Genomic DNA, 172270 nt, shown 5'->3' with positions numbered 1-172270 from the left:
TTTTCCCTTCGGCACGGATAATGGCGCGCATGATCTTTTCCTGGCTTGCTTCCTTGGCTGGCATTTCGCCGACGATCCTTCCCTGGTTCATCACATAGATCCGGTCACAGACGCCGAGCAGCTCCGGCATTTCCGACGAGATCATCAGCACGCTTTTGCCCTCGCTCACCAGCTGGTTGATGATGGAATAGATTTCATATTTTGCCCCGACGTCGATCCCGCGGGTCGGCTCGTCCAGCATCAGCAGGTCCGGATTGGCAAAAAGCCATTTCGACAGGACAACCTTCTGCTGGTTGCCGCCGGAAAGGTTGCCGGTTTTCTGATAGATGCTGGATGAGCGGATATTGGTCTTGCGGCGATATTCATTGGCGACTTTCAATTCCGCCATATCGTCCAGCACACCGCCATGCGAGACACCGTCAAGGTTGACGATGGTGGTGTTGTGCTTGATGTGGTCGATCAGATTGAGCCCATAGGTCTTGCGATCTTCCGTGACATAGGCAATGCCGTTTTCAACAGCCTTGCCGATGGTCGAGACATCCGCCTTCCTGCCCTTGATGAAAACCTCGCCGCTGATCTTGCGGCCATAGGCCTTGCCGAAGACACTCATGGCAAATTCGGTGCGCCCTGCCCCCATCAGCCCGGCGATCCCCACGACCTCGCCTTTGCGAACGTTGAGATTGATACCGTTGATGACGGTCCGGTCGCTGTGAACGTGATGGTGGACCACCCAGTCCTTCACTTCAAAGACCACGTCGCCAATATCCGGCTCGCGCTGGGGAAAGCGATCCGCCAGCTGGCGGCCGACCATGGAGGTCACGATCCGGTCCTCGGAGATCGCATCCTTGTCCAGCGTTTCGATCGTCGCTCCGTCGCGCAGCACGGTGATGCGGTCTGCAACCTTGCCGACTTCGTTCAGCTTGTGGGAAATCAGGATCGACGAAATACCCTGCGCCTTGAACTCCAGCAGCAGTTCAAGCAGTGCATCGCTGTCCTTTTCATTGAGACTGGCCGTCGGCTCATCGAGAATGAGCAGTTCGACCTCTTTGGACAGGGCCTTGGCGATTTCCACCAGCTGCTGCTTGCCGACGCCGAGATTGGTGATCAGCGTCTGCGGATCTTCGCGCAGGCCGACCTTCTTGAGCAGCGCACGCGTGCGGGTTTCCGCAGCATGCCAGTCGATAATGCCGAATTTTGCCGGTTCATTGCCCAGGAAGATGTTCTCGGCAATGGACAGAAGCGGCACAAGGGCCAGCTCCTGATGAATGATGATGATGCCTTTCGCTTCACTGTCGCCGATATCGCGAAAGTGCTGTTCCTGCCCGTTATAGTGAATGTCACCCTCATAGCTGCCATGCGGATAGACACCGCTCAACACTTTCATGAGGGTTGATTTTCCCGCACCGTTCTCGCCGACGAGCGCGTGAATCTCGCCCTTGCGGACATTCAGATTGACATTGTTGAGCGCTTTCACCCCGGGAAAGGTTTTGGTGATATTGCGCATTTCGAGGATAGTATCCATGCAGATCCTCATCGACGCCTGCGAGCAGCATTATAGGCTCAGACGGCGTTTCTCTTGGCAAACTTATAGAAACCCAGCGGTCGCACACCAGCGGAATATTCTTGGCAGGCATCACGACCGGCGTAACAACAAACCCTGCGCAATGATGCGCAGGGTTTGCCGGATATCCAAGACTTATTTGATCTGGGCTTCGGTGTAGTAACCGCCACCAATCAGGATGTCCTTCCAGTTGGTCTTGTCCACTTCCACCGGCTTCAGGAGATAGGACGGAACAACCTTGACACCATTGTTGTAGGTCTTGGTGTCGTTGATCTCCGGCTGCTCGCCCTTCAGCACCTTGTCGATGACATTCGACGTCACCTTGGCCAGTTCACGCGTATCCTTGTAGATCGTGGAATACTGTTCGCCGGCGATGATCGACTTCACCGAGGGAACTTCGGCATCCTGCCCGGAAACAAACGGGAACGGCTGGTCCTTGGTGCCGTAACCGACACCGCGCAGCGACGACAGGATACCGATCGACAGGCCATCATAGGGCGACAGAACGGCGTTGACCTTCTTGTCCGTGTAGTAGGCGGAAAGGAGATTATCCATGCGGGCCTGGGCGACGGCGCCATCCCAGCGCAGCGTACCGACTTTGTCCATGCCGGTCTGGCCGGACTGGACGACGAGCTTGCCGCTGTCGATCAGAGGCTGAAGCACGGACATCGCGCCATTGTAGAAGAAGAAGGCGTTGTTATCGTCGGGTGAACCGCCGAACAGTTCGATGTTGAACGGGCCCTTTGCTTCGGGAAGACCGAGCGCCTTCACGAGCGATCCGGCCTGCAGGACACCAACCTGAAAATTGTCAAATGTCGTGTAGTAGTCGACATTGCCGGAATCGCGGATCAGGCGGTCATAGGAAATGACCTTGATGTTCGCATCATGCGCCTGCTGCAGCACATTGGACAGCGTGGTGCCGTCAATGGCCGCGATGACCAGAACCTTCACGCCCTTGGTGACCATGTTTTCGATCTGGGCAAGCTGGTTCGGAATGTCATCTTCCGCATATTGCAGGTCAGTGGTGTAGCCGCGTTCCTTCAGCGCCTTCACCATATTGTCTCCGTCAGCAATCCAGCGTGCGGAGGATTTCGTCGGCATCGAGATGCCAACGGCGCCCTTGTCCTGAGCAAAACCCTGCGTACCCATCGCAGAAAGCGCGATCAGGCCTGCAGCAACCATCTTAAACATTTTCACTGGTATCCTCCCAATTTCCCTAATGGACGCTATTTTAGTCGAGCATGTTTTCCGGGTGGAATCGTCTTCGTATCAGCCTCCAGCTCCTCCCAGAGCACGATCCTTGCAACACTTATCTCAAAAGTATGACTTTTGGAATAGTCCTTTCGAACCACAGCAAAAAGTCTTTCCCGGCGGGCCACCAGCGCAATCAGAAAACCGAGCTCGCAACCGTTTACATCGATATAATACTATTATAGTATTTTTCAAAAATCGCTCGCTAAAAGTCAAGAATGAAGTGAAGCTGCTTTGCTTCACACGTTAATTCCCCGGGAGGACAGACGTGAATTTGGTTCAATTGCTCAATGCCAATGGGAAGCGGCAGGTTGCCGCGCGGGTGGATGATACGTTCCGGCACGTGAAGCGGACCCGGTCGATTCTCGAACTCGCGCACGCGGCCATTGAAGCCAAGACCTCCCTCTCCAGGATCGTCAAAGAGCGCGGGCTGGGCAAAGTGCTCGACATCGAGGCCGCCTATGCCGAAGGGCGGTTGCTTTCGCCCATCGATACGCATGATCCGGCCCACATCCATCTGACGGGAACGGGCCTGACTCATCTTGGATCCGCAGCGACGCGCGATGCCATGCACCGCAAGATCGACGATGCCAAGGAAGAGACCCTGACCGATTCGATGAAGATGTTCCGCATGGGTCTTGAAGGCGGCAAACCCAAGAAGGGACAGACCGGCGTACAGCCGGAATGGTTCTACAAGGGCAATGGCACGATGCTCACCGGGCCGGGGCAGCCGCTTTTGTCTCCAGCCTTTGCCGAAGACGCCGGCGAAGAACCGGAGATTGCCGGTATCTATGTGATTGGTTCCGACGGCACACCGTTCCGCATCGGCTTTGCACTGGCCAATGAATTCTCCGATCATGTCACCGAACGCGTCAACTATCTCTTCTTGGCTCACTCCAAACTGCGCCCGTGTTCCCTGGGGCCGGAGTTGATCGTGGGGGATCTGCCGGCCGACATCCGCGGCAGTTCGCGCATCCTGCGCAAGGGCAAAGCGATCTGGGAAAAGCCGTTCCTGTCCGGTGAAGACAACATGTCCCACACGATTGCCAATCTCGAACATCATCATTTCAAATATCCGGTTTTCCGCCAGCCCGGCGATGTCCATGTCCACATGTTCGGAACCGCAACGCTGTCCTTCGCCGATGGCATCAAGACAGAGAATGGCGACGTTTTTGAAATCGAAGCGCCCGCCTTCGGCCTGCCCTTGCGCAATCCGCTGAAAATACAAAAGCCGGTAAAGGTGAAAGTGGCTACACTTTAAGGTGCAAAACTGCCAGACAGGTCCGCACGCCCTGCCCGCAACAATAATCGGTACAGATGATGACAATGACGCCGTCCGTTTTCGCACGCTATCCCGGCCTGTCCGGCAAGCCAGTTTTCATTTCCGGCGGTGCAACGGGTATCGGCGAAATGATCGTCCGTGCCTTTGCGGCGGAAGGCGCCAGGGTGGGGTTTGTTGATCTTGCCGAGGCGGAAGGCAGAAATCTTGCTGAAGAACTGAATGCTTCAGGTGGCAACGTGACGTTTCGCGCCGCCGACGTGACGGATATCGGTGCCTATCAAAGAACAATCCGCGAAATCGAGAAGATCCAAGGCGCGACAACGGTTCTCGTGAACAATGCCGCCAATGACACACGCCATGACTGGCGCGAGGTGACACCGGAGTATTTCGACCAGCGCATTGCGGTGAATCTGCGCCACATGTTTTTCGCCATCCAGGCCGTTGCGCCGGCCATGATTGCCGCCGGCGGCGGTTCCATCATCAACTTCGGCTCCGTCGGCTGGATGATGGCATCGGGAGGATATCCCGGCTATGCCTCTGCCAAGTCGGCCGTCCATGGCCTCACCCGCTCCTTTGCCCGCGATCTCGGCAAACACGCCATCCGCGTCAACACGCTGGTGCCGGGCTGGGTGATGACCCAGCGCCAGCTCGATCTGTGGGTCGACGATGCGGCCAATGAATTGATCGACCGCAGCCAATGCCTGGCTGGGCGGGTCATGCCCGACGATATCGCCCGGATGGCGCTGTTCCTCGCATCGGATGATTCCAGAATGTGTTCCGCCCAGAACTTCATCGTCGACGGCGGATGGGTCTAAGGCTCTAGTCCGTGCCCGAGGCTGCGAGGACGCGTTCGGCACCATCCTGAATGACGCCGCGCATGGCTTCCTTGGCAGTCGCAACGTCCCGGTCCCTGATGGCATCGGCGATGGCCCTGTGCCGTGCAACCGAATGCATGTGACGCTCGGTGTTGGGTATGGGCGAGCTGATCGTGAACGTTGTCACCAGCGCCACCTCGATCAGGGCACTGATCGAGCGCATGAACGGATTGCCGGAGGCTTCCGCGATGGCAATGTGGAACTGCAGGTCGCTATGGACAAAGTGTGCGGGCGATTCTCGCGTGCTGCCCATCTCCTCAACCCACTCGTAGAGCTTGGCAAGCTGCGCTTCCGTGCGCCGCAATGCGGCGAGACCCGCAGCTTCCGGCTCCAGCGCCAGGCGCATTTCCACGATGCTCGACAGGAAGGCGGCGCTGGCACCGGCCTCGAAATGCCAGACCAGAATATCCGGATCGAAAAGGTTCCAGTTGGAGCGCTCCAGCACGCGGGTGCCGATCTTGGCCTTGGGCTGGATAAGGCCTTTCGCCGCCAAGGTCTTCAACGCCTCGCGCAGAACGGTGCGCGACACGCCAAAGCGCTCGAGCAGTTCCGCGTCCCCCGGCAGAATGCTGTTCTCGGGATAGGACCCGTTGACGATCCGCAGGCCAAGATCGCGCATGACGTGGCCGTGATGCGTACGCGAATGACCCGCCGTACGAAAATCATAATTGCTGAGTTCGTTTTCGACCAATTGTATCCCTGTGACTGGCGATTTGCTTCTTGACGCTGAAGCAAATATTGATCGGCTCCACGTGCTTCGTGGACGCAGTCTGCTTCGCCAGTTCCTCCCTGACCATTATTTATAATATTATATGATCAATAACAATTCTCAATCTGAACAACGCGCAAATCCGCTGCCGCTTGCCATGGGCGCTATCCTTGAAATCCAGCCGTCCCGCCGGTCAATTGCCCTCCGCTGCGCAGATCACGCCGGAAGTCCGATGGGGACATGCCGGCAATATTGCGGAACGACTTGTTGAAGGCGCTGAGCGAGCCAAACCCGCTGTCCATCGCGACCTGCAGCACATTCGCCCTGTCCTGCAACAGCATGGCCTGCGCGTAGGACAGCCTGAGAAGGCTCACATAATTGTTCAATGTCATGCCAGTCGATTTCTTGAACACGCTCATCGCATATTTGGGATGAAGCCCCGCCGACGTGGCTATGTCGATCGAGTCAATTTCCTGCAGAAAGTTGCCTGCTATAAAATCACACATTCGCGCAACCACCCTGGACGACTGCTGACTGGATTGCTCACCAGCAGACATATTCGGGCAATCAGGCACCAAGCGATAAGGCTCGAAGCCAACGCGCTCGATCCGCAGAAGCAGTTCATTGACCGCATGTTCCGCCTTCACCGGATCGCCTGACCGGGCATAGGCGTACCATCGCGTAAAGTTTTCCCTGTCGGCCGCATCGGTTGCGGCGGTGACAAGGGTCGCTCCCTGCATCAACCGGCTTGGCACGCTCTCCGGCAGACGCATGCGAAAGAAATGCACGAGCGGCAGATGCGCACCCGCGTAAATCGAATCGTCGGAGGATTCGTCCATCCGGTGCGGCTGACCGCCCCAGAACAGGCACATGTCGCCCGCATTGAGGCGGATCTTGTGATCTTTCATCCGGTAGTGCACGGAACCGCGAATGACGTAGTTGACCTCGACCTGCGCATGCCAATGCGGCATGGCCATGACGAGCGGGTGATTGTGAAACATTTGCAGGGCGGTTGGCAGACCTTCGACACTGCTTGCCCCCGGCTGATAGATCGGCCTTTCTCCCATCTTACTTTCCGCCCAATTCATGTTCCCTTTATGAGAGACAGGCGCTCCCTTGCCGCTAGTGTAGCCATGTTCGCAAAGATCGGGCAATTGAAAAGGGAGGATTTTCAATGAGCTTCAAATTTCTTGGCGCGACAGCACTTGTCGCAGCATTGGGCATGGGTTCGGCGACCGCTTCGGCACAGCCAACCGAAATTACCATCTGGAGCTGGGATATCGCGGCTTCGTCCCTGAAAGTATCGCTGGAAGGCTTCAACAAGCAGTTTCCGGATATAAAGGTGAATGTTCAGGATCTAGGCAATAACCAGGTCTTCGAGAAGACGCTCGCTGCCTGTGCTGCGGGCGGGGATGGTCTGCCGGACGTCGTCACCATCGAGAACTACAAGGCCGAGATTTTCTGGAACCGTTTTCCCGATTGCTTCACCAATCTGAAGGAACTCGGCTACACCAGCGACATACAAGCCAAATTCCCGGATTTCAAACGCACCGAGCTGGAAGCCGGCAATGTCCCCTATGCCATGCCCTGGGACTCCGGTCCCGTCGCCGTTTTTTACCGGCGCGACTATTACGAAAAGGCTGGCGTGGATCCCAAGAGCATAACGACTTGGGATGATTTCATTGCCGCTGGCAAGAAAATTGCCGCTGCCAACCCCAGCGTTGTCATGGCTCAGGCGGACTTCAACGGCGACAGCGAATGGTTCCGTATGATCTCCAATGAACAGGGCTGCGGCTTCTTTTCCGCCGATGGCCAGACCATCACGATCAACCAGCCCGCATGCATTGCCACGCTGGAGAAGATCAAGCAAATGAAGGATGCGGGCACGCTCACGGCGGCCAATTGGGACGAAAAGGTTCAGGCCAATACCGCGGGTACCGTCGCGAGCCAGCTCTATGGCGGCTGGTATGAGGGTACAATCCGCACCAACTCTCCCAAACTTGCGGGCAAATGGGGCGTCTACCTCATGCCGAGTCTTACGCCCAACGGACCCCATGCGGCCAATGTCGGCGGTTCGTCATTGGCAATCAGCAGCGGCTCGCCGAACAAGGCAGCGGCCTGGACCTATCTGAACTACGTCCTCGGCACCGATGAGGGACAGATCACCATGCTCAAGAACTTCGGTCTTGTACCATCGCTGCTCAGTGCCGAGAAACAGCCCTTCGTGTCTGAAGCACAGCCCTATTGGGGCGGGCAGGCCATCTGGACCGATATTCTTGGCACATTGCCAAGGATCGTGGCCGGTCGCGGCACCGCATTTCAAGGTGATGCAAACGGCATCTACAAGGCAACCCAGACCAAATATTTTGCAGGAGGATATCCCGACGCAAAGGCTGCCCTCGATGATGCAGCAAACCAGATCGCATCGGCAACAGGACTGCCAATCGCTCAATGAGCTCAGCGCCGGACAGGAGTGGGAGCGCCTGTCCGGCATTCCGTTGGAAGACCTGACTATCGCCGTGGAGGACAATTGATGCAGCTGCGCAACCGGGCCGCCTATGGGTTCCTTGCCCCCTATCTCATGGTTTTTACGGCCTTCTGGATATGGCCGATCATCAGTTCATTTGTGATGTCGTTTCAGAACACCCGTGTGAATCCCTGGGCTTTCAGTTTTGGCGCCAATTGGGGTCGTCTGTTCAACGATCCCGCCTTCTACAATGCACTGAAGAACACGATGATCATCCTGATCATTCAGGTTCCCGTGATGATCACGCTGGCGACAGTCATGGCCGTCCTGCTCAACTCCCCGCTCCTGAGAGCACGCGGCCTTTTCCGCTTTGCCTTCTTCGCACCCATCGTGGTCGGTGAAGTCGCCTACGCCGCCGTGTTCCGTCTCATGTTCAATCTTGATTTCGGTGTCATCAACAAGCTGCTGAACAATGTCGGCATAGCTTCCATTTCATGGTTTGCGGACGCCCCCGCGGCCATGGCGCTTCTTATCATCGCTGTGACCTGGCGTTGGGCCGGGTACAATGCGATCATCATACTGGCGGGGCTCCAGTCCATTCCCGGCGATGTCTACGAAGCGGCAACGCTGGACCGCGTGAGCAAGCTCCGGCAGTTCATCCACATCACCCTGCCGCTTCTGAAACCCATCATCCTGTTCTGCGTGATCCTGTCGATCATCGGATCGATGCAGCTTTTCACCGAGCCGTTCCTCATCACCAATCGCGGCGGTCCCGGCGGCGGAACGGAGACCCTGGGGCTGTTCCTCTACCGGCAAGGCATTACCTCGCTGAACTTCGGCTACGCTTCGGCGATCGCCTACACCATGGCCGCACTGGCGGTGCTGATTTCGCTGCTCAATCTTTGGATCGGGAGGGACGAGAAATGAAGTCGCAGTCACGCTCGACCCTGGTCCGCTCAGTTGCACTGCATGGCGTCCTTATTCCGCTGGCGATCATCTGGCTGTTTCCGCTCTGGATGATGTTCGTGTTCGCGACCATGCCGGACTACGGCATTTTCAGCCCGCAGATCGAACTTCTTCCATCCACGCATTTCCTGGAGAATTTCAGCAATCTGCAGGCGGATACGGATTTCATCCGCGCCCTGACAATCTCCATCGGCGTCGCGATCGTCTACACCGTCCTGTCGGTCCTGCTCACCTCCATGGCGGGCTGGGCCCTCGCCCGTTACCAATTCGTCGGCAAGTCCCTGGTCATCGCGATCATTCTCGGCACGATCACCCTGCCTTATTTCGTCGTGGTGATCCCGCAGTTCATCCTGGTGGCGCGCGAATTCAAACTGGCGAACACCTGGATCGCCCTGATCGTGCCGCCGCTCTTCAACTCGCTGGGCGTGCTGTTCATGCGGCAGGCGTTTTCCATGATGCCGGCCGAGCTCTTCGACGCAGCGCGGGTGGAAGGGGTCAAGGAATGGCAAATTTTCCTGCGCATTGCCCTGCCACTTGCCAGGCCGACCATGGCGGCGCTCGCGATCATTCTCTTCCTTGCATCCTGGAACAATTATCTCTGGCCGCTGCTGATCAATTCCCGGCCGGGCATGCTGACCGCTCCGGTTGCGCTCGGAACATTGATCGGTCTCACCAAGGTGTCGTGGGGCGGCATCATGGCCGGCGCCGTCATGCTCACGGCACCGATCCTCGTCATTTTCATTCTTCTGCAGCGCCACTTCATCGCCGGCATCGCCGCCGGCGCCATCAAATAGGGAAACGCCGCATGGCCGAACTTTCACTCAGGAATGTCGTCAAACGTTTCGGTTCCTACGAGATCATCCGCAACGCCTGCCTCGATGTGGCCGATGGCGAGTTCGTCGTCTTCGTCGGTCCCTCCGGCTGCGGCAAGTCCACGCTCTTGCGCATGATTGCCGGTCTCGAGCACATTACCGACGGCGAAATCCATATCGGTGACACGCTGGTCAATGACGTCGAACCTGCCGACCGCGGCATTGCCATGGTGTTCCAGTCCTATGCGCTGTACCCGCACATGACCGTCGAGCAGAATCTCGCCTTCGGCCTGCGCATGACCGGCAACCCGAAAGCCGATACGGAGCGCCGGGTTCAGCGGGTGGCTGACATTCTTCAGATCAGGGAGCTCATGCAGCGCCGCCCCAAGCAGCTGTCAGGCGGACAGCGCCAGCGCGTTGCCATTGGCCGCGCCATCGTTCGCGAACCGCGAGTTTTCCTGTTTGACGAACCGCTCTCCAACCTCGATGCGGAGCTGCGGGTGCAGATGCGCGTCGAGATTTCCCGCCTGCACAAGGAACTGGGCACGACCATGATCTACGTGACCCACGACCAGACCGAAGCCATGACCCTGGCCGACAAGATCGTGGTGCTGCGGGGCGGTAACATCGAACAGATTGGCGCACCGCTCGATCTCTACGATAATCCTGCCAACCAGTTCGTCGCCGGTTTCGTTGGGTCGCCGAAAATGAACTTCATGAGCGCCGAGGTTGTTGCGGCGGATCCTGACAGCATCACCATCACCCTCGTGAATCAGGGCAAAATCCGTCTCACCCTGCCCATGAACAATCCGCCACCGGCACTTGGTGAGAAAGTGACGCTCGGCGTGCGTCCCGAGCATTTCGCCAAGGCGGGTCAGGGGGATGCCGACATGACCGTCACGGTGGATGTTGCCGAACATCTCGGCAACACCAGTTACATCTACGCCAACGTCGCCGGCGGGGAACAGCTGATCATCGAGCGTGAGGAATCGCGCAATGCACTCAAGACCGACACCCTGACCATCGCCATCAAATCCAGCCACGCCCTGCTGTTCGACAAAGCGGGAAACAGGCTCCGATAAGCCGGACTTCGCTTTTCCAGCCACGCTCCCGGTGGCCGCAACGCACTCAAAGAGGACATAGCATGACTGACACAACATCCATTCGCTGGGGCATTATCGGCCCCGGCACCATCGCCCGCACCTTTGCCGATGGCATTGCCCATTCGACGACGGGAAAGCTCATCGCCATTGCCTCACGCAATCCGGACAAGCCGGAACTCGCAACTCAGTTTCCCGGCGCCCGCATCGTCAACGGCTATGATGCCTTGCTGCGTGACCCCGAGATCGACGCGGTTTACATCGCAACACCGCACACCGGCCATGCCGAATGGGCAATCAAGGCCATCCGCGCCGGCAAGCATGTGCTCGTGGAAAAGCCGATTGCGCTCAGCGCCCATGATGCCGATGCGATCTTCCACGAAGCCCGCAAGGCGGGTGTGTTTGCCGGTGAAGCCTTCATGTATCGCCTTCATCCGCAAACCGCCAAACTGATCGAACTCGTCAAAAGTGGTACAATCGGCGATATCCGTATCATCCGGTCAAGCTTCGGCTTCAATATGGGCAGTGTCAGACCGGATCATCGCCTCTTTGCCAACGACACCGCAGGCGGTGGTATTCTCGACGTCGGCTGCTATCCCGTTTCCATGGTTCGGCTTATTGCGGGCAGCGTCGAAGGCAAACCATTTCTCGAACCGGAATCTGTTTCAGGCGCCGCTCATCTTGGCCAGACAGGCGTCGACGAATGGGCGTCGGCGCTGCTCAAATTCCCGAACGGTATTGTCGCTGAAGTCTCCTGCTCGATCATGGCGGAACAGGACAATACACTTCGTATCATCGGCGCACGCGGCCGCATCGAGGTTGAGGATTTCTGGTATGCCTCCGGCCAACAGGGCGGCACGGGCAAGATCGAGATTTTCCGGCCCGGCGGCGTGCATGAAACCGTCGAGGTGAAGGAGAACCGTTGGCTCTATGCCTTCGAGGTGGACGCGGCGGGCAGCGCCATCCGCGAAAAACAGCAGGAATTTGCGGCACCCGGCATGAGCTGGGCAGACTCGCTCGGCAACCTGCGGGTGCTCGATCAATGGCGCGCCGCAATCGGACTCGAGTACAGCATTGAAAAGGCTGCCAAGCGGACCAGGACGATCTCCGGTGCCAAGCCGGTTCCCGGCAAGAGTGTACCCAAAAGGGCAATCCCCGGTCTTACAAAACCCGCTTCCTCCGTGGCGCTGGGATTTGAGTTCTTTCCGAATTTCGCCGCCGGTTCCCTCACCTTGGATGCCTATTACGAGGCGGGCGGCAATCTGTTCGATACGGCCTATGTCTATGCCGGGGGAAAGACTGAGGAAATCTTCGGCGACTGGCATACCAGCCGCTCCGTTCCACGGGAGGATATTGTCCTCATCGGCAAGGGAGCCCATTCGCCGCTCTGCTATCCCGATGCCATCGGCAAACAGCTCTCGCGGTCGCTTGACCGCCTGAAGACCGATCATGTCGACGTCTATTTCATGCACCGCGACAATCCCGATATCCCCGTCGGCGAATTTGTCGACGCCATGGATGCGGAAGTTAAGGCGGGCCGGATTCGCGGCCCGTTCGGCGGGTCGAACTGGACGCGGGAGCGGATGGACGAGGCCATTGCCTATGCGGTAAAGAACGGCAGGACGACGCCCGGTGCCCTGTCGAACAATTTCTCGCTCGCCGAAATGCTGGACCCGATCTGGGCGGGTTGCGTCGCAGCCTCGGATGAGGATTGGAAAAGGTGGCTGAACGCGAAGCAGATGCCGAACTTTGCCTGGTCAAGCCAAGGCCGCGGCTTCTTTACCGATCGCGCCGGCCGTGACAAGCGGGACGATGAGGAACTGGTCCGCGTCTGGTATTCCGACAGAAACTTTGGCCGGCGTGACCGGGCGATCGAACTGGCAGGCAAACTCGGCCGCAATCCCATTCACGTGGCGCTGGCCTATGTGCTGGCCCAGCCCTTCCCCGTCATTCCGCTCATTGGGCCACGCACCCTCGGCGAGCTTGAAGACAGCCTTTCCGCACTCGATATCAATCTGACCCCGGATCAGGTGAAATGGCTGGAAGGCTAGGCGTGGATGTGGCAAGCAGGAGGATAAAATCAGCAAGGGGGAAGCGATGAAGTATTCGGCATGTATCGAGTGGTTGTTCGCTCCCGAGTCGCCTGATTTCGCCAACCGCATCCGCTTGGCAAGGGATGCCGGGCTTGACGCGGTCGAGTTCTGGAAATGGACTGAGAAGGACATACCGGCTGTCGAAAAGGCATTGGCGGAAACAAAACTTGCGTTGTCCAGTCTCGTCGCGGAGCCAATGATTCCGCTGACCGATCCTGCGTCCCATGATGCCTTTCTGGTTGGTCTGCGGGCCAGCGCCGAAATGGCAAACCGGCTGGGTGCCAAGGTGCTCATCGCGCAGGCCGGGGATGATCTTCCCGGCCGCACCCGCGCCGAACAACATCAGGCCTTGGTCGATTGCCTGACACAGGCGGCCGATGTGCTGGCTGGAACCGGCGTTGTGCTGGGGCTTGAACCACTCAACACCCTCATTGACCACAAGGGCTATTTTCTTCATTCAACGGTTGAAGGCCTTGATATTATCGATGAAGTAAACCGTCCGGAAATCCGCATTGTCTACGATATCTATCATTCTCTCGTCATGGGAGAAGCGACGGCAGACGTGCTCAAAAGCCGGATTGACCGCGTTGCTCATGTCCATATTGCTGACCATCCCGGCCGCAATGAACCCGGCAGCGGCACACTGGAATTGTCAAAATCCCTGCATTGGCTGTTTGACAACGGCTACAATGGATTTGTCGGACTGGAGTACCGGCCAACCGCCGATACGCAATCGAGTCTGGAGATGACGTTCCGCACACTTGGCCCACGTTAGAAGCGTGTTTTGCTATTGAAGTGCTGAGGGGGAAGCGGGTAAGCATGGATCGATCCTTGCTTCCTGCCTGCTGGCCATCAACGTATCGTTTTTGGCAACACCAAAGAGCGGATCAGACATGAAGGATGCCGATATCCATGACCGATCCGCGCAAACGTCACACCCTGCCAACCATTGCGGATGTCGCCGAACTGGCGGGTGTCTCCCGCGCCATCGCGTCCCGGGCGCTGTCAAGTGAACCGAGACCCGTCTCGGCTGACAAACGGGAGCGGGTATTGGCAGCGGCTGCCAAGCTCGGCTTCAAACCCAACCTCCTGGCGCGGAGCCTGACGACGAAGACCGTCAATCTCGTTGCCGTCATCGTCAACCACATCCATGATCTCTCGGATCTCGACCTGTTCGATCTCCTGATCAGTCAAATCCAGTCCATCGGCAAACAGGTGATCTTTGTCCGCGTCGGCTCGGCCGAACGGATTGACGAATTCCTGCGCAACGGCATTGCCTATCACGTGGACGCGGCTCTCGTGTTCTCCGATTTCGCCGATGCGGAAACGGTGCGGAAAATGTTCCGCAATGACAGCGTCCTGATGCTCAACGGCATGCGGGATGTGAGCTCTCCCGCCATCATTCCCGATGAGCACGTGGGGATTGCCGCAGCGGTCACAGATGCGCGAAACAAGGGCGTGCGCAGTGCGCTCCTCGTGACAGGCCGGTCCGCCTCGCCGGTCGAACAGACACGCATCGCCGTCTACAAATCGGAACTGCAGCGCCAGGACATCAGGCTGGTCGCGGAACTGCGCGGCGACTATTCCTACCAGAGCGGCCGCCATGTGGCATCCTCGTCCGATTGGCAAACAGCGGACGCGGTGTTCTGCACATCCGACGCGATGGCCATGGGTGTTCTCGATGTGCACCGGAACGACTTTCCGGACAACCGGCCGCGGACATTCCGTCTCTACGGCTTCGACGACGTGACCCTGGCGGAATACGAGGCCTATCCGATTTCATCCATCGGTTACGACAAGGCCGCCTATATCGATGAAATCCTGAAGTTTCTGCGGGAACCTGACCTGTTCAACGCGGGCGAGAAACTTATCCAGGTGCCGACCTACTTCGTTGCGCGGTCAAGCTCCTGATCAAAATGCAAAGGCCGGGAACGATGCCCGGCCTTTGCCTTGAAATTACCAGAGCGGCGTCAGCGCAGGCGGGTTGGATTTTTCGCCCCACCACTTCTTGTAGTTCGCCTCATAGGCGCCGGACTGGATGTAGTCGGAGACGAACATATCAAGCCAGCGGACGAATTCCGGATCGCCCTTGGCAACGGCAATGCCGATCGGATCGTTGGAATAGAGGCCGGGCAAGGTTACCAGATTCTCGTTCTTGGTGGCGAGATAGTCGAGCAGCGACGAGTCTTCGATGGCCGCAGCGACACGCTTCTGCTGCAGGAGCAGCACGCCATCGGGCGAGAAATTGTCGGTATAGACCAGTTCCGCCGTCGGCACGCTCTTCTTCAGGAAGCTTTCGCCTGTCGTGCCGCGGCCGACAACCACCTTCTTGCCGGCCAAGTCTTCCAGCTTGGCGATGCCGGCGTCTTTCTGCACGATGACGCGCAGGCCGGCACGGTTGTAGGGAATCGAGAAATTGACGGTCTTGGCGCGTTCCAGCGTCGCGGAGGTATTGGCCACCACGATATCGAGCTGGCCGGAGACCAGCATGGACACGCGGGCATCGCCGGAAACGTCGGTGAACTCGACGGGAACGCCAAGCTTGGCGGCCAGCATGGTTGCCACATCGACGTCATAGCCGACCGGATTGTTCTTGTCGTCGCGGAAACCGATGGGCTCGCCGCCCAGCGACACGCCGATGCGGACCTTTCCCTGCGCGCGAATGTCATCAATCTTCCCGGCATGCGCCACGCCGGTAAAAGCCAGTGCACCGGTCAGCGCGAGTGCTGCCAGTTTTCCAATGAACCGTTTCATGAATGTCCCCTTTGTGTTGTTTGTTGCGGATCATATTTTCGGGCAAGCCGGCGTTCGGGTTCCTCCATCCCGGCTTCCCAGAACCAGTATTTGATTTCGTCGTCGCAGCGGAAACTTGCCACGTCGTGATTGCCCTTGGCGTCGATGGCATGAATGACGACACCAGCCAAGAATCCGGTGGTCAGCTGTGCGAGGTCTTCCATCGCCATATCGACCGCTGCGCGCAAGGAATGGCCGAAGCGCATGGCGAGCACGATGCTGCGGGCCGTGCCGCAGCGGATGGTCATTTCACCCGTATGGGTGCAGGCAGCGGCGCCATAGCGGCTGTCGGCATAGAAACCGGCACCGGCGATGGGCGAATCGCCGAGGCGCCCCGGATATTTCCAGGCCCAGCCGGAGGTGGAGGTAACCGCGTGAATGCCGTTGGCGGAATCCTTCGACAGGAACACCGTGGTATCGCGGACGCGCTCCGGGTCGGTAATGGTGCGGCTCAAGGGCGCGAGCGGAATATCTGGAAAGGCTGCCAGCTCCTCCGGCGTCAATTCCTTCTGCAGCCGCTCCCACCAGACGCGTTTGCTGTCTTCATATAACGTTTCATCAAGGGGAAAGCCGATTTCCGTGGCAAAACGGCGGGCGCCATCGCCTGTCAACATGACATGCGGTAATCGTTTCATCACCGCATGCGCGAGCGCTGCGACGGGCAGCGTATCGGGAACCGCGCCCACGGCGCCGACATCCCGCGTCGTGCCATCCATCACACCCGCATCGAACTCCATGCGCCCGAGCATATTGGGCCAGCCGCCATAGCCGACACTGCGGACCTTCACTTCGCGCTCGACTTCGCTGATACCGGCGACCATGGCGTCAAGGCCATGCGCCTCCTGCTTGAGGAGCTCGACGCTCCTGGCAAAACCCGGCCAAGCCTCGTTGTTCGCAATCAGGATCATTGTCAGTCTTTACGCATTTTGGAGAGAAACTGGGCGATGCGTGGCTTGGCCATGCCGCCATCGGCTGCAAAGAATTCAGCTGTCGGCAGGTCGACAACGAGCTGTCCCTTGTCGAGAAAGACGATCCGCGACGAGATGGTGCGGGCAAACTCGATTTCATGCGTGACGAAAACCATCGTCGTTCCGTCATGGGCGAGCTTGGCGAGAATGGCCAGCACATCCGATGTCATCTCGGGATCGAGCGCACTGGTGATTTCATCGAGCAGGAGATAGCGCGGCTTCATCGCCAGCGCCCGGCAGATACCGACACGCTGGCGCTGCCCGCCGGACAGTTGCGCCGGGAAAGCATCGGCACGGGCGCTCAGGCCAACGGAGTCAAGAAGTGTGCGCGCATCGGCTTCCGCCTGCTTGCGCGGTATTTTCAGCACTTCAACCGGCGCGAGCGCGATGTTCTGCACGGCAGTCATATGCGGGTAGAGATTGAAAAGCTGAAAAACCGTCGCCGACCGCTTGCGGGCTTCCGACAGCTCCTTCGGACGGGAAACGTCGAAATCATCGATGGTGATGCGCCCGCCATCGAGCTTCTCCAGGCCGTTCATGCAGCGGATCAGGGTCGATTTGCCCGAGCCGCTGGAGCCGAGAATGGACACGACTTCACCGCTATGGACATCAAGGTCTATTCCGTCGAGTACGGTCGCAGAACCAAACGCCTTGCGTACTCCTCTCACGCTGATCATTTCACAGACCTTTCCATGCGGTGTGCGCCCTCAACCGCTTCTCCAGCTTGGCTCCGCCAAAGGCGACGAGCTTGGCCATGACATAATAAAGCCCGCCCACGACCGCCCAGACGATGAATGGTTTCAGCGTGCGCAGATTGAGAATGTTGCCGATCTTCGTCAGGTCCACCACGCCGATCACCGAAATCAGCGATGTCACCTGCAGCTGGTTCACAAGAAGACCGGTCAGCGGACCGATGGCAAAGGCCATGGCCTGCGGTGCGATGATGCGGCGAAGAATTTGCCAGCGTGACAGACCGAAAACCCGGGCGGCCTCGATCTGGTCGCGGCCGATGGATTCGATCGCCGACACGGCAATGACATAGACGAATGCCGCCGTATTGCCCGACAGCGTGATCACCGCGGCCTCGACCGGCGTTACGTTGATCTTGGCAAAAGCAGGCAGGCCGAAGAACACGAGAAACAGCTGGACCAGAACCGGGGAATTTTTCAGCACTTCCGCGATGACAGCCACGACCTGCGCCAGCACGGGAATGCGATAGAACCGGATGACGGCCCACAGAGAGCCGATGAAAAGGCCGATGATTGTCGTTGCCAGGAAAAGCGCGAGGGAAACACCCAGCCCCTGCGCGAGCAGGACGATGTCATAGGAGGTGAACGCCGTATAACGCATCAGGCGGCCTCGGTCTGATCACGGTTGAGATAGCGATGCAACGCGCCGATGCCGAGCGAGACCAGATAGGTCAGGCAGGCATAGGCGACAAGCAGAACCGCATAGATTTCGAAGGGCCGGAACGTATCCGATGCCACGATCTTGGCCGAACCGGTCAATTCGTTCAGCGTGATCGTCGAGAGGATCGACGATGTCAGGATGAGATTGATGAAAACCGAACCCAGGGGCCGCACCGAGGTCCTCAAGGCAATCGGCATGACGATCTTGCGGAAGATCGTCGGTTTGGAAAGCCCGCTGACTTCGGCGGCTTCCAGAATGCCGGGATCGATCGACAGGATTCCGGACCGGATCACATCCGAGGTAAAAGCGCCGCCCGCGATGGAAAGTGCAATGACTCCCGTGGTGAACGCATCGATATAGATGCCGATCTCCGGCAGGCCGTAGAAGAAAAAGAAGAGCTGGACGATGAACGGAATGTTGCGGAACAGATCGACATAGACATAGGCAATGCGGGAGAGAAGCGGCGACGCGGATGTGACCAGCGCTGCAACGACCGTACCAATGCACAGGCTGCCGGCAAGCGCCAGCACGCAAGCCTCGGCTGTCAGGACCGCACCTTTCACGAGAAAAGGAATGTGCGGTGCCAATATGGTCAGATCAAAGGTCAAACGTCCGTCCGGCACAAAGTGAAACCGGTTTCAGTTTTGCCTATCGCAAGGATGCTGTCAAGCGGTGGCAGCAGAAAAATGAACGCGTGGCTTAGGCGAGGAACTCGGCCCGATGCGGCGAGAAACTGTCGATCAGGCGGCCCTTTTCCAGCGCCTTGACCCCGTGGACGAGATTGGACGGGACGATGAAGCTGCCGCCCTGCTCCAGCACCTGGCTGACGCCGTCAATGGTGACTTCAAAACGTCCTTCAGCCACATAACTCGCCTGAATGTGCGGATGCGAATGCAGCGAGCCGACCGCATCCTTTTCAAACTGCACTTCCACCAGCATCATTTCCGGCAGATAGGCCATGATGCGTCGGCTGACGCCGGGCTCGGTCCTGGTCCAGTCAGCGGCATCTTTTGCAACAAACAGAATATGATCAGCCATGTTCACAATTCCCGGTAGCGAGAGACCGACAACAGCCAGTCCCGATGATCGGCATTGTGACCAGAAGCAAGGGGCGCGGTCAACCAGCAGACCGCGCCGCTTTCACCTAAGCCGCCAGACGGCGGCGATTGGCGATTTCAGCCAGCTTGAATGCACGCTCGAGGCAATCCGCCTGCTCATTGGCAAACCGGTTCTCGACGATTTCCATGATCAGCATGGTATCCGGCAGGAACGTCAGCTCCTCGAAGATTTCTTCCCAGGGAATGTCGCCCCAACCGATCGGCAGATGCAGGTCGCCAATGCCAAGCGCCGTTGCTTCAGCCGGATGATAGAATTTCGTCATGCTGTTGTAAGGACGGCCAAAGCTGTCATGCACATGCAGATGCCCAGTGACCGGTGCCATCGCCTTGATCTGTTCGCGCCAATCGAGACCAAGCCGCGTGCTCTCGATGTAGGCATGGCTGAAATCGATCAGGCCGCACACATTGGCACTGCCGATGGTCCGTACGGTTTCGCCAACCCGTGCCGGTGTCTGGCGGTATTCCGCATCGGTGACAGCGAAAATGTTTTCCAAGGCAATCCGCACGCCGTAACCCTTGGCAACCTCAGCCATTTCGGCAAGCGCATCGCGCTCCATCCGGTCGAGATCGGCAATGTGTGACTGGGCCGGCATTTTGGCACTGCCGCTGTGATGCACGAGGATGCCCGCTTCAACGCGATTGCACAGTTCCAGCATCGCGCGAACCACGGCCTTCTGATACTCCAGACGCTCGCGATCCATGAAATTGGAGACGATCTGGCCGTGCACACTGTAGCGCAGGTCGAACTGACGGGTGATCGCAGTCAAGCGTTCGGCGCGTCCCGGGATAATCCGGCCGCCCGAAATGATTTCCTCGCCATAAAGCGACAGCTCGGCAGCATTGGCATCGAGACCGGCAATCGTGCGAAGGGCATCTTCCAGCGTGTCAAAATTGCCCTTGCCCGTGTAGGTGCAAAAGCCAACGGCGGAAATGGTTGAATCCGAACTCATGTTTGATCCTTTCAAGTCGGGTTATGCGGCCACTGTTTTCGGAGCTGGTTGGCGCGTCGCTGCCGGAGCATCATCAAGGCGCAAACCGGTTTCCTGCGAAAACAGGTGAATATGTTCGGAGGGCAACTGCAGACCTGCAACCGCGCCTTGCTCGAAGAACTGATCTTCCTCAACTGACACCGCAAAGCTCAGCCCGTCAATCTCGACGTGAACGATACGGCCGGAGCCGAGTTCTTCGATGAAATCGACATTGGCCGGAACGCTGTTCACGGTACCGGCAGGAACGAGACGGCAATGTTCGGGGCGGATTCCGACGGAAACCGCGGTCCCCGCGTTCTGGCCGCCAAGCACCGGATCGATTGCCTGCGCAATGCCGTCTAGCAGCACATGATCGCCGCCAGCAGCGATGGTCGTGTCGAAGAAATTCATCGCCGGCGAGCCGATGAAGGTTCCGACAAACCGCGTGCGCGGACGGTGGTAGATTTCAAGCGGCGTGCCGACCTGTTCCACATGGCCCTTGTTCATGACGATCAGCTTGTCGGCCAAGGTCATCGCCTCCACCTGATCGTGGGTGACAAAGACAGAGGTTGCCGACAGGCGCTTGTGCAGGCGGCGGATTTCCACGCGCATCTGCACGCGCAGCTTGGCATCAAGATTGGACAGCGGTTCGTCGAACAGAAACACCTTCGGTTCGCGGATGATCGCGCGGCCCATGGCAACGCGCTGCCGCTGGCCACCGGAAAGCTGCGCCGGTTTACGGTCGAGCAGTTCTTCCAGCCCGACGATCTTGGCTGTTTCCGCAATCCGCCGGTCGCGCTCGGCACGCGGAACACCGGCAACCCTTAGGGCATAGCCGATGTTGGCGGCAACATTCATGTGCGGATAGAGCGCATAGTTCTGGAACACCATCGAGCAACCGCGATCGCGCGGCTCGAGATTGTTGACCACCTTGCCGTCAATTGAAATTTCGCCTGATGTAATCTCTTCAAGACCGGCAATCATGCGCAGCAGCGTAGACTTGCCACAGCCGGAGGGTCCGAGAATGACGACAAACTCGCCGGATTTGAAGTTCAGGTCGACGCCATGCAGGATCTGTGTGCTGCCATAGGTCTTGCGCACATCCTTGATGCCAATTTCAGCCATTGCTACTTCCTTTATTTCTCGGTCGAGACCAGGCCACGGACAAACCAGCGTTGCAGGACGGCAACGACGACCAGGGGTGGCAACATGATGATGAGGGCGCCTGCCATGGAGACATTCCATTCAGGCAAGGCATTGACGGACGGCACCAGCGCACGCATGGCGACCATGGCCGTCTGATAGCTGGCATCGGTGGTCATCAGCTTGGGCCAGAGATACTGGTTCCAGGCATAGACGAACATGATTGTTGCCAGCGCCAGCATATTGGTGCGCGACAGCGGAAGCAGGATGTCGATGAAGAATCGCAGCGGCCGCGCGCCATCCATCTTGGCCGCCTCTGCCAGTTCATCGGGGAGCGTCATGTAGAACTGCCGGTAAAGGAATGTGCCTGTCGCGGTCGCGATCAGAGGCAGGACCAGACCGGAATAGGAGTTCAGCAGGTTCCATTGCAGTGACAATTCGATGCCGGTGACGGTCTGGACGATCCAGCGGATGGGTTGGAACACATCCGAAGCGATGTTGTAGGTCGGGATGACGCGCACTTCGAGCGGCAGCATCAGCGTCAGGAATACCATCCAGAAGAAGACGTGACGCAACGGGCTCTTGAAATAGACGATGGCAAAGGCGCTGAGCGCCGCCAATGCGATCTTGCCCGCCATAACCAGCAGCGAGGTGATGAGGCTGTTGAACAGTGCCGGGCCGAGATTGGCACGATCCCAGGCGGCATGAACATTCTTCAGGAAGTCACCGCCAGGTGTCATGTTGAAGGGCACGGCCGTGACCTCTTGCAGCGACTGGGTGGACGCCGTGAAAATCATCCAGAACGGCCCGAGAATGAGGATCAGTCCCAGGATCATGATGAAGTAGGTGACGGCGTTGAGTATGGGGGTGCGTTCGATCATCGCCGGAATCCTACTTGTAATGCACGCGCCGCTCGACGAAGCGGAACTGGATGAACGTGAACACCATGATAAGTCCGATCAGGACGAGACTCTGCGCTGCAGCGCCTGAATAATTCAGGCCGCGGAAGGCTTCGCTGACGATGCGGTAGACCATGACATCGGTTGCCTTGTTGGGTCCGCCTTCGGTGGTCAGGTCGACAATACCGTAGGTATCCGGGCCAACGAAACTCTCGGTCAGATTGAGAACCAGGAGAAAGAACAGGGTTGGTGCCAGGAGTGGGACCTGGATATCGAGCGCGCGGCGCACCGGGCCCGAGCCGTCCATGGACGATGCTTCCAGCAGGCTGCGCGGGATGGATTGCAGGCCGGCCGTCATGAAGATGAAGTTGTAGCCGATCCATTTCCACGCAAAACAGATGATGACGAGGATCATGGCATGGCTGCCGTACTTGGCGGGATTCCAGAGGTCGGGCGACCAGGTGTTCACCACCGCGATCAGACCGCTTTCCGGCGCAAAGATGAAGCGGAACGCCAGACCCACCGCCGGTGCGGCAATGGCATAGGGCCAGATGTAAAAGAACCGGAACAGGCTTGAGCCCTTCAACTGACGGTCAACACAGATCGCCAGGATAAAGGCGATGAACATGGACAATCCGGTCGCCGTGAAAGCGAAGAACAGGCTCAGGGACACGGAGCGCCAATATTCGCTGTCGGCAAAAACATCGCGAAAATTGTCAAAACCAACGAAGAGACGTTCCCCCGCACCGCCAAAGGCCGGTTCCAGCGTGAAAGCCCAGTTGAAAACCGAAATAGCAGGCCAATAGAAAAAGAACAAAATGAGCAGGAGTTGCGGCAATGCAAAAAGGACGGGCAACCACCAGCTTTTGAAAACAGCGCGCTTGTTCATGGGAATATTCAATTCTGCCTATGGGATGAAAAGGAAATGGCCCGGTGCGGTTCCGCTCCGGGCCATTTGAAAGCCTGCACTTAGTTCAGGACTTTTCCGGCATAGGTCTTTTCAAAGCGGCGCAGGATGACATTGCCGCGCTCGACGGCCTGGTCGAGACCGGCCTGGACAGTCAGCTTGCCGAAGAAGATGCCTTCCATCGCATCGGAGATTTCCTTGCGGATCTGCGGGAAGCCTCCGAGGCGGATGCCGCGGGTATTGGCGGAGGTCGGGGTGAAAGTCAGGCTGGCGATGGCCTTTTCACGCCCCTTGAAGGCTGGCTGGTCGTAGAAGCCCTTGGCTTTCATCGCTTCAAAGCCCGTCTTGGTGACCGGGATATAGCCGGTGACCGTCGACCACCACTCAACCATGTCCGGCTGGGCGATGAAGTTAAGGAACGCGGCGGCGCCCTTGTATTCAGCTTCGGGGCGGTTGTTGAGAACCCAAAGGGATGCGCCACCGACCATCGAATTCTGGCGTGCCGTTCCCTTCCAGACCGGAAGCATGGTCACGTCCCATTTCGTGCCCTGCTTGATGGTCTTGCCGACTGTGCCGTGATCGGCAATCGACGACTGGATCATCTGGCAGGTTTCGGAGGTGAAGGCTGGAACAACGTCCATGCCCAGCTGCTTGGTCTTGACCACGAACAGGCCTTCATCGGTCATCTTCTTGAAGAATGTCAGATGGTCGACCAGCTTGGTCTTGTTGAGGGTAAGTTCGGCATCGAGCCCGTCATAGCCGTTGTTCTTGGTGGCGATGGGCTGGTTGTGAATGGCGGAGAACTGTTCGACCGTCGCCCAGCTGTCAAAACTGAAACCGAACGGGCAGGCATAACCGGCAGCCTTCAGCTTGCGGGCTGCGGCTTCGACATCTTCCCATGTTTCTGGCGCATTCTGGATGCCGGCCTTGGTGAAGGCATCGACATTGTAGTAGAACATCGCGGTCGACGAATTGAACGGGAACGAGTTCAGCTCGCCCTTTGCCGTCGCATAGTAATTGGCGATACCGGGGAAATAATTGCTCCAGTCGATCTTGTAGCCATTGTCTTCCATCAGCTTCTTGGCCGGGACGAAAGCGCCCGAGAGCATCAGGTCGAGCGTGCCGCCGTCGAAGACCTGCACGACGGCCGGATGCTTCTTGGCGCGATAGGCGGCAATGGCGTTCTGGACTGTTTCGGGATAGCCGTTCTGGCTGGTGCAGACGATTTCGAAATTGGCCTGGGAGTCGTTGAACTTCTTGCAGGCATCCTGCACACGCTCGCCAAGGTCGCCGCTCAGGCCGTACCAGAACTCGAACTTGACCTTCTCGGCCATGGCTGGCGTCGCGCCAAACCCGGCGGCCAGCAGCCCTGCGGCCAGACCAATTTTCACACCAAAACCCTGCATTAAAGCCCCCTGAATACGGCAATTGAGAGAATGAACCCGGGGCAGCTCTGGATAAATCCGGCTGCCTCGCTCGCGGTCAACTCTGGACGGGCTGTGTGAAAGTTTGATCGACCTTAGACGAAACTATTGTGACAATTGTTCAGCCCGGCTGCCAGGCGGCAGCCGCGCTGCGGACAGAATCTAGCGTGGGTTGCTTACAGCAAACCACGCGCGGCAAGGTTGCGCATGAGCGCCGCCATGCCGAATGTCCATTCGGGGCACTCCGTCGACAACCGCACGGTATTGGTGAGCGCACCAAGCTGCGGATTCGATATGGTGACCACATCGCCGATCTTGTGAGTAAATCCCTGCCCCGGCGTATCGCGGTCTTCGACCGGCGCAAACAGCGTTCCCATGAACAGCATGAAGCCATCCGGGTACTGGTGATGCCGGCCGGTGGTCTGGGCGACCAGATCCAGCGGATCGCGGCTGATTTCCTTCATCGTGCTGCTGCCCTTCAGCACATACCCATCCCGGCCTTCGACCATCAGGTCAAGATCGGCATTGCGCACGTCATCGATGGAATAGGTCGCATCGAACAGCCGGATGAACGGCCCGATCGATGACGAGGCATTGTTGTCCTTCGCCTTGCCGAGCAAAAGGGCGGAGCGACCTTCGACATCGCGCAGGTTCACGTCATTGCCGAGCGTCGCGCCCTGCACCCTGCCCTTGCTGTTGACGGCGAGCACGATTTCCGGCTCCGGATTGTTCCAGCTTGAGATCGGGTGCAGACCGACCGATGCGCCCCAGCCGACGGAGGAGAGGACCTGCGCCTTGGAGAATACTTCGGCATCAGGCCCGATTCCGACTTCCAGATATTGCGACCAGACACCTTCTTCAATCAGGGCAGCCTTCACCTTGGCAGCCTCCGGCGAACCGGCTTTCAGATCGCGCAGACTGTTGCCGATGATCGGCATGATGCGTTCACGGATCTTCAGCGCCAGCGCCGGATTGCCCGCGGCCTTCTCCTCGATGACGCGCTCGATCATCGAGCGAGCAAAGGTAACACCGCAGGCCTTGACTGCCTGCAGATCACAGGGCGCGAGCAGCCGAAGCCGCGCGGCATCGGCTTCACTTTCGACGGACTGCGCCAGAACCGTATCCAGCGGCCCGAGTTCTTCTCCGGCCTGCGCAGCGACATAGGCGGCAGGCTCGTCCAGTTCCAGCAGGTCACGCATTGTCGCCGTCTGACGTGAGGTGATGTCAAACAGCACGCCGTCGCGCACCACGACAAGGGCGGGGCCCTGCACATCGGGGCGCCAGACACGGCCAACGAAAGTTCCGGTTCTGTAGGTCTCGGTCGATAGGGTCACGGTAAAGGCTCCCGGAAGAGAGTGCTGATACGATGGATTAGTGCGCAGCGTTGCGCTTGCCGAGCCGCATGCCCGTTCCGCCATCAAACAGGTGGCTGTTCGCCGGATCGATCCCGATGTGAATCCGGTCGCCCGATTTGATCGACAGCCGCTCGCGGAAGAGACACATGATTTCCTGATCGCCCAGCTTGCCGACCACCATGATTTCCGAGCCCGTCGGCTCGACGACGCTGACGTCAACCGGGATGCCGCCGGCGGCAATCTTGATGTGCTCCGGCCGCACGCCATAGATCACGTCTGCTGATCCCGTGGTTTGGATCGTCTGCGGCACGGGCAACATGATGCCTTCCGGCGTCACGAACTGCCCTGCCCCGGCCAGACGGCCCTTGACGAAGTTCATCGACGGCGAGCCGATGAAACCGGCGACGAACAAATTGACGGGGTAATCGTAGAGATCGAGCGGCGTGCCGATCTGTTCGACCAAGCCGTCTTTCATCACGACGATCTTGTCGGCCATGGTCATGGCTTCGATCTGGTCATGCGTCACATAGACGATGGTGGTACCAAGCCGCTGATGCAGCCCCTTGATCTCGCTGCGCATCTGTACGCGCAGTTTCGCATCGAGATTGGAAAGCGGCTCGTCGAACAGGAAGACCTGCGGATCACGGACGATGGCGCGTCCCATGGCGACGCGCTGGCGCTGGCCGCCGGACAATTGCCGGGGAAAGCGGTCGAGCAGCTTTTCCAGGCCAAGGATTTCCGCCGCGCGGCCCACCCGGCTTTCCTTTTCCTGTTTCGGCGCATTCTTCAGCATGAGCGCGAAGCCCATATTGTCGGCCACCGTCATATGCGGATAGAGCGCGTAGTTCTGGAACACCATGGCGATGTCGCGCTCCTTGGCAGGCAGGTCATTGACCACGCGGCTGCCGATGGCAATCTCTCCCGTGGTGATTTCCTCCAGCCCGGCGATCATGCGCAGCAATGTCGATTTCCCGCAGCCCGACGGGCCGACGAGAATGACGAACTCGCCATCTTCAATATCGACGGAGACACCGTGCATCACATTGACGTTGCCGTATTTCTTGGTGACATCCTTGATCGAGACCGAAGCCATCGCGCCCTCCCTGTTCTTGAAAACCTGTTCTAGCCGCCCTTGACGGCACCGGCGGTGAGACCCGCAATGATCTGGCGCTGGGCGAAAACGGTCAGCAGCAGCACCGGCAGTGTAACGACCAGCGCCGCAGCGGCCAACGGGCCCCAACTGACCTGCTCGAATGAAAGCATGTTGTAGACCGCGACCGGCAAGGTCCGGGTTTCACGGCTGGCCAGCACGATCCCGAAGACAAAATTGTTCCAGGAGAAGATCACCGCCAGGATCAGCGAAACGACAATACCGGGCTTGGCAATGGGCAGCGCCACCTTGACAAAGACCTGCCAGGAGGTTGCACCGTCGATCATGGCGGCCTCTTCCAGTTCCATCGGTGTCGTCTCGAAATAGCCGATCATGATCCAGATCACTATGGGCACGGTCACAACCAGATGGATGATGATCTGCGGCCACAGCGTTCCCAGCAATCCCATCGTCTGGAACAGCAGGAACAGGGGAATAAGATAGGACAGGCCCGGCGTCATGCGCGCGATCATGACGACGATGGCCGCCTTGTCGGCGCGCAGGCGGGCAATGCCATAGCCGGCAGGCACCCCGACGAGCAGGGCCAGCAATGTCGATATGCCCGTCACAATCAGACTGTTCCAGAAGTAATGCAGGAAATCGTTCGTGGCAAAAATCTGGGTGTAGTTCGACCAGGCAAACCGCTCCGGGATGAAGATCGGCGGATAGGCGCCATTGTCGATCTCGTATTTCAACGACAGCGACAGCATCCAGAGAAAGAAGAAAATGGCGGGCGAAACGATCACGAACACAACGAAGGCGGTGCCCAGTGATTTCAGCGGACTACGGCGGGCCATCGGCGTCTCCCTCAGCTGTTCCATTTGGTCCGCTGGCGCAGATAAAGCAGCGCCATGGACATGGTGATGATGACGACGAAGAAGACCACGGCAATCGCCGAGCCATAGCCGATGTCGTAGTAGGAAAAGGCGACATTGTAGAGATAGATATTGATCGTCTCGGACGCCGTGCCGGGGCCGCCCTGCGTCATGGCAAAGATGATGTCAAAGCTCTTCAGGGCATCGATGGAGCGGATGATCACCGCAACCATCATGAAGGGCAGGATCATTGGCAGCGTGATGTAGCGGAATTTCTGCCAGCCATTGGCGCCGTCGATTTCCGCACTCTCGAAGGGATCGCGCGGCATGGAAGCAAGACCGCCGAGCACGATGAGCATGACAAGCGGTGTCCACTGCCAGGTCTCGACCAGCACCAGCGACGGGATTACCGTGTTCTGGTTGAATATCCACTCCTGCGGCCCGATGCCAACCAGTGACAGGAGGTAGTTGAGAACCCCGAGCTGCGGGTGGTACATCATGGTCCAGACCAGAGCGATGGCCACGGGCGTGGCCATCATCGGCATGACGAAAATGCCGCGCAACAGGCCGCGCATCGGCAATTTGCTGTCGAAGATCAGAGCCGCAATGGTTCCAAAAAACAACGGGGCGATGACGGAGAGAAGCGTATAGAGCACGGTGTGCCCCATCGACTGCCAGAAGCGCGTATCGCCTGCCAGGCGGGTAAAATTCGCAAGCCCGACGAAGCTCTGTTCTCCGCCGAGATGCCACTCATTGACGCTCATCCACAGGGTGAACGCCCAGGGAAACAGAATGACCGCCCCGACAATGACCAGCGCCGGAATGACAAACGGCCAGTAGCTCGGCTTGAGCCGGCGTTTGCCCGTTCTGGCTTTGGTGGTTTGTGCTTCGGTTGTCATGGTCGGGGCGGCGATTGTCATTTGCCCTCGCTGCGCGCAAGGATGGGACGGAACTCTTCCGTTGCCCGCTTCATTTCCGTTGCGGGATCGGCGCCGCCGAGAAGGTTGGTCAGGCCGACACCCATCACGTCGCGGAATTCCGTGACCGGGACAATGACTGGCAGGCAGAGCTGGCTGACCTTGGCCGATGCCGTCAGCACGTCAACCCATTCGGACGGCATGGTCACACCCTTGCGGACCTCCGGATCGTTGAGGATCGAATTGCGGAAGGGAACGCCGGAGCCCGTTTGCAGCAGGCGCGCGCCCATCTGCTTCGAAATAGCCCATTGGCAATAGAGGTAAGCCGCTTCCTTCTTCGATGATCCCTCGGTCACGCCGATACCATCGCCGAAGGTCGGCGCAGCCTGCACCGCCGGCCCCTTGGGCATGACGCCGTAACCGACCTTGCCGACGACCCGCGATTTCTCCGGATTTTCCAGCGGCGGGGCAAAACCGATGCCATCCAGCCACATGGCAACCTTGCCCTGCAGGAAGTTTGACTGGCATTCGGCCCAGTTGAAACCCGTTACGCCGGGCGGTGCGGACTTTGTCATCAGGCGCTGATAGAGCGTTGCGGCCTGGATTGCTTCCGGCGTGTCGGTCTGGAGATTATCGTCGTCGATCGTGCTCTTGCCATAACCGAGCATGAGGCTGGCCCAAACAGGCGTATTGGCGTTCTTCATGCCGCGGGCCACGAACCCGTATGTACCCTTGCTCGCATCGGTGAGTTTTTCTGCGGCGCTTACAAGCTCATCAAAGGATTTCGGATATTCGATGCCCTTGGCGGCGAAGAGTTCCTTGTTCCAATACAGAATCCAGTAATCCACCGAGAACGGCAGACCGCCGAAACGGCCGTTCTTGTCCTTGGCAAAGGCAAGACCCGCTTCGGCAAAATCGCTTTCGACCAATGACGGCTCGGTGAGCGTGGGGTCCTTCAGGAACGGTGTCAGATCGGCAAGCCAGCCGCCCTTCTCGAACTGCCGCTTCTGCACGTGATAGCTGATATGGATGACATCGAAGCTCGGCTTGCCGGAGGTCAGTTCGATCACGGCTTTCTGGCGCTGCTGCTGTTCCGGCGTCTGCTCGGAATTGACCTTGATTCCGGTCAATTCCTCGAATTCCTTCTGGTACTTTTGCAGAATATCGCCGCGCGGGCTCTTGATCAGGTTCACCTCGAGGGTCGTGCCTGCATATTTCTTCCAGTCGACATTGGCGAATGCCGGCTTTAGGCCGGCAAAGCTCGCCGCGCCAAGTGCTGCTGATCCGGCAAGAAATTGCCGGCGTGTCGGTTGAATCCGTTTCATGCTTATCGTCCTCCCATAATCCATTGCAGCGCCGTAACTCCCATTTCCGGCACCGTTGCGTCTAAACCTTCAGAGCGAGATTCCTTGCATTGTTGATATGCTCGGCAATGGCATCCATCGCCGTTTGCGGGTTGCGGGTCTCGATTGCCGCAATGACCGCCAGATGCTCGCGCATCACCGGAATAACGCGGCCGGTGATGCGAAACCGCTCCTGATTGATCAAGCGCATCTTGATGGCATTGATCCGATAGGCTTTCGAAATGATCCCATTGCCAAGGGAATCGATGATTGTGTCATGCAGCGACCAATCGATCGCCTGCGCGTGCAGTTCAAGCTCGGGCGTCTCTCCGTCCCTGAGAGCCTTCTCCAAGGTCTCCTCATGTTCGCGCCGCAACCTGGCCAACACCTCATCGGAAGCGGAAACACAGAACAGCGCAACCGCTTCCTTCTCCATGAAGACGCGGAACTGGAAGGCTTCGCGGATCAGATTGATATCGATATGCGCAATCTGTATCCCGCGCTGCGGCACCGTCTTCACCAGCCCCTCAGCTTCGAGACGGGGCACAACTTCGCGGATGGCCCCGAGCGGCATGCCCGTCATGGCAACGAGCTGGCGCTGCGACACGAACTGCCCCGGATGAAAGTCACGGGCCAGAAGATGTTCCGTGAAACTCGCATAGGCTTTCTCACGCAATCTTACCGGCTCGCCGCTGTCATCCATGCCTGTTCCTCCTCAGGACGCCTTCACGATTCCCCGTCAGGCGGCGGCCGCGACAAACAGACGATCAAAGACTGCCGTCAGATGCTTGCGATCGCCGTCCGGCAAGGCTTCAAGCGGACCACGCGTCCGCCGCCAGCCTTCTTCGCCCTGGTGATGGGCAACCATCGCCTTCACAGCCGGAATCACCGGATATTTCACCAGTTCATTGACAGCCGCAACCACCTCTTCATCGTCGCGCCCTTCATCGATCATACGCGCGAGACGTTCGGGGTAGATATTGGCCAGACCCGAGATGGCACCCTGCCCGCCGAGCCGCACGCCCGCAGCAAGGCTGCGCTCATCGCCGATCAGGATGGCAAGGTCATTGTGCCGTGCCAGCATCTTCTCAGTATAGCTCCAGTTGCCGGAAGAATCCTTGACCCCGGCAATCGCACCAGGGAAGGCCTCACGCAACCGGCTGACCAGATCAACCGAAATCTCGACTGCCGTCACCGAGGGCAGATTATACAGAATGATGCCTTGCACATCCGCGCCGATTGCCTTGAACGCCGCCGCATGCCAGTCAAAGAGGCCGTCATCGCTGACATTCTTGAAATAGGACGGCGGCGCCAGGAGAATACCGCGGCATCCCGCATCCAGCGCAAACCGTGCCTGCTCTGCCGCATCGACATGCGAATTGGCCATGACGCCAACGACAATCTGCGACGGCGCGATGCCTGCCGCAATAAATCCCTTGATGACAGCCTGGCGCTCATGGATACCGATGGACGAGCCCTCGCCCGTCGTCCCGAACAGGGTGACGCTGCTGCAGCCGCGCTGCAGACAGGTTTTTGCATGGTGAATTGCCGAGGGCAGATCAATTGCCAGCGCAGCATCAAACGGCATCGTCAATGCCGCAGAAAGTCCAAATCGTTCAACCCGAGACAATGATTTTCCTCCCACCCTCTCAATGCATAAAGACTACTAACATGTTAGTTGATAGTCAACATGCTGTCACATACATTTTTGCGAGCATGGATACAAATGTTATGAATTGAACAGCAAGTGCTCGACTTCGTTCCGCGTCGGCGCACCCGCACGCCCGCCAAACCGGGTGCATTTGATCGCTGCCGCCGCGCTGGCAAAACGCATGATCTCCTCCATGCCATGTCCTTCCGCCAGCGCCAGTGCGAAGGCGCCGTGAAACACATCCCCGGCGGCCAGCGTATCCACGGCATCAACGGCAAAAGCGGGCATATGGTGCACGATCCCCGCCTCGCCGCCCGACCAGTAGCAGCCCTTGCCGCCGCCGGTGACAGCGACAAAACCGCGATACCGGGCCGCCAAGGCAATGACGGCACGCTCGATATCCGCCTCACCGGTGATGATTTCGGCTGCCGGTTCCGAGGCGACAATATGCGATGCAAGCGGCAGCAGCCGCTCAAGGGTTTCCAGCGGCGCGACATCGGCATCGAGCACGCCATGAATGCCAGCCTCGCGCGCTGCCCTGAGCGCAGTGGTAGCAGCCAGCGGCCAGCGAACATCGGTCATCACCACATCGAACGCGCCGTCTTCGATGGGCGGGATCTGTTCCGGCGCGCTCAACAGGGTCTTGTCATAGAAGGGCACGATCATGCGCTCACCCGACCTGTCGACAAAGATCGAGGAAAAAGCCGACCGCGCACCTTGGATGCGGCGGACAAAGGTGCAGTCGACCCCTTCCTCCGCCAGCTCAGCGACCACGCGATCGCCGACATGGTCCAGCCCCGCCGACGCCCACAAAGACGCGCTGCCGCCCAGCCTTGCAATGGTTGCCGCCTGGCTCGATGCCATGCCTGCCGCGATCTCCACGGCCTCCTGCGGGATGAACTTGCCGGGACCGGGCGGCAGGGTGTCGAGCCGGAAGATGGTGTCCATCGTCAGGGCACCAACGCACAGAATCCTTGGCTTCGTATTTGCCGGCATCGTCACACTATCCATATTGGCTGAATCAGCAGAAGGGTCGGGCGATAAGGAAACGTTTCATTGAGCAGGTCAAGCCCGGGGGAGCCATGGAGTTTTTCGTGGAACGCCGGGAGAACCAGCGGACCAAACGATTGCCGATTGATCCCGGCAGCCCTATGGTCGCCGTCCGATCAAGTTTGATGAGACCAGTATGACTGCCACAACTGCCCGTATTGCGCGTATCATTGCCACCGAGATCAATGCCAGGCCCGAACAGGCCAATGCGGCGATTGAACTGCTGGACGGCGGCGCGACAGTTCCGTTCATTGCCCGCTACCGCAAAGAGGTGACGGGCGGACTTGACGATACGCAGCTGCGGCTTCTCGACGAGCGGCTCATCTACCTGCGCGAGCTTGACGCCCGGCGCGACACCATCATCGAGTCCATCCGCGGCCAGGGCAAGCTGACCGACGAGCTGGAAACCAAGATCCTGGCGTCCGCCACCAAAGCTGAGCTTGAGGACATTTATCTCCCCTACAAACCCAAGCGGCGCACGCGGGCCGAAATTGCCCGCGAACGCGGATTGGGGCCGCTGGCTGAAACGATTCTCGCCGACCGCCGCAGCGTTCCATCCGAACTGGCCCAGACTTTTCTTTCGGCGGACGTGCCGGATGTGAAAACGGCGCTGGATGGCGCACGCGATATTCTGGTCGAAGCCTTCTCCGAAAATGCCGATCTCGTCGGCCGCCTGCGCAATCACATGAAGGACAAGGCTGTTCTGCGCGCCAAGGTCGCCGACGGCAAGCAGGAAGCGGGCGCGAAATTCTCCGACTATTTCAGCCATTTCGAACGCTGGTCGACCATCCCCAGCCATCGCGCCCTCGCCATGCTGCGCGGGCGCAACGAAGACGTGCTTTCCCTCGACATTGAAGTCGATGCCGACGATACCTCTCCGGTGAAGCCGGTGGAACGCATGATCGCCGGTGCCTATGCAATTTCCCCGAGCGGAACCGCCGCCGACAGCTGGCTGATGGACGTCGTCCGCTGGGCCTGGCGGGCGCGCCTGTCGCTCAACCTTTCCATCGACCTGATGACACAGATGCGTGAAAAGGCGGAGGAAGAGGCGATCCACGTTTTCGCCCGCAACCTGAAAGACCTGCTGCTGGCGGCACCGGCCGGATCGCGTGCAACCATGGGCCTCGATCCCGGCATCCGTACCGGCGTGAAAGTGGCTGTCGTCGATGGTACCGGCAAGGTGCTCGACACGACGACCGTCTATCCCTTTCCGCCGCGCAACGATCTGCGTGGAACCCAGGCCGAACTGGCGCGGCTGGCCGGCAAACACAAGATCGAGCTGATCGCGATCGGCAACGGTACCGGCAGCCGCGAGACAGAACGCCTTGTCGCGGACATGCTTGCCGACATGCCTTCGCCCAAGCCGCTGAAGGTGATCGTCAGTGAGGCGGGTGCTTCGGTCTATTCGGCATCGGCGACGGCTGCCGCAGAATTCCCGGATCTCGATGTATCGCTCAGAGGCGCCGTTTCCATCGCCCGGCGCCTGCAGGACCCGCTGGCGGAACTCGTCAAGATCGAACCGAAATCCATCGGCGTCGGCCAGTACCAGCACGACGTCGACCAGTATCGCCTCGCCCGCTCGCTCGACGGTGTTGTCGAAGATGCCGTGAATGCGGTTGGCGTCGACCTCAACACCGCATCGGCGCCGCTGCTGGCCCGCATTTCGGGTCTGGGGACCTCGCTGGCAGAAGCCGTGGTCGCTTACCGCAACGACGTCGGTCCGTTCAAAACCCGCCGTGACCTCCTGAAAGTCGCGCGGTTGGGGCCACGCGCTTTCGAACAATGTGCGGGCTTCCTGCGTATTCCCGACGGCACCGAGCCGCTGGACGCTTCAGCGGTTCATCCGGAGGCTTACGGCGTCGCCAAGAAGATTGTCAGCGCCTGCGGCCGTGACGTGCGTTCGCTGATGAATGATGGCGCCGCCCTGAAGGCGCTCGATCCGCGCCTCTTCGTCGACGAGCGATTCGGCCTGCCGACGGTTCGCGACATCATCGCCGAACTGGAAAAGCCCGGCCGCGATCCACGGCCGCAGTTCAAAACCGCGGCCTTTGCCGATGGTATCGACAACATCAAGGACCTGAAGCCGGGAATGATGCTGGAAGGAACGGTCACCAATGTGGCTGCCTTCGGCGCCTTTGTGGATATCGGCGTGCATCAGGACGGATTGGTGCATCTGTCACAACTGGCAGACCGTTTCGTCAAGGACGCCCATGAGGTCGTCAAGACGGGGGATGTGGTGAAAGTCCGCGTTGTGGATATCGACGTCAAGCGCAACCGCATCAGCCTGACCATGCGCAAGGATGGTAGTGCCCCTGCCCCAAGGGAGCAAAGGGCTGACAACGCCAGCTTCAAGCCGAAACCGGCGGCGCAGGGCAAACCGCAGACATCGACAACACAGGGTGCTTTCGGCGCGGCGCTCGCGGATGCCCTTCGGAAGAAATAGTCCCGTCAGTGCATGTCCATCGGCGTCTTATGCGCAGCGATATCGTGCGGCAGGATTGTTTGCCGCTCGATCATGCGATGGACCCGGATTTCGCCGCCCCGATGCAGCGCGCGGATCCGGTCGCCAACCGCAGCATCCGCCTGCGTTCGCCGCTGGTTGTGGCGGACATATTCGACCCAGGTGGGCGTGTGGTAGGTTTCGGTCCAGATTTCCGGTTTCTCCAGATCGCGCATCAGCGCCCATTGCCCCGCACCGTCGCGGATCCGCACACGCCGCCGGTCTGACATCAGCGCGAGGAATTCGGGAATGTCTGCTTCGGCGATCTCGTAGTCGATCATGATGACAATCGGCCCACTGCGCGGCTTCAGGTCAAGCGCCAGCAGTGGTTCGCTGAACCGGTTGAGCGGATCGAGATTGAGCGACTTGAACTCCGGCAGGGCGTAGCGCAGGCCAATCACGGCACCGAGCAGCATGAGCACTCCGGAAGCGATCAGAGCCCTGTCCGCGCCGTATTGTTCGGCGGCCGCGCCCCAGAGCCAGCTGCCCGCAGCAATACCCGCAAATGTCGTCGTCTGGTAGAGCGACAGGGCCCGTCCCACCACCCAGCGCGGCGTCGACAGCTGCACCGTGACATTGAACAGCGAGAGGGCCAGGACCCAGCAGGCCCCGGCCAGCAGCAGGGCGATATTGGTGGGCCACACCGACGTGCTGACCGCCGTCACCGCCGCGCTCACCGCAAATCCGGCAAAGGCATACCGCACGATTGCCTCGCTCGAGAGGAATTCACGCAGGCGCGCACTGAGCAGCGCACCGCCGATGGCACCGATGCCGAACGAGCCGAGCATGACACCGTAGGTCAGAGGACCGCCATGGACGAGATCGCGCGCAACGAGCGGCAGGAGCGCCAGAATCGCACTGGCTGAAAGACCGAAGACAAAGCCGCGAACGACCACCTTGCCGATATTGGGCGACATGGCGACGTAGCGCAGGCCCGCCGAAATGGCGCGGCCGAGCGATTCGCGCGGCAAGGGGCTCGGATCGATTTTCGGCTGCCAGCGCATCAGGGCATAGATCACGGCGAAATAGCTGGCCGCGTTGACCGCAAACGTCGCCGCAGCACCGGCAACCGCAACGATGAGGCCGCCAATGGCCGGACCAACACTGCGCGTGATGTTGAAGCCCATGCTGTTCAGCGCCACCGCATTGGGCAGATCGTCCCGGGGAACCATGTCACCGACCGAGGCCTGCCAGGATGGATTGTTGAGAGCCGTCCCGCAGCCCAGCAGAAAGGTGAATGCCAGGAGAAGCCAGGGGGTGATGAGCCCGAGATAGGCAAAAACCGTTAGAAACGCTGAAACGACCAACATGAACCACTGTGCCACCAGCATCACCTTGCGCCGGTCGAAATTGTCCGCCAGCGCGCCGGATACCAAGGAAAAGATCATGATGGGCAGTGCCGTGGAGGCCTGCACAAGTGCCACCATGTTCACCGAATCAGAAATCGACGTCATCATCCATGCGGCACCCACCGCCTGGATCAGCGAGCCGAAATTGGAGACCAGGCTCGCGATCCAGATAGTGCGGAACGTGTCGTGCTTGAACGGGGCCAGTGGTGATGATCGGTCCGCCACCTCGTCTGCTTTCTCTTCGCTGTGCGTTGCAAATCACTTTCAGACAGTTATAGGCCTGACGTATCGGATTGCCAGCGGCCAAATGGCTTCGCCGGCATTTTCGATAGCCTGGCAACCAGTTGCAAGGACGACCCAGCCATTTGCGCCCATTAAATTCGTGTATGGAAGATAAAATGCGGCGCAGTGCAAAAACCATCCGAACAGGGGTTTTCATCCTGAACGAATTGGACTATATGACCCCGCACCGGCTTAATCAGCCACCGCACAAAAGCGGTTGTTGGGGAATAGGTTAACGGTAGACCCACGGACTCTGACTCCGTTAGTCCTGGTTCGAATCCAGGTTCCCCAGCCACTTTTTCCATCCGCACTCCCCCAGCTATATTCTGACATCGATCGTTGTTGACTTTCGATCATGCGCGGCTGACATCTTACGAGCGAATCCAGCGGCAACGGCTTGAGTGGTTGTGACATTACAATGAGCAGTCTGAAATTTGGCACAAGCGGCCTTCGCGGCCTTGTAACCGAACTACCCGATGAGGTCTGCAAAGCCTATACGCTCGCATTCCTGACACACATGCAGAAAGTCAAAGGCGTTGCGTCCGGCAGCCCTTTGCTCGTTGGTTACGATCTGCGTTCCAGCAGTCCGCGGATGGCGGCCGCATGCATGGCGGCCGCAGAAGCCTTTGGAATGCGGGTGGAAAACTGCGGTCCCTTGCCGACACCGGCACTGGCGTTTCGCGCGCTCAGCCTCAAGGCACCGGCCATCATGGTCACGGGCAGCCATATTCCCGCAGACCGGAATGGCCTGAAGTTCTACCGGCCCGACGGCGAGATCGACAAGGCCGATGAAGCCGGCATCCTGGCCGTCCTTGATCTGGAGGCGAAAAAGCCGGCGGGCTCCGTCGGACAGGCGGCAATCGTGCCGGATGCGCTGCAACATTATATCAGGCGAAGCATCTCCGTTTTGAGGCCGAATGCTTTGGCCGGCAAGAGAATCGGCGTTTATCAGCACAGCTCCGTTGCGGGTGATCTGATCGTCACCATCCTGCAGAACCTCGCCGCTGATGCCGTGGCGCTTGGGCATTCCGCCGTATTCGTGCCCGTTGACACCGAAGCTCTCCGTCCCGAAGATATCGCATTTGCCACCGATGCCTGCAACAAATACAAGCTCGACGCGCTGGTTTCGACCGATGGCGACGCCGACCGGCCGCTTGTTGCCGATGAAAATGGTGTTTTTCTGCGCGGCGACAGTGTCGGCCTTCTGACGGCACATTTTCTTGATGCGGATGCGGTCGTAACGCCCGTCACCTCCAATACGGCCATTGAGCTGAGCGGTCTCTTCACGAAAGTCTACCGGACACGTGTCGGATCGCCCTACGTGATCGAAGGCATGGAGCAGGCCCGCAGGGATGGGTTCCGGCGAATCGTGGGTTTTGAAGCCAATGGCGGGGTGCTATTGGGTTCAACTCTCGCCATGAATGGCGGAACATTGGAGGCCTTGCCAACCCGCGACGCCATGCTTCCGATCCTGAGTGTCCTCGGCATGGCAGCCGGCAGAGGCGTTCCGGTGTCAGCGCTGCTTCGGGATCTGCCCTCCCGCTTTACGCGCAGCGGCCGGCTCGAGCACATTGCATCGACGGCCAGTGGCCCCTTCCTGCAAGGTCTGCTTGACAGTGTCCGCCGCGACGCCTTCTTCGCGCCGGTCGGCACGATCAGGGAAAGCGATGCCATTGACGGCGTGCGTGTCGTCCTTTCGACGGGCGACGTCATTCACTATCGGGCCTCGGGCAATGCGCCTGAGCTGCGCTGTTATGCCGAAGCATCCGATGACGGCCGCGCCGAAGATTTGCTTCATTGGGGTTTGACGCGTGCCCGTGCAATGCTGGGGACGCATTCATAGCCTGGGGCTTTTACAGCGCGCTCGGCTGCAACAGCCGTTTGACCGTCGATATGGTCGACTGTTCCCAGGACGGCGCCTGCCAGCCGAACACAGCATGGAATTTTTCGGTGTTGAGACGCGAGTTCAGCGGGCGGCGGGCTTTCGTCGGATATTCCGACGTCAGGATGTCCTTCACCTCGGCGAACGGGCCCTGCTCATCCCGGCTGGCCTGAAAGATCGCCCGGGCGAAGGTGCTCCAGTTGGTACTGCCCGTTCCGGCAAGATGATAGACACCGAATGCATCGAATTGCGGGTCCGTACGAAGGCGGTTCGCGGCGTGCAGGATGCCGTCGGCAATATCGATGGCCGATGTCGGGTTTCCCCATTGATCGGATACCACCGACAGGCTGTCCCGGTTTGCGGCCAGATGCAGCATGGTTTTGATAAAATTCTTTCCGAACGGGCTATACACCCACGCCGTGCGCAGGATGAGGTGTTTGCCGTTGGCCTGTGCGACCAAAGCCTCGCCAGCGAGCTTCGTCTGGCCGTAAACGCCGTGCGGTCCTGTCGGGTCATCTTCCGCATAGGGGGTATCCCCTTCGCCAGCGAACACATAATCGGTTGAAAGATGAACAACCGGGGCACCAGCCCGCGCCGCGGCCGCGGCAACAGTTCCGGCACCGGTCGCATTGATGGCATGAGCCAATTCAGGCTCATCCTCCGCCTGATCAACGGCCGTATAGGCCGCAGCAGATACAACGAGATCTGGTTTTGCTGTAGCGATCGCATCGAAGACGGTATCTGGCTGCGCCAGATCAAAATCCGGGCGTCCGAGGGTCAGGAGCGTTATTTCGGGGTGCAGGCTGGCGCGCTCGACCAGACTGCGGACAACCTGCCCTTCCCGGCCCGTTACGACAATTTTCATGCCGTCCCCTTCTTCAGGGAGACAGAGCCAAGCCGTTCACCCGCATAGCTTCCGCTGCGGATCGGCTCCCACCACCACGTGTTGTCGAGATACCATTGTATGGTCCGTTCCAAACCGGTATCGAAGGTTTCGGCCGGTTTCCAGCCGAGTTCACGTTCGATCTTTGACGCGTCGATGGCATAGCGGCGGTCATGTCCGGGACGGTCGGTCACGAATGTGATGAGATCCCGGTAACGCGCGCCGCCCTTGCGCGGACGCTTGTTGTCGAGAATATCGCAAATGGTTTCGACAACGCTGAGATTGGTGCGTTCCGCGCGACCGCCGATATTGTAGCTTTCGCCCGGCTTGCCCTTCGTCACCACCAGTTCCAATGCCCGCGCATGATCCTCAACGAACAGCCAGTCGCGAACATTTGCGCCTGCACCATAGACGGGCAATGGCTTCTCATCGAGCGCATTGAGAATAACAAGCGGAATGAGCTTTTCCGGAAAATGGAAGGGACCATAATTGTTCGAGCAGTTCGACAGAACCACCGGCAGACCATATGTCTCGTGCCACGCGCGGACCAGATGGTCCGAGGCTGCCTTTGACGCCGAGTACGGAGATGACGGTGCATAAGGCGTTTCTTCGGTGAAAATGCCGCTGTCGAACGGCAAATCCCCGAACACTTCGTCCGTGGAAATGTGGTGAAAGCGGAATTCGGACTTGGCGGGTTCGGGCAGATCTCGCCAATAGGCCAGCGCCGCATTCAGCATGCGGAATGTACCCACGATATTGGTCTCGATGAACGCTGCAGGGCCATCAATGGAGCGGTCCACATGGCTCTCGGCCGCCAAATGCATGACCGCCTCGATCTTTTCGGTGCGAAGCACGTCAAGAATGGCGGCGTCATCGCAGATATCAGCCTCGACGAAGCTGTAGTTGGGATAATTCTCGATCTGGCGAAGCGATGCGAGATTGCCCGCATAGGTCAGTTTGTCGACGTTGACGACCTGATTGCGGGGATTGGAGGCGAGATGGCGGCAGACCGCCGACCCGATAAAACCCGCACCACCCGTGACTAGAATTCTCATGAAATAGCCTCTCCCTCAGGGAAAAATATCGGAACCGTCAAGCAGCGGCGCTTTCCGGTCCTTGTCGGAAAGCTGAAGCGTGGAAGCCTGCAGCGGCCAGTCAATGCCAATCGAAGGATCGTCGAAGCGGATACCACGGTCGTGTTGCGGCGAGTAATAATCCGTCACCTTGTAGATCACCTCGGTGTTCTCTTCCAAAGTGACGAAACCGTGGGCAAAACCCTTCGGGACCAGAATCTGGTTCCATTTGGCCGCCGAGACTTCAAGCGAAACCCATTTTCCGAACGTCGGGGAGCTTTTGCGAATATCGACGACCACATCGAGAATGGAGCCCTTGACCACGCGCACCAGCTTGTCCTGTGCGCGCGGCGGGAGCTGATAGTGCAGGCCGCGCAACACGCCCTTTGCAGCGGAGAACGAATGATTGTCCTGCACGAACTGCAACGTGATTCCGGCCGCGTCGAAACGCTCCGCATTGTATGTTTCGGAGAAAAAGCCCCGGTCGTCGCCGAACTTCGGCGGCAAAATCTCAAGAACGCCCTCGAGGGCGAGAGGCCTGACTTCCATCATTCTGTTCCAATCTCCGCAGCACGCCGCCGCAGATATGCGGCATATTCGGTCTTGCCCATTTTGGCTGCTCTTTCAAGTACCTGATCGGCATTCAACCAGCCCCATTCCAGGCCGATTTCCTCCGGGCATGCAATCTTGATGCCCTGCCGGTGTTCGATTGTCCGGACAAACGACGACGCCTCATGCAAGCTGTCATGGGTACCGGTATCGAGCCATGCATAGCCGCGGCCCAGTTGCTGAACCTGCAGTTCCCCGCGTTCAAGGTAAATATTGTTGACACTGGTGATTTCCAGCTCCCCGCGCGACGAGGGTTTAATCGACCGCGCAATGTCCACAACATCGTTGCTGTAAAAATACAAGCCCGTCACGGCCCAATGCGACTTGGGACGTTCGGGTTTTTCTTCAATGGACAATGCCTTGCCGGTAACCTTGTCAAAATCCACCACGCCATAGCGTTGCGGATCCTCGACGTGGTAAGCGAATACCATGCCGCCCTTGGTTATCGATGAGGCAACCTGGCATAGCTTGGAAAGGCCGTCGCCGAAATAGATGTTGTCGCCCAGAATCATCGCAACACTGTCCTGGCCGATGAAGTCGCGCCCGATGATGAAGGCTTCGGCCAGACCATTTGGCTGTGGCTGTTCGGCATAGGAGAAATTGACCCCGAAATCAGCCCCATCTCCAAGCAGCTTCTGGAAAAGCGGCAAATCATGCGGCGTCGAGATGATCAGAATGTCGCGTATTCCGGCGAGCATCAGAACGCTCAGCGGGTAATAGATCATGGGCTTATCATAGATGGGAAGGATTTGCTTCGACACAGCGATCGTTAGTGGATAAAGACGTGTACCGCTGCCCCCGGCTAATATAATACCCTTCATGCGATCGCTTCCTTATGTCAATGCTACAAACTGAGCCGATATATAACGCCCTAAGTGGCCACACTTGGTTTCATGCAAAGATGGCAAAATGCGGTTCACCGGTCATTGAAAAACCATTTGGCGACAACAGAAAGACAAGTCAACCGGAAGTAAATGAGAAGTCGGCGTGACCCGGATGTTTCCCGACACACAACCTATTGTTTTCACACCATGATCCTGGTTTAGAACCAAATATGCGGTCCAGGTAACACGGAACCTTAAATGCGAATTGAACAACAGCCAGAAGTCAGCGCGATCATCGTGACCTACAATCCGGATCTTGCGGGTCTTGCAGCGCTTCTGAACGCAATCAGTCCGCAAGTCGCCCGTGTCATCGTCGTTGACAATGGTTCGAAAACGAATCTGGAACAATGGTTTGCAAGCCAGAGCAATCAAGCGGAATTTGTACCGCTTGACGCCAATTACGGTATTGCCAAAGCGCAGAACGTTGGGATCGACCGGGCACGCGCATCGGGTTCAACCTTCGTTCTCCTGCTCGACCAGGACAGCATACCGGCACCAGACATGGTCGCCACGTTGCTGTCGGCGGCAAAAGCCCAGATTGCCAAGGGGGTGAAGCTCGGATGTGTCGGTCCGCGTTATGAGGACTCGCGGCAAAAAAATCCGCCTCCATTCATCAAAACGGAAGGATTGCGGCTTCGGCGGCAGACCTGTGACACGGCCGATGCCGTCGTCGATGTCGATTATCTCATAGCATCGGGTTGCCTCATTCCGACAGCGACCCTTGATGACGTCGGCGGCATGAAAGAGGAACTGTTCATCGACTATGTCGACATCGAATGGGGCCTGCGGGCGCAACACATGGGATACCAGTCCTTTGGGGTTTGCGCCGCTGAAATGCAGCATGATCTGGGTGACAACCCGATAAAGTTTCGTGGACGGTTCATTCCGGTGCACAGCCCGCTGCGGCACTACTACCATTTCCGCAATGCCATCTGGCTTTACCGGCAGCCGTGGCTGCGCGCCAACTGGAAGATCGTCGATGCGGTGCGTCTCGTCCGGAAATTTGTGTTCTACAGTATCTTTACAGTGCCAAGGCTGCAGCACGCCTGGATGATGACGCTGGGCATTTTTCACGGGCTTTTCGGCCGTATGGGAAAGAAACCGAGCAATGGTTGAACGGAGCCTTGCCACCATGTCCCCGGACTTCGACCTCACCATAGGCGTGGTCATTTTCAAACCCGAACAGGCCGTGCTCGCGGCCACGCTGACGAGCCTTCGGAAAGCCGTGGAGACGATTGCCCCGCTTCGCGCCAAACTCTATGTGATCGACAATTCGCCCGAGCCTGCAGACCACGGCTGGATGAGAAATCTGCTGCCTGACCTGCCGCTTGAGATCATCGCAGGGCATGGCAATGTCGGCTTTGGTGCGGCCAACAACATGGTTCTGGACAAGGCGGGGAAATTTCATCTCGTCTTGAATCCCGACGTGGAAATGGAGCCGGATGCCCTGAAGCAGGCATTGACCTTCATGGCCGGTGCGCCGGAAACGGGGCTGATCACGCCCAAGGCGTTCAATCCGGACGGGAGCACGCAATATCTCTGCAAGCGCTATCCAGCAGTCTTCGACCTGCTTCTTCGCGGTTTTGCGCCTGCCGGCATCAAGGCAATGTTCCGGCGGCGTCTTGAACGGTACGAAATGCGCGACGAAATCGCCAATACCCCGTTCTGGGACCCGCCTATTGTCAGCGGATGCTTCATGTTTTTTCGCGGCGATGTTTACAGGCAGCTGGGCGGTTTTGATCCACGCTACCTCCTGTATTTCGAGGATTTCGATATTTCCCTGCGCGTTCGCAAGATTGCACGCATAGCATATGTGCCAGCGGTCAGGATCGTGCATGAAGGCGGCCGGGCCGCAAGCAAGGGCCTTTGGCACATCCGGCAGTTCCTCCGCTCGGCTTTGATATTCTACAGGACCTATCCGCTGAAGCTTTTCTAGGCGGCTCTACTTGTCGCGGCCGTCAATCTGCCGGTTTATTGCCAGGGCGATCAGTGTGCATGCAGCACCCGACAGCAGATAGGCCCCGCTCGCGATGAGACCAAAGCGGCTCGACAGGATCAAGGCGACAAGCGGCGCGAAACCCGCACCGAACAGCCATGCGAGGTCCGTTGTCAGGGCCGATCCCGTATAGCGGTATCGCCTGGAAAAATTCGATGCGACTGAGCCGGAGGACTGGCCGAACGACAGGCCGAGAAGCAGGAAGCCGAAGACCATGAAGATGATTTCACCGATATCGCCGCCGTCAAGCAACTGAGGGGCGAACCCGCTGAACACGGCAATGGCGATGGCCGTGGCGATGAGCAAACGGCTCCGGCCAACGCGATCAGCAATATTTCCGGATGCAAAGATCGCCAACACGCCGACGGCCGCACCAATCGTCTCGATCATGAGGAAGCGTGCCGGTCCCTGGTCCGTGAAGAGAAAGACCCATGACAGCGGAAACACCGTCACCATATGGAAGAGTGCGAAACTGGCCAAAGGCGCAAAGGCACCGATGACCACGTGGCGGCCCTCTGTCTGCAATGTGTCGCTGACCGTCGTCGGCTGCAGTTCCCGGCGCTTGAAGAGCTCGGCATATTGTTCCGTCACGACCATGCGCAAGCGCGCGAACAGCGCCACCACATTGATGGCAAAGGCGACGAAGAAGGGATAGCGCCAGCCCCACTCCAGGAAATCCTGCGCGGAAAGGTGCGAGACAAAGAATGCAAACAGGCTGGCCGCAACCATCAGTCCGAGCGGGGCACCGAGCTGCGGGATCATGGCGTACCAGCCGCGGCGGCGTTCCGGCGCATTCAGTGCAAGGAGGGAGGCAAGACCGTCCCATTCACCACCCAGCGCCAGGCCTTGGCCGAGCCGGAAAAGCGCAAGTAGCAGCGCCGATATCCAGCCCACCTGCTCGTAACCCGGCAGAAAGGCAATCGCCACCGTCGAGCTTCCCAAGAGGAACAGGGTAATGGTGAGCTTGACGCCGCGGCCATAGGTGCGGTCGATGGCCATGAAGATCACGGTTCCAAGCGGACGCGCGATGAATGCGAGCGCAAAAATTGCAAAGGAATAGAGCGTGCCCGTCAGCGGATCGACATAGGGAAAGACAAGCTTCGGAAAGACCAGGACGGAGGCGATGGCGTAGACGAAAAAGTCGAAGAACTCCGACGTACGCCCGATGATGACACCGATGGCGATCTCACCGACATTGACATCCTCGTGGCCATGCAGGCCCTTCACGTCACGTCCGTGCGTCGATGAGGGCACCCCTATTTCCGCGCTCATGTCTCGTTGCGCTCCTCAATCCTGATTTGGCAGCTGCTGACGTCAAGCCGCGTTCACGGCTTATGCTAGCATCTCCTTTATCATTGTGACACATTAGGGAAGGATTGGGCAAATTGTCCAATGTCACTTTGAATGGGGTGCCGTTACGGATGGCGCAAATTAGCGCCGTTATCATGACAGGAACGACCTTGAAACGTTTTCTTGCCGTCGCCATACTTCCATTTCTCACCATGCTGACCGCATGCAATGCCGTCGTCATGAGCCCGTCTGGCGACGTAGCTGCACAGCAGCGGGATCTCATCGTCATCTCGACCATCCTGATGCTGATCATCATCGTACCCGTCATGCTGTTGACGGTGTTTTTCGCGTGGCGTTATCGCCAATCCAATACGGAGGCACGCTACGAACCCGATTGGGATCACTCGACGCAACTGGAACTGATCATCTGGGCCGCGCCGCTCCTCATCATCATCTGCCTTGGCGCGCTGACATGGATGGGTACGCATCTGCTTGATCCCTACCGTCCGCTGGATCGCATTGCGCCCGGCAGGCTGGTCGACAAGCAGGTCAAGCCCCTGCAGGTGGAAGTCGTGGCGCTCGACTGGAAGTGGCTGTTCATCTATCCGGAATATGGTGTGGCGACGGTCAACGAACTGGCCGCCCCGGTGGACAGGCCAATCGATTTCCGTCTGACATCGTCGGCGGTCATGAACTCGTTCTATATTCCGGCGCTTGCAGGCCAGATCTACACCATGCCGGGTATGCAGACGAAACTCAGCGCCGTGATCAACCACCCCGGCACCTTCGAAGGCTTCTCGGCGAACTACAGCGGCGCGGGTTTCTCGGGCATGAAATTTGCCTTCCTCGGCCTGTCCGATGCCAATTTTGACAAATGGATGGCCGACGTGAAAGCGCAGGGCACCAAGCTCGATCGCAATGCCTATCTCGACCTTGAACGGCCCAGCGAAAACGAGCCGGCGCGCCGTTACGGCAGTGTCGAGAGACAGCTCTTCACCGCCGTGCTCAACCGCTGCGTGGAGCTTGGCAAAATGTGCATGGACGAGATGAGCTCGATCGATGCCAAGGGCGGGCTCGGGCTTGCCGGCATCAACAATGTCCACCCGCTCGAATATGACAAATACAGGCGACGCGGCGCCATTTTTGCTCCGCCGACAACCTATGTCGCACGGATATGCACGACGGAAGAGGAAGAGAGAATGCGGGCGGCCGCACAATCTCCACTGCTGTCACCACGCGACTCCTCACCAATACTCGGTGCCGGACTGCCACGCCCAACTGCCCCACTGTTCGGCGCACAGCGCCGTCCATCGAATTCCTGAACGGATTGAGTCCGACATGTTTGATAATCCCGATCTTCTCAAGGCGGTCTTCGGCCGGTTGACCCTGGAATCCTTCCCGTATCATGAGCCGATCCTGGTCGGCACATTCGCCATGGTGGCCCTTGGCGGTTTGGCGTTGGTGGGGCTTCTCACCTATTACCGCCTCTGGAGCTACCTCTGGCGCGAATGGTTCACCAGCATCGACCACAAGCGCATCGGCATCATGTACATGATCCTCGGCATCGTCATGCTGCTGCGCGGCTTTGCCGACGCCATCATGATGCGCCTGCAACAGGCCATGGCCTTCGGCGGCTCCGACGGCTATCTCCCGGCCCACCACTATGACCAGGTGTTCACCGCCCACGGCGTGATCATGATTTTCTTCGTGGCCATGCCGCTTGTCACCGGTCTGATGAACTTTGTCGTTCCGCTGCAGATCGGCGCGCGCGACGTATCCTTCCCGTTCCTCAACAATTTCAGTTTCTGGATGACCACGGCCGGGGCGATCCTCGTCATGATGTCGCTGTTTGTCGGGGAATTCGCCAAGACCGGCTGGCTCGCCTATCCGCCGCTTTCCAACATCGGATACAGTCCCGATGTCGGGGTGGACTATTACATATGGGCGCTGCAGATCGCGGGTATCGGCACGCTCCTGTCCGGCGTCAATCTGGTGGCGACCATCGTCAAGATGCGCGCGCCCGGCATGACCATGATGAAGCTGCCGGTCTTTACCTGGACGGCGCTCTGCACCAACGTGCTGATCGTGGCGGCCTTCCCGGTATTGACTGCCGTTCTCGCCCTGCTCAGCCTTGACCGTTATGTCGGCACGAACTTCTTCACCAATGATTTCGGCGGCAATCCGATGATGTATGTCAACCTCATCTGGATCTGGGGGCATCCGGAGGTTTACATTCTTATTCTGCCGGCTTTCGGCATCTTCTCCGAGGTCACTTCCACGTTCTCCGGCAAGCGCCTGTTCGGCTACACGTCGATGGTCTATGCCACGGTCGTCATCACCATCCTCGCCTATCTCGTCTGGCTGCACCACTTCTTCACCATGGGCTCCGGCGCCAGCGTGAATTCCTTCTTCGGCATCACGACGATGATCATCTCGATCCCCACCGGGGCCAAGATATTCAACTGGCTGTTCACGATGTATCGCGGGCGCATCCGCTTCGAACTGCCGATGATGTGGACAATCGCCTTCATGCTGACCTTCGTCATCGGCGGCATGACCGGCGTACTGCTCGCCGTACCTCCGGCAGACTTTGTCCTGCACAACAGCCTGTTCCTTGTGGCGCACTTCCACAATGTCATCATCGGCGGCGTGCTGTTCGGCCTGTTTGCCGGCATCAGCTACTGGTTCCCGAAGGCATTCGGCTTCAAGCTCGATCCGTTCTGGGGCAAGATGTCGTTCTGGTTCTGGGTCATCGGTTTCTACTTCGCCTTCATGCCACTTTATGTACTCGGCCTGATGGGTGTGACCCGGCGCCTGCGCGTGTTCAACGATCCGTCGCTGCAGATCTGGTTCGTGATTGCGGCTTTCGGCGCCGTCCTGATCGCCATCGGCATCCTCTCCTTCCTCATCCAGATCTATGTCAGCATCCGCAACCGTGAGAAGCTGGCCGACCTGACAGGCGATCCCTGGGATGGACGCACGCTGGAATGGTCGACCTCGTCGCCGCCACCGGCCTATAATTTCGCCTTCACGCCGGTGGTGCATGACCTCGATGCATGGCACGACATGAAACGGCGCGGCTACACCCGTCCGCTCGAAGGCTTCAAGGCCATCCATATGCCCAGCAACACCGGCACAGGCATCATCCTGGCGGTCCTGAGCATCATCTTCGGCTTTGCCATGATCTGGTACATCTGGTGGCTCGCGGCAGCCAGCTTCATTGCCCTGCTTGCCGTCACCATCGGACATACCTTCAATTACAAGCGCGACTTCCACATACCGGCGGAGGATGTTGTCCGCACGGAAGGTGAGCGAACCGCTCTTCTCGCAGGAGTTGCACGATGAGTTCACCAGCTTCCGCAGTGCACGGGGACGGCGTGGCTCCGACATTCTATCTCGTTGACGAACATGATCATGCCGAAGGCGGCAGCACCATGTTCGGCTTCTGGATTTACCTGATGAGCGACTGCCTCATCTTCGCCGTGCTGTTTGCGACCTATGGCGTGCTTGGCAGCAATTATGCGGCCGGGCCGTCACCGAAGGACCTCTTCGATCTGCCGCTCGTGGCGCTCAACACGTCGATGCTGCTTTTCTCGTCCATCACCTATGGCTTTGCCATGCTCACCATGGACAAGGGACGCATTGCTGCGACGCAGGGATGGCTGGCCGTGACGGGTCTGTTCGGCCTGGCGTTCCTTGGCATCGAGCTCTACGAATTCGCGCACATGATCCATGAGGGCGCAACGCCGCAACGGAGCGCGTTCCTGTCATCGTTCTTTACGCTCGTCGGGACACACGGCCTGCACGTCACCGTTGGCCTGGTCTGGCTGGTCACGCTCATGATCCAGGTCAAGCGCTATGGCCTTATCCAGGCGAACAAGCGCCGGCTGATGTGCCTCAGCCTGTTCTGGCACTTCCTCGACGTCATCTGGATCGGCGTCTTCACCTTTGTCTATCTGATGGGAATGTTGCGATGACACCAGCACACACGGATGATCACGGCCACGCGGAAGACGATGGGCATGCCCATGGTTCCCTGCGATCCTATCTGATCGGTTTTGGCCTTTCGGTCATCCTGACGGCCATTCCTTTCTGGCTGGTCATGACCGGCGCACTGGACTCCAAACAGGCAACCGCATTCGCGATCATGGCATTGGCCGTGATCCAGATCGTGGTTCACATGGTGTTTTTCCTGCACATGAATGTTCGGTCGGAAAATGGCTGGAACATGATGGCGCTGATCTTCACACTCGTCCTTGTCGTCATCACCCTGACCGGCTCCCTATGGGTCATGTATCACCTCAATACCAACATGATGCCCGGGCATGACATGAGCCAGATACCGTGATGGCCGAATAACTCCGGGACGATGCAATGGATGATGATGGCCACTCTCCAAGCTCCCGGCCCAGAGCTCTGTGGCAACTCGGCCTCCTCGGTCTGATCGGCCTTTCGGGCGTGCTTTTGCTGACAGGACTTGGCGTCTGGCAGCTGGAGCGACGCGTCTGGAAGCTCGACCTCATCCAGCGCGTCGAACAGCGTATTCACGCACCGGCGGTTTCCGCACCCGGTCCGTCCCAATGGCCTGGGATCGATGACACGGAAACCTACCGTCATGTCCAGGTCCGCGGGCATTTCCGGACCGGCCATGACACGCTTGTAAAGGCCGTTACCGAACGCGGCAGCGGTTCCTGGGTCATTTCACCGTTCCAGACCGATGATGGTTTCACCGTCCTGATCAATCGTGGCTTTGTACCGGACGATGTTGCACAGGATTCATGGCAGGTGAGCGATGTGACGGCACAGGCCGTGACCGGTCTTCTTCGCATGAGCGAGCCTGGCGGCGGCTTTCTGCGACGCAACGACCCCGCTGCCGACCGCTGGTACTCGCGCGATATCGCTGCCATTGCGACCGCACGCGGACTCGGAGAGATAGCCCCCTATTTCATCGACAAGGATGCCGGGGCCAATCCGGATGATCTGCCGATCGGCGGCTTGACGGTTATCCGTTTTGCCAACAATCATCTGGTTTATGCCATAACATGGTTTGCACTTGCGCTCATGCTGGCCGCGGCTTTGATTTATGTTGGACGATATGAATGGCAAGTCCGCAAAACCATGCGATTGAATCAGGCCTGATATGTTGAACCCAGAGGCGAACCGAGTGGATTCAAACCAGATCCGCCAAACTGAAGACGGCCTGATGGCCGGGCTTCGGCCAGCAGCGCCGCCAGCTGACTACACCGCCAACTGGAAGAACATGAACCTGCTGGTCCAGCTGCGCTGGATCGCGGTCATCGGGCAGGTCGTGACCATCGCCGTTGTGCATGAATGGCTCAATCTTGAATTGCCATTGCTACCGATGTTCCTGGTTCTGGCGGGTTTGATCGGGCTGAATCTTGCCAGTATCGTCTGGCTCCGCAACGATCAGATCACCACGCAGGCTTCCCTGTTCATTGTCCTTGTCTTCGACGTGGCAGCGCTCACGGCGCAGCTCTATTTGAGCGGCGGCGCGACCAATCCGTTTATCTTTCTGTATCTGCTGCAGGTCACACTCAGCGCCGTCTTGCTTGACGCACGCTTGACCTCGGCAATCGTCGCTATTGCCGGCATCAGTTTTGCCGGCCTGACGCTGTTCTACGAGCCAATCATTCTGCCCGGTCAGGGCCCAGACGAACTTTTCCGCCTTCACATCATCGGCATGCTCATCTGCTTCGTGCTCGACGCCGCCCTGCTCGTCGTCTTCGTTGCCCGCATCAACCGCAACCTGCGTGAGCGCGACGCCAATCTTGCCGCGCTGAAACAGCATGCGGCGGAAGAAGACCATATCGTCCGCATGGGCCTGCTTGCCTCCGGCGCGGCACACGAGCTGGGCACGCCTCTTTCTTCCCTGTCGGTCATCCTCGGAGATTGGCGCCGGGTTCCGGCTCTTGCCGCCGATCCCGATCTCGTTCAGGAAATCGATGAAATGCAGGCCGAAGTGCAGCGTTGCAAGGCCATCGTCACGGGCATTCTGCTGGCGGCAGGCGAGGCGCGCGGCGAAGCGCCCACGGTGACCACCGTCAATGCCTTCCTGGATGAACTGGTCGCCGAATGGCGGGCGGCGCGGTCCGCAACGACGCTTTCCTACGGAAATGCCTTCGGGCTCAATCTCACCATCGTTTCCGACTCGGCGCTCAAGCAGGTCATCTTCAACGTTCTCGACAATGCCTTCGACGCATCGCCGGGATGGGTCGGATTTCTGGCGGAACGCGAGGGTGATATGCTGGTGCTGCGCGTCAACGATGCCGGGCCCGGCTTCCAGCCGGATATACTGGCAAAGTTCGGCAAGCCCTACCAGTCAAGCAAGGGCCGTCTCGGCGGCGGCCTAGGACTGTTTCTGGTCGTCAACGCCGTGCGCAAGCTCGGTGGTGCTGTGCATGCCCGCAACCTGCCGCAGGGCGGCGCGTCCGTGACGCTGGAACTGCCGCTTGCCTCGCTGGCCATCGGAGTGCGCGAACATGACAAATGATCGGCTGCTGGTTATCGTCGAGGACGATACGGCGTTTGCCCGGACGCTGAAACGTTCGTTCGAACGGCGCGAATACAATGTGGTGCTGGCAAGCGGACTGGAAGAACTGCGGGACATCCTGCAAACCCAGTCACCCCACTACGCCATCGTCGATCTGAAACTTTCCGGCGCGTCAGGTCTTACCTGCGTCGAGGCGCTGCATGCCCATGATTCGGAAATGCTGATCGTTGTGCTGACAGGATTCGCCAGCATCGCCACCGCCGTGGAAGCGATCAAGCTCGGCGCCTGTCACTACCTCGCCAAGCCATCCAATTCCGACGACATCGAAGCAGCTTTCAGCAAGGCAGCAGGCAATACGGAGATCGATCTGACCGCGCGCCCGACATCGATCAAGACGCTGGAATGGGAACGTATCCACCAGATGCTGGTGGAAACAGACTTCAACATTTCGGAAGCAGCCCGGCGCCTTGGCATGCACCGCCGCACCCTTGCCCGCAAACTGGAGAAACGCCGGGTGAACTGACCCGGCGCTGCCCTTCACCTATCGGCCGGGCTGGTTGCGCAGCTTTTCCGCTTCCGCATAAAAGCGCTTTTCCCATTCCTTGTGATTGTCGAGCCCTTCCCGGATGAACGGGGTGAACACCGCCAGGTTCATCAACATCCAGTTGACGATATTGGCTGGAAACCGTGTGGGTTTGACGAAATCAACAAAGAGCACGACGCGTGTCTTGTCCGTGTGATTCCACGCCTCATGTTCGTAGGCATCGTCAAAAATCAGCGCCTTGCCTTCATGCCAATGGCAAATCTGGTCTTTAACGCGAATGGCCAGCCTATCTGACTGTTCGGGAACGATCATACCGACATGGAGACGCAGCACGCCATTATAGGGGCCGCGATGCGGCGGCAAATGCTTGCCGGGCTCGAAAATCGAGAACATGGCCGTCTTCAGATTGGGAATCTTCTGCACGGCCGCCCATGTCTTCGGACAGGCCTGAATGTTCTGTTCCGATTTCACCCCGAAACCGATCAGGAAGAAAGTCTTCCAGTTCTTGTCCGTAGAGATGGTTTTGACGTCCGTGGAAATCTCCTGGAACGCCGGCAATTCACTCTGCCGGAGAAGGACACGATCAAGTTCGGTGCGGATTTCCGGCCAGGCCTTCTCGATCTCGCTTGACCAGGGAAAGGTTGCATTGTCGTAGACGGGAGGATTGCCGAATTTGGCATATTTGAGATTGAGCCCTTCGGCCCAGGAGACAATGCTCATGAAAAAACGCGTGACCCGGCTGGGGCGATCCATCGGTGCGATACCGGCCGTCGCGAAGGATTGATCCGCATTTCCAGTTTGCAGTTGTCCTGAATCTGTTTCTTTCAATGTTCTGTCAGTCACGATCATCCCAATCATTCATTGGTCTTACCGAAAGTCCGCCCGCCATTGCCACCAGGGCACGCGGCCGGACATTCGCACCGGCCAGATTATACGATCCAGGCGGAGTTTCTAGGTGCTGCAGCAATAATTGAGAAGCCAACTCACCTTTTTCAAAGGCTTTTTTGGCCATTCCACAGGCACAATGGCGCGGATCACGCGATCGTGAATCCGCGCAATGGGGCCCTCTCCGGTAGCGTTGGGCTAAAAGCCCAGTGTTTGCTGAGCAGGTTCAGGCGCGCCGACATGCACGCCTTCAAGTTCCAGCATGCGGATTTTGGAGGTTGAGCCGCCCGGCGCCGAGAAACCGCCAACCTTGCCGCCCGCCGCCAGCACCCGGTGGCAGGGGATGATCAGGGCGACCGGATTCTTCGCCATCGCCTGCCCTACGTCCCGTGCGGCTTCCGGCCCGGCACCGAGCTCCTTGGCCAATCCGCCATAGGTAACCGTATGGCCCCAACCAACCCGCCGGACAGCATCATATATGCGTTTGAAGAACTCGTCCTGCCCGTCAAGATCCAGTTTGATATCGGAAAAGTCCGTTTCTTCACCCTTGAAATAGCGCTTTACCGCCGCAACCGCGTCGGCAATTGCCGGAGTGGGCGTTGCGGGTTCGGCGACTGGCAGGCGCCTGAGCAAGAGCCGCTCCGTTCCCTCTTCACTCCTTGTCGGAAGTTGGAACCGCGTCACACCACGCGTATTCCAGGCGATTCCGCAAAACCCGCCTTCGGTTTCAAAGATATGATAGCTGTGCACTGTCTGACCCATGACATGGCCTCCGTCTTTCACATGTCATGAACATCATGCCGGCAGCCCCGGAATTCAACCCGTTTCTTGCACTGGAAGAATGTTGTTGCCAGCCCATGACACATTCAATGGGCTGGAGCGCCGCTCGCCTGGCCTTTCTTGGTCAGAAGCACGAAGAAAGCGGCAATGATCAGCATTGCACCCAGCACAACGAACGTGTCGCTGTAGCCCATGATCAGCGATTGCCTTTTGACCGTCTGGCCAAGCGCAATTATCGCCTGTTCACGTGCCGCAACCGGGTCTGTCACGCCATGCGCCATGAAATAGGCCGTCATCTGATCAAGCCTGCCCCGAACCGTTTCACTGAACAGATTGACCGAATTGCCGATGGTGTTGGAATGGAACTGTTCCCGTTTGGTGACGATCGTGGCCAGCATCGCCGTGCCGAATGCACCGCCGAGGTTCCGCAGCATGTTGAAGACGCCGGACGCTGCAGCGGACTCATGGCGGGCAACACCAACCATCGCGATAGCCGTCAGCGGTGCCATCACCACAGCCTGCCCGACGGCGCGAACGATGTTGGGCAGCCAGAGCTGATCGCCGGAATAGTTGGCCGACATGTGAATATTCATGAAGCAGCTGCCGCCGAACACGCACAGGCCGAGAAACACGATGATGCGCGTATCAAACCGGCCCATCAGCATCGGAACGAACGGAATGATCAAAAGCTGCGGCAAGCCGGTCCAGGCCATGACCGAGCCGATCTGTTCGGAATTGTAGCCCTGCACCTGACCAAGATATTGCGGCAACAGATACACCGAGCCGTAGAGGCCGAAACCGACAAGCATGTTGGCAACGGTGCCGAGGCCAAAATTGCGCCGTTTCAACAGACGCAGATTAACGGCCGGGTTTTTCACGGTCAGTTCGATCCAGACAAACAGCGCCAGAAACACCACAGCGACAATCATCAGGCGAACGATGAAGGGCGAACCCAGCCAATCGTTCTTGTTGCCTTCTTCAAGCACCGTCTGAAGTGCACCAAGACCGATGGCCATGGCCAGAATGCCGAACCAGTCGCCTTCCCTCAGCAGGCCGAGGTTCATCGGCTGGCGCTCAAGATTGAGATAGAGCGCGGTGACCATGAAGGCGCCGGGAACGAGATTGATAAAGAATATGTACTGCCAGCCGTAATTCTCGGTGAGGTAACCGCCGATGGTCGGACCGATCGCTGGCGCAAAGGTTGCGGTGATGGCAAAGAGGGCCATGCCAACGGAATGCTGTGACCGCGGCAGCTTGGTCAGGATCAGCGTGAACGCCATCGGAATGAGCACGCCGCCGGTAAACCCCTGAATGGCCCGCAGAATGATCATCTCTTCGAGATTGCGCGCAAAGGCGCAGGCCACCGAGAACGCCAGGAACAGCAGGGCATTGACCAGCAGGAAACGCCGGAAGGAAAACACCCGGCTGAGATAGTCGGTCAACGGGATGACAATGATTTCGCCGATGAGATAGGCCGTCGAAATCCACGCGCCATTGTCGACGCCAGTGCCGATACCGCCCTCGATATTGAGGAGCGAGGCATTGGTGATCTGGATATTCAGCACAGCCATGAAGGCGCCGATCAGGCCGGCAAAGACGGTAATCCACGTCTTGAGGCTTGCGGGGCGTTCCTGATCGGCAACGGGTGTGGCAGCAACGGACATTTTCTTCGTCCTATCCGGATTTGCTAGTTGGCGGCCTTGAAGCAGGCAGTCTCGCCGCACTTGGCCGCGCCGTCGGAATCCTTGAGATTGATGGTCGGGGTCACCGACATGCCGGGACGCAACAGGCCGGTGAGCTTGCTGTCATTGTTCAGGACAACCTTGACCGGAATGCGCTGCACGATCTTGGTAAAATTGCCGGTTGCATTGTCCGGCGGCAGCAGAGCAAATTCCTGGCCGCTGGCCGGTGCAATGCTGTCAACACGCCCCGTCAGGGCGACACCCGGGAAGGTGTCGACGGCGATATCGACAGGCTGGCCTTTTTTCACGTCCGTGAGCTGGGTCTCCTTGAAGTTGGCGATGACGTAGACATCGTCAAGCGGAACGACCGCCATCAGCTGGGTGCCGGACTGGACATACTGTCCGACACGCAGGGTGCGGTTGCCAACCACGCCATCCACCGGCGAGACGATCGTCGTGTAACCCAGATTGAGCTCGGCCTGATCTTGAACGGCCTTGTCGCGTGCAAGGGCCGCGTTCATCTTGGCCAGTTGGGCTTGCAACACGCCAACCTGTTTCTGCGCCGAAACAACAGCGCCTTCGTCACGCTGAAGCGTCGCCTTGGCAATATCCAGTTTGGAAACAGCCTGCTGGGCGTTCTGCACGCTTCCCGCGCCTTGCGTTGCAAGGGCACCGTAACGCTCATTGTCCTGCTGGGCGAATTTCAAGCTGGCCTGATCGACCGATACGGTCGACTGCGCCTGGGCAATCGCTGCCTGCTGCTGGTCGAGACTCGCCACGATGTTCTCTATGTCAGCCTGTGCCGCGGCGACATCAGCCTTCGCCTGCTCAAGCGCAACCACGTAATCGCGGTCATCTATTTTTGCGAGGGGCTGATTGGCACGGACGGGTTGATTGTCCGTCACAAGCACTTCGCGCACATAGCCGGAAACCTTTGGGGCAACGATGGTGGAATCGGCCTTCACATAGGCATCGTCGGTTGATTCCTGGAACCGTCCGACGGTCCAGTAGTGCCAGCCGAACTTCGCTCCCAGTCCCACAACGATCACAGCCGCGCCAATCAGCAGCAACTTTCGAACATTGCGCGGCTGCGGCTTGTGCGGCGGCTCCATCTTGCCTTCCTGCGGTGCCGACATGGCTTCGTCGGCACTCAGTGTCTTTTCAACCTTGAGATCGAGGGGTTGCGTGTTTTTGGTCATGGCGAATGCCCTTAGTTGAGGAACTAGATCGGCACGGTTCATTGGGAGAACTCGGGTCGGGGATAAATAAGGAACCCAGCAGTTCCCTAATTATGTCTGGACAATTCCGTTTGCAAGACAGAAAATGCGCAAGCAACTATTTTTGAAGACCGAAAGCGGAAGACTGGTGACAAAACCAACGGATACAATCGAGATCGAGCGGGACAATCAGGACGAAAACACACCAGAGATCAAACGTCCGCGCGGACGGCCGCAAAACCGGTCTGACGCGGAGACGAAACACCTGATCCTGCAGACCGCCACCCATGTGCTGCTGGAAAACGGCTACACCGCGACCCGGATGGAGACGGTTGCCCGGGAGGCGGGTGTTGCGAAACGGACCATTTACCGCTTCTGGACAACGAAATCCGAACTGCTTGCGGCCATCGTGGCAGAACGCGGCGAGCAGATTGCCAGCAGGGTCGACGCTTTCCTGCAGACGATTCATCCGGAATCACTGGACCATTTGGGACTGAAACACGCGCTCGAACATATCCTGAGCGAATTTGCGCACCTTGTCCTATCCGACCAGACCGTCGCATTCTATCGTCTGGTGACGGCCGAAGCCCTGAACTTTCCGGAAGTGGCCAAAGCCTTCTACAGAGAAGGTCCGTCGCGAAGCTCGGCCATGGTCGCCCGGTTTTTGGAACAGCAGGAACAGCGCGGACTGATCAAGCTCGATAATTCCAGGATTGCCGCAACGATGCTGCTCGGCATGGTCACCGCAGAACCCTTCCGTATCGCAACACTGGGGTTGGCCAGCGTTCCCGAAGACCGCGAGATCGAAGAACGCGTGGCCATGGCAGCGGCATTGTTCCTCGAGGGATGCAGCATCAGGCCAGCCAATTCCAGATAGTTTACTCTTTCTGCAGCCCGAGATAATCCGTGAGTTCGCGCGCGGCCGCGCCCCCGGCACGATTGGCACCTATGGTGGACGCCGAAGGACCGTACCCGACCAGATGAATGCGCGGATCCTTGGCAACCTGTGTCGCCAGCCTGCCCGACATGATGATGCCGCCATTCTCCTCGCGGATTTGGAGCGGGGCAAGATGATCGAGCGAACTGCGGAACCCGGTGCACCACAAAATGACGTCGGCTCGCTCTTCCCGGCCATCGGACCAGCGTATGCCATTCCGGGTGATCACGGCAAACATGGGCAGCCGTTTGAGCACACCGCGCGCCTGCGCTGCGCGCAGCGCCGGTGTCAACGGAATCCCGGTGACTGAAACCACCGACCCCGGCACCAGCCCGCGTCGCACCCGGTCTTCCACAATCGCCACCGCCGCCCGCCCATCTTCCGGCGTAAACGGTGTATCGCGAAACTGCGGTTCCTGCCGCGTCACCCAGGTCGTCGACGTGACCCGGGAAATTTCGTCCAGCAATTGCAGCGCGGAAATGCCACCACCGACAACAACGACATGCTTTCCGGCAAACTCATCCGCTGTCTTGTAGTCATGGGTGTGCAGCTGCCGGCCCTCAAAATTTTCTGCGCCCGGATAGGCAGGAATATAGGGCGTCTCCCACGTTCCCGTCGCATTGATGATGCCGCGCGCGGAAAAACCACCCTCTTCGGTCTCGATACGAAAGCGCCCGTTGCGCTCGCACACGACCTTGACCGTCTGCGGCCGGTAGACCGGCAATTCGAACTTCCGTTCATAGGCGGCGTAGTATTGCGGCACCGCTACCGATGCCTTGACTTCGTCACCAGCATCAACTGCCTCGACAAACCGCAGCCCCGGCAGATCGTGAACGCGATTGACCGTCGTCAAAGTCAGGGATGGCCACCGGTACTGCCAAGCGCCACCGGCACCGGGCGACTTGTCCAAAACCAGGTAATTCTTCCAGGATTTCAGCCCAAGCTGTTGCAGGTGATAGGCGGAGGAAAGACCGGCCTGCCCGGCACCGATCACGACAATATCCGCCTTCAACAGCGCGCGCGCATCGTGTTGTCCCGAGGGAGCATCCGCGCCGTTTACAGGTATGGGAGGGGCCGCTTGATCTGAAGGCATAGCCGATCATAAATTCGATCCGCGCAAATTCAAGGTCCGGCGATTGGCTTTTACACCCGATCGCCACGGCGCGTCGGCTGGGGCGTCGTCAGTTGCTCGACCAGTTCGCGCCCATGAGGATGCAAATCCTCAAACCTGCGTGCGCAGATGGCCAGATGCCGCGTGGCCCACGTATCCGTCAGACGCACCGAATGAATGGGCATCGAGCGGCGATATCTCTTCGCTGCAGTCTCCGGGACTATCCCCAACCCGACATTCTGAGCAACCATACGGCAAATGCCTTCAAAGGTCCGCAGACGAATACGGAACGCAAGAGCATGGCCGGCACGTGCCGCGTGATCACCGAGATAATCCTGCAGCGGACTGCCGGCACTCAATCCGACAAATTCCTGCCCGGCGACATCGGCGAAGGCGATATGGCGACGTTCCGCCCATTGGCTCGAGCGGGCAACAACCAGGACCAGGCGGTCAATGGCGAAGGGCCGCAATTCCAGACTGCCGTGATCCACGGCATCCGTGATCACACCGATATCGGCAGAACCGCCTGCCACCGCCTTGACGATCTCGGTGCTGAGACGTTCCTTCAAATCGATATCGACATTGGGCCGGACGGCGAGAAAGGCCGCAAGCCTTTCCGGCAGGAATTCCGTCATGGCCGCAGTATTCGCCATCAGGCGAATGTGACTTTTCAGACCCTTCGAGAATTCACCCAGCTCCCCGCGCATCTGCTCGATCTGCCGCAGGACAATACGGGCATGATGGGCAACCGCATCGCCAGCCGGTGTGGTTGCGACGCCGCGCCGGCCGCGTTCAAGCAGCGGGAGACCGATGACGTCTTCCATGCCGCGCAGGCGGGCACTGGCCGATGGCAACGTCATGTTGGCCTGCATGGCACCATGGGTGATGCTTCCGGCTTCCACAACCAGAAGAAAGAGACGCAGATCGGTCAGGTCGAAACGCATGCATAGGGGTGTAGCACTCAATCTGCCTTCGGCATAGCCTTAGGCAGAGTTCGGTTCTTCCGCATTGTGAACAGTACCATCCCGCGCAATGCTGGGACATGTTTGACCTGTCCGCAGCTTCCCTTCTCATGATTGTCCTGACGTTCTTCCTTGCCGGTATGGTCAAGGGTGTGACCGGAATGGGGCTGCCGACCGTCGCCATGGGTATTCTCGGCACCATCATGCCTCCGGCAGGCGCAGCGGCGTTGCTGCTCGTTCCCTCTTTCGTCACCAATGTCCTGCAATTGCTTTCCGGGCCAAGCTTTGCGGTCCTCGCGTTACGGCTGTGGGCCATGATGCTCACCATCCTGCTGGGAACCATTGCAGGTGCCTGGCTTATGGCCAATGATACGGCTGGATGGACCACAATGGGTCTCGGCGCTGCCTTGATGCTCTATGCGGGTTTCGGTCTTGCAGCCCGCCAATTGTCGGTTCCGCGCAGCCTGGAGCCCTTTCTGTCGCCGCTCGTTGGCATCGTCACGGGCATCGTAACCGGCGCAACAGGCGTTTTTGTCATACCGGCCGTTCCCTATCTGCAGGCGCTGGGTCTGGCCAAGGACGATTTGATCCAGGCGCTTGGCCTGTCCTTTACCGTGTCCACCGTCGCGCTCGCAATCGGGCTGACATCGGGTGGAGCATTGCAGTTCGACAATATGAGCACGTCAGCTCTCGCATTGGCACCTGCGCTGTTCGGCATGTGGTGTGGTCAGAAGGTGCGCGATGCCATCAGCCCTGCAACTTTCCGCCGCTGGTTCCTGGTCTGTCTCCTGCTGCTTGGACTGGAGCTGGTTGTGAAGCCGTTGTTCTGACATCCCGCGCCCTTCTTTTTTGTTGCGCTCGCTTTCGAGAGCCGCTTAGTTTCCTCCGCCAGTCGAAATGAGAGGAATGGTCAATGTCGAAACTCTACGTTCGCAGCTTCTCTTTGTCCTTGGATGGTTACGGTGCGGGTCCTGACCAAAGCATAGATAATCCGCTTGGCGTGAACGGAATGTCCCTGCACCAATGGGCCTTCACCACACGCACGTTTCAAAAGATGTTCGGTCAGAACGGCGGCTCCACCGGCGTCGATGATGATTATGCGATACTTGGATTCAACAATATCGGCGCGTGGATTCTCGGCCGCAACATGTTCGGACCGGTCAGGGGCCCTTGGCCGGACGATAGCTGGAAAGGATGGTGGGGCGACACGCCTCCCTATCACTGTCCGGTTTTTGTTCTCACCCACTACGCGCGTCCATCCATCGTGATGGAGGGCGGAACGACGTTTCATTTCGTGACGGATGGAATTGAAAGCGCTCTGGAACGTGCCAGAGATGCAGCAGACGGAAAAGACGTGCGGGTCGGTGGTGGTGTCAGCACGATCAAGCAATACCTGCATGCCCGTCTCATCGACGAATTACATCTCGCCATTTCGCCGGTTTTTCTAGGACAGGGCGAAAACCTGTTCGCCGATATTGATCTTCTGAGCCTCGGATATAAATGCCGCGAACACATGTCCACCCCGAATGCAACCCATCTGATCATAACCAGGGACGGCTGAAAGCAAAAACCCGTGCTGAACTCTTCAGCACGGGATGGAATGGCATTGTTGGGTTCGTCTCGACCAGCCTACTCCTGGCGCTGACCAGTCAGGCTGAGCAGCAGCTGGAAGATGTTGACGAAGTTCAGGTAGAGCGAGAAAGCGCCGAAGACAGCGAGCTTCTGTTGCGATTCGGAATCATGGCTCTCGGCATACTGCTCCTTGATCGACTGGGTGTCCCAGGCGGTCAACCCGATGAACACAAGCACACCGGCTACGGATACGACGAACTGCAGCATCGACGAGCCGAGGAAAAGATTGACGAGACTCGCGATGACCACGCCGATCAGGCCCATCATCAGGAAGGAGCTGAACTGCGACAGGTCACGCTTGGTCGTGTATCCGTAGAGGCTGGTTGCGCCAAACATCGTTGCCGCGATAAAGAAGGTACGGGCAATGCTGGTTCCGGTGAAGACAAGGAATACGGATGCCAGGGATAGGCCCATGACAGCGCAAAATGCCCAGAACATGGCCTGTGCCGACGATGCCGACATGGACTGCATCTTGAACGAGAAAAACATGACAAAGGCCAGCGGGGCCAGCATCACGACCCACTTCAACGGCGTCGAAAAGATCGGCACATAGAGAGCCGGTGTTGAGGCAACGACAAAGGCTACAAGACCGGTAACAACCAGACCAAGGCCCATGTAGTTGTAGATGCGCAGCATATGCTGGCGCAGGCCTTCATCAAACACCGCGGATGACTGGCCGCGCGCCGTATCCATCCCATAACGCAGAGGTGTATTCATAAACTCGGTTCCTTTCGGTTCGTTGGATCAGTAAAGGGTTTTGGCAAGGCCCAGCGCAGCCTTTTCCAGATCTGCCGTTGCAGCATCCGAAACGAGCGCATAGGCGACATCGCCAATTTGAAAATAGGCCGCAGACGTGCCGTTCACGCGGAGAGCGCGCGGTTTGACGACATCAAACGTGCCGGGACGCACGGCAAAGAGCGAAACCGGACCAAGGCTGTCGGACCGGACTTCCATTTCGACACTCGGTCCAAAATTGGACGGAAACAGTTGAACGTCATGCACCGTCCATTTCTCAGGCATTGCGGGTATGACGATTCCGGTCGACGCGCGTATCTCCGCAGGGTCGTAGCTGCGGGTTTCCGGCTGCGATACCATTTCGGCACGGAGCGTTGATGTCTTGTGCGCCATGATGGCGTCTGAGACGTAGGCGGGCGGCGGCGTTGCGGCGACAACTTTGGAGACGGTCAAAGGACCGAACCCCGCATGGGCCATCCAGCCCAGGGCCAGCAGCACCCCAACCGCCGCAATGCGTTGCAAACCGCCAAACAGCCGGTCCCGTCCGAGACCCCGTTCAAGCCGGTGCGCAAGTTCTGACGTTTCCGGAGACCCGGCCGTATGCCCCTGCGCCAGCGCAAGCCGAAGTTCGTCGCGCGACTGCAGATCGGACATGACACGAGCGGCCTGTTCCGGATGCTGCGACAGGTAACGGGCAATCTCAATCCGGCGAAGGGTATCGAGCTGGTCGTCGATATAGGCGTCCAGATCCGCTTCGACGACGGGATCGATCGTTTCAGTCATCTCGGCCTCCTACAATTTTCAAATGACCGGCCTTTCCCAATTGCCGGTCGTTTTCGTGGGAACGAAGGGTTGCGCGGGCCCGGCTGATCCGCGACATCAAGGTACCGACCGGGATGTTCAATGTGTTCGCGGCCTCTTCATAGGAAAGGCCTTCCAGCGCAACGAGATGAAGTGCAGACCTCTGCTCTTCAGGAAGAGCAAAAAATGCTTCCCGCACCTGGCCAAGCCGGACGGAATGTTCCTGTGGCGCATCGATGGCCACATCGGCAAGGGAATAGGCAGCCTCCAATGTTCGGGTCTCTGCCGCGTTTGAACGCTTGACGTCGATGAACCGGTTGTGAAGGATCGAAAGCAACCACCCCCGAAGCGTATTGCCATAACGAAACCCGCTTCGCCGCTCATAGGCGCGCAAAAGCGTATCCTGGACGAGGTCCTCTGCATCCGCGTCGTTCCGGGTCAGGGAACGGGCATAACGGCGAAGAGAACCAAGCTGTCCAACAACATCAAAACGTGGCTTCGGCGTTTTCATATGGTGTATACGGAGCCCATGCGGTTTTATTCCCGTTACACGAAATTATTTTATTGTAGCACAAGGGTGACCTGTTCGCGCCGATAAGAGCGAAGCCCAGATACGGTTCGACCAGCGATGCCGCATCACAGGCGAGACTTCATATTCCTTCAGTCCTATGCCTTTTGGTTTCGGTGCAGACGCGTTTGATGACGAGCGCAGCCGCAAAACCCAATCCCACCACGCCAAGCACGAGTATGACAGGCATCTGCGCGCCGACAAACCAATAAAAAACTGCAAACAGACCTAACAACGCCAGAAGCGCGACGAGCGCTGAACGCTCCGTACTCACCTTAAATCGGCAACTGCCTATCATAGCCACAATGCCAATCAGGACCGCTCCCATCCCCACGATGAGTGGCAGTGCCGCCATGAGCACAGGCTCGGTTGTTCCGTCCATGCGTATTCCCGTTTCTTGAATTTCTGCTTACTGACACCACAGTTATAATCACCTTTCATTGCAACGAAATTACGGTTGCATCCCGGCAGGCAATCTATCGTTGAAGAGCGCCGGAAAAGCGCAGAATTCAGCGCAATCTCCTGCCAGTCATTCTGCTGGCTGGCCGGAACCCGTGGTGGAAGGCGCAAATTCGACACGGAAGCAGGCGCCAAACGGTCTCTGCACAATGGTAATATTCCCGCCATGCAGTTCCATGATCTCCTGGACGAGTTTGAGACCGAGACCGGAGCCTTTGGTGCCCTGATGCCGTTTGAAAAACGGCTCGAACACACGCTCGCGAAGTTCAGCGGGAACGCCCTGCCCTTCATCCGCGACCTCGATCCAGTTTTGCCCGACAACCACCGCGATGGTGCCCGCACGGCCGCCGTGATCGATGGCATTCTGCACGAGATTGGTCATCACTCTTTCCAAGGCAACGGGATCGCCCTGCACGACCGCATTGGCGGCGGCGGCTTCAAAACCAACTTCATACCCCGCGGTGAATGCCAAAGGCCCCATATCGAGAACGACACGCTGCGCGAGCTGGATGAGATCAACATCGGTGAAATGACGCACGTCCTGCTTCAGCCGCTGCAGGTCAAGCATTTGTTCCGCCAGAACCGCCAGTCTTGCGGTATCCTCTGTCAAAAGAGATTTGGTCATGCCTTGCGGCAACGATGCGACCCTCGTCTTGAGGATCGCAATGGGCGTGCGCAGTTCGTGGGCGGCGTCGGCGAGAAAACGCTCCTGGCGGTCATAGCCTTCGTCCAGACGACCCAGCGCTCCATTGACCGCACGCACAAAAGGCGTGACTTCGGAGGGCATACCGGTCGACGTCAATCGTACCCCGCGTTTTTCGATGTCTATCGAATCCGCTTGTGCGGCAGCCTGTTCCAATCCCCGCAGCGATCGCCGCACGACGATGGGCGTTGCCACGAAAGCACCGAGCGCAATGATCCCGAGTATCGGAACGACAAGTTTCAGCAGGATCAGTGAGATTCCCAGGAACACCATGAAGAACGGCGCAAGCGCGGATGATCCCGTCAGTATCTGTACACGGCCAGCGTCGGTCTCGACCCAGCGCATCCGGGCCGTCGGCCTCTCCCGGTCACCGATATTCCAACCGAAGCGGGCCTGGCCAATCCGGTCCAGAGCATTTCCTACGCCGGCATATTCCTCCGGGATATCGCCTTCCGTCAGTTGATGCCCCTGCCCATCCCGAATGATGTACCAGAGGTCCGGCACATCTTTTCGCAACGCCCTTATTGCATCCGCATCCTTCAGTATCAGACCACCGTGCGGGTCTCTTCCAATACCCGCTTCGAGAATTTCAACGGTATTTTCGGTCGAACGGAAGTCGAACAATTGCCCGGAACCGAAAAGCACTGCGATGACAAGAATGAGCACAACGGACTGAACCGCCAGCAACCGCCAGAACAATCGCCGCCTGAGGGATTGCGGGCGCTGCTCCGTCATGACTCTTCCCGCAGGAGATAACCCACGCCGCGAATGACATTGATCACAACCCCGGCCTTCGCATCGGCCAGTTTGCGGCGAAGTCTTGAGACGTGGGAATCGAGTGCGTTCGACTGAATCTCATCGTCAAAGCCGAAGACAGCTTCCATCAGCGCGGGCCGCGGAACCATGCGGCCGACGCGGCGCACCAGGCTTTCAAGTACCAGCATTTCGCGCCGCGGCATCTCGAGCCGGCAATTGCCGACGAGAACATCGCGATAGGCCATGTCGAAGCTCAATCGCCCGACGGTGATGATTTGCGAGTGCGCCAGCCCCGGACGGCGCAGGATCGCCCGCAACCGGGCCAGAAGCTCGTCGAAGTCGAATGGTTTGGCCATGTAATCATCGGCACCGGTCTCGAGGCCGCTGATACGCTCTGGCACCCGCCCCTTCGCCGTCAACACAATAATCGGCAGGGTAAGGCCATTGCTGCGCAATTTTGGAATGAGGCTCAACCCGTCACCATCCGGCAGTTGGCGATCGAGCAGCAGCGCATCGTAGACTCCGTCATTGAGAATGAGCTCGGCATCAAAGAGACTGCCGACATGGTCCATCACCAGATTGTGGCGCGCAAACGCCGCTCTCAGCGCCGCGACCAGTTGCGGTTCGTCCTCAACCAGCAATATGCGCATCTGCCACTCTGCCCCCGATTCACCCGACTTTATCGCCACGTCCTTGCATGCGGAAGGTGCCACTCATCCACGCACACGGCGAAAGATCAATCCAACGGCCAGTTCACCCAGAAGAATAGCGCCAACAACAGCTATTCCCATCTGCAGCGGATCACGTTCCGATTGACGCAACAGGAAGCCGAGACCGACCAAGGGCGTATTCCAGACAAAGATGCCGAGAATGGTTGCCGGCAGAAAGCCTTGCAGTTTCAATCGCAAGACACCAGCTGGCATTGCCAGGAATATCCGGATGGTCGGAATGGTCTGGGCGACGAGCGTAACCCAGAACTGATTTGTCTCGTAGGCGTTGGCCATGGCGCGGTACCGGGTGACCGGCAGGAAAATATAGCGGCCGAAACGGGCGACAAGCGCATCCGTTCGTTTCTTTCCCGCCAACCGGCCAATGCCATACCAGAACAGGGCACCCAGCGTGGACCCGCAAACGGTGGCGAGCACGAGCACAATCAGGTCCGGGACGCCCGACACATATGTCGCACCGAGAAACACCAGCATGAGATAAGACGGAAGAACCGGGATCAGCTTCTCCGCGAAGGCAAGAGCGACAATGCCAAGCAATCCCATGTCCAGCAGCGATGCATAAAGTGGAGAATCCATCAGCGCGCATTCCCGAGCAAGGGAACCTGATGGCGGGTAATGCGGTAGACCGAAGCCGGCGGGAAATTGCGGAACGTCCAGCCAGTCTTCTCTGCCTTGAGGTCGAGCTTGTGCAGGAGCAAGGAGGACACCGGGCATTTGGGGCCGTAGGTAAACTGGTAAAATCCTCCATCCCGGCGCAACCGGGAAAAACATCCCGCGAGGATCGCCAGCACGATGGCGGGTTTCATCGACAGAAGCGGCAATCCGCTGATGACATTGCCGAAAACCGCGTCTTCAAAGAGGCCGCGCTTCCCGATATGCCGCGCATCCATCTGGTAGAGTTTGGTATCGGGAAATCTTACCTTGAGGAGAGGCACGAACTCCGGCCCATACTCAATCAGCGTGATGTCGCGCTCTGCAATGCCGCGTTTCAGCAGGGCTGACGTGAACACGCCCGTCCCGGGGCCAAGCTCCAGAACAGGGCCGTGAGACGGCGATATGTGCTCGGTCATCAGAGCCGACAGACTGTTGCTGGATGGTGTTACCGATGCGACGCGTAGGGGTGCGCGCAGCCAGGCACTGAAGAACCGAAGAATATCTGTTTGAGCCATTCAAAATCTCACATGAGGAACGTTGCGGGTTCCACCATGTGCGAGCGCAAACATTGTGACAGTCTGGCATGCCCGGCAAGAATTTACACGTTTGGTTTGGCGATTCCGGCAGGCCCTGCCGCTGGTTAAATGGCAGCACCGCCAAGCGAAGAACGCCAATATGCAACGCGCTCCTTGAGACGGGCCTGACGGACATAGGCCAGTTTCTCGTCCTCCATTCGCTCGAGTTCCTCGAACACGAAATCGTCCGATGTCCCATGGTTCCAGACCTGCTGCAGGTCCCGGCACGGATGATTGCCAAGACGAAGCGTAAACCACAGACGGTTCTGGATCGTATCAAGGTTGGTGCTTTGGCCAATCCAGATCTTGCCCGACGTGAGGCAGCGGACGACATAAATTCCAACGATTGCTTTTCTTTCCTTATAGGCCGCGATCGCCGCCTTTTTGTCCTCGGTCTTCATCCGTCATTCCGTTCACAAGAGTTTTCAAATCAAAGCCCCCATAGCAGTCAATCCGAATTTCGTCAATTTATTACCCGGATGATATTGACTTTTCATTTTATAACCCGGATATAAATCAAATATCAATCGAGTACCCGTCATGACCGACCATCTTTCCCGACCCTGCACCGCTTTCGACGGCACACACCTTCTCTTGTCCGGCCCCCTGGTCGAAGTGGCCTTGGCCGTAAAGAATACTTCCGAAGAAAGCGGCACTTCCGGACCTCTCCTCGTCTTTGACGACATGACTGGCCGCGTCGTGGATCTCGATCTGCGCGGTACAAAGACCGACATCATCGCACGGTTGTTGCAGTCGTCGAAGGATGATGACGGTTGGCAAAATGCAAGCCAAGCGTCGCGGGAACCCGAGGGCGGCCTGCCCGCACCTGCACCGCGTGGGCGAGGACGACCAAAACTCGGCGTCATTGCCCGGGAAGTCACACTTCTGCCGCGGCATTGGGAGTGGCTTGCCGAGCAAAGCGGGGGTGCATCCGTTGCGCTCAGGCGATTGATCGACGAAGCCAGAAAGGCGGGCGGCAGTGAAACCAAAACCCGTGCCGCCCAGGAAGCAGCCTACCACTTCGCATTGGCGATGGCGGGCAATATGCCCGGCTTTGAAGACGCAATCCGGGCGTTGTTTGCCGGCAACCAGACCGCTTTTGTCGAACGGGTCAGCGAATGGCCAACCGACGTGCGCCAGTATGCGATAAAGCTGGCATACGGGAGACAGTAAGCACCTCTTTCCGGGCGGGAAGACGCACTTCGACGAAATATACGACTATCCAACCTATCAGAACTGGAGCGAAATGCCGTTCCGGAAGGGCAGGCTATTGCCTGACACTTGACATGACCCAACAGAGTATCACCCCAAGAGCTGCACGGCCCCTATGGCGCACATTCCTTGCCATCCTCCTGCCGATGATGCTGACCAATGTATTGCAGGCGGCATCAGGCACGATTGACGGAATCTTTCTGGGCCAATTTCTCGGCGTCAAAGCGATTGCAGCTGCATCGGCATTCCTTCCGATCATCCTGTTGTTGTTCTCAATCGTTATCGGCCTGAGCAGTGGTGCGACAGTTCTCATCGGCCCAGCCTGGGGTAGCGGCGACCGCGGGAAGGTCCGGACTGTGGCCGGCACGGCTTTGGGAATGATGATCCTTGCGGGTTTCATCGTCAGCATAGCCGGAAGCTTGTTTGCGCAAAAAATCATAGCGATGCTTGGGACACCCGCAGACATCCAAGCCGATGCCACGATTTATGCGCGCACAATGCTTGCAGGGATGCCGACCATCTTTACGCTTTGGCTGACAACATCGATGAGCCGTGGCGTATCCGATGCAGTGACACCGTTATTAGCTCTCTCAATCGCTACAGTCGCTTCTCTTGTCTGCACGCCTGCATTCATTCGTGGCTGGTTTGGCATACCGTCCCTTGGTGTAGCCAGCGCACCCATCTCAGCGTTTGTCGGCGCCATCATTGCGATGCTGTGGCTTGCCAGGCATTGGCGACGCAAGAATCACCCTCTTGCGCCGGATTTCCGAAAACTTTTCCAGATGCGGATCAATCTCCATCTTGCCAAAGCCATCTTGCGCATAGGCCTGCCAATGGCTGTGCAGATGCTGACGATGGCGGTGGCTGAAATGGTCCTGCTTGGATTGGTAAACCGGCATGGCGCCAATGCAACAGCAGCCTACGGGGCAATCAATCAGGTGATGCACTGGGTACAGCTTCCAGTCATGTCGCTTGGCATCACAACATCGATTTTGACCGCCCACGCCATCGGTGCAGGCCGGGCAGACAGGATCGGCAAAATCCTGCACACCGGCCTATGGCTGAATGTCGTCACAACGGGTGGCTTCGTCATCTTCGCTTATGCGTTTGCCAACCCGATTATCGGCTTGTTCATAACCGATAGTGACGTCGTTGCTGCAGCAATACAGCTTCTGCACATTGTGCTCTGGAGTCTTCTGGCGGCGGGAGCGACCAGTGTCCTGACCGGCGTGATGCGTGGCAGCGGTACTGTGCTCAATCCGACCGGCCTGTCAATTCTCGCCATCCTGGCAGTGGAAATACCGCTGGCCTACTTCATGAATGCCAAGATTGGGCTGACTGGAATATGGATTGCCTATGCCACGACCTTCGTCACAACACTGCTCTTTCAGATGCTGTACTTCCGTTTTTCATGGCGACGTCACCACATCACACGCCTGGTCTGAATGACCAGGGTTAATCCTGCGGCGCACGCGCTGCGCGTTGCAGGATTTCGACCACCATCTCGGAGGCCTTTTCGAGCGAACGCACCGGCAGAAATTCGTAGATCGAATGAAAATTATGGGCGCCGCAAAACAGATTGGGGCAAGGCAGGCCCTTTTCCGACAGCACCGCGCCATCATAGCCGCCGCGCATGGGGATCGACTTAGGCGATACGCCAATCGCCCGCATCGCCTCCAGCGCCAGCTGTACCGGATAATGATTGGGGCCCTGCAAACTATCGGCGACGTTGCGATACATTGGCTGATATGCCGCTGTCACAGTCCGGGCACCGTGGAGTTGATTAAAACTCTCGACGACGGTCTCGACAAAGTGGCGCCGGTGATCGAATCCCGCCTGGGTAAAATCGCGGATGTCGAGAACGATCCGTGTCTCGGCAACCGTGCCATGGATGGATTTGACCCAGTAGTAGCCTTCGCGGTTTTCCGTATATTCCGGTCTTTCACCTGCCGGCAGCATGGCGATGAATTGCTGGGCAAAGAGCACGGCATTGCGCAGCTTGCCCTTGGCCGACATCGGGTGCGCGGTCTGCCCGTGAAAAGTGATGTGGAACTCACCCGCATTCCAGTTCTCGTGCACGATCTCGCCAATCTCGCAGCAATCCAGCGTGTAGGCGAAATCGGCATCGAGGGTTTTGACATCCAGCGCTTTGGCTCCCAGAAGGCCAATTTCCTCATCCGGGACAAACACGACCTTCACCTCGCCGTGTTCAATCCCGGGGTTCGACTGAAGCGTCTGCATCGCATGCATGATCTCGGCTATGGCAGACTTGTTATCCGCACCGAGCAGGCTCGTTCCATCAGTAACGATGATCCGGTCACCGGCATAACGCGTCAGCTCGGGAAAATCGCTCGGACGCATAACGATCTGAAGCTGTTCGTTCAAGACGATATCGCCGCCTTCATACTGCACGATCTGGGCTTTGGTATCCGTATTGTACTCGCTGCTGGTGTCGAGATGGGCGACCCATGCCACGGTAGGAATCGTGCGATTCTTGTCGGTTGCATTGCTCGGCAGTGTTCCCACCACGATCGAATGCTCCCGTTCCTCGACATCCAGCCCCAGGTCACGCAACTCTCCGGCCAGCAAGCGCGCCAGTACTGATTGACCGGCACTCGAAGGCAAATGACCCGCGCCGGGGACCGTCGTGGTATTGATGCGTGTGTAGTTGAGAAATCGTTCAACAATGTCCATTGCGTTCTCTGCCTCTGATCAAAGATGCTGGTTTCAATGATTCCACTTTTCAGGACAAGCGTTTAGGTGACATATTTGTATTGCATTGCCCCGAGCCCTCGCCGATAAATTCCGATCCCATCCATGTGATACGTTGATTCCCAGAAAAGACAGGACGACATGAAACTTCCCGAGAAAATTCTTTCAGCGACTATCCTTGCCCTCGGATTGAGCGGAACAACCATGGCTGTCGCCTCAGCAAAGACATTGATTTATTGCTCGGAAGCCGCGCCAGACGGCTTTGACGCTGCGAGCACCACATCGGGTGCGACATATGACGCCTCCGCACGCAATGTTTCCAATGGCCTCATCAAGATCAAACGCGGTTCGACCGAACTGGAGCCGGGCCTCGCCGAAAGCTGGGATATTTCCGCCGACGGGAAAGAATATACGTTTCACCTGCGCAAGGGCGTGAAATTCCAGACAACGAGCTATTTTACCCCGACGCGCGATTTCAATGCGGATGACGTCATCTTTACGTTCGACCGTCAGGGGAACAAGGCCAATCCCTACAATGGTAAGGGAGTCTGGCCGCAATACAATTCCTATTCGTTCCCGAGCCTTATCGGCAAGATCGAAAAAATCGACGAGCATACCGTCAAATTCGTCCTTACCCGTCCGGAAGCGACGATGCTCGCTTCCCTTTCCCTCACATTCGCAGTCATTCAATCCAAGGAATATGCGGACAAGCTTCTGGCTGAGGGCAAGCAGGACGAATTTGGCCTGTTACCTATCGGAACCGGTCCCTACCAGTTTGTCGATTATCAGCCGGATACGGCCGTTCGCTATACGGCCAATCCCGATTACTGGGGCGGGAAGCAGAAGATCGATAATCTGATCATCGCCGTAACCCCGGATGCGTCTGTTCGCTACCAGAAGCTCAAGGCTGGCGAATGCCATGTCATGGCTTACCCGAACCCGGCCGATCTGGCTGAGATGAAAACCGACCCGGCGATCAACCTCCTGCAAAAGGAAGGCTTGAACATTGCGTTCATGGCCTACAACACGCTGGTCGCACCTTTCAACGATGTGCGCGTGCGCAAGGCCATCAACATGGCCGTCAACAAGCAGGCGATCATCGACGCGGTCTACGGCTCGACCGGCATGGTTGCCGTCAATGCCATTCCGCCGGGTGTCTGGTCATACAATGCAGCGGTCAAGGACGATGCCTATGATCCCGCGCAGTCGCAGAAACTGCTCGCAGAGGCTGGCGTCAAAGATCTTTCGATGAAGATCTGGGCCATGCCGGTTCAGCGTCCCTACATGCCCAACGCGCGCCGGACCGCCGAAATGATGCAGTCTGACCTGGCAAAAGTTGGCATCAAGGCTGAAATCGTTTCCTATGACTGGACCGAGTACCTGAAGCGGTCACTGGAAAAAGACCGGGACGGCGCGGTCATTCTCGGATGGACGGGCGGCATTGCCGATCCGGACAATTTTCTTGCGGCCCTTCTGGGTTGCCAGGCTATTGGCAGCGGCAATCGCGCCAACTGGTGCAACGAGGACTTTGAAAAACTGATCCAGGCAGCCAAACTGACCACGGACCAGGCTGAGAGAACAAAGCTGTATGAACAGGCTCAGGTCGTGTTCAAGGAGCAGGCACCCTGGCTGACGATTGCCCATCAGATCGTCCAGCAACCGATTAGTGCCAAGGTGAAGGATTTCCGCGTTGATCCATTCGGCGGCAATCTGTTTGAAGATGTCGACATCGACGAATAAGATCGTTGAGCGACGGGGCCGGGACAACGCCCGGCCCCTGCGCAATTCTTTGCAGTATCCGAGCGTCGTTCATGCCGGTGCTGATGTGGCCAATACTGCGGCTCTGCAACATCATTGAAATACGTCTATAGATAAGTTACGCTATTACGATGCCGGGCTTTCACGATGGGGAAGCCCCTAATATCGGCAGGCAGTATTATTTAGACTAGTGACGGTTTTATGCTCTGAAAAACGCATAAACCGTATTTTCGTTCTGGACTTCTGAGATAACCAGAAATCCGCACGCAATATATTTCATACATAAACAAATTTATAAGTTGCAGAGACATGCAGAAAGACCTGAAGCCTTCCCTGATAATTGCGGTATCCATCTGGTGCATTGCCCTGCTGGTGTATGTTTCCGTGTCGGCCGTCACGATTTTTCGGGACAAGTCGGACATGTTCGCGGCAAAGGCCAATGAGATCACAACCAGTGTTGATCGCCGCATTGCCCAGAATTTTGCTTTCGTCAAATCCCTGGAGGTTTTTTCAACCGTATCCGGTGTTGAGTCCATGAAGGTATTCAGCTCGCTGGTTCAGCATATAATGGACGCTTGCCCTCGCATACACCTGATCCATTTGTACGAGCTCCCCAAAGGCGATCACCCCTCTCACGCTACCCTCGTGGCCAGTTTTCCGTCGACCACTGACGTTGCGGCAATACCTGCTGTGCTCCCTACAGTCATTAGCCAGCCCCGTGGTATGATCCGCGGATTCGCTGATCCACGCTTTCCCGGGCGCTATTTCACGACAGCACATGTTGACAATGGCAATGCCCATTATGCCATTGTCATGCTTCTGGATGTAGCACAAATGATCAAGCCACTCCTGGTGTCCGGCTCACCGGAGGTCGAGTGGATCATTGGCGGCGTCCCTGCCATCTTGTTGAATGACGAACAGGATTCGCTTTTCACCCCCTGGCTTCGGCTCGAAAAAACAATCGTTTCCAGTCTGCCCAAAACCGCATCGGAGGACCTCACCAACTTCCCCGAAGGGACGGTGTTTCGCATAAGCGAAACTGTTGATCTGAGTGAATTGTTTAATCCGTTGGGACTTACGGCATATTGCAGTCTTTCCGCCGCAGCGGTCGCGGCAGCCTATCATACCCTGCACCAACGTCGGCTCTCCCAGCGCCTGCGGCAATCGGAGGAAGAAGCACTGGGGCGTGCCGCGAGGCTGGAAAAAGAGAACCGGCTGGAGCATGCGGCACGGGTCAATGCCATCGGGGAGCTTGCAGCCGGCATTATCCATGAACTGGCGCAGCCCCTCACATCACTGCTCAGCCAAAGCCAGGCGAGCCTCAAGATACTCGAGGAAAAAGCCCCCCGCACCGGCTTCCTGAAACAGGCAATGGATGCCAACGTCCGGGATGCAAGAAGAGCCGGCCGAATACTCGGAAAGATCCGTGATTACATTGCAAATACAGCGGCAGCCCCTGAAATCACGACGCTTAACAGCGCGATCCTGGAGATTGTCGAGATTCTCAATTTGGAGATCAAACAACGGAACGTTTCGTTGGTGCTTTGTCTTGCAGAGCCTTCGCCCGTTGCAAACATCAATCGGGTAGAGCTTGAACAAGTCGTCCACAATCTGGTCCGCAACTCGATTGAAGCACTCGGCACATCGGAGCAGCCGCAAAAGCGTATAACCATCCACACCATCGCAGATCACACCGTGAATATCATCCAAGTGTCAGACAACGGGCCCGGTTTGAGCCCGGATACGCTTGCACAGCTCTTTCAGCCCTTCTTCACAACCAAGAGCAGCGGAATGGGATTGGGTCTCTCGTTGTCCCAAAGAATAGTGCAACGCGTCGGCGGGCTGCTCACCGCTTCGAACAAAAATGGCGCGGTCTTCACGATTACCCTGCCAAAAGCGGAGACTCGTTCAGCAACAGCACCTTGCATACCGCTAGTGGCTTTCGACGCAACCAGCGGAATGCAACGGGAACACGACATCAAGCATGTCGCCGCCCACACCAACAAGCGATATGCCGGATAAAGAACAAAGCGCGTCGATGCCCTACTGAACCCTCATTTTCATCTGCACAAATTCAGCCACCGATGTCGTGCCCAGTTTCTCGGAAATATTGGCCCGGTGAGCATCGACCGTCCGCAACGAGATGTTCAATGACGTTGCAATTTCCTTCGAACCCCATCCCCGGCAGACGAGATTGATGATTTCATTTTCGCGCGGGGTCAATGATGCGAACAACGCTTCAGCCTCTCGCTTTTCCAAAACAGTCTCTAGAAGCACTTCAGCTTTCCTGAGCGCTTCAAAAAGCTGCTCCGGATCGACAGGCTTGGCCAGGAAATCAACGACACGCGATTGAAACGCCGTGCGGCAACTCCTCAGATCTCCATACCCGGTAATAATGATGATAGGCCAGTCAATACCTTTGCCGATCAGTTCCTTCTGCAATTCCAGCCCGTTCAACTCCGGCATCTGCAAATCCAGAAGCAGGTATCCGGGCGGCAACAGGCTGACCTCACGAAGAAAGGTCAACGGGCCATCAAAAGCAATGACATTGATCCTGTAGGCCTCGAAGAGCAGACAGAGCCCCTCCCGGACGGCAGCATCATCGTCAACGAGATAGACTGGATAGCGCATCAAAAGGTGACCTTGTCTGGCGGCAGCAGCAATGGGCAAACCGAAACCCTGCCGTCGAGCAGGCGGAGAATACCCCGCCACACGATCACAGACTCACATGACAATGTATCCGTACTTGTACCTATTCATGTATCTGCCAGGCGATCAGATCGAAACAGCCATGGCAACGATGAGGACGGCCAGGGCGAGCGTGAAAACGAGAACCGCCACATCCGCATCGCTGAGTCTGACCTTTGCCGTCCGAAGCGGTGATATTCCCGACCTGGGCTTGGCCTGACACGCAAGAAGCATGATGGCAATGATAGCCAGAACGTAGGTAAGATCGCGCATTCTATTCAACTATATCTGGTTCATGTCCCTGTTTAAAATAATGAATTCAACATATGAAATCCATTGCAGCAGCACACCCACAATATAAAAATCTCATATAAGTTTTGATGCCCTGGAAATCTCTATGCTCGACTGGGTACAGCCTCGCCCCCCCTGATCCTTATACTTTTTTGATATGATTGCCGCGAACACGCAATGGAATTCCTATCGGAAGCGTTGATACGTATTTGCCGTACTCAACACGAGAATTGCGCGAGATGACAGCGACACGGAACAAGATGCCGGCAAAGCCTGCCTCCAGGGGTACGCGCTTTCAATGCCGTCGCGTCCGTTTGCCGCCCGGCAGAGCCAGTTCCTGTCCATGCGCGGATGGAATGCAGAAGAGGACATCATGAACAGCGACAGTCAAGTTGAGCGATCACGGCTAACCGGCGCGATGACAGCGCTCGTCACCCCGTTCAAAGACGGGAATGTCGACTATGACGCGATCGGCGAACTGGCGGAGTGGCACATCCAGTCCGGCATAAGCGCTCTGGTTGCGTGCGGAACCACGGGAGAAGCGTCCACGCTTACCTGGGATGAACGGCTGAGGATCATCAGAACGTGCCTGAAGGTATCGAACGGCCGTGTACCCATCATTGCCGGGACCGGCACGAGCAGTACCGAACTGACTATTGCCCATACATCCGCTGCCCTTTCCTGCGGCGCGGATGCGGCCTTGATCGTCACGCCTTTTTACAATAGGCCCAATCAGGATGGCATTGTTCGTCATTTCGAAGCGATTGCCGCACGCGTTCCGATACCGGTCATTGTCTATAACGTACCGTCCCGGACCGGCGTCGATATCTCCTTGCAGGCCCTCGACCGGTTGTCGCAGATGCCTTCAATCCTTGGCATCAAGGATGCAACCGGCGACGTGAGACGGGTCGAAGAGATGCGCAACGCATTCGGAGATCGCTTCATTCTCCTGTCGGGGCACGATGCTTCAGCCCACGCCTTCAACCTTTTGGGCGGCGACGGAATGATTTCGGTCATGGCCAATGTCCTGCCCCACGTTTTTGTCGCCCTGCAAAATGCCTGCATCAAAGGTGATTGGCCAACGGCGAAGTATATTCACCAGAGGCTGAAACCTGTCCTCGAGGCTTTCGAGCTGGATACGAACCCCTGCCCCATCAAGGCCGCACTGAAACACCGGCGCGGCATGCGCGACGAGGTCCGCCTGCCCCTCATCACCGTTGCCGATGATGTCGCCGCACAGATTGCATCCGCCCTGGATCACCTTGGAGGTGTTACCGCTCCTGATCACGGCGCCTCGGATGATGCAGCGTTCAATCTCCGGGAAAAATCCCCGGTTCATCCTGCTCCACTCGCATGGCGCGTTTAGAGTCTTTTCCCAATGAAATCACACCAGCCCGGAAGCAAGACATGATGGAAAGCAGCATGCAATATCCCGGCAACTCCAATACCCGCTGCCGTTTCATCGTCGGCCGCAATCTGGATGGCTACTGGGTCGTTTGCGACAGGCAACGCCTTGTCGGCGGCCTCTTCGCCGACAGGGAGTCCGCCATCCATTTCGCCGTGAGTGAAAGTGAACATGAAGCTGGGGCCGTCTGGTGCGCACAGGACGGCGATTGTCTCATCGCCGATCCCTGGACCGATCTTTCAGTCCATGTCACGCCCTTTGACGGCTCGTCACATCGACAGGGCCGCTATCGCAGATCAGCCTAGATCGATTTTTCTGGATAGGATGGACAGGCGGTCTCTTGGCTGCCTGTCACGCTATATCTGTCAGACACGCGCAAAGCGTCGTTGCGTCCCCGGCGGCCCGCATTTGTTCGAGCACCCCGGGAACTCTCAGTTTTCGCGTAAAATGCGCCAGCACATTCAAGTGCCTGTTTGCTTCAACGTCCGGCGTGATCAGCATAAGAATGACATCCACCGGCAGATCATCAATGGCATCGAACTCGACGGCCCTCTTCAGCCTTGCCAGGCAGGCTCTTGGCTTATCGACCCCTTCCATCCGCGTATGCGGAATCGCAACGCCGTGTCCGATGCCGGTGGAACCGAGGCGTTCGCGCTTTTGCAGCGCAGCCAAGAGAGCCGCCGCCGGAACTCCCGCATCCCTGCTCACAATATCCGCCATGGCATGCAGTGCCTGCGTCTTGGATGACACCTCCAGATCGTACATCACATCATCAAGATTGAGATAATCAGCCAATTTCATTCTCATTTCCAATTGCAAATCCCGGCGTACAAGCACGCGGCAATCCTAGTCAGCTTCTTTCAGGCGATACCCCACGCCGGTCTCCGTCACGATGTATCGCGGCTGATCCGGCAGTTGCTCGATTTTCTGCCGGAGTTGTCGGATGTAGACGCGTAGATACTGGACATCCGCGGAGCCACCCCACACCTGTGACAGGAGAAAGCGGTGCGTGAGCACCTTGCCGGCGTGCTGCACCAGAACGCGGAGGATATCGTATTCCTTCGGCGACAGCTTCACTTCATTGCCGTCGACCTTCACAATTCTCTTCACCAGATCGACCGACAGACCGCCGGTTTCGAAAACCGGCAACTCCCCCTGCTGCTGCAGGCGATGCCGCAGGGCAACCCGAATGCGTGCGACCAGCTCGTTCATTCCAAACGGCTTGACGACATAATCATCGGCTCCAAGCTCCAGCGCCTCCACTATGCCCCGCTCATCGGTGCGGCTTGACAGTATGACCACCGGAATATCCGAGCCCTTCTCGCGCCACCGGCGCAGAAGATCGAGACCGGAAACACCGGGAAGACCGAGGTCGAGCAAAATCAGGTCGGGCTGATGCGCTTCCGCCTGCTCGGCCGCGCTGGTGGCATTCCCAGCCTCCAGGATATTGTAGCCCTGCGTACCAAGGCCGACCCGCAACAGTTTCCGAATGGGTTGCTCATCGTCCACGACAAGGATCCTGACGCTGGAATTTGTCACGGCCTGGCATCCATGCTGGGAACGGTCCGGGAAGCCGGCATTCGGATGGTGAAAACGGCTCCTGACCGATCGGTTCTTTGTTCCGCGGTGATTGTGCCGCCCATTGCCTCAATGAATCCGCGGGAAATGGAAAGTCCCAATCCGGTTCCCGCCTTGACCTGATCGCCCTTGCTCACCCTGTAGAAACTGTCAAAGACCCGCTCGAGATCCTCAACGGGAATTCCCGGACCTTCGTCCATCACCTGAAGGATGACCGATCCGTCATCCGACCAGGCTTGTATCCGCAGAGCTGAACCGTCGGGGGCATATTTCGCGGCATTGTCCAGCAGATTGAAAAGCACCTGCTCAAATAGGACAGGATCAATCCTCAGCATCGGCAAGTCATCCGGTATCGAGATCTCGATCTTATGGGTTCCAATGATCTTCTTTGCCCGGCTCAGGGCTGAACCGACGATATCCCCGGCATAGTGATGGGCAAAGTTCGGTTCCATTGCTCCGGACTCAATCCGGGTCATGTCGAGCAGATTGGCAATAAAGCGATTGAGACGTTCGGATTCGTCGATGACTGTCGAGAGAAGATCAGAGCACTCGGCAGCGGCAAGCACGGGAGAGAATTCCTTCAAGGTGCCGGCGGCACCCATGATGGCAGCCAATGGAGTCTTCAGATCATGCGAAATGGATGTCAGCAGAGCCGAACGGAGGCGGTCCGCTTCCGCCGCCAGCTTTGCCTTGTCCACATCGGCCGCCAGTTGTGTTCGCTCAATGCCAACCGCCGCCTGGTCGGCCAGCGCGTCAAGCAGGCGCTGCTGTTCAGGCGTCAGCAGAGGCCCCTTCTTGTCGCTGTCGAGACCGATGACACCAACGGCCATGCGGCCCGTCCGCAAGGGCAGATAAAGCCGCTTTGCGCCCGGCAGGGTATCGGCGCCCCTGCCCGCGGCCCGGTTGTTTTCCCATGCCCATCGCGCTGCCGCGATGTCAGCGTCATCCAATGTGTCGTCGGGCGGATAGCCGGCCTTCACTTCAATCGAACCCTTCTCCGGCAGAAGAAGCACGACCCGCAGTTTCAACATGGATGCGATCTGGAAGGCTGTGGCCCACAGGACATCATCGAGCGTACTCGTTCCCGCCAGCTTCTTGCTGAAGAGATAGAGATCTTCCGTTGTTCTGGCCCGTTGCCGCGCTGCCGCGGCCTGCCGCTGCACCCTCGCCGTCAAATTGCTGGCAATCACAGCGACACCGAAAAAGAAGCCAAGCGCAATCACACTTTCCGGGTCGCTGATGACCAGGGTGTAAAGGGGATCAAGGAAGAAGAAGTTCAGCACAACCGCGCTCAGCACCGACGCAAACAGGGCAGGCCAAAGTCCAACCGTCACTGCCGAAGCAAGCACGGCCATCAGGAAGACCAGGGCGATATTGCGCACATCCAGCACGCGCGAGATCAGCAGCCCCACCGCTAGCGCCCCGGCGACATATGCCGTGCTCAGAAGATAGGCCTTGAGCTGGAAACGTCCCTCCGGAGTTTCCGGCGCTTTCTGACGTGCCGGTTCGCCGTTCTGTTCGTTTCCAGAAATCACATGCACGCTGATATTCCCGGCGTGCCGGATAAGATCATGCGACACCGACCCTTCGAAGAACTCGCGCCAGCGCGGCTTTGTCGGCTTGCCCGTCACAATGTGCGTGACGTTGTTCTCCCGCGCATAGCGGGCAATCTCCTCCGCCGGATCGCGTCCCGGCGTCGTGATCGCATCTCCCCCCAATTGGCTTGCCAGCCGCAAGGTGGAGGCAATGCGATCCTTGTCGTCTTCCGAGAGCCGGGTTGATCCGGGCGTTTCCACATAGAGTGCCGTCCACGGCGCACGCAACCGGTCAGCGAGACGCCGTGCATAGCGGACAAGGGCGGTTCCTCCCTGATGATCATCGATGCACACGACAACGCGATCGCCGGCAGCCCAGGGTCCCGATATCGCGTTCGCCTGCATGTGCGAGAGAAGCTGGTCGTCGACCCGCTGCGCCGTGCGGCGCAGGGCAAGCTCGCGCAATGCAGTCAGGTTCCCCGGAGAGAAATAGTTCTCTATCGCCCGTTTGGCGGTGTCGGGAACATATACTTTGCCTTCATGCAGGCGCTTGATCAGATCTGCCGGCGTGAGATCGATGATTTCAACATCGTCCGCCTCGTCGATGACGGAATCAGGCACGGTTTCCCGCACACGCACATGGGTGATCTGGGCCACGACATCATTCAGACTTTCCACATGCTGAATGTTAAGGGTGGAGTAAACATCAATGTCGTGTCTTAAAATCTCCTGGACATCCAGGTAACGCTTTGGATGGCGCGAACCAGGCGCATTCGTGTGTGCCAGTTCGTCCACGAGGACAAGAGCCGGACGGCGCGCCAGGATCGCCTCAATGTCCATCTCTTCAAGCTGGTGGTCCTTGTAGTTGATACCGGCTTTGGGGAGAACTTCAAAACCTTTGACAAGGGCTTCCGTTTCCTTGCGCCCGTGTGTCTCGACCACACCGATAACAACATCGATGCCCTCGGCAACCGCCGCCCGTCCGGACATCAGCATCTCGTAGGTCTTTCCGACCCCCGGCGCTGCCCCCAAAAAAATCTTCAATCGACCGCGGGTCTCTCGCTCGGCGTTCTCCAGCAGCGCCTCGGGCGATGGTCTTCGTTCAGTGTCGCGGCCGTCATCAGGCATGTGTCATGACCCCTTCGAAAATACCGGGAACCCGCATCGCACGTTCCCGGCATTTCAGGCTAACCGGCTTATTTCAGACCGTCGAGTGCCTGATTCAACGCCAGCACATTGATAACCGGCTCACCCATGAATCCAAGCTCACGCGCCTGTATGTTCTGATCCACCAGCTGGCGAATGCGTGCCTCGTCGACACCTCTTGCCTTCGCCACGCGCGGTATCTGGAAATAGGCAGCGGCCGGAGAAAGATGCGGGTCCAGGCCGCTGCCCGACGCCGTAACCAGATCAATGGGGACAGGAGCAGCGCTATTGGTTTCCTTCAGTGCCGCTGCATCTGTCTTGATGCGGTCGATCAGTTTCGGATTAGTCGGTCCGAGATTGGAGCCACCGGAAGAACTCGCATTGTATCCATCACCGGCGGCTGATGGCCTGCCGTGAAAGTACTTGTCGGCTGCAAACGCTTGGCCGATCAGTTCGGACCCGATGACAGTGCCGTTCTTCTCGATCAGACTGCCATTGGCCTGGTGCGGAAACAGCAGTTGCGAGAGCCCGGTCATACCCAGGGGATAGATGAGACCCGTGATCACTGTAAGGGCGATAACCATGACAATCGCGGGTTTGAGTTGTTTTAACATTGGAATGATCCTTTATGCGAGCCCAAGGCTGGTGATGACCATGTCGATCGCTTTGATGGCGATGAATGGCACGATGACACCGCCCAGGCCGTAAATCAGAAGGTTGCGGCTCAAGAGCGCCCCTGCACCGACCGCCCGGTACTTGACGCCTTTGAGCGACAGCGGAATGAGCGCAACGATGATCAGGGCATTGAAGATGATTGCCGACAGAATGGCGCTTTGCGGCGTCTGCAAGCCCATGATGTTGAGCGCGGCGAGCTGCGGGTAGAACGCCAGAAACATTGCCGGGATAATGGCGAAGTATTTGGCGATATCGTTGGCGATCGAAAACGTCGTCAATGCACCGCGCGTCATCAGCAGCTGCTTGCCGATGCCGACGATTTCAATGAGCTTGGTCGGATCGCTGTCGAGATCGACCATGTTGCCCGCTTCACGCGCGGCCACCGTGCCGGTGTTCATGGCAACACCGACGTCGGCCTGCGCAAGCGCCGGCGCGTCGTTGGTCCCGTCGCCGCACATTGCCACAAGCTTGCCCTTGGCCTGTTCGTCGCGGATGAGCGAGAGCTTGTTCTCAGGTGTGGCCTGAGCGAGGAAATCGTCAACGCCGGCTTCCGCCGCAATGGCCGCCGCTGTCAGCGGGTTATCACCCGTGATCATCACAGTCTTGATGCCCATGCGGCGCAGTTCAGAGAAGCGTTCACGAATCCCGCCCTTGACGATATCCTTCAGGTGAATGACGCCGAGCAGCTTGCCATCGCGCACCACTGCAAGCGGTGTCCCGCCTGCCTTGGCTATCTGGTCGGCGATGGACTGCAGCTCACGCACCAGCTCTGCGCTTGCCCGGACGGTTCCCGTCGCAACGGTTGTGGAATTGACATAGGCGAGAACCGCATCGACAGCCCCCTTGCGGATGGACGAGCCATCGATATCCACGCCGCTCATGCGGCTTTGTGCAGTGAACGGCACGAACGTGGCATGCAATGTCGCCATGTCACGCGCCCGAATGCCATATTTTTCCTTTGCCAGTACGACGATAGAGCGGCCTTCCGGCGTTTCATCGGCCAGGGAGGCAAGCTGCGCCGCATCGGCCAGTTCCTGCTCGGTCACGCCGGTCACGGGACTGAATTCCGTTGCTTGGCGATTGCCGAATGTGATGGTCCCGGTCTTGTCGAGAAGCAAAGTGTCGACGTCACCGGCAGCCTCGACGGCGCGTCCGGACATGGCAAGAACATTGAACTGGATCAGCCGGTCCATGCCTGCAATGCCGATTGCCGAGAGGAGCGCGCCGATCGTGGTCGGGATAAGCGTGACAAACAGAGCGACCAGGACAACAACAGGAATGGCGCCGCCTGCATAGGTTGCAAAGCTTGGGATCGTTGCCGTTGCCAGCACGAAGATCAGGGTCATGCCGGCAAGAAGAATGTTGAGCGCAATTTCGTTGGGTGTCTTCTGCCGTTCCGCGCCTTCGACAAGCGCAATCATCCGGTCGATGAACGTGGAACCGGCAGCGGCAGTGATACGCACGCGCAGCCAGTCCGACAGAACCTGGGTTCCGCCGGTGACAGCCGAGCGGTCGCCGCCGGACTCGCGGATGACCGGAGCGGATTCACCGGTGATGGCGGATTCATTAACCGAGGCGATGCCTTCGATCACTTCACCGTCCGAGGGGATGATATCACCTGCCTCGACCAGCACGATATCGCCAACTTTCAGCTTGGTGCCGGGCACCAGTTTGAAGCTGGTGCGGTCATCGCCGGTAAGAAGCTTGGCCTGCGTTTCCGTGCGCGCCTTGCGCAGTGAATCCGCCTGTGCCTTGCCGCGGCCTTCGGCGACGGCTTCGGCAAAATTGGCGAAAAGCACGGTGAACCAGAGCCAGACGATGATCTGGAATGAAAATCCGAGATCGCGGCCGCCGGTCGCCAGGTCCTTGAGGAACAGCACCGTCGTCAGGAACGAGACCACAGCAACCACGAACATGACAGGGTTTTTGATGAGGCTGCGTGGATCAAGCTTTTTGAAAGCTCCTCCGACGGCCGGTATGAGTATGCGAGAGTCCATAAGGCTCGCGGATTTGGACTGGCTCATTTGAGACTCCAGTTTTGAAATTCTTGTAACGGCACAGCGGCGATCATGACGCTGTGACTGTGTGAAGACAGGCGTATGCCGCAAGCCAGACGATCAGCATCACCAGCGTCATGCCAAGGATGATATCGGAGGCGCGCACGCGCTTGGCTGCCCCTCGCGCCAGCTTGCCGGCGCGAGGATGGACATTGAATTGCAGGTAACCGTGACGCATAACAGGCTCCATCAGAAGGTCTGGCCAAGACCGATGGCGAGGTGTTCGACAATCGGGCCGACAGCCAGGGCCGGGAAGAATGTGAGACCGCCGACGATCAGGATGACGCCAATGAGAAGTCCGACAAACAAACCACCATGGGTTGGGAAGGTGCCTGCGGATTCCGGAACGGTCTTCTTGACGACCAGCGACCCGGCAATTGCCATGACCGGAATGATCACGAAGAACCGGCCCATGAGCATGCCGATGGCGAGCGTCAGATTATACCAGGTGGTGTTTCCGCTGAGACCGCCGAATGCCGAGCCATTGTTGGCGGCAGCTGACGTATAGGCATACAGGATTTCGGAGAAACCGTGCGGGCCGGAATTGCCGGTCGCAGCGACAGCCGATGGCAGCACGCATGCAATCGCCGTGAAGCCAAGCATGGCAAGCGGCAGGCACAGCACGCCCAGCATGGCCATCTTCACTTCCTTGGCTTCGATCTTCTTGCCGAGATATTCCGGCGTGCGGCCGACCATAAGCCCGGCAACGAAAACCGCGATCACCACATAGAGCAGAATGCCATAGAGACCGGCACCAACACCGCCGATGATGACCTCACCCAGCATCATGTTGATCATGGGCAGCATGCCGCCAATGGCCATGAAACTGTCGTGCATGGCATTGACCGCGCCGCAGGATGCGGCCGTTGTGATCACGGCGAAGAGCGCGGACAAGGCGATGCCGAAGCGGGTCTCCTTGCCTTCCATATTGCCACCATCGATCCCAAGCGCATGCACCAACGGATTGCCGGCGGCTTCCGACCAGTAGCAGGCGATAACGCCGGCCAGGAAAAGAACACCCATGGCGGCGAAGAGAGCCCAGCCTTGACGTTGGTTTCCAACCATCCGGCCGAAAACATTGGTCAGCGCGGCACCGATCGCAAAGATCGAGACCATCTGGATGAAGTTCGAGATGGCGTCCGGGTTTTCAAAGGGATGGGCCGAGTTTGCATTGAAGAAACCGCCGCCATTCGTGCCGAGCATCTTGATCGCCAGCTGGGATGCGACGGGGCCGACGGCAATGGTCTGCTTTGCGCCTTCGAGCGTTGTGGCATCCACATAGGTCCCGAGTGTCTGCGGAACACCGAGATACACATAGACAAGCGTCAGAACGATGCAGATGGGGAGCAGTATGTAGAGCGTGCTTCGCGTCAGATCGACCCAGAAATTGCCGACGGATTTGCCTGACGTGCGGGCAAACCCGCGAATGAGGGCGATGGCAATCGCAATGCCTGTGGCTGCCGATACGAAGTTCTGAACCGTGAAACCGGCCATTTGAACAAGATAGGACATGGAGCTTTCGCCGCCATAGTTCTGCCAGTTGGTGTTGGTGACAAAGCTGACAGCGCTGTTGAAGGCAAGACCGGGTTCCGTTGCCGTCATGCCGGCGGGATTATAGGGAAGGATTCCCTGGAACCTCTGCAAGGCATAAAGCACAATGAGGCCGCCCAAGCTGAAGAGCAGCAATGCAGCCGTATAGGTGGTCCAGTGTTGTTCGTCGCGCTCGCTTGTTCCGGCAAGACGATAAAGGCCACGCTCCACCGGAACGAGGACGGGCGAAAGGAATGTGCGCTCGCCGTTAAAAACACGCGTCATGTAACCGCCAAGCGGTTTCACAAGTAAGATGATGATCCCGCAGTAAACGAGAATCTGTATCCAGCCGTTGAGAGTCATAGGTGTAGCTTTCCAAGCCTGGTGTCAGAGGCGATCAGAAGCGCTCTGGGCGAACCAGCGCGTAAGTGAGATAGGCAAGAAGGAACAAGGTCACTCCACCTCCGAGAATGTAATCGATGGTCATTATCTGATCCTTCCGATCACAAATTTTCGCAGGCTTTTGTATAAGCCAGCGAAATGAGAAAGAACAAAACACCAATTCCAAGAACAATAAAGTCCATCTGGAGAACTCCTTATATAGATAGCATCAATGCTGCCGATCATTACTCAAAAGTATTTTCAGACAAATTGCTGAGCAAAGGAGTTATGCCGCCTCGGACATAAGAATTCGAGACGGGACACAGAGAGGAGGTATAAGGAAAATATAAGGATTTGAGGGGGAATTAACCTGCACCGTGTAACATCAGGCCGCCATATGACTATGATAAGGCATTGCATAACTGCGGCTACAAAGGTCAGTTTGGAATATTGCGATCCTCTCGCCGATGCCCGGATTGAACGAGCTATTGCGAGCATTATTTTTGGGAGGATGCGAATTTTTTCAAAATGTTACGAACCTGTGTCCAAAGAAAGCGACAAGGTGCCGTGATCCGCCAACTGCTCGAGTGCTCATAGGCAGCGATTTTACTGGCTTTCTGCGAGAGCTCGTTTTGAAGCTCATCCACTGTGTCAGTCAGTTCCGATAATTTTGTCTTCAGGGCAGAAATTTCATTTGTTAAACTATCGTTCAGTCGGCTTTTGTCTTCAATCTCAAGCTCTAAACTCTGGATATGTCTTGCAGATTCATTTAGTTCTCGTGTTTTCTCGTCTAAAATTTCCTGCTTTAAGCGGATATCAGATTCGGCCTTGATCACTGCGCCGAGGCGCGCGTACATTTCCCTTATGGGACCGATCTCATTCTCAGATTTCGCCAGTTCGAAGACGGCATTCATCGCAGTTGGCAATTCCTTCCCAACGCCCAGAATACCAAGGCCGTGTCCGTGTAAGAATTCAAGGGAAGGATAAGACTCACGCAGTGTTTCCCATAATTTATAGACGCCAAAACCCCGCTCTCTGACGTTGGTATCGTGAAAAACAACAACCGCTCGATCGGACAATTTCGGCTTCCAACTCTCGAAATCGTGGTTTACGTCCTCGAAAAAATGACGGCCGTCAATATGAAGTAAATCCACTGTCCCGTCGCTGAAATGCGAACACGCTTCGTCAAAGGTCGACCGCACAAGGCTAGAAAACATTGAATAATTGTCATCGTTGTGAGTCTTCACCGATTGAAATACCGCTTCTGAGTATTTGCCAGAATGTTCATCGCCTTCCCACGTGTCCACCGCATAGCATCGGGTGTTGATTTGGAGTCTCTGCACTGCTTGACAGAACGCGAAATAGGAGAATCCCCCATGGGTTCCCAGTTCGACAAACGTGCGGGGCCGCAATGCATCAACGAGCCAGAATGCAAATGGCGCGTGCTCAAGCCAAGCTGACTGAGCCACAATATTGTCTACCGGCCAGAACGATGCGCGCGAAAATACCTTACCCAACTCTTCCGATGTATCTGTGATATCGGTTCGGGCATTCTCGCTAGAATCGTTGCTCATCGGCATTTATTCCTCCTCCACGTTATGCATGCCCCGCCTCTTAAAATCAGCGATGGTAGGATTGCAGCGATAACCAATAGGGCTGTCTGTGCAGGTAGTAGCAAGATCGGGCAATTGGCAAACAGAATTCAAGCCACCTTGACATAGCAGATATCCAAATCAATTGAATACGGCACGAGATTGCCCTTTGAGACGTATGCTTGTTGATTTCCGGCAAGAGCCTGAACTGGGATGAACCCGACCGGACCGTTTGACGCTGCTTAGGATGCGGCTTAGTGGCCGTGCTATCTGCCGTTCTTTTGCGCCAAAGAACGAAGATAATCGTAAAGTTCGGCCGCCTGTCCCTCAAAACTTTGTATACGGTTCTTGAAAGGATTGACGTAAACAGAAAGCGCCGCCCTGTTCGCGATGACCCTTTCCATTGCTGTTCGCAGATGAGTGCTGTCAGGCGAAATAGGAATGATATAGCCATTCTCGCCATCCGTCAGGTCCTCAACGGCCCCACCGGAATCTGTCGCAATGACCCAGATATCACGAAGCAGCGCCTCACGCACCGTAAGTCCAAAGCTCTCCTTCCATTGGGATGGAAAGAGAAGCACATCAATGTGAGAGAAAAACTCGTCAATGGTATCCTGGGTATACGCCGGTACGATGCGGACGGGATTGCGCGCATTCAGTCCCTTGGTATTGACGCTACTATAACCGCTGTTCAGCGTGTTATCGACCATGATCAGCTCAATGTCACATTCCGGCAGCGCAGAAAAAGCTTCGCGGACGAGATCGTAACCCTTGATTGCTGTTGAGCCCCCGACATACCCGAAGCGGATACGATCAGATCGTTTGCGTGTGAAAACTGGTGAGGGCGATTTTATCCCGTTCTTGTTGACGAAAACCTGGTCGTCCCGCAGGCCGTTGTGCATGTACAGCTGCTTGAAATAGGCACTTGGCGAAATCCGCCCGTCAGCTTCCATCAGGCTTCTGCGCACGAGTTCGGTCCGTTGCTGATTGAAGGCTTTGTCGGGCACGCACACCGCGCAAACCGCTGGATCAATACGCGTCTGAAAACAATACTTGCCTTCACCAGTTACCATAAACTGGCGTTCGCATAGCCACCAGGCGTCGTGGAGCGTTATGGCATAGGGAATGCCGGCGGCCTTGCAGACGGAGCCTAGGGTAACGCCCAGCGTCTGTATCGAATGCAGGTGGACGACATCCGGCTTGATCGTCTCAAGCACCTCTTCAAACACCCGGCCCATGGCATCGTCTTTGATATCCATCAAGCGTGTGCGCACCACCGGTACTTTTACCGCGAAGACCGTGGCTCCCTTTGCATTGTATCGGACTAGATCGTAATCCGCAGCGTGGCTGTTTGACCAAGATGTGAAGACATACACCTCCACGTCATCCCTTTGGGCAAGCCGCAGGGCCATCTCTTCGGCCACCACGGTCGCTCCGCCGAACGATTGCGGAGAAAAATATACATTCGCGAGAAGTATGCGGGTGACGTTCTGATTGCGTGGACGAAACCGCTCTACCAGCGGCATCAGTTGCCGGTGCGCGATCTTTTCGGGCGCATAGGCCAGATTGACGCTTTCACATGCCCTGCGCGCCATTTCGGCGCGAAGCGCAGGTTGATCAACCAACTGGAGCAGTTTTTGCTCCCATTCAGCCGGTTTGGTCGCCAGAAAACCATTCTCGCCATCGACCACGGCAGCTTGAAACGCATCGGCAGGAGAACAGACCGAAGGCACGCCGAGAATCGATGCTTCCAGAAATTTGATATTGCTTTTGGCATCATTGAAGATGGAAACCTCAAGCGGCGCGATTGAAATATCTGCCTCCGCGAGGAGCTCCAGGTAGCGATCAAAGCCAACAAATGAGAAGCGTTCGATACGCTCGGCGAAAGTATCGAACCGGCTTTCTATAGTCAAACTGCCGATGATGCGAAGCCTGACGTTGGGGCGTTGCGACAGGACATTGAACAGGGCATCGCTTGCCGCCAAAAAATCAATATCGTGCGTCCTGGTGCCCGAACCATAGACGATTGTAACGGTATGTTTCGGCGGCTTCGTGGTTTCTGCCAAGCGTGTGCGGATGCCCTCGGCAATCCGCAGCGTATCGGTGTCGAGGGCGTTCTCGACAACAAGGGCATTCCTGTTTGTAATCCCCCTCATGCTCTTTGCGAGGGCTTTGGTGGATGCAATGCCTTCATCGCACAGGAGAAGCGCCTCGCGATAAAGTTTCATCCCTTCAAGGACGCCTTTTCGATCCGCTAGTGCAAGGGTTTCAAGGTTTTTGTTGGAAAGATACCCCTCCGGGTCGAAAACAAGATCGTCCACTTCCCAGAATGTGTGGACGCCCAGACGTTTGGCCTCCTGTATCAGCAGGATAGCCTCGGGCACTGCGGGAACGCGGTAAAATATGGCGATTGAGTGGGTCTGGAGAAGTTTCCTGGCCTTATCGAAATCGGTCCAGTCGACCGCAGTCGCTTCGATACCGATCCTCGAAAACAGCTCGACTTTCTGGATGACGCGATATTTCTTGCACTGTGGAATCGACATCTCGGCCACAATGAGAACCCGTGGCGGCATCAATGCCGAGGCCAGTCGCCCCGTGTTACCGGCATAGAATGACGTAAGGATATCCTGGTTTTTGTCTGTCACGGTCGAGAGCAATGTCGCGCGTCGATGAGCAAAAAGGGCAACCAATCTGCCGGTACGAATGAAGGAAACTATGCGGCCCAATGTACCGGCCACGCCAAATATCCGGACCGACTCAGCGAACTTGCGGATGACAAACCGAAGCGTCGTCAAGGGCGCGTTTATGCGTTGCATAACTAACGTTATCACACGAAATGAGCGCGCAAGTTTCATGTGTTCAACAATCGATTGATCGTTGAACCTGAGAACCGCAACTCAACGTGTTTTCGTTTACTGATTTCCAAAATACGCATTCGCGACGGTTTCGGCATCTCCATCCATCTTGACCTTGCCATGCTCGAGCCAGACGATACGGCTGCAATTGGCGAGGAGCAACTGCCTGGAGTGGCTGGCGATGATCAGGATCTTGGTCTTGTTGACGAGGTCGTGCAGGCGCTCATTGGCCTTGTTCTGAAAGCTTTCGTCGCCCGCCGCCAGCCATTCGTCCATGATCAGGATTTCCGGCTGGATGACGGTCGAGATCGAAAAGGCCAGGCGCAGCTGCATGCCGGTCGAATAGGTCCTGACCGGCATGTCGAGGAAGTTGCCGAGCTCGGAGAATTCTTCGATTTCCGCCTGTTTGGCAGCCATCTCGCGCTTGGAAAAGCCGAGCAGCGCGCCGCGGATGCGGATGTTTTCCCGCCCCGTGGCTTCCGCATCGATGCCCAGCGAGATGTTGATCAGCGAGGTGCATTTGCCGTTGATGGCGATGCGCCCGCCGGAGGGATAGTACACGCCGCTCATCACGCGCAGGAGCGTGGTTTTCCCCGAGCCGTTGTGCCCGATCAGGCCGAGCCGTTCGCCGTCGTTCAGGCTCAGGCTGATCGATTCCAGGCCGCGGATGATCACATGGCCTTCGGCGTTCGAGCCGATGGTGCCGCCCGTCGCCAGACTCATGACCTGGTTCTTGAGGGACCGGCTTTTCGCATTGTAGATCGGAAAATCCACAGTGACGTTATCGAGTATCATAGAAGTCATGTTGGCCTTCGCAGGAAAAGGGTGGGGCGTGCCGAAAGGGTTTAGAGCCAATAGGTGATGCGCGAGCGGTAGCGGTTGAGGAAGAGCAGGGCGACGATCCATCCGATGATGGCCATGCCGGCAACCACGCCCCAGTTGAGCGCGGTGCCCGTCTGCCCGAGCAGCGGCTCGCGGACCACGCTGATGAGATGATAGAACGGGTTGAGATCCAGCATCAGCATGGATTTGTCCGCCGGCAGCTGGTGCGGCTGCCACATGATGGGCGTTACATACATGCCGACCTGCATGACGTTCTGGATGATCTGCGTCAGGTCACGGTAGCGCGTGCACACCACCGCCAGCACCACCATCATCCACAGAAGGTTGAGCGAGACGAGAACGAACGCCGGGAAGACCAGCAGGGCGGTCCATCCCATGAACTTGCCGAACAGCAAGAGCACGATGGGGAAAATGACGATGTTGTGGAACAGGATGATCGAGTTGCGCCACCAGGTGCGCAGGACATAGGTGAAGAACGGCAGCGGCAATTGCAGCATCGTCTCGGTATTGGAGATGAAGCTGAGGCAGCCCTCGTTGATGAGCTGTGAAAAATACCCCCACATGATGAGGCCGACGCAGATGAAGGGCAGGAACTCGGACATGGGCGAGCGGAAAATGGTGCCGAATATCAGGCCCAGGGCGCCGATGAGCACGCCCATGTTGATGGTCAGCCAGAAGGCGCCCACGCTGGAGCGCCGGTAGCGCTGCGCCACGTCCTGCCAGCCGAGAAGCGCGGCGAGATGAAAATTGTTCACGGCAGCCGTGATATCTTCCCATGCGGTGATTTTCTGCGAATTCGCTATGGTCATGTCGACGCGCGTCTTTCCTTACAATGCGGGCTTTAGCATGCGGGCAAGGCCCTGCCGGACCTGCCTATACACCGGTTGGCAGAACAATTCCAAGCCGCATGACACGGGCAGCAGGTGCCTTCTGCGTTATTCTTATCATGATGCAAGGCCGGCCGCGGCTCCGTTGCGCGCCCTGAAGCCGCCTGATCAATCAAACCGTTTGTGCCGGCCTTTCGGTCAAATTCCGGAATCGAAGGTCGAAATCACGCGCGATATCGGAAAGCTTCACCTCGGCAAAACGCGACAGGAGCATTTGTTCCGCCGCGTCGAAAGCGTCAGTCAAGGCTGCGTTGACCGATTGCTCCACGAGACAATCCGGGTGGTCGATGGCTATGCCGATTGCAAACATTTCCGGTCGCCCCAATGCCTGGTGCACGTCAAGCAGCGATATTTCATCAAGCGGGCGCGCCAGTATCCAGCCGCCGCCATGCCCCTTGTCGGAACGGACATAGCCGGCATTTCTTAACCCAGCCATGGTTCGCCGCACCACCACAGGATTGGTGTTCAGCATCTTTGCAATGTTGTCGGACGTGATCGAACCGTCGTGCCGATCCATATGGATCAGAACATGGAGCATTCTCGATAGGCGGCTGTCATGTCTCATACTGGTCATTCTCCCCATCCACGCTTAGCACATGCCAACGATACGTAATAGAATAAGTTACATGACGATTGACGGAAATTTTCATGTAACTTATGTTGTTATCTAATTCAAACTCCGATGCGGCTCGACATTGGAGATATCTTGCCTCCCACAGTGAAGGAGCTTCCATGACCTATGATGCCATTGTTATCGGCGGTAGTTTTGCCGGTCTTTCCGCCGCCATCCAGATTGCCCGTGCTCGCCGGCGCGTGCTCCTGATTGACGCTGGGCTGCCTCGCAACCGCTTCGCCGAAGCGTCCCACGGTTTTCTGGGCCAGGACGGTAGGCGGCCCCGCGATATCATTGGCGATGCGCGGCGGCAGCTTTCCCTCTACCCGACAGTGGAGTTTATCGATAGCGTGGCTGTATCGGCCGGCAAAGCCGACGACCATTTTGCCGTCGCGTTGGCCGACGGCACCGAAAAACGGGCCATGCGTCTCATTCTGGCTACCGGCGTGAAAGATGATCTGCCTGCAATCCCTGGCCTACCGGAGCGATGGGGCGTGTCGGTTCTTCACTGCCCCTATTGCCACGGCTATGAAGTTGGCGGCCAAGCACTGGGCGTTTTGGCCAATACACCCCTGTCGGCACATCAGGCACTGCTGATATCGGATTGGGGACCGGCCACATACTTCACGCAAAATACGTTTGAGCCGGATGCGGAGCACCTGTCCAGTCTGGCGGCGAGGAATGTACCGATCGAACGGACACCGGTTGTCGAGCTACTGGGCAATGCACCCCGGCTTGAAGCGGTCAGGCTCGGTGATGGCAGGGTTGTGCCTGTCGACGCTGTTTTCACCGCACCGAAAACCAGCATGGCCAGCCCGCTGGCGGAACAACTTGGCTGTGCTTTCGACGACGGTCCGCTTGGTGCATTCATTCGTGTGGACGACTGGATGCAGACAACGGTCAAGGGCGTTTATGCGGCCGGCGATGCAGCCAGTCCCATGGCCAATGCAACAATGGCTGCAGCGGCTGGTGTCAAAGCAGGGGTTGGCGCGCATCAGTCGCTCGTCTTCGCAAGATAGAGCAGGCGCCCCTGTCGTACCTTACTATGGCGACGGTTTCCGCTTGACTCAGCTGTGCGCGAAGACTCAACTATGACGAGGAAACCGCTAAGATGGAGCGACGATCATGGATGCCGATGAAGCCATTGCACTGATCTCCGCGTCTGGCATCGAACTCACCGATCGCCGCCGAAATGCCAGCAATGACGGCTGGTCTTTGAGCTTTGCCAACGGATCCGTTGTCGATGTGAAAGACAGCGGTGCGCTGTCCGCATCCGGCAACGGAGTTGCAGAGGTGGCAAGGCTGCTTGACCTGCCCGGACAACCCTAGAGCTTTGCTGTTTGAACAAAGAAGTCTCTGACGGCTCGGCAGCGCTATTGTTCGGGCGGGGTGTAACCATCGGTCAGCGTATTGAGAAAACTGATGACGTCCTGGATCTCGTCCGGCGTGAGAGCCGGCGCTTCTCCGGCATGCCGGTCGAAGGGCGGATCCATGTTCACATTGGCTTTGGCGTCCACTGGCAGATCGTCATATTTGTCAACGCTGCCATCAGACTTGCGTGGATACCAACGCTCTGGCCTGGTTTCGCGCTCGACATAGAATTCAACGGCTTGCTGTAGAGAGTGAAACACGCCGTTGTGAAAGAATGTCTTGCGAAGCGCCACATTGCGCAGTGTGGGCGTGCGGAAAAGACCGCAATAGTCCATGCGGTTCAAGAAATCCGTCCGGAGCGGGCCACAAAGGCCCAGATCAAAATAATGAAGGTCCCTGTTTGCGGGAATCTCGGGATTGCGCGGCGCACCCAAGGCAATCAAACCGTAATCGGTAAACTGCGGCGGTGTCCCGTCATTGCCGCGCTGACTCACATGGCATGACGCGCAATTGCCCTTCGCGGGCGCATTGAACAGATCCAAGCCTCGGGCTTCCTGCGGGTTCAGCACGGCTTTTCCGGCGAGCACCGCATCGTACTTGCTCGTATAGGGGTAAAAGGTGCGGTAGTCCTGTTCGAACACCTCCAGTGCCTTGAGGGCGGTATTGACCAGAACAGATGTGTCCGGCGTGCTTGGCAGACCGGCGACTGCTGCAATCCTGGCGCCGTAATCTGCCGCGATCAGCCGCCGGGCAATGTCCTCATCGCTTTTGTTGCCCATTTCGAAATCGGAAAGCAGCGGAATCCTCGCCTGTTGCTGGCCGCGATCGACCCGGCCATCCCAAGTCAGCCCGCCCGTCGGGCCATTGTCGATGCTCTCGTCCGCATCATCTTCCGATTCAAAAAAATGTTCGGTGAACGGCGGGACGGCCTGCAAATATTTGAGCGACGGCACCGCCCTCACCCCAGGCTGCCGCAGATCGCCGCCGCCCAGCTGAACCGCAAGGCCATTGGCGGCGGCAAAGCCGTGGGCCGGATCATGGCAGGACGCACAGGAGAGCTTGCCGGAACCTGACAAGGCAGGATCGAAAAACAAGGCCTGACCGAGCGCGCCAAGTGCTTTCACCTGCTCGCGCACCTGCGCGCGCGATGGTTCCGGCGCGGCTCTGCCTGAACTTTCCGTGACCGCGCTGTGCGCTGCCACCGCAGCGCTGATCGTCGCGACGATGCAAAGGATCACCGCCCGGTGCTTTGTGCTTGTGTATCCAAGAGGCTTTATGATTAGCTTCCTCCGTCAGATCCCCGGGCACGTTTGGACGGCTTGTGGGTATGGTGGAGTAAACTTGAAAAGTTATCAACATGTAGCCGACAAGGAGACTGCCAGCATGCGGATAAATATGATTGCGACCGCTTCGGTGATCAGTGCCGCCATGGGTGGGCTCTCTCCCGCATCGGCGGCCGGATACAATGACGGTCATTCCGACTCTCTGAACCTGATCGACACCGTGGTGGTGATCTACGCAGAAAACCGCAGTTTTGATAATCTTTATGGCAGTTTCCCCGGAGCAGACGGCCTGCAGGGGGTTTCGGACGCAGCGCTCACCCAGCTTGACCGCGACAACACTCCGCTACGCGAATTGCCGCCTGTTTGGGGCGGATTGACCGCAAAGGGCGTTACTCCACCGGTCACGCAGGCGGAGACCGAGCACCTTGCCAATCACCCCTATCGGGTCGACGATCCCCAGGGGTTCAATCTCCCCCTCGGTACAATCACCCACGATTTGTGGCACCGGTTCTATCAAAACCAGATGCAGATCAATGGCGGCAAGAACGATAAGTTCGTCGCCTATGCCGATTCCGGCGCAATGGTCATGGGGCTTTGGGACGGCTCGAAGACGGCGATGTGGAAGGTCGCGCAAAAATACACGCTTGCCGATGAATTTTTCATGGGCGGCTTTGGCGGCTCGTTCTTCAATCACCAATGGCTGATATGCGCGTGCGCGCCCTATTACGCCCATGCCGACACCAGCCCGGCCAAGCCTTCTGTCGCCGTGGTGGAACCGGATGGCGTCTCGTTGACGCTCGCTGCCAATTCACCCAAATCCGCGATTGATGGCATCCCAAAATTTACCGGCGATGGCAATCTCACCCCGGACTTTTACGCCGTCAACACCATGCAGCCGCCCTATCAGCCGAGCGGCAATACGCCCGCAAAGAACGCCGATGCTGCGACCGCGGACCCTGCAAACCCGACAACCCTCCCGCCGCAGACCGAACCGACGATCGGCGATATGCTCAGCCTGAAGCATATCAGCTGGGCCTGGTATGGCGGTGCGTGGCAGGATGTGCTGGACCACGGCAACAAAACGCCGGTTCCCAATTTTCAGTACCATCACCAGCCGTTCAACTATTATGCGAATTTTGCGCCGGGAACAGCGGCACGCACCGAGCATCTGCTCGATGGCGGCTTGGCCGGATCGCAATTCATCAAGGCAATCGATACTGGCACACTGCCGCAAGTTGCCTTCTACAAACCGCAGGGTGACCTGAACGAGCACTCCGGCTATGCGGATATCGAGGCGGGCGATGCGCATATTGCCGACATCATCGGGCATCTGGAAAAAAGCCCGCAATGGCCGCATATGCTGGTCGTTGTCACCTACGATGAAAATGGCGGTATATGGGACCACGCCGCACCGCCGAAAGGCGACCGTTGGGGACCTGGCAGCCGTATCCCGGCCATCATTGTCTCGCCGTTCGCCCGCCGCGGTTTCGTTGATCACACGCCGATGGACACAACCTCGATTCTACGCTTCCTGACCAAGCGTTTCGAATTGCCGACATTGCATGGGATTACGGTCCGTGATGATGCGGTTGCCTCCCACAATCAGCCGCCATTGGGCGACCTGACCAGTGCTCTCGACATGACAAACAGCCAGTAAGCGCCTGGAAAGAGGCTCAGCCCTGCTGGCTCATGCTGTATTTTATCTGGCGCATCTGGGTGATGACACGCTCCATTTCCTCGTCTGACAGGATCGGCGGTTCGCCCAAAGTGAGTGCCTGGACATAGATGCGCGACAAGGTTTCAACTTCGATTGCAAGCCAAAGGGCGGATTCAAGCGTCACCCCCAGGGATATCTGACCGTGCTGGCTGAGCAGGCATGCCAGCCTGTTCTCCAGTGCGACGATCGCATTGTCGGACAGTGCCTGCGTTCCAAAGGTGGCATAGGGCGCGCAACGGATCGTCGTTCCTCCGGCAATCCCGGTCATGTAGTGGAAACTCGGGATTGTCTTGTTGTGGCACGCAAGCGTTGTCGCATAGACCGAGTGGCAATGCAGAACCACATTGATATCGGAACGCTTCTGCAGGATATCGCGGTGAAAGCGCCATTCGGACGATGGCGGCCGCCCCACATAACTGCCATCGAAGTGCATCTCGACGAGATCGTCCGGCTGCATGGTCTCATAAGGCAGGGACGACGGTGTCACAAGAAATCCGCGATCCGTGCGCACGGAGAGATTTCCCGACGTTCCCTGGTTGACGCCGCTCGAGTTCATCAACCGGCACGTCGTCACCATTTCCCGGCGAAGATCGATGGAATCTTGTACTGATGTGGTCATTCAGGCATCTTCCCGCTGCTCATGGCATCCCGACGGATTTATCACCGCTTACTTTGCGGAAACAAGGCGCTTAAACCCTCCGCCGAGGCTTGGGCAACGCCACGTTCGGTAATCAGCCCGGTTATGAGACGCGCGGGGGTCACATCGAAAGCCGGATTGGCGGTGGGGCTGCCCGTCGGGGAAATCTGCACGGAGGCGATTTTACCGTCGGCCGCCAGTCCCTGCACATGAGACACTTCCGCACCGGCGCGTTCTTCAATCGGAATCTCGCTGATCCCGTCATGGACAGTCCAATCGATCGTCGGGGAAGGCAAGGCCACATAGAAGGGAACGTTGTTGTCCTTGGCCGCCAGGGCTTTCAGATAGGTGCCGATCTTGTTGCACACATCGCCGTTGGCCGTCGTCCGGTCGGTACCGACAATAACCATGTCCACCTGACCATGCTGCATCAAATGTCCACCTGCATTGTCGACGATCAGCGTATGCGGCACACCGTGTCCGTTCAACTCCCATGCCGTCAGTTGCGCGCCCTGGTTGCGCGGACGTGTCTCATCAACATAGACATGAACGTTGATCCCCTCCTCCGCCGCAACGTAGATAGGAGCGGTTGCTGTGCCGTAATCGACGGTTGCGAGCCAGCCTGCATTGCAATGGGTGAGAATATTGACCGGCTCGCCCGGCTTTTTCCTTGCGGCAATATCGCGAATGATTTCGAGGCCGTGCAGGCCGATCTGACGATTGAGCTGTACGTCTTCCTCGGCAATGTCAGCCGCCCGGCGATAGGCGGCCGCCATGCGGTCCTTTTCCGGTAGCGGCAGCAGATACTGGCGCATCGTATCGAGCGCCCAGCGGAGATTGATTGCCGTTGGCCGGGTTTCATGCAGCTTGTCCCACACATCGTGCAGTGCGGCATCGGAGGGATCATCCGCCATGGCGATCGCAACGCCATAGGCCGCCGTCACCCCGATCAATGGTGCTCCGCGCACCCACATATCGCGGATGGCAATGGCGACATCATCGACCGTTTTCAGTGTCACCACCTTGAATTCGTGGGGTAGCCAGCGCTGATCGATAATATCGACCGAGCGACCATCATTGTTGAGCCAGATGGTGTGATAGTGACGGTCTGCGACTTTCACAGGGTAATCTCCTTTTCAAGCCGCTCAACCAAACCGTTGATTTCAGCCAAACTATGGATATGGCGCCGGTTGCAGGCCAGATGACGGCCGAACTTAAGCGCCTTGGATTCGCATCGCGCTCTCAGGTCCGGATCCTCGATCAGTTCAAAGTCGGCGTTGTGAGCAAGGCCGAGAATGCGCCGGTGCATTTCAATTCCGGCGAACCCCAGCATGTCCTGCCAGATGTCATGCAGCACTTCGTTGAGCGCCTGTTCGGCACCGAGGCTGTCATCCTGATCCTCAAATAAAGTGCGTTGATACAAGATGCCGCTGCGTTCGGTACGCCAGAGGTGGGAGAACTCGGAACGGAACGTTTCCCAAATCGTCACGACGGCCTCAAGCAGGGAACGGCGCATATCGCGGCGGTTGTCATCCTGCTCGTAACCGCGCTGTGCCAGATAATTCATCCAGAAATTGGCGAGCAGCATGCCGACATCAAAGGCGATGGGCCCGTAGAACGCAAATTCCGGATCGATGACCCGCGTCTCGCCGGGTGTGACCATCACCGACCCGGTGTGCAGATCACCGTGCAGCAGGGTCTCGGCCTTTGTGGCGAACAGATGCTTGAGCCGCTGCGCTTCCACCTTGAGGTCACGGTCGGCACGCAATGCAGCGACAAGCCCGTCCAGCTGCGGCGCAGTATGCCTGTTCAGCGGGGCGTTGAAATAGGGATCCGAAAAAACCAGGCTCTCGGTGATGTCGCAAAGTTCCACGTTGTCGGCAAAGAGCGCGACATCAGCCTTGCGCGTCGCCGCTTTCATTGAAAAATCTGAGCCACGGAACAGGGTGCGGGCGAGAAACAGGCCAAGATCACAGGCCGCATTGGGATACTGATTACCTTCAATCAGCCCTCGCCGCAAAATGATATGGGGTGACAGGAATTCCATAACGATGATGGCCTGCTCACCGTCGAAATGGAAAACTTCAGGCACCCTGCCCGGATCACGGGCCGCCTGCCGTGTCAATGCGTGGTACTCGAAGAATGAACGTTTCAACGGCAATGGCCAGCTCTCGCCGACCAGCCGCACATAGGGCAGTGCCTGTTTGACAATTGCACTGCCCGCGCTGCCTTCGACAATGAAGACCAGGTTTAAATTGCCGTCGCCGACTTCACGAACCTTCCAACTCCTCCAGTCTTCACCGAGCCGTTGCAGCAGCGTGGTATTTTGACCGAGACGAAGCGGCAGTGTTTCCACATTCAGGGCCTCAAACACAGGCATTTCGATATTCCTCCCTGCAGACAAGAACCGTTTCTCAGCTTTTTGTGCCCTTGCCCTCCATTTGTTAAGGCAGCAAACTGGCAAATGTCAATGGCCTTGACATTTGATGATGTGGCGTCCTAGCATGCTCGCAAGGGGAGGAGCAGATGGTCGAGGAAACCGTCTTCCATATTGAAAAATTGCGCAAATCATTTGGTTCAATCCAGGTACTGGATGGGATCGACCTGGAATTGCGTGCGGGAACTGTCACAATTCTGATGGGTGCCAACGGCGCTGGAAAATCCACGCTTGTCCGGATTATCAGCGGCGTATATGCGCGAACGTCGGGAGCAATCAGCCTCGATGGCCGGGAGTTTTCGCCGGCCTCGCCTGCGGAAGCTATTCGTGCAGGCGTTGTAACGGTTCACCAGAATATCAATGATGGCGTCGTAGCCGATCTGGACGTTGCAACGAACCTGACACTGGATCGATTGAACGGGCGTGGGGCGCGTGCAATTTTCAACCCGCGTCGCGTACGGCGGGAGGCTGCTGTCGTCGCCGAGCGCATGGGGTTGCATATCGATCTAGGTGCGATTGTTGCCGATCTGCCGCTGGCAGAGCGGCAGATGGTCGCCATTGCCCGGGCCATGGCGCATGAGCCGAAGGTGCTCATTCTCGATGAGCCGACATCGTCCCTGTCGAGCGTGGAAGCAGAACGGCTGTTTCAGGTGATCGACCGTTTGCGCGCCCGCGGTGTGGCGATCCTGTACATTTCCCACCGCATGTCCGATATACGCCGGCTGGCAGACATTATTGTGACGTTGCGCGACGGCCGGATCAGCGGCGTTTTTGATGGCCCCGAGCTGGACTATGGCGGCGCAGTCAACGCCATGCTCGGTCAAAAGATCAGCCTCGGCAATGTCGTCACCAGAGATGCCAGCGCACCGGTTCTGCAGATCGAAAACCTGTGTATCGCTCCGGGAAGCCGGCCGTTCTCACTCACGCTGGGCGACGGCGAGATCGTGGCCGTCACCGGCCTCGTCGGCGTCGGCAAAACGGCCTTTGCCGAGACGCTTTTCGGCGTCCGAAGGCCGATATCGGGCAGCATGCGCCTCGACGGCCGACCCTATGAGCCCCGCACAACCAGACAAGCCATCAATCAGGGTGTTTTCCTTGTCGCCAAGGACCGCGCAGACAGCGGTATCGTGCCGGATTTCAACATATACGAGAATATCAGCCTGCCGTTTCTTAGACGCAGCAGCTTCTTTTCGGTTTCCAACCGGCGGCGGGAAAGGAACAGGGCGCGCGAGCAGATCGCATCGCTCGGCGTCGTCTGCCGCACCGAGCGGGACGAAATGGACACCTTGTCCGGTGGCAACCAGCAGAAAGTCATGGTTGCCCGCTGGTTGAGCGAGGCATCACGCATGCTCATTCTCGATGAACCGTTTCAGGGCGTCGATATCGCCGCAAGACGGGATATCGGCTCGAAACTTCGCGCCTCCGCCGATGGGCGTGCGACCCTGGTCTTCCTGACCGAGATCGACGAAGCCTTCGAAATTGCGGACCGGATTGTCGTCATGTCGGAACACACACTCGTCGGCGAGCATCGCAACGCCGATGTCAACATCGATAAGCTGCTGGCTGAAATCGCCGGCCAGCACAGAATGGTCATTTGAATGAATACCGATACACCATCGACCTCCGCTATTGCCCCCGCTTCAAAGCACGGGACGAAAAGCAGCGCTCTGCCTGTCCGCGATCTGGCAATCAAATACGGCTTTCTGTCTCTGCTTGCCGGTCTGATCATCTATTTCTGTATCGTGACCAACGGGTTTGCCTCGCCGCAAAGCGCGGTGTTCATTCTCCAGTCCGTCTCAATCACCGGCATATTGGCACTTGGCGTTACGGCAACGCTGGTCGTTGGCGGTTTCGATCTTTCAATCGGATCGGTGGCGACCACCGCCATGATGGCATCGTCCTACGTCATGGTGGTGATGGGCGGAGACGCCCTGACCGCGACGCTCGTCTGTCTTGCCATCGGCATCATCGTCGGGCTGATCAATGGAATATTGATTGTCTATATGCGGGTCCCCGATCTCCTCGCGACCCTGGGCATGATGTTCCTGCTGGTGGGGCTTCAGCGCATTCCGACCGAAGGACGCTCTATCGCCACGGGAATGACCTTGCCGGACGGCAGCGTCGCCAATGGCACGTTCAGCCCGGTTTTCCTTGCCCTGGGCCGTCACCGCTTCGACTTCATCCTGCCAAACCTCTTGCCGGTATCTGTTGTCGTGTTGATCGTCCTGGCCGTGCTGATCTGGTTTTTCCTCGAATACACCCGCTTCGGACGCATGATGTATGCCGTTGGCTCGAATGAGCGCGCGGCCGAACTCGCCGGCGCTCCGGTCAAGGCATACAAGATCAGCGCCTATATCATATCGGGCGTTTTTGCTTCCGTTGGCGGCATATTGCTCGCTGCGCGTCTTGGCCGGGGCGATATTGCTTCAGGCAACAATCTGCTGCTGGATTCCGTCGCCGCGGCACTGATCGGTTTTGCCGTGCTGGGCGCGGCAAAACCCAATGCTTTCGGCACTGGTATCGGTGCGCTGTTTGTCGGCGTACTGCTGCAGGGGCTGACCATGATGAACGCCCCCTACTATACGCAGGATTTCGTCAAGGGCGCGGTGCTGGTGGTCGCACTGGTGTTTACATTTGCACTCTCCAAAAGAGGCAAACGCTGAGCGGGCGGATGCCCCGAGGCAATTGGGACAAGTATAAAAATCAAAAATGGAGGAAATGAAATGAAGGTGACGCGGAGATTTTTTGCCAAGCTCGGGTTCGGCTTGCTTGGTGCGACCATGTTGGGCGGCGCTGCATTTGCCGATGGCATGCCCGCTCCGTTTGATAATCCCGGCAAGGTCAAGATTGCCCTGGTGCGATACCTTTCGACGGGTGACTTCTTCCAGTCCTATCTTTCCGGCGTCGAGGCGCAGGCAAAGGCGCTTGGCGTCGATCTTCGCGTGCTGGACAGCCGGCAGGATGCTGCCTTGCAGTCTGACATGGTCGATCAGGCGATTGCCCTCGGTGTCAATGGGATCATCATCCAGCACGGCTTGACGGAGTCCATGAAGGATGCCGCGCAACGCGCCGTGGACGCCGGGATCAAGGTCGTTGCGTTCGACGTGAATGTCGGCAACGACAAGATACCGCAAATCGAACAGTCCGATCGCGATCTTGCCCGGCTGGCCCTGGAGCAGGCCGTCAAGGACAATGGCGACAGCTGGAAAGCCGGTTATGTCTATGTCGCAGGGATCGCGCCTCTCGACCGTCGCGACGAGACCTGGAAGGAATTCAAGAAGAAATATTCCGGCATTCATGAAGCGGCCATGTTCGGAACGATGGACAATCCGATCGCCAATTCAGTAGCCAATCAGGCGCGATCGGTCATCTCCGCCAATCCGGACATTACCGTGATGTTTGCGCCCTATGACGAGTTCGCCAAGGGCGTGAAAATTGCCGTTGACGAGGCCGGGCTTTCCTCCAGTGTCAAAATCTACTCGGCAGATATTTCGACATCAGACATCGCGGCAATGCGTGAACCGGCCAGTGCCTGGACAGCGACCGCTGCGACCAATCCGGCCGTTGTCGGCCAGGTTTCGGTGCGCGCGCTGGCCATGCTGCTTGCCGGTCAGGATCCCGGTCACAACGTCATTGTGCCCCCGACACTGATCACACAAAGCCAGCTCAACAGCGCCGATATCAAGAACATGGAAGAACTGGCGGCCAAATTGCCGCAATTCGCCCATGCGGATGTCGCGGTGCCGGCATGGATGCCGCTTCCCAAGGGGAAATAACAAACGAAAAAGGCGGCCCGAAAGGCCGCCTTTTTGTTGTGTGCCAGTACGCCCCAATCAGCGCAGAGCCGCTGCGATATTCCCGCCATCAACGGTCGTCACATCGGCAGTTGTCCGCTCCGCCAGTGCATGGTGCAAAAACGCCTGAGCTACGTCATCGGCGGTGACTTCCAGCCCGAGCAAATTGCCCGCCATGTATTCGCTGGTCGAAAGCCCGCGGGACGCCGAACGGTTCGCAATCATCTCGTCGTTCAACAGGCCGGACCGGATGCGGTCTGCATTGACCGCGTTGGAGCGTATGCCGTCTGCACCATGTTCCAGGGCATACTGGCGCGACAGGAAGAGGGTCGCAGCCTTGGGCAGGCCATAGGCACCAAATTTGGCACCCGGATTGACCGCCTGCTTGCTGGCATTGAACAGAAGAGCGCCGCCGGTCCGCTGTTGTTTCATGATGCGTACGGCACATTGCGCCACGGTCTGGTGCGCGAAAAAGTTGAGTTCGAAACTCTTGCGCAGCAAATCGTCGTCAAGGGTTGCAATCGGGCTTTCCCATGCGGCCCCCGCATTGGAAACAACGATATCGACGCCGCCATAGGCAGCAATGACAGCCTCGAACGCCGCACGAACGGACGCGGGATCGGTCACATCGCAGGCCAGGCCGATGGAATCATTGCCAGCGGACCGGGCGACGGCCTCCGCCTTCGCCGCGTCGAGATCCAGCACGGCAACGTGGGCGCCCTGCTGGGCGAACAGCCTGGCCGTTGCGGCCCCGATGGCGCCCGCTCCACCCGTCACCAAGGTCACCTGGCCCGTGAGCGGCTTTGCCTTCGCACTGGCAAGCTTGGCCTGCTCCAGCGACCAGTATTCCAGATCAAACAGATCGGGCCGGCTCACCGGTTCGAACCGCCCGATGGACTCCGCATCCCGCGCCGCTTCGATCCACATCTCACCGACATCCGCGGCAATTCTGGCGTCCTTGAGCGTACGGCCGTGTCCGAACATGCCGAGGCCTGGCACCAGCGTCAGCCGTGGCATCGGATCGAGCATGATCCGCTTTCCGCTGCTGCGCTGGTCATTCGTTGTGAAATAGTCGGTATAATCCGCCACATAAGCCGCAACGGCACGTTCCACCCCCGCCTTGAACGCATCGAGATCACTGCCATCAGGCGCTGGGAGCACCATCGGACCAGTCTTGATCCGTATGGACAAGTCTGGGGTCGACACGCCGCGCTGCGCCATCTCGTGAACGGTAGTCGCATTGACAAACTCGAGGATCGCCGGCGACGAGCGGAATTCGCTGACCATGCGATCAAACTTGCCTTCGCCCCGATTGACGGCGACGGCGCCGCGCACGCTAGCAGCGATATCACCGGATTTGGCCAGCGTTTTCGGCAATGCCGCCGGTGTGAACGGGTTCCGGCCCTTGTCGCGGACATAGGTCTCGGCGAGCGAGACATAATGAATCATGCGGTCGTAGGCTTCCCGAGCCGTCGCGCCAAACGTGAAAATGCCGTGCTTGTCGAGAATGAGACCGTCAACGGTGGGATCCGCATCAAAAACCTCGGCCGCTCGCTTTGCCAGATCAAAACCGGGCATCACGTAGGGCACGAAGCCCATCTTGCGGCCAAAGATTTTCTCACTGAGGGCCCGGCTCTCTGCCTGGTCAGCGATGGCAAGAATTGCGGTCGAGTGGGTGTGATCGACAAATTTATGCGGGATGAAGGCATGCAGCAGCGCTTCCACTGACGGGTTTGGCGAAGCCGGATCAATCAGGTTTGCCCGTTGCAGGGTGACCATATCCTCGTCCGACAGTTTGCTCAGCTTGCGGGCCTTGAGCAGGGGGGCGATCTTGACGGCCGGCAGGCCGGCGGGCTCGATGATACCCATGTCCCAGCCGCTCCCCTTCACGCAGAGCACATCCCACTCGTCACCGATCAAATCCTTGACCGTGGTTTTGACGGAGGTGTTTCCGCCGCCGTGCAACACCAGCTGCGGCACACTTCCAAGAAGCCGCGTGGTATAGGTTCTCAATGCAAGATCGCGGTTGATACCCTTGCCGGCATAAGCCGCCACCATGTCTTCCGCCTCTTTGTCATTCCACAAATTTTTCATGCGAACTCCTCCCGTCCGGCAAATGGTCTCACGGCCTGGCAACGGGCCAGGCGATCCGCCAATGTTTCCAACTGTTGCTATGCTTGTTTGAGCCCGGCGCCCTTGGCGCGTTTGAGCAGGCGTTTCGCCATGGATGCCGTGACCATGAGATGAGACGCGAACCCGCCCTTGATGGCTGCCACAAGCGGTTCGTACTTGCTGTCCTCCTGAACCACCAGCATCCTCTTGGGGATTTTCCGGATGGAATCGAGGTCTGCAGAAATACAGCGCCGGTTATGGGCGCAGTCCAGCCACTGCCCGTCCACATCGATCAGTTGCCCAGCAATCACACCCGCAGCGCCGGCCTGCCCGAGTGCATGCATTTCCGCCGCGGTGATCGCGCCGCATTTCACCAGATGGCTGTCATCTTCGATGCCACCCACGGAGTAAAGTGCCAGCTGACAGTCGGTGATTGCCAATAACTGCTCCCGGATGACCGGCTCCCGGCGCAACTCCTCCGCCAGACGTTCAGAGCTGAGCACGAGCGGTGCGTAAAGGTTGATGCCTTCCGCATTCAACCGGCGGGCAATTTCAGTCGTGCATTGATCCGGGCGATAGGAATACGGCGCCCCGAGATTGCCGCAGAGCTGCACGACCGCCACGCCCTGCAGGTCTGCGTAAGGCATGACGTCGGCGATATGATAGACGGTCCGCCCCCAGGCCACGCCGACACGATCACCCTTGTTGATCAGCTCAATAAACGCAGCCGCTGCAACAACGGGCATTTCAACCGATGGATTGAAAGCCTGCCTGTCTTCGGGAATGATCCAAACGGTTTCAAGGCCAAGGGCATCCTCGGTTTCGCGCGCAAGAACATCATCGGAAAACAATTCCGTCGATGTGGAGATGGTGACAATGCCGATTTCGCGGGCACGGCGCAGATACATCGCCACGGACGCGCGGGAAATATCGAGATGTTTGGCCACTTCGTCTTGCCGCAAACCATGGGTATAATAGAGCCAGGCGGCCTTATGGATTATCTGATCGGCGGACCGGACAGGCATTGAAGTTCCTCACAAAATATCGCTGATTAGACAATATTCATGTGATCTGACAAAAGTCAAATAGCGGATCATTTGCTGTCTGCTTTGCGAGCGTTTCTCTCCGCAATTTTATGAAAAAGTCGCGTTGCCACTCTCGCCCCAGGTGGCAAATCGATGCGTGAGCGCCTCAGGCGAGCTTTGGTATGGCGTTGAGGAGCGCGCGCGTATAGGCCTCCTGCGGCGCGTCGAATATTTCCTCCGCCGTCCCCACTTCGATGATCTTGCCGCGATACATCACGGCAACCCGGTCGCAGAGATGACGCACGACGGAAAGGTCATGACTGATGAACAGCAGCGTCAGGCCCAGCTCCTTGCGCAATTGCAAAAGAAGGTTGAGAATCTGCGCCTGAATGGAAACGTCGAGCGATGCCACCGGTTCGTCGCAGACAATGACCTCGGGTCGCATGGCCAAGGCGCGGGCGATGGCGATACGCTGGCGCTGGCCGCCTGAAAACTGATGCGGATAGCGGTCCGCAAATGCCGGGTCGAGCGAGACAGCCTTCAGCCACTCCGCCACATATGAACGGGCTTCGGCCTTGCTGGTCAGACCATGCGCTATCGGTCCTTCCGCGATGGACTGTCCAATCGTGCGGCGCGGGTCAAGTGATGCAAATGGATCCTGAAAGATCATCTGGACATTGGTGATCAGCTTTCTCGGCTGCGGGCCGGCAGACATCACCGGGCTGTTGTTCAGCGTTACCCTGCCTTCGGTCGGCTGATAGATGCCGCAAACAATACGTCCGAGCGTCGATTTGCCCGAACCGGATTCCCCGACCAATCCAAGCGCCTCTCCCTTTGCGATGGTCAGATCAACGTTTTCAACGGCAAGCACCGGCTTCTTTGATTTGAGCAGGCCGGTCCGCTCGCCCAGCCGCGCCCAGAAACCACGTTTCTGTTCAAACACTTTGACGAGCCCATCCATCGCCACGAAGGACGGATCGGCCATCGTCGCGGCAACGGGATGCGCAGCGCTTTCGCTGTCATCGTCGTTGGCGCCAGCACCAAGCCGCTGACCGGGCTTTGACCGCGATGGCAATGCATCGAGCAGAGATTGCGTATAGGGATGGCTCGGCGTACGCAGGACCTCGGAGGCATGGCCCGTTTCCACGATCTTGCCCGCCTTCATCACGGCGATGCGCTTCGAGATGGAAGCCACGGTTGCCAAGTCATGGCTGATCCAAATCATGGAAATGCCAAGCTCGGCAACCAGCGACTTTACTTCAACGAGAATTTCCGCCTGGACCGACACGTCAAGCGCCGTGGTTGGTTCGTCGGCAATGACAATTTTGGGCCGGTGCAGCAATGCGATGGCTATGGCAACGCGCTGGCGCATGCCGCCGGAGAACTGGTGCGGATAAAAATCCACCTTCTGTTCAGGATCGACAATGCGAACCTTTCGCAGCGCCTCGACGGCACGCAGGCGCGCATCGGCGTCTGAAATCCGTTCATGCGCCTGCAGCGCCAGGGTCATTTGATCCAATACGGTCAGGACCGGATTGAGTGTCATCATCGGGTCCTGGAAGACCATGGCAATGTCCCGGCCACGGATCTTGCGCAATTCCGGCTCGCTGAGGCCAACAAGCTCGCGGCCGTCAAGTTTGATCGAACCGCTGACAATGCGCCCTGGCTTGTCGATGAGACCGATCAGGGAAAAGCCGGTAATGGACTTGCCCGAGCCTGACTCGCCCACCAGTCCCAATATCTCGCCCTTTTCCAGATGGAGCGAGATGCCGTCGACTGATTTCACGGTTCCCGTCCGCGCTTCGAAATAGGTGCAAAGATCAGTCACTTCGAGAAGGGGAGCGGTCATCGTTTCAACCTCGGATTGAGCTGACTCCGCACCTGATCACCGACAAGATTGATCGCCATGATGAGAATGATGAGAGCCACACCCGGATAGATGGAAATCCAGTATCGGCCGGAAAGAAGATACTGGAAGCCTCCGGAAATCAGCATGCCAAGCGATGGTTCGGTGGGCGGCAGGCCGACCCCCAGAAATGACAGGGTTGCTTCTAGCGAAATGGCGCTCGCCACCTGAACGGTCGCCACGACGATAAGCGGCGGCAGCGCGTTGGGCAGAATATGCCGTGTCACCACAAACCAGCCGCTCATGGGTACGGACAGAGCCGCCTCGACATAGTCCTTGTTCCGTTCAACGGCCGCCGCGCCATGGGCAGTACGCACGAAATAGGCGTATTGCGAAAAGACGAGCGCGACGATCAGCTGCCCCTTGCCCTGCCCGAGGAGTGCCGCCACCACGAAAGCGAGCAGGATCGCCGGGAACGAAAGCTGCAGATCCACCAGCCGCATCACGAGGGCTTCAAAACGGCCGCCCACATAGGCGGCGGTACAGCCGACCAGCGCGCCGATCGAAAAGGCTATCGCTCCCGCGAGAAGGCCCATCTCCAGCGAAATGCGCAGGCCGTAGAGGATGGCGGAAAAGAGATCACGGCCCTGGCTGTCGGTTCCCAGAATGTGGGTATATCCGCCGGTGCCGATATATCCCGGTGCCCTGCGTGCATCACGCATCACGAGGCTAGAAAGATCATAGGGGTCCTGCGGCGCAATCAGCGGCGCGAAAACAGCCAGCACAATGACAACGAGCAGTATGACGGCAGCGATGACGGCAACGGGATGGCGTGCAAACTCTGCCCAGAAATCGGATGAGGTACGGGCTTTTTCAACGGATAGGGTCATTTGCCGCCCCCATGGCGCATGCGCGGATCGAGGACGGCATAAGCCAGATCGACAACCAGGTTGATCGTAATGAACATGAGCGAAACCAGCATGAGATAGGCCACCATCACCGGCCGGTCCAGCGACGTGATGCTGTCAATGATCAGCTTTCCCAGACCCGGCCACGAATAGATCGTCTCGGTCACGACGGCGAACGCAATGGTCGAGCCCAATTCCAGCCCGAATACGGTGACGAGCGGTATGGAAATCAACCGCAGCACGTGCCGGCGCAGGATCGTCCACTCATGGATACCTGCCGCCCTGGCAAACTTGATCGTATCGGTCAGCATCACTTCCCGCGTGCCAGAGGCCGCCAGCCGTATCATCATCGACATCTTGAACAGGGACAGGTTGACGGCCGGCAGGATGAGGTGGCGCATGCCATCGAACGTCAGAAAACTGAGGGGAACGCCGAAAACAGAAATCGTCTCGCCCCGCCCGCCTGCCGGCATGATGCCCAGTTGCACGGCAAAGACCATGATGAGCATGAGCCCGATCCAGAAGGTGGGAACCGAGAAGCCGAGTATGGACAGGGCCATGATCGCCTTCGCGGTCCAGCTTTCCGGTTTGTACCCCGCATATATTCCAAGTGGTATGCCGATGAGGCTTGCCAGGAGAACGGCGATAACCGCGAGCTCCATTGTCGCGGGGAAGCGCGAGGCAATCAGCTGGGAAACCGGCATGTTGTAGACGAATGAACGACCCAGATCGCCATGCAGAAGGTTGCTTGCGAAGTGCAGATACTGCTGCCAGATGGGCAGATCGAGGCCATACTGCGCAATGACGCGATTGCGGATGTCCTGGGTTGCATCCGGAGAAATCAGCACGTCGACCGGGTTTCCGATGACGAAGACACCCAGAAAAACCAGCAATGACATGACGAGCATGACCAGTGCCGCTTGCCATAATCGCCTGACAATGAACGCAACCATTCGCTCAACCTTCCCCTGCACATTCGTGCTTGTTTGAATTGGCTGTCACCGGCGGGTTTTCCTGCCTCCGCCGGTGACAACAATCAATGCCAGCCGTTTTCCAGCTCTTCCCGTGTTTCCCCGACGGCAACATCCCAGATCGCCAGCATGTCCGCATCGGGTCGTTCGAACAGTCCGTGGTAGTTGCCCTCGCCCTGAGAAAGCTGTGCCCGCTTGCCGCCGGCGCCGACGCGGGCTAGCGCGCCAAAATCAACGCGTTCCTGTGCATGGTCTGGCTGGGCGACACCCGGAAGGCGCGTCCAGGGAAAATTTTCCATCCAGGAGGCGTGTGATGCGCGATTATCGATTTCGAGAACCTTGCCCATGGTCTTGGGTGCACGCCACCAATCGTGCATTTTCACACTGGCATCGCGATTGCGATTGAGCCATTCGGAAACAACCGTTGCCGCCGGCGTGTTGCCCCCGTGGCCGTTGACAATGAGGATACGGCGGAACCCGCCATGATAGAGGCTATCAAGGACGTCCTCGATCACACCGACATAGGTGCGCAGGCTCAGCGATACGGTTCCCGGAAAATCAGCAAAACTTGAAGCAAGCCCATAGGGCAAGACCGGGAAAACCGGAACGCCGAGCGGCTCGGCTGCATCGACTGATACTTTTTCCGCCAGGATCATGTCGGTCGCGAGACTCAGCCGCGCGTGCTGCTCCACGCTGCCAATGGGCAGGATGCACCGGTCATCCCTGCGGACGCGTTCCTCAACCTGACTCCAGTTCATCGCACTTATGCGCATGCCTCTTACCTCTGCTGATTTCGTCCCCAAGCATAAACACAAGGATCATGCGCATACAAGTTCCAAATGGTACAAAAATTACGTTTGACATACAGCAATAGCAAGATATTTTGTCCCTAATGGAACTTAATGGCGAGGGAGCGCGCATGCAGAACCTGATCGATATCGCGCTGCTGGAGGGCCGTGCCGGACGCACGACAGCGCCGAATGAGAGTATTGCGGAAAGCGACATTCTTTATGCAAAGCTATGGTCGAACCCATGCTGGCTTTCCTTCCGCATCAACTATCTGGCACTGCACTACAACAACCCCGTATACGGCACGATCAATGCGGATCATGACCTGCTGCGCCCCGAATTCGTCGTGCTCTATTCGCTGTTTCTGCGGGACCGCACCACGCTTTCGGAAGTGGTGGCCGGTTCCGGTTTTCCAAAGAACACGTTGAGCCGCGCAACCAAGAAGCTCGACCGCCTCAAGCTGGTCCGGCGCGAGGAGGATCTGGGAGATCTTCGCCGCGTCGTCCTGTGCCTGACGCAGGAAGGCCGGGCGATTGTCGAAGCCAAGATGGCGCCCATGATCGACCGGGAACGCATGATGCTGGAGGCACTCAGCCCCGCCGAACGCATGATGCTGTCCGACATCCTCGCCAAAATGGTCATCGCTTCGCGCGGCTGGCCCGACACGATTTCTTCCAACGCAACCGCATTCGAAGAATAAGAAGCAACCTCTGGAATAGGGAACAACAATGCAAAGAAGACTGAGAGCCCTCTTATTGGGAACTGCACTCCTGCTGGGCACAGGCCAAGCCATCGCCGCAGACCTTATCATGGCGATCAAGGCCGGGCCGGCTTCGATGGATCCGCATTTCACCGCCACCGCCGCCAACGCGGAAGCAACCAAGCATATTTTCGATACGCTCATCCGCTCGGGCAGCAATCTCGAGCTGGAGCCATCGCTTGCGCTCAGCTGGACAGCCATCGACCAGACGACCTGGGAATTCAAGCTGCGTCAGGGCGTCAAGTTTCACGATGGATCAGATTTCACGGCGGAAGATGTAAAATTCTCCATCGAACGCATTCCTCATGTCACCGGCCCCAACCCCGCGACAATCTTTGTGCGCCGGGTCAAATCGGTGGAGGTGGCCGATCTATTCACCGTGCGTGTCAAGACGGAAGGCCCCGCGCCCACCTTGCCGAACGATTTTGTGCGTCTGTTCATCACCTCGCATACGGCAGCCGCCAATTACTCAACGCAGGAAACAGCGGCCGAAGGCTTCAATTCAGGCAAGGCAACCATCGGCACCGGCCCTTACAAGTTCGTTTCCTGGGCTCCGACACAGGATCTGGTTCTCCAGCGCTTCGACGGCTATTGGGGCGGAGCACAGCCCTGGGATCGCGTCATCCGCAAGGAAATCCCCAACGATGCAGCGCGCGTTGCACAGTTGAAGGCAGGACAGGTCGATGTGATTTCGAAAGTGCCCGCCGCGGATGTGCCGGTGCTTGAGCGGGATGCATCGCTTGCCGTGGTCAAGAACGAGAGCATCTATATCAGTTATCTCGAATTCGATTTCCGTGAGAAAAGCCCGCAGGTCTTCGACAAGAGCGGCGCGAAGCTCGACAAGAATCCCTTGCTCGACCCGCGTGTGCGCGAAGCCATCGATCTCGCACTCGACCGCCAAACCATCGTCGAATTTGCCCTGGAAGGGATGGCTGTCGTGCCGACCCAGTTGGTCACATCGAATATCTTCGGCTATGACAAGTCTCTCCAGGCACCGGCCTTCGATCTGAAGCGCGCCAAGGAACTGCTGAAGGATGCGGGTTATCCCAACGGCTTCAAGATCACGCTCAGCTATGCCAATGATCGCATGCCGAACGAGCTTGGGCCGACAGTCGCGCAGATGCTGGCTGCAATCGGCATCACAGCCGATGTTAATGGCGTGCCTGCGACTGTGTTCAATCCGGCAAAGACCCGGGGCGAGTATTCACTCTACATGGCCAGTTGGGGCACGTTGACGGGCGAAGCAAATTACATGCTATCGTCGCTGATGCACGCCCATGACACCGCAAAATCGCTGGGCGCATTCAATGTCCGCGGTTATGCCAATCCGCAGATGGACAAGCTGATTGAAGACGCCGGAGCCGAGATGGATACGGACAAGCGCCGCGTCCTTCTGGAAAAGGCCAACAATCTCGTCGCAACGGACCGCCCCGACCTGCCTCTCGCAACCCAGCTCAGCGCCTGGGCGGTGAAGAAGGCCAAAGTCGTCCTGACACCCCGGGCGGACGAAGACACGCTGGCGATGAATATCCGTCCGGCGCAGCAATAAGCATCGACGTGAAGGGGCCGGATACCGATCCGGCCCTTTTGTTGTTTCACACGCAGGAAAGACAGACATGACGAACATAGCTCTGGCCATTCACGGCGGTTGCGGCGTGATGGCCAAACTTGATCTGAGCGAGGCTGAGTGGGCCGGCGCCCGCGCCGATCTGGCATCGGCACTGAAAGCAGGTTGGGCAATTCTGAGTTCCGGCGGCTCCTCGCTCGATGCGGTGGAAGCTGCGGTGGTGGTGATGGAGGACAGCCCGCATTTCAATGCAGGATATGGCGCCGCGCTTAACGAACACGGTATCCATGAACTGGATGCATCCATCATGGACGGCTCCAGCCTGGCTGCCGGTGCGGTCTGCGCCAGCAGGGCTATCCGCAATCCCATAAGGGCAGCACGCGCAGTCATGGAAAAGGGAGATGCGGTTCTCTTGAATGGAACGGCGGCCGATCGTTTCGCTGAAGTGGCTGGACTGGCCACGGAACCGCAAGCCTATTTCACGACCGAACGCCGCCTCATCGCTCTTGCCGCCATGAAAGCCCATGAGGCCCGGGGCACGTCCGCGCTGGCGAAGGAGGCTGAGAAACACGGCACGGTCGGCGCGGTTGCGCTTGATGCCGCCGGTCATCTCGCAGCTGCGACTTCAACGGGCGGCTACAACAACAAGCCCGATGGCCGTATCGGCGATTCCCCGATCATCGGTGCAGGCACCTATGCGCGGGATGGAATCTGTGCCGTATCCGGTACCGGCAAGGGTGAAGTATTCATCCGCCATGTCGTCGGTCACGAGATCGCAAGCCGGATGGCCTATCTCGGAGAAGACCTCAAGACCGCTTCGGACAAGGTCATCCACGAAGACCTCAAACGGCACAATGCAGGTGCCGGGCTGGTTGCCGTAGGTGCCGACGGCTCCATCGTCGCGCCGTATAATACCGATGGCATGTTCCGCGGCTGGGTCACCAGCAACGGTGATGTCTTTGTCGGCACGCACGACAAAGTTTTCCAGCTCCCAGGTCTTCCACGCTAAGACCTGGGCGGCATGGTTGACGGCACCTTATGGTTAAAATCGGGATTCAGTCTTTCTTGGTAATTTCCTGTTAGCAATTGCAGCAGTGAAACCGATTGGCCTCGTTCGCGCCATCGACAGTTATTTCGAGTACGGGTGCCTATGCGTGTTTCGTGTGTGCTGACAATCATGTTTTCGTGCCTCGTGCTGACGAACTGCCAATCCAGTTCGGGCGTGGACGATGTGCTGGCGCAACGGCCTTCGCAGGAAATGACCAGTTCGGTGGTCCGGCCAAGCCGTTCGGTGAAACGTATCGCCATGGCAACCGTTCCCCCCTCGCCGGTACCCCAACAGGAAATTCTGGCATGGGCCGGACCGGTCCCGGAATCGGCAGCGATCCTGCCTCCGGCACCATCCCCTGTCATGGCCGCCCCAACGGAAAGGCCGGTCCCCCAGCCTGCCCTCGCGGATCCCATGGTCAAGGCTGCACCGCAGGCCCGAATGCAGATCTACAGCCGCCGTTTCCGAGATGCCAAACCCATTAATTTCGGGCCGGCGTCGCCGAAGAAACTCGCCGTGCACGGGGTTGACGTGTCGCGCTGGCAGGGTGACGTGGATTGGGCGAACCTGCGTACGCAAGGCGCCAATTTCGCCTATATCAAAGCTACCGACGGCGGCGATCATATCGACCCGATGTTCAAGACCAACTGGCGCAAGGCCAAGGAAGCCGGTCTGAAGCGGGGCGCCTATCACTTCTTTTACTGGTGCCGCACGGCGGGCGAGCAGGCTGACTGGTTCATCCGCAATGTTCCCCGGGAACCCGGTGCGCTTCCACCTGCGATAGATGTGGAATGGAATGGCGAATCAAGCTGCAAGCGGCGCCCTTCCCGCGCGCAGGTGCTGGAAAAGATGCAGGTCTTCATGGACAAGCTGGAGAAACATTATGGCCAGCGGCCGATCATCTACACCGCCCCGGATTTCTATCGGGACAATCTGAGGGGCGAGCTTGCCGACTATCCCTTCTGGTTGCGCGCGGTCGCCGCTCATCCCTCCAAGGTTTATCCCGGCCGGCGCTGGCTGTTCTGGCAGTACTCCGGTTCGGGCCTTTCCCATGGCGTCAGCGGCCGAATTGACCTGAACGTGTTCCATGGCAGTGAGGAGGAATGGCACAACTGGGTGACGGCGCGGGCCGGTTAACCCAAGTAAGCGTAGCGCCAATTACATGCAATTTGCGTCCCGGGTTTAACCTAATTCTGACGAATGGCCGCTATTCAAGGTGTTCCATTCTGAAGGGGGAAACAATGGCGTGGAGACTTATGCTGGCAAGTGCCGTACTTGCCATGACACGGACGGTACCGAACGTTTTCACAGGGCCGCGCAGTTCTGGTCTCGTATCGGACAACGCCCTCGAAATGCAGTTGAACCCCGCTCCCATCAATCCCGACTGGATATTGGACGGTAACCCGCTGGCGCGCGCACGCGAACAATCTGCAAGCCGCGACCGGGCGGCCTACACCGCGATATGGGATTGCACGGCCGGAACCTTCCGCTGGTATTTCGGTTGGGACGAAACCGTCTGCATTCTCGAAGGTGAAGTACACGTCACGGACGCGGAAGGGATCACCCGTACCTTGCGTGCGGGAGATGTTGCCTACTTTACCGGCGGAACATGGGCAACCTGGAAGATAGACCGCTATCTGAAGAAGGTCGCGTTCATGCGCCGTACCCTGCCTGCACCGGCATCATTCATCTATCGCGCCAGTGATGCCGCCCGCAGGCGTTGGGGCCGCACCAAAGGCGGCGCGCTGCAATAGGGCAGCCCCTTCCAGCCAAGATTTCCCGATCTATCGCAGCTTGAGATTCTCCCGGGTCAGTTGATCGACGGAGGTGCAGCCCATGAGCTTCATCCCCCGCTCTATCTCAATCTTGAGCTGATCCAGCGCGCGGTCGACGCCAGCCTGACCGGCCGCGGCAAGGGGATAAAGATAATAACGTCCGATCCCGACCGCCTTGGCGCCCATGGACAAGGCCTTGAGCACATGCGTCCCGCGCTGGATTCCGCCGTCCATGATCACATCGATTTTGTCGCCCACGGCGTCAACGATCTCAGCCAGTTGGTCGAATGCGGCGCGCGATCCGTCGAGTTGCCTGCCGCCGTGATTGGAGAGAATGATACCCGTGCAGCCGATATCGACTGCACGCCTTGCATCCGCCACCGACATGATGCCCTTCAGGCAGAACTGCCCTGACCAGTGCTGCACCATCTCGGCGACATCATCCCAGCTCATCGAGGGATCCAGCATCTCCGTGAAATACCGGCTGATCGACATGGCGCCGTTGCCCATGTCCACGTGTTCTTCCAGTTGCGGCAGGCTGAAGCGTTCATGCGTGAGATAGTTCAGTGCCCATTGCGGCTTGATGGCAAATTGCAGCATGCCGGCAAGATTGAGCCTGAACGGAATGGAAAAGCCGGTGCGCAAATCACGCTCGCGGTTACCCCCGGTAATGCTGTCGACTGTCAGCATCATCACCTCGACGCCAGCGTCCTTGGCCCTCTGCATCATCGCCCGGTTCAGGCCGCGGTCCTTGTGAAAGTAGAACTGATAGACCTGCGGGCCGCTATAGGATTTGCGCAGTTTCTCAAGGCTGACTGTACCCAGCGATGAAACACCGAACATCGTTCCGTGCCTTGCCGCTGCGGCTGCAACAGCATGCTCTCCCTGATGGTGAAACAGCCGCTGAAGGGCCGTCGGGGAGCAGTAGAAGGGCACGGCAAGCTTTTGACCCATGACGACAACGGATGTATCGACACTCTTTACCCCGCGCAGCACATTGGGAATGAGATCACAACGGTCGAAACTTTCCGTATTCCGGCGATAGGTGACTTCATCATCCGCTGCCCCGTCGATATAGTCGAAGATTGGCCCCGGCAGTCGCCGTTTGGCCAAAGTCCTGAAATCGTGGAAATTGTGGCAATCGCTCAGACGCATCATTCAACCCTTGTTTGATTCACGCCTCAGAATAGGCGGGAATTGCTGCGGATGCACTAAGTGTGGCGACAAGACATCATTTTCCAACAGGTATGAGGCTGAGCCTTGGCTATATTGCCCATGCGTCATTTGTGGCGGCAATATCACTCAGCGTAAAATCTTATGCCTGCCCGGTCGCACTTAACGTCACCGCGAAGACGCCCGAAAAAGCTCGAACCCGAATAATATTCTTCATCTGAATGATCTCTTCTGCTGTCTTCGTCCTTCTGCCAGCAATAGTCGGACTTGCAATCTGTCGAAAAATGGGCTGCCTATACTGAAAATGGAATAAGGAGCGGTCCCTTGCAGCGCACTTTTCTCCGGTTGGTCGGTTCCTGCTTGCGGTCGGCACTTCTTTCCACGGAGACAAGGGGAAATTACTTCCGGTTCACGATTTTTCAAAAGATTTATCTGTCAGTTATATTATCAATAAAGTTCTTGATCTTGGCGTTATATGATATCGTCACACGTGTGATGGGCAGAGGACGGGGGTTCAAAGCAAAAGCAAGTTAGAGTTGCGGGCTTTTCTTTTATGGAAGCTTAGGCTATTCCGCCGTCCATGACTGAAAGGTCAATTGCAGCTACCGCGCACAATCAGCCGATAGACAGTGCTCGCTGAAGAGGCAGCACGGTGTTTTCTGCGGGCATAAGCCCGGCGATGCTCGACCTACGACGAGAGAGTTTGGAAATGGACCATGGTGTTGACGGTGCCGGACGCGACAGGGGCGCGGCGGAAAATTCAAGTAACCAGCCTGTAGCAAGGACTGGCTTCGGAAGTATTGATGCGATTGTAAAAAACGCCTCTGACTCCGGAACGATTGCACGCCCGCAGATTTTGACGGGTGCTGACTTTGCTCAGGAAGGGCGCCCGGGTGAACGGCTCGACCGCTTCTTCGAGGAGCTTGCACAAACCTATGATGCGTCACCGGCAGTTATCTCCGAAGGACGCGTCTGGACCTATCGCGAGCTGAACAGGCGGGCCAATCAGTTCGCCCGTCTCCTGGCGGATCGGGGCGTGCGGCCCGGCGACCGGGTCGGACTCCTGCTCGACCGTTCCGCCGAGACCTACGTTGCATTGTTGGCCGTGATGAAGGCCGGTGCGGCGTTTGTTCCGCTCGCCACCGCCTTTCCTGAAGAGCGGATGAAGCTCATCATCGAAGATGCCAATGTCGGATTGATCATCACCATTGCGGCCTATTCTTCCCGGGTCGAGCAGTTGCCTGTTCCCCATGTGCTGATCGACGGGGCTACAGCCGAAATCACCGCCAAGCCCGACAAGCCGTTGCCGTTGAATCCAGCAGCCTCCTCGGCCGAGGACATCTGCTATATCCTCTATACCTCGGGCACCACCGGCAGGCCCAAGGGCGTGGCCATCACGCATCAGAGCATCTGCAACTTCGTCCGGGTCGCCGCCGCATCCTACGGCTATCGGCCGGGCGACCGCGTCTATCAGGGCATGACCATCGCCTTCGACTTCTCTGCGGAAGAGATCTGGGTGCCCTTCGCCGCCGGTGCAACGGTGGTGCCTGCGCCGGGACCACTGACACTGGTTGGCGAGGAACTTGCTGATTTTCTCCGGGCGAATGATGTAACATGCATGGCCTGCAGCCCGACCCTGCTTTCCTCCATCGAAAGCGATGTGCCCAGTCTGCGGGCGCTGCTGGTGGGCGGCGAGGCATGCTCGCACAACCTTGTGGTGCGCTGGTCGAAACCCGGACGGCAAATCCTCAACACCTATGGCCCCACCGAAGCCACCGTTACCGCCACGATGGGACTGCTCACACCCGACAGGCCCGTGACCATCGGCGCGCCGCTGCCCACTTACTCCATTGTCGTGATCGATCCTTCCGTGTCGGCACTGACCGAGCCCGGTGAGCTTGGCGAAATCGGCATTGCCGGCATCGGTCTTGCGGTGGGCTATCTCAACCGGCCGGACCTGACGGAACAGAAATTCATTCCCGATTTTCTCGACCTGCCGAACAATCCTTCAAAGCGCATCTACCGGACGGGTGATCTTGGCCGGATCAATGACGATGGCGAGATTGAGTATCACGGGCGCATCGACACCCAGGTCAAAATCCGCGGCTACCGCATCGAACTCGGAGAAATCGAAACCGTGCTGCTGGAGCAGCCCGCAATCGCACAGGCCGCCGTCACGACCTGGGAAATTGAACCCGGCCGTGTCGAACTCGTTGCCTATTATGCTCCCAAGAGCGGCATGCCGCCGATCTCCCGCGCCGACATTGCCGGAGAGCTCAAACGGCGCCTGCCCGACTACATGGTGCCATCCTATCTGGAAGAGCTGGCCGCCATCCCGATGACCGTCTCGAACAAGGTGGACTTGCGCCAGCTTCCCAAGCCGACAAGCGTGCGTTTGTCGGCCGAACGAACCATCACCCCGCCCAGCAATGATGACGAACGCTTTTTGGCCGAAGTGCTGGCCGAAGTGCTGAAGTTCGACGAGGTGTCCGTGGAGGACAACTTCTTCGACGATCTCGGCGCCAATTCTCTGCTGATGGCCCGTTTCTGCGCGCGCGTCCGCACCCGGAAAGAATGGGCGACGACGTCCATGCGGGATATCTATCTCTATCCCACCGTCGCCCGCCTTGCGCAGCATCTGCGCATACCCGAGGAGATGGCGACCGCCGTCAACGAGCGCGTTCTTACGCACCGGGCGTCGAACATTGCCTATTGGACCTGCGGAGCGGCGCAGCTGCTTTTCTACGGTCTCTATAGCTACTTTGGACTGTGGGCACTGGACCGCGGACTCAACTGGACCTACGACAAGCTCGACGAGCCGCTGCAGCTCTATCTGCGTTGTGTGCTGCTTTCGGGTGGCATCTTCTTTGGAATGTCAGGCGTTGCCATTGTTGCAAAATGGGTGCTTGTCGGGCGCTGGAAGCCGGAAGTCTTCCCAATCTGGGGCTGGCGCTATTATCGTTTCTGGGTTCTGCAGACGTTGATCCGCACAGCCCCTGTTGTGCTGTTCCGCGGCAGCCCGCTCTATAATCTGTATCTGCGGCTCCTCGGAGCCAAGCTCGGACGAAACGCAGTCATTGAGTGCCGCACCGTTCCAGTGTGCACAGACCTCATATCCATTGGCGACAATGCGATACTGCGCAAGGAATCGATGATCCTTGGCTATCGAGCCCAAGCCGGCTATATCCAGACGGGATCGCTGACCATCGGTCACGATGCGTTTGTCGGCGTGGGCTGCACGCTCGACATCGACACCAAGATGGGCGACCGCTCCCAGCTTGGCCATTCTTCCTCGCTTCAGCGCGGACAGAGCATCCCAGACGGTATCCGCTGGCATGGATCGCCGGCAGTGCCGACGACGGCTGACTATTGCAAGGTTCGCAACGTCAATCCGTCCAATATCCGGCGCTTCCTCTTTGAAGCCGTTCAACTGGTGGGCTTGTTTACTCTCGTCACCCCGATCCCGCTGCTGTTCCACAGCTATTGGCAGAATGTCAGCGACGACTACCAGGAAACCATCGGCATCGTGGCGATCGGCACCACCGTCACGTTGTTCGGATATATTGTCGTGGCTTTTTTGGCAGCAACAATCGTGCCTCGCCTGCTCAGTCTGATTTTGAAATCCGGCCGCACCTACACGCTTTACGGGTTCCGTTACTGGTTGCAGACTGTGGTCGAATTCACCAGTAATTCGCGCGTTCTCAATCTCATGTTCGGCGACAGCTCGGCAATCGTCCACTACATGCGCGCCATCGGCTGGAACCTCAACAAGGTGGTGCAGACCGGTTCCAATTTTGGCAGCAACCAGCAGCACGAAAATCCGCTCCTTTGCGAAATCGGCAGCCAAACCATGGTGTCGGATGGGCTTTTCATGATCAACATGCACAAGTCCGCCTCCTCCTTCCGGCTTGAGCATACGAAGATTGGCGACCGCAATTATTTGGGCAACAACATCTACTATCCGCCGGACGGACAGACGGGCGATAACTGCCTGCTTGGCACGAAAGTGATGATCCCCATTGACGGACCGGTCCGTGAGAATGTCGGCCTTCTCGGCTCGCCGTCCTTTGAAATCCCTCGCATGGTCAACCGCGACAAGGAACTTATCGCCGGCATCAGCGAAGAGGACCGGCGCCATCGCCTCAAGTTCAAGAACCGTTACAATGCGATGACAGCGCTGCTGTTTCTGGCGGCGCAATGGGTCATGCTGTTTGTCACGTTGGTGATCTGGGACCGCGCGCTCAACTACTACACCGAATGGGCGCAGACCGCGCTCTTCGTCGCCGTGCTCCTGACGTCGGTCATCACCATTCCATTCTATATTCTGGTGGAGCGGGCAAGCCTCGGTTTCGGCAAGCTGAAGCCGCAGATGACGACGATCTATGACGTTACTTTCTGGCATCACGAACGCCACTGGAAGCTGGCGGATTCGCCCATCATCCGCTTGTTCGCCGGCACGCCATTCCGGCCGATGATCCTGCGCCTGCTGGGCGTCAAGATGGGCCGGAGGGTTTATGACGGCGGCAGCAATCTGACCGAACGTTCGCTGGTGGAAATCGGCGATGATGCCACCCTCAATGAAGGTAGCGTCATTCAGGCCCATTCGCTCGAAGAAGGTGCATTCAAGTCCGATTTCATCCGCATCGGCCGCGGCTGCACGCTCGGACCTGCTGCCTTTATCCATTACGGTGTCGTGATGGGCAACGGGTCGGTGGTGGATGCGGATTCATTCGTGATGAAAGGCGAAGTGCTGGAGCCCAACTCCATATGGCGGGGTAACCCGGCCAAGCTTCATCGCTTTGTCACGCCTGTTCTGAACGGTGGTGTGAAGACAACCGCTTGACCCTCGTCTTCGCGATGTGGATTGTTGAACTGCAAAACGCTCCTGGGATGCTTGCATCCCAGGAGATTGTGTCGGAGATCGCATATTGACAGACCGCCAGGGGAAGACTGTTGACGTCGAGCTCGCACCCGTCACCGAGGCCGTCAGGGCCCTGGTGATATCGCTTGAACTTGCCCCGGAGCAGTTGGATTTTGTTGCAAGCAATACGGAATCCCTGGATGAGGCCGCTCTTGATACGGATGCACGGCCCCGCGTCGTGATGGCCGGGGACCGCGTCGTCGGATTCCTGATGTACGAGGCGCCCGCAGACGATGACGAGGCGACGATCTACCGTTTTATGATCGATCGCGCCCATCAGGGCAAAGGCTATGGCAAAGCTGCCTTGCGCAAGGTGCTGGACGAAATCAGTGGCCTTGGACATGTGCGGCACGTTTCGATCTGCTATGAACCGGAAAACGAAGGTGCGCGGCACCTCTATCGCGCCGCAGGCTTCGTGGAAGAAGGATTGGACGAAGACGGAGAAATGATCGCCGATCTGGTTCTGCCGGTGCAAACGGTTGATCCGTGACACATCCACCCCGCATCTCCGCAAATCCGTCAGCAGAATTAACCCTCCTGGAAGCCATGAATGGCATTGCTCCGGAGGGCGTCCGGGTCGGATGCCGGAGTATCCGTGACGGAGATGAGGCCTGCCTGCTGCCCCGGGAAGCGCATTCCATTCCGTCACGCCACCCGGCCAGGCGCCGGGCCAGTGGCGCGGCGCGGCGGGTCGCACGGGGATTGCTGGCGGAACATGGCTTGAACGATGTTGCGATCCTGCGCGCGTCATCCGGTGCGCCGGTATGGCCCATGGGCATGACCGGTTCTCTGGCCCATGATGAGGAAATGGCCGTAGCCGCGATTGCAACTCTTTCAGCCAAGATCGGCTCAATCGGCATCGATGTCGAACCTGCCGCAGCGCTCCCGGATGATATTTTTGCGCTCGTTGCAACCCGGGACGATGTGACAGACGCGGTGGAGCCGAGCCTTGCCGGCCGTGTCCTGTTCGCAGCCAAGGAGGCCGTCTACAAGGCTGTGTATCCGCTCGACCATGACATGCTGGACTATGACGATATCGCGGTGGATTTGAACGCAGGCCACGCGATGACCAGCACGGGACGCAGGGTGAGTCTCACATACTGCATTGCGCCAAGAGTGGTCGCCCTCGCCATTGTTCGCGGCAGTGGTCCAGTCGGATTCGCCTGACCCGCCCCACCCACGCGACCGGACGATTTAGTCGGGTGAACCGGATATCCGTTGGAATCTGACTGCAATCCCCGCGTCAAATCACCATCTCGGGGCGCAGTGGCTTGCTGCCGGCTGTCAACCATTTTGCAAAATTGATCATCCGCTTCTCCACGACCACAAATACGGCCCATGAGACCAAAATCGTAAGAAGTACACACAGACTCATAACAAGCAGATCGCTCCATTGCCCGGTCAATGGAAAAACCCGGTAGACAAGCGTGCAGACGATCCAATGGAACAGGTATATCGAATAGCTGATCTGACCAATGAACGAGAGGAACGCAAAGTTTGGTCGCGCGCTCCGGACCGCGGCAATGAAAACAACCGCCGCGAGCCCATAGGCTCCCAGCACCGGTTGCAATCCAGTGATGACAAAACCATCGTCACGCCCAAGTGAAAAATCTGATATTGCCGCTATTGAAGCAAACTGCACACAAAGCAGGCCGATCGCTGCAAGCCCGGCATATCTAACCTTTTCCATGATGGCGAGACGCAGCAGCAATCCGCAGAACAAGAATGACAGATGCAACCCGATATATTGGACGGGAATGTTTGCAGAGAAAGAAAGCCGGGCCAAAATCGGCAGAGCTGTCGACGCCACGAGGAGAAGTCCAAACGCAAACATCGCACGAAAATCAAAGAGCAATCCGGTTGCAAACAATGCAGCAGCCAGGAAATAGAACACGAGCTCGATGAACAATGTCCAGTAAATACTGGAAAGCCAGGCTTTGCCGAACAGGGTCGGCGCCATCGTCAAGTTCGCTGTGATCGTCGCAAGGCTCGGCGTGTTCCCGTCACTCCAGTACAACACTGTCAGCGCGGCAATCGCAACCCATAGCGCCGGATACAGCCGGAACAGGCGCGATATCGCAAATCTCTTGAGAGGCCGATCGCCGCGAATGCTGAATGGGACAACGAAACCACTGATCAGAAAGAATAGAACGACGCCGAACCGTCCAAGGTCGATATTGTCAATCGACTGGCCAGCGAAGCTGAACAAAGCTCCTGGTCCAGCAGCACCGCTGCGCAGCATGTCGCCGAACATATGTTGAACCAAAACGGAGAGCGCAGCGATAGCCCGCAGGCCATCGATATGTGATAGTCGGTTTAAAGACATGGTTCATCATTCAGCAGTTAGAGAAAATTGTCAGCCTAAAGCAACGAACCGTTACCCGACCCCTCAGCCAACACCGCGCATTCCCCTGAAATTTCGCGTCATGTTGTAGTCTTTGAATATTCTTGTTTCACCCTACCAGTCAGTTGTTACCTATTGCGCCGATAGTTCGGTCAAATTGTCTTAACCTGCTGTAACGAATTTGATAGTGGAGCGCTGAGCATTTGCAGCGGGCTTTTCAAGCGGTGTCAAGCGGTATTGAGCATGATAGCTTATTACGACCGGGTTCTGTTCTTGTCGCTGAAACAATAGATCAAGTTCAAATCGCAAAAGCGACCGATAAGTCTCCCGCTCCGGCGCGAGCCAAGCACATCGCCGAAATAATGCCGTGGGTTGCTCCAAAGCCCATCTCATCTCTCTTCATCGCTTTCATTGCCAACGGTCCGCTTTCAGCGAAATTGTGCGCACGCCTAACGCGAGAGCGCCTGGCTTGGATAACGCAATGTCGGATCAAAAGGATTGAGTTTCGCACTGATCGCAGCGGCTTCTGACTTCAAAAGCTCTGTCATCGTAGCGCGGCGCGCATCAGTCAAACGATCGGACAGCGTGCCGATACTGAGAGCGGCGACTGCGCAGCCCCTGTTATCAATGATAGGCACGCCGAGCCCCGCCATGCCTGCTATCATGTCAAAATTGATGTGTGCCGCCCCCAGACGCCGCACTTCCTCTATCTTGATACGCAGATCAACTTCATCAATCTGCGAGCGATCCAGAATGCGTGGCATATTGAACTGAATGATTGCGTCACGCTCCGGTTCCGGCAGAAAAGCCAGGATAGCAATACTTCCCTGGCCGATTCCAAGGGGCACCCTCCCGCCGATATCACCTGTGAAAGACCGTATTGGAAACGGCCCTTCCACGCGATCCAGGCAGACAGCGTCAAAGTTGCTGCGAACGAGAAGAAACACCGTGTCATTCAGGGTTGCCGAGAGCCGAAGGAGCGATGGCCTTGCGATCTCCAGAATACCGTCGCGGCGGCGTGCCTGAGCAGCCATTGAAAAGAACTCGAGGGACAGGCGGTATAGTTTGCTGCCTGGCAATTGCTCGACCAGGCTCTCGGCAACCAGTGATTTCAGCAAGCGGTGGGCCGATGGTTGATTCAACCCGACAGTCAGAGCCAGCTCTTTCAGCCGCATGCCTTGTGCTGGCCCGTGCGAAAGCGCCCTCATGAGGTTTACAGCCTTGTTCAGGCTCGTGCTTGTTTCGATCTGCTGTTTCATTTCCACAACCATTTTTCTGCAAACTAACATAGTAATTTTGTATTTCAGAATTTTTATTAATTTTATTCCAAAATACAAGATTCTATTTGATGAACCCTTCGGATTTGGGTCACTAATGGTGAAACTGCCACAAAGCAACCACGATGGCGGATCTGAATTCAGGGGATTGCGGCATGGGATTCTTACACCTCGAACGGGTTTCCAAACTTTACGGAGAGTTTGCTGCCGTTCGTGATTTCGATCTGGAAATCGAACAAGGCGAGTTCATTTCGCTGTTGGGGCCGTCCGGTTGCGGCAAGACAACAACGCTTCAGATGATCGCCGGACTGGTGGCGCCGACAGATGGCAGAATCGCCCTCGACGGCAGGGACATCACACGGGAAAAGCCGGCCAGACGCGGGCTTGGTGTTGTTTTCCAGAGCTATGCGCTCTTTCCGCATATGACCGTCGCGCAGAATGTCGCCTTCGGACTGGAAATGCGGAAAATTGCAAAGGCCGAGCGCGACAGACAGGTTGCGGAAATCCTTTCGCTGGTTCAGCTGACCGCCCTCGCCGATCGTTATCCGCGCGAAATGTCCGGTGGCCAGCGCCAGCGGGTGGCAATTGCCAGGGCGCTCGTGATCAAGCCCCCCGTACTGCTTCTCGATGAACCTCTCTCAAATCTTGACGCCAAACTGCGCGAAGAAATGCAATTCGAATTGCGCCGCATTCAACGCGTCGTCGGCATTACCACAATTATGGTGACCCACGATCAGGCGGAAGCCCTGTCGATCAGCGATCGCGTCGTGGTGATGGAAGGTGGCAGGATCACGCAGGTCGATCATCCCTACAGCCTGTACGAACACCCGAAGAACAACTTCATTTCCTCGTTTGTCGGCAAGTCGAATTTTCTGGCCGCCCGCGCGGTGAAAGAAACCGCTGGTGTATCGCTGCTCGTTGACAACACGGATCTGAAAATACCGGCAACGGGAAACTATCCGCGCGGCGAACTTTGCCTGTCGGTCAGGCCGGAAAAGATCCGCTTGACGGATCCCGCCGGCGGTATGCTGCGTGGATCGATATCGAGCCGTTATTTTCTCGGAAACCAGTGGCTTCTCAGTGTTGCGACGCCAGCGGGCGAAATATCCGTCTCGGTGGCCAATCTGGGCGCTCCGCCGCCATCTGAAGGAGAGGTCACGGGCCTCGCATGGAACATGGAAGAATGCCGGATACTGGCCGCTGAGCAAGAAGGCATTCTGCAATCATGACAGGCGCAGCAACCAGCCCCTCGCCGCGCCTGCCGGCACCATTCTTTCTCGCAGCACCGGCCACATTGCTGTTCATCGGGCTTATTCTCTTACCCCTCGCATTGACGGCCGTTCTGTCATTCAATGTCTATGACTACAGCAGCGGCGTGCAGAACCGGTACACAACGGCAAACTATCTGACCGTTCTCCAGGATCCCTATTACCTCGCCATATTCTGGCGGACGTTGCGTCTTGCCTTACTCACCACAGTGATCACGGTGCTCTTGGGAACACCGGAGGCCTATATTCTCACGCGCATGGGCAAGCCGTGGCGCTCGATCTTCCTGCTTGTCATCATCGGGCCGCTTTTGGTGTCCGTCGTTGTCAGGACCTTTGGCTGGAGCATGCTGCTTGGCCGCGATGGCCTCGTCAATCACGCCCTGGCCATGCTCGGCCTTGAGCCGGTACAGCTGCTTTATACGGAAACGGCCATCGTCATTGCGCTCGTTCACGTCATGCTACCCTTCATGGTCATTCCCGTGTGGACGGCTTTACAGAAGCTTGATCCGACGGTTGAAGCCGCCGCACTATCGCTGGGCGCTTCGCGGTTTACCGCCTTGCGCCGCATTGTCTTTCCACAGGCAACACTCGGCATTCTCTCCGGCAGTCTGATCGTTTTCGGACTTTCGGCCAGTGCCTTCGCCATCCCTGGCCTCCTTGGCGGTCGGCGGCTCAAAATGGCGGCAACGGTGGTCTACGATGAATATCTGATCGAACTGAACTGGCCGCTCGGAGCGGCGATTGCGATCATCGTGCTGTTGGCAAATCTTGCGATCATGCTGGCCTACAACCGCATGGTGGAGCGTCAGGCAAAGCGGAGGCTCGGATAACGCCATGCAGAAGAATGGTCTCTTTGCCCTCGCGTTTCACAGCCTGATTGTCCTCTTCGTGCTGGCACCCCTGGTTGTGGTCTGCCTCGTCGCCTTCACGCCCCAGAACACGCTTTCCCTGCCATGGGATGGCGTGTCCCTGCGGTGGTTTTCGGCGGTCTTCCATCATCCCGACTTCGTCGCCTCATTTTGGAATAGCGCGCGTCTGGCTTTATTCTCGGCAACCATCTCCACGACACTCGCCGTACCGTCAGCGCTCGCCATCACCCGGTATTCATTCAGAGGCAGGGACGCGCTCAATGCCCTGTTTCTGTCGCCGCTCATCATTCCGCATCTGGTGATCGGCGTGGCCTTCCTGCGGCTCTTCTCGTTCATCGGCGCAACCGGTTCTTTCGGCTGGCTCGTGGCTGCCCATGTGATGGTGATCATGCCCTATGCCCTCCGCCTGATATTGGCCGCCCTGAACGGCATGGACCTCAGCGCTGAAATGGCGGCGCGTACACTTGGCGCGGGTGAATGGATCGTGTTCCGGCGGATTACCTTTCCGATGCTCCTGCCCGGCATCAGCGGCGGATGGTTGCTTGCCTTCATCAATAGCTTTGACGAATTGACCATGTCGATTTTCGTGACTGCACCATCAACCATCACCCTGCCGGTGCGCATGTACATGTATGCGAGCGAGTCGATCGATCCAATGATGGCTGCCGTCTCAACCCTGATGATCGCTTTGACGGGCATCACCATGATCATACTCGACAGATTGTTCGGGCTTGATCAACTGCTGGTTGGAAAAGGCTGATGGCCGCACATCATTCCCGGTCGCAATTTCAGCGTCACTTCAGACGCGATGAAGCGCCCATCCCATTCATGATCGATGGCATTGCATATTCCGGACGGCGCGGCGACACGGTTCTCGTGGCCATCATGTCCGTAACAGACCGCCTGCGCCAGAGCGAGTTCACCAGTGAACCGCGTGCAGGGTTCTGTCTTATCGGAGCGTGTCAGGATTGCTTCGTGACCCTTGCCTGCGGAACGCGGGTGCGGGCGTGTACCACGCCTCTCGAGGCGCAGATGGCATTCATAACAAGAGAATCCGGCAATGAATGATACGTCACCCCCGGTGGTTGTCGGAGCTGGGCCTGCAGGCATCTGCGCCGCAAAAACGCTTGTCGCTGCGGGGTTGCGCCCGATCGTGATCGACGAAGGTTTCCGTGCCGGTGGTCAGATCTATCGCCGTCCCTACCTCGATGACGGCCGCAGTGCCACAGATCTTTATGGCTCGGAAGCAGCCAAGGCCACCAGACTGCACAGTGAATTCGATGCCCTGCTCCCCTCCATCGATTACCGGCCGCAGACACTGGTCTGGAATATTGCGGACAATCAGCTCCACCTCATGGTCAATGGAGATCATCAGCAGATCGGCTTTCAAAATCTGATCCTGTCGACCGGCGCCACCGACCGTGTGCTGCCTTTTCCCGGCTGGACTTTGCCGGGCGTCTATACGTTGGGCGCAGCCCAGACCGCACTGAAAGCACAGGGCTGCACCATCGGCAGAAAGGTCATCTTTCTCGGATCAGGCCCGCTTCTCTACCTTGTCGCCTGGCAATATCTGAAGGCCGGCGCCAGCGTGGCCGCTGTACTCGATACAGCTCCGTTCACCGCCAAGCTCAATCTTCTCTCCGCATTCCGGTTCGATCCGCGTCTCGTGCTCATCGGCATGTCCTATGCGGCAAGGCTCGTTCGCCGCGGCGTAAAGATTCGCTACAACGTTCGCCCAACGGGTGTGGACGGCTCTCAACATGTCGAGGGGCTGAGTTTTAAATCCGGCGCAAAGACATATTCCATAGCGTGTGACGCAGTTGCATACGGTTTCGCGCTTCGTCCCGAAACACAATTGGCAGACCTTGCGGGCTGTTCATTCCGCTTTGATGACAGGGATCGTACATGGTTGCCGGTAACGGATGAGACTGGCCGCACGAACCGCAAGGGCGTTTACCTCGCCGGTGATGGCAGCGGCATTGCCGGTGCCGATGCTGCGGAGATTTCAGGCGAACTCGCCGCCCTCGCCCTGATTAAGGATTCCGGAGCGGTGGCTGATCCCAGGCGAATGTCTGTGCTTGCGGGAGCACGCCGGCGGAAAGCCAGACTGAGGGATGTTCTAGAAAAGGCATTCCCGTTCCCGGAAAACTGGTTTGAACAGGTTCCGGGCGAGACAAAACTCTGCCGCTGTGAGGAAATCACCGTTTCCTCCGTTGTCGACACGGTGCATGGAAACAACCTTCGTGAGCTCAACCGGCTGAAAGCGCTGAGCCGCGCGGGTATGGGGCGCTGTCAGGGCCGCATGTGCAGCGCGGCTTTGGCTGAAGTTCTTTCATCCACGCAAAAGCTCACTCTAACAGAAATCGGACGCTTGCGGGCGCAGGCGCCGGTCAAGCCACTACCGCTTTCTTTGCATGAGGGCGGCGCATGACCCGGCGTCTCTCTGCAGATGTTGCTATCGTTGGCGGCGGCCTGGTCGGCAGTTCTGCCGCACTTGCACTGCGCTTGGCTGGCCTGTCGGTCATCCTCATCGACAAAGGCTTTTGCGGGGCGCAGGCAAGCGGTGTCAACTATGGTGGCGTGCGGCGTCAAGGCCGCTCCGTAGCTCAGATCCCGCTCTCACAACGCGCCCACCAGATCTGGCCGAGATTGAAGGAGTTGATCGGGATCGATGGAGAATACCAGCGTAGCGGGCATCTGAAACTCGCACGCACGCCGGAGGACTTCGCAAAGCTCGAACACTATGCCGAAACCGTAAAATCCTTTGGTCTTGATCTCGAGCTGTACACCGGCGCGATGGCAAAAGCCCGTTTTCCATGGCTGTCCGGAAACATCGCCGGCGCTTCGCTGTGTCCGGACGACGGACAGGCCAATCCCCGGCTGGTATCGCCAGCCTTCGCCAAGGCAGCACGGGATGCTGGGGTGATTGTCCTTGAACGGACCGCTGTCCATGCGGCGGTGCGCGCAAATGACGGGTTTGCCCTTCAGGCGGGCGCGGACTGTGAAATAACCTGCCGCTTCCTCATCAACAGTGCCGGGGCATGGGCCAACAAAATTGCCGCCGACTTCGCCGAGCCCGTGCCGCTCTCCCGCATATATCCCTCAATGGTCGTGACCGAGCCGCTTGCACCGCGGTTGTCCGTTAGCCTGGGAGAGGAAGGCGGCGGTTTCTACTGCCGGCAGGTGACACGCGGAAACTATATCATGGGCGGCGGGCGTGGTTACGCACTTGCCGATCCTGATTTTTCCCGTCCATCCACCACGGCCGCGCAATCCGTCATGAAACGGGCCACCACACTTTTCCCGCATCTTGCTGGCGCGCACGTGATCCGTTTCTGGTCGGGTACGGAAGGTCAACTTCCCGACAACAATCCTGTCATTGGCCCAAGCGGCACGACACCGGGCCTTTCCCATGCGTTCGGTTTTTGCGGCGCCGGTTTTCAGGTGGCACCGGCAGTTGGTGCCGTCCTGTGTGACCTCGTCACATCAGGCGAAACAGCAACGCCGATCGAGGCTTTCTCGATCGAACGCTTCAGAAACATGTCTCCACAACACAACGAGAAAAAGGGAACTCACAATGAAACAGTTGAATAATTGCCTGGTGTCCACGATCGCTCTGACAGTCGCGGGATTAGCCGCCTCGCACGCTCAGGCTGAAACGAAAACGCTCTACGTTGGAATGAATGGCGGAAATTACGAACGCACATTCACCCAGGACGTTTTTCCTGAATTCGAAAAGGCCAATGACGTCAAGATCGTCGTCGTGCCCGGAACATCCGCCGATATTCTCGCCAAGGCGACGGCGGCGAAAGATAACCCGCAGATGCATGTCATGTTCCTGGATGATGGTGTCATGGTTCGGGCGATTGGTACGGGCCTGTGCCAGAAACTACAGCCTTCACCGGTTCTTGACGACATTACGCCCGGTGCACGGCTGAAAGACGACATGGCTGTCGGCATTGACATGGGCATGACAGGCCTTGCCTACAACAAGCAGATGTTCGACCAGAATGGCTGGAGCGCACCCACATCATGGATGGATCTTGCCGATCCAAAATTCAAGGGCAAGGTGGTCTTCCAGTCGGCTTCCGTCTCGACGTTTGGTCTCCATGCGTTTCTGATGTTCAACCGTATCCAGGGCGGCGATGAGAACAATGTCGAACCGGGATTCGAGAAATTCGCGGATACGGTTGGCAAGAATGTCCTGGAGTATATCTCCAGTTCGGCAAAAATTTCGGAAATGGTCCAGACCGGCGATGCAGCGATCTTTCCGCTCACGCCGACTGCCGTCAACAATCTGAAGGAGAAGGGCATTCCGGTTGAATATGCCCAGCCAAAGGAGGGATCTGTTGTGCTGACGGTCTCCGAATGTGTGATCGCAAACAACAGCGAGCCGGAACTCAGCCAGAAACTGGCCCAATATCTTCTTTCTGCCGAGGTGCAAGCCAAGGCGCTGGACAAGGGTAACATCGTCCCTTCAAACGTCAAAACCCACGCAGGAACGGCTGGGGGCGAAGAAAAGCTGACTGCCTTTCAGACCTATATGAGCAATGCTAGGGTTGTGGATTGGGACGCAATCAACAAGAACCGGCCCGAATGGAACAATCGCTGGAACCGCAAGATCGAACGGTAATCCATGGTGGTGGAGCGCAGCACCGATCAAGGCTGCGCTCACCGCTTTGATGGACGAAGGCGCTGTACCGTCAACCCGCAGGCACCACCCGAGCGGCTGCAACTTTAATATCGTCGATCAACCGGCTGACAAACATGTCCTCCATCCGCTCGTGAAGGACATAAATTCCCACATTGAACCGCTCAAGCACATTCTCGTCTTCGATAATGACGGGATAGACGTCCCGTTGCCTGAACGTGTGCGACATCACTGCCGAGTGACAGAAGACGGCATCGGTCTCCTTGATGTAATCAAGGCAAGCCGCCAGTGAGTTGGAGGCGAACGCAAACTTGTAGGCATTGGAAGCGATGTCCGCCCGTTCCCTGACATTGTAGCCAAAGAGCCTCAGGTGCCTTGTTTCCGGAGAGTTGCTCACCACAGCCGGATATTCCTCCAATTCAGCCAGTTTTCGCGGTTTGCCGAGCAAAGGATGACCCGCCCGGACAAAATAGCCATTGTGCACCTGCGTCAGCGGGATGAAGGTCGTCCCCGTATCCCGCGCCATGCCCTTCACCTCATGGCCGATGAAGAGTGAGGTATCGCCGGAGAGCAGTTGATCCATGCAGCGCAATTGATTGCCGATGCTCACGTAAATCGGCGCATTTGGATTTTTCTGGCGATAATCGAGAATGAGATCCTTGAGAAAAAGTGACCACCAGGAATAGCCGGTGCCGATATTCAGACCCTGTTCGCGGCGTGCGCGTTGCTCCTCGATGGATGCGATCGTATTGTCGTAGAGGCGGCGCATGACGCGGGTGTTCTCGTACAACGTCTCGCCATAGCTGGTGAGGGTAATGCCGCGTGATGTGCGCACAAACAGCGGCACGCCAAGGCTATCTTCCAGCTTTTTCATGTTGAACGTCAGCGTGGGCTGGGTCACGAACAATGTGGTTGCCGCCCCGCTGATGGTGCCGGCTTCCGCAATAGCAAGAAACTGCTGGAGTACCTTGTCCATGACATTTGCTCCCCTACAAAGACTGGCAGATGGCTGCCGGTTCGTTTGCTTCCGGCGTCAACACGGCGATGACTCTACTTCACGATATAGATTTTATCTATAATACGATGCTCATTTCGTATTTTTCCATAGTCTGGTGAACTGTTACAGTTGCATGCCGTCATCCGGTGAGGAGACCGATGCCGGCTCGTTTCAGTGGGAGGCACTATGAACGGACAAATCGACAGGCGTCATTTTCTCAAGGCGACAAGCGCATTGCTGGCAATGGGAGCCATGGGAAGCCGGATGGCCTTTGCAGAAGGCAGCAATCTGCGTCTCATTTTCTGGGGAAGTCAGACGCGAGCCCAAGTCACCAACGCAGCCGCCGACCTTTACGGGAAGAGAGAGGGGGGCAGCATTCAAAGCGAGTTCCTGTCATGGAACGACTACTGGCCAAAACTGGCCACGCAAACCGCCGGCGGCAACGCGCCGGATGTGCTGCAGATGGATTACCGCTACATCGTCGAGTACGCCTTGCGTCAAGCGATTGCACCGCTTGACGAGTTCATCGGCAACGCACTCAATCTCGGTCAATTCGACAAGGATCAGCTTGCGGGCGGCTCGGTCGGCGGAAAACTGTATGGCATCAGTCTGGGTGCCAATTCATGCGCCACAATGATCAATACGGATGCTTTCAAGGAAGCAGGCATTGCAGTCCCGACAAACACCCTCACCTATGACAGTCTTCGCGACATTGGTGCGGCGTTCAAGAAAGCCAATATACGCGGCGGTATCAGGGCGATTGCGGATACATCCGGACTGGAACCAGTTCTCGAGAATTGGCTGCGGCAGCGTGGCAAGGCGCTCTACACGGCAGACGGTAAACTTGCATTCGATGCCGACGATATCGTTCAGTGGTTCAAACTGTGGACCGACCTGCGCGCGGCCGGAATCTGCGTGACCGCGGAAGACCAGGCGCTCGACACGGGCTCGCTCGAGACCTCGATGCTTGTGACCGGCAAGGCTGCGATGTTCCCTGCAAATTCCAACCAGCTTGTCGCCCTGCAGGCGCTCGTCAAAGACAAGCTCGCACTGTGCGGTTATCCGCGCGTCGCGGCAACCACGGGCGGCGGCCACTACCGGAAGCCCGCCATGCTGTTCTCCGTCGCCGGGTCATCCAAGCAAAAGGCGGCAGCGGCCAAGTTCATCAGCTTTTTCGTCAGCGACCCCGATGCCGCCAAGCTGCTCGGTACGGAGCGTGGCATCCCCTGTTCGGCTGCCGCGCGCGAGGCCATTGCAGCAACCCTCAACGAAAACAGCCGGATGGCACTCGACTTCGTCACCAATCTCGGCGACCTGCTTGGGCCAATTCCTCCGTCACCGCCCAAAGCTGCCGGGGAGATCGAACTCTCTGTCCTCAGAACCCTTAGCCAGGAAGTCGCATTCGGAACCAAGACACCCGAAAATGCCGGACCTGAATTTGTTGCACTTGCCAATGATCTGCTGAGCAGGGGCTGATCATGGATATCACCGCCTCTAATCCAGCTGCCCGCACAAACCGGCGGGCAGCGACAGGAGAGCTATCACGCGGTTTTGGCTCCAGGGAACGCTACGGTTATCTGTTCCTGGCTCCCTGGTTCATCGGTTTCTTCGGCTTGTCGGTCGGGCCGATGATCTGGTCCTTCTATCTGTCATTCACAAACTTCGACCTGTTGACCGATCCCAAATGGGTCGGCGCCAGCAATTATATCCGCATGTTCACGACCGATCCGAAATTCATGACGTCCATGCGTGTCACGCTGTTCTTCGTTGTCCTGTCCGTGCCCTTGAAACTGATCGCGGCTTTGACCGTCGCCCTGCTGCTCAACCGCGGCATGAAGGGCCTGCCGATCTACCGCGCCCTGTTCTACCTGCCGTCGCTTTTGGGAGCCAGCGTGGCAATCGCCATACTGTGGCGGCAGATTTTTGCGGGGAACGGGCTGGTCAACAAGTTTCTGGCGCTGTTCGGAATCGCCGGGCCAAGCTGGATATCCAATCCCTCCTATTCGCTCTGGACGCTTATCATCCTGTCGGTTTGGCAGTTTGGCTCACCGATGATCATTTTTCTCGCCGGCCTGCGGCAAATTCCTGCGGATGTGTATGAGGCTGCCAGCCTTGATGGTGCCGGACGCTGGCGGCAGTTCATCAAGATCACCCTGCCCCTGTTGTCTCCGGTGGTTTTCTTCAACGCAATCATTCAGACCATAGAAGCATTCAAGAACTTTACTCCGGCCTTCATTATCTCCGGCGGCACCGGCAATCCGATCAACTCGACCCTGTTCTATACGCTTTACCTCTATCAGGAGGCGTTCGGCTTCTTCCGCATGGGCTATGCCTCGGCGCTTGCCTGGGTTCTTCTTGCGCTCGTGGCGATCTTCACCGCCTTTGCCTTCCTCACAGCGAAGCATTGGGTGCACTATGACTGACATCGCAAAACAACCGGCTGTATCGGCAGAGACGTCACAGAACGCCCGAAAATATCTGGCATTGGGCGCAACGCATATCGTCCTGATCATCGCCTGCGTCGTGATGCTCTATCCGCTGTTGTGGATGCTGTCGGCCTCCTGCCGTCCGGAAGAGGAGATTTTCACATCGGTCAGCATCTGGCCGTCATCCTGTCATTTTGATGCCTATGTCCGCGGATGGAACGGACTGAAGGTCGGTTTCGAGACCTTCTTCAAGAACTCGCTCGTCATTGCGCTCTTGTCGGTGATAGGCAATGTGCTCAGTTGCTCCATGGCGGCTTATGCCTTTGCCCGGTTGGAATTCCGGGGGCGCAGTTTCTGGTTCGCCCTCATGCTGATGACGATGATGCTGCCCTATCAGGTCACGCTCATCCCGCAATATGTGCTGTTCCGGCACCTCGACTGGGTGAATACCATCCTGCCGCTGGTTGTCCCGAAGTTTCTCGCGGCCGACGCATTCTTCATCTTCCTGATGGTGCAGTTCTTCCGCGGGCTGCCGAAGGAGTTGGACGAGGCCGCCATGATGGATGGCTGTTCGCCCTGGCGGATTTACTGGAAGATTATCCTGCCGCTTTCAACGCCGGTGCTGGCAACCGCGGCAATCTTCACCTTCATCTGGACCTGGGACGACTTCGTCGGCCCCCTGATCTACCTCAGTGATATGCGGCAATACACCGTGATGCTGGGACTTCGCACCTTCACGGACTCAACCGGCGTTTCCGACTACGGCAGCCTCTTTGCGATGTCGGTTCTGTCCCTTGTGCCGATCTTCGCCTTTTTCCTCTTCTTCCAGCGCCTTCTGATCGAAGGCATAGCAACCACAGGAATGAAACGATAAGCCATGTCCCATCTGAATTTTGCAGCCATTGGCATCAATCACAGCCATATCTATGGACAGGTCGAGTGCCTGAAACGAGCAGGCGCACGGCTCGTCTCCTTCCATGCACAGGAAGACGATCTTGCCGCCGCATTTTCCGGCAAATTTCCGGAAGCCATACGCGTTGCCGATCCGCGCGCGATTTTCGACGACCCGTCCATCCAGATCATAACGACAGCCGCAATTCCCGCCGAGCGCGCTGCAATATCGATTACCGCCATGCAGCACGGCAAGGATGTCCTGTCTGACAAGCCGGGAATGACAAGCTTTGAACAGCTGTCGGACATTCGCGCGGTCCAGAAGGCGACCGGGCGAATATACAGCGTCCTGTATTCCGAGCATTTTGAGGTGCCGGCCACGGTCAAGGCGGGCAGCCTTGTCGCTCAAGGAGCGATTGGCGAGGTTATCAACACCGTCGGTCTCGGGCCCCACGCCATCCGCAACAACCACCGGCCTGACTGGTTCTTTGACAGAGCACAATACGGTGGAATTCTCTGCGATATCGCCAGCCACCAGTTTGAACAGTTTCTGTTCTTTTCCAATGCGATCGACGGGGAAATCATTTCCGCCACCGTTGCCAACCGGGCCAATGCCGGTCGGCCCGGCCTGCAGGACATCGGCGATGTCCACATGAAGACAGAACGCACATCCGGCTATGTCCGCGTTGACTGGTTCACGCCGCAGGGACTTCCCACCTGGGGCGACGGCCGCCTGACCATCCTCGGCACGGAAGGATATATCGAGCTTCGCAAATATATCGACATCAATGGACGTCCTGGAACAGACCACCTTTTCCTGGTCAATGCGGATGGTATCCAGCACCTGGACTGTACGGCCGTCGACCTGCCTTTTGGGCGGCAATTCCTTGACGACGTGCGCAACCGGACCGAAACGGCCATGCCGCAGGAACGCTGCTTCAACGCTATGAAACTTGCCTTGACCGCTCAGCAACTGGCCGAGCGCGCTACGGAGTGGAATCAATGACACGCCTCAGAACAGTCGCCGTCGTCGGATGCGGTATCGGCAGAAGCCACATTGTCGAGGGCTATGTCCCCAATGCCGACAAATTCAGGCTCCTCGCCATCTGCGACATCGACGAGAAAAAAATGCACGCGCTTGCGGATGAATTCGCCGTCGAGCGCCGGATCGCTGATTTCGACGACCTGCTGGCCATGGACGATCTGGATATCATCGATATCTGCACGCCGCCGAAACTGCATTTCCCCATGGTCATGAAGGCGCTGAAGGCAGGAAAGCACGTTATCTGCGAGAAGCCACTCGTCGGGTCGCTATCCGAGGTGGATCAGGTTATCGCCCAGGAGAAATTGTCCAAGGGCCGCCTGATGCCGGTGTTCCAATACCGCTTTGGTGACGGGATCGAGCAGGCAAAGGCCATTATCGACGCCGGTATCGCCGGAAAACCCTTTATCGGTTCCGTCGAAACATTCTGGACGCGCGGACCGGACTACTACGAGGTGCCATGGCGCGGCAAATGGGCAACGGAACTCGGCGGTGTGTTGATGACACACGCCATTCACCAGCACGATCTGTTCAATTATCTGATGGGGGATATCAAACGTCTGTTTGGCCGGGTCGCCACCAGAGTCAACAAGATCGAGGTGGAAGACTGCGTCACCGCCTCGATCGAACTGACCAACGGCGCGCTTGCCAGCTTCACCGCCACCCTGGGCTCTGCCGATGAAATCACCCGTATCCGTCTCACCTTCGAGCACGTGACGTTCGAAAGCGACCACGAGGCCTATAACCCCGGCGCAAAACCCTGGGTTATCCTGCCACGGGATCAGGCAACGAAGGACAAGATCGACGTCCTGCTCAAAGACTGGAAACATGTTCCGTCGCGCTTCCAGACGCAAATGGCACGGTTCTTCGATGCGCTTGAAAATGATAGCGCGCTTCCGGTGACAAGCGCCGATTCACGCAGGGCACTCGAACTGGTCACCGCATTCTACTATTCATCACTGACGCACCAGGATGTGGAGTTGCCAATTCCGAACGACCACCCGAACTATGAAAGCTGGGTCCCCGCCGCATTCCGTCAGACTGATGAGGTCCCGCATGGCAACCGCAGTTGAGCTTCAGAATGTTGTAAAGAGCTACGGTAATCTTCAGGTCATCCACGGCGTCAACCTGACGATCGATCCCGGCGAATTCACCGTCTTCGTCGGTCCGTCCGGTTGCGGCAAGTCGACATTGCTGCGGATGATTGCAGGTCTTGAAGCCATCAGCGACGGGGACCTGCTGATTGATGGCGAGCGCATGAATGCTGTCACGCCGTCAGAGCGGGGAATTGCGATGGTTTTTCAGTCATACGCGCTTTACCCCCATATGAGCGTCTACAAGAACCTTGCTTTTGGTCTCGAAACCGCGCGGCTGCCGCGGGCTGAAATAGCAAAACGGGTTCAGCGGGCCGCTGAGATTCTGCAAATTGAACCGCTGTTGAACCGCAAGCCGAAGCAGCTCTCCGGCGGGCAGCGTCAGCGTGTTGCCATTGGCCGCGCCATTGTGCGCGAACCGAAAATCTTCCTGTTCGACGAACCTCTCTCAAACCTGGACGCGGAACTGCGGGTTCAGATGCGCGTGGAGATCGCCAAACTCCAGCAGCGACTGGGTAACACGACGATCTACGTCACGCATGACCAGGTCGAGGCGATGACCATGGCGGACAAGATCGTTGTCTTGCGCGATGGCAGGATCGAACAGGTCGGTGCGCCCCTTGATCTATACAATCATCCGCGCAACCTGTTTGTCGCCGGCTTCATCGGCTCGCCGAAAATGAACTTCCTGCAGATCTCCACCGCGGAGATCAAGGCCGATGCTGACGCAACTGCATCAGCAGCGGGCGGGCGGGCGGACATCCCCATGACATTGGGTATCCGCCCTGAACATATCACCATCGACCCCAATACCGGTACCTCCCTCGGTCCGTTGAAAGTCGTGCTGGTCGAGAGCCTGGGCGGTCAAACCGTGGTCTACGCGACCGCGGCGAATGGACAAACGATTACGGTTGTTCTCGATGGACAGGTGGCGGTTGGAGAAACGCTGGAGGCCTTTTTTGATCCGGCCAAGGCCCATCTTTTTGCGGCCGATGGCAATGTGGTGGCGGGCGCCCGACTGCCACACATCATAAAGCTCGTTTGACAGAAACGGGCGGTCTGGCACGGATGGGCCGTCCCGCGTCAGACCGCTTGCCATGCTCTGCTTTGCCGGTATTAATCCGTGCATGGCATTCACACTCCGGCAGTTGCAATATTTCGTCGCCGTCGCGGAACAGGGCTCGATCACCCGCGCCGCGCAGAACCTGTCGATTTCGCAGTCGTCCATCACCGAAGCCATCAAGGAGCTTGAAACCGATCTGGGCGTCGAGCTGTTCGAACGCCACCCACGCGGCTTGCACATCACCTATAACGGCCATCAGTTCCTGCGCCATGCCACCAAGATACTGGCCGACGTTTCCGATGCACGCCGCTCCTTCTCCGAGGACAGGCCGACCGATGCCGGCAAGCTGCAATTGGGTGTCACCTCGCTCGTCGCCGGTTATGTCCTGTCCGATCTGCTCGCCCGCTATCGCCGTGCGTGCCCAGGAGTGGAAGTCAGCGCCATCGAGGATAATGGCTCTTATCTCGAACACCTGCTGATCGGCGGCGAGCTGGATGTCGCCGTCATGGTCATTTCCAACCTGCGCGACCGCATGGCCCTGCAGGCGGAAATCATCGAGACCTCGCCCTACCGGCTGTGGCTGCCGCTTGGCCATCCCCTGGTCAGTGCCGATATCATTTCCATCAATGATATCGCCAAGGAACCACTGATCATGCTGACGGTCGACGAAATCGAGGAGAACACCGGCAAGCTGCTGACAGCATTGGGCGCCCGCCCACATGTCGCTTTCCGTACCCGATCCGTCGAAGCGGTCCGCAGCCTCGTGGCGACTGGCGCAGGCATCGCGCTATTGCCTGATCTGGTCTACCGCCCCTGGTCACTGGAAGGCGACCGCATCGAAAGCCGTGACGTTTCCGGCGCGCTCCCGGTGGTGCAGGTAGGCATGGTCTGGCGCAAGGGATCCAGCCTGCCGCAGGCGGCGCGTGATTTTGTCGGCATCGCCGAAGCGCTGCGCAGCGGTCGTACGCGATGATATCGGAAAAACCGATAGCGCCCTTCTGATTAATGAATTTGCGAAAGCGGCAAAAGAGAGGCACTTTTTCTCCCGGGAACACACGCCGCAAAGGCGGCACCACAATCGGGAGACTCAAGATGAAGCAGTTTCTGAAATCCTGCACGGCGCTGACCCTTTCGCTTGCCTTCTGCACGCAGGTCATGGCTCAGGAGGCCTTGAAGCAATTGGGCAAGGGCGAAGGCGAACTTTCCATCGTTGCCTGGGCCGGCTATATCGAGCGCGGCGACACCGACAAGGCCTATGACTGGGTTACCGGCTTCGAAAAGGAAACCGGCTGCAAGGTCAGCGTCAAGACGGCCGCCACATCGGACGAGATGGTGGCGCTGATGAACGAAGGCGGCTTCGATCTCGTAACCGCCTCCGGTGATGCCTCGCTGCGCCTCGTGGCCGGCAAACGCGTCCAGCCCATCAACACTGATCTTATCCCGAGCTGGAAGACAATCGACAAACGCCTGCAGGATGCTCCTTGGTACACGGTCAAGGGCGTGCATTATGGCGTGCCCTATGTCTGGGGTCCGAACGTCCTGATGTACAATACCGAGGTCTTCAAAGGTAAACCGCCAAAGAGCTGGAACGTTGTCTTCGAGGAAATGACCCTGCCGGACGGCAAGTCCAACAAGGGCCGCGTGCAGGCCTATGACGGTCCGATCCATATAGCCGACGCCGCCAACTATCTGATGTTCCATAAGCCGGAACTTGGCATCAAAAGCCCCTATGAGTTGAACGAAGACCAGTACAAGGCAGCCCTTGAGCTGTTGCGCGGGCAACGCAAACTCGCCGGCCGTTACTGGCACGATGCAATGATCCAGGTCGATGACTTCAAGAATGAAGGCGTTGTCGCTTCCGGTTCGTGGCCTTTTCAGGTCAATTTGCTGAAGTCGGAAAAGCAACCCGTTGCTTCGAATTTCCCGGAAGAAGGCACGACCGGCTGGGCTGATACGACCATGCTGCATGCGGAAAGCACGCATCCGAACTGCGCCTATATGTGGATGGAACACAGCCTTTCCGCAAAGGTGCAAGGCGATGTTTCCGCGTGGTTCGGCGCCAACCCATCCGTCGGCGCAGCCTGCAAAGGCAATGAACTCCTCACGGACGAAGGCTGCGCGACCAACGGCTACAATGATTTTGACAAGATCAAATTCTGGAGGACGCCGGTTGCCAAGTGCGAAAGCCAGAGTGAATGCGTGCCGTATCACCGCTGGGTGTCCGATTACATCGGTGTCATTGGCGGCCGCTGATCCCCGGTATCACGCTGCGGTGTGTGGTTCGCCCGGCAAGCATGCCTGAAACATGGAGTGAGACATGACAGCTGCTGTCCTGTTTGAAAACGTATCGCGCCATTTCGGAGCGGTTCGCGCCGTCGATGCGGTTGATCTTGCCGTTGCCGAAGGGGAATTCTTTGCCATGCTTGGCCCCTCCGGCTCGGGCAAGACCACCTGCCTGCGCCTGATGGCGGGGTTCGAACAGCCAACCGGCGGCCATATCGAGATTTTCGGCGAGACGGCGGAGGGCGTGCCGCCGTACCGGCGCAACGTCAATACGGTGTTTCAGGATTATGCATTGTTTCCGCATCTGAGTATCCTCGACAATGTCGCCTATGGCCTGATGGTCAAGGGCGTGGCGCGGGAAGAACGGCGCAAGGCTGCGGAAGATGCGCTTGCGATGGTCAAGCTGCCTGGGTACGGCACGCGGCGGCCCGGTCAGCTTTCCGGCGGCCAGCGCCAGCGCGTTGCGCTTGCACGCGCCCTCGTCAACAAGCCTAAAGTCCTTCTGCTAGACGAGCCATTGGGTGCGCTTGATCTCAAGCTGCGTGAACAGATGCAGGAGGAATTGAAGATCCTGCAGAAATCGCTCGGCATCACCTTTGTCTTTGTCACCCATGATCAAGGCGAAGCCCTGTCCATGGCCGACCGCATCGCCGTGTTCAACGAAGGCAGGATCCGGCAACTTGGTACGCCGGAAGATGTCTACAAGCGGCCGAAGACGCGGTTTGTCGCCGATTTCGTCGGCTCGTCCAATATCCTGCAACCGGAATTTGTCACCCAGCTTGGCGCGGGCCGGCAACTCGCCAGCCTGCGTCCCGAAGCCATCGAGCTTACCGGCAAGAAAGACGGTCAGCTCTCGCTGTCCGGCATTGTCCTGTCGCGCAGCTTCCTTGGTGCATCGAACCGTATCACCGTCGATGTCAGCGGGACCAAACTTCATGTGACCAGCCCGGCGGCAAGTCCTGTTCCGGAAGAAGGCAGCAAGGTCACATTGAGTTTTGCCCCGGCCGATCTTCATCTTATGGAGGCGGTGTGATGAGCGCCATCACCGGCGAACAGGCCATATCAACCCAAAGGCCCGGTCTTGCCGGCCGCATATCGGATTTCTTCTGGAAACATCCGCATGTTTTCCTGGCAGTGATGCTGGCTCCGCCGCTGCTGTGGCTCGGCATCATCTATTTGGGTTCGTTGCTCGCGCTCCTGTTGCAGAGCTTCTTTTCCATCGATGATTATTCGGGCCTGGTGAATTACGAGTTCACGCTTGCCACCTACGGGCAGCTGCTGAACGAGACCAATCTCGACATCATCATCCGCACCGTGTGCATGGCGGCGATCGTGACCCTGTTTTCCGCACTGATCGCCTTTCCGATCGCCTACTATGCGGCGCGCTATGCCAGGGGAAAATGGAAGGCGCTGTTCTATCTCGGGGTAATGCTGCCGCTGTGGTCGAGCTATCTCGTCAAGATTTACGCGTGGAAACTGATCCTTGCCAAGGAAGGTATTCTGACCTGGCTCCTGACCAAGCTGAACCTGCTCTGGCTGCTGGATGCGTGGCTGTCACTCCCCGTGATCGGCGGCAATTCCCTCTCGGTCAGCTATACCGGCACCTTCATCGTGTTTGTCTATGTCTGGATGCCCTTCATGATCCTGCCGATCCAGGCATCGCTGGAACGCGTACCGGTCAATCTGATCGAGGCCTCCTCCGATCTTGGCAGCACCCCGCAGCAGACATTCCGCCATGTACTGTTTCCGCTGGCTCTGCCCGGCATCGTCGCGGGGTCAATCTTCACATTCTCGTTGACGCTGGGTGACTACATCATTCCGCAGATCATCGGCTCATCGCGTCTGTTCATCGGCCAGGCCGTCTATGCGCAGCAGGGCACGGCGGGCAACATCCCGCTTGCTGCCGCCTTTACCGTCGTGCCGATCGTCATCATGGGGCTCTATCTCTGGGCCGCCCGCAGAATGGGAGCTTTCGATGCGCTCTGACCGTTCCGCCTCTGCTCCGCTGGCCCTGAAGATTGCCGCCGCTGGCGGGCTGCTCTTCCTGCATCTGCCGATCCTGCTGATTTTCCTCTATGCCTTCACCACGGAAGAAAAGAGTTACCAATTCCCGCCGCCCGGCCTGACACTGCAATGGTTCGCAGTGACCTGGAACCGGCCGGATGTGTGGCAGGCGCTGAGCCTCTCGGTCCGGGTCGCCTCGATCGCCACGGCCATCGCATTGCTGCTTGGCACGCTCTGCGCCGCCGCTGTCAGCCAGACCCGGTTCTTCGGGCGCGAGACGATTTCACTGCTGGTCATCCTGCCGATTGCCCTGCCCGGCATCATCACCGGCATTGCTCTGCGGTCAGCCTTCAGCATGGCGGACATTCCCTTCTCGATCTGGACCATCGTGCTTGGTCACGCCACGTTCTGCGTCGTGGTTGTCTATAACAATGCGGTGGCCCGCTTCCGCCGTGTTTCGGGTTCACTGGTCGAAGCGTCGATGGATCTCGGTGCCAACGGCTTCCAGACATTTCGGTATGTCATCCTGCCGAATATCAGCACGGCGCTGCTGGCGGGCGGCATGCTCGCCTTTGCCCTGTCCTTCGACGAAGTCATCGTCACCACATTCACCGGCGGCCAGCAATCCACCCTGCCGATCTGGATGCTGCAGGAACTCATCCGCCCGCGCCAGCGGCCCGTCACCAACGTGGTCGCGATGGTCGTCGTGCTGGTGACATTCCTGCCGATCCTTGCCGCCTATTACCTCACACGTGACGGCGACCAGATCGCCGGTTCCGGCAAATAATGCAAAGACTATGGGAGAACGACACATGGATACGCAACTGCTGATCGGGTCGACATTCGTCGCCGGAACCGAGGCCGAGGAGCATATCCTCAATCCGAAGACCGGCGCGACAATCATTGATCTTGCCGAAGCCTCCCACAGTCAGATCGATGCAGCTGTCGACGCGGCCGAACGGGCCTTTGCGACGTGGTCACTGACGACACCTGCCGAGCGCTCCGGTTATCTCCTGCGGATTGCCGATGCCATTGAAAAACAGGCGGATGATTTCGCCGCGCTTGAAGCGCTCAACTGCGGCAAGCCGATCAATGCCGTGCGCAATGACGAACTTCCCGCCATCATCGATTGCTGGCGGTTCTTTGCCGGAGCCATCCGTTCCATGCATGCGCCCGTCGCGGGCGAATATCTGCCCGGCCACACCTCAATGGTTCGCCGCGACGCTGTCGGCATTGTCGGATCGATTGCGCCGTGGAATTACCCGCTGATGATGATGGCGTGGAAACTTGCGCCAGCTATTGCAGGTGGCAATACGGTGGTGTTCAAGCCGTCCGAACAAACACCGCTGACAGCGCTGAAAATGGCGCGGCTTCTGGCGGATATTCTCCCCGAAGGAGTGGTCAACGTCATTCTTGGCCGCGGCGACACGGTCGGCAACGCGCTGATCAACCACCCCAAGATTGGCATGGTGTCCATCACCGGCGATATCGCCACGGGCAAGAAGGTGCTGCAGGCCGCCGCCAAGACGGTCAAGCGGACTCATCTGGAACTGGGCGGCAAGGCGCCTGTCATCGTCTATGACGATGCGGACCTTGACGCGGTGGTCAACGGTATCCGTACCTTCGGTTATTACAATGCCGGCCAGGATTGTACGGCCGCCTGCCGCATCTATGCGCAGGATGGCATCTACGAGAAACTGGTGGCTGACCTCACCTCGGCCGTTTCCACCATCCGCTTCAACGACGCCGACGATACGGTCAACGAGATCGGACCGCTTATCTCCAGCCGCCAGCGCGATCGTGTGGCGAGTTTTGTGGAGCGCGCCACGGAACAGAAGCACATCGAGATCACCACTGGCGGCCATGCGGGCAGCGCCAATGGCTTCTTCTTTCAGCCCACCGTCGTTGCCGGTGCGACGCAGGAGGACGAGATTGTCCGCCGCGAGGTGTTCGGTCCGGTGGTTTCCGTGACGCGTTTCCGTGCCGATGATGAGGCGGTAAGATGGGCCAATGACAGCGATTACGGCCTCGCATCTTCGGTCTGGACGAAAGATATTTCCAAGGCGATGAGAACCGCATCGCGGCTGCAATATGGCTGCACCTGGATCAACATCCACTTCATGCTGACCAACGAAATGCCGCATGGCGGCGTGAAGCAGTCAGGCTATGGCAAGGACATGTCGATCTACGCGTTGGAGGATTATACGGCCGTTCGCCATATCATGATCAACCACGGCTGAAGGCCGCATTGGGCAAAGTGGGATCAGCATCAACGCTCTTTGCAGAAAGGAATAAAATATCCATAAAACATTGAAATCGGGAATTTATTATTCTAGCCTGATTTTACTGACCTGACTTGTCCATGCGGTAGAATGAACATCCATCTCGAAGTCACAGAAGCCCCCTCGCCAACCGATCTCAAATTCCTGGGAGATCAGCTGACGGCATTCAATGATGGCGACGTCGGGCCGAGCCAAAGAGTGGCCCTTGCGGTCTTTGTGCGCGATGAAGCGGATAGGGTTGTCAGTGGAATATCGGGCTACACCGCGTGGGGATGGCTCTACATTCAATGGTTGTGGGTGGATGAGAGTTTTCGCGGACAGCACATGGCAGCCAGAATGTTGGATGCCGCAGAACGGGAAGCGGCGAAACGCGGATGCCATGGCGCATATATTGATACGTTCAATCCGAAAGCCGCGAAGACCTACCAGAAGCAGGGATACCAGACCTTTGCGACCCTGCCCGATTTTCCGATGGGGCGTGACCGCATCTTCCTGCAGAAACGGCTCTGACTAGTGGTCCGATTCTGATATTTGCCTCAATGGCCTGTATAAGAGGGATGCAAATGTCAAATTCGTTCCACTAGCCTGCAATGCGTCCGCCGCGCGTGGGCTCGCGAACGCCTGTCGTCGTCGGGAAACTGATCGGCAGGTTCCTGAGAACACGCACCGCAAGAAAACCAAAGCATTCCGCCTCGACCGCGTCGCCGCGCAAACCCAAGGTTTCGGCGGACAGGACCTCGACGCCGGCGCGATCCGAAAGCATGGCCATGATCGCCGGATTGCGGCGGCCGCCTCCGCAAACCACCAGCCGGCCGGGCCGCTGCGGCAAGAGATCGAGCGCTTTCCCCACGGCAGATGCGGTAAATGCCGACAGAAGTGCCGCCCCATCCCGTGCATTGAGGCCATCGGCCATTTCCGCACCAAAATCGAAGCGGTCCAATGATTTTGGATAAGGTGCTGCCAGATAAGGATGCTGCAGGAGCCTGGAGAGGCGTTCTTCGTCAACCATTCCAGCCAAAGCCAGAGCGCCGTCCCGATCCATTTCGCCCAGCCCTTTCGACTTGACGAAATCGTTGAGCGGCGCGTTGGCAGGCCCGGTATCGAACGCGACAAAGCCACCATCGCCATCCCACCAGGTGATGTTCGCAACACCGCCCAGGTTCAGCATGGCGGTGTCCTTTCCCACTCCGGCAGCCTGCAGCAGTGCAGCATGATACGCGGCCGACAAAGGAGCACCCTGCCCGCCCAAGCGCATATCAGCCGAGCGAAAATCATAGGCGACTTTCGTTCCAAGAATGGCGCTCATCAGTTCGCCATCGCCGAGCTGGCGGGTCGCGCCAAGACGGCCGCCCTGGGGAGCGCGGTGCAGAACGGTCTGGCCGTGAAAACCGACGATGCCAATGTCAGCCATTGTCAGGCCGGCACCGTTGACCAGATCCTGGACTGCCGCGGATTGCGCGCGCGTCAGTGCCTCTTCGGCTTGCCGGAAGATCACCGGTTCGGGACCATTGAAATTCCAGACACGGGCCTGGCTCAACGTCTCCTCCAGCAGGCTTCGAACGGATGCGTCATAGGGGGTCAGCGCGTAAGCGCCGAACGCCTCTATGCGCTCGCCGTCTGTCTTGATCAGGGCAACGTCAATGTTGCCGTCAAGTACGGTACCGGTCATCAGGCCAACGGCCCACATTGGTTCCATGGTTGAATTCCTACTGTCCGTTGACGAGATTGCCGACTTCCTGCCGAAGCAACGTTATTCCACTGTCGAAATGGCGTGTCGGATGAATGCGGTTGGTGAGCAGTGTCCAGGCCCTGCCCTTGTCGAAATCAATCCACAGGCCAGTACCTGTAAAGCCCGTATGACCGATCGTGTTCGCAGAACACAATCCTCCGCCTGACCAGTCCTCATAGGGCCGCTCCCACCCATGGGTGCGTTTGGCGGACAGAGGTTTCTTCATGAGCGCAATCGCATGCTCGGACGCTCCTGTTCCATCCAGCAGACCTTGCGCGAAATCCAGGACGGAATGGGCCGTTCCGAACAGCCCGGCATGACCGGCTCCCTGCAAGGCGGCACAATTGTCGTCATGCACCTCACCCGACAGCACCCGGTGACGCCAGGTGCAGTCCTCGGTGGCCGCCGCAGCATCAGATGCAGCAGAGAACGCAAAGCCTGCTCCTGGGTCCATGTCACGGACGGAGCACTTGGATAGGCGCTCCAGCACAAAACCCAGAAGAATGAAATTGATATCGGAATAGACCGGTTCCCCGGCCTGCCATTCACGCTGCAGGATGAAGCTGCGCAGCAAATCCGGATCGCGGCCATATGTGTATATCGGGGCAACGGCCGGCAAGGGCGTCTGATGGCCGAGACATTGCCTAAAGGTGATTTTCCGCTCCCAGACGTTTGCGTCATATTGGCGTAGATCCGGCAGCACGGAGATGAGCGGTGCGTCGAGATCAATGATGCCCGCTTCCGCCAAAGCAAGGATGCGCGGTGTCGTAAAGATGACCTTGGTCAGCGATGCAAGGTCGAACCACGTGTCGATCCGCATCGGCCTGATATTCGGAATGAGTTGAGCTGAGCCAATCGCCTGGATGATCCGGCGCTGGTCCCGATCAACGATGCCGAACACGCCCCCGGGGATACGGCTGGTTGCTACGGCGTTGGCGAGTGGTGCAAAAGCGCGATTGAACAACCGGGAAAGCGCGGCATTGGCGAACTGTTCCGTACGATCAGATGCACTCATGATCTATCCCGCCGTTTGCGAATATGATGGAGCTTCGGTACGTGCCTTGTGATCGGCACCAAAATGCGTCCAGTCGGCCGGGGCGGGTTCAAAACCCGGCTGGCGCACCAGGGACGGAACCTGCCGCGTATCCAGTTCAAAGTGCTCCTTGCGGCGGCTAACCGTCGGAACGGCGGCAATGAGCCTTTGCGTATAGGAATGCTGCGGATTTGCCAGCACCGCTGCAGCACGACCGATTTCAACAATCTGTCCGGCATACATGACGGCAATCCTGTGGGCGATCCGCTCGACAACGGCCATGTCATGCGAGATGAACAGATAGGCCAGATTGAATTCCCGTTGCAGGTCGACAAGCAGATCCAATACCTTGGCCTGCACGGACACATCCAACGCCGAAACCGCTTCATCCAGAACCACAACGGAAGGGTTCAGCATCAGCGCCCGGGCAATGCACAAGCGCTGGCGTTGACCGCCGGAGAATTCATGCGGATAGCGGTCAAGGCTGTTGGACGGCAGGCCGACGCGCTCGATCAGCATGGACATTCTCTCGCGCGTCTGGACATCGAGCCGCCCGCCTGCGGCAATCACCGGCTCGGCAAGAATGCTCGCAATGGAGAGCCGCGGATTGAGCGAAGCATAGGGGTTCTGGAAAACCATCTGCACCGGCCGCTGGCTTTGCCGTGCGGAGGCTTCCTGCCTGACGGCAGAAAAGGTGCCGCGCATGGATTTTGTCAGACCCAGAATGGCCCGCGCCGTTGTCGATTTCCCCGAGCCGCTTTCACCGACAATCGCCAGTGTTTCCCCTGGCATCAGGTCAAAATCCACGCCCTCCACCGCGTGAACCGCACCGGCGGAACGGCGAAAAATACCTGTTGTAACCGGAAACCGCACCGTAAGCCCGTCAACCCTGAGAGCCGGATCGACTGATGCCTCGCTGTTGCGTTTGCCGTCGGTACGCGCTGCCTGCCCGCTGGCGAAATGCGGGACGGCATGCAGGAGATGTTGCGTATAGGGATGTTGCGGGTGATCGAGTATCTGGTTCGACTCCCCTTGTTCCACCGCCTGCCCGTTCTGCATCACCATGACCCTGTCGGCAATTCCCGCGACGAGGCCGATGTCATGCGTGATGAAAATCATCGACATCCCGGTTTCCCGCTTCAATTCTGCGAGAAGCGCCATGATCTGTGCCTGCACGGTGACGTCCAATGCCGTGGTGGGCTCATCGGCAATCAGCAGACGGGAGTTGCACGCCAAAGCCGTTGCTATCATGACGCGCTGGAGCATGCCGCCCGATAGCTGGTTGGGATAATAGTTCAAGCGCCGTAGAGCATCGGGAATCCGCACGCGATCGAGCGCGTCCTTGGCAGCCGCACGCGCCTGCTTTCCGGTCAGACCCCGATGGAGCCGAAAGGATTCTTCAATCTGCGTGCCTATGGAAAGCACGGGATTGAGCGATGTCATCGGCTCCTGAAAAATCATGCCGATTTCAGCGCCGCGCACTTTTGTCAGTTGTGGTTCCGTCGCGGCCGTCAGGTCCAGAATGCTGCTATCGGCCCGTTTCAGCTTTATGGAACCGGAGACGATGCGGCCCCCGCCAAAATCAACGAGCCGATTGATTGAGAGCGCCGTGACGGATTTTCCGGAGCCGCTTTCACCGACGATCGCCAGTGTTTCTCCGGCGGCCACATCAAAGCTTACGCCGCGCACAACCTGATTGACCTCGGGGTCGTGGCCGAAGCCGACGCGCAAATCACGGACAGAGAGCAGCGGGCTCATGGGTTTGACCTCCGCATTCTCGGATCAAGGATATCGCGCAGCGCATCGCCGAGCAGGTTGAAACCAAGGATGCTCACCATGATTGCAAGGCCGGGGAAGACCAGCAGCCATGGGGCTGTTTCCATCAGATTGCGGCTGTCGCTCAGCATCAGACCGAGCGACGATGCGGGCGGCTGTGTGCCAAGACCAAGGAAACTGAGGCCCGCTTCCGTCAGGAGAGCCCATGCCAGCGCCAGGGTGATCTGGACCGTCAGCGGCGCCACCAGATTGAGCAGGAGATGCCGCGTCAAGATATATGTGCGGCTGCTGCCGAACGTGCGCGCCGCGTCAACGAAATCGCGTGCCTTCAGCGACAGCGCCGGCCCGCGCACGACACGGGTGAATATGGGCGTGTAGACAATCCCGATCGCCACGACGCTGGTCCAGGTTCCCGGCCCGACAATTGCCACGACCAAAAGGGCGAGAAGAATGGCTGGAAATGCCAGCAACACATCCATCAGGCGCATGATGATGCCATCCAGCCGATGGCCGAACCATGCCGCGGCCAGGCCAAGGACAGTTCCCGCAAGCGATGCAAAGGCAACCGACAGGAAGGCGACGGTAAAGGACTGCCCTACCCCACGCATGAGACGGCTGGTGACATCGCGGCCGAACAGGTCAGTGCCCATCCAATAGGTGATGGTGGGAGAGTGCAGGCGGTCCAGACGGTTCTGCATCAACGGGTCATGCGGTGTGAAACCCATAAGGCCGAGCAAGGCGATCACGAGGTAGAGCAGGACGATGGCCCCGCCAATTCTGCCACTTGTATGTCCAAAAATCGCGCGGAGGATGCGCATCAGCGTTCTCCCAAACGAATGCGGGGATCAAGCGCCGAATAAGCGAGGTCGACCAGAAGATTGACGACCATGAAGTTGAAGGCAATGAACAGCACGCTTCCCTGCAACAGGGCATAATCCCGCTGCAATATCGCGTCGAGAACCACGCGCCCCAATCCTGGCAGCGCATAGATCTTCTCGACGAGAACGGCACCGCCCAGCAGATAACCGAATTCCATACCGCTGAGAGTGACGACCGGGATGAGTGCATTCGGCAGCGCATGCCGCCAGATGACACTGCGCGCCGACGCCCCCTTGCTGCGTGCTGTCCTGACATAATCATCGCTCAGGACATCGAGCATGGCCGAACGGGATATGCGGGTGACGGAAGCGGCAAATGCCAATCCAAGCGTGATGGCCGGAAAGATTAATTGGCTAAGGTTACGCAGCGGGTCCTTCCAGAAGGGTGAAAACTCTCCCATAGTCGGCAGCGCACCGAAGCCGACGGACAGCATGTAGATAATCAGAAGGCCGACAACGAAGCTCGGTGTTGACTGGCCGACCATGGCAAAGATGCGCACTGTCAGGTCGGATGGCCTGCCATTATGGGTTGCGGCGAACACCCCTGCCGGAAGACCGATGGCAAGCGCAATGATCATGGAAAGAAAGGCCAATTCCAAAGTCAGGGGAAAACGATCAAATATTACGTCGAGCACCGGTTTTCCGTAGGCGACCGAGATACCCAGATCGCCACGGAAAAGCCCGAGCAGCCAGTGCCAGTATTGAACGAGCCAATTCTGGTCGAGGCCGAAATAGGCCGTCAACGCCACGCGTTGTTGCGGCGTCAACAGCCCGGCCTCTGTCCCCAGCATCGCCGTGATGGCATCGCCGGGAACGAGACGGATTGCAACGAACACAAGTATTGAGACGCCGATCAAAACCAGCGGAAACGTCACCAGACGCCGTGTAACATAACCCATCCAGAAACGTCTCCGGGTAAGAAGTGATCGGCAATCCCAGTCCAGCTATTGCTGGACGGTCACCTTGCTGAGACCGAAAAGCGAACCGATGGGCGTTGCAGTGAAGCCCTGGACACTCTTTTGCTGTGCCGTATAGCTGTAGGAGGTATAGAGCCAGATCCAGGGAGACATCTCTGCGAGATGTTTTTCGAAATCACTGAAAATGACCTTGCGCGCTGCGGGATCGGTCTCGGCGCGGCCCTTCTGCATGAGGCTGTCCAGGGTATCGTCAATGTAATTTGCAACCTTTTGCAGGTTTCCGGTCTTGGTCCAGTACCGGCTGTACATCGAATAGGGATCCGCACTGCCGCCATTCAGGGCAACAGCCATGTCGAAATCGCCTTTCAGCCATGTATCGACATAGACGTTCAGTTCCATGACCTTGATATCGAGTTTGACGCCGATTTCGGCCAGTTGGGATTGGATGACCTGAGCCTCTGCGGCGGCTGTCGGCGGTTCGCCGGTTGCCGCGATGACCGTGGCCGAGAATCCCTTCGCATATCCTGCATCGGCCATGAGTTTCTTGGCCTTCTCGACATCCCGCTTGTAACAGAACAGGCTGTTGGGATCGGTTGCAAAGGATGGTGTCGTTATCGGGCCCGTCACTTTGCCTTCTCCCAGGGAAGCCGTATCGAGAACTTCCTTCCGGTCGATGGCGCAGGAAATGGCCTGCCGTACTGCAAGCTCGGTCATTGGCTTGCGCGACGGATTGAGCTGCAGCACGTGATAGGCAAGCACAGGCGCACGGTTCAGGACCAGTCGCTCTTCCCGTGGAATGAGCGTTGCAATCAGAGGGTCGTTCAGCAGCGCAAAATCAACCTGGCCGGTGCGCATGGCCGCCAGGATCGCAGTTTCGTCGGGAAGAACACTGATATTGATGCCCTCGACACCTGTTGCACCTCCGGCCCACGCCTTGTTGGCAACCAGTATCTCGCGGGAATTCGGATCCCACTTCTCAAGCTTGAAAGGCCCCGAACCTGCAGGCGTTGTGCTGATCGCTCCTTTTTCAATTTCACGCGCGGAAATGATCGCCGCGTTCAGATTTGTCATCGCCGTCAGAAGCGGCACATCCGGCTGGGACAGATGAAAAACCACCGTGTGAGGGTCAACGGCTTCGATATTGGCAATCGACAAGAAGTTGGCCCGCGCCACCGCACCGGTCGCCTCGTTGAGTATACGCTCAAATGACGCTTTCACATCCGCTGAGGTGACCGGGTCCCCGTTCTGGAATTTTGCATTCGGGTTGAGTTTGAAGGTCAATTCCGTACCGTTGGATGAAAACTGCCAGGAATCGGCAAGAGCCGGAACGATCTGCAGGTTGGCATCCAGACGCACGAGCGGCTCATAAATGAGCTCAAGCAGCCTTATGGAAGAGAATGCGGTCTGCTTGTGCGGATCGAGGCCCGTCGCGTCCTGCGACCAGGCCATGCGCAGCGTTGCCGCACTTGCTGGCGAACCCACCATCGCCACGCCAAGGGCTGCAGCTATTGCAAGACAAGAAACCAGTTTCGCTGTTGAACGCCTTTTCATTTTTCTTTTTCCCTCTGGAGCTATTTTGAGCGGCCTTGTGGACGCTTGATTCGTTTTACTTCCTGCTAAACCGGCATGGTCTTACAACGGTTTTGCATTTATCGCCTTTCGCAGAAAACCTCCTGCATCTTTTAGCGCCACCCGCGCTTTTTCCACGTCCATTCCCGTTTTGACCATCAATATCGCCAGCTTCACATCATTGCTTGTCTGATCGAGAGCTTGGCGCGCCTGCTCGGTGGTACAACCGGTTGCCTGCATGACAATACGCGACGCCCTGGCCACGAGTTTTTTGTTGCTCGCGTGCACGTCCACCATGAGATTCTGATAGCTCTTACCGATCCGTATCATACTGGCCGTCGTCAGCATGTTGAGAATGAGCTTCTGCGCGGTGCCGGATTTCAAGCGGGTTGACCCGGTAAGAGCCTCCGGACCGACAACGGGGGAAATCGCGATATCGGCAATTCCGGCAATGATTGAATCCGGGTTGCAGGACAAGGCGATGGTCGAAGCCCCTACCAGTTTGGCGTAATTCAGCCCGCCGATCACGTAGGGCGTGCGCCCGCTGACCGCGATCCCCACAACCACATCCTGTGCCGTCAGCCCAATGTCCCGCAGCGCTTGCTCACCCCTATGAGGATCATCTTCAGCACCTTCAATTGCTCTGACCATCGCCTCGGGACCGCCCGCAATCAGCCCTACCACCACACCTTCGGGTACACCGAAGGTTGGCGGACATTCCGAAGCATCCAGAACCCCCAAACGGCCGCTGGTTCCCGCTCCCATATAGATCAGCCTCCCCCCGGCTTGGAAGGCAGTGACGACCCGGTCAACCGCCGCTGCGATATGCGGAATAACCTTCTCGACAGCCGATGGCACGCCTTTGTCTTCATCATTGATCTTCTGCAAAATATCGGCAGTCGGCAGAAGATCGATCTGCATGGTCTGCGGATTTCTGCCCTCGGAGACCAGTTTTTCCAACTCGGATATCAACGCTTGCTCAGTCATCGGCCAACTTTCGGGAGAACTGCCTCTAATGAAAATGCGATACCGGCGAAAAGCGATGAGATCGCATCTCACCGGGGTCGTCCGCGTATTGCTGAATTGTCTATTCCGCATCCGGAATGCGGCCGCTCGCTCCCTGCTGCAACAGTTCTCATTCTTTTTATGTTAACTTTTTATGATTTATTATTCCTTATGTCAATATAAATTTGGAATTATATATTCCTCACCAGATGTGTTTATCCTTCGGCTGAAACTGGCAGTTCACTTGCCGTCCGCAAACGGAAGGCCATGATTGAACACCGCTTACCGACAATGATGATGGGCAGTCGTGGTCTGAAGTCTCAGCACGATTTTCTCGCCAGAATGATCGCACCTGAAACCGCATCACCGTCGGCTGGTTTCAGGCGGCGGCGAATGTCGGGAGCCAGCCAAGGTTCCAGTGGCGTCGACAGCCCTCCGAGAAGCGTGACGCGGGGCGCACCTTTTTCGATCAGCGCGCGGACGATGGAGTCAATCTGTTCGGCCGCTCCCTGAACCAGACGCCGCCCCACCATGTCACCCTGATCGGCATGGCGCATCACCATGGGCGCAAGGACGGCATAATCGGTCGCTGTCGCCCGATCCATCCACGCAACCACCTCCACAGGGTCGTTCTGGAACCGCTGCATCACTTCGCCCAGCAATGCGCTCTGTTCGTGGCGGCCATCGAAAGCCCGCAACGCGAGTTGAACGGCCTTCAATCCGAGATCCGCGCCACTGCCCTCATCAGATATTGGAAAGCCATAGCCGCCAACCCGCAGATCGCGCCCTTCGGCAAAACCGAGGCCGATGGAACCCGTTCCGGCAATGACGATCGCGCCATCCGCGCCGGAGTGTGCCCCCAGACAGGCAGCAACGCCATCGCTCGTGAAAGCGATGCTGGCAAACGGATGAGGGATAGCCCGAAGCGCCTCGAGCGCGCCTTTGCGGCCGATGCCGGCAAGACCGATACCGGCATGTATGCGTGCGGTTTCCCGCTCCGTGAAACCGGCTTCCGCTATTGCCGAGGTAAAGGCGCTGGCAACGGACGCCCAGGCCGCGTCCACGCCAAGACGGGTTGTCGCAGGTCCGGAGAGCCCTTGGCCGAGGACCGCACCAAAGCCGTCTTCGATGCGGGCGCGGCAGCCCGTGCCGCCGCCATCGACGCCAAGAAAAAACGGCTTCTCATGCTTCGCGTCGCTCATGAGCTGATCCGCTCGATATCCGCGCCGCAGAGCCGAAGCTTGCGATCCAGTTGCTCATAGCCGCGATCAAGGTGATACACCCGGTTGATGATCGTCTCACCTTCGCAAACGAGCCCCGCCAGAACGAGCGAGACGGAAGCCCGCAAGTCCGTCGCCATGACCTGCGCACCATGCAGCGGTTCCCCGCCGCGCACCAGCGCGGTCGTTCCCTGCAGCGTTATGTTCGCCCCCAGACGCATGAGCTCCGGGACGTGCATGAAGCGGTTTTCGAATATGGTTTCGCGCAGCAGCGATGCGCCCTGGCTCTGGCACGTCAATGCCATGAACTGGGCCTGGAGATCCGTGGGGAACCCCGGATAGGGCTCCGTGGTGATGTCCACGGCCTTCAGCGGCCCCTCCCGAGACACAATCAGGCCCCGGTCGCTGGGCCAGACGCTGACACCTGCCGTTTCAAGCGCCTGCACGACGGAAGCCAGATGCTCCAGGCGGGCATGGGTCAGCTCGAGCTGGCCGCCGGTAATGGCCGCAGCGATTGCATAGGTGCCCGCCTCTATCCGGTCAGGGATGATAGCATGCCGGGCGGAGCGCCATGTCGTATCACCTTCCACAAGGATGCGATGCGTCCCGGCCCCTTCAATGCGGGCTCCCATCGCATTGAGGCAGGCGGCGAGGTCAACCACTTCCGGTTCGCGTGCAGCATTGAGGATTTCGGTTTCACCTATTGCTGCGGTGGCCGCCATCATGGCCGTTTCAGTCGCCCCCACAGAGGGAGAACTGAGAACAATACGGGTTCCCTTCAACGAACCCTGCGCAGATGCAACGATGACGCCGTTCTCGATGGCAATATCGGCGCCAAGCGCGGCAAGTGCACTGACATGCATGTTGACGGGCCGGGCACCAATTGCACACCCGCCCGGCAGCGAAACCCTGGCATGCCCGAAGCGGGCGAGCAGCGGCCCAAGAACCAGTATGGTCGCACGCATTCGCCTGACAGTGTCATAGGATGTTTCCTTCGACACAACGGCGCTTGTATCGATGGTTGCCGCATGCGGCGACCGGTCAATGCGCGCGCCGTGGAGTTGCACCACGCCCAGCATGTTCTCGACATCGTTGACAGCCGGCAGATTGGTCAGTTCCAGCGGATAGGGACTCAGCAGCGCAGCGGCGATTTGCGGGAGTGCCGCATTTTTCGCGCCGGAAATCGTCACCGCGCCTTCCAGCCTGTTTCCCCCGATGATCCGTAATCTATCCATGATAACCACTGCCTGATCTGAGGAGCATGAAAACAGGGTGGGTTTCGTTCGACACCCTCTTCACCCGCAGGCTGCGTCCGGTATAGACGGTGCAACCATCATGGCGATACACAAAAACTAATTGATCATTCCACGGTGTCAATTGATTTAGGAATATATTATTCTACGTCAGATTGTTTGCGGCGCGGTGCTTTTATCGGGAACGCTTCTGACGCCATTGCGAGGAGTAGCCAGTGCTTTGAATTGACGGTAGGTATGTCATTTCGGCGCGCTTGAAGGCTCCGATTATTCCATAGGTCCGCGCTTTGGCGCGAGCAGCCTGAACTGCCAACGCGCAAAGGAACGCATGTCTATACTGCAAAAAATCAATGCACAGTTGGACTCCATGGCGCCTGCCGATCGCCAGATCGGGCAGTTCATCATCGACAATCCGGATCAGATGCTGCGGCTGTCATCGGCTGCTCTGGCCGTGGAGACGGGCCGAAGCCAGTCCAGTGTGGTGAAGTTCAGCCAGAAGCTCGGCTATGCCGGCTACATGGAGCTGAAGCTCGCGGTCAGCGAAGCCAAGGCACAGGAATGGACAGCTCCGGCGGGAATGATCCACGGCACGATCGAAATAGGCGACAGCTATCTCGTGATCCTGCAGAAACTGATCGGCAGCAAACAATTGTCGATGCAGCAGACGGTTGCCGTCAACAATGAAAAAGACATCGGCATCGCTTTGGACATCCTGCGCAAGGCCCGGCGCATTCATATGGCAGGCGTCGGCGCATCCTCGCTGGTGGCACGGGATTTTGCCTATAAGCTGATGAAGCTCGGGCGCAATGTGCTGCACGACAGTGACAGCCATGTCCAGATGGCCAACGCATCCACGCTTGGAGCTGATGACGTCTTGTTCGCCCTCTCCTATTCGGGTGACAGTATCGAGACGTTGCGCATTGCCGAGCTTGCCAGCCAGCGCGGCGCGACCGTCATTGCCGTGACCGGGCTGAAGGACAATCCATTGAGCCGCGTGGCGGACATCCGGCTTTACACCTTTGCCGATGAAGAACGCGTTCGCTCTTCATCCATCACCGCAAGGGATGCGCAACTGACGCTGACCGACCTGTTGTTCATCCTGCTTATTCAAGGGCAACCGGATGCCCATGAATATATTCACAACAGCGAAGTTGCAGTCTCCGTTCTGAAGGCTGAACACCTCTAGAAACCCGGGCCGGCAACCCATACCGGCCGCTACCTTGACGGGTTGATCACGCCAAATTGCCCACCTGCTCCACGTTCGATGCGGGGGACGGCGATTTGATCCGGGGGAAATCATAGCCATTCACCTTGGATGTCTTGTATCCGGCCCCGACCAGCGCTTCGGCAACCTTGACGGCCGCCGTGACGCCGTCAATGACGGGAATACCGGTCGCGGCACTGAGCCGGTCGCACAACAACGACATGCCCGCACAACCAAGAACGATCGCTTCCGCGCGGTCTTCCAGTTTCGCCTTGCCGATTTCAAGCACGAGAAGACGCTCTGCCTCGACCGGGTCTTCATCCAGTCCCAGCACCGGCAGATTGATGGCGCGCACGTTGCGGCAATGATGGTTCGCGCCGTAAGCACTGACCAGATCTTCGATGATCGGAATGGAGCGGGGCAATGTCGTGATCACCGTGAAGCGCCGGCTGATCGTCATCGCGACCTGTATGGCGGCCTGGCAGATGCCGATCACGGGGCCGCGTGCAATCTCGCGAGCCGCATGCAGGCCGGGATCATCGAAGCAGGCGATGACATAGGCATCCACGCCTTGCGCCTGCCCTTTGCGTATTTCGGAAAGCATGGCCGGAACAGCCATGGCCTCGTCGGCCCCGCCCTCGATGCTCACCGGCGTATCCACGGGATTGACTGCGGTGACGCGCGTTGTCGGATAGGCCACCCGGACGGCACTTTCCAGAACCTGGGAAGTCATGGACGCAGTGGAGTTTGGATTGATGAGAAGAATATGCACGGTCGAGTTCCTTCAGCGCCACTTAATCGCGGCGGGATTTGGTAAAATCGGCAATTGGCGGAGCCGCCAGAACGAACTGTCGATCGGAGGTGATGTAATTATCAGCGTGGAGACGGGCGATGGGCTGATAAACGTCCGGATTGACGTAGCGCCCCTCCGCGTCAAGGCAATCGCGGCGCACATGCATGTGGACGACTTCGCCAAGGACAAGCACCCGCTTTGGAAATTCGATCAGGCGCTCGACGCGGCATTCCAGGGCGCAGGGAGCCGTGGCAGCATACGTTGCATCGATTTGATTGCATGCGGCTGCCTCCAGACCAGCCATCTCCAGTTCATCGACCTCGCTGTCGAAACCCAGCCCGCAAATGAGCATCTGCTGCGCCATGCTCATATCCACCATGTTGACGGCAAATTCACCCGTCCGGCGGATATTGGCGATCGTGTCTTTCTCTTCCCCCGACGGCCGTGGTTGTACACCGAGGATCAGGATCGGCGGATCATGCGAGAACACGTTGAAGAAGCTCATGGGCGCCGCGTTGCTGTGACCGGCGCTTGAACGGGTCGTTACCAGGGCGATCGGCCGCGGGCCGATAAAATTCGTCAGCAGACGATATCGGCTCTCCGGTTCAAGCTCTGTAAAATCAAACTGCATGCCGACTCTCCCGTTTCGCTATATAGTATACAATTATTGGGCATTATTGTCTACAATCATGCAGACAAAACGAGTTGACATTTTCCATTTGATCGCGATTGTCTGTCACAATCGGGAGACAGATACATGACTGAACAAACAGGGGCTTCAACACAGCAGATTGTTGAACGGGTATGGCTTTCCATTGCCGAGCGCAGGCTTCGGCCCGGCGTGCAACTTAAGGAAGGGCAACTGGCAGCGATCTTCGACGTCAGTCGTGCCCGCATCCGCCAGGCATTGGTTGCACTTGAACGGGATGGGCTCGTCACGATCATCCCGAACCGCGGCGCATTTGTCTGCCAACCTTCGGTGGATGAAGCACGGGATGTCTTCTTTGTCCGCCGTGCGGTCGAACGCTGTATTGTCGAGCGGCTTTGCAAATCAATCTCCAAGGTAAACGTCACGCGGCTGCGAACCCATGTTTCCAAGGAACGAACCGCCAATGCACAGGATAGCACGACCGATATCATCAAGCTGTCAGGCGGCTTCCATCTCTTGCTTGCGGAGGTCGCGAACTCGGACTTTCTTTTCGCCACGATGCGCGATCTGATCGCAAGAAGTTCCCTCATCACTGCGGTCTACCGCAACACCAATCGCTTCAACTGCGGGCCGGACGAACACGCCGAAATTGTCGACGCAATCGCAAATGGCGATCTTTCCAAGGCAACAGGGCTCATGGAGCACCACCTTGAACATGTGGAGGCTGAGCTCGATCTGAGCGAAATCCGCGATCTTCCGCATGATTTGCGTTCCGCGCTGGCCTGAACCGCCGACCGTCATTCTGCGGCAGTTGCCATCTTCTCCTCGACCAGATGGCATGCCACGCGCGTGCCGCCCTGGAGAGTACGAACCTCTGGCACTTCGGCCAAGCAGCGTCCAATGGCAACCGGACACCGCGGGTGGAAAGTACAGCCGGATGGCGGCTTGAGCGGGCTCGGCACCTCGCCGCCGCCAACGACCCGGTCCCTGTTCGGCTGCTGCACATTGGGGATCGTCTGCAGGAGAAGCCGCGTGTAGGGATGCCGCGGATTGGCAAACAGCTCTTCCGTATCCCCCTCTTCGACGATACGCCCGAGATACATGACCGCTATGCGGTCCGACATATGCCTGACAACGCTCATGTCATGGCTGATGAACAGATAGGTAAGGCCAAGTTCGTCCTGCAGCTTGCGCATAAGGTTGAGAACCTGTGCCTGCACCGACACATCGAGCGCAGATGTCGGCTCGTCGCATACGAGGAATTCGGGTTCGCTGGCCAGCGCCCGTGCGATTGAAATACGCTGGCGTTGACCGCCCGAAAACTCATGCGGATATTTTTCGCCATCCGAAGCCGATAGCCCGACGGTCTCGAGCAGTTCCTCAACGCGATCAGCGATTTCATTCGACGTTTTGAGCAACTTCATCTCGCGCAGCGGCTCGGCAACGATGTTCTTCACACGCCATCGGGGATTGAGCGAGGCATAGGGATCCTGGAAGATCATCTGCACCGAAAGTGGCGCCCCATTGCGTCCCGGTGCAAAGCGAAGTTCGCCACTGCTGGGTTTGTGCAACCCGGTTACAAGACGCGCAACCGTTGATTTGCCGCAGCCGCTTTCTCCGACGATGCTGAGGCATCCGCCTGTGGGCACGGTGAAGCTGATGTCATTGACGGCTTGCAGAAGCTGACGCGGCTTGCGCTCGATAACCCGGCTCAGCCACGGTGCCGAGACATCGAATGTCTTGACGAGACGTTCGGCGGTAAAAGCCGGCATTTTTTGTCCGGTCCCGGTCATGCTGTTCCTCCCGCATTGAGCCAGCAGGCGCTTGCGCCATCGCCCGCCGGCATGAGTTCAGGTTGCTCTCGAATACAGCGCGGTCCGACCGATTTGCAGCGCGGATTGAAAGCACACCCATCCGGAATCGCGTCAAGCCGGGGCATGGATCCGTCGATCTGGTTGAGGCGCTCCACGCGGGCAGCAAGTGCCGGAATGGAAGCCATAAGGCCGCGCGTGTAGGGATGCGCCGACGCGTGCAACACCTGATTGACCGAACCAACCTCGATCAACCGGCCCGCATACATGACCGCCACCCTGTCGGCTGCTTCTGCGATGACACCCATATCATGGGTGACCAGCATGACAGCCGTGCGCTTCTCCTTGCAAAGTTTACGCAGCAGCGAAATGATCTGCGCCTGAATGGATACGTCCAGCGCCGTGGTTGGCTCATCGGCGATCACCAGCTTGGGCGAGGCCGCGAGTGCCAGGGCGATGACCACTCTCTGCCGCATCCCGCCCGAGAACTGGTGCGGATAATGGTTCACCCGCTCATCCGGAGAAGGAATGCCGACCTCTCCGAGCAATTCGATCGCCCGGGCTTTCGCCTGCGATTTGCTCATGTTGAGATGCTGGCGGATTGTCTCGCTCAGTTGGGCACCCACCGTGAACAGCGGGTTCAGCGAGGTCAGCGGATCCTGAAAGATCGCACCGATTTTGCGGCCGCGGATTTTTTCCATCTCATAGTCGTCAAGCGTATCAATCCGGCGATTTTCGAGCCAGATTTCGCCGCCGCTGATATGTCCGGGGCGCTCAAGCAGACCTTGAATGGCCAGACCGGTCATCGACTTGCCGGCTCCGGATTCGCCGACCACGCCAAGGATCTCGCCTGCCCGGATGTCGAGACTCACATCCGAAAGCGCGGCCACTGTTCCGTGGCGCCCGGGGAATTCCACCGTGAGATTGCGAACCTCAAGGATGGGCTGATCCATTGTTTCACCCATGTGCGCTGCTCTCTATTGGATAACTCGGAGGGAATATTTCGGCGACCGATGGATGCGCCCAGCTTCGCTCGGGATATTTGGCAATCAGTCCGTCAAACTGTTTCTGTATGCGTTCCCGGGCAGACATCATGTCGATGCCTGCAACCTCACCGAACAGCATGGAAGGACGCCCATCGACAAAGGCCGCCCGTGTCACCTTGCCAGACCCGCCGGTAACAAGCGTCGTGATCGGATCGATCGATGGCGCCATGATCGCATCGTCAAGGCCGAACACCGCAATATCCGCGCGCGCGCCCTGCGAAAGATGGCCGAGGTCCGTTCTGCCGAGCGCCCGCGCACCGCCAAGCGTTGCGGCGTCGAAAAGATCAGCGCTGCGCACCCGGTCCGGCACCCCGTCATTGATACGCGATGTGATCAGGCCGATGAGCAGATTCATCAACATGTCGGCCGGTGCCGTGTCGGTACCCATCGCAATATTGATCCCGCGGTTGCGGCATGCGGAAAACGAGTTCAGCGTATTGCCGCCACGGGCAGACACCAGCGGACAATGCACAATTGAAACACCGTTGGCCGCATAAAGGCGAAGATCTTCGTCCGTTGCGTTGGTTGCGTGCGGCGCAATCAGCCGCTCGCTCAAAAGTCCCGATTGCGCGAGCCAGACCGGCGCTGTTGAGCCATGCAGCGCACGGACCGTATCGACCTCCATGGCGCCTTGCGCCATATGCAGGCGAATCTTGCAACCGAGTTCGCGCGCTGCGGCGTCGGTGCGTTGCAGCAATCCAGCCGTGCATGTCTCGACGCGGTCGGGCGCAAGCATCCCCCGCACGAGATCTCCGTGACGCCCGGTCTGCCGTTCGATGAAGCGCACGGCATCTTCCAGACCACGCAGGCCGCGCTGCTCATCGAATACCGGTCGTATCTGGCCCGGGCTTTCAAGGACCATGCCACCCGAACGGTAGGCGGGACTGAGATAGACCCGCAAGCCGAGGTCTCCAGCTGCATCGGCAGCGGCATCGAACTCGGCAACGGTCTCACCCCACTCGCGATAGAACAGCGACGCGATCGGCGCGGCGGTGGTTATGCCGTTCAGCAGAAGCTGACCGAAGGCAAACCGCTTCTGGAAGGCCAGCTCTTCCGGCGTATACATCTCGTAGGGGCCAGCCTCGACATAAGAGCGGGGCCAGACCCGCCCCTTGGCCCAACCCGGATGGTTGTCGATGCCGAGGATCGTCGTGTCGAGATCGGAAAGTGCGTCGAGGTCGATGAAACCCGGACTGATCAGCGATCTCCCGAAATCGACATGGCGTGCCACCTCCCCCGGAAAGTGATGCCCGACGAACAGAATTTCGCCGTTCTCGAACACAACTTCTCCTTTATGGACAAGCCTATGGGCCCCATCACGATGGCCAAGCACCCAATCGGCAGTCAGCAGCGTCCGCCCTTCGGGCCTGCGGCCAAGCGTCAGCGTCTCGAATCCGGCTTTTGTCATGGCATGTCCACAATGGCTTGGCCTTGCCGTGCCGTGACACGTCCGCCCTTGATGACCAGCGGACGCGGGGCAATGTCGACAACCGCATGCGCCAGGGTTTCACCCGTCAAAAGGGTCAGATCGGCCGTACACCCGACTTGCAGACCATAACCCTCGATCTGCATCACGTCAGCGCCGCCCTGCGAAACGATATGCAGAACATGTTCAAGTTCGCGGTCTTTCCGCAGCCCGTTTTTCATACCGATGATCTTGGCACGGTCGAGCATGTCGGGCTGGCCCCACGGCCCCCAGGTGTCGCGAATGCCATCGCAGCCGCCGCCGACGCGTATGCCGGCTTCCTTCAGTCGCATGACCGATGGAACCGAAGCAGACGGCGCGCCCGTGGTGAGGATCGCCACATCGAGTGCTGCGAGTTCATCCATCAGCTTTCCGACCCGCAGATAGTCGTTCATCCCGAGTGCGAACGCATGGCTAATGGCAACTTTACCCTGCATGCCGTTTGCGCGGATACGCTCAAAAATGAGCTCCATGGTGAATGCGCCGAGATCCCCGACCTCGTGCAGATGAATATCGATCGGCCGTTGATGTTTGACGGCAAGCGTAAATATCGTGTCGAGCTGGCCCTTCGGGTCGCGATCGATACCGCAGGGATCGATACCTCCCAGCACCTCGCAGCCTTGCCGTAGCGCCTCGTCAAGCAGTTCGGCGGTGCCGGGCATGACCATGACACCGGACTGGGGGAAGGCAACGATTTCGATATCGATGATACCGCGCAATTTCTCGCGGGTTTCCCAAACGCCTTCCACGATGGACAGGCCGTGGGTCGGGTCGATATCGACATGGCTGCGGATATGGGTTGCACCATGCGCCGCCAGCCCGATCGCATGCCGCATGGACTGCCGGTGCGGATCAATGCCGATCGCACTGCGGTTCTCGCGCTCAAAATCAATGCGCTCGCGCAGCACGGCCGCCCGGTTGTTTTCGTGCCACGGCATGCCCCATGTCGTCTTGTCGAGGTGGGTGTGGGCATCGATGAGGCCCGGAATGACGATGGAGTTGCCTCCATCCTCGACCGGTACGCCCGGCTCCGGTGCGAATTGACCGAAACCAGCGATCTTTCCATCCTTGATCAGGACATCACAGCTGTCGCCGGCCATGGGCCGTACATTACGGAGCAATAGATTGGTCATGTGTCATCTACCTCAATTTCGGGTTTAGAGCGTCGCGCAACCAGTCGCCCAGCAGGTTCACCGCAACGACGAGAAGGCAAAGCTGGAGCACGGGAAACAGCACGATCCACCACGAACCGGAAAACAGGAATTGGTTGCCGATGCGGATCAAGGTTCCGAGCGACGGCTGGCTGGGTGGCATGCCTATGCCGAGGAAAGACAGCGTCGCCTCAGTCAGAATCGCCATGCCGAAGTTCAATGTCGCTGCCACAAGGACCGGTGTGAGCGTGTTTGGCAGGATATGGTTGGCCATGATCCGGCGAGCCGGTACCTTGATCAGCCTGGCTGCGTGCACATAGTCCTTGCCGCTCTCCACAATCGTCTGGGCGCGCACCGTGCGCGCATACTGAACCCATGCCGACAGCGCGATAGCAAACACCAGCACGGCCGAAGCCCCCATTTCCCGAAGATCCGCGGGAAGCATTTGCCGAACGACCGTCGAAACCAGTATGGCGACGAGAATGGTAGGGATCGAAAGCGTGACATCGCCGATGCGCATCAGAAGGTTATCGACAAAGCCGCCGAAATAACCCGCCACGAGGCCGGCACTCATGCCGATCACCAGGGACAGGGCGACCGACGCTATGCCGATGAAAATCGAAATGCGTGTCCCGTAAAGGATGGCCGAGAGCATATCGCGGCCTTGCGTATCGGTTCCAAGCAAGTAGGGCCATTCACCGTTTTGCTCCCAGATCGGCGGCAGCTCCGCCTTCCACATGTCCAGCTGTGCCCCGTCATAGGGGTTTTGAGCCGCGATCAGCGGCGCAAACAGGGCCGTCAAGATCAGGATTGCCAGAATGATGGCACCCGCAATTGCTACCTTGCTATGCGTGAATGACCACCAGAGGTCGCTGTTGCGCATGCGCCTGAGTAGGGGCGCTCGTGCAGGCCTTGGCGCTTTCGGTGTCTTCGATACGTCTGTTGTCATCGGACAGGTCCCTGACTCTGGGGCTAGCGTGTGCTGCGCAAACGCGGATCAATGACCGCATAAGCGATATCCACGAGCATATTCAGAACAACGAAAATGAAAGAGATGATGCACAGATAGGCCGCCATTACGGGGATATCGATGAATGTTACAGCCTGGATGAACAGCATGCCCATACCCGGCCACTGGAACACGGTTTCCGTGATGAGTGCGAAAGCGATCAATGAGCCCACATTCATTGCCGTCATCGTGACAACCGGCATGAGGCAGTTTCTCAGCGCGTGGCGGAAATAGATGCGCCAGCGGGGAATGCCCCTCGCCCGGGCGAATTTAATGTAGTCGGACCGGAGCACCTCCAGCATTTCGGCCCGCACCAGCCGCATGATCAGCGTGATCTGGTAAAGCGACAGCGCGATTGACGGCAGGATGAGGGCGGCCCGTCCAGACGATGTCAGCAACCCGGTCGACCACCAGCCAAGTCTGACGACGTCGCCGCGTCCGAATGCCGGCAGCCACCCCATGCTGACCGAGAACACCAGGATCAGCAGGATACCGACGACGAAACTGGGCAACGACACACCGACGATGGAGAGGAACTGAAGCCCTTCGGTGTACCATTTGCCGCGCTTGATCGCGGTAAGAACGCCAAGAGGAATGCCGAACACCAGAGAAATCAGTGTTGCCACCAGCACCAGTTCCAGGGTTGCGGGAAACCGGTCAGCGATCAGCGTCAGAACATCCTGGCCATTGCGATAGGAGATACCGAAATTGCCCTCAGCCGCATGGATGACAAAGCGGATATACTGGGTGGGCAGGTTATCGTTGAGACCCAGGCGTTCACGCAGATTGTCGCGATCGGCCTGCGTCATCTGTTCATTCGCCATAAGCTCAACCGGATCGCCGGCGAGCCGGAAAATCAGGAAGGCGAGCATAGCCACTGCGAGCATCACCAGGATTGCGTTTGCCAAGCGCCTCACAATAAAAACCAGCATCTGTCGCCTCCCTTAATTCTGTCTGCCTTGAACCCGTCAAGGCAGAGCGCCACGTCTACTTGGCAAAATGCGTCAACCAGTGACGGGGCTTGTTGTCGGGCAGTTGAACGATATGATCGATCTTGTCCGTCATCACCCAAGCCATGGGCTGCTGGTGCAAGGGAAGCATGATGATCTCATCCTTGACCATCTGCAGGGCCTTGGTCTGCAGCGCCAGCCGCTTGTTCCTGTCCATCTCCGTCGAGGCCTGTATGACCAGCTTGTCGATTTCGGGATAGCTCCAGCCGCCCCAATTGAAGACACCGGCATTGTCCGACTTCGTCTCAATCATCTGCAGCAGAATGGAGTAGCTGTCGAGCATCGGCTCATTGGCCCAACCGATCAGATAGACATCAGCCTTGCCATTGGTCCGTTTGGGCGTTTGTGCCGCCACCGGTGCAATGTCAAGCTGCGGCTTGAACCCGGCACGGCTCAGCATGTTGACCATGCCCTGGCAGAGCTCCTCCTCGTTGACATAGGCGTCTGTCGTGCACACAAGCGTGAAAGCGAAATCCTTTGCCCCGGCCTCTGCCAACAGCTTCTTGGACAGTTCCGGATCGTAGGAAACCGGCTTGTCGAGCGCCTCGGTATAGCCCGGAATTTCCGGTGCAATAATCGCACCGGCCGTACGCGATTTACCGCGCATGATCCGCTTCTGGATCAGTTGCGGGTCCAGCGCATGGGCGAATGCCTGCCGGACACGCAGATCATTGAACTTATTATCATCGCCGTTGGTGAGCTTCGGCTTGCGATTGAACCCCATCATGACCGTCCGCAGATCGGTCCGTTCCATGACCTTAAGTTCGGGTTGGGCCGAGAGGCGGGGCAGGTCCTGGGAGGGCGCGTTATCCGTAAAATTGATCTCCCCCGACAGGAGAGCCGCAACGCGGGTGGCTGCCGATGTTATCGGGGTGAACTCGATACGGTCTATATTGGTTTCGGACTTGTCCCACCAATTCGGATTCTTGACGAGAACCGTCTTGCTGTCCGGCACCCGGCTTTCAATGGTGAAGGGGCCTGTGCCATTGGCATGGTAGGTCGCATAGCCCTCGAGCTTTGCGCCGACGTCGGTCGGCTTCAACGAATTGTTCTCCGCAAGCCAAGCGGCGTTGAAAATGTGAATGTTGGTCAGATCGTTGAGCAGAAGCGGGTACGGACCCGTCAACTCGATGTCGATCGTGTAGTCATCGACCTTTTTTGCAGATTTGTAGGCAGGCAGATTTCCACGCAAGGGCGAGGTCTTGTCACTCACGCGGGTGAGCGACGCCAAGACGTCATCGGCGGTAAAACCCGCGCCGTTGTGGAATTTCACGCCCTTGCGCAGATGAAACCGCCAGACCGTGTCCGACACCGTCTCCCACGATGTGGCAAGGGCTGGCTCAATCTTCAGCTTGGCATCGTACCGGACCAGGCCTTCATAGACGTGGTTCAGGAAAGCAAGCGTATAGCTGTCACCGTAGGAATATGGATCGAGCGAGTATATGTCATGGGGCGCGCCCCATTTGAGTGTTGCGGCTTGGCCTGGAAAAATCAGGCTCATTGCCACCGTGGCCGCGAGGCCTAGTTGCTTCAACATTGTGGTTTGCTCCGCTTCTGGACGTTTGCCGCCTCCTTGAACGGAGGTCTTGCCTTGGTTATCAGACAGCGCCAAAGGCGCTGCAGATCAGTCTGTCATGCGTGTCAGCCAATGCCGCGGCTTGTTGTCGGCCCGGATCACGACGTTCTCTATTTTGCTGGTCATGGCCCATGCCATCGGCTGCTGGTGCAGCGGGATCATGATCGCCTGATCCTTCGCAAATTTCAGCGCGGCGGTTTCAATCGCCAGGCGCTTGTCGCGATCCTGCTCCGTGGCGGCCTCTTTGACCATCTTGTCGAGTTCGGGATAGGACCAGCCGCCATAGTTTGCGACACCGTCGGCACCGTGACGGGTGGAAAGCACCTGAACCAGGATCGAATAGGCATCGAGCGTGGGTTCGTTGGCCCAGCCCACCATGTACACGTCGGATTTACCGCTCGAGCGTTTTGGTGTCTGCACGGCACGCGGGCCGATATCGAGCGTCGGCTTGAAGCCGGCACGCGTCAGCATGTTGACGACACCGGAGCAAACGTCCTCCTCGTTCACGCTTTCATCGCTCATGCAAAGATAGGTAAAGGCAAGATCGCTCTTCCCGGCCTCAGCCAGAAGCTTGCGCGACAATTGCGGATCATAGGTTGCAGGCTTGTCCAGCTCGGCGCTGTAGCCCGGTATCTCCGGCGCAACCAAAGCACCGGCGGGATGCGCCAGTCCGCGCATCACCTTCTTGTTGATCAGGTCCCGGTCAATTGCATGATCGAACGCCTGCCGCACCCGCAGATCGTTGAATGGATTGTCACGCCCGTCCGTCAGCTTTTCC

At 57.9% G+C, this 172270-nt stretch carries 159 protein-coding genes and 1 tRNA gene (2 of these 160 only partly in view); 66 read left to right on the top strand and 94 right to left on the bottom strand.

What is annotated here, in order from left to right; all coding sequences use genetic code 11:
• Positions 1-1522, bottom strand: partial view of a multiple monosaccharide ABC transporter ATP-binding protein gene (mmsA, locus tag ACZ5FP_RS20315; RefSeq protein WP_464663995.1) — the 5' portion only. 8 nt of this gene lie to the left of the window's left edge; the window shows 1522 of its 1530 coding nt (coding positions 1-1522); the start codon lies at positions 1520-1522; its stop codon lies off the left edge, out of view.
• Between the two features lie 174 nt (positions 1523-1696).
• Positions 1697-2752, bottom strand: a complete 1056-nt coding sequence (gene chvE, locus ACZ5FP_RS20310) for a multiple monosaccharide ABC transporter substrate-binding protein (RefSeq protein WP_464663993.1) — start codon at positions 2750-2752, stop codon at positions 1697-1699.
• 328 nt (positions 2753-3080) lie between these two features.
• Here chvE and araD1 point away from each other — a divergent pair, with 328 nt between their 5' ends.
• Together araD1 and ACZ5FP_RS20300 are read left to right on the top strand one after the other, a co-directional pair.
• Positions 3081-4073 carry an AraD1 family protein gene (araD1, locus tag ACZ5FP_RS20305; RefSeq protein WP_464663991.1) on the top strand — a complete coding sequence of 331 codons (993 nt, stop codon included), beginning with the start codon at positions 3081-3083 and terminating at the stop codon, positions 4071-4073.
• Between the two features lie 65 nt (positions 4074-4138).
• On the top strand, positions 4139-4909 hold the full coding sequence (locus ACZ5FP_RS20300) for an SDR family NAD(P)-dependent oxidoreductase (RefSeq protein WP_464663989.1): 771 nt from the start codon (positions 4139-4141) through the stop codon (positions 4907-4909).
• Between the two features lie 4 nt (positions 4910-4913).
• On the opposite strand, the gene ACZ5FP_RS20295 is transcribed toward ACZ5FP_RS20300, so the two are convergent.
• Both ACZ5FP_RS20295 and ACZ5FP_RS20290 read right to left on the bottom strand, forming a co-directional pair.
• The gene (locus tag ACZ5FP_RS20295) at positions 4914-5588 is read right to left on the bottom strand and encodes a FadR/GntR family transcriptional regulator (protein WP_464664035.1); all 675 of its coding nucleotides are present in this window, start codon (positions 5586-5588) and stop codon (positions 4914-4916) included.
• Positions 5589-5842: 254 nt separating this feature from the next.
• The gene (locus ACZ5FP_RS20290) at positions 5843-6766 is read right to left on the bottom strand and encodes a helix-turn-helix domain-containing protein (RefSeq protein WP_464663987.1); all 924 of its coding nucleotides are present in this window, start codon (positions 6764-6766) and stop codon (positions 5843-5845) included.
• Between the two features lie 86 nt (positions 6767-6852).
• Between ACZ5FP_RS20290 and ACZ5FP_RS20285 the strand changes: the two genes are divergently transcribed.
• From ACZ5FP_RS20285 to ACZ5FP_RS20255, 7 genes are all read left to right on the top strand, one after another.
• Positions 6853-8133 carry an ABC transporter substrate-binding protein gene (locus ACZ5FP_RS20285; protein WP_464663985.1) on the top strand — a complete coding sequence of 427 codons (1281 nt, stop codon included), beginning with the start codon at positions 6853-6855 and terminating at the stop codon, positions 8131-8133.
• Positions 8134-8211: 78 nt separating this feature from the next.
• Entirely contained in the window at positions 8212-9072 is an 861-nt protein-coding gene (locus ACZ5FP_RS20280; RefSeq protein WP_464663984.1) for a carbohydrate ABC transporter permease, read from the top strand.
• Positions 9069-9905: a carbohydrate ABC transporter permease gene (locus tag ACZ5FP_RS20275; RefSeq protein WP_464663983.1), complete on the top strand. Its 837-nt coding sequence runs from the start codon at positions 9069-9071 to the stop codon at positions 9903-9905. Before ACZ5FP_RS20280 ends, ACZ5FP_RS20275 begins: the two co-directional genes overlap by 4 nt.
• A gap of 11 nt (positions 9906-9916) precedes the next feature.
• On the top strand, positions 9917-11005 hold the full coding sequence (locus tag ACZ5FP_RS20270) for an ABC transporter ATP-binding protein (protein WP_464663981.1): 1089 nt from the start codon (positions 9917-9919) through the stop codon (positions 11003-11005).
• A gap of 62 nt (positions 11006-11067) precedes the next feature.
• Positions 11068-13074 carry an aldo/keto reductase gene (locus ACZ5FP_RS20265; protein WP_464663979.1) on the top strand — a complete coding sequence of 669 codons (2007 nt, stop codon included), beginning with the start codon at positions 11068-11070 and terminating at the stop codon, positions 13072-13074.
• A gap of 46 nt (positions 13075-13120) precedes the next feature.
• A complete protein-coding gene (locus ACZ5FP_RS20260) occupies positions 13121-13891 on the top strand; it encodes a TIM barrel protein (protein WP_464663977.1) in 771 nt (256 codons plus the stop codon).
• Between the two features lie 137 nt (positions 13892-14028).
• Entirely contained in the window at positions 14029-15027 is a 999-nt protein-coding gene (locus tag ACZ5FP_RS20255) for a LacI family DNA-binding transcriptional regulator (RefSeq protein ID WP_464663976.1), read from the top strand.
• A 45-nt stretch (positions 15028-15072) separates the two neighbouring features.
• On the opposite strand, the gene ACZ5FP_RS20250 is transcribed toward ACZ5FP_RS20255, so the two are convergent.
• From ACZ5FP_RS20250 to ACZ5FP_RS20160, 19 genes are all read right to left on the bottom strand, one after another.
• Entirely contained in the window at positions 15073-15870 is a 798-nt protein-coding gene (locus ACZ5FP_RS20250) for a transporter substrate-binding domain-containing protein (RefSeq protein ID WP_464663974.1), read from the bottom strand.
• Positions 15867-16817, bottom strand: coding sequence for an isoaspartyl peptidase/L-asparaginase (locus ACZ5FP_RS20245; RefSeq protein ID WP_464663972.1), 951 nt, complete (start codon positions 16815-16817; stop codon positions 15867-15869). The genes ACZ5FP_RS20250 and ACZ5FP_RS20245 overlap by 4 nt, the downstream gene beginning before the upstream one ends.
• A 2-nt stretch (positions 16818-16819) precedes the next feature.
• Complete coding sequence (locus ACZ5FP_RS20240; RefSeq protein WP_105734997.1) at positions 16820-17554, bottom strand: amino acid ABC transporter ATP-binding protein; 735 nt, start codon at positions 17552-17554, stop codon at positions 16820-16822.
• 1 nt (position 17555) lies between these two features.
• On the bottom strand, positions 17556-18227 hold the full coding sequence (locus tag ACZ5FP_RS20235) for an amino acid ABC transporter permease (RefSeq protein WP_464663970.1): 672 nt from the start codon (positions 18225-18227) through the stop codon (positions 17556-17558).
• Positions 18227-18895: an amino acid ABC transporter permease gene (locus ACZ5FP_RS20230; protein WP_463012425.1), complete on the bottom strand. Its 669-nt coding sequence runs from the start codon at positions 18893-18895 to the stop codon at positions 18227-18229. The genes ACZ5FP_RS20235 and ACZ5FP_RS20230 overlap by 1 nt, the downstream gene beginning before the upstream one ends.
• 91 nt (positions 18896-18986) lie before the next feature.
• A complete protein-coding gene (locus tag ACZ5FP_RS20225) occupies positions 18987-19325 on the bottom strand; it encodes a cupin domain-containing protein (protein WP_288191328.1) in 339 nt (112 codons plus the stop codon).
• Between the two features lie 106 nt (positions 19326-19431).
• A complete protein-coding gene (locus ACZ5FP_RS20220; RefSeq protein ID WP_464663967.1) occupies positions 19432-20355 on the bottom strand; it encodes a sugar phosphate isomerase/epimerase family protein in 924 nt (307 codons plus the stop codon).
• Positions 20356-20376: 21 nt separating this feature from the next.
• Positions 20377-21498, bottom strand: coding sequence for a sn-glycerol-3-phosphate import ATP-binding protein UgpC (locus ACZ5FP_RS20215; protein WP_464663965.1), 1122 nt, complete (start codon positions 21496-21498; stop codon positions 20377-20379).
• An 11-nt stretch (positions 21499-21509) separates the two neighbouring features.
• Positions 21510-22397 carry an ABC transporter permease subunit gene (locus ACZ5FP_RS20210; RefSeq protein WP_464663963.1) on the bottom strand — a complete coding sequence of 296 codons (888 nt, stop codon included), beginning with the start codon at positions 22395-22397 and terminating at the stop codon, positions 21510-21512.
• A 10-nt stretch (positions 22398-22407) separates the two neighbouring features.
• Positions 22408-23304, bottom strand: coding sequence for a carbohydrate ABC transporter permease (locus ACZ5FP_RS20205; RefSeq protein ID WP_464663961.1), 897 nt, complete (start codon positions 23302-23304; stop codon positions 22408-22410).
• Between the two features lie 80 nt (positions 23305-23384).
• Positions 23385-24728, bottom strand: a complete 1344-nt coding sequence (locus ACZ5FP_RS20200) for an extracellular solute-binding protein (RefSeq protein WP_403182703.1) — start codon at positions 24726-24728, stop codon at positions 23385-23387.
• 194 nt (positions 24729-24922) lie between these two features.
• Positions 24923-26080, bottom strand: a complete 1158-nt coding sequence (locus tag ACZ5FP_RS20195; protein WP_464663958.1) for a fumarylacetoacetate hydrolase family protein — start codon at positions 26078-26080, stop codon at positions 24923-24925.
• A gap of 37 nt (positions 26081-26117) precedes the next feature.
• Positions 26118-27194 (bottom strand): ABC transporter ATP-binding protein, encoded by a 1077-nt coding sequence (locus tag ACZ5FP_RS20190; RefSeq protein WP_464663956.1) that lies wholly within the window; start codon positions 27192-27194, stop codon positions 26118-26120.
• A 29-nt stretch (positions 27195-27223) separates the two neighbouring features.
• Positions 27224-28048 carry a carbohydrate ABC transporter permease gene (locus tag ACZ5FP_RS20185; RefSeq protein ID WP_112522346.1) on the bottom strand — a complete coding sequence of 275 codons (825 nt, stop codon included), beginning with the start codon at positions 28046-28048 and terminating at the stop codon, positions 27224-27226.
• A gap of 11 nt (positions 28049-28059) precedes the next feature.
• Positions 28060-28986, bottom strand: a complete 927-nt coding sequence (locus tag ACZ5FP_RS20180) for a carbohydrate ABC transporter permease (RefSeq protein WP_464663954.1) — start codon at positions 28984-28986, stop codon at positions 28060-28062.
• Positions 28983-30308, bottom strand: coding sequence for an ABC transporter substrate-binding protein (locus ACZ5FP_RS20175; protein WP_464663952.1), 1326 nt, complete (start codon positions 30306-30308; stop codon positions 28983-28985). The genes ACZ5FP_RS20180 and ACZ5FP_RS20175 overlap by 4 nt, the downstream gene beginning before the upstream one ends.
• A gap of 61 nt (positions 30309-30369) precedes the next feature.
• Positions 30370-31029: a GntR family transcriptional regulator gene (locus ACZ5FP_RS20170; protein ID WP_464663950.1), complete on the bottom strand. Its 660-nt coding sequence runs from the start codon at positions 31027-31029 to the stop codon at positions 30370-30372.
• A gap of 36 nt (positions 31030-31065) precedes the next feature.
• A complete protein-coding gene (locus ACZ5FP_RS20165) occupies positions 31066-31956 on the bottom strand; it encodes a dihydrodipicolinate synthase family protein (RefSeq protein WP_464663948.1) in 891 nt (296 codons plus the stop codon).
• 99 nt (positions 31957-32055) lie between these two features.
• Complete coding sequence (locus ACZ5FP_RS20160; RefSeq protein WP_464663946.1) at positions 32056-32973, bottom strand: sugar kinase; 918 nt, start codon at positions 32971-32973, stop codon at positions 32056-32058.
• A 190-nt stretch (positions 32974-33163) separates the two neighbouring features.
• Between ACZ5FP_RS20160 and ACZ5FP_RS20155 the strand changes: the two genes are divergently transcribed.
• Positions 33164-35470 carry a Tex family protein gene (locus ACZ5FP_RS20155; protein ID WP_464663944.1) on the top strand — a complete coding sequence of 769 codons (2307 nt, stop codon included), beginning with the start codon at positions 33164-33166 and terminating at the stop codon, positions 35468-35470.
• A gap of 5 nt (positions 35471-35475) precedes the next feature.
• Here ACZ5FP_RS20155 and ACZ5FP_RS20150 read toward each other — a convergent pair whose 3' ends face one another.
• Positions 35476-37101, bottom strand: coding sequence for an MFS transporter (locus ACZ5FP_RS20150; protein ID WP_464663942.1), 1626 nt, complete (start codon positions 37099-37101; stop codon positions 35476-35478).
• 278 nt (positions 37102-37379) lie between these two features.
• Here ACZ5FP_RS20150 and ACZ5FP_RS20145 point away from each other — a divergent pair.
• Together ACZ5FP_RS20145 and ACZ5FP_RS20140 are read left to right on the top strand one after the other, a co-directional pair.
• A tRNA-Gln gene (locus tag ACZ5FP_RS20145) sits at positions 37380-37453 on the top strand.
• Between the two features lie 117 nt (positions 37454-37570).
• The gene (locus ACZ5FP_RS20140; RefSeq protein ID WP_464664034.1) at positions 37571-39001 is read left to right on the top strand and encodes a phosphomannomutase; all 1431 of its coding nucleotides are present in this window, start codon (positions 37571-37573) and stop codon (positions 38999-39001) included.
• 10 nt (positions 39002-39011) lie between these two features.
• Here ACZ5FP_RS20140 and rfbD read toward each other — a convergent pair whose 3' ends face one another.
• Genes rfbD through rfbA form a run of 4 tightly spaced genes read right to left on the bottom strand, consistent with a single transcriptional unit; the run spans position 39012 to position 42426 of the window.
• The gene (gene rfbD, locus ACZ5FP_RS20135; RefSeq protein ID WP_464663940.1) at positions 39012-39905 is read right to left on the bottom strand and encodes a dTDP-4-dehydrorhamnose reductase; all 894 of its coding nucleotides are present in this window, start codon (positions 39903-39905) and stop codon (positions 39012-39014) included.
• Entirely contained in the window at positions 39902-40978 is a 1077-nt protein-coding gene (rfbB, locus tag ACZ5FP_RS20130) for a dTDP-glucose 4,6-dehydratase (protein WP_464663938.1), read from the bottom strand. The genes rfbD and rfbB overlap by 4 nt, the downstream gene beginning before the upstream one ends.
• 15 nt (positions 40979-40993) lie before the next feature.
• A complete protein-coding gene (gene rfbC / locus ACZ5FP_RS20125; protein ID WP_464663936.1) occupies positions 40994-41548 on the bottom strand; it encodes a dTDP-4-dehydrorhamnose 3,5-epimerase in 555 nt (184 codons plus the stop codon).
• Positions 41545-42426, bottom strand: a complete 882-nt coding sequence (gene rfbA / locus ACZ5FP_RS20120; RefSeq protein WP_464663934.1) for a glucose-1-phosphate thymidylyltransferase RfbA — start codon at positions 42424-42426, stop codon at positions 41545-41547. Before rfbA ends, rfbC begins: the two co-directional genes overlap by 4 nt.
• Positions 42427-42687: 261 nt before the next feature.
• Between rfbA and ACZ5FP_RS20115 the strand changes: the two genes are divergently transcribed.
• Entirely contained in the window at positions 42688-43605 is a 918-nt protein-coding gene (locus ACZ5FP_RS20115) for a glycosyltransferase family 2 protein (protein ID WP_464663932.1), read from the top strand.
• The gene (locus ACZ5FP_RS20110; RefSeq protein ID WP_464663930.1) at positions 43598-44425 is read left to right on the top strand and encodes a glycosyltransferase family 2 protein; all 828 of its coding nucleotides are present in this window, start codon (positions 43598-43600) and stop codon (positions 44423-44425) included. Before ACZ5FP_RS20115 ends, ACZ5FP_RS20110 begins: the two co-directional genes overlap by 8 nt.
• A gap of 6 nt (positions 44426-44431) precedes the next feature.
• On the opposite strand, the gene ACZ5FP_RS20105 is transcribed toward ACZ5FP_RS20110, so the two are convergent.
• The gene (locus ACZ5FP_RS20105; RefSeq protein WP_403182753.1) at positions 44432-45757 is read right to left on the bottom strand and encodes an MFS transporter; all 1326 of its coding nucleotides are present in this window, start codon (positions 45755-45757) and stop codon (positions 44432-44434) included.
• 188 nt (positions 45758-45945) lie between these two features.
• Between ACZ5FP_RS20105 and cyoA the strand changes: the two genes are divergently transcribed.
• The 7 genes from cyoA (at position 45946) to ACZ5FP_RS20070 (ending at position 52809) form a co-directional block, all read left to right on the top strand.
• Positions 45946-47097 (top strand): ubiquinol oxidase subunit II, encoded by a 1152-nt coding sequence (gene cyoA / locus ACZ5FP_RS20100; protein WP_464663928.1) that lies wholly within the window; start codon positions 45946-45948, stop codon positions 47095-47097.
• A 16-nt stretch (positions 47098-47113) separates the two neighbouring features.
• Positions 47114-49120 carry a cytochrome o ubiquinol oxidase subunit I gene (gene cyoB / locus ACZ5FP_RS20095; protein WP_464663927.1) on the top strand — a complete coding sequence of 669 codons (2007 nt, stop codon included), beginning with the start codon at positions 47114-47116 and terminating at the stop codon, positions 49118-49120.
• Positions 49117-49752, top strand: coding sequence for a cytochrome o ubiquinol oxidase subunit III (gene cyoC / locus ACZ5FP_RS20090; protein ID WP_464663925.1), 636 nt, complete (start codon positions 49117-49119; stop codon positions 49750-49752). The genes cyoB and cyoC overlap by 4 nt, the downstream gene beginning before the upstream one ends.
• On the top strand, positions 49749-50123 hold the full coding sequence (gene cyoD / locus ACZ5FP_RS20085) for a cytochrome o ubiquinol oxidase subunit IV (protein WP_464663924.1): 375 nt from the start codon (positions 49749-49751) through the stop codon (positions 50121-50123). The genes cyoC and cyoD overlap by 4 nt, the downstream gene beginning before the upstream one ends.
• A 26-nt stretch (positions 50124-50149) precedes the next feature.
• Positions 50150-50914, top strand: a complete 765-nt coding sequence (locus ACZ5FP_RS20080; protein WP_464663922.1) for an SURF1 family protein — start codon at positions 50150-50152, stop codon at positions 50912-50914.
• Between the two features lie 64 nt (positions 50915-50978).
• Positions 50979-52286, top strand: coding sequence for an ATP-binding protein (locus ACZ5FP_RS20075; RefSeq protein WP_464664033.1), 1308 nt, complete (start codon positions 50979-50981; stop codon positions 52284-52286).
• Entirely contained in the window at positions 52276-52809 is a 534-nt protein-coding gene (locus ACZ5FP_RS20070) for a response regulator transcription factor (RefSeq protein WP_464663920.1), read from the top strand. Before ACZ5FP_RS20075 ends, ACZ5FP_RS20070 begins: the two co-directional genes overlap by 11 nt.
• Before the next feature lie 18 nt (positions 52810-52827).
• Here the strand turns inward: ACZ5FP_RS20070 and olsC are convergent, their stop codons facing one another.
• From olsC to ACZ5FP_RS20045, 5 genes are all read right to left on the bottom strand, one after another.
• On the bottom strand, positions 52828-53679 hold the full coding sequence (gene olsC, locus ACZ5FP_RS20065; protein WP_464663919.1) for an ornithine lipid ester-linked acyl 2-hydroxylase OlsC: 852 nt from the start codon (positions 53677-53679) through the stop codon (positions 52828-52830).
• A complete protein-coding gene (locus tag ACZ5FP_RS20060; protein WP_464663918.1) occupies positions 53666-53842 on the bottom strand; it encodes a hypothetical protein in 177 nt (58 codons plus the stop codon). Before ACZ5FP_RS20060 ends, olsC begins: the two co-directional genes overlap by 14 nt.
• Before the next feature lie 71 nt (positions 53843-53913).
• Positions 53914-54477, bottom strand: a complete 564-nt coding sequence (locus ACZ5FP_RS20055) for a methylated-DNA--[protein]-cysteine S-methyltransferase (protein ID WP_464663917.1) — start codon at positions 54475-54477, stop codon at positions 53914-53916.
• A 104-nt stretch (positions 54478-54581) separates the two neighbouring features.
• Positions 54582-56159: a DHA2 family efflux MFS transporter permease subunit gene (locus ACZ5FP_RS20050; protein ID WP_464663916.1), complete on the bottom strand. Its 1578-nt coding sequence runs from the start codon at positions 56157-56159 to the stop codon at positions 54582-54584.
• A 23-nt stretch (positions 56160-56182) separates the two neighbouring features.
• A complete protein-coding gene (locus ACZ5FP_RS20045) occupies positions 56183-57376 on the bottom strand; it encodes an HlyD family secretion protein (RefSeq protein WP_464663914.1) in 1194 nt (397 codons plus the stop codon).
• A 166-nt stretch (positions 57377-57542) separates the two neighbouring features.
• On the opposite strand from ACZ5FP_RS20045, the gene ACZ5FP_RS20040 reads away from it, so the two are divergent.
• Positions 57543-58271, top strand: coding sequence for a TetR/AcrR family transcriptional regulator (locus tag ACZ5FP_RS20040; protein ID WP_464663912.1), 729 nt, complete (start codon positions 57543-57545; stop codon positions 58269-58271).
• A gap of 1 nt (position 58272) precedes the next feature.
• Here the strand turns inward: ACZ5FP_RS20040 and ACZ5FP_RS20035 are convergent, their stop codons facing one another.
• Both ACZ5FP_RS20035 and ACZ5FP_RS20030 read right to left on the bottom strand, forming a co-directional pair.
• A complete protein-coding gene (locus ACZ5FP_RS20035; protein ID WP_464663911.1) occupies positions 58273-59424 on the bottom strand; it encodes an NAD(P)-binding domain-containing protein in 1152 nt (383 codons plus the stop codon).
• Positions 59425-59474: 50 nt separating this feature from the next.
• The gene (locus ACZ5FP_RS20030) at positions 59475-60386 is read right to left on the bottom strand and encodes a LysR family transcriptional regulator (RefSeq protein ID WP_464664032.1); all 912 of its coding nucleotides are present in this window, start codon (positions 60384-60386) and stop codon (positions 59475-59477) included.
• Positions 60387-60484: 98 nt separating this feature from the next.
• Between ACZ5FP_RS20030 and ACZ5FP_RS20025 the strand changes: the two genes are divergently transcribed.
• Entirely contained in the window at positions 60485-61234 is a 750-nt protein-coding gene (locus ACZ5FP_RS20025; RefSeq protein WP_464663909.1) for a sulfite exporter TauE/SafE family protein, read from the top strand.
• Positions 61235-61317: 83 nt separating this feature from the next.
• Complete coding sequence (locus ACZ5FP_RS20020; RefSeq protein ID WP_464663907.1) at positions 61318-61965, top strand: dihydrofolate reductase family protein; 648 nt, start codon at positions 61318-61320, stop codon at positions 61963-61965.
• A 68-nt stretch (positions 61966-62033) separates the two neighbouring features.
• Here ACZ5FP_RS20020 and ACZ5FP_RS20015 read toward each other — a convergent pair whose 3' ends face one another.
• From ACZ5FP_RS20015 to ACZ5FP_RS19975, 9 genes are all read right to left on the bottom strand, one after another.
• The gene (locus ACZ5FP_RS20015; protein WP_223614215.1) at positions 62034-62753 is read right to left on the bottom strand and encodes a Bax inhibitor-1/YccA family protein; all 720 of its coding nucleotides are present in this window, start codon (positions 62751-62753) and stop codon (positions 62034-62036) included.
• A 27-nt stretch (positions 62754-62780) separates the two neighbouring features.
• Positions 62781-63554, bottom strand: a complete 774-nt coding sequence (locus ACZ5FP_RS20010) for an anti-sigma factor family protein (RefSeq protein WP_464663905.1) — start codon at positions 63552-63554, stop codon at positions 62781-62783.
• Positions 63547-64083 carry a sigma-70 family RNA polymerase sigma factor gene (locus tag ACZ5FP_RS20005; protein ID WP_464663903.1) on the bottom strand — a complete coding sequence of 179 codons (537 nt, stop codon included), beginning with the start codon at positions 64081-64083 and terminating at the stop codon, positions 63547-63549. Before ACZ5FP_RS20005 ends, ACZ5FP_RS20010 begins: the two co-directional genes overlap by 8 nt.
• A 139-nt stretch (positions 64084-64222) precedes the next feature.
• The gene (locus ACZ5FP_RS20000) at positions 64223-64522 is read right to left on the bottom strand and encodes a hypothetical protein (protein WP_346306784.1); all 300 of its coding nucleotides are present in this window, start codon (positions 64520-64522) and stop codon (positions 64223-64225) included.
• Positions 64523-64669: 147 nt separating this feature from the next.
• Positions 64670-66037, bottom strand: a complete 1368-nt coding sequence (locus ACZ5FP_RS19995; protein WP_464663901.1) for a sensor histidine kinase — start codon at positions 66035-66037, stop codon at positions 64670-64672.
• Positions 66034-66708, bottom strand: coding sequence for a response regulator transcription factor (locus ACZ5FP_RS19990; protein WP_464663899.1), 675 nt, complete (start codon positions 66706-66708; stop codon positions 66034-66036). Before ACZ5FP_RS19990 ends, ACZ5FP_RS19995 begins: the two co-directional genes overlap by 4 nt.
• Positions 66709-66771: 63 nt before the next feature.
• Positions 66772-67362, bottom strand: coding sequence for a DedA family protein (locus ACZ5FP_RS19985; protein WP_464663898.1), 591 nt, complete (start codon positions 67360-67362; stop codon positions 66772-66774).
• Entirely contained in the window at positions 67362-67955 is a 594-nt protein-coding gene (locus ACZ5FP_RS19980; RefSeq protein WP_464663896.1) for a class I SAM-dependent methyltransferase, read from the bottom strand. Before ACZ5FP_RS19980 ends, ACZ5FP_RS19985 begins: the two co-directional genes overlap by 1 nt.
• Before the next feature lie 125 nt (positions 67956-68080).
• Entirely contained in the window at positions 68081-68416 is a 336-nt protein-coding gene (locus ACZ5FP_RS19975) for a GIY-YIG nuclease family protein (protein ID WP_464663894.1), read from the bottom strand.
• Between the two features lie 139 nt (positions 68417-68555).
• On the opposite strand from ACZ5FP_RS19975, the gene ACZ5FP_RS19970 reads away from it, so the two are divergent.
• Positions 68556-69188, top strand: a complete 633-nt coding sequence (locus tag ACZ5FP_RS19970) for a DUF2239 family protein (RefSeq protein ID WP_464663893.1) — start codon at positions 68556-68558, stop codon at positions 69186-69188.
• A gap of 113 nt (positions 69189-69301) precedes the next feature.
• Positions 69302-70672 (top strand): MATE family efflux transporter, encoded by a 1371-nt coding sequence (locus ACZ5FP_RS19965; RefSeq protein WP_464663891.1) that lies wholly within the window; start codon positions 69302-69304, stop codon positions 70670-70672.
• A gap of 10 nt (positions 70673-70682) precedes the next feature.
• On the opposite strand, the gene pepT is transcribed toward ACZ5FP_RS19965, so the two are convergent.
• Positions 70683-71921 (bottom strand): peptidase T, encoded by a 1239-nt coding sequence (pepT, locus tag ACZ5FP_RS19960; RefSeq protein WP_464663889.1) that lies wholly within the window; start codon positions 71919-71921, stop codon positions 70683-70685.
• 159 nt (positions 71922-72080) lie between these two features.
• Between pepT and ACZ5FP_RS19955 the strand changes: the two genes are divergently transcribed.
• Positions 72081-73679: an ABC transporter substrate-binding protein gene (locus tag ACZ5FP_RS19955; protein WP_223614231.1), complete on the top strand. Its 1599-nt coding sequence runs from the start codon at positions 72081-72083 to the stop codon at positions 73677-73679.
• 327 nt (positions 73680-74006) lie between these two features.
• The gene (locus ACZ5FP_RS19950; protein WP_464663887.1) at positions 74007-75719 is read left to right on the top strand and encodes a sensor histidine kinase; all 1713 of its coding nucleotides are present in this window, start codon (positions 74007-74009) and stop codon (positions 75717-75719) included.
• 21 nt (positions 75720-75740) lie between these two features.
• Here ACZ5FP_RS19950 and ACZ5FP_RS19945 read toward each other — a convergent pair whose 3' ends face one another.
• Both ACZ5FP_RS19945 and ACZ5FP_RS19940 read right to left on the bottom strand, forming a co-directional pair.
• Positions 75741-76367 (bottom strand): response regulator transcription factor, encoded by a 627-nt coding sequence (locus ACZ5FP_RS19945; RefSeq protein WP_464663885.1) that lies wholly within the window; start codon positions 76365-76367, stop codon positions 75741-75743.
• 105 nt (positions 76368-76472) lie between these two features.
• A complete protein-coding gene (locus ACZ5FP_RS19940; protein WP_464663883.1) occupies positions 76473-76658 on the bottom strand; it encodes a hypothetical protein in 186 nt (61 codons plus the stop codon).
• Positions 76659-76974: 316 nt separating this feature from the next.
• Here ACZ5FP_RS19940 and dapA point away from each other — a divergent pair, with 316 nt between their 5' ends.
• Together dapA and ACZ5FP_RS19930 are read left to right on the top strand one after the other, a co-directional pair.
• Positions 76975-78042 (top strand): 4-hydroxy-tetrahydrodipicolinate synthase, encoded by a 1068-nt coding sequence (gene dapA / locus ACZ5FP_RS19935; RefSeq protein WP_464663881.1) that lies wholly within the window; start codon positions 76975-76977, stop codon positions 78040-78042.
• Positions 78043-78083: 41 nt separating this feature from the next.
• A complete protein-coding gene (locus ACZ5FP_RS19930; protein WP_464663879.1) occupies positions 78084-78386 on the top strand; it encodes a hypothetical protein in 303 nt (100 codons plus the stop codon).
• A gap of 46 nt (positions 78387-78432) precedes the next feature.
• On the opposite strand, the gene ACZ5FP_RS19925 is transcribed toward ACZ5FP_RS19930, so the two are convergent.
• The 13 genes from ACZ5FP_RS19925 to ACZ5FP_RS19865 all read right to left on the bottom strand — a co-directional run bounded on the left by ACZ5FP_RS19925 (position 78433) and on the right by ACZ5FP_RS19865 (position 93725).
• Positions 78433-78918 carry a PTS sugar transporter subunit IIA gene (locus tag ACZ5FP_RS19925; protein WP_464663878.1) on the bottom strand — a complete coding sequence of 162 codons (486 nt, stop codon included), beginning with the start codon at positions 78916-78918 and terminating at the stop codon, positions 78433-78435.
• 9 nt (positions 78919-78927) lie between these two features.
• Positions 78928-79620 carry a response regulator transcription factor gene (locus ACZ5FP_RS19920; RefSeq protein WP_464663876.1) on the bottom strand — a complete coding sequence of 231 codons (693 nt, stop codon included), beginning with the start codon at positions 79618-79620 and terminating at the stop codon, positions 78928-78930.
• Complete coding sequence (locus ACZ5FP_RS19915; RefSeq protein WP_464663874.1) at positions 79617-82322, bottom strand: DUF4118 domain-containing protein; 2706 nt, start codon at positions 82320-82322, stop codon at positions 79617-79619. Before ACZ5FP_RS19915 ends, ACZ5FP_RS19920 begins: the two co-directional genes overlap by 4 nt.
• A gap of 68 nt (positions 82323-82390) precedes the next feature.
• Positions 82391-82954, bottom strand: a complete 564-nt coding sequence (gene kdpC, locus ACZ5FP_RS19910) for a potassium-transporting ATPase subunit KdpC (RefSeq protein WP_105734942.1) — start codon at positions 82952-82954, stop codon at positions 82391-82393.
• Positions 82955-82966: 12 nt separating this feature from the next.
• Positions 82967-85039 carry a potassium-transporting ATPase subunit KdpB gene (gene kdpB, locus ACZ5FP_RS19905; RefSeq protein WP_464663872.1) on the bottom strand — a complete coding sequence of 691 codons (2073 nt, stop codon included), beginning with the start codon at positions 85037-85039 and terminating at the stop codon, positions 82967-82969.
• 43 nt (positions 85040-85082) lie between these two features.
• Complete coding sequence (locus tag ACZ5FP_RS19900; protein WP_223614240.1) at positions 85083-85250, bottom strand: hypothetical protein; 168 nt, start codon at positions 85248-85250, stop codon at positions 85083-85085.
• A gap of 11 nt (positions 85251-85261) precedes the next feature.
• Positions 85262-86965, bottom strand: coding sequence for a potassium-transporting ATPase subunit KdpA (gene kdpA / locus ACZ5FP_RS19895; protein ID WP_464663870.1), 1704 nt, complete (start codon positions 86963-86965; stop codon positions 85262-85264).
• A 34-nt stretch (positions 86966-86999) separates the two neighbouring features.
• Positions 87000-87089, bottom strand: a complete 90-nt coding sequence (locus ACZ5FP_RS19890; RefSeq protein ID WP_163593559.1) for a K(+)-transporting ATPase subunit F — start codon at positions 87087-87089, stop codon at positions 87000-87002.
• Positions 87090-87480: 391 nt separating this feature from the next.
• On the bottom strand, positions 87481-88563 hold the full coding sequence (locus tag ACZ5FP_RS19885) for a class I SAM-dependent methyltransferase (protein WP_464663868.1): 1083 nt from the start codon (positions 88561-88563) through the stop codon (positions 87481-87483).
• A gap of 278 nt (positions 88564-88841) precedes the next feature.
• On the bottom strand, positions 88842-91313 hold the full coding sequence (locus tag ACZ5FP_RS19880) for a glycosyltransferase (protein WP_464663866.1): 2472 nt from the start codon (positions 91311-91313) through the stop codon (positions 88842-88844).
• 174 nt (positions 91314-91487) lie between these two features.
• On the bottom strand, positions 91488-92234 hold the full coding sequence (locus ACZ5FP_RS19875) for an ABC transporter ATP-binding protein (protein WP_464663864.1): 747 nt from the start codon (positions 92232-92234) through the stop codon (positions 91488-91490).
• A gap of 41 nt (positions 92235-92275) precedes the next feature.
• Positions 92276-93082, bottom strand: coding sequence for an ABC transporter permease (locus tag ACZ5FP_RS19870; protein ID WP_464663862.1), 807 nt, complete (start codon positions 93080-93082; stop codon positions 92276-92278).
• A 190-nt stretch (positions 93083-93272) separates the two neighbouring features.
• On the bottom strand, positions 93273-93725 hold the full coding sequence (locus ACZ5FP_RS19865; protein WP_223614255.1) for an Rrf2 family transcriptional regulator: 453 nt from the start codon (positions 93723-93725) through the stop codon (positions 93273-93275).
• A 167-nt stretch (positions 93726-93892) separates the two neighbouring features.
• On the opposite strand from ACZ5FP_RS19865, the gene ACZ5FP_RS19860 reads away from it, so the two are divergent.
• Both ACZ5FP_RS19860 and ACZ5FP_RS19855 read left to right on the top strand, forming a co-directional pair.
• Positions 93893-94792 (top strand): NAD(P)/FAD-dependent oxidoreductase, encoded by a 900-nt coding sequence (locus ACZ5FP_RS19860; protein WP_464663860.1) that lies wholly within the window; start codon positions 93893-93895, stop codon positions 94790-94792.
• Positions 94793-94898: 106 nt separating this feature from the next.
• Positions 94899-95102 (top strand): hypothetical protein, encoded by a 204-nt coding sequence (locus ACZ5FP_RS19855; protein ID WP_464663858.1) that lies wholly within the window; start codon positions 94899-94901, stop codon positions 95100-95102.
• Between the two features lie 44 nt (positions 95103-95146).
• Here the strand turns inward: ACZ5FP_RS19855 and ACZ5FP_RS19850 are convergent, their stop codons facing one another.
• The gene (locus ACZ5FP_RS19850) at positions 95147-96382 is read right to left on the bottom strand and encodes a cytochrome-c peroxidase (protein ID WP_464663857.1); all 1236 of its coding nucleotides are present in this window, start codon (positions 96380-96382) and stop codon (positions 95147-95149) included.
• Positions 96383-96572: 190 nt separating this feature from the next.
• Here ACZ5FP_RS19850 and ACZ5FP_RS19845 point away from each other — a divergent pair, with 190 nt between their 5' ends.
• On the top strand, positions 96573-98084 hold the full coding sequence (locus ACZ5FP_RS19845; RefSeq protein WP_464664030.1) for an acid phosphatase: 1512 nt from the start codon (positions 96573-96575) through the stop codon (positions 98082-98084).
• A 16-nt stretch (positions 98085-98100) separates the two neighbouring features.
• Here the strand turns inward: ACZ5FP_RS19845 and ACZ5FP_RS19840 are convergent, their stop codons facing one another.
• The 3 genes from ACZ5FP_RS19840 to mtnK are packed head-to-tail and all read right to left on the bottom strand — an operon-like array spanning position 98101 to position 101167.
• Positions 98101-98763 carry a class II aldolase/adducin family protein gene (locus ACZ5FP_RS19840; protein ID WP_464663855.1) on the bottom strand — a complete coding sequence of 221 codons (663 nt, stop codon included), beginning with the start codon at positions 98761-98763 and terminating at the stop codon, positions 98101-98103.
• A 41-nt stretch (positions 98764-98804) separates the two neighbouring features.
• On the bottom strand, positions 98805-99902 hold the full coding sequence (mtnA, locus tag ACZ5FP_RS19835) for an S-methyl-5-thioribose-1-phosphate isomerase (protein WP_464663854.1): 1098 nt from the start codon (positions 99900-99902) through the stop codon (positions 98805-98807).
• The gene (mtnK, locus tag ACZ5FP_RS19830; RefSeq protein WP_464664028.1) at positions 99899-101167 is read right to left on the bottom strand and encodes an S-methyl-5-thioribose kinase; all 1269 of its coding nucleotides are present in this window, start codon (positions 101165-101167) and stop codon (positions 99899-99901) included. Before mtnK ends, mtnA begins: the two co-directional genes overlap by 4 nt.
• A gap of 140 nt (positions 101168-101307) precedes the next feature.
• Between mtnK and ACZ5FP_RS19825 the strand changes: the two genes are divergently transcribed.
• The 3 genes from ACZ5FP_RS19825 to ACZ5FP_RS19815 all read left to right on the top strand — a co-directional run bounded on the left by ACZ5FP_RS19825 (position 101308) and on the right by ACZ5FP_RS19815 (position 104994).
• On the top strand, positions 101308-102816 hold the full coding sequence (locus ACZ5FP_RS19825; protein ID WP_464663853.1) for a sugar ABC transporter ATP-binding protein: 1509 nt from the start codon (positions 101308-101310) through the stop codon (positions 102814-102816).
• Positions 102817-102885: 69 nt separating this feature from the next.
• Complete coding sequence (locus ACZ5FP_RS19820) at positions 102886-103881, top strand: ABC transporter permease (RefSeq protein WP_165401922.1); 996 nt, start codon at positions 102886-102888, stop codon at positions 103879-103881.
• Positions 103882-103941: 60 nt separating this feature from the next.
• The gene (locus tag ACZ5FP_RS19815; protein ID WP_464663852.1) at positions 103942-104994 is read left to right on the top strand and encodes a substrate-binding domain-containing protein; all 1053 of its coding nucleotides are present in this window, start codon (positions 103942-103944) and stop codon (positions 104992-104994) included.
• A 57-nt stretch (positions 104995-105051) separates the two neighbouring features.
• Here the strand turns inward: ACZ5FP_RS19815 and ACZ5FP_RS19810 are convergent, their stop codons facing one another.
• The 6 genes from ACZ5FP_RS19810 to ACZ5FP_RS19785 all read right to left on the bottom strand — a co-directional run bounded on the left by ACZ5FP_RS19810 (position 105052) and on the right by ACZ5FP_RS19785 (position 112647).
• A complete protein-coding gene (locus ACZ5FP_RS19810; protein WP_464663850.1) occupies positions 105052-107106 on the bottom strand; it encodes a bifunctional aldolase/short-chain dehydrogenase in 2055 nt (684 codons plus the stop codon).
• A gap of 77 nt (positions 107107-107183) precedes the next feature.
• Positions 107184-108149: a sugar-binding transcriptional regulator gene (locus ACZ5FP_RS19805; RefSeq protein WP_223614266.1), complete on the bottom strand. Its 966-nt coding sequence runs from the start codon at positions 108147-108149 to the stop codon at positions 107184-107186.
• Positions 108150-108315: 166 nt separating this feature from the next.
• Positions 108316-109998, bottom strand: a complete 1683-nt coding sequence (locus ACZ5FP_RS19800) for a dipeptide ABC transporter ATP-binding protein (protein WP_464663849.1) — start codon at positions 109996-109998, stop codon at positions 108316-108318.
• A complete protein-coding gene (locus tag ACZ5FP_RS19795; RefSeq protein WP_464663847.1) occupies positions 109995-110885 on the bottom strand; it encodes an ABC transporter permease in 891 nt (296 codons plus the stop codon). Before ACZ5FP_RS19795 ends, ACZ5FP_RS19800 begins: the two co-directional genes overlap by 4 nt.
• Positions 110882-111856, bottom strand: coding sequence for an ABC transporter permease (locus ACZ5FP_RS19790; RefSeq protein WP_464663845.1), 975 nt, complete (start codon positions 111854-111856; stop codon positions 110882-110884). Before ACZ5FP_RS19790 ends, ACZ5FP_RS19795 begins: the two co-directional genes overlap by 4 nt.
• Positions 111857-111939: 83 nt before the next feature.
• A complete protein-coding gene (locus tag ACZ5FP_RS19785; protein ID WP_464663843.1) occupies positions 111940-112647 on the bottom strand; it encodes a creatininase family protein in 708 nt (235 codons plus the stop codon).
• Between the two features lie 146 nt (positions 112648-112793).
• Here ACZ5FP_RS19785 and ACZ5FP_RS19780 point away from each other — a divergent pair, with 146 nt between their 5' ends.
• The 5 genes from ACZ5FP_RS19780 to ACZ5FP_RS19760 all read left to right on the top strand — a co-directional run bounded on the left by ACZ5FP_RS19780 (position 112794) and on the right by ACZ5FP_RS19760 (position 117792).
• Positions 112794-113363, top strand: a complete 570-nt coding sequence (locus ACZ5FP_RS19780) for a MarR family winged helix-turn-helix transcriptional regulator (protein ID WP_464663842.1) — start codon at positions 112794-112796, stop codon at positions 113361-113363.
• 55 nt (positions 113364-113418) lie between these two features.
• On the top strand, positions 113419-114972 hold the full coding sequence (locus ACZ5FP_RS19775) for an ABC transporter substrate-binding protein (protein ID WP_464663840.1): 1554 nt from the start codon (positions 113419-113421) through the stop codon (positions 114970-114972).
• Positions 114973-115039: 67 nt separating this feature from the next.
• Entirely contained in the window at positions 115040-115999 is a 960-nt protein-coding gene (locus tag ACZ5FP_RS19770) for an isoaspartyl peptidase/L-asparaginase family protein (protein WP_464663839.1), read from the top strand.
• A 141-nt stretch (positions 116000-116140) separates the two neighbouring features.
• Positions 116141-117175 (top strand): glycoside hydrolase family 25 protein, encoded by a 1035-nt coding sequence (locus ACZ5FP_RS19765; protein ID WP_464663837.1) that lies wholly within the window; start codon positions 116141-116143, stop codon positions 117173-117175.
• A 104-nt stretch (positions 117176-117279) separates the two neighbouring features.
• On the top strand, positions 117280-117792 hold the full coding sequence (locus ACZ5FP_RS19760) for a cupin domain-containing protein (RefSeq protein ID WP_464663835.1): 513 nt from the start codon (positions 117280-117282) through the stop codon (positions 117790-117792).
• A gap of 30 nt (positions 117793-117822) precedes the next feature.
• On the opposite strand, the gene ACZ5FP_RS19755 is transcribed toward ACZ5FP_RS19760, so the two are convergent.
• Positions 117823-118968 (bottom strand): alpha-hydroxy acid oxidase, encoded by a 1146-nt coding sequence (locus tag ACZ5FP_RS19755; RefSeq protein WP_464664026.1) that lies wholly within the window; start codon positions 118966-118968, stop codon positions 117823-117825.
• Positions 118969-119695: 727 nt separating this feature from the next.
• Here ACZ5FP_RS19755 and ACZ5FP_RS19750 point away from each other — a divergent pair.
• The 3 genes from ACZ5FP_RS19750 (at position 119696) to ACZ5FP_RS19740 (ending at position 125074) form a co-directional block, all read left to right on the top strand.
• Entirely contained in the window at positions 119696-123829 is a 4134-nt protein-coding gene (locus ACZ5FP_RS19750; RefSeq protein WP_464663834.1) for a Pls/PosA family non-ribosomal peptide synthetase, read from the top strand.
• Between the two features lie 85 nt (positions 123830-123914).
• The gene (locus ACZ5FP_RS19745; protein WP_464663832.1) at positions 123915-124397 is read left to right on the top strand and encodes a GNAT family N-acetyltransferase; all 483 of its coding nucleotides are present in this window, start codon (positions 123915-123917) and stop codon (positions 124395-124397) included.
• Positions 124398-124453: 56 nt separating this feature from the next.
• Entirely contained in the window at positions 124454-125074 is a 621-nt protein-coding gene (locus ACZ5FP_RS19740) for a 4'-phosphopantetheinyl transferase superfamily protein (protein ID WP_464663830.1), read from the top strand.
• Between the two features lie 76 nt (positions 125075-125150).
• On the opposite strand, the gene ACZ5FP_RS19735 is transcribed toward ACZ5FP_RS19740, so the two are convergent.
• Both ACZ5FP_RS19735 and ACZ5FP_RS19730 read right to left on the bottom strand, forming a co-directional pair.
• On the bottom strand, positions 125151-126233 hold the full coding sequence (locus ACZ5FP_RS19735) for an acyltransferase family protein (protein ID WP_464663828.1): 1083 nt from the start codon (positions 126231-126233) through the stop codon (positions 125151-125153).
• Positions 126234-126700: 467 nt separating this feature from the next.
• Positions 126701-127510 (bottom strand): IclR family transcriptional regulator, encoded by an 810-nt coding sequence (locus ACZ5FP_RS19730; protein WP_464663826.1) that lies wholly within the window; start codon positions 127508-127510, stop codon positions 126701-126703.
• A gap of 173 nt (positions 127511-127683) precedes the next feature.
• Here ACZ5FP_RS19730 and ACZ5FP_RS19725 point away from each other — a divergent pair, with 173 nt between their 5' ends.
• Genes ACZ5FP_RS19725 through ACZ5FP_RS19695 form a run of 7 tightly spaced genes read left to right on the top strand, consistent with a single transcriptional unit; the run spans position 127684 to position 134298 of the window.
• A complete protein-coding gene (locus tag ACZ5FP_RS19725) occupies positions 127684-128757 on the top strand; it encodes an ABC transporter ATP-binding protein (protein ID WP_464663825.1) in 1074 nt (357 codons plus the stop codon).
• Positions 128754-129626 (top strand): ABC transporter permease, encoded by an 873-nt coding sequence (locus tag ACZ5FP_RS19720; protein ID WP_464663823.1) that lies wholly within the window; start codon positions 128754-128756, stop codon positions 129624-129626. The genes ACZ5FP_RS19725 and ACZ5FP_RS19720 overlap by 4 nt, the downstream gene beginning before the upstream one ends.
• 4 nt (positions 129627-129630) lie before the next feature.
• Positions 129631-130425 carry an ABC transporter permease gene (locus ACZ5FP_RS19715; protein WP_464663821.1) on the top strand — a complete coding sequence of 265 codons (795 nt, stop codon included), beginning with the start codon at positions 129631-129633 and terminating at the stop codon, positions 130423-130425.
• The gene (locus ACZ5FP_RS19710; protein WP_464663819.1) at positions 130425-130733 is read left to right on the top strand and encodes a (2Fe-2S)-binding protein; all 309 of its coding nucleotides are present in this window, start codon (positions 130425-130427) and stop codon (positions 130731-130733) included. The genes ACZ5FP_RS19715 and ACZ5FP_RS19710 overlap by 1 nt, the downstream gene beginning before the upstream one ends.
• Positions 130726-132096, top strand: coding sequence for an FAD/NAD(P)-dependent oxidoreductase (locus ACZ5FP_RS19705; protein WP_464663817.1), 1371 nt, complete (start codon positions 130726-130728; stop codon positions 132094-132096). The genes ACZ5FP_RS19710 and ACZ5FP_RS19705 overlap by 8 nt, the downstream gene beginning before the upstream one ends.
• Positions 132093-133259 (top strand): NAD(P)/FAD-dependent oxidoreductase, encoded by a 1167-nt coding sequence (locus tag ACZ5FP_RS19700; RefSeq protein WP_464663815.1) that lies wholly within the window; start codon positions 132093-132095, stop codon positions 133257-133259. The genes ACZ5FP_RS19705 and ACZ5FP_RS19700 overlap by 4 nt, the downstream gene beginning before the upstream one ends.
• Positions 133243-134298, top strand: a complete 1056-nt coding sequence (locus tag ACZ5FP_RS19695; RefSeq protein ID WP_464663813.1) for an ABC transporter substrate-binding protein — start codon at positions 133243-133245, stop codon at positions 134296-134298. The genes ACZ5FP_RS19700 and ACZ5FP_RS19695 overlap by 17 nt, the downstream gene beginning before the upstream one ends.
• A gap of 70 nt (positions 134299-134368) precedes the next feature.
• On the opposite strand, the gene ACZ5FP_RS19690 is transcribed toward ACZ5FP_RS19695, so the two are convergent.
• A complete protein-coding gene (locus ACZ5FP_RS19690; protein WP_464663811.1) occupies positions 134369-135292 on the bottom strand; it encodes a LysR family transcriptional regulator in 924 nt (307 codons plus the stop codon).
• Positions 135293-135499: 207 nt separating this feature from the next.
• On the opposite strand from ACZ5FP_RS19690, the gene ACZ5FP_RS19685 reads away from it, so the two are divergent.
• The 13 genes from ACZ5FP_RS19685 to ACZ5FP_RS19625 all read left to right on the top strand — a co-directional run bounded on the left by ACZ5FP_RS19685 (position 135500) and on the right by ACZ5FP_RS19625 (position 148908).
• On the top strand, positions 135500-136789 hold the full coding sequence (locus ACZ5FP_RS19685; RefSeq protein WP_464663810.1) for an ABC transporter substrate-binding protein: 1290 nt from the start codon (positions 135500-135502) through the stop codon (positions 136787-136789).
• A gap of 2 nt (positions 136790-136791) precedes the next feature.
• A complete protein-coding gene (locus ACZ5FP_RS19680; protein ID WP_464663808.1) occupies positions 136792-137736 on the top strand; it encodes a carbohydrate ABC transporter permease in 945 nt (314 codons plus the stop codon).
• A gap of 103 nt (positions 137737-137839) precedes the next feature.
• Complete coding sequence (locus ACZ5FP_RS19675; RefSeq protein ID WP_464664024.1) at positions 137840-138613, top strand: carbohydrate ABC transporter permease; 774 nt, start codon at positions 137840-137842, stop codon at positions 138611-138613.
• A gap of 3 nt (positions 138614-138616) precedes the next feature.
• Positions 138617-139636 (top strand): Gfo/Idh/MocA family protein, encoded by a 1020-nt coding sequence (locus ACZ5FP_RS19670; RefSeq protein WP_464663806.1) that lies wholly within the window; start codon positions 138617-138619, stop codon positions 139634-139636.
• A complete protein-coding gene (locus ACZ5FP_RS19665) occupies positions 139633-140745 on the top strand; it encodes a Gfo/Idh/MocA family protein (RefSeq protein ID WP_464663805.1) in 1113 nt (370 codons plus the stop codon). The genes ACZ5FP_RS19670 and ACZ5FP_RS19665 overlap by 4 nt, the downstream gene beginning before the upstream one ends.
• Positions 140729-141811 carry an ABC transporter ATP-binding protein gene (locus ACZ5FP_RS19660; protein WP_464663803.1) on the top strand — a complete coding sequence of 361 codons (1083 nt, stop codon included), beginning with the start codon at positions 140729-140731 and terminating at the stop codon, positions 141809-141811. The genes ACZ5FP_RS19665 and ACZ5FP_RS19660 overlap by 17 nt, the downstream gene beginning before the upstream one ends.
• An 82-nt stretch (positions 141812-141893) precedes the next feature.
• On the top strand, positions 141894-142802 hold the full coding sequence (locus tag ACZ5FP_RS19655) for a LysR family transcriptional regulator (protein ID WP_223614295.1): 909 nt from the start codon (positions 141894-141896) through the stop codon (positions 142800-142802).
• A gap of 119 nt (positions 142803-142921) precedes the next feature.
• The gene (locus ACZ5FP_RS19650; RefSeq protein ID WP_464663800.1) at positions 142922-144082 is read left to right on the top strand and encodes an ABC transporter substrate-binding protein; all 1161 of its coding nucleotides are present in this window, start codon (positions 142922-142924) and stop codon (positions 144080-144082) included.
• A 64-nt stretch (positions 144083-144146) separates the two neighbouring features.
• Positions 144147-145145 (top strand): ABC transporter ATP-binding protein, encoded by a 999-nt coding sequence (locus ACZ5FP_RS19645; RefSeq protein ID WP_464663798.1) that lies wholly within the window; start codon positions 144147-144149, stop codon positions 145143-145145.
• Complete coding sequence (locus ACZ5FP_RS19640) at positions 145145-146098, top strand: ABC transporter permease (protein ID WP_463012501.1); 954 nt, start codon at positions 145145-145147, stop codon at positions 146096-146098. Before ACZ5FP_RS19645 ends, ACZ5FP_RS19640 begins: the two co-directional genes overlap by 1 nt.
• Positions 146088-146903: an ABC transporter permease gene (locus tag ACZ5FP_RS19635; RefSeq protein ID WP_464663796.1), complete on the top strand. Its 816-nt coding sequence runs from the start codon at positions 146088-146090 to the stop codon at positions 146901-146903. Before ACZ5FP_RS19640 ends, ACZ5FP_RS19635 begins: the two co-directional genes overlap by 11 nt.
• 25 nt (positions 146904-146928) lie before the next feature.
• Complete coding sequence (locus ACZ5FP_RS19630; RefSeq protein WP_464663795.1) at positions 146929-148356, top strand: gamma-aminobutyraldehyde dehydrogenase; 1428 nt, start codon at positions 146929-146931, stop codon at positions 148354-148356.
• A 132-nt stretch (positions 148357-148488) separates the two neighbouring features.
• Positions 148489-148908 (top strand): GNAT family N-acetyltransferase, encoded by a 420-nt coding sequence (locus tag ACZ5FP_RS19625; protein ID WP_464663793.1) that lies wholly within the window; start codon positions 148489-148491, stop codon positions 148906-148908.
• Positions 148909-148978: 70 nt separating this feature from the next.
• Here ACZ5FP_RS19625 and ACZ5FP_RS19620 read toward each other — a convergent pair whose 3' ends face one another.
• The 9 genes from ACZ5FP_RS19620 to murA all read right to left on the bottom strand — a co-directional run bounded on the left by ACZ5FP_RS19620 (position 148979) and on the right by murA (position 159760).
• Positions 148979-150094 (bottom strand): anhydro-N-acetylmuramic acid kinase, encoded by a 1116-nt coding sequence (locus ACZ5FP_RS19620; protein ID WP_464663792.1) that lies wholly within the window; start codon positions 150092-150094, stop codon positions 148979-148981.
• Between the two features lie 10 nt (positions 150095-150104).
• The gene (locus ACZ5FP_RS19615) at positions 150105-151142 is read right to left on the bottom strand and encodes a serine hydrolase domain-containing protein (protein ID WP_464663790.1); all 1038 of its coding nucleotides are present in this window, start codon (positions 151140-151142) and stop codon (positions 150105-150107) included.
• A gap of 3 nt (positions 151143-151145) precedes the next feature.
• Positions 151146-152918: an ABC transporter ATP-binding protein gene (locus tag ACZ5FP_RS19610; RefSeq protein ID WP_464663788.1), complete on the bottom strand. Its 1773-nt coding sequence runs from the start codon at positions 152916-152918 to the stop codon at positions 151146-151148.
• Positions 152915-153754, bottom strand: a complete 840-nt coding sequence (locus ACZ5FP_RS19605; protein WP_464663786.1) for an ABC transporter permease — start codon at positions 153752-153754, stop codon at positions 152915-152917. Before ACZ5FP_RS19605 ends, ACZ5FP_RS19610 begins: the two co-directional genes overlap by 4 nt.
• Positions 153754-154713: an ABC transporter permease gene (locus ACZ5FP_RS19600; protein WP_346308264.1), complete on the bottom strand. Its 960-nt coding sequence runs from the start codon at positions 154711-154713 to the stop codon at positions 153754-153756. The genes ACZ5FP_RS19605 and ACZ5FP_RS19600 overlap by 1 nt, the downstream gene beginning before the upstream one ends.
• 45 nt (positions 154714-154758) lie before the next feature.
• A complete protein-coding gene (locus ACZ5FP_RS19595) occupies positions 154759-156282 on the bottom strand; it encodes an ABC transporter substrate-binding protein (RefSeq protein ID WP_464663784.1) in 1524 nt (507 codons plus the stop codon).
• Between the two features lie 81 nt (positions 156283-156363).
• Positions 156364-157287, bottom strand: a complete 924-nt coding sequence (murQ, locus tag ACZ5FP_RS19590) for an N-acetylmuramic acid 6-phosphate etherase (RefSeq protein WP_464663782.1) — start codon at positions 157285-157287, stop codon at positions 156364-156366.
• A gap of 338 nt (positions 157288-157625) precedes the next feature.
• Complete coding sequence (locus ACZ5FP_RS19585) at positions 157626-158507, bottom strand: glucosamine kinase nucleotide-binding domain-containing protein (RefSeq protein ID WP_464663780.1); 882 nt, start codon at positions 158505-158507, stop codon at positions 157626-157628.
• On the bottom strand, positions 158504-159760 hold the full coding sequence (murA, locus tag ACZ5FP_RS19580) for a UDP-N-acetylglucosamine 1-carboxyvinyltransferase (protein ID WP_464663778.1): 1257 nt from the start codon (positions 159758-159760) through the stop codon (positions 158504-158506). Before murA ends, ACZ5FP_RS19585 begins: the two co-directional genes overlap by 4 nt.
• 346 nt (positions 159761-160106) lie before the next feature.
• Between murA and ACZ5FP_RS19575 the strand changes: the two genes are divergently transcribed.
• Entirely contained in the window at positions 160107-160964 is an 858-nt protein-coding gene (locus ACZ5FP_RS19575) for a MurR/RpiR family transcriptional regulator (RefSeq protein ID WP_464663776.1), read from the top strand.
• Positions 160965-161010: 46 nt separating this feature from the next.
• Here ACZ5FP_RS19575 and ACZ5FP_RS19570 read toward each other — a convergent pair whose 3' ends face one another.
• On the bottom strand, positions 161011-161754 hold the full coding sequence (locus ACZ5FP_RS19570; RefSeq protein WP_288191447.1) for an aspartate/glutamate racemase family protein: 744 nt from the start codon (positions 161752-161754) through the stop codon (positions 161011-161013).
• Between the two features lie 22 nt (positions 161755-161776).
• Positions 161777-162406: a flavin reductase family protein gene (locus ACZ5FP_RS19565; protein WP_464663773.1), complete on the bottom strand. Its 630-nt coding sequence runs from the start codon at positions 162404-162406 to the stop codon at positions 161777-161779.
• 126 nt (positions 162407-162532) lie between these two features.
• On the opposite strand from ACZ5FP_RS19565, the gene ACZ5FP_RS19560 reads away from it, so the two are divergent.
• Entirely contained in the window at positions 162533-163210 is a 678-nt protein-coding gene (locus ACZ5FP_RS19560; protein ID WP_464663771.1) for a GntR family transcriptional regulator, read from the top strand.
• Between the two features lie 11 nt (positions 163211-163221).
• Here ACZ5FP_RS19560 and ACZ5FP_RS19555 read toward each other — a convergent pair whose 3' ends face one another.
• From ACZ5FP_RS19555 to ACZ5FP_RS19520, 8 genes are all read right to left on the bottom strand, one after another.
• Positions 163222-164217, bottom strand: coding sequence for an ABC transporter ATP-binding protein (locus ACZ5FP_RS19555; RefSeq protein ID WP_464663769.1), 996 nt, complete (start codon positions 164215-164217; stop codon positions 163222-163224).
• Complete coding sequence (locus ACZ5FP_RS19550) at positions 164214-165188, bottom strand: ABC transporter ATP-binding protein (protein ID WP_374042630.1); 975 nt, start codon at positions 165186-165188, stop codon at positions 164214-164216. The genes ACZ5FP_RS19555 and ACZ5FP_RS19550 overlap by 4 nt, the downstream gene beginning before the upstream one ends.
• Before the next feature lie 4 nt (positions 165189-165192).
• Positions 165193-166689 (bottom strand): amidohydrolase family protein, encoded by a 1497-nt coding sequence (locus ACZ5FP_RS19545; RefSeq protein ID WP_464663767.1) that lies wholly within the window; start codon positions 166687-166689, stop codon positions 165193-165195.
• Entirely contained in the window at positions 166686-167879 is a 1194-nt protein-coding gene (locus ACZ5FP_RS19540) for an amidohydrolase family protein (protein WP_464663765.1), read from the bottom strand. Before ACZ5FP_RS19540 ends, ACZ5FP_RS19545 begins: the two co-directional genes overlap by 4 nt.
• A 7-nt stretch (positions 167880-167886) precedes the next feature.
• Positions 167887-168846, bottom strand: a complete 960-nt coding sequence (locus tag ACZ5FP_RS19535) for an ABC transporter permease (protein ID WP_464663764.1) — start codon at positions 168844-168846, stop codon at positions 167887-167889.
• Positions 168847-168869: 23 nt separating this feature from the next.
• Entirely contained in the window at positions 168870-169838 is a 969-nt protein-coding gene (locus tag ACZ5FP_RS19530) for an ABC transporter permease (RefSeq protein ID WP_464663762.1), read from the bottom strand.
• Between the two features lie 55 nt (positions 169839-169893).
• Positions 169894-171453: an ABC transporter substrate-binding protein gene (locus ACZ5FP_RS19525; RefSeq protein ID WP_223614329.1), complete on the bottom strand. Its 1560-nt coding sequence runs from the start codon at positions 171451-171453 to the stop codon at positions 169894-169896.
• Between the two features lie 87 nt (positions 171454-171540).
• Positions 171541-172270, bottom strand: the end of a protein-coding gene (locus ACZ5FP_RS19520) for an ABC transporter substrate-binding protein (RefSeq protein ID WP_464663761.1). It continues 839 nt past the right edge of the window; 730 of the gene's 1569 nt are visible here — the last part of the coding sequence; the start codon falls outside the window, past its right edge — the gene reads right to left on this strand; its stop codon occupies positions 171541-171543.

The organism is Phyllobacterium sp. T2-21 (assembly GCF_055378485.1).
Note: the sequence above shows the minus strand (reverse complement) of the source record. Positions and strands in the feature narration are given on the sequence as shown.

What these genes read in the sequence shown, in the direction of transcription:
- ACZ5FP_RS19635 (WP_464663796.1), top strand. Translation starts at nt 146,088, where the DNA reads ATGCGCTCTGACCGTTCCGCCTCTGCTCCGCTGGCCCTGAAGATTGCC.
- ACZ5FP_RS20210 (WP_464663963.1), bottom strand. Translation starts at nt 22,397, where the DNA reads ATGATCGAACGCACCCCCATACTCAACGCCGTCACCTACTTCATCATG.
- ACZ5FP_RS19675 (WP_464664024.1), top strand. Translation starts at nt 137,840, where the DNA reads ATGCTCTATCCGCTGTTGTGGATGCTGTCGGCCTCCTGCCGTCCGGAA.
- ACZ5FP_RS20060 (WP_464663918.1), bottom strand. Translation starts at nt 53,842, where the DNA reads ATGGCCAAAAAAGCCTTTGAAAAAGGTGAGTTGGCTTCTCAATTATTG.
- cyoB (WP_464663927.1), top strand. Translation starts at nt 47,114, where the DNA reads ATGTTTGATAATCCCGATCTTCTCAAGGCGGTCTTCGGCCGGTTGACC.
- ACZ5FP_RS20260 (WP_464663977.1), top strand. Translation starts at nt 13,121, where the DNA reads ATGAAGTATTCGGCATGTATCGAGTGGTTGTTCGCTCCCGAGTCGCCT.
- kdpB (WP_464663872.1), bottom strand. Translation starts at nt 85,039, where the DNA reads ATGAGCCAGTCCAAATCCGCGAGCCTTATGGACTCTCGCATACTCATA.
- ACZ5FP_RS19980 (WP_464663896.1), bottom strand. Translation starts at nt 67,955, where the DNA reads ATGGCTCAAACAGATATTCTTCGGTTCTTCAGTGCCTGGCTGCGCGCA.
- ACZ5FP_RS19885 (WP_464663868.1), bottom strand. Translation starts at nt 88,563, where the DNA reads ATGCCGATGAGCAACGATTCTAGCGAGAATGCCCGAACCGATATCACA.
- chvE (WP_464663993.1), bottom strand. Translation starts at nt 2,752, where the DNA reads ATGTTTAAGATGGTTGCTGCAGGCCTGATCGCGCTTTCTGCGATGGGT.
- ACZ5FP_RS20200 (WP_403182703.1), bottom strand. Translation starts at nt 24,728, where the DNA reads ATGCAGGGTTTTGGTGTGAAAATTGGTCTGGCCGCAGGGCTGCTGGCC.
- rfbC (WP_464663936.1), bottom strand. Translation starts at nt 41,548, where the DNA reads ATGATGGAAGTCAGGCCTCTCGCCCTCGAGGGCGTTCTTGAGATTTTG.
- ACZ5FP_RS20155 (WP_464663944.1), top strand. Translation starts at nt 33,164, where the DNA reads ATGACTGCCACAACTGCCCGTATTGCGCGTATCATTGCCACCGAGATC.
- ACZ5FP_RS20300 (WP_464663989.1), top strand. Translation starts at nt 4,139, where the DNA reads ATGACGCCGTCCGTTTTCGCACGCTATCCCGGCCTGTCCGGCAAGCCA.
- ACZ5FP_RS20190 (WP_464663956.1), bottom strand. Translation starts at nt 27,194, where the DNA reads ATGGCTTCGGTCTCGATCAAGGATGTCACCAAGAAATACGGCAACGTC.
- ACZ5FP_RS19725 (WP_464663825.1), top strand. Translation starts at nt 127,684, where the DNA reads ATGGGATTCTTACACCTCGAACGGGTTTCCAAACTTTACGGAGAGTTT.
- ACZ5FP_RS20030 (WP_464664032.1), bottom strand. Translation starts at nt 60,386, where the DNA reads ATGCGTTTCGACCTGACCGATCTGCGTCTCTTTCTTCTGGTTGTGGAA.
- ACZ5FP_RS19875 (WP_464663864.1), bottom strand. Translation starts at nt 92,234, where the DNA reads ATGACTTCTATGATACTCGATAACGTCACTGTGGATTTTCCGATCTAC.
- ACZ5FP_RS20220 (WP_464663967.1), bottom strand. Translation starts at nt 20,355, where the DNA reads ATGAGTTCGGATTCAACCATTTCCGCCGTTGGCTTTTGCACCTACACG.
- ACZ5FP_RS20185 (WP_112522346.1), bottom strand. Translation starts at nt 28,048, where the DNA reads ATGGCCCGCCGTAGTCCGCTGAAATCACTGGGCACCGCCTTCGTTGTG.
- ACZ5FP_RS19660 (WP_464663803.1), top strand. Translation starts at nt 140,729, where the DNA reads ATGGCAACCGCAGTTGAGCTTCAGAATGTTGTAAAGAGCTACGGTAAT.
- ACZ5FP_RS19535 (WP_464663764.1), bottom strand. Translation starts at nt 168,846, where the DNA reads ATGACAACAGACGTATCGAAGACACCGAAAGCGCCAAGGCCTGCACGA.
- ACZ5FP_RS19615 (WP_464663790.1), bottom strand. Translation starts at nt 151,142, where the DNA reads ATGAGTGCATCTGATCGTACGGAACAGTTCGCCAATGCCGCGCTTTCC.
- ACZ5FP_RS20010 (WP_464663905.1), bottom strand. Translation starts at nt 63,554, where the DNA reads ATGACTGAAACGATCGATCCCGTCGTCGAAGCGGATCTGGACGCCTAT.
- ACZ5FP_RS19740 (WP_464663830.1), top strand. Translation starts at nt 124,454, where the DNA reads ATGAATGGCATTGCTCCGGAGGGCGTCCGGGTCGGATGCCGGAGTATC.
- ACZ5FP_RS20160 (WP_464663946.1), bottom strand. Translation starts at nt 32,973, where the DNA reads ATGCCGGCAAATACGAAGCCAAGGATTCTGTGCGTTGGTGCCCTGACG.
- ACZ5FP_RS19545 (WP_464663767.1), bottom strand. Translation starts at nt 166,689, where the DNA reads ATGACAAAAGCCGGATTCGAGACGCTGACGCTTGGCCGCAGGCCCGAA.
- ACZ5FP_RS19785 (WP_464663843.1), bottom strand. Translation starts at nt 112,647, where the DNA reads ATGCGCATAAGTGCGATGAACTGGAGTCAGGTTGAGGAACGCGTCCGC.
- ACZ5FP_RS19950 (WP_464663887.1), top strand. Translation starts at nt 74,007, where the DNA reads ATGCAGAAAGACCTGAAGCCTTCCCTGATAATTGCGGTATCCATCTGG.
- ACZ5FP_RS20240 (WP_105734997.1), bottom strand. Translation starts at nt 17,554, where the DNA reads ATGATCAGCGTGAGAGGAGTACGCAAGGCGTTTGGTTCTGCGACCGTA.
- olsC (WP_464663919.1), bottom strand. Translation starts at nt 53,679, where the DNA reads ATGATCGTGACTGACAGAACATTGAAAGAAACAGATTCAGGACAACTG.
- ACZ5FP_RS20000 (WP_346306784.1), bottom strand. Translation starts at nt 64,522, where the DNA reads ATGGACGGAACAACCGAGCCTGTGCTCATGGCGGCACTGCCACTCATC.
- ACZ5FP_RS19735 (WP_464663828.1), bottom strand. Translation starts at nt 126,233, where the DNA reads ATGTCTTTAAACCGACTATCACATATCGATGGCCTGCGGGCTATCGCT.
- murA (WP_464663778.1), bottom strand. Translation starts at nt 159,760, where the DNA reads ATGGATAGATTACGGATCATCGGGGGAAACAGGCTGGAAGGCGCGGTG.
- ACZ5FP_RS19845 (WP_464664030.1), top strand. Translation starts at nt 96,573, where the DNA reads ATGGGTGGGCTCTCTCCCGCATCGGCGGCCGGATACAATGACGGTCAT.
- ACZ5FP_RS20075 (WP_464664033.1), top strand. Translation starts at nt 50,979, where the DNA reads ATGGCCGGGCTTCGGCCAGCAGCGCCGCCAGCTGACTACACCGCCAAC.
- ACZ5FP_RS19765 (WP_464663837.1), top strand. Translation starts at nt 116,141, where the DNA reads ATGCGTGTTTCGTGTGTGCTGACAATCATGTTTTCGTGCCTCGTGCTG.
- ACZ5FP_RS19930 (WP_464663879.1), top strand. Translation starts at nt 78,084, where the DNA reads ATGATGGAAAGCAGCATGCAATATCCCGGCAACTCCAATACCCGCTGC.
- ACZ5FP_RS19770 (WP_464663839.1), top strand. Translation starts at nt 115,040, where the DNA reads ATGACGAACATAGCTCTGGCCATTCACGGCGGTTGCGGCGTGATGGCC.
- cyoD (WP_464663924.1), top strand. Translation starts at nt 49,749, where the DNA reads ATGACACCAGCACACACGGATGATCACGGCCACGCGGAAGACGATGGG.
- ACZ5FP_RS19965 (WP_464663891.1), top strand. Translation starts at nt 69,302, where the DNA reads ATGACCCAACAGAGTATCACCCCAAGAGCTGCACGGCCCCTATGGCGC.
- ACZ5FP_RS19890 (WP_163593559.1), bottom strand. Translation starts at nt 87,089, where the DNA reads ATGACCATCGATTACATTCTCGGAGGTGGAGTGACCTTGTTCCTTCTT.
- ACZ5FP_RS19665 (WP_464663805.1), top strand. Translation starts at nt 139,633, where the DNA reads ATGACACGCCTCAGAACAGTCGCCGTCGTCGGATGCGGTATCGGCAGA.
- ACZ5FP_RS19630 (WP_464663795.1), top strand. Translation starts at nt 146,929, where the DNA reads ATGGATACGCAACTGCTGATCGGGTCGACATTCGTCGCCGGAACCGAG.
- ACZ5FP_RS20070 (WP_464663920.1), top strand. Translation starts at nt 52,276, where the DNA reads ATGACAAATGATCGGCTGCTGGTTATCGTCGAGGACGATACGGCGTTT.
- ACZ5FP_RS19730 (WP_464663826.1), bottom strand. Translation starts at nt 127,510, where the DNA reads ATGAAACAGCAGATCGAAACAAGCACGAGCCTGAACAAGGCTGTAAAC.
- ACZ5FP_RS19800 (WP_464663849.1), bottom strand. Translation starts at nt 109,998, where the DNA reads ATGACCGCTCCCCTTCTCGAAGTGACTGATCTTTGCACCTATTTCGAA.
- ACZ5FP_RS19790 (WP_464663845.1), bottom strand. Translation starts at nt 111,856, where the DNA reads ATGGTTGCGTTCATTGTCAGGCGATTATGGCAAGCGGCACTGGTCATG.
- ACZ5FP_RS20170 (WP_464663950.1), bottom strand. Translation starts at nt 31,029, where the DNA reads ATGGATGACAGCGGCGAGCCGGTAAGATTGCGTGAGAAAGCCTATGCG.
- ACZ5FP_RS19585 (WP_464663780.1), bottom strand. Translation starts at nt 158,507, where the DNA reads ATGAGCGACGCGAAGCATGAGAAGCCGTTTTTTCTTGGCGTCGATGGC.
- ACZ5FP_RS19900 (WP_223614240.1), bottom strand. Translation starts at nt 85,250, where the DNA reads ATGCGTCACGGTTACCTGCAATTCAATGTCCATCCTCGCGCCGGCAAG.
- ACZ5FP_RS19780 (WP_464663842.1), top strand. Translation starts at nt 112,794, where the DNA reads ATGCAGAACCTGATCGATATCGCGCTGCTGGAGGGCCGTGCCGGACGC.
- ACZ5FP_RS19525 (WP_223614329.1), bottom strand. Translation starts at nt 171,453, where the DNA reads ATGTTGAAGCAACTAGGCCTCGCGGCCACGGTGGCAATGAGCCTGATT.
- ACZ5FP_RS19625 (WP_464663793.1), top strand. Translation starts at nt 148,489, where the DNA reads ATGAACATCCATCTCGAAGTCACAGAAGCCCCCTCGCCAACCGATCTC.
- ACZ5FP_RS19560 (WP_464663771.1), top strand. Translation starts at nt 162,533, where the DNA reads ATGACTGAACAAACAGGGGCTTCAACACAGCAGATTGTTGAACGGGTA.
- ACZ5FP_RS19970 (WP_464663893.1), top strand. Translation starts at nt 68,556, where the DNA reads ATGACCGACCATCTTTCCCGACCCTGCACCGCTTTCGACGGCACACAC.
- ACZ5FP_RS20290 (WP_464663987.1), bottom strand. Translation starts at nt 6,766, where the DNA reads ATGAATTGGGCGGAAAGTAAGATGGGAGAAAGGCCGATCTATCAGCCG.
- ACZ5FP_RS19795 (WP_464663847.1), bottom strand. Translation starts at nt 110,885, where the DNA reads ATGACCCTATCCGTTGAAAAAGCCCGTACCTCATCCGATTTCTGGGCA.
- ACZ5FP_RS20235 (WP_464663970.1), bottom strand. Translation starts at nt 18,227, where the DNA reads ATGCGTTATACGGCGTTCACCTCCTATGACATCGTCCTGCTCGCGCAG.
- ACZ5FP_RS19670 (WP_464663806.1), top strand. Translation starts at nt 138,617, where the DNA reads ATGTCCCATCTGAATTTTGCAGCCATTGGCATCAATCACAGCCATATC.
- ACZ5FP_RS19865 (WP_223614255.1), bottom strand. Translation starts at nt 93,725, where the DNA reads ATGAGACATGACAGCCGCCTATCGAGAATGCTCCATGTTCTGATCCAT.
- ACZ5FP_RS19695 (WP_464663813.1), top strand. Translation starts at nt 133,243, where the DNA reads ATGAAACAGTTGAATAATTGCCTGGTGTCCACGATCGCTCTGACAGTC.
- ACZ5FP_RS19680 (WP_464663808.1), top strand. Translation starts at nt 136,792, where the DNA reads ATGGATATCACCGCCTCTAATCCAGCTGCCCGCACAAACCGGCGGGCA.
- ACZ5FP_RS19610 (WP_464663788.1), bottom strand. Translation starts at nt 152,918, where the DNA reads ATGAGCCCGCTGCTCTCTGTCCGTGATTTGCGCGTCGGCTTCGGCCAC.
- ACZ5FP_RS19565 (WP_464663773.1), bottom strand. Translation starts at nt 162,406, where the DNA reads ATGCAGTTTGATTTTACAGAGCTTGAACCGGAGAGCCGATATCGTCTG.
- ACZ5FP_RS19860 (WP_464663860.1), top strand. Translation starts at nt 93,893, where the DNA reads ATGACCTATGATGCCATTGTTATCGGCGGTAGTTTTGCCGGTCTTTCC.
- ACZ5FP_RS20275 (WP_464663983.1), top strand. Translation starts at nt 9,069, where the DNA reads ATGAAGTCGCAGTCACGCTCGACCCTGGTCCGCTCAGTTGCACTGCAT.
- ACZ5FP_RS19990 (WP_464663899.1), bottom strand. Translation starts at nt 66,708, where the DNA reads ATGCGCATATTGCTGGTTGAGGACGAACCGCAACTGGTCGCGGCGCTG.
- ACZ5FP_RS20250 (WP_464663974.1), bottom strand. Translation starts at nt 15,870, where the DNA reads ATGAAACGGTTCATTGGAAAACTGGCAGCACTCGCGCTGACCGGTGCA.
- kdpA (WP_464663870.1), bottom strand. Translation starts at nt 86,965, where the DNA reads ATGACTCTCAACGGCTGGATACAGATTCTCGTTTACTGCGGGATCATC.
- murQ (WP_464663782.1), bottom strand. Translation starts at nt 157,287, where the DNA reads ATGACTGAGCAAGCGTTGATATCCGAGTTGGAAAAACTGGTCTCCGAG.
- ACZ5FP_RS20180 (WP_464663954.1), bottom strand. Translation starts at nt 28,986, where the DNA reads ATGACAATCGCCGCCCCGACCATGACAACCGAAGCACAAACCACCAAA.
- ACZ5FP_RS20205 (WP_464663961.1), bottom strand. Translation starts at nt 23,304, where the DNA reads ATGAACAAGCGCGCTGTTTTCAAAAGCTGGTGGTTGCCCGTCCTTTTT.
- ACZ5FP_RS19715 (WP_464663821.1), top strand. Translation starts at nt 129,631, where the DNA reads ATGCAGAAGAATGGTCTCTTTGCCCTCGCGTTTCACAGCCTGATTGTC.
- ACZ5FP_RS20105 (WP_403182753.1), bottom strand. Translation starts at nt 45,757, where the DNA reads ATGAGCGCGGAAATAGGGGTGCCCTCATCGACGCACGGACGTGACGTG.
- ACZ5FP_RS19840 (WP_464663855.1), bottom strand. Translation starts at nt 98,763, where the DNA reads ATGACCACATCAGTACAAGATTCCATCGATCTTCGCCGGGAAATGGTG.
- ACZ5FP_RS20175 (WP_464663952.1), bottom strand. Translation starts at nt 30,308, where the DNA reads ATGAAACGGATTCAACCGACACGCCGGCAATTTCTTGCCGGATCAGCA.
- ACZ5FP_RS20270 (WP_464663981.1), top strand. Translation starts at nt 9,917, where the DNA reads ATGGCCGAACTTTCACTCAGGAATGTCGTCAAACGTTTCGGTTCCTAC.
- ACZ5FP_RS20225 (WP_288191328.1), bottom strand. Translation starts at nt 19,325, where the DNA reads ATGGCTGATCATATTCTGTTTGTTGCAAAAGATGCCGCTGACTGGACC.
- ACZ5FP_RS20115 (WP_464663932.1), top strand. Translation starts at nt 42,688, where the DNA reads ATGCGAATTGAACAACAGCCAGAAGTCAGCGCGATCATCGTGACCTAC.
- ACZ5FP_RS19955 (WP_223614231.1), top strand. Translation starts at nt 72,081, where the DNA reads ATGAAACTTCCCGAGAAAATTCTTTCAGCGACTATCCTTGCCCTCGGA.
- ACZ5FP_RS19755 (WP_464664026.1), bottom strand. Translation starts at nt 118,968, where the DNA reads ATGCGTCTGAGCGATTGCCACAATTTCCACGATTTCAGGACTTTGGCC.
- ACZ5FP_RS19710 (WP_464663819.1), top strand. Translation starts at nt 130,425, where the DNA reads ATGGCCGCACATCATTCCCGGTCGCAATTTCAGCGTCACTTCAGACGC.
- rfbD (WP_464663940.1), bottom strand. Translation starts at nt 39,905, where the DNA reads ATGAAAATTGTCGTAACGGGCCGGGAAGGGCAGGTTGTCCGCAGTCTG.
- ACZ5FP_RS20025 (WP_464663909.1), top strand. Translation starts at nt 60,485, where the DNA reads ATGTTTGACCTGTCCGCAGCTTCCCTTCTCATGATTGTCCTGACGTTC.
- rfbA (WP_464663934.1), bottom strand. Translation starts at nt 42,426, where the DNA reads ATGAAGGGTATTATATTAGCCGGGGGCAGCGGTACACGTCTTTATCCA.
- pepT (WP_464663889.1), bottom strand. Translation starts at nt 71,921, where the DNA reads ATGGACATTGTTGAACGATTTCTCAACTACACACGCATCAATACCACG.
- ACZ5FP_RS19995 (WP_464663901.1), bottom strand. Translation starts at nt 66,037, where the DNA reads ATGACGGAGCAGCGCCCGCAATCCCTCAGGCGGCGATTGTTCTGGCGG.
- ACZ5FP_RS19700 (WP_464663815.1), top strand. Translation starts at nt 132,093, where the DNA reads ATGACCCGGCGTCTCTCTGCAGATGTTGCTATCGTTGGCGGCGGCCTG.
- ACZ5FP_RS20050 (WP_464663916.1), bottom strand. Translation starts at nt 56,159, where the DNA reads ATGTCCGTTGCTGCCACACCCGTTGCCGATCAGGAACGCCCCGCAAGC.
- ACZ5FP_RS20245 (WP_464663972.1), bottom strand. Translation starts at nt 16,817, where the DNA reads ATGATCCTGATTGCGAACAACGAGGCTTGGCCGGGTTTTGCCAGGAGC.
- ACZ5FP_RS20005 (WP_464663903.1), bottom strand. Translation starts at nt 64,083, where the DNA reads ATGAAAACGCCGAAGCCACGTTTTGATGTTGTTGGACAGCTTGGTTCT.
- ACZ5FP_RS19760 (WP_464663835.1), top strand. Translation starts at nt 117,280, where the DNA reads ATGGCGTGGAGACTTATGCTGGCAAGTGCCGTACTTGCCATGACACGG.
- kdpC (WP_105734942.1), bottom strand. Translation starts at nt 82,954, where the DNA reads ATGTTAAAACAACTCAAACCCGCGATTGTCATGGTTATCGCCCTTACA.
- ACZ5FP_RS20280 (WP_464663984.1), top strand. Translation starts at nt 8,212, where the DNA reads ATGCAGCTGCGCAACCGGGCCGCCTATGGGTTCCTTGCCCCCTATCTC.
- ACZ5FP_RS20035 (WP_464663911.1), bottom strand. Translation starts at nt 59,424, where the DNA reads ATGCCTTCAGATCAAGCGGCCCCTCCCATACCTGTAAACGGCGCGGAT.
- cyoC (WP_464663925.1), top strand. Translation starts at nt 49,117, where the DNA reads ATGAGTTCACCAGCTTCCGCAGTGCACGGGGACGGCGTGGCTCCGACA.
- ACZ5FP_RS20255 (WP_464663976.1), top strand. Translation starts at nt 14,029, where the DNA reads ATGACCGATCCGCGCAAACGTCACACCCTGCCAACCATTGCGGATGTC.
- ACZ5FP_RS19685 (WP_464663810.1), top strand. Translation starts at nt 135,500, where the DNA reads ATGAACGGACAAATCGACAGGCGTCATTTTCTCAAGGCGACAAGCGCA.
- ACZ5FP_RS20015 (WP_223614215.1), bottom strand. Translation starts at nt 62,753, where the DNA reads ATGAATACACCTCTGCGTTATGGGATGGATACGGCGCGCGGCCAGTCA.
- ACZ5FP_RS19915 (WP_464663874.1), bottom strand. Translation starts at nt 82,322, where the DNA reads ATGCCTGATGACGGCCGCGACACTGAACGAAGACCATCGCCCGAGGCG.
- ACZ5FP_RS19975 (WP_464663894.1), bottom strand. Translation starts at nt 68,416, where the DNA reads ATGAAGACCGAGGACAAAAAGGCGGCGATCGCGGCCTATAAGGAAAGA.
- ACZ5FP_RS19810 (WP_464663850.1), bottom strand. Translation starts at nt 107,106, where the DNA reads ATGAAAAATTTGTGGAATGACAAAGAGGCGGAAGACATGGTGGCGGCT.
- ACZ5FP_RS19720 (WP_464663823.1), top strand. Translation starts at nt 128,754, where the DNA reads ATGACAGGCGCAGCAACCAGCCCCTCGCCGCGCCTGCCGGCACCATTC.
- ACZ5FP_RS19855 (WP_464663858.1), top strand. Translation starts at nt 94,899, where the DNA reads ATGGATGCCGATGAAGCCATTGCACTGATCTCCGCGTCTGGCATCGAA.
- ACZ5FP_RS19540 (WP_464663765.1), bottom strand. Translation starts at nt 167,879, where the DNA reads ATGACCAATCTATTGCTCCGTAATGTACGGCCCATGGCCGGCGACAGC.
- ACZ5FP_RS19705 (WP_464663817.1), top strand. Translation starts at nt 130,726, where the DNA reads ATGAATGATACGTCACCCCCGGTGGTTGTCGGAGCTGGGCCTGCAGGC.
- ACZ5FP_RS19645 (WP_464663798.1), top strand. Translation starts at nt 144,147, where the DNA reads ATGACAGCTGCTGTCCTGTTTGAAAACGTATCGCGCCATTTCGGAGCG.
- ACZ5FP_RS20055 (WP_464663917.1), bottom strand. Translation starts at nt 54,477, where the DNA reads ATGGGTCAGACAGTGCACAGCTATCATATCTTTGAAACCGAAGGCGGG.
- ACZ5FP_RS19690 (WP_464663811.1), bottom strand. Translation starts at nt 135,292, where the DNA reads ATGGACAAGGTACTCCAGCAGTTTCTTGCTATTGCGGAAGCCGGCACC.
- ACZ5FP_RS19750 (WP_464663834.1), top strand. Translation starts at nt 119,696, where the DNA reads ATGGACCATGGTGTTGACGGTGCCGGACGCGACAGGGGCGCGGCGGAA.
- ACZ5FP_RS20295 (WP_464664035.1), bottom strand. Translation starts at nt 5,588, where the DNA reads ATGCGCGATCTTGGCCTGCGGATCGTCAACGGGTCCTATCCCGAGAAC.
- ACZ5FP_RS19805 (WP_223614266.1), bottom strand. Translation starts at nt 108,149, where the DNA reads ATGCCTGTCCGGTCCGCCGATCAGATAATCCATAAGGCCGCCTGGCTC.
- ACZ5FP_RS19530 (WP_464663762.1), bottom strand. Translation starts at nt 169,838, where the DNA reads ATGCTGGTTTTTATTGTGAGGCGCTTGGCAAACGCAATCCTGGTGATG.
- ACZ5FP_RS20110 (WP_464663930.1), top strand. Translation starts at nt 43,598, where the DNA reads ATGGTTGAACGGAGCCTTGCCACCATGTCCCCGGACTTCGACCTCACC.
- rfbB (WP_464663938.1), bottom strand. Translation starts at nt 40,978, where the DNA reads ATGAGAATTCTAGTCACGGGTGGTGCGGGTTTTATCGGGTCGGCGGTC.
- ACZ5FP_RS20265 (WP_464663979.1), top strand. Translation starts at nt 11,068, where the DNA reads ATGACTGACACAACATCCATTCGCTGGGGCATTATCGGCCCCGGCACC.
- ACZ5FP_RS19605 (WP_464663786.1), bottom strand. Translation starts at nt 153,754, where the DNA reads ATGCGCATCCTCCGCGCGATTTTTGGACATACAAGTGGCAGAATTGGC.
- ACZ5FP_RS19550 (WP_374042630.1), bottom strand. Translation starts at nt 165,188, where the DNA reads ATGGATCAGCCCATCCTTGAGGTTCGCAATCTCACGGTGGAATTCCCC.
- ACZ5FP_RS19870 (WP_464663862.1), bottom strand. Translation starts at nt 93,082, where the DNA reads ATGACCATAGCGAATTCGCAGAAAATCACCGCATGGGAAGATATCACG.
- ACZ5FP_RS19985 (WP_464663898.1), bottom strand. Translation starts at nt 67,362, where the DNA reads ATGGATTCTCCACTTTATGCATCGCTGCTGGACATGGGATTGCTTGGC.
- ACZ5FP_RS19595 (WP_464663784.1), bottom strand. Translation starts at nt 156,282, where the DNA reads ATGAAAAGGCGTTCAACAGCGAAACTGGTTTCTTGTCTTGCAATAGCT.
- ACZ5FP_RS19555 (WP_464663769.1), bottom strand. Translation starts at nt 164,217, where the DNA reads ATGACCGGGACCGGACAAAAAATGCCGGCTTTTACCGCCGAACGTCTC.
- ACZ5FP_RS19650 (WP_464663800.1), top strand. Translation starts at nt 142,922, where the DNA reads ATGAAGCAGTTTCTGAAATCCTGCACGGCGCTGACCCTTTCGCTTGCC.
- ACZ5FP_RS20020 (WP_464663907.1), top strand. Translation starts at nt 61,318, where the DNA reads ATGTCGAAACTCTACGTTCGCAGCTTCTCTTTGTCCTTGGATGGTTAC.
- dapA (WP_464663881.1), top strand. Translation starts at nt 76,975, where the DNA reads ATGCCGTCGCGTCCGTTTGCCGCCCGGCAGAGCCAGTTCCTGTCCATG.
- ACZ5FP_RS20080 (WP_464663922.1), top strand. Translation starts at nt 50,150, where the DNA reads ATGGATGATGATGGCCACTCTCCAAGCTCCCGGCCCAGAGCTCTGTGG.
- ACZ5FP_RS19620 (WP_464663792.1), bottom strand. Translation starts at nt 150,094, where the DNA reads ATGGAACCAATGTGGGCCGTTGGCCTGATGACCGGTACCGTACTTGAC.
- ACZ5FP_RS19940 (WP_464663883.1), bottom strand. Translation starts at nt 76,658, where the DNA reads ATGCGCGATCTTACCTACGTTCTGGCTATCATTGCCATCATGCTTCTT.
- ACZ5FP_RS20045 (WP_464663914.1), bottom strand. Translation starts at nt 57,376, where the DNA reads ATGACCAAAAACACGCAACCCCTCGATCTCAAGGTTGAAAAGACACTG.
- ACZ5FP_RS19825 (WP_464663853.1), top strand. Translation starts at nt 101,308, where the DNA reads ATGGTCGAGGAAACCGTCTTCCATATTGAAAAATTGCGCAAATCATTT.
- ACZ5FP_RS19640 (WP_463012501.1), top strand. Translation starts at nt 145,145, where the DNA reads ATGAGCGCCATCACCGGCGAACAGGCCATATCAACCCAAAGGCCCGGT.
- ACZ5FP_RS19600 (WP_346308264.1), bottom strand. Translation starts at nt 154,713, where the DNA reads ATGGGTTATGTTACACGGCGTCTGGTGACGTTTCCGCTGGTTTTGATC.
- ACZ5FP_RS19655 (WP_223614295.1), top strand. Translation starts at nt 141,894, where the DNA reads ATGGCATTCACACTCCGGCAGTTGCAATATTTCGTCGCCGTCGCGGAA.
- ACZ5FP_RS19815 (WP_464663852.1), top strand. Translation starts at nt 103,942, where the DNA reads ATGAAGGTGACGCGGAGATTTTTTGCCAAGCTCGGGTTCGGCTTGCTT.
- ACZ5FP_RS20285 (WP_464663985.1), top strand. Translation starts at nt 6,853, where the DNA reads ATGAGCTTCAAATTTCTTGGCGCGACAGCACTTGTCGCAGCATTGGGC.
- ACZ5FP_RS20215 (WP_464663965.1), bottom strand. Translation starts at nt 21,498, where the DNA reads ATGGCTGAAATTGGCATCAAGGATGTGCGCAAGACCTATGGCAGCACA.
- ACZ5FP_RS19575 (WP_464663776.1), top strand. Translation starts at nt 160,107, where the DNA reads ATGTCTATACTGCAAAAAATCAATGCACAGTTGGACTCCATGGCGCCT.